General features: G+C 44.8%; 239 protein-coding genes, 11 pseudogenes and 1 riboswitch (2 of these 251 running past the window's edge). Of the genes and pseudogenes, 131 read left to right on the top strand and 119 right to left on the bottom strand.

From position 1 onward, the window contains the following. Both AC0L6V_RS19840 and AC0L6V_RS19835 read left to right on the top strand, forming a co-directional pair. Window positions 1-353, top strand: the 3' end of a protein-coding gene (locus tag AC0L6V_RS19840; RefSeq protein WP_418138538.1) for a sigma 54-interacting transcriptional regulator. 1,126 nt of this gene lie to the left of the window's left edge; the window shows 353 of its 1,479 coding nt (coding positions 1,127-1,479); its start codon lies beyond the left edge, outside the window; the stop codon is at window positions 351-353. Continuing rightward, window positions 350-646 (top strand): helix-turn-helix domain-containing protein, encoded by a 297-nt coding sequence (locus AC0L6V_RS19835; protein WP_418138537.1) that lies wholly within the window; start codon window positions 350-352, stop codon window positions 644-646. Before AC0L6V_RS19840 ends, AC0L6V_RS19835 begins: the two co-directional genes overlap by 4 nt. An 88-nt stretch (window positions 647-734) precedes the next feature. Here the strand turns inward: AC0L6V_RS19835 and AC0L6V_RS19830 are convergent, their stop codons facing one another. From AC0L6V_RS19830 to AC0L6V_RS19785, 10 genes are all read right to left on the bottom strand, one after another. Continuing rightward, window positions 735-1,502: a coniferyl-alcohol dehydrogenase gene (locus tag AC0L6V_RS19830; protein ID WP_409418966.1), complete on the bottom strand. Its 768-nt coding sequence runs from the start codon at window positions 1,500-1,502 to the stop codon at window positions 735-737. A gap of 333 nt (window positions 1,503-1,835) precedes the next feature. Further along, window positions 1,836-2,117 (bottom strand): Crp/Fnr family transcriptional regulator, encoded by a 282-nt coding sequence (locus tag AC0L6V_RS19825; protein ID WP_265220062.1) that lies wholly within the window; start codon window positions 2,115-2,117, stop codon window positions 1,836-1,838. Then, the gene (locus tag AC0L6V_RS19820; protein WP_418138536.1) at window positions 2,068-2,430 is read right to left on the bottom strand and encodes a Crp/Fnr family transcriptional regulator; all 363 of its coding nucleotides are present in this window, start codon (window positions 2,428-2,430) and stop codon (window positions 2,068-2,070) included. Before AC0L6V_RS19820 ends, AC0L6V_RS19825 begins: the two co-directional genes overlap by 50 nt. Further along, window positions 2,405-3,394 carry a DMT family transporter gene (locus tag AC0L6V_RS19815; protein ID WP_265220060.1) on the bottom strand — a complete coding sequence of 330 codons (990 nt, stop codon included), beginning with the start codon at window positions 3,392-3,394 and terminating at the stop codon, window positions 2,405-2,407. Before AC0L6V_RS19815 ends, AC0L6V_RS19820 begins: the two co-directional genes overlap by 26 nt. After that, a complete protein-coding gene (locus AC0L6V_RS19810) occupies window positions 3,391-4,236 on the bottom strand; it encodes an arylamine N-acetyltransferase family protein (RefSeq protein WP_409418964.1) in 846 nt (281 codons plus the stop codon). Before AC0L6V_RS19810 ends, AC0L6V_RS19815 begins: the two co-directional genes overlap by 4 nt. Window positions 4,237-4,335: 99 nt before the next feature. After that, a complete protein-coding gene (locus tag AC0L6V_RS19805) occupies window positions 4,336-4,842 on the bottom strand; it encodes a GNAT family N-acetyltransferase (RefSeq protein WP_265220057.1) in 507 nt (168 codons plus the stop codon). 22 nt (window positions 4,843-4,864) lie between these two features. Beyond that, the gene (locus AC0L6V_RS19800; protein ID WP_265220056.1) at window positions 4,865-5,638 is read right to left on the bottom strand and encodes a polysaccharide lyase family 20 protein; all 774 of its coding nucleotides are present in this window, start codon (window positions 5,636-5,638) and stop codon (window positions 4,865-4,867) included. 126 nt (window positions 5,639-5,764) lie between these two features. Further along, the gene (gene zigA / locus AC0L6V_RS19795) at window positions 5,765-6,982 is read right to left on the bottom strand and encodes a zinc metallochaperone GTPase ZigA (RefSeq protein WP_265220055.1); all 1,218 of its coding nucleotides are present in this window, start codon (window positions 6,980-6,982) and stop codon (window positions 5,765-5,767) included. A 214-nt stretch (window positions 6,983-7,196) separates the two neighbouring features. Then, on the bottom strand, window positions 7,197-8,069 hold the full coding sequence (locus AC0L6V_RS19790; protein ID WP_265220054.1) for a DUF4394 domain-containing protein: 873 nt from the start codon (window positions 8,067-8,069) through the stop codon (window positions 7,197-7,199). A gap of 193 nt (window positions 8,070-8,262) precedes the next feature. Then, window positions 8,263-8,991: a GntR family transcriptional regulator gene (locus AC0L6V_RS19785; protein WP_409418962.1), complete on the bottom strand. Its 729-nt coding sequence runs from the start codon at window positions 8,989-8,991 to the stop codon at window positions 8,263-8,265. Between the two features lie 179 nt (window positions 8,992-9,170). Here AC0L6V_RS19785 and AC0L6V_RS19780 point away from each other — a divergent pair, with 179 nt between their 5' ends. Genes AC0L6V_RS19780 through AC0L6V_RS19760 form a run of 5 tightly spaced genes read left to right on the top strand, consistent with a single transcriptional unit; the run spans window position 9,171 to window position 13,610 of the window. Next, window positions 9,171-10,151, top strand: coding sequence for a TAXI family TRAP transporter solute-binding subunit (locus AC0L6V_RS19780; protein ID WP_265220053.1), 981 nt, complete (start codon window positions 9,171-9,173; stop codon window positions 10,149-10,151). 13 nt (window positions 10,152-10,164) lie between these two features. After that, window positions 10,165-10,875 carry a hypothetical protein gene (locus tag AC0L6V_RS19775; RefSeq protein ID WP_418138535.1) on the top strand — a complete coding sequence of 237 codons (711 nt, stop codon included), beginning with the start codon at window positions 10,165-10,167 and terminating at the stop codon, window positions 10,873-10,875. After that, a complete protein-coding gene (locus AC0L6V_RS19770) occupies window positions 10,818-12,263 on the top strand; it encodes a TRAP transporter permease (RefSeq protein WP_265220051.1) in 1,446 nt (481 codons plus the stop codon). Before AC0L6V_RS19775 ends, AC0L6V_RS19770 begins: the two co-directional genes overlap by 58 nt. A 2-nt stretch (window positions 12,264-12,265) precedes the next feature. Continuing rightward, complete coding sequence (locus AC0L6V_RS19765) at window positions 12,266-12,763, top strand: lyase family protein (RefSeq protein ID WP_418138534.1); 498 nt, start codon at window positions 12,266-12,268, stop codon at window positions 12,761-12,763. Next, the gene (locus AC0L6V_RS19760; RefSeq protein ID WP_418138533.1) at window positions 12,708-13,610 is read left to right on the top strand and encodes a class-II fumarase/aspartase family protein; all 903 of its coding nucleotides are present in this window, start codon (window positions 12,708-12,710) and stop codon (window positions 13,608-13,610) included. Before AC0L6V_RS19765 ends, AC0L6V_RS19760 begins: the two co-directional genes overlap by 56 nt. Window positions 13,611-13,723: 113 nt before the next feature. Here the strand turns inward: AC0L6V_RS19760 and AC0L6V_RS19755 are convergent. Together AC0L6V_RS19755 and AC0L6V_RS19750 are read right to left on the bottom strand one after the other, a co-directional pair. Next, a pseudogene (locus AC0L6V_RS19755) lies at window positions 13,724-13,828 on the bottom strand (VOC family protein); the annotation flags it as partial. A gap of 106 nt (window positions 13,829-13,934) precedes the next feature. Further along, on the bottom strand, window positions 13,935-15,290 hold the full coding sequence (locus AC0L6V_RS19750) for an IS5 family transposase (RefSeq protein WP_265220049.1): 1,356 nt from the start codon (window positions 15,288-15,290) through the stop codon (window positions 13,935-13,937). A gap of 139 nt (window positions 15,291-15,429) precedes the next feature. On the opposite strand from AC0L6V_RS19750, the pseudogene AC0L6V_RS19745 reads away from it, so the two are divergent. Beyond that, window positions 15,430-16,027, top strand: a pseudogene (locus AC0L6V_RS19745) (IS5 family transposase); the annotation flags it as partial. A 407-nt stretch (window positions 16,028-16,434) separates the two neighbouring features. Here AC0L6V_RS19745 and AC0L6V_RS19740 read toward each other — a convergent pair. Together AC0L6V_RS19740 and AC0L6V_RS19735 are read right to left on the bottom strand one after the other, a co-directional pair. Then, window positions 16,435-16,899, bottom strand: coding sequence for a helix-turn-helix domain-containing protein (locus AC0L6V_RS19740; RefSeq protein ID WP_321160365.1), 465 nt, complete (start codon window positions 16,897-16,899; stop codon window positions 16,435-16,437). A 22-nt stretch (window positions 16,900-16,921) separates the two neighbouring features. After that, on the bottom strand, window positions 16,922-17,398 hold the full coding sequence (locus AC0L6V_RS19735) for a hypothetical protein (RefSeq protein WP_418138532.1): 477 nt from the start codon (window positions 17,396-17,398) through the stop codon (window positions 16,922-16,924). Window positions 17,399-17,651: 253 nt separating this feature from the next. Between AC0L6V_RS19735 and AC0L6V_RS19730 the strand changes: the two genes are divergently transcribed. From AC0L6V_RS19730 to eat, 4 genes are all read left to right on the top strand, one after another. Next, window positions 17,652-19,088 carry an ethanolamine ammonia-lyase subunit EutB gene (locus tag AC0L6V_RS19730; RefSeq protein WP_418138531.1) on the top strand — a complete coding sequence of 479 codons (1,437 nt, stop codon included), beginning with the start codon at window positions 17,652-17,654 and terminating at the stop codon, window positions 19,086-19,088. Further along, window positions 19,085-19,492, top strand: coding sequence for an ethanolamine ammonia-lyase light chain EutC (locus AC0L6V_RS19725; protein ID WP_321160363.1), 408 nt, complete (start codon window positions 19,085-19,087; stop codon window positions 19,490-19,492). Before AC0L6V_RS19730 ends, AC0L6V_RS19725 begins: the two co-directional genes overlap by 4 nt. Beyond that, window positions 19,378-19,986 (top strand): ethanolamine ammonia-lyase subunit EutC, encoded by a 609-nt coding sequence (eutC, locus tag AC0L6V_RS19720; RefSeq protein ID WP_418138530.1) that lies wholly within the window; start codon window positions 19,378-19,380, stop codon window positions 19,984-19,986. The genes AC0L6V_RS19725 and eutC overlap by 115 nt, the downstream gene beginning before the upstream one ends. A 155-nt stretch (window positions 19,987-20,141) precedes the next feature. Then, a complete protein-coding gene (eat, locus tag AC0L6V_RS19715; RefSeq protein WP_265220048.1) occupies window positions 20,142-21,548 on the top strand; it encodes an ethanolamine permease in 1,407 nt (468 codons plus the stop codon). Window positions 21,549-21,628: 80 nt separating this feature from the next. Here eat and AC0L6V_RS19710 read toward each other — a convergent pair whose 3' ends face one another. Next, window positions 21,629-23,065 (bottom strand): NCS1 family nucleobase:cation symporter-1, encoded by a 1,437-nt coding sequence (locus tag AC0L6V_RS19710; protein WP_265220047.1) that lies wholly within the window; start codon window positions 23,063-23,065, stop codon window positions 21,629-21,631. 267 nt (window positions 23,066-23,332) lie between these two features. Here AC0L6V_RS19710 and AC0L6V_RS19705 point away from each other — a divergent pair, with 267 nt between their 5' ends. The 6 genes from AC0L6V_RS19705 to AC0L6V_RS19680 all read left to right on the top strand — a co-directional run bounded on the left by AC0L6V_RS19705 (window position 23,333) and on the right by AC0L6V_RS19680 (window position 29,905). Further along, window positions 23,333-23,998 carry a GntR family transcriptional regulator gene (locus tag AC0L6V_RS19705; RefSeq protein ID WP_265220046.1) on the top strand — a complete coding sequence of 222 codons (666 nt, stop codon included), beginning with the start codon at window positions 23,333-23,335 and terminating at the stop codon, window positions 23,996-23,998. Window positions 23,999-24,005: 7 nt separating this feature from the next. Next, entirely contained in the window at window positions 24,006-24,737 is a 732-nt protein-coding gene (locus AC0L6V_RS19700) for an aspartate/glutamate racemase family protein (protein WP_265220045.1), read from the top strand. Between the two features lie 39 nt (window positions 24,738-24,776). Further along, window positions 24,777-25,700, top strand: a complete 924-nt coding sequence (puuE, locus tag AC0L6V_RS19695) for an allantoinase PuuE (RefSeq protein ID WP_265220044.1) — start codon at window positions 24,777-24,779, stop codon at window positions 25,698-25,700. Between the two features lie 172 nt (window positions 25,701-25,872). Then, window positions 25,873-26,400 (top strand): sigma-70 family RNA polymerase sigma factor, encoded by a 528-nt coding sequence (locus AC0L6V_RS19690; protein WP_265220043.1) that lies wholly within the window; start codon window positions 25,873-25,875, stop codon window positions 26,398-26,400. A gap of 3 nt (window positions 26,401-26,403) precedes the next feature. Next, window positions 26,404-27,351: a FecR domain-containing protein gene (locus AC0L6V_RS19685; RefSeq protein WP_418139101.1), complete on the top strand. Its 948-nt coding sequence runs from the start codon at window positions 26,404-26,406 to the stop codon at window positions 27,349-27,351. A gap of 127 nt (window positions 27,352-27,478) precedes the next feature. Further along, window positions 27,479-29,905, top strand: a complete 2,427-nt coding sequence (locus AC0L6V_RS19680; RefSeq protein WP_409418958.1) for a TonB-dependent receptor — start codon at window positions 27,479-27,481, stop codon at window positions 29,903-29,905. Here the strand turns inward: AC0L6V_RS19680 and AC0L6V_RS19675 are convergent. The 8 genes from AC0L6V_RS19675 to AC0L6V_RS19640 all read right to left on the bottom strand — a co-directional run bounded on the left by AC0L6V_RS19675 (window position 29,902) and on the right by AC0L6V_RS19640 (window position 35,927). Next, the gene (locus AC0L6V_RS19675; protein ID WP_418138529.1) at window positions 29,902-30,756 is read right to left on the bottom strand and encodes an IucA/IucC family C-terminal-domain containing protein; all 855 of its coding nucleotides are present in this window, start codon (window positions 30,754-30,756) and stop codon (window positions 29,902-29,904) included. The two genes, AC0L6V_RS19680 and AC0L6V_RS19675, sit on opposite strands and share 4 nt — an antisense overlap. Continuing rightward, window positions 30,749-30,982 (bottom strand): hypothetical protein, encoded by a 234-nt coding sequence (locus tag AC0L6V_RS19670; RefSeq protein ID WP_473482154.1) that lies wholly within the window; start codon window positions 30,980-30,982, stop codon window positions 30,749-30,751. Before AC0L6V_RS19670 ends, AC0L6V_RS19675 begins: the two co-directional genes overlap by 8 nt. Continuing rightward, entirely contained in the window at window positions 30,969-31,610 is a 642-nt protein-coding gene (locus AC0L6V_RS19665; protein ID WP_473482151.1) for an ABC transporter ATP-binding protein, read from the bottom strand. The genes AC0L6V_RS19670 and AC0L6V_RS19665 overlap by 14 nt, the downstream gene beginning before the upstream one ends. Window positions 31,611-31,640: 30 nt before the next feature. Further along, a complete protein-coding gene (locus AC0L6V_RS19660) occupies window positions 31,641-32,078 on the bottom strand; it encodes a FecCD family ABC transporter permease (RefSeq protein ID WP_473482148.1) in 438 nt (145 codons plus the stop codon). After that, window positions 32,056-32,673: an iron chelate uptake ABC transporter family permease subunit gene (locus tag AC0L6V_RS19655; RefSeq protein WP_473482145.1), complete on the bottom strand. Its 618-nt coding sequence runs from the start codon at window positions 32,671-32,673 to the stop codon at window positions 32,056-32,058. Before AC0L6V_RS19655 ends, AC0L6V_RS19660 begins: the two co-directional genes overlap by 23 nt. Then, complete coding sequence (locus tag AC0L6V_RS19650; RefSeq protein ID WP_265220036.1) at window positions 32,666-33,676, bottom strand: FecCD family ABC transporter permease; 1,011 nt, start codon at window positions 33,674-33,676, stop codon at window positions 32,666-32,668. Before AC0L6V_RS19650 ends, AC0L6V_RS19655 begins: the two co-directional genes overlap by 8 nt. Before the next feature lie 7 nt (window positions 33,677-33,683). Beyond that, window positions 33,684-34,655: an ABC transporter substrate-binding protein gene (locus AC0L6V_RS19645; RefSeq protein ID WP_265220035.1), complete on the bottom strand. Its 972-nt coding sequence runs from the start codon at window positions 34,653-34,655 to the stop codon at window positions 33,684-33,686. 261 nt (window positions 34,656-34,916) lie between these two features. Further along, window positions 34,917-35,927 (bottom strand): helix-turn-helix domain-containing protein, encoded by a 1,011-nt coding sequence (locus AC0L6V_RS19640; protein WP_418138528.1) that lies wholly within the window; start codon window positions 35,925-35,927, stop codon window positions 34,917-34,919. Window positions 35,928-36,010: 83 nt separating this feature from the next. On the opposite strand from AC0L6V_RS19640, the gene AC0L6V_RS19635 reads away from it, so the two are divergent. From AC0L6V_RS19635 to AC0L6V_RS19615, 5 genes are all read left to right on the top strand, one after another. Next, the gene (locus AC0L6V_RS19635; protein ID WP_265220033.1) at window positions 36,011-37,150 is read left to right on the top strand and encodes a tyramine oxidase subunit B; all 1,140 of its coding nucleotides are present in this window, start codon (window positions 36,011-36,013) and stop codon (window positions 37,148-37,150) included. Between the two features lie 46 nt (window positions 37,151-37,196). Beyond that, a complete protein-coding gene (locus tag AC0L6V_RS19630; RefSeq protein WP_409418955.1) occupies window positions 37,197-37,619 on the top strand; it encodes a Rid family hydrolase in 423 nt (140 codons plus the stop codon). A 34-nt stretch (window positions 37,620-37,653) separates the two neighbouring features. Then, window positions 37,654-38,970: an NAD(P)/FAD-dependent oxidoreductase gene (locus AC0L6V_RS19625; protein WP_418138527.1), complete on the top strand. Its 1,317-nt coding sequence runs from the start codon at window positions 37,654-37,656 to the stop codon at window positions 38,968-38,970. A 16-nt stretch (window positions 38,971-38,986) separates the two neighbouring features. Next, complete coding sequence (locus AC0L6V_RS19620) at window positions 38,987-40,387, top strand: APC family permease (protein WP_265220029.1); 1,401 nt, start codon at window positions 38,987-38,989, stop codon at window positions 40,385-40,387. 148 nt (window positions 40,388-40,535) lie between these two features. Next, window positions 40,536-41,615 carry a methyl-accepting chemotaxis protein gene (locus tag AC0L6V_RS19615; protein WP_321160362.1) on the top strand — a complete coding sequence of 360 codons (1,080 nt, stop codon included), beginning with the start codon at window positions 40,536-40,538 and terminating at the stop codon, window positions 41,613-41,615. Between the two features lie 55 nt (window positions 41,616-41,670). Here AC0L6V_RS19615 and AC0L6V_RS19610 read toward each other — a convergent pair whose 3' ends face one another. After that, window positions 41,671-42,036, bottom strand: a complete 366-nt coding sequence (locus tag AC0L6V_RS19610; protein WP_265220028.1) for a cupin domain-containing protein — start codon at window positions 42,034-42,036, stop codon at window positions 41,671-41,673. Window positions 42,037-42,250: 214 nt separating this feature from the next. Here AC0L6V_RS19610 and AC0L6V_RS19605 point away from each other — a divergent pair, with 214 nt between their 5' ends. Further along, a complete protein-coding gene (locus AC0L6V_RS19605) occupies window positions 42,251-42,418 on the top strand; it encodes a hypothetical protein (protein ID WP_265220027.1) in 168 nt (55 codons plus the stop codon). Between the two features lie 67 nt (window positions 42,419-42,485). On the opposite strand, the gene AC0L6V_RS19600 is transcribed toward AC0L6V_RS19605, so the two are convergent. From AC0L6V_RS19600 to AC0L6V_RS19575, 6 genes are all read right to left on the bottom strand, one after another. Continuing rightward, complete coding sequence (locus tag AC0L6V_RS19600; RefSeq protein WP_409418954.1) at window positions 42,486-43,742, bottom strand: allantoate amidohydrolase; 1,257 nt, start codon at window positions 43,740-43,742, stop codon at window positions 42,486-42,488. Beyond that, window positions 43,742-44,962 carry a pyridoxal-phosphate-dependent aminotransferase family protein gene (locus AC0L6V_RS19595; protein WP_409418953.1) on the bottom strand — a complete coding sequence of 407 codons (1,221 nt, stop codon included), beginning with the start codon at window positions 44,960-44,962 and terminating at the stop codon, window positions 43,742-43,744. The genes AC0L6V_RS19600 and AC0L6V_RS19595 overlap by 1 nt, the downstream gene beginning before the upstream one ends. Before the next feature lie 10 nt (window positions 44,963-44,972). After that, complete coding sequence (locus tag AC0L6V_RS19590; protein WP_265220025.1) at window positions 44,973-45,791, bottom strand: sulfite exporter TauE/SafE family protein; 819 nt, start codon at window positions 45,789-45,791, stop codon at window positions 44,973-44,975. Window positions 45,792-45,852: 61 nt separating this feature from the next. Then, the gene (locus AC0L6V_RS19585) at window positions 45,853-47,448 is read right to left on the bottom strand and encodes a gamma-glutamyltransferase family protein (protein WP_265220024.1); all 1,596 of its coding nucleotides are present in this window, start codon (window positions 47,446-47,448) and stop codon (window positions 45,853-45,855) included. 29 nt (window positions 47,449-47,477) lie between these two features. Beyond that, a complete protein-coding gene (locus AC0L6V_RS19580) occupies window positions 47,478-48,650 on the bottom strand; it encodes an amidase (RefSeq protein ID WP_418138526.1) in 1,173 nt (390 codons plus the stop codon). A gap of 176 nt (window positions 48,651-48,826) precedes the next feature. Continuing rightward, window positions 48,827-49,645 (bottom strand): MurR/RpiR family transcriptional regulator, encoded by an 819-nt coding sequence (locus tag AC0L6V_RS19575; protein ID WP_265220022.1) that lies wholly within the window; start codon window positions 49,643-49,645, stop codon window positions 48,827-48,829. Window positions 49,646-49,967: 322 nt separating this feature from the next. On the opposite strand from AC0L6V_RS19575, the gene AC0L6V_RS19570 reads away from it, so the two are divergent. Continuing rightward, a complete protein-coding gene (locus tag AC0L6V_RS19570) occupies window positions 49,968-50,759 on the top strand; it encodes a transporter substrate-binding domain-containing protein (protein ID WP_265220021.1) in 792 nt (263 codons plus the stop codon). Between the two features lie 53 nt (window positions 50,760-50,812). Here the strand turns inward: AC0L6V_RS19570 and AC0L6V_RS19565 are convergent, their stop codons facing one another. Next, window positions 50,813-51,043, bottom strand: a complete 231-nt coding sequence (locus AC0L6V_RS19565; RefSeq protein WP_418139108.1) for a hypothetical protein — start codon at window positions 51,041-51,043, stop codon at window positions 50,813-50,815. Here AC0L6V_RS19565 and AC0L6V_RS19560 point away from each other — a divergent pair. From AC0L6V_RS19560 to AC0L6V_RS19550, 3 genes are read left to right on the top strand one after another with little or no spacing between them, the layout of a single operon-like run. Continuing rightward, a complete protein-coding gene (locus AC0L6V_RS19560) occupies window positions 50,973-51,434 on the top strand; it encodes an amino acid ABC transporter permease (protein ID WP_265220019.1) in 462 nt (153 codons plus the stop codon). The two genes, AC0L6V_RS19565 and AC0L6V_RS19560, sit on opposite strands and share 71 nt — an antisense overlap. A 33-nt stretch (window positions 51,435-51,467) precedes the next feature. Then, window positions 51,468-52,118 carry an amino acid ABC transporter permease gene (locus AC0L6V_RS19555; RefSeq protein WP_265220018.1) on the top strand — a complete coding sequence of 217 codons (651 nt, stop codon included), beginning with the start codon at window positions 51,468-51,470 and terminating at the stop codon, window positions 52,116-52,118. Continuing rightward, window positions 52,105-52,833, top strand: a complete 729-nt coding sequence (locus AC0L6V_RS19550; RefSeq protein WP_111609155.1) for an amino acid ABC transporter ATP-binding protein — start codon at window positions 52,105-52,107, stop codon at window positions 52,831-52,833. Before AC0L6V_RS19555 ends, AC0L6V_RS19550 begins: the two co-directional genes overlap by 14 nt. A gap of 115 nt (window positions 52,834-52,948) precedes the next feature. Here the strand turns inward: AC0L6V_RS19550 and AC0L6V_RS19545 are convergent, their stop codons facing one another. The 5 genes from AC0L6V_RS19545 to AC0L6V_RS19525 form a co-directional block, all read right to left on the bottom strand. Next, the gene (locus tag AC0L6V_RS19545) at window positions 52,949-53,563 is read right to left on the bottom strand and encodes a hypothetical protein (RefSeq protein WP_265220017.1); all 615 of its coding nucleotides are present in this window, start codon (window positions 53,561-53,563) and stop codon (window positions 52,949-52,951) included. 282 nt (window positions 53,564-53,845) lie between these two features. Next, on the bottom strand, window positions 53,846-54,382 hold the full coding sequence (locus AC0L6V_RS19540) for a hypothetical protein (protein WP_265220016.1): 537 nt from the start codon (window positions 54,380-54,382) through the stop codon (window positions 53,846-53,848). Window positions 54,383-54,415: 33 nt separating this feature from the next. Continuing rightward, complete coding sequence (locus AC0L6V_RS19535) at window positions 54,416-54,697, bottom strand: GNAT family N-acetyltransferase (protein ID WP_346433246.1); 282 nt, start codon at window positions 54,695-54,697, stop codon at window positions 54,416-54,418. Between the two features lie 44 nt (window positions 54,698-54,741). After that, window positions 54,742-54,894: a hypothetical protein gene (locus AC0L6V_RS19530; RefSeq protein ID WP_346433245.1), complete on the bottom strand. Its 153-nt coding sequence runs from the start codon at window positions 54,892-54,894 to the stop codon at window positions 54,742-54,744. 42 nt (window positions 54,895-54,936) lie between these two features. Continuing rightward, complete coding sequence (locus tag AC0L6V_RS19525; RefSeq protein ID WP_265220015.1) at window positions 54,937-55,332, bottom strand: VOC family protein; 396 nt, start codon at window positions 55,330-55,332, stop codon at window positions 54,937-54,939. Between the two features lie 471 nt (window positions 55,333-55,803). Here AC0L6V_RS19525 and AC0L6V_RS19520 point away from each other — a divergent pair, with 471 nt between their 5' ends. The 3 genes from AC0L6V_RS19520 (at window position 55,804) to AC0L6V_RS19510 (ending at window position 58,687) form a co-directional block, all read left to right on the top strand. Beyond that, the gene (locus AC0L6V_RS19520) at window positions 55,804-55,995 is read left to right on the top strand and encodes a hypothetical protein (RefSeq protein ID WP_418138525.1); all 192 of its coding nucleotides are present in this window, start codon (window positions 55,804-55,806) and stop codon (window positions 55,993-55,995) included. Window positions 55,996-56,576: 581 nt separating this feature from the next. Beyond that, a complete protein-coding gene (locus AC0L6V_RS19515; protein ID WP_418138524.1) occupies window positions 56,577-56,774 on the top strand; it encodes a GAF domain-containing protein in 198 nt (65 codons plus the stop codon). Continuing rightward, entirely contained in the window at window positions 56,699-58,687 is a 1,989-nt protein-coding gene (locus AC0L6V_RS19510; RefSeq protein WP_418138523.1) for a bifunctional diguanylate cyclase/phosphodiesterase, read from the top strand. The genes AC0L6V_RS19515 and AC0L6V_RS19510 overlap by 76 nt, the downstream gene beginning before the upstream one ends. Before the next feature lie 39 nt (window positions 58,688-58,726). Here the strand turns inward: AC0L6V_RS19510 and AC0L6V_RS19505 are convergent, their stop codons facing one another. Then, window positions 58,727-59,287, bottom strand: coding sequence for a hypothetical protein (locus tag AC0L6V_RS19505; RefSeq protein WP_265220011.1), 561 nt, complete (start codon window positions 59,285-59,287; stop codon window positions 58,727-58,729). 13 nt (window positions 59,288-59,300) lie between these two features. Continuing rightward, entirely contained in the window at window positions 59,301-59,654 is a 354-nt protein-coding gene (locus AC0L6V_RS19500) for a DUF805 domain-containing protein (RefSeq protein WP_265220010.1), read from the bottom strand. Window positions 59,655-59,803: 149 nt separating this feature from the next. Here AC0L6V_RS19500 and AC0L6V_RS19495 point away from each other — a divergent pair, with 149 nt between their 5' ends. Further along, a complete protein-coding gene (locus AC0L6V_RS19495) occupies window positions 59,804-60,346 on the top strand; it encodes a hypothetical protein (RefSeq protein ID WP_418138522.1) in 543 nt (180 codons plus the stop codon). A 56-nt stretch (window positions 60,347-60,402) separates the two neighbouring features. Beyond that, window positions 60,403-60,852: a helix-turn-helix domain-containing protein gene (locus tag AC0L6V_RS19490; RefSeq protein WP_418138521.1), complete on the top strand. Its 450-nt coding sequence runs from the start codon at window positions 60,403-60,405 to the stop codon at window positions 60,850-60,852. Here AC0L6V_RS19490 and AC0L6V_RS19485 read toward each other — a convergent pair. Then, the gene (locus tag AC0L6V_RS19485) at window positions 60,849-61,865 is read right to left on the bottom strand and encodes an alpha/beta hydrolase family protein (protein ID WP_265220007.1); all 1,017 of its coding nucleotides are present in this window, start codon (window positions 61,863-61,865) and stop codon (window positions 60,849-60,851) included. The genes AC0L6V_RS19490 and AC0L6V_RS19485 overlap by 4 nt on opposite strands. 223 nt (window positions 61,866-62,088) lie before the next feature. Here AC0L6V_RS19485 and AC0L6V_RS19480 point away from each other — a divergent pair, with 223 nt between their 5' ends. Continuing rightward, complete coding sequence (locus AC0L6V_RS19480) at window positions 62,089-62,652, top strand: helix-turn-helix transcriptional regulator (RefSeq protein WP_265220006.1); 564 nt, start codon at window positions 62,089-62,091, stop codon at window positions 62,650-62,652. 39 nt (window positions 62,653-62,691) lie between these two features. Here AC0L6V_RS19480 and AC0L6V_RS19475 read toward each other — a convergent pair whose 3' ends face one another. The 8 genes from AC0L6V_RS19475 to AC0L6V_RS19440 all read right to left on the bottom strand — a co-directional run bounded on the left by AC0L6V_RS19475 (window position 62,692) and on the right by AC0L6V_RS19440 (window position 68,055). Then, window positions 62,692-63,000, bottom strand: coding sequence for a 4a-hydroxytetrahydrobiopterin dehydratase (locus AC0L6V_RS19475; protein WP_265220005.1), 309 nt, complete (start codon window positions 62,998-63,000; stop codon window positions 62,692-62,694). 76 nt (window positions 63,001-63,076) lie between these two features. After that, the gene (locus AC0L6V_RS19470) at window positions 63,077-63,238 is read right to left on the bottom strand and encodes an SMP-30/gluconolactonase/LRE family protein (protein ID WP_265220004.1); all 162 of its coding nucleotides are present in this window, start codon (window positions 63,236-63,238) and stop codon (window positions 63,077-63,079) included. Next, window positions 63,228-63,584, bottom strand: coding sequence for an SMP-30/gluconolactonase/LRE family protein (locus AC0L6V_RS19465; RefSeq protein WP_418138520.1), 357 nt, complete (start codon window positions 63,582-63,584; stop codon window positions 63,228-63,230). The genes AC0L6V_RS19470 and AC0L6V_RS19465 overlap by 11 nt, the downstream gene beginning before the upstream one ends. Beyond that, on the bottom strand, window positions 63,532-64,173 hold the full coding sequence (locus AC0L6V_RS19460; protein ID WP_418138519.1) for an SMP-30/gluconolactonase/LRE family protein: 642 nt from the start codon (window positions 64,171-64,173) through the stop codon (window positions 63,532-63,534). The genes AC0L6V_RS19465 and AC0L6V_RS19460 overlap by 53 nt, the downstream gene beginning before the upstream one ends. Before the next feature lie 68 nt (window positions 64,174-64,241). After that, window positions 64,242-66,128, bottom strand: coding sequence for a methyl-accepting chemotaxis protein (locus AC0L6V_RS19455; protein ID WP_265220002.1), 1,887 nt, complete (start codon window positions 66,126-66,128; stop codon window positions 64,242-64,244). 387 nt (window positions 66,129-66,515) lie between these two features. Next, window positions 66,516-66,938 (bottom strand): organic hydroperoxide resistance protein, encoded by a 423-nt coding sequence (locus AC0L6V_RS19450; protein ID WP_265220001.1) that lies wholly within the window; start codon window positions 66,936-66,938, stop codon window positions 66,516-66,518. 138 nt (window positions 66,939-67,076) lie between these two features. Beyond that, window positions 67,077-67,511: a MarR family winged helix-turn-helix transcriptional regulator gene (locus AC0L6V_RS19445; protein WP_265220000.1), complete on the bottom strand. Its 435-nt coding sequence runs from the start codon at window positions 67,509-67,511 to the stop codon at window positions 67,077-67,079. Window positions 67,512-67,593: 82 nt separating this feature from the next. Then, window positions 67,594-68,055 (bottom strand): Lrp/AsnC family transcriptional regulator, encoded by a 462-nt coding sequence (locus AC0L6V_RS19440; protein WP_265219999.1) that lies wholly within the window; start codon window positions 68,053-68,055, stop codon window positions 67,594-67,596. A 207-nt stretch (window positions 68,056-68,262) separates the two neighbouring features. On the opposite strand from AC0L6V_RS19440, the gene AC0L6V_RS19435 reads away from it, so the two are divergent. Both AC0L6V_RS19435 and AC0L6V_RS19430 read left to right on the top strand, forming a co-directional pair. Beyond that, a complete protein-coding gene (locus tag AC0L6V_RS19435) occupies window positions 68,263-69,141 on the top strand; it encodes a DMT family transporter (RefSeq protein WP_265219998.1) in 879 nt (292 codons plus the stop codon). A 9-nt stretch (window positions 69,142-69,150) separates the two neighbouring features. Next, on the top strand, window positions 69,151-69,441 hold the full coding sequence (locus AC0L6V_RS19430) for a putative quinol monooxygenase (RefSeq protein WP_265219997.1): 291 nt from the start codon (window positions 69,151-69,153) through the stop codon (window positions 69,439-69,441). An 88-nt stretch (window positions 69,442-69,529) separates the two neighbouring features. Here the strand turns inward: AC0L6V_RS19430 and AC0L6V_RS19425 are convergent, their stop codons facing one another. Together AC0L6V_RS19425 and AC0L6V_RS19420 are read right to left on the bottom strand one after the other, a co-directional pair. Continuing rightward, complete coding sequence (locus AC0L6V_RS19425; protein ID WP_473482122.1) at window positions 69,530-69,949, bottom strand: Dps family protein; 420 nt, start codon at window positions 69,947-69,949, stop codon at window positions 69,530-69,532. 336 nt (window positions 69,950-70,285) lie between these two features. Then, complete coding sequence (locus AC0L6V_RS19420; protein WP_265219996.1) at window positions 70,286-70,873, bottom strand: DJ-1/PfpI family protein; 588 nt, start codon at window positions 70,871-70,873, stop codon at window positions 70,286-70,288. Between the two features lie 217 nt (window positions 70,874-71,090). Between AC0L6V_RS19420 and AC0L6V_RS19415 the strand changes: the two genes are divergently transcribed. The 3 genes from AC0L6V_RS19415 (at window position 71,091) to AC0L6V_RS19405 (ending at window position 73,575) form a co-directional block, all read left to right on the top strand. Then, a complete protein-coding gene (locus tag AC0L6V_RS19415) occupies window positions 71,091-71,702 on the top strand; it encodes a glutathione S-transferase family protein (protein WP_265219995.1) in 612 nt (203 codons plus the stop codon). A gap of 276 nt (window positions 71,703-71,978) precedes the next feature. Continuing rightward, window positions 71,979-72,731 (top strand): methyl-accepting chemotaxis protein, encoded by a 753-nt coding sequence (locus tag AC0L6V_RS19410; RefSeq protein WP_265219994.1) that lies wholly within the window; start codon window positions 71,979-71,981, stop codon window positions 72,729-72,731. Between the two features lie 46 nt (window positions 72,732-72,777). After that, complete coding sequence (locus AC0L6V_RS19405) at window positions 72,778-73,575, top strand: methyl-accepting chemotaxis protein (protein WP_265219993.1); 798 nt, start codon at window positions 72,778-72,780, stop codon at window positions 73,573-73,575. 82 nt (window positions 73,576-73,657) lie between these two features. Here the strand turns inward: AC0L6V_RS19405 and AC0L6V_RS19400 are convergent, their stop codons facing one another. The 4 genes from AC0L6V_RS19400 to pspA form a co-directional block, all read right to left on the bottom strand. Beyond that, on the bottom strand, window positions 73,658-74,767 hold the full coding sequence (locus tag AC0L6V_RS19400; protein ID WP_409418945.1) for an MbnH family di-heme enzyme: 1,110 nt from the start codon (window positions 74,765-74,767) through the stop codon (window positions 73,658-73,660). A 237-nt stretch (window positions 74,768-75,004) separates the two neighbouring features. Continuing rightward, on the bottom strand, window positions 75,005-75,454 hold the full coding sequence (pspC, locus tag AC0L6V_RS19395; RefSeq protein WP_409418944.1) for an envelope stress response membrane protein PspC: 450 nt from the start codon (window positions 75,452-75,454) through the stop codon (window positions 75,005-75,007). Between the two features lie 48 nt (window positions 75,455-75,502). Next, window positions 75,503-75,751 (bottom strand): envelope stress response membrane protein PspB, encoded by a 249-nt coding sequence (gene pspB, locus AC0L6V_RS19390; protein ID WP_265219991.1) that lies wholly within the window; start codon window positions 75,749-75,751, stop codon window positions 75,503-75,505. Window positions 75,752-75,788: 37 nt separating this feature from the next. After that, a complete protein-coding gene (gene pspA, locus AC0L6V_RS19385) occupies window positions 75,789-76,460 on the bottom strand; it encodes a phage shock protein PspA (protein ID WP_265219990.1) in 672 nt (223 codons plus the stop codon). Window positions 76,461-76,675: 215 nt separating this feature from the next. On the opposite strand from pspA, the gene pspF reads away from it, so the two are divergent. From pspF to leuA, 5 genes are all read left to right on the top strand, one after another. Beyond that, complete coding sequence (gene pspF, locus AC0L6V_RS19380; protein ID WP_265219989.1) at window positions 76,676-77,686, top strand: phage shock protein operon transcriptional activator; 1,011 nt, start codon at window positions 76,676-76,678, stop codon at window positions 77,684-77,686. Between the two features lie 233 nt (window positions 77,687-77,919). Then, window positions 77,920-78,771 carry an ABC transporter ATP-binding protein gene (locus AC0L6V_RS19375; protein ID WP_265219988.1) on the top strand — a complete coding sequence of 284 codons (852 nt, stop codon included), beginning with the start codon at window positions 77,920-77,922 and terminating at the stop codon, window positions 78,769-78,771. Between the two features lie 12 nt (window positions 78,772-78,783). Next, complete coding sequence (locus AC0L6V_RS19370; RefSeq protein ID WP_418138518.1) at window positions 78,784-79,722, top strand: ABC transporter substrate-binding protein; 939 nt, start codon at window positions 78,784-78,786, stop codon at window positions 79,720-79,722. 40 nt (window positions 79,723-79,762) lie between these two features. Beyond that, a complete protein-coding gene (locus AC0L6V_RS19365; protein WP_409418942.1) occupies window positions 79,763-80,821 on the top strand; it encodes a FecCD family ABC transporter permease in 1,059 nt (352 codons plus the stop codon). A gap of 120 nt (window positions 80,822-80,941) precedes the next feature. Then, the gene (gene leuA, locus AC0L6V_RS19360) at window positions 80,942-82,618 is read left to right on the top strand and encodes a 2-isopropylmalate synthase (protein WP_265219984.1); all 1,677 of its coding nucleotides are present in this window, start codon (window positions 80,942-80,944) and stop codon (window positions 82,616-82,618) included. Window positions 82,619-82,641: 23 nt separating this feature from the next. Here leuA and AC0L6V_RS19355 read toward each other — a convergent pair whose 3' ends face one another. Both AC0L6V_RS19355 and AC0L6V_RS19350 read right to left on the bottom strand, forming a co-directional pair. Beyond that, window positions 82,642-82,947, bottom strand: a complete 306-nt coding sequence (locus AC0L6V_RS19355; RefSeq protein WP_418138517.1) for a helix-turn-helix transcriptional regulator — start codon at window positions 82,945-82,947, stop codon at window positions 82,642-82,644. Further along, the gene (locus tag AC0L6V_RS19350; protein ID WP_418138516.1) at window positions 82,931-83,404 is read right to left on the bottom strand and encodes an AraC family ligand binding domain-containing protein; all 474 of its coding nucleotides are present in this window, start codon (window positions 83,402-83,404) and stop codon (window positions 82,931-82,933) included. Before AC0L6V_RS19350 ends, AC0L6V_RS19355 begins: the two co-directional genes overlap by 17 nt. 166 nt (window positions 83,405-83,570) lie before the next feature. Between AC0L6V_RS19350 and AC0L6V_RS19345 the strand changes: the two genes are divergently transcribed. Further along, window positions 83,571-84,689 (top strand): PA0069 family radical SAM protein, encoded by a 1,119-nt coding sequence (locus tag AC0L6V_RS19345; RefSeq protein WP_265219981.1) that lies wholly within the window; start codon window positions 83,571-83,573, stop codon window positions 84,687-84,689. An 86-nt stretch (window positions 84,690-84,775) separates the two neighbouring features. On the opposite strand, the pseudogene AC0L6V_RS19340 reads toward AC0L6V_RS19345, so the two are convergent. The 7 genes and pseudogenes from AC0L6V_RS19340 to AC0L6V_RS19310 form a co-directional block, all read right to left on the bottom strand. After that, window positions 84,776-86,093, bottom strand: a pseudogene (locus AC0L6V_RS19340) (methyl-accepting chemotaxis protein). A gap of 162 nt (window positions 86,094-86,255) precedes the next feature. Further along, window positions 86,256-86,534: a putative antibiotic biosynthesis monooxygenase gene (locus AC0L6V_RS19335; protein WP_265219978.1), complete on the bottom strand. Its 279-nt coding sequence runs from the start codon at window positions 86,532-86,534 to the stop codon at window positions 86,256-86,258. Then, entirely contained in the window at window positions 86,531-87,292 is a 762-nt protein-coding gene (locus AC0L6V_RS19330; RefSeq protein WP_265219977.1) for an MFS transporter, read from the bottom strand. Before AC0L6V_RS19330 ends, AC0L6V_RS19335 begins: the two co-directional genes overlap by 4 nt. Then, the gene (locus AC0L6V_RS19325) at window positions 87,240-87,764 is read right to left on the bottom strand and encodes an MFS transporter (RefSeq protein WP_418139100.1); all 525 of its coding nucleotides are present in this window, start codon (window positions 87,762-87,764) and stop codon (window positions 87,240-87,242) included. The genes AC0L6V_RS19330 and AC0L6V_RS19325 overlap by 53 nt, the downstream gene beginning before the upstream one ends. Continuing rightward, window positions 87,764-88,792 (bottom strand): class I SAM-dependent methyltransferase, encoded by a 1,029-nt coding sequence (locus AC0L6V_RS19320; protein ID WP_409418939.1) that lies wholly within the window; start codon window positions 88,790-88,792, stop codon window positions 87,764-87,766. Before AC0L6V_RS19320 ends, AC0L6V_RS19325 begins: the two co-directional genes overlap by 1 nt. Window positions 88,793-88,805: 13 nt before the next feature. After that, complete coding sequence (locus AC0L6V_RS19315; RefSeq protein ID WP_265219974.1) at window positions 88,806-89,321, bottom strand: TonB-dependent receptor domain-containing protein; 516 nt, start codon at window positions 89,319-89,321, stop codon at window positions 88,806-88,808. A gap of 31 nt (window positions 89,322-89,352) precedes the next feature. Beyond that, window positions 89,353-90,819 (bottom strand): TonB-dependent receptor, encoded by a 1,467-nt coding sequence (locus AC0L6V_RS19310; RefSeq protein ID WP_265219973.1) that lies wholly within the window; start codon window positions 90,817-90,819, stop codon window positions 89,353-89,355. A gap of 146 nt (window positions 90,820-90,965) precedes the next feature. Here AC0L6V_RS19310 and AC0L6V_RS19305 point away from each other — a divergent pair, with 146 nt between their 5' ends. Both AC0L6V_RS19305 and AC0L6V_RS19300 read left to right on the top strand, forming a co-directional pair. Continuing rightward, window positions 90,966-91,916: a helix-turn-helix transcriptional regulator gene (locus AC0L6V_RS19305; RefSeq protein WP_265219972.1), complete on the top strand. Its 951-nt coding sequence runs from the start codon at window positions 90,966-90,968 to the stop codon at window positions 91,914-91,916. Window positions 91,917-91,997: 81 nt separating this feature from the next. Beyond that, window positions 91,998-93,047, top strand: a complete 1,050-nt coding sequence (locus AC0L6V_RS19300) for a zinc-binding metallopeptidase family protein (RefSeq protein WP_265219971.1) — start codon at window positions 91,998-92,000, stop codon at window positions 93,045-93,047. A gap of 83 nt (window positions 93,048-93,130) precedes the next feature. Here AC0L6V_RS19300 and AC0L6V_RS19295 read toward each other — a convergent pair. The 3 genes and pseudogenes from AC0L6V_RS19295 to AC0L6V_RS19285 form a co-directional block, all read right to left on the bottom strand. Beyond that, window positions 93,131-94,199: pseudogene (locus AC0L6V_RS19295) on the bottom strand (methionine synthase). A 57-nt stretch (window positions 94,200-94,256) separates the two neighbouring features. After that, window positions 94,257-95,231 carry a DUF1852 domain-containing protein gene (locus tag AC0L6V_RS19290; RefSeq protein WP_265219970.1) on the bottom strand — a complete coding sequence of 325 codons (975 nt, stop codon included), beginning with the start codon at window positions 95,229-95,231 and terminating at the stop codon, window positions 94,257-94,259. Between the two features lie 257 nt (window positions 95,232-95,488). Then, complete coding sequence (locus AC0L6V_RS19285; protein WP_265219969.1) at window positions 95,489-96,031, bottom strand: DUF7482 domain-containing protein; 543 nt, start codon at window positions 96,029-96,031, stop codon at window positions 95,489-95,491. A gap of 111 nt (window positions 96,032-96,142) precedes the next feature. Here AC0L6V_RS19285 and AC0L6V_RS19280 point away from each other — a divergent pair, with 111 nt between their 5' ends. Then, window positions 96,143-97,030: a LysR family transcriptional regulator gene (locus AC0L6V_RS19280; RefSeq protein ID WP_265219968.1), complete on the top strand. Its 888-nt coding sequence runs from the start codon at window positions 96,143-96,145 to the stop codon at window positions 97,028-97,030. Window positions 97,031-97,129: 99 nt separating this feature from the next. Continuing rightward, window positions 97,130-97,531 carry a RidA family protein gene (locus AC0L6V_RS19275; protein WP_265219967.1) on the top strand — a complete coding sequence of 134 codons (402 nt, stop codon included), beginning with the start codon at window positions 97,130-97,132 and terminating at the stop codon, window positions 97,529-97,531. Window positions 97,532-97,584: 53 nt separating this feature from the next. Here the strand turns inward: AC0L6V_RS19275 and AC0L6V_RS19270 are convergent, their stop codons facing one another. Next, on the bottom strand, window positions 97,585-99,633 hold the full coding sequence (locus AC0L6V_RS19270) for a sigma-54-dependent Fis family transcriptional regulator (protein ID WP_418138515.1): 2,049 nt from the start codon (window positions 99,631-99,633) through the stop codon (window positions 97,585-97,587). Between the two features lie 266 nt (window positions 99,634-99,899). On the opposite strand from AC0L6V_RS19270, the gene AC0L6V_RS19265 reads away from it, so the two are divergent. The 6 genes from AC0L6V_RS19265 (at window position 99,900) to AC0L6V_RS19240 (ending at window position 106,000) form a co-directional block, all read left to right on the top strand. Continuing rightward, a complete protein-coding gene (locus tag AC0L6V_RS19265) occupies window positions 99,900-100,988 on the top strand; it encodes an ABC transporter ATP-binding protein (protein WP_111607403.1) in 1,089 nt (362 codons plus the stop codon). A gap of 2 nt (window positions 100,989-100,990) precedes the next feature. Next, entirely contained in the window at window positions 100,991-102,145 is a 1,155-nt protein-coding gene (locus AC0L6V_RS19260; RefSeq protein WP_265219964.1) for an ABC transporter ATP-binding protein, read from the top strand. Further along, window positions 102,135-103,004, top strand: a complete 870-nt coding sequence (locus AC0L6V_RS19255) for a carbohydrate ABC transporter permease (RefSeq protein ID WP_111607405.1) — start codon at window positions 102,135-102,137, stop codon at window positions 103,002-103,004. The genes AC0L6V_RS19260 and AC0L6V_RS19255 overlap by 11 nt, the downstream gene beginning before the upstream one ends. Before the next feature lie 9 nt (window positions 103,005-103,013). Continuing rightward, window positions 103,014-103,910: a carbohydrate ABC transporter permease gene (locus AC0L6V_RS19250; RefSeq protein WP_409418936.1), complete on the top strand. Its 897-nt coding sequence runs from the start codon at window positions 103,014-103,016 to the stop codon at window positions 103,908-103,910. Between the two features lie 11 nt (window positions 103,911-103,921). Continuing rightward, window positions 103,922-104,194 (top strand): DUF2160 domain-containing protein, encoded by a 273-nt coding sequence (locus tag AC0L6V_RS19245; RefSeq protein WP_111607406.1) that lies wholly within the window; start codon window positions 103,922-103,924, stop codon window positions 104,192-104,194. A gap of 81 nt (window positions 104,195-104,275) precedes the next feature. Continuing rightward, window positions 104,276-106,000, top strand: coding sequence for an ABC transporter substrate-binding protein (locus AC0L6V_RS19240; protein WP_265219961.1), 1,725 nt, complete (start codon window positions 104,276-104,278; stop codon window positions 105,998-106,000). Window positions 106,001-106,127: 127 nt separating this feature from the next. On the opposite strand, the gene AC0L6V_RS19235 is transcribed toward AC0L6V_RS19240, so the two are convergent. Then, the gene (locus AC0L6V_RS19235; protein WP_111607408.1) at window positions 106,128-106,310 is read right to left on the bottom strand and encodes a hypothetical protein; all 183 of its coding nucleotides are present in this window, start codon (window positions 106,308-106,310) and stop codon (window positions 106,128-106,130) included. 322 nt (window positions 106,311-106,632) lie between these two features. Between AC0L6V_RS19235 and AC0L6V_RS19230 the strand changes: the two genes are divergently transcribed. Further along, window positions 106,633-107,220 carry a malonic semialdehyde reductase gene (locus tag AC0L6V_RS19230; protein WP_418138514.1) on the top strand — a complete coding sequence of 196 codons (588 nt, stop codon included), beginning with the start codon at window positions 106,633-106,635 and terminating at the stop codon, window positions 107,218-107,220. Window positions 107,221-107,346: 126 nt separating this feature from the next. On the opposite strand, the gene AC0L6V_RS19225 is transcribed toward AC0L6V_RS19230, so the two are convergent. Further along, complete coding sequence (locus tag AC0L6V_RS19225; RefSeq protein ID WP_265219958.1) at window positions 107,347-108,207, bottom strand: LysR family transcriptional regulator; 861 nt, start codon at window positions 108,205-108,207, stop codon at window positions 107,347-107,349. Window positions 108,208-108,315: 108 nt separating this feature from the next. On the opposite strand from AC0L6V_RS19225, the gene AC0L6V_RS19220 reads away from it, so the two are divergent. The 5 genes from AC0L6V_RS19220 (at window position 108,316) to AC0L6V_RS19200 (ending at window position 111,044) form a co-directional block, all read left to right on the top strand. Then, window positions 108,316-108,840, top strand: a complete 525-nt coding sequence (locus tag AC0L6V_RS19220; protein ID WP_409418934.1) for an RBBP9/YdeN family alpha/beta hydrolase — start codon at window positions 108,316-108,318, stop codon at window positions 108,838-108,840. Window positions 108,841-108,915: 75 nt separating this feature from the next. After that, on the top strand, window positions 108,916-109,569 hold the full coding sequence (locus AC0L6V_RS19215; RefSeq protein WP_265219957.1) for a glutathione S-transferase family protein: 654 nt from the start codon (window positions 108,916-108,918) through the stop codon (window positions 109,567-109,569). 138 nt (window positions 109,570-109,707) lie between these two features. Continuing rightward, entirely contained in the window at window positions 109,708-109,992 is a 285-nt protein-coding gene (locus AC0L6V_RS19210) for a hypothetical protein (protein WP_418138513.1), read from the top strand. Beyond that, the gene (locus tag AC0L6V_RS19205; protein WP_346433251.1) at window positions 109,964-110,593 is read left to right on the top strand and encodes a phytanoyl-CoA dioxygenase family protein; all 630 of its coding nucleotides are present in this window, start codon (window positions 109,964-109,966) and stop codon (window positions 110,591-110,593) included. Before AC0L6V_RS19210 ends, AC0L6V_RS19205 begins: the two co-directional genes overlap by 29 nt. A gap of 115 nt (window positions 110,594-110,708) precedes the next feature. Next, window positions 110,709-111,044: a hypothetical protein gene (locus AC0L6V_RS19200; protein ID WP_265219953.1), complete on the top strand. Its 336-nt coding sequence runs from the start codon at window positions 110,709-110,711 to the stop codon at window positions 111,042-111,044. Here the strand turns inward: AC0L6V_RS19200 and AC0L6V_RS19195 are convergent. The 4 genes from AC0L6V_RS19195 to AC0L6V_RS19180 all read right to left on the bottom strand — a co-directional run bounded on the left by AC0L6V_RS19195 (window position 111,041) and on the right by AC0L6V_RS19180 (window position 113,728). Continuing rightward, window positions 111,041-111,832, bottom strand: a complete 792-nt coding sequence (locus AC0L6V_RS19195) for a DODA-type extradiol aromatic ring-opening family dioxygenase (protein WP_265219952.1) — start codon at window positions 111,830-111,832, stop codon at window positions 111,041-111,043. The genes AC0L6V_RS19200 and AC0L6V_RS19195 overlap by 4 nt on opposite strands. A 225-nt stretch (window positions 111,833-112,057) precedes the next feature. Then, window positions 112,058-112,447 (bottom strand): VOC family protein, encoded by a 390-nt coding sequence (locus AC0L6V_RS19190; protein WP_265219951.1) that lies wholly within the window; start codon window positions 112,445-112,447, stop codon window positions 112,058-112,060. Window positions 112,448-112,581: 134 nt separating this feature from the next. Then, on the bottom strand, window positions 112,582-113,277 hold the full coding sequence (locus tag AC0L6V_RS19185) for a helix-turn-helix transcriptional regulator (protein WP_265219950.1): 696 nt from the start codon (window positions 113,275-113,277) through the stop codon (window positions 112,582-112,584). A 4-nt stretch (window positions 113,278-113,281) separates the two neighbouring features. Beyond that, window positions 113,282-113,728: an Rrf2 family transcriptional regulator gene (locus AC0L6V_RS19180; RefSeq protein WP_265219948.1), complete on the bottom strand. Its 447-nt coding sequence runs from the start codon at window positions 113,726-113,728 to the stop codon at window positions 113,282-113,284. Between the two features lie 146 nt (window positions 113,729-113,874). On the opposite strand from AC0L6V_RS19180, the gene AC0L6V_RS19175 reads away from it, so the two are divergent. The 3 genes from AC0L6V_RS19175 to AC0L6V_RS19165 all read left to right on the top strand — a co-directional run bounded on the left by AC0L6V_RS19175 (window position 113,875) and on the right by AC0L6V_RS19165 (window position 117,122). Then, window positions 113,875-114,771 (top strand): NAD(P)/FAD-dependent oxidoreductase, encoded by an 897-nt coding sequence (locus AC0L6V_RS19175; RefSeq protein ID WP_265219947.1) that lies wholly within the window; start codon window positions 113,875-113,877, stop codon window positions 114,769-114,771. 333 nt (window positions 114,772-115,104) lie between these two features. Beyond that, window positions 115,105-116,169: an OmpA family protein gene (locus AC0L6V_RS19170; protein WP_265219946.1), complete on the top strand. Its 1,065-nt coding sequence runs from the start codon at window positions 115,105-115,107 to the stop codon at window positions 116,167-116,169. A 407-nt stretch (window positions 116,170-116,576) separates the two neighbouring features. Next, window positions 116,577-117,122: a porin family protein gene (locus AC0L6V_RS19165; protein ID WP_409418932.1), complete on the top strand. Its 546-nt coding sequence runs from the start codon at window positions 116,577-116,579 to the stop codon at window positions 117,120-117,122. Window positions 117,123-117,262: 140 nt separating this feature from the next. On the opposite strand, the pseudogene AC0L6V_RS19160 reads toward AC0L6V_RS19165, so the two are convergent. After that, a pseudogene (locus AC0L6V_RS19160) lies at window positions 117,263-118,498 on the bottom strand (TIGR03862 family flavoprotein). Window positions 118,499-118,593: 95 nt separating this feature from the next. Continuing rightward, window positions 118,594-119,174, bottom strand: a pseudogene (locus AC0L6V_RS19155) (DUF502 domain-containing protein). 166 nt (window positions 119,175-119,340) lie between these two features. Here AC0L6V_RS19155 and AC0L6V_RS19150 point away from each other — a divergent pair. Beyond that, a complete protein-coding gene (locus AC0L6V_RS19150) occupies window positions 119,341-119,874 on the top strand; it encodes a LysR family transcriptional regulator (protein ID WP_265219945.1) in 534 nt (177 codons plus the stop codon). Between the two features lie 68 nt (window positions 119,875-119,942). After that, entirely contained in the window at window positions 119,943-120,248 is a 306-nt protein-coding gene (locus AC0L6V_RS19145; RefSeq protein WP_265219944.1) for a type 2 periplasmic-binding domain-containing protein, read from the top strand. Here the strand turns inward: AC0L6V_RS19145 and AC0L6V_RS19140 are convergent, their stop codons facing one another. Next, window positions 120,249-121,520 (bottom strand): amidase family protein, encoded by a 1,272-nt coding sequence (locus AC0L6V_RS19140; RefSeq protein ID WP_409418928.1) that lies wholly within the window; start codon window positions 121,518-121,520, stop codon window positions 120,249-120,251. Between the two features lie 240 nt (window positions 121,521-121,760). Here AC0L6V_RS19140 and AC0L6V_RS19135 point away from each other — a divergent pair, with 240 nt between their 5' ends. The 17 genes and pseudogenes from AC0L6V_RS19135 to AC0L6V_RS19055 all read left to right on the top strand — a co-directional run bounded on the left by AC0L6V_RS19135 (window position 121,761) and on the right by AC0L6V_RS19055 (window position 140,992). After that, a complete protein-coding gene (locus AC0L6V_RS19135; protein ID WP_265219942.1) occupies window positions 121,761-122,561 on the top strand; it encodes a putative hydro-lyase in 801 nt (266 codons plus the stop codon). Between the two features lie 90 nt (window positions 122,562-122,651). Then, window positions 122,652-123,629 (top strand): TRAP transporter substrate-binding protein, encoded by a 978-nt coding sequence (locus AC0L6V_RS19130; protein ID WP_265219941.1) that lies wholly within the window; start codon window positions 122,652-122,654, stop codon window positions 123,627-123,629. 127 nt (window positions 123,630-123,756) lie between these two features. After that, window positions 123,757-124,275: a TRAP transporter small permease gene (locus tag AC0L6V_RS19125; RefSeq protein ID WP_265219940.1), complete on the top strand. Its 519-nt coding sequence runs from the start codon at window positions 123,757-123,759 to the stop codon at window positions 124,273-124,275. Continuing rightward, the gene (locus AC0L6V_RS19120) at window positions 124,275-125,582 is read left to right on the top strand and encodes a TRAP transporter large permease (RefSeq protein WP_265219939.1); all 1,308 of its coding nucleotides are present in this window, start codon (window positions 124,275-124,277) and stop codon (window positions 125,580-125,582) included. Before AC0L6V_RS19125 ends, AC0L6V_RS19120 begins: the two co-directional genes overlap by 1 nt. 20 nt (window positions 125,583-125,602) lie before the next feature. Next, complete coding sequence (locus tag AC0L6V_RS19115; protein ID WP_265219938.1) at window positions 125,603-126,370, top strand: 5-oxoprolinase subunit PxpA; 768 nt, start codon at window positions 125,603-125,605, stop codon at window positions 126,368-126,370. A 3-nt stretch (window positions 126,371-126,373) separates the two neighbouring features. Then, window positions 126,374-127,078 carry a 5-oxoprolinase subunit PxpB gene (pxpB, locus tag AC0L6V_RS19110; RefSeq protein WP_265219937.1) on the top strand — a complete coding sequence of 235 codons (705 nt, stop codon included), beginning with the start codon at window positions 126,374-126,376 and terminating at the stop codon, window positions 127,076-127,078. Continuing rightward, entirely contained in the window at window positions 127,068-127,547 is a 480-nt protein-coding gene (locus AC0L6V_RS19105; protein ID WP_265219936.1) for a 5-oxoprolinase subunit C family protein, read from the top strand. The genes pxpB and AC0L6V_RS19105 overlap by 11 nt, the downstream gene beginning before the upstream one ends. Continuing rightward, on the top strand, window positions 127,468-127,992 hold the full coding sequence (locus AC0L6V_RS19100) for a 5-oxoprolinase subunit C family protein (protein ID WP_418138512.1): 525 nt from the start codon (window positions 127,468-127,470) through the stop codon (window positions 127,990-127,992). The genes AC0L6V_RS19105 and AC0L6V_RS19100 overlap by 80 nt, the downstream gene beginning before the upstream one ends. A gap of 223 nt (window positions 127,993-128,215) precedes the next feature. Continuing rightward, window positions 128,216-129,436, top strand: coding sequence for an ABC transporter substrate-binding protein (locus AC0L6V_RS19095; protein WP_265219934.1), 1,221 nt, complete (start codon window positions 128,216-128,218; stop codon window positions 129,434-129,436). Then, the gene (locus AC0L6V_RS19090) at window positions 129,433-132,675 is read left to right on the top strand and encodes a hybrid sensor histidine kinase/response regulator (RefSeq protein WP_418138511.1); all 3,243 of its coding nucleotides are present in this window, start codon (window positions 129,433-129,435) and stop codon (window positions 132,673-132,675) included. The genes AC0L6V_RS19095 and AC0L6V_RS19090 overlap by 4 nt, the downstream gene beginning before the upstream one ends. A gap of 39 nt (window positions 132,676-132,714) precedes the next feature. Then, a complete protein-coding gene (locus tag AC0L6V_RS19085) occupies window positions 132,715-133,302 on the top strand; it encodes an Hpt domain-containing protein (RefSeq protein WP_418138510.1) in 588 nt (195 codons plus the stop codon). 14 nt (window positions 133,303-133,316) lie between these two features. After that, a complete protein-coding gene (locus tag AC0L6V_RS19080; RefSeq protein ID WP_265219931.1) occupies window positions 133,317-134,351 on the top strand; it encodes a response regulator in 1,035 nt (344 codons plus the stop codon). A 117-nt stretch (window positions 134,352-134,468) separates the two neighbouring features. Next, window positions 134,469-135,026 carry an alkyl hydroperoxide reductase subunit C gene (ahpC, locus tag AC0L6V_RS19075; RefSeq protein ID WP_265219930.1) on the top strand — a complete coding sequence of 186 codons (558 nt, stop codon included), beginning with the start codon at window positions 134,469-134,471 and terminating at the stop codon, window positions 135,024-135,026. Window positions 135,027-135,215: 189 nt separating this feature from the next. Next, on the top strand, window positions 135,216-136,763 hold the full coding sequence (gene ahpF, locus AC0L6V_RS19070) for an alkyl hydroperoxide reductase subunit F (RefSeq protein ID WP_265219929.1): 1,548 nt from the start codon (window positions 135,216-135,218) through the stop codon (window positions 136,761-136,763). A 272-nt stretch (window positions 136,764-137,035) separates the two neighbouring features. Beyond that, window positions 137,036-138,978 (top strand): annotated as a pseudogene (locus AC0L6V_RS19065) (tripartite tricarboxylate transporter permease). A 14-nt stretch (window positions 138,979-138,992) separates the two neighbouring features. Beyond that, a complete protein-coding gene (locus tag AC0L6V_RS19060) occupies window positions 138,993-140,066 on the top strand; it encodes a type 2 periplasmic-binding domain-containing protein (RefSeq protein WP_418138509.1) in 1,074 nt (357 codons plus the stop codon). A gap of 62 nt (window positions 140,067-140,128) precedes the next feature. Next, window positions 140,129-140,992, top strand: a complete 864-nt coding sequence (locus tag AC0L6V_RS19055; RefSeq protein ID WP_409418923.1) for an alpha/beta hydrolase fold domain-containing protein — start codon at window positions 140,129-140,131, stop codon at window positions 140,990-140,992. A 3-nt stretch (window positions 140,993-140,995) separates the two neighbouring features. Here the strand turns inward: AC0L6V_RS19055 and AC0L6V_RS19050 are convergent, their stop codons facing one another. Further along, on the bottom strand, window positions 140,996-141,931 hold the full coding sequence (locus tag AC0L6V_RS19050; RefSeq protein WP_265219922.1) for a LysR substrate-binding domain-containing protein: 936 nt from the start codon (window positions 141,929-141,931) through the stop codon (window positions 140,996-140,998). A 99-nt stretch (window positions 141,932-142,030) separates the two neighbouring features. Between AC0L6V_RS19050 and AC0L6V_RS19045 the strand changes: the two genes are divergently transcribed. The 3 genes and pseudogenes from AC0L6V_RS19045 to AC0L6V_RS19035 form a co-directional block, all read left to right on the top strand. Next, window positions 142,031-142,492, top strand: coding sequence for a DUF3237 domain-containing protein (locus AC0L6V_RS19045; RefSeq protein ID WP_265219921.1), 462 nt, complete (start codon window positions 142,031-142,033; stop codon window positions 142,490-142,492). A 73-nt stretch (window positions 142,493-142,565) separates the two neighbouring features. Continuing rightward, entirely contained in the window at window positions 142,566-142,820 is a 255-nt protein-coding gene (locus AC0L6V_RS19040; protein WP_137168958.1) for a type II toxin-antitoxin system Phd/YefM family antitoxin, read from the top strand. A 13-nt stretch (window positions 142,821-142,833) separates the two neighbouring features. Beyond that, window positions 142,834-143,070: pseudogene (locus AC0L6V_RS19035) on the top strand (Txe/YoeB family addiction module toxin); the annotation flags it as partial. A gap of 57 nt (window positions 143,071-143,127) precedes the next feature. Here AC0L6V_RS19035 and AC0L6V_RS19030 read toward each other — a convergent pair. Continuing rightward, window positions 143,128-143,886, bottom strand: a complete 759-nt coding sequence (locus AC0L6V_RS19030) for a 5'-nucleotidase, lipoprotein e(P4) family (protein ID WP_265219920.1) — start codon at window positions 143,884-143,886, stop codon at window positions 143,128-143,130. 363 nt (window positions 143,887-144,249) lie between these two features. On the opposite strand from AC0L6V_RS19030, the gene AC0L6V_RS19025 reads away from it, so the two are divergent. Then, window positions 144,250-144,720, top strand: coding sequence for a GNAT family N-acetyltransferase (locus AC0L6V_RS19025; RefSeq protein ID WP_265219919.1), 471 nt, complete (start codon window positions 144,250-144,252; stop codon window positions 144,718-144,720). A 144-nt stretch (window positions 144,721-144,864) separates the two neighbouring features. Then, on the top strand, window positions 144,865-145,140 hold the full coding sequence (locus AC0L6V_RS19020) for a DUF3817 domain-containing protein (protein WP_111607449.1): 276 nt from the start codon (window positions 144,865-144,867) through the stop codon (window positions 145,138-145,140). Window positions 145,141-145,226: 86 nt separating this feature from the next. On the opposite strand, the gene AC0L6V_RS19015 is transcribed toward AC0L6V_RS19020, so the two are convergent. The 3 genes from AC0L6V_RS19015 to AC0L6V_RS19005 all read right to left on the bottom strand — a co-directional run bounded on the left by AC0L6V_RS19015 (window position 145,227) and on the right by AC0L6V_RS19005 (window position 147,467). Further along, the gene (locus AC0L6V_RS19015) at window positions 145,227-146,561 is read right to left on the bottom strand and encodes a methyl-accepting chemotaxis protein (protein ID WP_418138508.1); all 1,335 of its coding nucleotides are present in this window, start codon (window positions 146,559-146,561) and stop codon (window positions 145,227-145,229) included. Between the two features lie 37 nt (window positions 146,562-146,598). Further along, complete coding sequence (locus AC0L6V_RS19010) at window positions 146,599-146,862, bottom strand: MCP four helix bundle domain-containing protein (protein WP_418138507.1); 264 nt, start codon at window positions 146,860-146,862, stop codon at window positions 146,599-146,601. A 263-nt stretch (window positions 146,863-147,125) separates the two neighbouring features. Next, on the bottom strand, window positions 147,126-147,467 hold the full coding sequence (locus tag AC0L6V_RS19005) for a zinc ribbon domain-containing protein YjdM (RefSeq protein WP_111607451.1): 342 nt from the start codon (window positions 147,465-147,467) through the stop codon (window positions 147,126-147,128). Window positions 147,468-147,671: 204 nt separating this feature from the next. Between AC0L6V_RS19005 and AC0L6V_RS19000 the strand changes: the two genes are divergently transcribed. The 4 genes from AC0L6V_RS19000 to AC0L6V_RS18985 are packed head-to-tail and all read left to right on the top strand — an operon-like array spanning window position 147,672 to window position 152,032. Then, window positions 147,672-147,791, top strand: a complete 120-nt coding sequence (locus tag AC0L6V_RS19000) for a deoxyribodipyrimidine photo-lyase (RefSeq protein ID WP_418138506.1) — start codon at window positions 147,672-147,674, stop codon at window positions 147,789-147,791. After that, on the top strand, window positions 147,778-148,992 hold the full coding sequence (locus AC0L6V_RS18995; protein WP_265219916.1) for a DASH family cryptochrome: 1,215 nt from the start codon (window positions 147,778-147,780) through the stop codon (window positions 148,990-148,992). The genes AC0L6V_RS19000 and AC0L6V_RS18995 overlap by 14 nt, the downstream gene beginning before the upstream one ends. After that, window positions 148,992-150,482, top strand: a complete 1,491-nt coding sequence (locus AC0L6V_RS18990; protein ID WP_409418920.1) for a cryptochrome/deoxyribodipyrimidine photo-lyase family protein — start codon at window positions 148,992-148,994, stop codon at window positions 150,480-150,482. The genes AC0L6V_RS18995 and AC0L6V_RS18990 overlap by 1 nt, the downstream gene beginning before the upstream one ends. Beyond that, complete coding sequence (locus tag AC0L6V_RS18985; protein WP_265219913.1) at window positions 150,479-152,032, top strand: cryptochrome/photolyase family protein; 1,554 nt, start codon at window positions 150,479-150,481, stop codon at window positions 152,030-152,032. Before AC0L6V_RS18990 ends, AC0L6V_RS18985 begins: the two co-directional genes overlap by 4 nt. Window positions 152,033-152,047: 15 nt before the next feature. Here AC0L6V_RS18985 and AC0L6V_RS18980 read toward each other — a convergent pair whose 3' ends face one another. After that, window positions 152,048-152,992, bottom strand: a complete 945-nt coding sequence (locus AC0L6V_RS18980; RefSeq protein WP_265219912.1) for a DMT family transporter — start codon at window positions 152,990-152,992, stop codon at window positions 152,048-152,050. 98 nt (window positions 152,993-153,090) lie between these two features. On the opposite strand from AC0L6V_RS18980, the gene AC0L6V_RS18975 reads away from it, so the two are divergent. Beyond that, window positions 153,091-153,990: a LysR family transcriptional regulator gene (locus AC0L6V_RS18975; protein WP_265219911.1), complete on the top strand. Its 900-nt coding sequence runs from the start codon at window positions 153,091-153,093 to the stop codon at window positions 153,988-153,990. Here AC0L6V_RS18975 and AC0L6V_RS18970 read toward each other — a convergent pair. The 3 genes from AC0L6V_RS18970 to AC0L6V_RS18960 all read right to left on the bottom strand — a co-directional run bounded on the left by AC0L6V_RS18970 (window position 153,987) and on the right by AC0L6V_RS18960 (window position 155,835). Beyond that, a complete protein-coding gene (locus tag AC0L6V_RS18970) occupies window positions 153,987-154,112 on the bottom strand; it encodes an ACT domain-containing protein (RefSeq protein ID WP_265219910.1) in 126 nt (41 codons plus the stop codon). The genes AC0L6V_RS18975 and AC0L6V_RS18970 overlap by 4 nt on opposite strands. Window positions 154,113-154,134: 22 nt before the next feature. Further along, window positions 154,135-154,506 (bottom strand): glycine cleavage system transcriptional repressor, encoded by a 372-nt coding sequence (locus AC0L6V_RS18965; protein WP_418138505.1) that lies wholly within the window; start codon window positions 154,504-154,506, stop codon window positions 154,135-154,137. A gap of 117 nt (window positions 154,507-154,623) precedes the next feature. Continuing rightward, window positions 154,624-155,835, bottom strand: coding sequence for an MFS transporter (locus AC0L6V_RS18960; RefSeq protein ID WP_265219908.1), 1,212 nt, complete (start codon window positions 155,833-155,835; stop codon window positions 154,624-154,626). Between the two features lie 220 nt (window positions 155,836-156,055). Between AC0L6V_RS18960 and AC0L6V_RS18955 the strand changes: the two genes are divergently transcribed. Next, window positions 156,056-157,705 (top strand): methyl-accepting chemotaxis protein, encoded by a 1,650-nt coding sequence (locus tag AC0L6V_RS18955; RefSeq protein WP_265219907.1) that lies wholly within the window; start codon window positions 156,056-156,058, stop codon window positions 157,703-157,705. 80 nt (window positions 157,706-157,785) lie between these two features. Here AC0L6V_RS18955 and sstT read toward each other — a convergent pair whose 3' ends face one another. Next, complete coding sequence (gene sstT / locus AC0L6V_RS18950; protein ID WP_265219906.1) at window positions 157,786-159,006, bottom strand: serine/threonine transporter SstT; 1,221 nt, start codon at window positions 159,004-159,006, stop codon at window positions 157,786-157,788. A gap of 222 nt (window positions 159,007-159,228) precedes the next feature. On the opposite strand from sstT, the gene AC0L6V_RS18945 reads away from it, so the two are divergent. The 4 genes from AC0L6V_RS18945 (at window position 159,229) to AC0L6V_RS18930 (ending at window position 162,716) form a co-directional block, all read left to right on the top strand. Then, window positions 159,229-159,867, top strand: coding sequence for an NAD(P)H-dependent oxidoreductase (locus AC0L6V_RS18945; protein ID WP_265219905.1), 639 nt, complete (start codon window positions 159,229-159,231; stop codon window positions 159,865-159,867). A 177-nt stretch (window positions 159,868-160,044) separates the two neighbouring features. Then, complete coding sequence (locus AC0L6V_RS18940; RefSeq protein WP_265219904.1) at window positions 160,045-160,584, top strand: DUF3750 domain-containing protein; 540 nt, start codon at window positions 160,045-160,047, stop codon at window positions 160,582-160,584. Between the two features lie 211 nt (window positions 160,585-160,795). Then, a complete protein-coding gene (locus AC0L6V_RS18935; RefSeq protein ID WP_418138504.1) occupies window positions 160,796-161,146 on the top strand; it encodes a hypothetical protein in 351 nt (116 codons plus the stop codon). 28 nt (window positions 161,147-161,174) lie between these two features. Beyond that, a complete protein-coding gene (locus AC0L6V_RS18930; protein WP_418138503.1) occupies window positions 161,175-162,716 on the top strand; it encodes an alpha-amylase family protein in 1,542 nt (513 codons plus the stop codon). Window positions 162,717-162,813: 97 nt separating this feature from the next. Here the strand turns inward: AC0L6V_RS18930 and AC0L6V_RS18925 are convergent, their stop codons facing one another. From AC0L6V_RS18925 to prlC, 4 genes are all read right to left on the bottom strand, one after another. After that, window positions 162,814-163,629 (bottom strand): DUF3037 domain-containing protein, encoded by an 816-nt coding sequence (locus AC0L6V_RS18925; RefSeq protein ID WP_265219902.1) that lies wholly within the window; start codon window positions 163,627-163,629, stop codon window positions 162,814-162,816. Further along, window positions 163,626-164,336 (bottom strand): HipA family kinase, encoded by a 711-nt coding sequence (locus AC0L6V_RS18920; RefSeq protein ID WP_321160377.1) that lies wholly within the window; start codon window positions 164,334-164,336, stop codon window positions 163,626-163,628. The genes AC0L6V_RS18925 and AC0L6V_RS18920 overlap by 4 nt, the downstream gene beginning before the upstream one ends. 34 nt (window positions 164,337-164,370) lie before the next feature. Next, the gene (locus tag AC0L6V_RS18915) at window positions 164,371-164,631 is read right to left on the bottom strand and encodes a YheV family putative zinc ribbon protein (RefSeq protein WP_111637275.1); all 261 of its coding nucleotides are present in this window, start codon (window positions 164,629-164,631) and stop codon (window positions 164,371-164,373) included. Between the two features lie 105 nt (window positions 164,632-164,736). Further along, on the bottom strand, window positions 164,737-166,767 hold the full coding sequence (prlC, locus tag AC0L6V_RS18910) for an oligopeptidase A (protein ID WP_265219900.1): 2,031 nt from the start codon (window positions 166,765-166,767) through the stop codon (window positions 164,737-164,739). Between the two features lie 169 nt (window positions 166,768-166,936). Between prlC and AC0L6V_RS18905 the strand changes: the two genes are divergently transcribed. From AC0L6V_RS18905 to AC0L6V_RS18875, 7 genes are all read left to right on the top strand, one after another. Further along, complete coding sequence (locus tag AC0L6V_RS18905) at window positions 166,937-167,491, top strand: gamma carbonic anhydrase family protein (RefSeq protein ID WP_409418917.1); 555 nt, start codon at window positions 166,937-166,939, stop codon at window positions 167,489-167,491. A 70-nt stretch (window positions 167,492-167,561) separates the two neighbouring features. Beyond that, complete coding sequence (locus tag AC0L6V_RS18900) at window positions 167,562-168,191, top strand: RNA polymerase factor sigma-70 (protein WP_265219899.1); 630 nt, start codon at window positions 167,562-167,564, stop codon at window positions 168,189-168,191. Beyond that, a complete protein-coding gene (locus AC0L6V_RS18895) occupies window positions 168,192-168,383 on the top strand; it encodes a zf-HC2 domain-containing protein (protein ID WP_409418916.1) in 192 nt (63 codons plus the stop codon). Window positions 168,384-168,483: 100 nt separating this feature from the next. Next, entirely contained in the window at window positions 168,484-168,765 is a 282-nt protein-coding gene (locus tag AC0L6V_RS18890; RefSeq protein WP_265219898.1) for a BufA1 family periplasmic bufferin-type metallophore, read from the top strand. Window positions 168,766-168,780: 15 nt separating this feature from the next. After that, window positions 168,781-169,668 (top strand): MNIO family bufferin maturase, encoded by an 888-nt coding sequence (gene bufB / locus AC0L6V_RS18885; RefSeq protein WP_265219897.1) that lies wholly within the window; start codon window positions 168,781-168,783, stop codon window positions 169,666-169,668. Then, on the top strand, window positions 169,661-170,416 hold the full coding sequence (locus AC0L6V_RS18880) for an HvfC/BufC N-terminal domain-containing protein (protein ID WP_265219896.1): 756 nt from the start codon (window positions 169,661-169,663) through the stop codon (window positions 170,414-170,416). Before bufB ends, AC0L6V_RS18880 begins: the two co-directional genes overlap by 8 nt. Window positions 170,417-170,442: 26 nt before the next feature. Then, window positions 170,443-170,916, top strand: a complete 474-nt coding sequence (locus tag AC0L6V_RS18875; RefSeq protein ID WP_265219895.1) for a DoxX family protein — start codon at window positions 170,443-170,445, stop codon at window positions 170,914-170,916. Between the two features lie 12 nt (window positions 170,917-170,928). On the opposite strand, the gene AC0L6V_RS18870 is transcribed toward AC0L6V_RS18875, so the two are convergent. The 7 genes from AC0L6V_RS18870 to AC0L6V_RS18840 form a co-directional block, all read right to left on the bottom strand. Further along, the gene (locus AC0L6V_RS18870) at window positions 170,929-172,041 is read right to left on the bottom strand and encodes a methyl-accepting chemotaxis protein (RefSeq protein ID WP_265219894.1); all 1,113 of its coding nucleotides are present in this window, start codon (window positions 172,039-172,041) and stop codon (window positions 170,929-170,931) included. Between the two features lie 58 nt (window positions 172,042-172,099). Further along, window positions 172,100-172,558, bottom strand: coding sequence for an MCP four helix bundle domain-containing protein (locus tag AC0L6V_RS18865; protein WP_418138502.1), 459 nt, complete (start codon window positions 172,556-172,558; stop codon window positions 172,100-172,102). Window positions 172,559-172,762: 204 nt separating this feature from the next. Further along, a complete protein-coding gene (locus AC0L6V_RS18860) occupies window positions 172,763-172,855 on the bottom strand; it encodes a hypothetical protein (protein WP_265219892.1) in 93 nt (30 codons plus the stop codon). Window positions 172,856-172,877: 22 nt separating this feature from the next. After that, window positions 172,878-173,351 (bottom strand): biliverdin-producing heme oxygenase, encoded by a 474-nt coding sequence (locus AC0L6V_RS18855; protein WP_265219891.1) that lies wholly within the window; start codon window positions 173,349-173,351, stop codon window positions 172,878-172,880. A gap of 83 nt (window positions 173,352-173,434) precedes the next feature. After that, a complete protein-coding gene (locus AC0L6V_RS18850; protein WP_265220317.1) occupies window positions 173,435-173,821 on the bottom strand; it encodes a YbaN family protein in 387 nt (128 codons plus the stop codon). An 84-nt stretch (window positions 173,822-173,905) separates the two neighbouring features. Next, window positions 173,906-174,379: a TadE/TadG family type IV pilus assembly protein gene (locus AC0L6V_RS18845; protein WP_418138501.1), complete on the bottom strand. Its 474-nt coding sequence runs from the start codon at window positions 174,377-174,379 to the stop codon at window positions 173,906-173,908. A 25-nt stretch (window positions 174,380-174,404) separates the two neighbouring features. Next, on the bottom strand, window positions 174,405-175,013 hold the full coding sequence (locus AC0L6V_RS18840; protein ID WP_265219889.1) for an A24 family peptidase: 609 nt from the start codon (window positions 175,011-175,013) through the stop codon (window positions 174,405-174,407). Window positions 175,014-175,304: 291 nt separating this feature from the next. Between AC0L6V_RS18840 and AC0L6V_RS18835 the strand changes: the two genes are divergently transcribed. Continuing rightward, window positions 175,305-175,970 (top strand): response regulator transcription factor, encoded by a 666-nt coding sequence (locus AC0L6V_RS18835; RefSeq protein ID WP_265219888.1) that lies wholly within the window; start codon window positions 175,305-175,307, stop codon window positions 175,968-175,970. Window positions 175,971-175,974: 4 nt separating this feature from the next. Then, window positions 175,975-177,351: a sensor histidine kinase gene (locus AC0L6V_RS18830; RefSeq protein WP_265219887.1), complete on the top strand. Its 1,377-nt coding sequence runs from the start codon at window positions 175,975-175,977 to the stop codon at window positions 177,349-177,351. A gap of 54 nt (window positions 177,352-177,405) precedes the next feature. Here the strand turns inward: AC0L6V_RS18830 and znuB are convergent, their stop codons facing one another. The 7 genes from znuB to AC0L6V_RS18795 form a co-directional block, all read right to left on the bottom strand. After that, window positions 177,406-178,197 (bottom strand): zinc ABC transporter permease subunit ZnuB, encoded by a 792-nt coding sequence (gene znuB / locus AC0L6V_RS18825; protein ID WP_409418913.1) that lies wholly within the window; start codon window positions 178,195-178,197, stop codon window positions 177,406-177,408. A 39-nt stretch (window positions 178,198-178,236) separates the two neighbouring features. Then, window positions 178,237-179,013 carry a zinc ABC transporter ATP-binding protein ZnuC gene (znuC, locus tag AC0L6V_RS18820; protein ID WP_265219886.1) on the bottom strand — a complete coding sequence of 259 codons (777 nt, stop codon included), beginning with the start codon at window positions 179,011-179,013 and terminating at the stop codon, window positions 178,237-178,239. Next, on the bottom strand, window positions 179,010-179,546 hold the full coding sequence (locus AC0L6V_RS18815; protein ID WP_111607478.1) for a Fur family transcriptional regulator: 537 nt from the start codon (window positions 179,544-179,546) through the stop codon (window positions 179,010-179,012). The genes znuC and AC0L6V_RS18815 overlap by 4 nt, the downstream gene beginning before the upstream one ends. Continuing rightward, entirely contained in the window at window positions 179,546-180,592 is a 1,047-nt protein-coding gene (locus tag AC0L6V_RS18810; RefSeq protein WP_265219885.1) for a nickel/cobalt transporter, read from the bottom strand. The genes AC0L6V_RS18815 and AC0L6V_RS18810 overlap by 1 nt, the downstream gene beginning before the upstream one ends. A gap of 95 nt (window positions 180,593-180,687) precedes the next feature. Next, on the bottom strand, window positions 180,688-181,299 hold the full coding sequence (locus AC0L6V_RS18805) for a MarC family protein (protein WP_111607480.1): 612 nt from the start codon (window positions 181,297-181,299) through the stop codon (window positions 180,688-180,690). A 277-nt stretch (window positions 181,300-181,576) separates the two neighbouring features. After that, window positions 181,577-184,681 carry an efflux RND transporter permease subunit gene (locus tag AC0L6V_RS18800; protein WP_265219884.1) on the bottom strand — a complete coding sequence of 1,035 codons (3,105 nt, stop codon included), beginning with the start codon at window positions 184,679-184,681 and terminating at the stop codon, window positions 181,577-181,579. A 51-nt stretch (window positions 184,682-184,732) separates the two neighbouring features. After that, window positions 184,733-185,875, bottom strand: coding sequence for an efflux RND transporter periplasmic adaptor subunit (locus AC0L6V_RS18795; protein ID WP_409418912.1), 1,143 nt, complete (start codon window positions 185,873-185,875; stop codon window positions 184,733-184,735). Between the two features lie 575 nt (window positions 185,876-186,450). Between AC0L6V_RS18795 and AC0L6V_RS18790 the strand changes: the two genes are divergently transcribed. Continuing rightward, complete coding sequence (locus AC0L6V_RS18790) at window positions 186,451-186,669, top strand: hypothetical protein (RefSeq protein WP_265219880.1); 219 nt, start codon at window positions 186,451-186,453, stop codon at window positions 186,667-186,669. A gap of 24 nt (window positions 186,670-186,693) precedes the next feature. On the opposite strand, the gene AC0L6V_RS18785 is transcribed toward AC0L6V_RS18790, so the two are convergent. The 3 genes from AC0L6V_RS18785 to AC0L6V_RS18775 all read right to left on the bottom strand — a co-directional run bounded on the left by AC0L6V_RS18785 (window position 186,694) and on the right by AC0L6V_RS18775 (window position 188,958). Further along, window positions 186,694-187,329, bottom strand: coding sequence for a LysE family translocator (locus AC0L6V_RS18785; RefSeq protein WP_265219879.1), 636 nt, complete (start codon window positions 187,327-187,329; stop codon window positions 186,694-186,696). A 103-nt stretch (window positions 187,330-187,432) separates the two neighbouring features. Beyond that, complete coding sequence (locus tag AC0L6V_RS18780; protein ID WP_265219878.1) at window positions 187,433-187,999, bottom strand: DUF1007 family protein; 567 nt, start codon at window positions 187,997-187,999, stop codon at window positions 187,433-187,435. After that, window positions 187,996-188,958 carry a homoserine kinase gene (locus tag AC0L6V_RS18775; RefSeq protein WP_418138500.1) on the bottom strand — a complete coding sequence of 321 codons (963 nt, stop codon included), beginning with the start codon at window positions 188,956-188,958 and terminating at the stop codon, window positions 187,996-187,998. The genes AC0L6V_RS18780 and AC0L6V_RS18775 overlap by 4 nt, the downstream gene beginning before the upstream one ends. 200 nt (window positions 188,959-189,158) lie before the next feature. Here AC0L6V_RS18775 and AC0L6V_RS18770 point away from each other — a divergent pair, with 200 nt between their 5' ends. The 5 genes and pseudogenes from AC0L6V_RS18770 (at window position 189,159) to AC0L6V_RS18750 (ending at window position 195,728) form a co-directional block, all read left to right on the top strand. Further along, window positions 189,159-190,295: a GGDEF domain-containing protein gene (locus AC0L6V_RS18770; protein ID WP_418138499.1), complete on the top strand. Its 1,137-nt coding sequence runs from the start codon at window positions 189,159-189,161 to the stop codon at window positions 190,293-190,295. A gap of 110 nt (window positions 190,296-190,405) precedes the next feature. Continuing rightward, a complete protein-coding gene (gene polA / locus AC0L6V_RS18765) occupies window positions 190,406-193,159 on the top strand; it encodes a DNA polymerase I (protein ID WP_265220316.1) in 2,754 nt (917 codons plus the stop codon). Between the two features lie 159 nt (window positions 193,160-193,318). Further along, window positions 193,319-193,969, top strand: coding sequence for an Abi family protein (locus AC0L6V_RS18760; RefSeq protein ID WP_265219875.1), 651 nt, complete (start codon window positions 193,319-193,321; stop codon window positions 193,967-193,969). A gap of 663 nt (window positions 193,970-194,632) precedes the next feature. Further along, window positions 194,633-194,806: pseudogene (locus AC0L6V_RS18755) on the top strand (DNA polymerase); the annotation flags it as partial. A gap of 43 nt (window positions 194,807-194,849) precedes the next feature. Further along, window positions 194,850-195,728: an Abi family protein gene (locus AC0L6V_RS18750; RefSeq protein WP_418138498.1), complete on the top strand. Its 879-nt coding sequence runs from the start codon at window positions 194,850-194,852 to the stop codon at window positions 195,726-195,728. A gap of 357 nt (window positions 195,729-196,085) precedes the next feature. Here the strand turns inward: AC0L6V_RS18750 and AC0L6V_RS18745 are convergent. Next, window positions 196,086-196,283: pseudogene (locus tag AC0L6V_RS18745) on the bottom strand (transposase); the annotation flags it as partial. 185 nt (window positions 196,284-196,468) lie between these two features. Between AC0L6V_RS18745 and AC0L6V_RS18740 the strand changes: the two are divergent. Further along, the gene (locus AC0L6V_RS18740) at window positions 196,469-197,473 is read left to right on the top strand and encodes an acyltransferase (protein WP_265219873.1); all 1,005 of its coding nucleotides are present in this window, start codon (window positions 196,469-196,471) and stop codon (window positions 197,471-197,473) included. 48 nt (window positions 197,474-197,521) lie between these two features. On the opposite strand, the gene AC0L6V_RS18735 is transcribed toward AC0L6V_RS18740, so the two are convergent. The 3 genes from AC0L6V_RS18735 to AC0L6V_RS18725 all read right to left on the bottom strand — a co-directional run bounded on the left by AC0L6V_RS18735 (window position 197,522) and on the right by AC0L6V_RS18725 (window position 201,382). Continuing rightward, the gene (locus AC0L6V_RS18735; RefSeq protein ID WP_346433244.1) at window positions 197,522-197,851 is read right to left on the bottom strand and encodes a hypothetical protein; all 330 of its coding nucleotides are present in this window, start codon (window positions 197,849-197,851) and stop codon (window positions 197,522-197,524) included. A 910-nt stretch (window positions 197,852-198,761) separates the two neighbouring features. Then, the gene (locus AC0L6V_RS18730) at window positions 198,762-199,736 is read right to left on the bottom strand and encodes a transposase (RefSeq protein ID WP_265219871.1); all 975 of its coding nucleotides are present in this window, start codon (window positions 199,734-199,736) and stop codon (window positions 198,762-198,764) included. Window positions 199,737-199,996: 260 nt separating this feature from the next. After that, window positions 199,997-201,382, bottom strand: coding sequence for a DHA2 family efflux MFS transporter permease subunit (locus AC0L6V_RS18725; protein WP_409418907.1), 1,386 nt, complete (start codon window positions 201,380-201,382; stop codon window positions 199,997-199,999). Between the two features lie 129 nt (window positions 201,383-201,511). Between AC0L6V_RS18725 and AC0L6V_RS18720 the strand changes: the two genes are divergently transcribed. Beyond that, complete coding sequence (locus AC0L6V_RS18720; protein ID WP_265219868.1) at window positions 201,512-202,324, top strand: AraC family transcriptional regulator; 813 nt, start codon at window positions 201,512-201,514, stop codon at window positions 202,322-202,324. A gap of 64 nt (window positions 202,325-202,388) precedes the next feature. Here the strand turns inward: AC0L6V_RS18720 and AC0L6V_RS18715 are convergent, their stop codons facing one another. Beyond that, a complete protein-coding gene (locus AC0L6V_RS18715) occupies window positions 202,389-203,249 on the bottom strand; it encodes a DMT family transporter (RefSeq protein WP_265219867.1) in 861 nt (286 codons plus the stop codon). A 130-nt stretch (window positions 203,250-203,379) separates the two neighbouring features. On the opposite strand from AC0L6V_RS18715, the gene AC0L6V_RS18710 reads away from it, so the two are divergent. The 6 genes from AC0L6V_RS18710 to AC0L6V_RS18685 all read left to right on the top strand — a co-directional run bounded on the left by AC0L6V_RS18710 (window position 203,380) and on the right by AC0L6V_RS18685 (window position 208,781). After that, window positions 203,380-204,768 carry an aminotransferase-like domain-containing protein gene (locus AC0L6V_RS18710; protein ID WP_418138497.1) on the top strand — a complete coding sequence of 463 codons (1,389 nt, stop codon included), beginning with the start codon at window positions 203,380-203,382 and terminating at the stop codon, window positions 204,766-204,768. A 242-nt stretch (window positions 204,769-205,010) separates the two neighbouring features. Continuing rightward, window positions 205,011-205,652: a hypothetical protein gene (locus AC0L6V_RS18705; protein ID WP_265219865.1), complete on the top strand. Its 642-nt coding sequence runs from the start codon at window positions 205,011-205,013 to the stop codon at window positions 205,650-205,652. Window positions 205,653-205,655: 3 nt separating this feature from the next. Beyond that, window positions 205,656-206,348: a hypothetical protein gene (locus AC0L6V_RS18700; RefSeq protein WP_265219864.1), complete on the top strand. Its 693-nt coding sequence runs from the start codon at window positions 205,656-205,658 to the stop codon at window positions 206,346-206,348. 13 nt (window positions 206,349-206,361) lie between these two features. Next, window positions 206,362-207,045 carry a hypothetical protein gene (locus tag AC0L6V_RS18695; protein WP_265219863.1) on the top strand — a complete coding sequence of 228 codons (684 nt, stop codon included), beginning with the start codon at window positions 206,362-206,364 and terminating at the stop codon, window positions 207,043-207,045. A gap of 701 nt (window positions 207,046-207,746) precedes the next feature. Then, window positions 207,747-208,496 carry a DUF481 domain-containing protein gene (locus AC0L6V_RS18690; RefSeq protein WP_265219862.1) on the top strand — a complete coding sequence of 250 codons (750 nt, stop codon included), beginning with the start codon at window positions 207,747-207,749 and terminating at the stop codon, window positions 208,494-208,496. 99 nt (window positions 208,497-208,595) lie between these two features. Next, window positions 208,596-208,781 carry a DUF2256 domain-containing protein gene (locus AC0L6V_RS18685; RefSeq protein ID WP_321160360.1) on the top strand — a complete coding sequence of 62 codons (186 nt, stop codon included), beginning with the start codon at window positions 208,596-208,598 and terminating at the stop codon, window positions 208,779-208,781. Between the two features lie 37 nt (window positions 208,782-208,818). Here AC0L6V_RS18685 and AC0L6V_RS18680 read toward each other — a convergent pair whose 3' ends face one another. Further along, a complete protein-coding gene (locus AC0L6V_RS18680) occupies window positions 208,819-209,913 on the bottom strand; it encodes a methyl-accepting chemotaxis protein (RefSeq protein WP_265219860.1) in 1,095 nt (364 codons plus the stop codon). A gap of 386 nt (window positions 209,914-210,299) precedes the next feature. Between AC0L6V_RS18680 and AC0L6V_RS18675 the strand changes: the two genes are divergently transcribed. The 3 genes from AC0L6V_RS18675 (at window position 210,300) to AC0L6V_RS18665 (ending at window position 212,444) form a co-directional block, all read left to right on the top strand. Beyond that, window positions 210,300-210,575 carry a SpoIIAA family protein gene (locus tag AC0L6V_RS18675; protein WP_265220315.1) on the top strand — a complete coding sequence of 92 codons (276 nt, stop codon included), beginning with the start codon at window positions 210,300-210,302 and terminating at the stop codon, window positions 210,573-210,575. Between the two features lie 219 nt (window positions 210,576-210,794). Further along, window positions 210,795-212,120, top strand: a complete 1,326-nt coding sequence (locus tag AC0L6V_RS18670) for a type II toxin-antitoxin system HipA family toxin (protein WP_265219859.1) — start codon at window positions 210,795-210,797, stop codon at window positions 212,118-212,120. A gap of 81 nt (window positions 212,121-212,201) precedes the next feature. Beyond that, window positions 212,202-212,444 (top strand): helix-turn-helix transcriptional regulator, encoded by a 243-nt coding sequence (locus tag AC0L6V_RS18665; RefSeq protein ID WP_265219858.1) that lies wholly within the window; start codon window positions 212,202-212,204, stop codon window positions 212,442-212,444. 47 nt (window positions 212,445-212,491) lie between these two features. Here AC0L6V_RS18665 and AC0L6V_RS18660 read toward each other — a convergent pair whose 3' ends face one another. Then, window positions 212,492-212,953, bottom strand: coding sequence for a hypothetical protein (locus tag AC0L6V_RS18660; protein ID WP_265219857.1), 462 nt, complete (start codon window positions 212,951-212,953; stop codon window positions 212,492-212,494). Next, window positions 212,946-213,182, bottom strand: coding sequence for a hypothetical protein (locus AC0L6V_RS18655; RefSeq protein WP_418138496.1), 237 nt, complete (start codon window positions 213,180-213,182; stop codon window positions 212,946-212,948). The genes AC0L6V_RS18660 and AC0L6V_RS18655 overlap by 8 nt, the downstream gene beginning before the upstream one ends. Before the next feature lie 202 nt (window positions 213,183-213,384). On the opposite strand from AC0L6V_RS18655, the gene mtgA reads away from it, so the two are divergent. Next, entirely contained in the window at window positions 213,385-214,062 is a 678-nt protein-coding gene (gene mtgA / locus AC0L6V_RS18650) for a monofunctional biosynthetic peptidoglycan transglycosylase (protein ID WP_265219855.1), read from the top strand. A 1-nt stretch (window position 214,063) separates the two neighbouring features. Here mtgA and AC0L6V_RS18645 read toward each other — a convergent pair. From AC0L6V_RS18645 to AC0L6V_RS18630, 4 genes and pseudogenes are all read right to left on the bottom strand, one after another. Continuing rightward, window positions 214,064-214,742: pseudogene (locus tag AC0L6V_RS18645) on the bottom strand (ABC transporter ATP-binding protein). A gap of 92 nt (window positions 214,743-214,834) precedes the next feature. Next, window positions 214,835-215,797: a FecCD family ABC transporter permease gene (locus tag AC0L6V_RS18640; protein ID WP_265220313.1), complete on the bottom strand. Its 963-nt coding sequence runs from the start codon at window positions 215,795-215,797 to the stop codon at window positions 214,835-214,837. Window positions 215,798-215,825: 28 nt separating this feature from the next. Further along, complete coding sequence (locus AC0L6V_RS18635; protein ID WP_418138495.1) at window positions 215,826-216,728, bottom strand: cobalamin-binding protein; 903 nt, start codon at window positions 216,726-216,728, stop codon at window positions 215,826-215,828. Beyond that, window positions 216,728-218,464, bottom strand: a complete 1,737-nt coding sequence (locus AC0L6V_RS18630) for a TonB-dependent receptor domain-containing protein (protein WP_418138494.1) — start codon at window positions 218,462-218,464, stop codon at window positions 216,728-216,730. Before AC0L6V_RS18630 ends, AC0L6V_RS18635 begins: the two co-directional genes overlap by 1 nt. Window positions 218,465-218,581: 117 nt before the next feature. After that, a riboswitch (cobalamin riboswitch) is annotated at window positions 218,582-218,776 on the bottom strand. A 141-nt stretch (window positions 218,777-218,917) separates the two neighbouring features. On the opposite strand from AC0L6V_RS18630, the gene AC0L6V_RS18625 reads away from it, so the two are divergent. Next, the gene (locus AC0L6V_RS18625; protein ID WP_265219851.1) at window positions 218,918-220,846 is read left to right on the top strand and encodes a B12-binding domain-containing radical SAM protein; all 1,929 of its coding nucleotides are present in this window, start codon (window positions 218,918-218,920) and stop codon (window positions 220,844-220,846) included. A 59-nt stretch (window positions 220,847-220,905) separates the two neighbouring features. Here AC0L6V_RS18625 and AC0L6V_RS18620 read toward each other — a convergent pair whose 3' ends face one another. Next, window positions 220,906-221,655, bottom strand: a complete 750-nt coding sequence (locus AC0L6V_RS18620) for an RIO1 family regulatory kinase/ATPase domain-containing protein (RefSeq protein WP_265219850.1) — start codon at window positions 221,653-221,655, stop codon at window positions 220,906-220,908. 380 nt (window positions 221,656-222,035) lie between these two features. Between AC0L6V_RS18620 and AC0L6V_RS18615 the strand changes: the two genes are divergently transcribed. The 5 genes from AC0L6V_RS18615 to AC0L6V_RS18595 all read left to right on the top strand — a co-directional run. Beyond that, entirely contained in the window at window positions 222,036-222,578 is a 543-nt protein-coding gene (locus tag AC0L6V_RS18615) for a heme NO-binding domain-containing protein (protein ID WP_265219849.1), read from the top strand. Window positions 222,579-222,591: 13 nt separating this feature from the next. Next, entirely contained in the window at window positions 222,592-224,109 is a 1,518-nt protein-coding gene (locus tag AC0L6V_RS18610; protein ID WP_409418901.1) for a sensor histidine kinase, read from the top strand. Beyond that, window positions 224,106-225,452: a response regulator c-di-GMP phosphodiesterase, NosR family gene (gene nosR, locus AC0L6V_RS18605; RefSeq protein ID WP_409418900.1), complete on the top strand. Its 1,347-nt coding sequence runs from the start codon at window positions 224,106-224,108 to the stop codon at window positions 225,450-225,452. Before AC0L6V_RS18610 ends, nosR begins: the two co-directional genes overlap by 4 nt. Before the next feature lie 109 nt (window positions 225,453-225,561). Next, a complete protein-coding gene (locus AC0L6V_RS18600; RefSeq protein WP_409418899.1) occupies window positions 225,562-227,202 on the top strand; it encodes a diacylglycerol kinase family protein in 1,641 nt (546 codons plus the stop codon). A gap of 202 nt (window positions 227,203-227,404) precedes the next feature. Further along, window positions 227,405-227,976, top strand: partial view of a cytochrome b gene (locus AC0L6V_RS18595; RefSeq protein WP_265219843.1) — the 5' portion only. The gene runs 31 nt beyond the window's last position; the window shows 572 of its 603 coding nt (coding positions 1-572); the start codon lies at window positions 227,405-227,407; its stop codon lies beyond the right edge, outside the window.

Below are 227,976 nucleotides of genomic sequence, written 5' to 3'. Positions count from 1 at the left end.
TAGAGCGAGTCGGAGGCATCACTCCTATCAAAGTCAATGTACGAGTCATCGCTGCAACCAATGTGGACTTGCGCAAAGCCGTTGAAAAGGGCGAATTTCGTGAAGACTTGTTTTTCCGTTTAAACGTATTCCCTATTCATTTACCACCATTAAGAGAGCGAAAAGCCGATATCCCACTGCTCATTAATCACTTCTATCATCACTTTTGCCAATTGCATCAAAAAGCGCCATCTGGCATGACACAAACAGCGCGACGAGCGCTATTAAATTATGGTTTTCCAGGTAACATTCGTGAGCTACAAAACCTAATGGAACGCGGCGTGATCGCATCAGAAGAAGGTGAAGCCCATTGACCTTCCGCATTTGTTTAGAAATGAGTCCCATTCCTGACGAAATTATTTATTCGGTCAATAACCAAGGAAATTTGAGCCATTCAAAGACACAGACAGAGCCTACAAGCTCGTTGCTAGAACACATTTCTCAATTCGTAGGCGGCAAGGATTCTATCGATATTGAAATGCTAGAACATAATCTTTTGAAAGAAGCCGTAGACAATGCGCAAGGAAACTTATCTGAAGCCGCAAGACGAGTTGGCCTAAGCAGACCACAATTGGCTTATCGCCTAAAGAAGAATAAACAAAACTGAAAAGTGATCATTTAAAAAACACATAAGCCTGCGATATAGCATAATCACAGGCTTATTAGCTTTCGTCGATCTACCATATTCTGACTTTTTAAAGATAGGTAGACGCCAAACCACCATCGACCGGAATATTGACACCGCACACCCAACGGGAAGCATCAGAACAAAGAAAAGCGATGACTTCTGCCACCTCATCGGAATAAGCAGGACGCAGCATACGCTCGGCGTCTTTTTGAACTCTTTCCTCACCCAACATGGACACAAAATCGCCTAAAATGGGCGTAAAAACAGGACCCGGAGCCACGCAATTCATACGCACACCATGATCACGGAACCAGGTAAAAGCTTGCTGAGTAGACCAAACAATCAAGGCTTCTTTGAAATATTGGTAACAGGTTTCTTGAGGGACGGGATTTTTCTTTAACCAAGCCACACCTTCTTCAAAATACGAAGTGTCAGCCAGTGCTTTGTGTTTTTCTAAACGCTGAGGCCATTCAATGCCCAACACAGAAGCCACATTCACGATGCTAGCATTCGTGTTGAATCTCGGTATTAGTGCTTCGGTTAAATGGCGCAATCCTAAATAATTTACCCGCCCGACCAGTTCAACATCCGCCGTGCCAGGCACACCGGCAATGTTACACAAAGCGTCGATTTTTTCAGGTAAGGCAACCAAAGCGGCATCAATCGCCGTTGGATTACCAAGATCAATTTGAACAAAACCATCCAGCGTCATACTGGGCTCATGGCGATCAATGCCAATAACCTTAGCTCCATGAAAGCGTGCAAGACGCGCAACGTCTGCACCGATACCAGATGATACGCCGGTAATGACGATCGTTTTATTCGCTAACATCATAGTGTTTCTCCTTATTTTTTTATGAAACGGTAAGCCGTCACTAAGTAGACACCACGTCTATTTGACTAGGAGGGGAGCCTAGTCAGATAGGTAAAGTGTGCTAAATAGGTTATTTCTCACAACAAGGAGAATTGCATGGAGCATGCCCAAAATGAAAAAGCACTAAAATAAAGAGTTAAAGTATATTCAAGACATTGATCTATAGATTATTTTTATGTTTTAGAAAATATAAGGAGGAGTATAGCCATACACAAACACATGTATTCACTTTACCAAATGATGAAATGACGAAATAGATAATGGCTAAGAATTGATTATTTCAGACACCAACAATCAACGATGACCTAACTTCAGTTTTTGTCGAATCCGGCTCAACGCCACCGGTGTAATACCAATGTAAGAGGCGATCTGTTGCTGTGGAATAGAATCCTTTAACTCAGGATACGCGGTACAAAAATCTAGATAACGCCGCTCTGCGGAGTGCTTTACAAAAGCATTCTCGCGCTCTTCTTTCGTCATAAAAATACGCTCTAAAAACTTAGCGTAACACTCTAAAAAGCCAATATCATGACGCATTTGGGCATAAAAAGCCTGCCAAGGATAAGAAGACATCATGCAATCCTCCAAGGCTTGAATACCAAACAAAACACGTGTTTCGGTCACCATCGCCTTGGTCGAGCCAATGATCCTCGGGGCTCTTCGCAAAAGTTTGTGTGAACTCCTTCCCCTCATCGGAAACACTCACATAACGCACTAGTCCAGAATGCAAAAAGTACAAACGATTTGCGGTATCGCCTTGTTTAAAAAGGTAATCACCTTTGCGAATCACATGCACATCCATTGGCACCGTCAGTCTTTGCCAATCAATATCGTAGCCAAATTCGTTAAAATACGCTTCGAAACTATTTTGCAGTTGAGTTCGATCCATGGACGATTTTTACCTTACTTACATTACCATCAATAAGAAACAATGCGATGCCTAACAATACAATGCCAGAAGCAAAAGGCCAATCGACCAAGCTTAACAACCGTGATTGCGTTAACCCGGTAAATAACGCAACCCAAACCGGTATGGTATAAGATATCGCCAGCAAGCGACTTGCCCCCACCGTCATCACCAAACGTTGCTGCAATACAAAGGTAAATAAGGTGGTAAATACCGTCAGATACAAGATATTCACCCAAAAACCTTGCAACGCCCATTGCACTTGATCCAGCTCTCCCCAAATCAACGCGATAGGCAGCAGCCAAAGTGTTCCAAACAGCATAATCATAAAAGCCCCAGACAAGGCACCTAACGAACGCCCCCATTTCTGTACCGACACCACGTGCAAGGCCAATAAAAAGCACGATCCAAGAAAAATATAATCCCCCGAATGCCACTGAAATCCGTCGTTGCCCTGAATAGGAAAGTCTTGTGTAGAAAAGCCTTGAGTAGAAAAGCCTTGTGTTGAAAACAGCACCGTCATCGCCCCGACAGAGCCAAGAACAAAGCCAACCACTCGCCATAAAGGCGCGACTTCTTTAAGCCACACCCTCGTTATCATCACACCAATTAAGGGAACCAAGGTGTACAAAACAGAGGTATTCAACGGCGTTGTCGACTGCAAGGCGACAAACAATCCGATAAAAAACCCCACCAGGGCACCACTTATCACCACATAATGACAAAGCCGACGACGGGAAGCGAATAACGCCTTAAACTGCTCGGTTTTATTCAGCTTAGCTCGCTGCCAACTGAACAATAGCGCTGGCAACATAATGAGCATCGCCAATAAGAAACGAAACGCCGACGTAGCAATCGGGCTAGCGTATGCCACCATATGACCCGAGACGATAAAAGAAGACGCCATCAACCAAGCCCATAATAACAAAGTAAAAAACGAACTCATGACCTCGCCCCGACTTCATCCATTGTCAACATAGGCGCCACAAAACGGATAAAGAGATGCTCAACCACAGCAGCTTCAAGGGCAATACCAAATTCAGAGTTCAAAATATTTCCGAGTAATTCAGGGCTTTCAATCAACTGCTTATGCTCGCCTTGTCGGTCTCTCCTAGTAAACTCAGCATTCACCAAGGCAACCGTCTGATCTTTCTTTTTCAAGGTCACCATAAGATTTTTTGAAAACACCGCCTGCGGATGTTTATGAGAATAAAAATGCCCAAGCGCACAATCCGCATCCGTGTAAGCCGCATTATCAAAACGATAAAGGGTAAAATAATCTTCCCCTTTCATAACCTGCAAATCGTATTCACCCTTGCCTTTTGCCAACAAACGATAGCCATCTAAACCAGCCATTTGCTTCGTATTGCTATCTAACCGCAATGGCGCAATCGGTCCATTACCACCAAAACCAGTATCGACTAAATAACTGACGCCTTCTAAAGTTAACAAAGTCACTCGATGGGTTCGGCCCGCTTCACGCTCGAAGTTATTATTCAGTACTCTTGCCAACTTAAGCTGCACGTCATAACCCAAGGCTTTTAAAAGCTCAAACGTTAACTTGTTATGCTCAAAGCAATAGCCTCCGAGACCACGAGTCACTATTTTCTGACTGATCGCTTCAAGCTCCAACGAAATCTCTTCACCCAACACCACCGCCAAACTATTAAAGCTATAACGCGCCACATGGGCCGACTGCAACGTCTGAACAAACTCAATATTCAATGGCTCAGGTACGACCAAACCTAGGTCAGATAGATAATTTTGTAGACTGGATGATAACGACATACTGCGCTCCCTAATGCTCAATCAATACGGAATACCGTTAAGCTTACAGGAGTGCAGAAGAGAAGGAATTAACCTAGGTTAATAAGTCATTGTTATTTTCTAATCGCTCCCCACCTCTTTCTCGAACCATTCCACATCCCAGTATTGTCCAAATTTTCGGCCTACTTCTAGGTAAACACCGACGGATTCAAAGCCGAACTTTTCGTAGATAATACGGGAGGCCTCATTGGGTAAGGTGATGCCAGCATAGGCGCGGTGCACGTCTTCAGTTTCCAGTTGCTCAAACAATTCAAGGTACAAGGCGGTTCCCAAGCCTCGGCCTTTTGTCTCGGGTTTTAGATAAATACTGACTTCCACCGAGGTTTCATAAGCGCGTTTGGGTTTGAACGGTCCACTACAAGCGTAACCAAGAATGTTGCCGTCTTGTTCCGCTACCAATAAACGATGTCGGCCTGTGGTCGCAAATTGTGCGAACCAAACCGCTCGACCTTCTAATGTGTAAGGCTCTATATCAAACGTTGCTGGCGTGTTTACTATGTAGTGGTTATAAAGATCCGTTAATGCGGGTAAGTCGCCAATCACGGCTGGACGAATTTGAACGCTCATTTTATCTCCCAATGGCAATAATCTAAGGCTGAAGCGATGCCCTATTTTTACCACGCTTCACATTGCTGTAATAGACAATTTGTGGTGGTACAGCGTTTAACTGCCTAGCTTGTTTATATCGTGATAAAAAAGATCGATACACACCGTATTTAAAATACACAATGTCTGCGTCCATCGTCGGGCCTTGGTAGTCGACTTTTTGCTCGCCGTTTACCCAAACTTGGAACACACCAGAATCGTCTTTTTCCCAACGAGCATGCACTTCGATTTTATGCCACCGACCTCGAAGGTCAGCCTCATTAATCAGCTCGTAGTTTTTCTTAGTTCCAGAAATATGATCGTCTAGGTGATAACCGCCACGGCCATTTTGAAACATCCAGATAGGATGAGAATTGGCTTGATGAAATTGCCCTAAAGCTGTTTTGGTGGGATACACATTAGGAAAGTCTTCTGGAAAGTAAATCGACCAACCGTACCAAGCGTCACTGCCTGCAGGTGTTGTTTTCTTTTGCTCGGATAACTCACTGCGTTCGCGATCTTGCTCGCAATCGTTCCAGCCTTTATTCCAGTAGCAGTCTCCTGGATGCACCTCGAATTTCTCGATTAGTTTGGTTGGTGCACTGTTAATGATGGCAGTCCGAGTAACGTCCTCAATAACTTGATAACCATAGCTCGTATTATTTAACGAACGCATAAAAGGACCAAAATCCCCATGATCCATTGTGTTCTGTACAGCATCGGCTTGAACGCAAAAACTGAACAGAGCAGACAATAACAACACCCAGTATCGAGTCACCGTTCGCTCCAATTATGACGTTTCACTCAACTGATCATACATCAAAATGATGTATTCGGCGTTATTGCACTCTGCATCAATCCCCTCGAAAAACACGCCTTACAACCAGTAAAGCGTGTAACAGGATCAAATCCATTCAGGAAAAGGGTTTGTCCAAGTCTTCCAAACGCTGGCACCTAGTGCCATTTCGTCATCAGTTAATAAGCAGGCATCTAGGTTGGCTCGCAGGGCGGATTCGTCCATGTCCATACCGATTAAAACCAGCTCTTGGCGCGCATCGCCCACCTTGTCATGCCATTTTTCATGGATCCACTCGACCGACTCTTCATCTTGTGGCCACTGGGCTTTGGGAATAGACACCCACCAATATCCGGCAGGGCCGTGCCTTGCCGCCGCGCCTGCTTGCGACCAATTACCCGCTTTCGTGGGATCACATGCTAACCAAAAATAGCCTTTGGAACGCACCACACCGGGCCAATCCTGATTCACAAGCTGGTAAAAACGACTCGGATGAAAGGGTCTACGAGCGCTGTAGACAAAACTACTGATGCCATATTCCTCGGTTTCTGGCACATGGGTTCCGCGAATTTCTTGCAGCCAAGCGGGCGCTAAAGACGCTTGTTCAAAATCAAACAAACCTGTATTTAAAACACGATCTAATGGCACCTTACCAAATTGAGCCATCTCAATTTTCGCCCTTGGATTCAAGCTACGCAGCATGGCAATCAATCGATCTCGATCTTCTTCCGTCACCAAGTCCACTTTGTTAATGACCATCACATCGCAAAACTCAATTTGCTCAATCAATAGATCCACCACGGTGCGGTCGTCTTCTTCGCCTAACGACTCGCCGCGCGTTTGCAAATCGTCGTGCGAACTGTAATCACGCAAGAAATTAAACGCGTCGACCACAGTGACCATGGTATCGAGTTGCGCCACTTCATTAAGGCAGCGGCCATCTTCGCCTTCAAAGGTAAAGGTTTCCGCAACAGGCAATGGCTCTGAAATACCTGTCGATTCGATCACTAGCTGATCAAATTTTCTCTCTTTAGCTAAGCGTTCCACTTCAATCAGCAAGTCTTCTCGTAACGTGCAGCAAATACAGCCGTTGCTCATTTCGACCATTTTTTCATCCGTACGAGAAAGCTCTGCCCCGCCCTCTCGGATCAACGCCGCATCGATATTGACCTCACTCATATCATTCACAATCACCGCAACACGTCGACCTTCGCGATTATTCAAAATATGGTTTAACAAGGTGGTTTTACCTGCCCCCAGAAAACCTGATAACACAGTGACGGGAAGCTTTTTGCTCGGTGGATTATTCATTAGCTGTTCATTCATATAATGCCCTACATGATGAGGAGTCGTTGACTGGTCTGACACTAACGCTATTTCAAAGCGTTCATTACAACAGATAAAATATGTTATAACATAACAATACAATCTAAAACAAATATCTCGATAATTTGGTAAACTAGCTCACAAGAAAAAGGCAATCTATTGCTAGACTGCCTTTGGTTTTTTCTTACTGTGAGTGTAAAAACACCCTTCGCAATTATTGACCGCCTGAGACGGCAAAGCCGCTAAAGCCACCCATTGGTAAGTCGGCCATTAAGGTTGCCGCGCCTGTCGTCAGATCTATAGCATAAAGCCCAGCTTTTGATGCCCCTTCAAGCTGTAATATGGCATAAGCGGCGTCAGAACCTTCTTCGGCAGAAACAATATCGAAGCCACCCATGGATGAGAGGTCAACGGCCTTACCATTGATGTTGATCTTAGCCACGGTTTTTAGTTCGCCTGTATTATTCGCAAGGCTGACCAATGAGTCTGTTTTACTGTCTAACGCAAACTGAAAAGTGCTCGACGCTTTTGCACCGACAATGGCGTTAGTGTACGCGTTCGCAAAAATTTCAGGCGTCATGCCTTCGTTGCTGTCGCCTTGTACATAGAATGTGGAGGTAAATTTTAATACGGAATTAGCACGCTTATCTTCATTACCAAAACCGATTGGGAAATACACCAAATTTGTACCGTCAGAACCCACCATACGAACAGCATCAATGGCGTTATTAAAGTCCATCGCGGTGGCTGACGCATTCTTGGATATCATGGCGCCATTTGTGAAGGCCGCACCAAGATCGGTTAGCTTGCCCGTCTTAGTATCCACAGCATAAACCGCGCCGTTGGAATAGCCCAACAGCTCACCAGTGACGGGGCGATAAGCCACGGCGTCCAGCTTATTGCTTAACATAAAGGAGTCCATTTTAGCGGGAGACGCGATAGATTCCATTGTGATCAAGGTCGTTCCGTTGTTAGCAAGCGCGTATCCAGCAATATGGCTATCTTGGTCCGGTGTTCCGTAAAAGCCAGTTGAACAAGCAGAAACAGCGAAAGCAGTCGTGGCAGCAATAATCGTCTTTTTCATCATAATCATCCTATATGAGTTGTATTAGTAAACTAGGTGTCACCCAATTGGGCGGCTCATACAGAGATACTCATCTTGTAAAAAAAGGTTTCAGATAAACGATATTTTTTTGAAAAATAATTTTTTGGATGATGGAAAGGCAAGGATTAACGACGTCCACTCGTAACGAATCGGCTTACATTGCTTGTAATCTCTGTTAATTACGGCTCGATATTGTCGTTTCATATTCAAACAAGTACGATGGAAATACCGTAGTAGTTGCCTCGATCGTAACACCTCTTTTGTCTAAATATGTACGTTTTATATTCAAACCAGCTATACCTGAGTCTGTTTTTAATACTTTAGCAAGATCATCACCGATAATCTGTGCAGAGATCTTTTGCCGAACTTCCACTGGCTCTAGTTGATGGGTTGTTTTCAACCAAGAAATGATGGTGCTCCCCAAGTTATCCAGCTGATCTAAGCTTGAGGCGTATTTAGCATCGATCCAAACAACGATAGAGCACAGAGGAATCTCGGCATTGGCTGATTTTCCAAAACGGACACCCTTGAATTCACTTAATTTGGATCCCACATTAAAACCCGTTTTTGCTGATAACTCTGCATCTACAAACACTGTTTTTACAGAAGTAAAACTCACTCGAACTTGGTTCGCATGTTCGATCAGCTCATCGATAGTAGACCAGGTACTGTTAAATCTTACCGGTCGGTCCGCCAACACCACACTGCCTTTACCTTGTTGGCGCTCAATCTTACCCACTTCCTCAAGTTGCTTGAGGGCGTTTCTCGCCGTAAATCGGCTAATACTAAATTCTTCACACAAAGCAGCTTCCGTAGGTAATAAATTCCCTACTTGATAAAGCCCCATCTGAATCCTCTGCTCGAGAATATTGGCTACTTCGACGTACCTTGCAATCTTGCTCATTTATCACCTTTGGCAACTGTTCTCAAAACAATGCTAGCGGATCCACTGCATTCCGAAAAGAAATTTGTATGGACAATCCAATAAAAGCACTCTATATTGTCCATACAACACAAATTTGTACGGACAAATAGGTGTTGTCGCTCTCTTTCAATAACAATAAATGTAACTGGAGCCTATCCATGAAAGACCGTTTACGTATGACTAAGAAAATTGGCATTATCGCATCCCTTACCAGCATTCTTTTAGCAACATCTGCCACAGCAAGTGACTTCCCATCCAGCATGAAATTAGGCACGGCCTCCCAAGGCGGCACGTATTTCATCTACGGCAGCGGCGTTGCCAAGCTCATTCAAGAGAAGCTGAATATTTCTACCAGTGCAGAAGTTTCTGGTGGCCCCATTCAAAACCTAGCACTAGTGGAAGCTGGACAAATAGACCTAGGACTCACTAGTACAGGGCCTGCACAACAGAGTGTTGAAGGTAAAAACCCACTAATGCCTGGCAGTCAGCTTCCCAACTTAAGGGTGCTTTTCCCGATGTATCAGTCTGCATTTCAAATGGCATCACTCACCTCTTCAGGCATATCAACTTTAGAACAGCTAAACGGCCGAACCATGGGCGTTGGACCCAAAGCAGGCACCACTGCCACCTACTTACCCTCCATTTTGCAAGAGGTAGGCATTAACGTCACACCACGCTTTGGTGGCGCGGGCGATCAGGCTGGGCAACTTCAAGATGGCATGATTGATTCGTTAGGCCTGGCGGCGGGTATTCCTGTCACAGCCTTCACACAGGTTGAAGCTCAAAATGCCATCACACCGTTAGGTTTTAGCGACGCACAAGTAAAATCACTTACGGACGCCTTTCCTTCCTTATCACCCATGACCATCAAAGCCGGTACTTATAAAGGACAGGGCCAAGATATCCAAACGGTTTCAATGTGGAACTTTGTTGTGGCCAACAAGCAGATGTCAAATGACCTAGCTTATGCCATCACCAAGACTATTTTAGAAAGTAATGACGAGATGATGCAGGTTCACAGAGCCGCCGCAGAATCACTGGCTAAAAATATGCTGTTTAACGGCGTGCTGCCAATTCACCCAGGCGCAGCTAAGTACTACCGAGAAATCGGCGTCGATGTATGTTGTGAAGTTGAGTAGCGAGTAAGTCATCATGTCTCAACCACTTTCAAATCAAGCAGCAGAATCTGTCAACCTGGATTCTGCTAGCACTTCAGATGAGCGCGTTAGTGCGCCCATTTGGGTGATCGCCGCCTGCGCTGGCTATGTATTTATTCAGCTACTGGTACTCAATTTTTATCCTGTGGATGCTTGGATCCAAAGAATACTGCACCTGTTAGCTGGCCTTGGTATCGGTGCATTTTTATTTCATAGCGAAACACAGGCACCTGCCAGCCGTTTACGTAAATGGCTTGCTCTGCTCAGCCTAGCTCTGTCTGGCTGCGCACTGGCCAGCTACCTCGTTTTAGATCGAAACCTGTTTAATGCATCAGAGTTGAACCTATTTACTGGGTTTTACTTAGCCGCGCTGATCTGCACGCTGGTGTCTGGCTGGCGCAGCACTCATTCCAACACAGACCTTGCCAATGCCTTTAGCTTCGCCGTCTTAGCGGGTGTCACCGCAAGCTACTTAGTGGAGTTCTTGGATCTGTTGCAATTCCGAGCTGGTGCCTTTCCAACTACGTCGGATGCGGTCATTTCTATCGGTGCTATGGCGCTGTTACTTGAAATGACGCGCCGTACCACCGGTCTGGCGATGGTTATTATTGCAGCGGTATTTGTCTTGTATGCCTTCGTGGTCCTTGGATGCCAGGCATATTGCATCACGATGGTTACGACTTGGCTCGCCTTACCACCTACTTGATGACCGATAACGGTATCCTAGGGCCAACCTTAGGTGTGTCAGCGACCTATTTGATTCTTTTCATTGTTTTTGCCGCCTTTTTGCAAGCCTCTGGGGCCGGTGACTACTTTGTCAAACTCGCCTTTGCCGTAGCCGGCCATAAGAAAGGTGGCCCGGCGAAAGTAGCGGTGATTGCATCAGGTTTAATGGGCACCATCAATGGCTCCTCAGCGGGTAACGTTGTCTCGACTGGCGCCTTTACTATTCCGCTAATGAAAAAAGTGGGCTACCAACCCAAAGTAGCAGGAGCAATCGAAGCGGCGGCGTCTTCTGGTGGGCAAATTCTTCCTCCTATTATGGGGGCTGGTGCTTTTATCATGGCCGATGTGACAGGGATTCCTTATACCGACATTGTGCTAGCTGCGACCATCCCTGGCATTCTATATTTCTTATCGGTCTTTTTTATGGTCGATTTTGAAGCCTCAAAATTAGGCATGAAGGGCTTAAGTAAGGATGAACTCCCCAATAAAGCGCTACTGCTGCGCCAACTTTACTTATTTTCGCCCATTATCATCTTGATCGTCTGTTTAGTACTGGGTTACTCAGTCATACGTGCCGGAACCCTCTCAGGTATCTCCGTCATCGTTGTGAGTTGGCTGGGGACTAATAAAATGGGCCTTGGACGTATTTTTCATGCATTGGCATTGGCTGGCAAAATGGCGATACCACTTTTGTCCGTGTGTGCAACCGCCGGCATCATAGTTGGCATTATTAGCCTTACTGGCGTGGGCTTACGCTTCTCTACTATTTTGTTAGCGGTAGCCGATAACAGTACGATTTTGGCATTGATCTTTGCCATGTTGATTTCTGTGGTACTCGGCATGGGCATGCCCACTACGGCGGCTTATGCCGTGGCAGCAGCCGTGGTCGCACCTGGACTTGTTCAGTTGGGGCTTGAGCCGTTAGTAGCGCATTTCTTTGTGTTCTTCTTCGCGGTGATGTCGGCCATTACCCCTCCGGTTGCCTTGGCCGCGTTTGCTGGTGCCGCGATCGCAGGTTCTAACTCCATGCAGACGGGCGTGCAATCTTTCAAAATCGGTATTTCCGCTTTTATTGTGCCGTTTATTTTCTGCTTTAACCCAGCGCTTCTGATGCAAGGCAGTGTCCTTGAAATTGCCATGGCAACGGTAACCGCTGTGTTTGGCATTTATCTACTCAGTGCGGCGGTGCAAGGCTGGTTTATTAGCAAGGTGGGGCTGCCTGTTAGAGCACTACTCATGCTGGCGGCATTACTCAGTATTGCCGGTGGCTGGCAAACAGACCTAGCGGGGATTGCCCTTTTCACCCTACTCATCTTTTTTCAAAAGTATCAGTCTCGTAAAAACGAGCTTAAAGCAAAGGTACAATAAAAATGTCTTCTTCAATTATTGACTCAAAACTGTTCGCGCCACTGTTCTTGTCTGATGCCATGAACGCCGTGTTTTCTGATAAAGCGCGTGTGCAAAGCTATGTTGATGTGGAAGCCGCCCTCGCTCGGGCACAGGCTTCCGTGGGGATGATTCCCCAAGCCGCCGCAGATGCCATCAACCGTACAGCTGAGACCGTATCATTAGATATGGTGCAACTTGCCATTGATACCGGCAATGTCGGCTACCCCATCTTAGGTTTGGTAAGACAATTAAGCGGCGCAGCAGGTGACGCTGGGCGTTTTGTGCACTGGGGAGCCACCACTCAAGACATCATGGATACCGGCTCCGTTTTGCAAATCCGTAACGGTATTCAACTGATTGAGCAAGAGCCTCACACGAACCCTAAAGGCTTTAAGCAAGCTAGCCGAGACCTACAAAAACACGGTGATGGCTGGACGAACCCATATGCAACATGCGCTGCCGATCACCTTTGGCTATAAAGCAGCCATTTGGCTTGATTCTTTAATACGCTGCCAAGCTCGTTTACAGGAAATGAAAGCGAGAGTGTTGGTTGCGCAGCTTGGCGGCGCATCGGGCACACTAGCATCCATGGGCAAAGGCGCGGAAAAAGTGACCGAGCAATTAGCAAAAGAACTTGATTTGCAGTGTCCAACGGCACCTTGGCATGCCACCCGAGATAACTTTGCTGAAATCGCAACGACATTGGCAATACTGTCTGGCTCTTTGGCTAAAGTTGCCTTTGATATCATGATCATGTCGATGACTGAGTTAGGAGAAGTAAGTGAACCATTCGTGAAAGACCGCGGCGCTTCCTCGACCATGCCACAGAAACGCAACCCTATTTCCTGTGAGGTCATCCGAGGTTGTCATAAAGCTATCGTGGGAAATACGAGCTTGTTACTTGGCGCTCAAGAGTCTGATTTGGAACGTGCAACGGGACCTTGGCATGCTGAATGGATCGCCTTGCCGCAAGTATTTGTGTTAACACACTGCGCGCTCTCGCAAGCCTCGTTCCTATTAGAAGGCTTGGAAGTTCACCCTCAGCGAATGCTGGACAATCTTTACTCAACCAATGGCTTAATCATGGCAGAGTCCGCCATGATGACGTTGGCTCCATATTTAGGCCGACAAGAAGCACACGACGTTGTCTATGATGCCTGTCGTATTGCAGAACAAGGGTCACAAGACTTAGCGCAAGTATTAGCTAATGACCCAAGAGTGACGCAACATTTAACAGAAACCGCTGTGATTGAAGCCCTCAAACCGGAGAACTACTTAGGATTAGCCACCTACTATGTGGAGCAAATCTTAAGCCGTTTCAAATAAGCAACTTATCGAGCAGCAAAGCCACACTGGAAGCCAGTGTGGCTTATTGAGCGCAGTCTAAGATTGCGCTTTTTTATGGCAGAACCTTACTTAGCAAACAGTTGGCCCATATCTTAAAAGGCTTTGAACTCTAATGCGTTGCCACATGGGTCGAGCAAGAACATGGTCGCTTGTTCACCGACTTGGCCTTTAAAACGGATGTAAGGCTCGATCATACATTTCGTATCGAATGGTTGTAAGCACTCTGCTAAGGTGCATGAGATTAAGTTATCGGCAAGAGGCAATCTGACCGACTCAAGCTAGTCGTCCCTGAATAATGGCGTTTCAAGCAAGAAGCGCCATTCTATTTTTGGGTCTTTCAAGTGGAAAAGTTATTTTCAGCCATAATCGTCTTAAAAATGCTCCAAAATATGGGGCACAACAAAGCCACTTCAGTAGCTTACGTAGGTTCTGACCACAGGCACTTAAGATCACGTTGATCGCATCGCCTAGCACACCTTTTAAGAAGCATAGTCTGAGTTTTCCATCGGATTTGAGATGCCCTATGATGGGTTCTACGCTGTTTCGTCTTCCCATCCAGCGCTTCTCTTTCTTGGGGACTCCGCGTTTTTGACCTGCAATCAAGACGCTAATGTCTTCCACGCCAGACCCTTTATACCCTCTGTCAACAAAACAGCTGTCCGGTTTCGTGCCTGTCAGGGTTTCTACTTGTTGCAGTTGATCTTTTAACGTATGGCCATCATACGGATTGCCAGGATAGCTTCTTGCGCCCACGATGAAGGATTCTTTCGCGGTAACGGCTACACTGGCTTTTACGCCAAATTCGTAGCGTTTATGCGCTTTGCCTTTAGATATACAGTCCACATTGGGTTCATGTAGGCTGTACAGTTTATTCTTGCTCTGGCGAGTTTGTTTTAGTAATCGATAAGCTTGGTTGAGTATATCTTCCTGTTTTTGGGTGAGCGTTAATCCTTGTCGCTTTACTTGCCGATCTATGTCACGCAATACTCGCCCTAAGAAGCCTTTGACTTGCTTAATCGCTTTTCTCATCCGCTTATATTGTTTGGCGTGGCCATAGCGTCCAATTTTTGGCATTAACTCATGGCAGACTTTGTCGTAGGTTTGTCTTAACGTGATATTTTGTTCTTTGGCTACCTGCGTGAGCTGTTGTCGAGCCTTGTTGTAGAGCTTGGCATCTGTTGGGAAGGTGATGTTTTTTTCTTGTACCGTGGTGTCTACTACGACTCGTTTTAAGCTCGCTGGTTTGATAACTTTTAGTTTTAGCCCTGCTTGTATCGTCTGGGTAAGCAGCCATTCGCAGCCTTCTTCTCCTAACCGTTTTCGCCATTTAACAAGACTCGTTGGATGGCACGGGAAGTCGTGTTGGAAAAAGGTTTCGCCACAAAAATATTGGTAATAAGGCGATTCAAGCCATTGCTCTAATACCATTTCGTCAGACAAGTTATGCAAGTGTTGCAAATACAGTAACCCCGTCATAAGGCGCGTTGGCAACGCGGCTGCACCAACCGTTGAGAAGTGTGCCCCCAATTCGTTATCCAACAGGTTCCAATCAATGATCTTAGCCAGTCGAACTAAAGGATGATTGGGATTAATGATGTCTACGAGCTGAGGTTGGAACAAATCTTTTTGCGGCATGGTCTTTCTCTGACGAGGCTTCATAAAACTCACCCATTCTGCAACTTTTTAGGTCTAAAGGCGTATTTATCGTAAGGTTTAAGCATTAACTATCTTATAAAAACCTATTAGATTCAATAGGTTGAGAGTTTTTCAGGGGCGACAAGCTAACTTTGCTTCTTTTATGAGCCAGCTTTCCTTCGCCGATACCAAATTAACGAGCAAATGTAGTAAAGCCCGCAAAGAGCTTTTCCTTGGTCGGATGAATGAGCTGATCCCATGGCAGTAGCTTGAAGCTCAAATTGAACTGTTCTATCCAAAAACTGGCAATGGTCGGCGTCCATACCCTCTCGCTACCATGCTACGCATTCATTTTATGCAGAACTGGTACAGCACAAGTGATCCAGCGATGGAAGATACATTCTACGAGATTACCTCAATGCAATTGTTTTCTGGCCTGTCTCTAAACGGCACGATCCCAGACCATACAACCATAATGAATTTCCGCCATTTGCTTGAGAAGCACAAGCTTGGGCGCAAGCTCTTTAAAGAAGTGAACAAATGACTGTCTGACTCAGGGATTTACTTTAAGGAAGGCACCATTGTTGATGCGACGATTATCGAAGCCGCGAGCCTCAACCAAAAATAAAGCCAAGTCACGAGACCCTGAAATGCATCAGACTAAGAAAGGCAATCAACGATTCTTCGAGAACAAAGCACATATTAGCGTGGACGCGAAACGCGGTCTGGTGCACAGCTTTAAGGTATTAGGGCCAGATGAAAAGAAAGTTTAATTTTCATCTTCCCCTAATTGTTAACCTATCCCACACCTTGCTAAACACATCATTTCCTAGAATTTCTTCAACTTGGCCCAATCTGAGTTCAGAAAGACGACGTTTCGCCTCATTTGCCTATTGTTTGTCTATCTCTGACTCTGGCTGATTTAAACTGCGAAGCAGTGAGTCCAAAACAATGGCACGCTCTTCTACCGGCAGTGATACTGCCTCTTCGATTAGTTGCTTTGTATTCATTTCGCCACCTTTATATTTGCAGTGATATAAATGTAGCTGAACATTTTGATAATGCGCACGAGCATCCTCATCATATAAAAACAACCTTCGCTCAAAAAGCATTTTTCTACGAATGCCCTCCCTATACCACTTTTAAAAAACTAAATTTATTGTTTCTCTCAACCACTCAACCCCGTGAGTGTTTTTGAGGGCGTTTCACCAAACAATTGTTTGTAGTCTTTAGCAAACTGGCTTAAGTGCCAAAATCCCCATTGGGCGGCGATGTCGCTGACCGATTGCCCTTTTTCGGCTTGAACTAGTGAACGACGCACGCCGTTTAATCGACTGATGCGCAGGTATTGAATCGGGCTGATTCCGAGGATGCTTTCAAAGCTGTATTGTAAGGTTCGACGGCTGACGTTGGTCACTTCACACAGTTGTGTCACGGTGACCGGTTCATCAAGGTGGTGGTCTAAAAACTGACGAGCACAGTCGACGACTTTTTTACGGTGATAATAGCTTTGTGTTTTGGCAGGCTGCGGCGTTTCTTCTTTGAGTACTTCCAGCAGTGCCATCATCACGATGTCTTGCTGCAAGCGCGGCGGTGTTGTTTTGTTTTTCATAGAGAGCAAACGCGCGAGCACAAAGCGCACTTCCTCCAAGGTTTTATCGGGTACACCAAGGCGACCATATTCGGTGAGCCTCTTTCCAATTTAGGTCGACACCATGAATCGATGCCATTTTGATCAGCTTCAGACGATCCACGACCAAGCCGTATAAATCGTAATCCTGTGGCGTAGAAAGTTGAAAATCACAGCTGCCGGGCCGACACATGATGGTATTGCCTTTAATGGTTAAGCCATTAATGCGACTCTCTTCTTGTCCTGCGAGGGGAATACCGAGCCAGACCGAGTTCGGCCACACTACGCATTTTTGTTGCAAGGCTTGGCTAGTGTGCTCACAAAACACCTGCAAACCATCAAACGGCAATTCGACGATCCGCCCATAAAAAACACCTCGGCTAGTTTGATCGTACTCTTGTTGCCAGCCTGTCAGGTTGCTGGCATGCAAATCCGCATCATAAGCTTCTGACACACAGACAGAATTGCTCTTTTTTGGTGCATTCATCGCCAAATTCAACATATTCACACCCACTGTTGTCTTTTTTCTCACAAAATACGCAAGATATAAAACACAAACCATTGAAAAATATAGAATTTATTATTTTTGCCATTATTCGATAACGTCAGTTTATGGATTTCCGTACTGTTAACTCATGTGATTTATCAAACCATGGACTCGAAACATAGACTCAGATAAAGACTGCAAAATGTATGCCTTTTAGCCTGACTCTGTCTTTTTAACCAATACCGGACCAAAAGCGTGAGCAAACATAATGAATAATCCACATTCCGCTTTTCAATCTCGCCACTTTCAGTTTACAAACACAGTTGGCGGGCGCACCTTTGGCTTTGACGATCTTGCCGACTTAATGGCCAAAGCCACCCTGGCTCGTTCCGGTGATCGCTTAGCAGGCGTTGCCGCTGAAAGCGCTGAAGAACGCGCCATCGCGCAGATGACACTGGCCGATGTACCACTAAAAGTTTTCCTTGAACAAGCTCTCGTTCCCTACGAAGAAGACGAAATTACCCGACTAATATTAGACGATCATGACAAAAACGCCTTTTCTTTGATTTCACACCTGACCGTGGGGGGCTTTCGTGATTGGTTACTGAGCGATTTAGCCACCAGCGAGGTACTGACGACCATTCGCCCAGGTGTGACACCGGAAATGGCGGCGGCGGTTAGTAAGATTATGCGCAACCAGGATTTGATCTTGGTCGCAAAAAAATGCCATGTAAAAACCGCGTTTCGCAACACCATTGGCTTGCCGGGGCATTTGTCGACGCGCTTACAACCAAATCATCCAACGGACGATTTAACGGGTATCGCCGCCAGTATATTAGACGGTTTGCTGTACGCTTGCGGTGATGCCGTTATAGGCATCAACCCTGCTACAGACAACGTGCAGCAAGCCACACGCTTGATCAAGATGATGGACGAAGTGATCCAGCATTATGAGATTCCCACTCAGTCTTGTGTGCTCACGCACGTGACCAACACCATCGAATGCATTGAACAAGGCGCACCCGTGGATTTGGTGTTCCAGTCCATTGGTGGCACTCAAGCGACCAACGATAGCTTTGGTTTTAACCTCGCCACACTGGCCGAAGCCCAAGCGGCCGCTTTGTCACTCAATCGTGGCACAGTGGGCAACAACGTCATGTACTTTGAAACGGGCCAAGGCAGTGCGCTGTCGGCGAATGCCAACCATGGATTAGACCAGCAAACCTGCGAGGCACGCGCTTATGCGGTAGCACGTAAATTCAATCCGCTATTGGTTAACACCGTGGTCGGTTTTATCGGCCCAGAATATTTGTACGATGGCAAAGAAATTACCCGTGCAGGGTTGGAAGATCACTTCTGCGGCAAGCTACTTGGTTTACCTATGGGCTGCGACGTCTGTTACACCAATCACGCCGAAGCAGACCAGAACGACATGGATAATTTACTGACACTGTTAGGTGTCGCGGGTTGTACCTTTGTGATGGGCATCCCAGGTTCCGACGACATCATGCTGAACTACCAGACAACGTCTTTTCACGATGCGTTATATGCTCGCAGAGTGTTAGGGTTAAAACCTGCGCCGGAGTTTGATGCTTGGCTTGCGAAGATGGAAATCTTCAAAAATAACGAGCAATTCACCCTCAACCACAAGCTACCTGATGCGTTCCATAAATCACTCAATCGTATGATTGGAGGTCGCTCATGAGCCAAGACATCCCTAAATCCGACATACCTAAACCTGATAAGTCTTTCCCAACACACCCACACACGCCTCTTATAACGGAAAAGGAAGAACCCGTTACGGAAAACGCGTGGAGAAAACTCAATGCCTTTACGGACGCGCGCGTTGGCTTGGGGCGGGCCGGTGTCAGTGTACCCACCAAACATTTACTCGCATTTCAGCTCGCCCATGCTCAGGCTATTGATGCGGTGCACACGCAACTCGACACCGATGCTTTGTCGAAGGCTCTGATGGAACAAGACTGGGCAAAAAATTGGACAAAAAACTGTGCCCCCTACTCTTGCACAGTCGCGCGACGGACCGCGCAACCTATTTACAGCGTCCAGATTATGGTCGCAGATTGGATGACGAATCCGCCCACCAACTAGACGAACACCGAGATTCCACTTCACAACATTACGACCTCGCCATTGTGGTGGTCGATGGTTTGTCATCGCTGGCAGTTGAACAAAATACCTTGCCGTTTTTACAAGCGCTTTCTGACCATATCAACGGCTGGAACCTCGCCCCTATCTGTTTTGTGAAACAAGGCCGCGTTGCCATTGGCGACGATGTGTGTGAACGCCTCAACGCCAAATGCGTCTTGGTATTAATCGGCGAACGTCCGGGGTTGAGCCTCCCCGATAGCTTAGGCTTGTATCTGACTTGGGGCGGTAAAGTGGGGTATACCGATGCTTATCGCAACTGTATTTCCAACGTGCGTCCGGCCGGCTTGGTCTACCAAGAAGCGGCGCGCAAAGCCTTTTATTTATTAAACGAAGCACGAACCCTGAAACTGTCTGGCGTCAAACTCAAAGACAGATCCGACGATGATTTAATTGTAGACACCTCCAAGGAGTCAAAAAACTTCCTCATCTCCTAATACGAGGAAAAAGATAAGTGAAAAAAGATAAGTGAAAAAACAAAACGCACGAAGACGCACAAACAGAAAAGCAAGAAAACTATAAGCCCACTGGGCAAAAAATGACGGTTAAAAACTCAACCTATAGAGCACAACTGGAACAAAAGGAAACTAAAATGTCTGATCAAATTAACAAAGAATATCTGGCAAAACGCCAGCTAAAACGAGGCTCCGCGGGCTGGATTCTACTCGCGGGCTTGGGCGTATCTTATGTCATATCCGGTGACTTCGCGGGCTGGAACTTTGGTATTGCCGAAGCGGGCTGGGGCGGTTTTGCTATCGCGGCGGCGCTTATGGCGGTGATGTATTTCACCTTGGTTTTATCCTTGGCAGAAATGTCCGCGGCGATCCCTGCGGCGGGTGGCGGTTATAGTTTTGCGCGTCAAGCCATGGGACCAACGGGCGGTTATTTAACTGGCCTAGCGGTGTTAATTGAATACGCTTTGGCGCCTGCCGCCATTGTGATTTTTATCGGTTCTGCGGTAGAAGCCTTGTTGGGCTTTAATGGACCTTGGGTCTACGCCGCGTTTTATCTGGTCTTTATCGGCATTCACCTAGCCGGTGCGGGCGAAGCGCTCAAAGTCATGATGGTGATCAGTGGTTTGGCTGTGATTGCGATCCTAGCGACAGCGGTTGCACTGATTGGCGATTTTGATAGTAGCCGTTTATTTGATGTGGCCGTAACTGATGCGGCTGGCGCGTCTGAGTTTATGCCAATGGGTTGGTATGGTATTTGGGCAGCGTTGCCATTCGGCATGTGGTTATTCTTGGCGGTTGAAGGTGTACCTCTGGCAGCAGAAGAAGCCAAAGATCCAGCGAAGGACGTGCCTAAAGGCATTATCGGCGCGATGATCTTTTTACTTTTCACGGCACTTTTGGTGGTGTTTTTATTAGCCGGTGCCGCTGGTGCAGATGCGATGGGTAAGAGCGCGGTGCCTTTGGTTGATGCCTTAAACTTTGCAGGACACAGCTCTTTAGCAACGGCAGTAAACGTTCTAGGCCTTGCTGGTTTGATCGCGTCTTTCTTCTCTATCATCTACGGTTACAGCCGCTTGGTCTTTGCCTTGTCTCGTGCAGGTTACATTCCACAAAGCTTGTCTGTTACCGATAAACGTAAAGTCCCTGCACGTGCTTTGATCGTACCGGGTATTTTGGGCTTCCTAGCTTCTTTGACTGGCGAAGGCGATCTTATGCTTGCCATGGCTGTGGTTGGCGCGACGGTGTCTTATGCTTTGATGGCACTAAGCCACATTTTGCTTCGCATCAGACAGCCAAACATGGAACGTCCTTATAAAACACCTGGCGGTATCGTTACCTCATCCATCGCCTTTGTTTTGTCACTGTTAGCGCTGACTGGCGTTTACGCTTACGATCCACGTGCGTTTTTCTACACGCTAGTCTTATTCGCCATCGGCGCCGCTTACTACTTCTTGTATAGCAAAAACTGCCTTGTGGCGAAAACACCAGAAGAAGAGTTCGACATGCTGGCGGCAGCGGAAGCCGATCTTGCTGCAACGGCTTAACAAGCCTTTTCACTGAGTAAATAAAGAAGCCCCGCATTGCTATGCGGGGCTTCTTTATTTAAGTGTCTAATGATCCACTCTTAGGACTTGGCTAACACGATATTTTGCAACGCCACACGCTCTGGCTCCATCATGTAACGATAAGACAAGGCCGCTACGATACCGCCAATAAAGATGGCGTAGTTTGCCAAGGCATTGAATACGAAGGTCGCCAAAATAGACACCACGCCCGCGATGATAAGAGCATAGACGCTTTTCTTGTTCACGCCATTCTCATACCAATACGCGCCTTTCGGAGACTCTGTATACAAAGCAGCGACGTCAATGTGGCCTTTTTTGATAAAGAAGTAATCAACGATAAGAATGCCATACAAAGGCCCAATCATCGCCCCCAATACGTCCACCGTGTAGTGAATCACTTCTGGGTTATTGAATAAATTCCAAGGCGTTAGCAACACAGAACCAAACGCGGCAATAAAACCACCTGCCTTAAAGCTGATTTTCTGTGGCGACACGTTAGAGAAATCAAACGCAGGTGCGACAAAGTTCGCCACAATATTGATGCCTACGGTCGCAAAGATAAAGGTCAGAGCGCCAAGCACGGTAATAAAACCAGAATCCAGACGTTTTACCGTTTCCACAGGGTCGGTAATCATCTCACCAAATACCGGAATAGAAGCCGATACAATCACCACACTGAACAAAGAAAACAGCACAAAGTTAACAGGTAAGCCCAATAAATTGCCTAGCTTGAGTTTTTTATAGCTGCCGCAATAACGAGAAAAATCACTAAAGTTCAGGGTTGGTCCAGCAAAATAGCCTGCTACCAAGGCAATCGCGATGAACATCTGCACATACACATCCATGCCAGTCAGATTGTTGGAACTCAAACTGAAACTAATATTTTCCCAGCCAGCACGATCTACCATATAGATACACAAAGCAAACATGGCGACATAGATAGCAGGACCAGACCAATCAATGACTTTGCGAATCATGTCCATACCAAACATGAACACGACACCTTGTACCACCCACATGGCTGTAAAGCCGATCCAACCTAAGTAAGACAGCCCGATAAACGACTTATCCGCCAAAGACGCCATGTCAGGAAAGAAATACAGCAGCAAAATAATAAAGGAACTGGACGCGAGAAAGGTTTGAATACCGTACCAAACCACCGCGATCAATCCTCGAATAATAGCCGGGATATTGGCACCGAATACACCAAATGACATACGCGCTACCACAGGAAAAGGCACACCGGCTTTTTGTCCTGGTTTGCCCATCAAATTGGCAAAAACTAGCACAATGGAAATGCCCAACAACAGACTAATAAAGACCTGAATACCATTTAGACCCAGAGCAAACAAACTGGCAGCAAACACATAGCCACCCACACTGTGCACGTCCGACATCCAAAACGCGAAAATACTATACCAGCCCCATTTTTGATCTTTCTCAGGAAGAAGATCGCTGTTTGCCAGCCTAGGGCTTTGTTCAAATACTTGTTTCATGATTGCGTTCCTTTTTAATTGTATACAATGATTAATACAATTAATGTGCCAGAAACCCAACCCTAGACATTTAAGAGTAAAAGCCGAAAAACAGCCGTAAAAATGAGGTTAAGCTGCACCAAACCTACTCAATAAATACAAAAACTCACCAAAATTGTGCACAAAAAATACTTTTTTTGTTTAAGATGTATGAAACAAACGGCCGTGTTATATTGTCTTATTGACGAATTATAGAAAGACATCGTATACAATAATTAGGAACAACCTATGTCGAATGATGAGATCATTTACCGACAAATGCTAAACGCCATTGTCGAGCATCAATTACCGCCCGGAGCGCGTCTGCCAGAAGACCGCTTATCAGAGGCGTTTGGTGTGAGCCGAACGGGCATACGCAAAGTCTTGCAACGACTCGCCCTAGAGCACTTTGTGGTGATAGAAAAAAACAAAGGGGCGCAAGTAAACCATCCAAGCAAAGCGGAAGCATTAGAAGTACTGGACAGCCGTATATTAATTGAGCCGCAACTCATTCCTGATCTGCTTACTCATTGGAATGCGGAACATTCTGAGCGTTTTCGTATCATGGTCACTGAAGAAAAACACGCAGAAGACAGCAATCAATTAGCCGATTCTATCCAGCTAACCGCCCGTTTCCATTATGAATTGGCCACGCTGGCAGGCAATAAAGTACTGGCGAGTTTTGTCCAACAACTCTGCTATCGCTCCTCGCTCATTCTCGCTGCCTACGGCACACGCGGCAGTGTCGGTTGCGAATGCGGCGACCATTCAGAGTTGCTTGAGCTGTTTGATAAAGGCCACGCAGACGAGGCACAAAACTGGATGACTCATCACCTTAAACACATCAAATCTTCACTTATTCTTGAAAGCAAAGCAGATGAAAACATCGATTTTCAACGACTTTTTGGCCGCTAGGAGCACCATGCGAATTCAGCTCATTAACCCAAACACCAGCGCCGATATGACTCATGCCATGGCGCTGAGTGCACAATCTATTGCACTCTCTACCACGCAAATCATCGCCTGTACGCCAGAGCACGGTCCTAAAAGCATCGAATGCGCTTTTGATGAAGTCATTGCCAGCGCCGCCCTGCTCGATCTTATCGAACAAGGTAAACAGCAAGGTGTCGACGCCCACATCATTGCCTGTTTTGGTGACCCCGCGTTAGACGCGGCCCGTGAATTAGCTGACGCCCCTGTGATTGGCATTGCCGAGGCGGGGTTTCAAATGGCCAGTTTAATTGCCCACCGCTTTGGCGTCGTCACCACGTTATCTAGAACCTTACCAGCGAGTGAACACTTACTGCAAAAATACGGTCATCAACATAAATGCAGCGGCGTCAGAGCCACCGACATTCCCGTTTTGGCTCTGGAAAATATTGATCCTGCGGCCTATCAGTTACTTAAACAAGAATGCCTTGCTGCCATAGAACAAGACGGCGCGGAAGCCATCGTCTTGGGCTGTGCTGGCATGTCGAGTTTGGTTGAAAAGTTGTCTGCAGAACTGCCTGTGCCCATCATTGATGGCGTCGTCGCGGCGGTAAAATTGGCAGAATCATTGCATCAACTTGGCTTACAGACTTCCAAAATAGGTCAATACGGTCAACGTGTTAGTAAAAACTTCACTGGGCGCTATGCTCACTGGAGCCTATAACCGTTCCCACAATGCATAACAAAGAATGGAACACACACCATGAAACACTATTTAGAACGAGATTACGCGGGTTATGGCCGCCAAGGGCTGCCAAACGTAAAATGGCCCAACAACGCCCGAGTCGCCTTACAGTTTGTATTGAACTTCGAAGAAGGCGGTGAAAACTGCGTTTTGCATGGCGATGAACACGCAGAAACCTTTCTATCTGAAATATTCGGTGCGCAGCCTTTTAAAGATCGTCATATGAGCATGGAATCGCTCTACGAATACGGTTCTCGTACTGGTGTTTGGCGCATTCTTAACGAGTTCGAAAAACGCGGTTTACCACTGACTGTTTTTGCCATTGCCACCGCATTACAACGCAACCCAGAGGTAGCAAAAGCCTTTGTGGAAGGCAAACACGAGATTGTCTGCCACGGTTTAAAATGGATTCATTATCAGGAAATGCCGATTGAGCAAGAGCGCGAGCACATGCAACAGGCCCTCGCCCTAATCGAAGAAGTCACTGGGGTTAAACCCGTTGGCTGGTACACCGGACGCGACTCACCAAACACTCGTGCCTTGGTCGCAGAGCAAGCGCAACTTAAATACGACTCAGACAACTACGGCGACGACCTACCCTATTGGGTAAAAGTCGATACGCCAGATGGTGGCAGCAAACCGCATCTGATCGTGCCTTACACGCTTGACTGCAACGACATGAAGTTTTCTTCGCCATACGGCTTTAATCACGGGGAAGAGTTTTTCCAATACCTGAAAGACAATTTTGATTGTTTGTATGAAGAAGGCGCCACCGCACCGAAAATGATGTCCATCGGTATGCATTGTCGAACGCTAGGCAAACCCAGCCGCTTTATGGCATTAAAGAAATTCCTAGACTATGTACAATCCCACGACCAAGTCTGGATTGCCCGCCGCGAGGACATCGCCGATCATTGGATAGAAAATCATCCGCCAAAATAATACGTCATTGGTCTAACTCAAAAATCGAAGCGCCAGTCAGTCTTGTCCTGGCGCTTTTCTTTGTCTTTGCAAAGCAAAAACCCCCTACATTCCAGCACCCTCTCTTGACAAGGAAACCATAAAGATTTTTAATGATAGTAATTATCATTTATATTAAATAAGGCCCAGTTTCATGCCGCACAATGTGACTCCCAGTGTGCAACATGACGTAATGCACTCGCTCTATGTCAATCATCACAATTGGCTGTACACATGGATTCGTAAACGTTTAGACAGCCAATACGATGCCGCTGATTTAACTCAAGATACTTTTTTGCGCATTCACGCAAAGCAAAATGCGACAACCATAAAAGAACCAAAAGCCTATTTAGCAACCATCGCCAAAGGTCTTGTGTGCCATTTTTATAGACGGAAATCCTTAGAGCAAGCGTACCTAGAGCTTTTAGCGAAACAACCTGAATCCTTCGTTATATCACCTGAAAATGAATTCATTATTTTGCAGACCTTGGAGGAAATAGATGCTTTGCTGAATGCGCTTCCAAGTCAGGTAAAACAGGTATTTTTGCTGTCGCAAATTGAAGGTAAAAAATATCAACAAATAGCCGATGAAATGCATCTTTCTCTTGCCACGGTGAAGCGCTACATGAAACAAGCTTATGTAAAGTGCTTCATTTTGATGGGAGACGATTTGTTTGAATAAAATATCAAAAAAAGCCTGCACGAAGCCGCTGATTGGTTGATCAGACAACAAGAGCAACCACTAAGCGATGACGAGCAAAAGCAACTGCAACAATGGCTAGCGTTAAACAAAGACAATCAGTGTGCATGGCAACGCGCCCAACATTTTATAAATCAAGTCGACACGCTGCCAAAAGGTATCGCTTATGCTGTACTCAATCGACCTGATGATGAAACCCGCCGATTACATCTTGGCAAACTAGCATTACTTCTCGCCTCTGGACCATTCATCTGGGGAAGCTACAAAGTGGTCGACAATCAACAATGGAACGCCGATTACCGCACAGCGAAAGGGCAGCAAAAACAGGTCACTTTACCAGACGGAACCACGGTTAAGCTTAATACGGCAACGGCATTTGATATTTCTTTTGATGACAAGGCGCGCTTATTATCATTGAGAGAGGGAGAAATCCAAGTTCATACTACATCGACGCCTTCGCAAAAGCGGAATCCCTTTATCGTTAAGACACGGGACGCGATTTTATCGCCCTTGGAGGCGAACTTCACCGTACGTCAGTATAGTGACTTAACACGAGTAGGAGTCATTCAAGGCCGCGTGAAAGCGTCACCTAAATTTGCAGAAAATACACAAGACAATATCATTAAAGCCGGTTATCAAATCGAGCTATCAAGCCATGCATTTTTATCTCGTCAGGCACTCGAATCCAACACGACGTCTTGGCTAGACAAAATGATTGCCGTTCACAATATGCCATTAAATCAGTTTATCCAAGAAGTCTCCCGCTATCATAGCGGCTTATTACGAGTTGCCCCTGAGATTGCCAATATTGATATATCGGGGGCTTTTCCTATTAAAGATATCAACATTATTTTCAGCATGCTGTCGCACACTTATCCTATCCAAATAAACAGTCATTTAGGGAATTATTGGGTCACGATAGAGGCTGTTTAATGACAGTAAAAACACTTAATCAAAAAAAACGACATAATTCCTATTTCTGCTGACACTTTTTTTCTTTTCAGGTGGCTTAGTAGTTAAACAACTCATAAGTACCATAATGTTAAAGAAGGAGGTGGCTGTGTCTACCCGTAAAAAAACACATTTAAAAACACAATTTCAGAAGGTAATCAGCACCACATTAACGTGCAGTGGGCTAATCATCGCGTCTGGTCTTAGCCCATTTACCGTCGCGCAAGATACCACGGATCAAACTATTAGCGAGCCATTGCGCATCGAAGCCGGCAACCTTGGAAAAGTCCTTACTGAGTTTGCCGCTCGTCACAACATAGCACTCTCGTTTAACCCAGCATTAACACGACACCTTAATAGTGAGGGTATTTCTGGCAACAGCAGTCCGATAGAATTAATTGAGCAATTACTCTCTAATACTGATTTGGTGGTGATCGCTAATCAGGACGGTACCTACAGCCTAACAGAGCGCACCCAAAACCTGACAGCAGACAATCAAGCGATTAATCTAAATACCTTGATTATCCAAACCAGTCGATCAAATACCAAAAAAGAAAACAGCCCTCAAGTCGTTACGGTAATCACTCGACAGCAAATTGAGGATCAGCTTTCCATCAGCTCCGATAGCTCTCAGGCGCTCGCCAGCCTCTTACCCGCTTACTCGCCGAATACGCAAAAACTAAATAATAGTAGCCAAACCTTTCGTGGCCGTTCAGTGTTGTACATGGTGGATGGTGTACCGCAATCAAATCCGATTCGAGAGGGTAGCCGATCTGCCCATACAATCGACCTAGCTATGGTTGATCGTATCGAAGTCATTCATGGCGCCAGCGCCGTACACGGTCTAGGAGCTACGGGTGGTATTATAAACTTCATCACCAAGTCCAACCGCTCAAACGAGGTGAAGCAACATGTCGACGTGCAACTCACAACACCAACAGATGAGATTAGCAGCGATTCTCTAGGCTATAAAATTGGCTACCAAGTAGAGGGTTCTGCAGGCGATTTTGATTATCTTGTAGGATTAACCAACGAAGTACAGGGCATCTACCTTGATGCTGACGGCAATTATGTTGGCGCAGCAACGGTTCGTGGTGACATCATGGACTCTAACAGCCACGACGTCTTTGTTAAACTGGGTTACTGGCTGACTGACGACAAAAGACTAGAACTGGAAGCCAACAAATACCGCTTAAAAAGTCGCATGAATTTTACTGGCGTTGATGGTGACAGAGAAAATGGTGTCGCAACCAGCTCCATAAAAGGCACCCCGCCAAACGGTGTAGCACCTTACAACGATGTGCAAACCACCAGCCTTTTCTATACCGACAGTGACCTTGATGGTATGGAATTTAAAGCGCAAGTTTTCCATCAAGACTTCGAGGGACGTTATGGCGCGTCAAACTCAAACAGCTTTCAGGACGTCAGTATTGCCCCCGTTGGTACGCTCTATGATCAAAGCCAGAACCAATCTGAGAAAGTTGGTGCTAAATTCAGTCTGACCAAAGATGACCTGTTAAATAGTAATTTAAGTATCACTACTGGGTTAGATTTACTGCAAGACAAAACCAGTCAGACATTAGTATTGACCAATCGTACTTATGTTCCTGAGACGGAATACACCAACTACGCGCCATTCATTCAATTTGAATACAAACCAACGGACCGCTTAGTTCTGCAAGCAGGAGCCCGTAATGAACACGCTAAATTAGATGTAGATACTTATAGAACTGTCGCAACGAATAAAAATACATCGGTTTTAGTAGATGGAGGCTCACCAAGCTTTAGCGATACGGTTTACAACGCTGGCGCCGTGTTCAAGCTAACACCTTCTATTAGTGTGTTTGCCAACTACTCGCAAGGCTTTGGTATGCCTGATGTCGGGCGTATACTCAGAGGGGTATCAACCGCCGATCAAGACGTTGATACACTTATTGATCTGTCTCCCATTCTGACAGACAACTATGAGGCGGGCTTTCGTATCCATCGCAATGCATTCGACTTCGAACTGAGTGCCTACCAATCCAATTCTGATTTAGGTAGCCGAATTGAGAACCAGAATGGACTTTACGTCGTCAAACGTGAAAAGAAAGAAATTCACGGTGCAGAAGCGTCTTTAGGGTTCCAGCTCAACAAAGACCACAAGTTACAAGCTAGCTACTCTTACATCCAAGGCAAGTCTGATACGGATGGTGATGGTAAAGTAGATACCAAACTGACTGGCGCGGATATTCCGCCTAATCGCTTAGTAACATCATGGAATGCTCGTTGGGACGAAAAACTGTCTTCTTTATTGCAAGTAAGCCATGCTTTTAGCCGCAGCTTTGATGATGAAGATTTAAACTTTGACGGATATACACTGGTCGACGCATCTGTCGGTTATAAGCTGCCAGTTGGTAAAATGAGTGTCGCAGTGGCCAACCTATTTAACGAAGATTATTTCACTTACTATTCACAAGCGGCCTATGCTAATGACAGTTTTTACTTCAAAGGCCGCGGTCGTACTCTGACATTGGCTTACGGTTTAGACTTTTAACCCCCCAAAAACGACGAGAACAATCTCCTCCCCTTATCTTCAAGGGGAGGATTAAGGGGGGTTGTTTTCTTTTTCAACGGCAAAGGACACGAACCGCAATACACTGGCGGTTCAGTGGCTTGGTAGTAAAAACAACAGGTACGTCGAACCCGAACAGGATTTTCTGACAGTGCCGTTAACTGCTTGTCTCGATAAAACATCGTCAAAGGATTTTCGTTTAAACCGAATAATTTCGACATACTTTTATCTAATAAACATGCGTAATCCGCTTCTGCCGTTTCTCTCTTTTCTTTTGAAACACTCGTTAAAATACGCTGTTCGTAAATACTAAATACTCTTACAGCCACATTTTCCCAAAGCACTCGTCGCGACACTTTAGTTAAACGATAGAAGTGTTCGACCAATAAAGTTAGATGCCCAGCAAACACCTTCGTCAAAATGCCATCTCGCCAAGTGTCTCGACTTTCTTTATTCGAACTATTCCAAACCGACACCGATGTGTCTTTTAATGGCATCTTGGATTGCCAAATTCTGTTATCTAACGGGTATTCAAAGACGCTATTTTCGAGCGAGCCATCAAGGCCCTTATCAAAACTCGACATGGCGTATAAAACAGGGGCAAGTGTGAGAAAGGCCACACGTTTTATCACCAGTGACGCGGTCACTTTAATATTCGGCGCACCGAGCTCTGGCAGAATTTTTTGTAGGGTTTCCAAACACAACGCATCATCCAATAGTTTGGTAGAATCGATAGCAAGTGGCTCGTCTTGTTGATAGGACTTAAGCCCAAATGCCGCCAACACCTCCCACTCTTCAGCAAGAAGCTCATGCTTGTTATCTCGCTCAAACATGCTTAGCCGCCTGAAAATCGACCTTACGACCTTTTCCATAAGGAATGCACATTGGCGTACCAAACAAGGGGTCGGCGCTGATATGGCATTCCATATCAAACACCGCTTTCACCATATCATGGTCTAAAATCGCTTCTGGTGGACCTTGGCAAAATACCGAGCCGTCTTTAATGGCGATCATGTTATGGGCATAACGGGCGGCAAGATTCAGATCATGCAACACCATCAAGATGGTCGTTTTCTGCGTCGCATTGAGCCTCGAACAACAGATCAAGAATCTCTATTTGATGGGTTAAATCCAAATAGGTTGTCGGTTCATCCAATAACAAAATATTGGTATTTTGCGCCAGCGCCATGGCAATCCAAGCTCGCTGTCTCTGACCACCAGATAAAGCATCAATGGAACGATTAGCAAACTCGGTCATGTTGGTGTCTTGCAAGGCTTTATGCACTAACCGCTCGTCGTCTTCCGTCCAGCTTTGTAACCAATTTTGGTGAGGGTAACGACCTTGGCGAACCAACTGCTCAACCGTCAATCCTTCTGGTGCAACAGGTCCTTGAGGCAGGATAGCCAACTTGCGAGCCACGTCTTTACCAGATAAGGAATGAATATCTGCGCCATTAAGGAGAATCTGACCAGTCGAAGGTTTCAACAAGCGAGCAAACGACTTCAACAAGGTAGATTTACCACAACCATTGCCGCCCACCAGCACGGTAATTTGATTAGGTTTAATGGCCAAATCCAACGATTTGATAATGGTCTTTTTCTCGTAGCCTAAAGACAGCGCCACGCTCTCCAATGGGCTATGAGCGAATATATTACTGTCTGCTAAAGAATGTTCGGACATACTCATCGTTAAAAAATCCCAATATAACCAACCGACTTAGAAACGCTGTCGATAAAGTAAATAAATAAAGAATGGTGCGCCAATAGCGGATACAAAAACACCAGCCGGAATATCCAAAGGCTGGAATAACAAACGACCGCATAAATCCGCTAACATCACTAAACATGCGCCAACCAAGGCCGACGTAGGCAATAAAAGTGCGAAACTCCGCACCACAAGACGACGAGCAATATGGGGCGCGATCAACCCCACAAAACCCACCGCCCCCGCATAGGCAATCGCGGGGGCTGCCATCATCACACTCAAAAACAACAGAGCTAAACGCAAGCGCTGAACAGATATACCCAATCCAGTTGCCAGTTGATCACCTAATTCTTGGGTATTCACTCGGCGCGCTAAATAAAACGCCAAGGGCCAAGAAATCAACAGCCACGGCAACAAGGCTTTTACTTCAACCCAACTCGCGCCATACACACTGCCCGTTAGCCAGATATACGCGGTAATACTGGTCGACAGTGGGACTCGCTGCAATAACAAAGGTCGTCACCGCGCCCATCGCCGAGGATATACCAATGCCAACAAACACCAACCGCATCGGCGTCACGCCACTGTTCCAAGCAAGCGCGTAGATCAACAAAGCCGCTAACAAAGCGCCTGCAATAGCAAACACAGGCAACCAGATCATTCCCATTGCCGTCGCAAAAAATGATAGGAAGCACACCGCTGCAGCGGAAGCACCGCCCGTAATGCCAATAATATCCGGAGACGCTAACGGATTGCGTATCATGGATTGCAACACCAACCCAGACGACGCCAACGCAGCGCCCACCATGGCCGCCATCAACACCCTAGGCAAACGCAAAGTTTCCACAACAAACTGCAAAGCCTGATCCCCTTTGCCAAGCAGCACCTGAAGTACTTGCGGCAAAGCTATGAACTCTTCGCCTAAACACAGGGAAAATAGAATAATCGAAAGAAAAAAGGCAAAGAGAATGAGCATCGACCATAAAGAACGAACTGGCGTCGAAAAAGAAAATAAACGATGGCGAACGCTGAAAAACTTACTCACGCTTGCCTCCTTTTCGCGCTAAATAAATAAAGAAAGGCGCCCCTAGAATCGCTGTCGTCACACCAATTGGCACTTCTTCTGGCATAATCACAAAACGACTGATCACATCCGCGCACAACAACAAAATTGCCCCCCACAGTGCGCTCAACGGTATTAGCCACTTATGATCATAACCCACCAAGGAACGCACCATATGCGGCACCATCAAACCGATAAAACCAATGCTGCCACCCAGCGCGACCGAGCCACCCGCCAAACCAATAATCAGCAAACTCAGCACCACCTTAATCAGCACAGTGTTCTGCCCTAATCCTTTCGCAATGTCGTCGCCGGACAACAAAATATTGATCTGTGGTGCTGCCAGCATCGCCAACACGATGCCAACAACAAAAGCGGGCACTAATGGCATCACCATAGACAAATCACGGCCCGATACAGAACCCGCTACCCAAAACAACACACTGTCTAAGCCTTCTTGACCAATCACCAATATGCCTTGAGTAAAGGCCATGAATAGCGCCGAAATCGCTGCCCCAGACAAGACAATGCGTACTGGAGACAATCCGTCTTTTCCTAAACTACCCAGCCCATAAACCAGCGCACCAGCGACGCTCGCGCCCAAAAAAGCCAACCATAAAAACGTATTCAAGGAAGTAACGGAAAAGAAAGTCGAGAATAAAACGATAGAAAATAGAGCGCCCGCGTTAACACCAAAGATAGACGGTGAAGCCAGCGGGTTCCGTGTTAAGGCTTGCATCAAAACACCAGCAACCGCCAACGCCGAACCAACTAGACAAGCAACAAGTGCACGGGATAAACGCGTGGTACGGATAATAACGTGATCAATAGACTGGGGATCAAACGCCCAAAACGCTGTCCAGACGGATTTGCTTGAAATAACGTATTGCCCATAAGCAATGCTCCCCAACAAAGAGAGCATCAGGCATACAATAGACAGAGCAAGAAGGCTCCATTTAAAAGTGCGACTGCTGTATAAGTGCATAAATGCTCTAGTGATTAGCCTGAGGGAGTTGATAGATTTGGTACAACTGATCGAGGATTTTTTCAGCTCCTAGAATCCCACCAGACAACAACCAAGCGACATTATCCACTTCAAATACTTGCTGATTTTTAGGCGCCGTTAGCATTTTCCATAGCGGATGAGCACGCCACGCGTCGTAATTTTGCTTCACAGCTGCATCATCAGACTGCAAAATAATAAAAAACACATCCGCGTTAACACTCGGCAAGGCTTCCTTAGTCTTCAGTTTAACGCCCCAACCATTTTCATTCGGCAATGGAAATTTAAAGCCTATTTCTTTCAACACCACACCAGAAAAACTTTGATTCAAGTACAGACGCAAATGATCGGCACGAATATTTAATACTGCCGCCGTTAAAGGCCAGTTTGGCACACGCTTTTTGATAACATGATGAAAGTGGGTAATACGTTGTTGAAAAGCCCCCCAAACTTGTCGGCCTTCCTCTTGCTTGCCTAATGCTTCAGCGGTTAGATCCAAGGTGGTTTTAAAGTCATAGACATTTTCTGCCATCACAGTGGGCGCGATCTGTGACAGCTGACCATAGATCTTTTCATGACGAGACTTGGTGCCAATAATCAAATCTGGCTTTAACGCCACAATCGCCTCAAGGTTCGGTTGAGTTTCCAACCCCACATGAGCAACACCTTTCAAAGCATCTCGCAAATACTCATAGGTTGGCGGCTGCGCCCACGAATCCACCACACCAACTGGCGTCACACCCAGCGCCACCACAGAATCGGTTGCTCCTTGAAACAAGGTCACCACACGTAAGACTTTTTCAGGAACCTCAGCACTGCCCATCGCATGGATAATCTCTTTATAAGCATCGCTTTTATGGACAGTGTTACTGTCAGACGCCATCACCTGATTAACAGGCGCTAACATCAACAAAAATGCTATCAGTAGAAATACCCGTTTTCTTACTTGCTTTACCATCATGTTGAAGTGTTTCCTTCTATTGTTCTTACTAACGAATAACGGCGTTAAAAGATACGAACAGCCAAAATCGTTATAGTAACAATTATCATCCTCACAATCATTAACAGTATTGGGAAAACCTCACAATGAAAATTAAAAATGAACAGTGAAGGTCAGGGTTCTAAAAAAAGATGATTGAGAAGAATAGAAATACTTGCTTCATAAAGCACAATCCGTCGCACTAACCTGGTGCGACGGATTTAATAAACGAGCTGTTTTAGCTCAAAAATATCGCAGTCTTCCAACATAGGTTTCGTGTTTAACTCGGTTCAAATAATCCAAAGGTGTTGCACTGACCAGCTTTTTAAATTCCCTGAGAAAGTGTGATTGATCACTGAAACCGAGGTCACAAGCCAAATCAGAGAAAGTAACGCCCTTGTTGTGATTAAGGTCATAAACGGCAGACTGACATCGAATAATGCGGCTAAACGCCTTCGGGGACATTCCCATGTCGGCACGAAATTGACGTTGTAACGTTCGAGTACAATAGCCCGTCGACGCTTCTAAGTCCTGTATTTGTATATTGCCTTTTTTGATAAAAACTTCGTGTATTGTCTGTTTTGTTAATATTGATAGCTTCCTAGAAAGCTGATTTTTATAAAATTTTTCAAAAAAACCAACCTGGTTCGCAAACACTGAGCTACTGACAATTTGTTCAAAAACTCGATCCGCATTGGGCATGATATCTAGCAAGTTAAGCTGATGTTCAATCAATTCTTGCGCGGATGCCTTTAAAAAGTCAGGGATAACACCAGGAACAAACCGTACGCCAAAATATCTATGATTATGAATAAACTCTGCGTTTGTCGCTTCTAACGTCGTGCCACATACTTTTGCCGTTGGCCTTTGTTCATCACAATCAAACAAGATGTCCACACAACCATCTGGAATCGCTAAAACTTGCTCTGTGGCAGGGTCAGCTTCAAAGCTATAAAAGTGAGAAATGCTAGGAATATCAGAATGATAAAGTAGAAACTCCTGAGCCGCACCCAGTACAAACCAAGGCTGTTTGGAGTGAATTCCTGAAACTCGATCGTATACAGAGTCTTTTAACATGACTCGCACCTGCTTACTAAAATACCCAAAATGATCTTTCATTTTTGCAAGCCCGATGCCAACTCTATGGCGATCAATTTCTATTACGCCATGTCGCAAAAGTTCAATACTCAAAAAATCTGACCGTCTAGGATCGAAATTATCCGCTGTGAGCTGAAGCGCTTCATCGAGAAGCAATGTCGTCCTATTAGGCAACTAACACCGACACGAGCTAAACACGGAAACACATAATTTCTCCCCTCTGTATGAAGGAATACGCTATGTCAGAGAACACAAAAATCGATTTTATTTACCTGTCAGAACAAGACATGATTAAAGCTGGTGTGATGGATATGCCTCAGTGCGTAGACACTATGGACGAGATGTTTACCCTGCTCTACAAAGGCGACTACAGAATGGCTGGACCTAACAGCGATTCCCACGGCGCCATGATCACTTTCCCTGATGAGTCGCCCTTTCCAACCATGCCCAAACCAACAGCCGACCGTCGCTTAATGGCGATGCCGGCCTACCTTGGCGGAAGCTTTCAAACATCCGGCGTAAAATGGTATGGGTCGAACATAGCCAACCGAGAAAAAGGCTTACCACGCTCGATCTTGATGTTCACATTAAGCGATACGGACACTGGCGCGCCAATGGCGTATATGTCAGCCAACCTACTTTCTGCTTACCGCACAGGCGCTGTTCCGGGTGTCGGTGCACGTTACCTTGCACGTAAAGATTCCAAAGTCATTGGTTTGCTTGGACCAGGCGTCATGGGCAAAACAGCAGTCGCGGCCTTTATGGCGGTATGCCCTGAAATAGATACCATCAAAATCAAAGGCCGCGGACAAAAAAGTCTCGATGTCTTTATCGAATGGGTAAACGAATCCTTCCCGCAAATCACCCATGTTCACATCGTCGATAGTTTAGAAGACGTGGTACGCGGTTCTGACATCATCACCTATTGCAACTCAGGTGTGACTGGTGATCCATCAACGTATCCGATCGTGAAACGAGAATGGGTAAAACCAGGTGCCTTCCTCGTAATGCCAGCCTATTGCAGCCTAGACGATGGCATGGAACAAAACGACGTTCGTAAAGTACTTGATAACACAGGCTTGTACCAAGCTTGGTACGAAGAAGTACCAAAACCCGCTCACAACCATATCCCGCTGCCAGGCGTTCGATTCATGGACATGATCGCTGAAGGCAAAATCACCCTAGATGACCTAGAAGACATTGGCAAAATTACCGCGGGTGAAGCACCAGGGCGTAATAACGATGAGGAGATCATCATTATGTCCGTTGGCGGCATGCCAGTAGAAGATGTTGCTTGGGCAACCATGGTGTATCGCAACGCCATCAAACAGAACATTGGCGTGAAATTAAATCTTTGGGAAACACCGGTTTTGAGATAACCACATAGTCCTTTATTTCTGTTATTTAATTTTTTGGAAGACTCACATGACAAAGATAGTAAAAGTAAAAACCGGTTCAAAACTAGAAGAACTCAGCAGCTACTCACGCCTAGTGTGCGTAGACAATTGGATATTTGTGTCCAATACCGCAGGTCGAAATCCTGACACCAAAGAAATTCCAGACGACGTACTAGAACAAACACACCAGGTATTTAGCAATGTCGAAGCCGCACTAAAAGCCGTTGGTTCCAGCCTTGCGGACGTAGTGATGTCGCGTGTTTTTATCCAAAACCCGGCTGACACACAAGCCGTAATGACGCTAATCGGTGACAAATTCCGCGGTGTCGATCCCGCGACCACAGTGACCTGTCCGCCACTTGGCTCAACCATCTACAAAATGGAGTTGGAAGTAACGGCTTTCCGTGGCGCCGCCAGCGCAGAAGTTGAAGTCATTAATACCGCCACCTAACAGCATATTGCGTCCAATTTTCAGGATTTGAGTCATGACAAAAACACTTGATGCAGTTCATACCACAGACCAATTACCCGAGTCCACAACCGTGGTAATCATCGGCGGCGGCATTATTGGTGTGACGGCCGCATTAACGCTAGCAGAACGAAATATTCCCGTTGTATTGCTCGAAAAAGGCCACATTGCGGGTGAGCAATCATCTCGCAACTTGGGCTGGATACGTAAAACCAGTCGTCATTTTGAAGATGTTCCTTTGGCTTTGGCGGCGGATAAACTGTGGGCGGAAATGCCTGAACGTATTGGTCAATCCGTTGGCTACAAACAATCAGGCATTATGTTTTTAGCCAAAACAGAAGATCAAATGGCGATGCATGAAGCATGGTTGAAGTCCGTCGATTCTCTGTCGCTGGACTCGAAAATGCTCAGTTTAAGAGAAATTAACCAGCATGTTCCAGGCGGAAAAGGCCACTGGCAAGGCGGGATCTACACAGCGTCAGACGGTCGTGCGGAACCCTCTATTGCGGTTCCTGCTATGGCCAAAGCTGCCGTGAAAAAAGGCGCGATTATCGTTCAACAATGCGCCGTGCGAACGCTATCAACCACAGCGGGAAAAATCAGCGGAGTGGTCACAGAAAAAGGCGAGATTCGCTGTGAACAAGTCTTGCTCGCGGGAGGTGCATGGTCACGCCGTTTCCTTGGTAATCATGGTGTGTCCTTGCCGACGCTTCCCGTCATTGCATCCGTATTAAGAACAACGCCTATGGAAGGTCCTACGCAGATTGCTGTCGGCGGTCCAGATTTTTCGTTCCGCAAACACAAAGATGGTGGTTTTATCATCATGCAGCGCGGCAAAGTGGATGCACCAATTACCTTAGACCATCTAAAAATCGGCGTAAAGTTCAGAGACCAACTCAAGCATGGAAAGGACTCTCTGAATATTGCCTTTAACGGTACCTTCTTTCGTGATTTAGCCATGCCTAGATCATGGCGCGCATCTCAAAAAACTCCGTTCGAACACGTTCGCGTGTGCGAGCCGAAGGTTAATCATGGCCTCCTTAACGACGCTATGAATAACACCATCAGTGCTTGGCCCATGTTTAAAAATACAAAAATAGAAGAATCATGGGCAGGCTTAATTGATGTTACACCGGATTCAACGCCGATGATTGACCGTATCAAAACATTGCCTGGGCTGACGGTAGCAACCGGCTTTTCCGGTCATGGTTTTGGTACTGGCCCTGCAGCTGGACAACTGGCTGCAGATATTGTTTCGGATGTCCCCCCATCGTTGACCCAAGTCCCTATCGGTTTGATCGGTTCTAACGTCTACATGATGGTTCCCTATTAACAAAAGGAACAAAAAAATGAGCAATATCACAAGTTCAGGAACGATAATGACAGCTGACTTATCAGCGACAAATCCAAGTAAATCAAAAATGAGATTGCCAACTATGATGGCGATTTGTATCGGTTTGGTCATTGTACAAGGTTCAATGATCTCAGCGTTACAAGGCATAGGAATCGGCGGTATGGGGTTTATTGCCGCGATGGTCGTAGCGCTCATTCTAGCTCAATTCAACGCCATGAGTTTTTCTGAACTCTCGTTAATGTTCCCGCAAGAAGGAACCTTAGCAACTTATACTCAAAAGGCGATAGGCCACTTTCCCGCTATTGTATCTGTGTTCGCAGGCTATGTTGTGGTGGCTGTACTTGCCATCCCAGTAGAAATGTTCTTAGTCGATGCCATGCTAAGTCAGCTTCTACCAAGCGTATTACCTGAAAATACAATCCCTTTAGTTATCCTATTTGTGTTCACCCTGACTAACTTAATTGGGACAGATGTTTTTGCACGTATTCAAAACATCCTCGCTTTTATCTTGGTTAGCGCGCTTATTCTTACTGGCATTGTTGCCATAACGGGTTCCAACGAACCTCACCCTGTTCTCACTGGAACGACGGTAGACTGGGAATTTGGCGGCGTAATGGATGGCAGTTTTATCGGCTTGGTCGGCTTAGCATTATGGATGATGGTCGGGGTAGAGTTTATTTGCCCTATGATTAAAGAAGTCAAAGATCCTCATAAAAGTATTCCTCGCGCTATGCACTTATCTTTATTTATGATTTTCTTCATCTTCACTGTCTTTGTCTATGGAGCAAGCCTTTACTTAAACGTCGATCAACTCGTCGGTGCACCTCTACCTTTCTTAGATTACGCCAATGCAGTATTTGGCAAAGGTGGACTGATCATTGCGACGGTCATGGGCTTAGCAGCAACCTGCTGCACCATGAATACCGTGCTCGCAGCTGTGCCAAGAATGCTACAAGGTATGGCCGAACAGGGCCAAGCTTTCCCCCAGTTAAAAGCCAAAAACCGCTTCGATGCCCCTTGGGTTGGCATACTCATGATCACAGGTTTAACGACTATTCCCTACTTCGCCTTGGGGATTGATTCGTTAATCACCCTAGTCATTGCCGCCACCACCAGCTGGCTATTGGCTTACATCGTCGCCCACATCAATGTCATCGTATTACGTAAACGTATGCCAAATCACCCTCGCCCATACCGCACACCCTTCTATCCTTTACCACAAATATTGGGCATTGCGGCCATGTTATATGTTGCCTTAAACAACTCACCGTCGCCTGAAATGACCGAGATGGTATACAGCATTACCGGCGGTATATTACTGGTGCTGTGTATTATCGGTGCGATATGGGTGAAATTTTTCATGAAACGAGGCTTGTTTGAGCCTGATAACCAGTAACCTCTAATGGTCCTCCTGTTCATGGCTTAATTTGTCCACTTTAAAAGTGCCAGTGTCACCGCCTCCCAACAAAGACACTGGCGCTTTTTTTAACAATGTTCTGCCATTGGCAAACACCAACCGTTTTCACACATAAAGGACAGTGCCTATGTGGTTTGGCAAAAAGCGCATTCAAATACTAGAAAATGAACTGGCTATAATCCACGCTGAAAAGCGAGTTTTAGAAAAGGAAATCACCAAATTAACAACGGATATTGCCTCACACGAGGCAAAAGCGCTATCGACTCCCCTAACGAAAATCGATGAGCGATTTTTAGCGCCTCAACAAGACATCATTGAAAGTGCCTTGTCTGCGCTCAACCAAATATCTGAATTATTGTTTGAACCAATGAGCGCGTCAGAAGGCAGCAATCAAGATATTGAGCAAAACAAAGAAGTAATCAACAAATTAACCAAAGCACTCGCTGAGATTGCATCCCAAACTCACCTCAGCCTAGAAGATGTCAATGGACTAAAAGACATAGCCAATGAAATCAAAGGCTTCACCGATACGATTCAAAGTATCTCTGAACAAACTAATCTATTGGCATTAAATGCTGCCATTGAAGCCGCACGAGCAGGTGAGCATGGTCGTGGTTTTGCAGTGGTCGCAGACGAAGTGAGAACCTTGGCAACCAAAGCTAAAGATTCCAGCGAGCAGATTTCTGCCCTTGTTCATCGTATCGATAACCGAACACTAAAAGTCAGTCAACAAATAGAGTCACTACACCGCGCTACATTGGATGTCAGTCGATCTTGTAACGACCTAGATACATCTTTTCAAAAAACCGCTGAAAGCTCTCAAACATTAATGGAAGTTGGCTATAAATCCATGGCGTTTGCACACACATCATCAGCGCTTCTTGAACTAAACTGTTGGAAGTCAAACTACCTAATCTCTGCATTAAAAGGCAATATTCAGACACAACCAGTCAACATAAAAGAAACAGCTTTTGGGGATTGGTATTTCAACGGCACAGATAACGAATTCGATTTTAGAAAAACACCGGATTTTATTCGTATTGGTCACGAGTTAGAGCAAATCAATCAACTCACCCAAAAGATGACTCAGACAAGCACAGAAAAGATAGATAACTTAGCCGAATTAGAGAACTGCGTAGTCAAACACATCAAAGCCATTCACCAAGGCTTAAAAGAGTCTCAAAAATTCCTATTCTCGCACCTCTAGTCAAAGGGCTTTTAGCCCTTTGACTCTTTATTCCTAGTAAACAAGCGAGGCTCACTTAAAACACCACATCTTGCGGCACAGTAACAAAAATCGAGTGTCTGACTTCGTTAAACAGAGCTTTACTGCAATGGCCTTCGCCTTCTGTATCCTCCAACAAGACAACGTCACCTGCACCAAATTGACGGGTTTCACCAGACGATACGGTAAATTCACAACGACCTTTGATGATGAACAATAATTGACGCTGCGGTGCTGGGTGCCATTTAAAATCATAGTCACTTGGGGTTTCACGAAACATCATTTCCCCCACTGGAAAACGCGATGACAAAAAACCAATTGGGCCACCATCACGAACATCAACATTCAAATCACCGAAATGGCTCTTGCCCTGATCGTCGTTAAAAATGCGTGTAAATTGCATCGAATATTCCTCTATTTACCGTAAATCATCAGCGTCCACGCAATTTAATTCACTTGCGTTTTCATATTTTTTCTATCGAAGACAACGCCACGAGCCTGCTCGTTTACCGCCATCATAAGCGTCCATGCGATTCGATTGGCTTGCGTATTGTCTCGTTCCTCGACACGTCAACGCCAATTAAACGCATGGAAGCTTTTAGTCGCGTATACATCGAATGCAAACCTACTCACTTAACCCAGAATTACGCCAGAGCGATTCTTCGAGCCTGCTCGGGGAGCGAGGCGTGATACTGGGTAAAGTACAACAGGAGCGAGGCGTGATACTGGGTAAAGTACAACAGGAGCGAGGCGTTACACCGCACACAACCAGCTATTCAGCATAACGCCAGAGCGATTCTTCGAGCCTGCTCGGGGAGCGAGGCGTTATGCGGAGTAGCCACAAACAAACCTTTAGGTTAAATTCTGTAATGTGCGGCTCAACACGGCCAAGGTTACCGCCACATCTGGCGTATCAATGGCTTCCGCTGGGTGATGACTAATGCCTTTATCGCAACGCATAAACAACATGGCCACGGGGCAAATATCGGCCATCGCCATAGCGTCATGTCCCGCGCCAGAGAACAAGGTATGTACGGGAATATTTTGTGTTTCGATAGCATTGCGTAGCACGCTTTGCAATTTTGCGTCACAATGCACGGCGTTGGCGGCGTGGGTCGCTTTACGCTCAATGCGCACATTACGACGAGCCGCAATAGCGTCTAACTCCAGCAAGATTTCGTCTAGTGCTACGTCGCGTTTGTCATCAAATTCACTACGAATATCGAGAGAAAATCCAGTATTACCAGAAATCACATTCACGCCATTGGGTCGATTTTGAATACGTCCCACAGTGGCAACAATGCCATGATTTTGTGCAACTCTTTCTACTGCAAGAATCATTTCACTACTGGCACAAAGGGCATCTTGACGCAGATTCATCGGCACAGTGCCCGCGTGGCCTGCCATGCCCGTGATATTAAATTCAAAGCGTTTTGCCCCTGCGATAGCACTAACCACACCAACGGGCAAATCCAAATCTTCTAGTACTGGCCCTTGCTCAATGTGCAGTTCAAGGTATCCAAGCAAGTTATCCGTTGAAATAGCGGCATTGGGAATGCTCGCAAAGTCCGAACCGAAATCTTTAAGCGCTTGTGCTAAACTAATACCGTCGCTGTCTTTTAAATCCGCCCAACTGCTTGGCCATTGACCTGTCAGCGCACGACTGCCTAACAAGGTCGAACTAAAACGCGTGCCTTCTTCGTCACCAAATCCCACCACATCAAGGTGAAAAGGCAGACGAATACCTGCTTGGTTCATCGCTGCAATCAAGGTAACAGGCGTAATCACCCCTAACATGCCGTCATATTGACCGCCGTTTGGTACGGTATCCAAATGGCTGCCCATGATAAAACGCGGCGCGTCTAGGTTAGCCGCTTGCCAGCGCCCCCAGAGATTCCCCGCTTCGTCTTGCCATGTTTGCATGCCTGCGTCTTGCATCCAGCCGCCTACCAATCCATTGGCTTGTTTGTGTTCTTTGGTGAGATAACGACGATCTAGGCAATCATCGCTTTGACTGATTTTGCCAAGTTCGTCACAGCGGTCCATGACCAACTGAGCGAGATTGTTATAATCAATCTTTAGACTGTCAATTCCTAGACCACCATTCATCACTTTTCTCCACTGTAAACAGCCATCGCTGCATCCACAGCAGCACCTGCTGGTAAAGCAAATCCTGCACGGCGCAGCACGGTTTCAAGCGACTGCAAGGTGTGCAATACCGCATCTTGGCGAGCGTTATAGCCCATGGTGCCGATACGCCAAACCTTGCCTTTTAATGGACCAAAGCTGGTACCAATTTCGATGTTAAAGATGGTCAATAAGTCATGACGAATTTTTTCACCATCAACATTAGCTGGGATATGAATTCCCACCACATTGCTCATTTTATGCTTCAAATTACCAAATGGTTGTAAGCCCATCGCCTGCACGCCTTTTAACATGGCTTCACCCGCTAACCGATGACGCTGGATGACCGCGTCTTGGCCTTCACTCAGCAATTGAATGGCACATTCGCGGGAACCAAACAACATGGTCGCAGCTTCAGTATGATGGTTCAGACGCTCTTCGCCCCAATAATCCATGATCATGGGTAGATCAAAATAGTTCGAGCGAATACGCATACCAGACGAACCTTGGTGATGCGCGTCACGAATTCCCGCTTCCACATGAGCACGTTTGCGTACACAAGACACAAAACGATCACTTAGCGTAATCGGAGCGCTGCCTGATGGACCGCCAAGACATTTTTGCAATCCCACCGTCACCGCGTCGATTTTCCACGCGTCGACTTCCAATGGATTACCGCCGATAGAAGCGGTGGCATCGGTGTAAAACAACACGTCATGGGCACGACAAATATCACCCAACTCTTCTAATGGCTGAAACATGGTGGTCGACGTATCGCCTTGTACAATCGCCAACAATTTTGGTCGTACTTTTTTGATCGCGTCTTCAATTTGCTGCGGATCAAATACTTCGCCCCAGGGCACTTCGATGGTGTGAACCTCGGCATCGGCGCGTTCAGCAATTTCCGCCAACAAATGACCAAAGCGACCAAAAATAGGAATCAACACTTTATCGCCCGGTTCTAAACAAGACACCAAAGCGGCTTCGATGCCAGCACGAGACGTACCATCGATCAAAAAGGTTTGTTGGTTCTTGGTATTAAACACGCGACGATACAACTCCATGACTTCATTCATGTAACTGGTCATGGTGGGATCGTATTGCCCTACCAACTGAGTCGACATAGCAGACAACACACGTGGATAGCAGTTAATCGGGCCTGGGCCCATTAATAGTCTGGGTGGAAAAGAAAGCGGCTGCATGAATAATCTCCTAACCTAACACTTGATAAAGCATTTTTACGCCAGTGAAAATCAACACCACTGCGAAGACCTTCTTCAATTTAGCGGCGTCTAAACGTTGGGCTAATCCCGCGCCAACTGGTGCAAACAATACCGTCAGCGGAATAATGCAGGCGGCGCCAATAAGATTCACTAACCCCACGGTTCCGTAAGGAGAATCTTCTGGGCTTTGTCCGAAAATCAACATGGTCAAAGCCGCAGGCAAGGAAATGATCAAACCCACCGCAGCCGCTGTTCCAACCGCACGGTGTGCTGGATAATTACAGAAAGTCAGCAAAGGAACGGTTAACGTACCACCACCAATGCCCACCATAGAGCTAAAAAAGCCCACACAGGTGGCCATCACACCCTGGCCTGCATTACCCGGTAAGGATTTGAACAGACTGTCTTTTTTACCTAACAGCATATTTAACGCAGACAAGGTAGCAATAATACCGAATAGTAACGTCAGCCATTCGCCATCAACGCGTGTCACAACAAAGCTGCCAATCATCACGCCTAAGAAGACAAAAAAGCCCCAACGCTTCAATAAGTCGAAATCCACATTACCTTTGGCTTTATGCGAACGAATAGAGCTGATCGACGTGGGAACTATGGTGGCCAATGACGTGGCCGTCGCCACCAACATAGCCGTATCCGCACTAACACCTAACCCTTGATACAAGAAAAACAATACCGGCACGATAACAATACCACCGCCAACGCCTAACAAACCGGCTAAAATCCCGCCCACCACACCGGTGGCCATCATGGCGAGAATCATGGAATAGTTTTCCATTATGAATGACATCTTTCTGTTTGCTCCTAAGTGAGATTGTTACGTAAAAAAGTATGACTAACGAACCGTGCTATTAACGCAAAGCACCACTAATGGCAGAACCATCACTGCGTGGATCTGTCGCCGCATCGGTATGACCATCTTGATGCAGCACAACCGCACCGGCGTGACCCATTAATTCATTACACGCATCGACGATCACCAAATCGTGTCCACGTGCGACCAATTCTTCGGCGGCGATATCAGCAAAGTCTCGTTCGATCTTTAAATTATGACTGACATCACCCCAGGTTCGACCAAGCAACCAACGACCTTCGCTGATGGCTTGATCCAACGGCAGATTGTGATACACATAACGACTAAACAGGGCCGCTTGCGTCTGTGGCTGACCTTCGCCCCCCATGGTGCCGTAACTCAGGCGACGACCGTCGTTTAACTCGGCAAACGCCGGATTTAACGTATGAAAAGGTTTGAGGTTTGGACCAAGCTCTTGCAATGAGCCTTTTTCCAGTGAAAACGACGAGCCACGGTTGTTCCATACAATGCCAGTGGCAGGACTCACCACGCCACTGCCGAATTCCCAATACAAACTCTGAATGTAGCTGACCATGCGACCTTCACTGTCACAGGCGCCCATCCAAATGGTGTCGCCCTGTTTGGCTTGATGCGGCCAAGGTTGCGCACGCTCTAAGGCAATCTCGTGACACATTTTTTCCAGTTGCTCATCATCCAGCAAGGACGCCAAATCCATTGCTAAACGCGATTCGTCAGTGACAAATTGATTACGGGCAATAAAGGCTTGCTTGGTGCATTCAATCAACAAATGCGCCATGTCTGTGGCGGTTTTGCCCTGTGTATAAAGCTTGTCATACAAAGCCAAGATCAATAACGACGCGATGCCTTGCGTCGGTGCAGGCAAGTTATACAGAGTGCCAACGCTGGTTTTGACCTGCAAAGGTTCTACACGTTTTGCCTGATAAGAATGAAAGTCCGCCAAACGAATCGGCGAGCCTGCGGTCGCCAAATCTTTTGCCAAACGTGCAGCAATATCGCCATGATAAAAATCGTCTAAACCTTTTTCAGCAAGCTGTTCCAGCGTGTTTGCCAACACCGGCAAGGTCAATGTATCGCCTTCACGGTAAAGGCTGCCGCCTTTCAAAAACGACGAAGCAAAACCCTGCACACTGACCAAATCAGCAAAGGTTTTCTTACTGGCGTCAACGTAGGTTTTCGTCACCTCACTGCCGTTTTTCGCTAATTGAATGGCATCATCCAGCAAGGTCGATAAAGGCATGTTTTGTGCGTTGGAGACGGCTTGCCAAGCTTGGCTCACCGCCAAGGCTTCTTGCCAACCCGCTACAGCGCCAGCCATAGTCAAAGCGGCCTTCCCACCACGAGCGGGAATACTGTCGTGACCGCAGTAAAATTCCAGTGTCGCTAACTCCGCTGCTTTACCAGACGCATCTATGCCAAGCGGCGCTTTGCCTGGTTCACTGATCAACCAAAAACCGTCGCCACCCAAGCCATTCATATGCGGATACACCACGGCAATCGTCGCCGCAGCAGCCACCATGGCCTCTATCGCGGTACCGCCTTGCTCAAGGATTTTTTGCCCCGCTTCCGTAGCTTTAAAGTGCGGCGCCGTAAACGCTATCTCGTTCTTTTTCATGACGCTACTCCATTAAGGTTTTTGCGAATTCAATCAGCGCCAAATCTGTGCCTTTTGAGTCCCACTAAAGACAAGCCACAGGGCGCACCATCTAAAGTACAAACAGGTAAATGTAACTGTGGAAGACCCGCTAACCCAGCAATGGCAGTAATGTCCATCAACTGATTACGATAGGCCGCAAGTTCCTCATCAGCGGCTGTAAACAAAGGCGCTAAGCCGGGTGTGGTCGGGATAATAAGCACCGACCCTTCTATTTCGCTTTCAAGCCAATCTGTGAAACGCTGTCTTTGTTGTTGCGCTACCGCAATATCCGCCTCAGAAAGGTGTTTGCACCAATCAAAGCGTAATTGAATATCAGGGGCAAAAACCGCGCGATCTTTATCCAAACCGGAGACATCATTTACCCACTTGCCATGTTCGTGCCAAATCTCGGCGCCTTGCAAGGTGCGGAATGTCTCACTGGTTTTCCATGCTTTTGTGTCAATGAGGATAGACGCTTCTTTGGGAAAACAACCGTGTTCACGCCATGTTTGCAGCTGAGCTTTTAGTTCTTTTACATGCGCCACTTGATCCATTAAATTCTTTGCAATCAAGACGTTAGTAAATTCTCTTGGTGGCTTACTTTTCAACAGAATACTGGCGGTTTTGGCCAGCGTGGTTAAGTCCTTGGTAAGCCAACCCACCGTATCAAATGACGGTGCCAGCGCCACCATGTTATCCGATGGAATCACCCCATGCGTCGGACGCAATCCGAATAATCCGTTGTAGCTTGCTGGCACACGAATCGAACCACCGGTGTCTGTTCCTAAACCAATATCAGCAAGGCCTGACGCCACCGCCACCGCCGAACCCGATGACGAGCCACCTGGGAGACGATCTGGTGTCATCGGATTTGAGGGTGTTCCGTAATGAATATTCTGACCGTTGAGGCTGTACGCCAACTCGTCCGTCATGGTTTTACCGCAAAAATTGGCCCCAGCATTAAGCAAAGCAGTGACACTTGACGCGGTTTTTGTCGGAATCGGATGAGTCGCAAGCCAAGTAGGATTTCCCGCAGAAGTCGGCAGCCCCGCCATATGAAACAAGTCTTTCACCGCCAAACGTAAACCGCTTAACGATAAAGCATTATCAGTGACCGCAGACTCACTCCAGACGGCGTTGGAGAGTGTCAAAAAAGGATTGTCTACCATGAAATGTTTCATATGTCCTCCGCTTGATTAATACATATGAAACAATCGTTTCACCAATCTGTCAACTGAAACAAAAAAAATAAATCTATTTTTCCTATCGCCCTGTCGCAAAACCACTCCGAATGGTGCCCTACAAAAAACATCGCGACGTTTGTGCAGTAAGCTGAAGAGGATTTCCCCCTAAGAAATTAAGGTTCGAGCTCGTCCAAATCTTCATACAATGCTGAAATCGCCTGCGTCTGACGGCCCGCCGCATCGCCTCGAAAACCAAACACGCGATTGCACAACATTGAGATTAGACTCATTGGCGCGGCATAACTATCGAACGGGCTTTCATTACCAAGATGGCAGACGAGTACATGAGAGACTTGTTGATTATAAATCTGTCCTGTTGGATCAGTAATCAACACCGTGGTTCGGCCTTGCAAGGCTTCAACGATTTTTTTGAATTGACGAGTACGGCGCCTAAAACCTAATAAGACAATCACTTCATCATCGAGAATATCGTGTAGATCTTCCCCTAATGTTTGACCCGGTTGCGGCAGCAAACGAACGGAATGACGCACTTGTTGCAGCTGCTGACGAAAATGCAACGCCAACGGATACGCATTACGAAAACCAATCAAGGTGACGCGTTTCGCATTGGCCAAGCGCTCGCTGATCTCATTGAGGGTATCTGGTCGCAAGCCTTCAAAGGTTAAAGACAAATTTTTAAGCTCTTGCGCCGTTTGATCCAAGGACGAACCTTGAGTAAAAATCGGCACACCACTTTCGCGCAATGCCAATTGCGCCTGCTTCGCACCTTGTTGGGAATCATAACCCAGTTGACGAAAAAAACGACTTACGGTCGCTTTTGACGTATTGGTATTTTCCGCAATCTCTGCGGATGTTTGACTCACAATCGCCAAAGGATTTTGTTGTAAATAGTTTGCTATGGACCGCGCTGATGGAGACAGTGTTGGGTAAGTCTGCTCGATCAGGGATAGCACATCCTGCTTTGTCGCCACGTATTAACCTCAATTCGGAAATATTTTGCTCTACGGTAATGGATTATCATTCTTCTGCCAACTTAGATTATCGACTTTAGGCGCCTTAGAGATTGTTGCACCAAAAAATCAACTTCGCCCTATATTGGCGCACAATATAAAAACAGAACGCCCTATTTCATTGCTTAGCCTTGTCGTAATCGAGCTTGATAACGAGGCACTTTCCGTCTTATTTGCTGTTATTTGTTACATAAATCAATAGTTAAGAAACTTTTGTTTCATGTTGGCATGGGTGTTGCAAATTGTGTTTCAGGCATTCACAAACACAAATAGGAACCCCTCTATGAAAAGATTGAGCAAACTACTCAGCAAAACCCTAATCATCGCAGCGAGCTTTAGCGCACTCAGTGCCAATGCTGACGTACTGCAGGATATAAAAGACCGCAACTTGATTCGTATTGCCGTGCCGCAAGACTTCCCGCCATTTGGTTCAATTGGTACAGACCTAAAACCGCAAGGTATTGATGTGGACATGGCCAATTACATCGCGAAGGAAATGGGCGTAAAAATCGAAATCGTTCCCGTCACCAGTGCCAACCGTATTCCTTACCTACAAACCCAAAAAGTCGATTTGGTGATTTCTAGCCTTGGTAAAAACCCAGAGCGCGAAAAAGCCATCGATTTTTCGACGCCTTATGCGCCTTTCTTTTTAGGCGTGTTTGGTTCTAAAGATGTGGCCGTCACCAAAGTAGACGACCTGGCCGATAAAACAGTGGGCGTCACTCGCGGTTCAGTGGAAGATTTAGAGTTGGAAAAGAACGCGCCAAAGTCGGTGAACATCCGTCGCTTTGAAGACAACAATACCACGCTAACCGCTTATTTATCTGGTCAAGTAAACTTAATCGCTACGGGTAATTTAGTGGCAGCTGAGATTGCGAATCGTCAGCCACAACGTGCCCCTGAAAACAAATTTATGCTGAAAAACTCGCCTTGCTACATCGGCATGGCCAAAGGTGAAACGGCTTTACAGGCCAAAGTAAACGAGTTAATTCAAGCGGCGTTAGCATCTGGTGAACTTAATAACATTTCCATGAAATGGTTAAAAGCACCATTACCTGAAGGCTTCGGCGCATAAGGGTTTCGTTATGTTGTATTTCTCTGATCTATTGCAATACAGCGACGTGTTCTTCAGTGGTTTAAAAACCACTGTTGAGCCTCACTGTACTGACGACGATCTTGGGAGTGGCATTGGGTACGGTCTGCGCGACCGTACGCCAATACGGCAACCGAGCCAGTCAACGCGTTGTCAGTGTGTATGTAGAGCCTCATCCGTAACACGCCGTTCATAGTGCAATTATTCTTTATCTTTTTCGGCCTTCCCGCCATTGGCATGATGTTATCGCCATGGCAAGCCAGCATGATCGCTCTCACGATTAACCTTGGCGCGTACAGCACTGAAATCATCCGCGCAGGCCTTGCCAGCATTTCAAAAGGTCAAGTGGAAGCCGCAAAGGTATTGGGTTTGAACTTTCGCCAAACCCTGACTCGAGTGATCTTCATTCCGGCATTTGAAAAAATTTACCCAGCACTCACCAGCCAATGCATTATCGTTATGCTGGGTTCTGCGGTGATCTCTCAGATCTCGGTGCAAGACTTAACCTACGCTGCCAACTTGGTGCAATCACGTAACTTCCGCGCATTTGAAAGCTACTTGGTAACAGCCTTGTTGTACCTTGGTTTGTCTATTCTGTTGAGGTTTGCTTTCAACGCACTAGGAAAACGCCTATTTGCTTATCGAACGTCAAATTAACAAGCATTCAATAAGTAAAATGAGGGAAACTCAATGATCGAATTTTCTAACTACGACATTCTGCGCAATCTACTCTTTGCGACACAATGGACCATTTTATTATCACTCGCCGCGTTTATCGGCGGTACCACTGTCGCACTGACATTAACCGCCATGCGTTTGACGCGTAATCCAGTTATGCAACGTATTGTAAAAATCTATGTGGAACTGTTTCAAGGCACACCGCTACTGATGCAGATGTTCTTGTGCTTCTTTGGTTTATCCATGCTGGGTTATGAAATTTCCGCTTGGAGTGCGGCGATTTTGTCGCTGACGTTTTTTACCAGTGCTTTTCTAGTGGAAATCTGGCGTGGCTGTATCGACACATTACCAAAAGGCCAATGGGAAGCCAGTCGTTGTTTGGGTTTGAGCTTCTTACAAACCTTGCGCTTTATTATCTTGCCACAAGCGATTCGTGTGGCGACAGCACCAACGGTCGGCTTTTCAGTGCAAGTCATTAAAGGCACAGCATTGGCATCGGTGATTGGTTTTGTCGAACTGACTAAAGTCGGCACCATGCTAAACAACGCAACTTTTGAGCCATTCAAAATATTCACACTGGTCGCGCTGATTTATTTCATGCTCTGTTATCCACTGTCTTTGTACAGCAAGCATCTGGAGAAAAAATTCAATGTCTCTCGTTAACTTACATCAAGTCCATAAATACTATGGCGATCACCATGTGCTCAAAGGCATCGATCTAGTCATCAAAGCTGGCGAAGTGGTGTCTATTATCGGCAAAAGTGGCTCTGGCAAAAGCACTCTATTGCGCTGTATTAATGGCTTAGAACAATACCAAGAAGGCGGTATTACCGTTGATGGCAAAGAAGTCACCACAGAAGACATTCAGGTGCGTCGTCTTGCCCTAAGCGTGGGTATGATTTTCCAAAACTTCAACCTATTCCCACATATGACGGTGGGCGAAAACGTCATGCTTGCACCGACGATTGTGTTGAAGAAAAGCAAAGCCGAAGCCGAAGCCACCGCTCGCGCCATGTTAGAGAAAGTAGGACTGGCAGAGAAATTCGACAGCTACCCAGAAAAGCTTTCTGGCGGTCAGCAACAACGTGTCGCCATCGCCCGCGCCTTAGCGATGTCTCCCAAGGTATTGCTGTGCGACGAAATCACCTCGGCCCTCGATCCTGAATTGGTTGGTGAAGTATTAAAAGTACTCGAGCAACTAGCAAAAGAAGGCATCACCTTAGTACTGGTTACTCATGAAATGAACTTCGCCCGCGACGTCGGCAGCCGAGTTGTCTTCATGCACCAAGGCAAAGTCTGGGAACAAGGCGACCCAAAAACCGTCTTATCCAACCCACAGACCGACGAACTGAAACAGTTTATGGGGGCTGTGCTTTAGTTTTCGACCTCTTAACATAATTCCAAAAAAGCCAGTTTTTTTCTCTTAATGTAAGAGAAAAACTGGCTTTTTCACTTGGGTAGTTCAAATTAGTAATAGAAGATCAGATTAGTATTCAAACAGAAATCTGTTTTGCTGCCTTAGTAAATTGCATGCCTTTAACAACAATACGTTTAGTAACACCTCTCCATAAAAAGCTTCCATCAATGATATCAACACATTGGAAGTCTGTTTTTGAATTATAACAATGAGACAATTTAGTTTTAATCTCTTGAGTATCTCTATTAAAAAAATCGGTTGGATTGGGGTATTTTTTTGAATATTTTCTATCAGATGTCCAAACAAAAAACACCCAGCCATGATAACCAACATATTCATTGAAATTTAGCTGTGATCCATGAAGTTTATTCACTAATAAGTCAAGCCAATTTACTTTATGGCTTAACAAATATTTAGGATAAACTACTTTCACTTCTATATGCTCAAGCAATTTCTCAGTGCCATTCTTATCCCATTGATAAATAGACAAGTCTCTTTTCTTATCTTCGTTATAAATAAACTCATTCTTTTCACTAAATACACCAGTGCCAGCTTCGAAATTCAAAATTTTACATAATTCATTGCATAGCCAAAGCTCGCATGCTGAGAAATTAAACTGGTAAAGATACTGTTCTGAATTTTTCATTATATGTTTAATTGCATCATCGAACGCAACACTTGCATCGGCCATCTTCTATTCCTTTAATATATTCATATCTTTATGAGCATTCTCTTTTTTTAACCTAAAACTAATAAATATCTCATCCTACACATTGAAAAAAGTGTGTATCGATAGCAATAGGCTCAAATCTAATATCCATCTAGATACCCTCCATCAGGCATGATCCAAACCCTATTGAGTGACTGTTGATATGTCTAATACGAATCTATTAACTACGCAGCATGTCCTTTAATTTTGGAGAACAGGGTATCCAGCTCTGACTCAGAATTAATGACTTGGCTTTCACTTGCTTTAGTTATGCTCGTCAACATCAAAAGATTCTCTATCAAACAAGGTAATATAATCACTTTCTGCAAACAGCCTTACAAAGATAGATAGCGTAATCTCGTCTTGATCATTAGGTAGTTTTTCAAGTTCGGCATCAATATTCAAACGGTAGCTTTTAGGCTTTTCCAACTGCATTTTCTCTTGCAAAGCTTGAAAGTTATGAACAGCCTCATCTGATAGAACAAACTCATATTCCGTAAGTTCCGTCGCCGATGTAAACCAGTTGTTGTCATCTTTATGAATATTTTTAATAGAGAGAACCTTCAATGGATAATCAAAAACTAGCCATCCAGTCGATGTTTCTAAATTCAATGATAACGCTGTTTTGGATATGTCTATTTCAACCGGTTTATCGATCTGAATTCGACTTCTCAATTCATGTGGGTTTAAGCTTAAAAAACTATTTTCATCAAAGGCACTCAGTCTAAGCATGCTTCCTAATGGAACATGAGAGCAGCCAAAAAGCAGGAGGCAAATCATCACAGCTATTGTCTTTTTCAAATCAATTCCTTTTTAAAATAAATATGTTATCGCTTAAAAAGCGGCCAGCACAGTGAGATGTTCATCCGTTAGCTGATACCCCAGCCATTCACTCTTAGGCTTTGCGCCTAGTGATTCATAGAAGTCGATAGCGGGTTTATTGCAATCCAAAACGTTCCATTCAAACCTTTCGCAGCCATTCACAATAGCAATTCCTGCCAAATGTTTTAGCAAGGCTTTGCCTGCGCCACTATCTCGCTCCGACGGTGCAACATACAAATTTTCAAGATATAGGCCATGTTTTCCTATCCATGTGGAATAATTGAAAAAATACACCGCAAAGCCAATTGGATGCCCTTATTCCTCACAGATTATGGCTTTTATTGTGAAATATTCGGAAAAATAAAAGATGCAATTGTCTGCTCGGTGGCCAGGACTTCATGTTCCGCTTTTTCATAAGCGGCCAACTCTTTAACAAATCTAAGAATGATGCTTGAATCACCTCGATTGGCGTCACGTATTAACACTGTCATAAAACTCCTTTTCAAACATCGGATTCAAGAATAAATAAATTGTTACTCAGCCCCATGACAAACAACACAAACCTTATTGCCATCTAAGTCTCTAAAATAAGCACCAAAATAACTTTCATGGTATTCGCTGCGCAGTCCGGGACGGCCTTCACATGTGGCACCGTTTTCAATAGCTAAATCGTAGGCTGCCGTGACGGTGGCTCTATCTTTCGCACTGAAGGCAATCATTTGTCCATTGCCAGCATCGTGTGCTTCACCATTAAAGGGTTTGCTGATAACGAATAAAGGTCGACCGTTTGAGCTATCGCTATTCCAACCAGCCCAAGGTTTGTCTCGATCACAAAAACGCTCTTGTATGGCCAAACAAGCCATTAGCTTACTGTAAAAACCATAAGCTCGTTCGAAATCACTTACACCGTAATAAATATGCGAAAACATGTTATTCCTTTTTACATTAGATAGACTGTCTAGGAATTGAATCATAACAGCCATCGAATCCTAAATTTGCTCTTTAAAATGAGCAATCTTTATATCCTAAGATCCTACTTCGGAAATTTGGATAAAAGACTTTTATGTCGATCTTTCGCGTTTTCTCTTACTGCCTTGTAGATGTGCTCACAAAAGTGATCTTAATTTGAATCGACAGCGTATAAATTAAATTTATTGGAGTGGATGAAAGACACAAGTATCGTTTGCTTTTATTCATACTGGACTCGTATTTTGACACGAAACGACAAATACAGAATCCTTTCTCATAATTTTATCAGTGAATTTTATAGGCTTTTCAGATAAGGTCATAGTGTGTCTAAACAAGTCAAAATGTGCTTATTTCGTAACGGCACTCTTAATTCAACTAGGATACGCTATCATTTTTAGCATCGGCCATTTTAACGGGACGAGACATGGAATATGACAAAAGAGATCATTGAAACACGCAAAATTACGAGTGACGAGGCAGCACAATGCGCGTCGGAAGCGATTCAAATCATAGGTTCCATCCAACCACACGGGTTTCAGTTAGTCCTTGATGCGGACACTTTACAGATTGTCCAACATTCCAGTAACACCTTGGATATTTTAACAGCGGGCTTCGTCAGCTAGCCGCTATCCTGAGCTGATCGGTAGTCACATTACTCAATGGGTTGAATTCTCCGATATCAAATCTATCGCACATTTGTCGTCTAAAAAATCGGTGGTGCTTGAAATCAAAGAATCAGGCCTTGTTAAATCATCCGATTGGGGCTGTTTTGCCCACCGAGCTGACGGTTGGATCAGTTTAGAGTTTTCACCCAATACGGGGTCTGAGTACGATAGCCGTGTCTTATTATCACAAATTGATAATATGGTGGCCTTGCTCAAATCGTCCCATGATGAAACAGCTCTGTTCCAAACATTAGTCGGTCAATTACAAAAATATACACAATACGACCGAGTGATGATGTACCGCTTTTTACCCGATTGGTCTGGAGAAGTGGTCGCCGAAGCGGTCTCTGAACGTGAAGAGATAAAATACAAAGGGCTGCGTTTCCCTGCGGAGGACATACCCAAACAAGCACGGGAGCCTCTATACACTCAGCCCTATTCGCCTTTTTGCCGATATAGATGCCAAGCCATGCCCACTAGAGCCAGCGCTCTTACCAAATGGGCAACCTCTCAATCAAAGCTTGTCTATTTTGAGAAGTATGTCACCGGTACATCGCCACTATCTCAAAAATATGCAGGTAAGTGCTTCATTATCGCTTTCGATAAAAAAAGGCGACACACTGTGGGGCATGGTCGTTTGTCACCATAATGAGTTCTCAAAGTGCCAACCAATGACGTCGTGTCACAACTTCGTATTTCAGGGGAATTGTTCAGTGAAATCATCACCTCGTATCTAATCCCTGCTGAAAAAATCAAACGCCTGACCTACCTAATGAACGCGCAATCTTATATTGAAGCATCATTCAATCAGGCAAAAATGGCCAATATCTCGGCCGCTCTATTTGAGTCTGTTTTACTTAAAATACAAACCATCACTCATTATCATTTTATTGGTATTATCTACAGAGAACAGTCTTATATCCTAGAAGGAAGTTCTTTTTTACGTCTTGGCGATCAAACTATCGAGGCATTAAAAAATCTGTTCTCAACACAAGATGCCATTTACTTTCAGTCCGAAAAACTCCATCAAGAAAAAGGCGAAATCCCAGGTCTGCATAGCATGGTCGGGATTGCCATGATAAGGGCAAAAGTGCCCAATGATTTTTATGTCTTTATTGGCAAAGAGGAAGTCGCTAAGAGCATTCAATGGGGAGGCGCACCACAAACCGTCAACATTGTGATCGAAAACAATGAAAGACACTTAGAGCCTAGAAGTTCATTTGCGTTATGGCGCCAAAATATCGCTGGTGAAAGCTCCCCTTGGCAAGAACAAGACCGACACTTATTAGAAATCATTTTTAACGCAGGGAAGGATTTTTTTAGTACCAAACACAGTCAAATGCGCATCAACCAACTCGAGCAAAGTGTCTATTTTGACTCCCTAACGGGATTGGCAAATCGAGAACATCTACGGTCTTTTATCGAAGGATTGAAGGAACAAAAACACATTACTCATGTTTCTGTTCTTTTTATCGATCTGGATAATTTTAAAGACGTTAATGATTTCATGGGCCATGAAACAGGAGACAGGCTACTCATCACCATCGCGCAAAGACTAAACGAATGTGCAACCGCCAACGATTTAGTGGCACGTTTAGGTGGCGATGAATTCGTAGTGGTTCTAACACATCAAGTACTGCCAGACCCAACCTTAGCCGAACTGATTGCCGATAAAATTATTCAGCGTATTGGTGAGCCAATTTTGGATAATGCACACACCTTAGTGATTACACCGAGCATGGGCATCATATCGGAAGACGTCAAAATGCTTGATTTTAACGAAACGCTCAAACAAGCCGATATTGCGATGTACTCCGCAAAAAACAAAGGCAAGAATCGTTTCCATATTTTCGATCACAAAGACCAAGACCTATTCAATAAAAAAACCATCTTAACAATGGACTTACGTGATTGCATTGCCGAGAACAGTTTAGACATTCATTTTCAACCGCAAATGAATGCTCAACAACACGTCGTTGGTGTAGAAGTATTGGCACGCTGGAAGCATGAAAAATTTGGTTTTGTCAGTCCAGACGTCTTTATTGAAATCGCGGAAAAAAATAACCTTATTTATCCACTTGGTTTGCAAATAATAGACAAAGCTTGTTTTCAACTTGCCAAATGGTTTAAAAGAAAACCATCCGTTGATTTCAAGACACTGTCTTTAAATATCAGTCCTATTCAATTAATTGAGCCAAAATTTGAAAAAGACCTACTGAATCTCCTAGAAAAACATAATATTCCGGCAGAAATGATTTGTTTAGAAATCACCGAGTCTGTTTTCATGAAAAACTATCAAACAGCTATTACTGCTTTAAACAATTTAAGGGAACATGGTATTACTATTTCTCTTGATGATTTTGGTACAGGGTTTTCCTCTCTCAATTCACTATGGAAGCTCCCCATTGATGAAGTCAAAATAGATAAATCCTTTGTTTCTAGTATGAGTAAAGACGATAGCTTATTCACCATGGTAGAGAGCGTTATCTCCCTCTGTAAAAAACTTAACTTAGAAGTGGTCGCGGAAGGTGTTGAACACAGTATCGAGTTCAATATTTTAAAAGGCTTAGACTGCAATATTTATCAAGGTTACCTATTCAGTAAACCGCTACCTGCAGACCTGTTTGAGAAAACATTCCTGGATAAATAAAGACGTGCCTCTGGAAACAACATGTTTCCAGAGGCTTTTTTAAAGTGAACTCAATCGTTCACACCCAATATCTTCATGATCCAACCCAAATACAGACGACCAAGACCACTCCCCAGGATTAAGCACAAAGCCATAATTGAGTGTTAAGCCGGATTCAATTTTGATGTCCCCCAATTTAGCATCGCTTTGATCAGTGATGACATAGTCTTCACTGACCACTTCATCGCCGCCAATCAGTTTTTCTACCACCTTGTCTGAGTAAATAAACAGTCGAATGGGTTCAATAGATTGAATGCCAATACTGTCGCCCCCGAAGTCTCCCGCAGCGAATCGAATCGGAGCAGAAACACAGCGGTAATTATCTGTTTGGGCTGTATTTCTTTTCACAATAAGCTCACCTTTCCCTGCGATACCTCGAAGTGACATTAATGTACCAACTTTCGGCGACTCAATGTAAACCACGGCTTTTTTGCCATCTGAAAATGTCAAATTACTCTGATCCACGTTTTTTGCTTCACGGCTGCAGGCAGAAACCGATAAAAGTAGCAAGATTGAGCATAACATGGTGGATAAGTGGGGTAAGTTATTAACATCTTTCATGTTTGGCTCCTGTTTATAGCATCAGATTGTTTTGTCGATAATGTCCAAAATCGCTGTCTAGCTCACTTGGTAAAGCCAATAACACCAGCAAAACAAGCATGCCTATCGCGGGAATCAAAACCACCAGCAACCACCAAGCGGAGCGGTTAGTGTCATGTAATCTACGTACAGTCAGAGACAGCATGGGTAAAAAAACTAACACGCTATAAAGCGCTTCTATTTGCCACGTGGCTTGAAAAAAGATTTCCAACAAGACAAACACTAGCGAGATCACACCATTCACCAAAAAGAACATCCAAAATGCTTCCAGTGATGCTCTTCCTGAAAATTGTGCATAACGTTTCCACGCATCCAGATACCCGTTCATACTTTTCTCCTTTTATTAACCCAAAGTGATACTGAAGGCTTAAAGTACGTTGCGAATAAAAAATTCGCGTCCTAAATCAGGTTTGAGGACGTTCTTGATAAGGATCTAGGACATAATACAGATCTGAGCGGTAAAAAAATGGAGCCAAAATGATCGCTATTCCCTTACCTTTTGTGATTGCCCTATTGTTGTCTATCTTGGCGATTTTGTTGTTCATTCGCCGAGAAGAAACGACGCAATCGGCGTTTGTTTTTATCGCCTTATGTGCGCTTACAACGACCGTGGTAGGATTACGTTGGACGTTTGATTATTCACTCTTTCGTCTTATTCAACCCATCTTGGCATCGTGTATTCCCGTTACGGCTTGGTACTGTTTTTCAAATGCCCACCAACGCCATAAACTGAAAGTTTGGCATTTATTGCCGCCTGTTTTTGTCACCTTGGCGTCTTTTACCTATCCGTTTTGGCGGCCGCCTTTGGACCCAGTGTTAACGCTGCTTTATGTGGGTTATGGCGTTGCGCTGATTCGAGCGTCTTTCAAAGCGTCAAACCTTCCTGAACAAGTACGCTTATCGGATATCGACAATGCTCTAAAAGCCGAGCGGATTGCAGGCATCATGTTGTTAATGTCCGCTATGATTGATGGTGCTTTGGCGGTCGATTTTTCTTTTTTGCTGGCGAACATGCGCTGATCATCCTCTCTATTGGTCATGCGGTATTGCTGCCAGTGCTGGCGACCGCTGTCATTATGATGAGCCTCAGTATCGCACCCAGTGTTAACGAAACGTCTGATCAGCATGAAAAACAAACGCCCGTAGAAGAATCAAAAGACAAAAATCCGCATCCATTAACCGACGATGAAGTAAAAGACATAGTACACAAAATAGAAGTACTGCTTAGCACCAAAGAAGTGTTTCTCGATCCTGATTTAACCCTCGATAGACTCGCTAGAAAAGCCTGTATTCCAGCCCGTCAGATATCTGCTGCCATCAACCAAGTTTACGGACGCAATATCTCACAAGTGGTGAACGAACATCGTATTGAACGGGCCAAAACACTGCTACTGACGACCGACAAAGCCATCACCCAAATTTATATGGATTCTGGCTTTCAGACGAAATCTAACTTTCATCGAGAGTTTTCTCGGGTGACACAACAGACGCCGAGCGCCTTTCGGCGCGCAAATATGAAAAGCTAGAATGCTTGGATAAATCGAATGATGTCTTGATACATCACTTGATGAAGGTCATCCCGAGATTGTCCATTACCGTCTTGGCAAACAATACCATCGCCCGGTTCTTCCTCTTCTATCATCTCAATGGCGCCGGGCTTGCAGAGTTGCATAAAACTAAAGTGCGCCGCGTCTGGATAGACAATGTATTGACGATTATTCGAAGGGATATACTGTGCGAGAAAACCAGACTCTTCCGCTTGTGGTAAATCGCCAATATCAACGCCTGCGGCTAGGATCAATGTGGGTGTAGTTAGAACCCGTAAACTCTGACGGGAAAAGCTTCTCGCCAAGCCCAAATCCAAGGAAATAACTCGCTTGATTCGCGCATCTTTTAAACTGCCAGTCTGCTCGCCAATTTGTGGTTGATCCAAGCCCAGTTCAGGCATCAAACCACACATTCGAGGATTATTTTTAAGCACGCATTCGTGCTTTAGTTGGTCACGATCAAATTGCGCGCCGGCTAACAACATGACAGTCCAACCACCCAATGAATGGCCAATCGCGGTGACATTGTTAGCATCGATATTTGGCAATAGGTAAGACTCGTTCAATAACCAATCCAACAAACGCGACAAATCCCCAGCACGCAGCCACCACTGAGCTGCCGCTTGTGCAGAATGATCAAAAGACGTGGTCCCAGGATGATCAAGCGACGCCACGATATAACCATCTTGCGCTAATTTCGTTGCTAGCCAATTTTGGTTACGCCAGTTGCCACGATAACCATGAGAAATCACAACTAATGGAAACTGACCCGCCAGCGGCGTTCCCACTCGAACCACGTCGGTTCCCAAAAATGCTGCGTTTTCTGCGATTCTTTCCAAAAGAAGTGGTGTCTGTGATGGATACCACACACTGGCTGTTAACGGCCTATCACTGTCCATGTATAACTGAATCTGATCAAACCCTACCGAATACGCAAAAGTGTTCGCTGTCCCGCAGGCCGCCCATAAAATAAAAATAGTTAATCGCTTCATGATGTCTTCCTTAGAGCACGTTAAAAACGTCACTATGTAAGAAAGACATACACGAAGCGTCCTCGAACAGGATTGAGGACGTTGTAACACCTGTTAAATACTCACTCTTATAAAACAAAGTGGTTTTTAGCATTATTGTTACTTATCTGTCATATTAACTCTGTAAGCTCATTTTATCCGAGGTATTCAAACTCGCTTACCTAAGGCAGATGGAGACAATAAAATGAAGATGAAAGAACAATTAGACAGTGCTCAACCCCTAAAAAAGCATAAGACCAAAACGAAAAAAAGTGAGCACAAAAAGAAGCAAGCAAAGTTGGATACTAAAAAAGAAAGTAAAGAACAAAAACACCACAAAGAAAACACGTCTAAAAAAACATCATCCGCCAATTTGCCGAAAAAACAGTACAAGATCGACTCTGTTGTTACAAAAACAGAGGAAGCAAAATCGTCAAACACATTAACAAGACAGCGTGTGTCAAAAAATCTACAGCCGATGAGTAAAGAAGATCAACTGATCGCCATTAACCAGATCATCAAACGTTTGTTATTAGATGAAATGACGCAAGGCGAAGCTCTGCGCGAGTTACGAGTGGATGTGCTGGGACTGAGACAAGACGCCTATACTAAACTGTCAGGCGTTTCTCGTAAGACATTGTCTGAGATCGAAAACGATAAAGGCAATTACACTGCAGAGATTATCAACAAGGTGTTCAAACCTTTCGATATCAAGCTTGGTCTCGTACCCACGTCAAGCCAGCTATTGGCCGCCATCCTGACGCATTAAATCATAACGGCAAGCCTACGTATCGTCGTGAGTTATCGGTTACACCGACAATGCAAAGGCTGCCATTTTCTTAGCAAGGTCGAAATCTTTTTGGGAAATGCCTGACACATCGTGGGACGTGAGTTGAATACTGACTTTATTGTAAACATTAAACCATTCAGGATGATGATCTTGCTTTTCAGCGTAGATCGCACACATGGTCATAAAACCAAAAGCATGCTGAAAGTCTTTGAATTTGAAGGTTTTACTGAGTTTTTCGTTTTCTACCACCCAGTCCTGTGACGTTTCTGCATTTAATTGGCTAAGCGCCTGCTCTATCTCATGCGGTTCAAGCTTTCGATGTGCCATGCTTCTACACCTCTATATCAAGTAAAAATAGTATGATTCGAAACATCAGTGTAGCGGCTTGATGGCTAAATTGATATTAAACGAAGGTAGCTCCTCGTGTATTAACGTACAAAGCATAAATAGAGTGGGAAGATGCCATAAACAAACGATTGCCTTTTGTGCCTCCAAAGCAAATATTGGCACAATATTCAGGCAGCTTAATATGACCAATCGGCTTACCGTCTTTATTAAAGACCATGACACCATTGAGGCTCGTCGGGATGTTGACCTTTAGATCCGTCACTCCCCCAACCACACCACAGATTACCGTCTTGATCACATTTAATGCCATCAAACGCAGCATGAGGAATATCCGCAATAATGGCTTTACGGCGGCCTAATGTACCATCGGGCATCACATCATAAGCCCATACTTTTCTAGGTTGTGACAAGCATTCAACCACGTATAAAACAGATTCATCTGGCGAAAAGCACAACCCATTTGGCCCAGCCAAATTATTAATGACTTGAGTTAACTCTCCCGTTTTACCATCAATACGGTATACCGCATCGGGGAGCCTCCGTCTGGACAATATGACCTTCATACATACTACCAGCCTGAAATGGTGGATCCGTAAACCAAATAGAAGCATCCCGCTTCACCACCACATCGTTGGGCGAGTTAAAACGCTTCCCTTGAAAATTATCGGCCAATACCTTTATCGTTCCGTTGTGTTCCGTTCGAGTCACACGACGGCCTTCAGTCTCCGTTGTGGACCCCTCACAAACAATCAATCGCCCTTCAAGATCTCGACACAAGCCATTCGAATAATTGGATTGGTGGCGATAAACATTAAATTGATTGGTGATTTCGTCCCAACGCATGATGCAGTTATTGGCAATATCGCTGACCAGTAAATAACGACCATCACCACTCCAAACTGGGCCTTCCGCCCAACGCATTCCCGTCGCTAACCGCTCAACACTGGCGTTAAAAAGGCGGTATTTTGAAAAGCTCTCGTCGAGTATCTCTACATGCTCATCAGGATACTGAAGACTTAGCGGCTCAGCGAACAACTTACTCGAAAAACCACTTAACGCAATGCCTGACAACATTGCACTTTTTTTAAAAAAATCACGACGACAATGAGATGTTTCATCTTTCCCAAATACGGTTTCATCTTTACTTTCCATTCACCCTAACTCCCTATTCAATCCATTGTGACATCACACAAAAATAGACATATAGTCAGACCATCTTTTTAATGCTTAAAGAATGACAGCGTCTCTTTTTGACTCAGGGCCAACTGAGCAAGCTCCTTGGCGGCCTGTTGTGTTTGATTAATCGCAGACACATTCTGATTCACCAAACCAACCGTATTTGCGGTATTTTTATTGATATCAGCGGTGACATTAAACTGTTCCTGAGAAGCGGCGGCTACCAGGGTATTAATATCTGAAATAGCGCGGACATAAGTAGAAAGCTCATCAAAAGAACGCTTAACATTTTCTGATAACTCAACCGATGATTGAATTGCCTTAACGTTTTCAACCATGTTGTCATTGGCTTTCTTGGATTGCTCTTGCAAGGTCGCGATAATTGCCTGAATGGTGGCTGTAGACGCTTGTGTTTTCGCCGCAAGACTACGAACTTCGTCTGCCACAACCGCAAAGCCTCGCCCCTGCTCTCCGGCTCGTGCGGCTTCAATTGCCGCATTAAGAGCCAGCAAATTAGTCTGTTCAGAAATGGCACTAATGACATTCGTCACTTCGCCAATGTTCAGTGTTTCATCCCTTAATTTGGCGATCATAGCGGCCGTATCATTAAAGGTCTTATTAATGTTATGAGTTAAATCAATGGATTTTTGCAGACCCTGATGGCCTTTTGTCACGCTTTCAATCGCCTTATTCGCTTTGTCTTCCGCCTGAACAGCATTCGCACTGACTTCTTCAGAAGCATTGGACAATTCATTTACCGCATTGGCAATCGACTCGACTTCTTTTAATTCTTCTGCAGAATTATCGGCTGTGCTCTTCATCACCAAGGTCAACTCTTCAGAAGCCGAAGCCACATTGTCTGAAATAGACAAACTTCCGCGAATGATCTCAGAGAGTTTCTGATTCAGAATAATGATCGATGCATAAATACCGGTTTCATGACCGTTATTTTGTAATTTTTGCGACAAATCCCCTTTCGCAATACGAGAAATAATGTCGGATATTTCTTCAGGCTCACCCCCAATAGGTTTGTAGACGAGATTAACCACACCGTAGTAAACAATGCAAAGAGAGGCGATCACCAAGGCAATAAAAATAGAAATAGAGCCAAGCAGCATGCTTTTACTGGGTGCTGAAATCTCGTCATCCCAATTAAAGGAAACCACTTTCCAATCTCGGTTCTGCAAGCGGCCTTCAAACGCCGTCACATCACGATCATTGACGCTGTAATGCAGTACAGGGTTATTGTTATTAAACTTAGAATAATCAGGACGTATTTGAAAAATATTTTTACCTAGCAAATCCTTGTCAGGAGCAGATACAACATAACCACTGTCATCAAACACGAAGAGCTGATTCTTCTCCGTCAAATTTTCAATGAAAGTGGTTAACTCAGACACCTTGAGAGTGACACAAACAACGGCAATAACATTACCGTCTCGATAGATAGGCGACGCTAACGCAAAAACGTCAGCTTGCTCGCCCTCACCAAAGTACGCTTTCGTTATGATGTTTTTTTCACCAGAAAAAGCCCTCACATACCATTCTTTTTTTAGTTCTTTGGCATTAAACCCAGGAAAGAAACGATCACCTTCAAAAGACAGGCCACTTTTTAGCGCCACAAAAGCGGCCTGAATAGCAGGGTTGGTGCTTTTTAATAACGCCAGAGCTTCCGTTACTTGTTTTTCATTGGCAAAAGTCAAGTCGTCGTTAAAATCGACATGGAAGCTTTGCAAAGCCCCAAAGTAGGAATTGATATTTTGCTCTAAAGCAGCGGCAACCAGAATGGTTTCCACTTTTTGATTTTCTAGAGCATATTGACTATTGAATGAACTGAACCGGCTGTATCCATTCCAAGTTAAAATCCCTGAAATGATAAGAATAAGACACAAAGTAAAAAATAGAATTCTATTTTTTAAGGTAAATTTCATAGACCATATCCTTATATGTTAATTGTCTTTAGACACTCATCATTATTTTCTGACAGTAAGAAAATAACAGGCACTCAATCATTCAAATCTTATGTATTAAGCGTGACAATAAAGTGAATTTGCCACGCGTCATAAAAAAGAAAAGAGTTAAGGTAGAGTAACGAAACACACAAAAGGAATATAATTCGCGCCATCAGGGCAGAGAGAATGAAATTTACTCTCAGAAAAACGAGCCATGAATATGTACTCAAAAGTCCGTTTTGAAGATGCTTCCTTAGCCTAACCTTTATGGAGATTACATTACTTTACATAGTCTTCATAGTAGGTTTTACAGGCATTTTGAGTACATTTTAACAAATACTGATCTATCTCTATCTTTGACGTATTTTACTTGATCGTGAAGTTCACATCGATGTTGCCACGTGTTGCATTGGAGTATGGGCATACTTTGTGAGCGGCTTCAATCAACTGTTCAACCACGTCTTTTTCAAGTCCTGGTGCGTCTACTTCCAAATCCGCACTGATGGTAAACCCTTCGCCTTTGGTGTTTTCACCAATGCCGATGGTCGCTGTCACACTCACGTCGTTTGGAATTTTAACTTTTTGCTTAGACGCCACCAATTTGAAAGCGCCAATAAAGCAAGCAGAGTAACCTGCGGCAAACAACTGCTCTGGGTTAGTACCTTCACCGCCCGCACCACCCAATTCTTTTGGCGTGCTTAGAGCAAGATCCAATTTATTATCAGATGAGATAGAACGACCATCACGGCCACCAGTTGATGTTGCTGTTGCGCTATAAATAGGTTTCATAATATTGCTCCTTAATGACATCATTGATAAACATTATTTATTTAATAGTTATCGCGATAACAATAATATTAAAAATAAAGGCTCTGTAAAATGAGCCTATGGATTTATGTTATTGCAATAACTATTATTACGCAACCCCTATTTTGTCAATTTCTTACGCAGCGCCACCAGCTGCTCACGTAAAGCCACTACTTCATCCATACCAATTCCGCAGGCTTCTGCCACACAACGGTTCACTTGCAAACCTTGTTCACGTAGCTGCTCGCCCTTCTCTGTGAGACAAATACTCAAGCTACGATCATCGTCCACTCCACGCAATCGCTGAACCAGACCATCCGCTTCCATACGCTTAATCACTGGTGTTAATGCGCCAGACTTTTGTCCCAACGCATCACTAATGTGCTTCAAACTCACACCATCCTGTTCCCACAGAATCAGCATCACCGTGTATTGCGGGTAGGTTAAACCAATGGCAGACAACGGCTCTTTGTAGAACTGAGTCATCGCTAAAGAAGTGGAGTACAGCGCAAAGCACAATTGGTTATCGAGTAATAAGGGATTGTCAGAATTCATAAGCTCTCATTGATAGTTACGCGAACAGTTATAGCGATAATAATTCGGAATTCTACCTTTTTTTGTACACTAACAACACACCTCACACCAACAAACGTCGAGTCACTGGCGTAGATTTCACAATCGCGGTATTGGTGTCCGCCAACTCAGATACTCGGTCTAGAATTGGGTCAAGCTCACTGATATTCTTTAAATACAAGCGTGCCACGTAGCAGTCTTCCCCTGTGACTTTGTCACATTCGACAAACTCAGGAATCGAGCGAATCAAGGCCTCTAAGGCTTTTAATTTACCAGGGAGCTGACGCATACGCACAATCGCCATTAAACTATATCCAAGCACTTTAGGGTTCACTTCCACTCGATAGCCAGAAATCACGCCACTTTCTTCTAATCGCTTGAGTCGTTCATTAACGCTGGGGGCGGTCATTCCAACAGTACGAGCCAACTCGCTTACTGGTGTTCGTGCATTCGCGTAAAGCAGTTCAATTAACTTTGTATCAATGCCATCTAAAACACATTCTTCTTTTTTAAGGTTATTTCGCATTTTCACCTCCGATACATACAGTACTTTGCTGTATTTATCTCTTTTTGTATCTGCCAAAGTCAGGCTTTCAGCTTTATTCTATCCACCATAGAACACTTCCTCTTTAAAAGGTACTCACCGGAGCGCTTTAAATCAGAGGACACTACGAGGAGTCGGCAATGAATCGTTCCAGCAATACTATCGGCAGTATCGAGCCTCATTCTAGCCATGATACTGTCTGGCACCATCGGCTATTTTGTTATCAGTTCAGGTCAAGCTTTTTGGAATGTGGTGTTTTTCCGCTGCGTCATCGGGGCGATTGTTCTAGGTGGCTATGCTTATTATGCGGGATTCATTCGTCGAGAATACTTCCAGCCTAGCGTCTTGTTGATGATTATTTTGGGCGGCATTACTTTAGTAGGTAACTGGATATTTCTGTTTGCCTCGTTCAATTACATTCCCTTCTCTATCGCCACTGTGGCTTACCATATGCAGCCGTTATTTTTAGTACTAACAGGTGCGTTAATCACCAAAGAGAAGCTGTCTGGCAGCTTATTGTTTTGGCTCGCCTTGGCGTTTATCGGACTGTTTTTAATCGTAGAACTGGATCTGAACGAGATAAGCGCACTCTTCTCAGGTGAAGCAAGCAGCGACGGCTCTTCTGCATTATTTGGCTTATTACTCGCTTTGGGAGCCGCACTACTTTATACCGTGACCACGCTTGTGACGAAAAAAGTCAGCCAAGTGCCCTCCACTTTTGTGGCGTTGATACAGGTTATCGTGGGTGTTTTTATGCTCCTACCCTTTGCCGATTTTGACAATTTACCGACGCAAACCAGTCAGTGGATCGATCTCTTGATTCTCGGTGCCGTTCTCACAGGGTTTATGTACATTATTATGTACGACAGCTTTCAAAAATTACCCACCAGCTTGATTGCCTTGCTGTCGTTTATTTATCCGATCACGGCTTTGTTCGTCGACCACTTTGCCTTTTCTACACACGTTAGCCTAACGCAAATACTTGGTGTCATACTGATATTACTGGCAGCGAGTGCGGTGAAATTTAATTGGGCCTTTTCACGACATAAGAGCGAAAAAGTAAAATAGGAAAAAATCATGTCAAAAGTAACCCTCAGCGGCCATATTGAAGTGCCAACAGAAGATCTCGATTCAGTGTTAGCAGAACTGCCAAACCACATTGCGCTGACCCAAGCCGAGGCGGGCTGTATGACGTTTAAGGTCACTCAGGACAGCGGCAATCCACAGCGCTTTGAGGTGTATGAAGAATTCACTGACAGAGCCGCATTTGAGAGGCATCAAACCAGAGTGAAAGCATCTTATTGGGGTGAAGTGACAAAAAATATTGAACGATTTTATAGCATCACAGATCATTCCGTTGAGCAATAAAAAACCAGCGCCGAGTAACAACGCTGGTTTTAAAGATGAGTTGTAAATCTATCGCTTTAAGCCTCAAGGCTTAATCACTTAATGAATGCTAAGCTTGGGTCGCTCTTAGCATCCATGCCGTTTTTTCATGCACTCGCATACGATCAGAGACCAAAGACGCGGTAGATTCGTCATCAGCCTCTTGCGCTACTTTCAATACTTTTCGTGCGGTTTTGACAACTTGCTCATGCCCTTTGGTTAAATATTTTACCATCTCAGCCGAAGTTGGCACCCCATCGACTTCCTTAATGGAGCTCAATTCAGCAAAGGCTTTGTAGGTACCTGGCGCCGCAACGTCCAAAGTGCGAATACGTTCTGCAATATCATCAACAGCAAGCGCTAGCTCTTGATAGTGCTCTTCAAACATTAAATGCAATTCGCGAAATTGAGGACCCGTAATGTTCCAATGAAAATTATGTGTTTGCAGATACAAAGTATAAGTATCCGCTAAAAGACGCTTGAGTCCCATCAGAAATCTCCGCTCTATTTCTTTTGCTTATTCCTATATCGATGTCGGTCATGTTATTACCTCATATTTAAAATTGTGATAACTCCTTCATGACCACTGCAGAATACAACGAACTGCAGTGCATCATTTATTTCAAGCTTTGCCAGTATTGCACACGATGCTGGGATGATCACCTGTGCTGGCGTATTTATATTATTACAGTAAAACAATCCGCTTCGAAACCCACGAATTTCTAGGAAACAAGGAGATAATAAGGGAAGAAAATGATTATTCTCTTAGAATAAAATGTTCATATATGAAGCCAAAGGCGGTATTTTTCTTACCATACACAAGCGCCTAAACAGCATTTTTTGTCCAATCAAAATCCATCTGTCGCGCGGTTTTTTCAGCGAGTGAAAGGCTATGAAGCCGACTCACAAGATGCAAACTCATATCGATGCCTGCCGAAATACCCGCAGACATGACCACATCACCAGCATCCACCCAACGCACACCGTCCACCACATCCAACGTTGGAAATTGCGCCCTTAAATCCGCAATGTCCTCCCAATGGGTAGTCACTTGTTGCCCTTGAAATAACTCCGCTTTTGCAAGTAAAAATGCCCCCGTGCAAACAGACGCAACCAAACTGGCTTGTTGAGCTTGTTGATGAATCCAGCTGATCACCTTAGGTTTGTGAATTTCTTCAGTGTGATCACCACCCACGACGATAAAGACATCAATCTGAGGATGATTGTGAAAACCATAATCCGGCATCACTTTATACCCCGCCCTAGCGACAATGGTGTCACCCGACTCACCGATTAGAAACACATTAAACGGTGTATCGTTTTGGCAAACACGTGAAGCGGTTGTAAACACCTCAAATGGGCCGGAGAAATCCAATACTTCCGCTTTATCATAAAGATAAATACCGACATTCATACGTTAGACTCCTTTGAAAAGACACACTCAATGTATAGGCAAATTTTTCTCATTAAAACACACTATACGCCATTATCACCCAATCACCGCTTCCATCTGGGGCTCTCTAACCTTCTTCCATTTATCAAAATTCGTTATGCCTGCCATCAATTTAATTGGCTTTTTTCTGCTGCTTGCTTGGCGCAATATCAGACTATCAACTAAAAAGGAAAGATTTATGATTCTGCACGATTTTTTACCCTCTGGAAACGGCTATAAAATCCGTTTGTTATGCGCTTGTTTAGGCCAGAAAATAACATTGAAACAATATGACATTACCAAAGGAGAAACGCACACAGAATCCTTCTTGGCGATGAATCCAAACGGTAAAATTCCGGTATTGGAATTAGATGATGGACAATGCTTGAGCGAGAGCAACGCAGTACTTCTGTATCTTGCAGAACAACACAAATCTGCCTTGTTACCGATCGACCCAATCCTGAGAGCTAAAGTCTATAAATGGTTATTCTGGGAACAATACAGCCATGAACCTAACATTGCTTCGCCGCGTTTTTGGTTAACTCACAACGCTATGACAGAGCTAAAACAACTAATGTTGCCAGATCGCATTCAACAAGGTTGCGCGGCGTTAAAACAAATGGAAGAGACGTTAGCCACGCAAACGTACTTAGTCGGAGACACCATCACGCTAGCGGATATTTGCTTGTTTCCTTACACCCATGTGGCGGAAGAAGGCGGCGCTTATCAATTGTCTGAGTATCCTAATATTCAACGCTGGATTAAACAGATTGAAGCGGTGGATTGGTTTATTCCGATTACACACAGCTGATGCCACGTTACATCCATACGCTTATGCACAACACGTATGACGTCTAAACGTGTGGATGCCACCTAGTTAAACCTTGTTTTTTCCCATTATATTTTGCTTAAAAAAAACACTTCAAATTGTTTTCCTAACTACTTGCACATTTCAACCCTGAGTGCCATTTTTATAAACGACGCTATTGTCTTATCCATGTAGTTCCTAGATATAAAGACCGCTGTATAGCACGGAAGAAGTTATCAATATTTGATTATCAAACATTGTTTTATCAAGGATTATTTCATGAAGATATTTCGTACCATTCGAGGCCGCTATACTCTCGCGTTTGGCGGTTTAGCACTGATCTTTTTAGTGGTTGTGATCTCAACCGAGGCATTGGTTCATTATTTACAAAATAGCATGGGCAAGTACGCTTCTGGCGCGTCGTTAATTCAGAACGCTGATAGGGATTTGTACCAGTCACGCTTAGCGCTATCGACGTTTCTTTTTGCTCATGAAGCGCAGTCAAAAGAGGACGTATTACTCAATGCACAGCAAGCCTTTGATCGAATGCAGCAATTTAGACTGCTCACAGGGGATATCACTGAAATCACCAACTTATTGGCAAAGTTTGAAGCCACTTACCAGCATTGGTTCTCCAACACGACAGAGATAATGGACCAAAATAATGATGTCGCCATGATGCGGTTTATCGATGAGAACCAAACCGCTTTCATCAACTTACGCAGCTTGTATGATGAATCTGAAGGTCTTATTGGCAAATATGCCACCCTTGAAAGACAGACAATCAACGAATACACCAATCGCTTCAAGCTCATAGTTGGTGTATTGGCTATAGGCGTTCTACTGCTCAGCATCTCGCTGGCTTGGTTTGCGCCACGCAATATTTCCAGAGCCATTAAACAAGTCACCTTTGGAGTTCGACAAATAAGCTCTGGCGACGGCGATTTAACCCGCCGTATTAACAGCACCAAACTAGATGAAACAGGTGAATTAAGCCGCGAGACTCGACAGTTTTGTCGCCCGTCTTGGTAGTTTAATTGGGCAAGTACGTTATGGCTGTGAGCACATACGTCAAGAAATGTCTCACTTAGGTGAGTCGGCTTCATCATCTGCAAACCTTAGCGAACGGCAAAACCAAGCACTTGAATTCATCGTCACGGCAGTTGAGGAAATGGGCGGCGCCACTCGAGAAGTCGCGCAAAATGCCGCTAATACAGTAGCTGAAGTGGAAGAATTAAACCGCTCAGCCGACAAGGGCGTCATGCAACTGGATAATGGCATTGCACAGTTAGACCGCCTTTCAACACAAATCCAGCAAGCTGCCATAGTCATCAATCAACTATCTGACCGCTCAGATCGTATCGCTTCAGTCTTAGATGTCATTCTAAGCATTTCGGAACAAACCAATTTATTGGCCCTAAACGCGGCAATAGAAGCCGCAAGAGCGGGCGAACAGGGTCGTGGATTTGCTGTTGTCGCCGATGAGGTGCGCAACCTCGCCAGTAAAACCCAAGCGTCAACCGAAGACATTCAATTCATGATAAACGATCTACAATCTGGGGTTCGCAACGCGGTTTCCTCCATTAAAGAAAGTGTCGAGATGACACAAGTCAGTGTGGAGCTATCCCACAAAACCATGAATTCTATCGCGATTGTAAAAACATCAGCAGGGCGCATTTATGATTTTACAGCCCAAACCGCCAGCGCCACGGAAGAGCAAAGTAAGGTGACGGATGAAATCAATGAAAACCTATCCAATCTATCTGCAATGTCTAAAGAGGTAATGAATATATCCAAACGTATCAGCCATTCTGTTCATGAGACCCTAACCAATTCAAATGAGCTAGCCGGACAAGTAAAGCGTTTCACTGTATAATACTTATGAAAATTGAAATATTAAAACCATCGAAATATGACGATCAACTTCATCATTTCGATGGTTCTTTATATTTTTCACGCTATCTAAAAGGCGTCGTATAGTGCGGATTTTCAATAAACATCGTATCTGTCAGGCTATTCAAAAAAGCAATTAACTGGCGTTTTTCAATCTCTGTTAACACAAAGGGGTGTAATTTTTCAGAGATCAAAGGAGACGCTTTACCTTGCTGTGCAGCACGCCCACCAGCAGCGTAATGATCCAGCACATCTTCTAATGTTGCGATAGAACCATCATGCATGTAAGGGGCGGTTTTCGCGATATTGCGCAAGGTTGGCGTTCTAAACCGTCCTCGATCTAATGCATTTCCTGTGTGTTCATACAAACCTTGATTACCTTCTGGATACGCACCTTGTCCGTCTAGATTATAAAGCCCGGTATTATGAAAAACAGGAGCTTGCGTCGCGTCGGAAAAATGTACCCCCGAATGACAAGCAGAACACCCAACTCTGTCACTCATAAACAACGCTTCCCCTTGTTTCGCCTCCTCACTCATGGCGCTGTCATTGTGATTGTACTTGTAGTCATCGTAAGGGGATTGATAGCTTATTAAAGTGCGTTCAAAGGAAGCTAACGCTTTAGTAATGGTATCGAAGCTAATTGGGGGATTTTGATTAGGAAATGCTTTTTGAAATAAATCTGGATAAATAGGATCTCGCTGTAAAAACAAAATTACTTTACCTTCTTGGCCCTTGGTATCCATTTCAATAGGATGAGTACCAAAGATAGGAACCTTTGCTTGATCTTCTAAACGAACTTCATGAGGGTTTGCCCAAGTCAGCGTTTTCATATAGGCCACATTCACAATCGCCATGGCATTCCGGCTATGAAACTGTCCTGTAACACCAACAGAAACAGGTCTTTGCTCTGAAAATGAATGTTCAGGCATATGACAAGTAGAGCAAGACATATAGCCCGGCCCAGACAAATTGGCATCATAAAAGAGACGCTGGCCGAGTGTGACTTTCTCAGCCGTCATAGGGTTCTCAGCAGGTACTGGTGGAGGGACCATCCATTCAGGCAGTCTCCAGGTGTACTCACCAGCATGACTCCAAGAAATACAAGTCAACAATATCAATCCCAAAGCAAGATGCTCAACGTGGAATGAGAAATAGCCACATTTAACCTTCACCACATCTCCTAAGAATTTTTGTTTCAAATATAAAGCCGCTTTGATAATAAGCGCCCTAGGCTATATAAACTAACAGCAACAGGAATATTCAATAACAAAACTAGCAGGCAATCCATCGCCACAGCCAATACAAAAGCGAAGACCGCATCCAAATATAGGCATACATTTCCCAACAACAAGAGAAAAAAAGAAACGTTTATCTGCATGGCAAATCCTCCCTATGTCATAAATTAAAGATTAGTCCCTAAGTTTTGAGAATTCACGATCTAGATCGAATTTTTTAGATGTAACATGTCGTTCTATTTCGGACACTCGCCTTGTTGCATCATCCAATTTTTCTTTAGCACGACGCAATCTTAAGTTAGCACTATCAGCGTACTTGAACATTTTCTTTGGTCGGTAACTTTGTTGACGCTCATCGTATTCATATTCGTACCCGTTCTCGCCACTTGGTCGAACATCCAAAAACCACCACAGCGCGATATAAGCAATCACTACAAAGCTGCCGAGAAATAAAAAACCGCCAAAGGTAAAAAGGCGAACGACCCATGTATCCACATCAAAATGGTCTGCTAGGCCGGCACACACGCCCCCAAAATAACCTTTTTCTTTATTACGATATAAATTCAAATCCCAACCATGAGACTTTTTGGCTCTGATACTTTCCTTTATTTTATCTTTCATCATTGCATTCCTCTTACCGAGCTAATCTTTTGTGAACAAACCACCCGAAGATCATCGGTATTCATCATTATCTCTATTACGCCAATCAGGACTTTCCACATCTAAAATTTTTTCTAATGCTTGTACGCGATCGGTCAATTTATCCGCCTGCATTAATAAAGACTCTAATTCGCGCTTATCACCTTCACCCAACCCTTTTACAGCACGGTTCTTACTTCGGTAATGCAATAGCAACCAGATAGGCGCCACTATCGACATAAAAATGATGGTGGGAACAAACAAAAATACAGCCATACTCATAGCACAATTCCTTTTTACACACTGACACAAATTCAGCTTAGTTGGTCTTAATCATTTTCTCTTTCAAACGAGCCAACTCATCATTGATATCGTCATTTTCTGCCAAAGCGTCAATTTGTGACTTCAAATCTGCTTTTGGTTGCATGCCGATATCCATAGATTCAAGTTGACCTTCTAAGCTATCAACACGACGTTCAAAGCGTTCAAATTTCTCAAAAGCATCATCTAGCGCTTCTTTATGATTCTGGCGTTTTACGCGTATACGGCTTTCTACACTGGATTGGCGTAACAGCATGGCTTTTTGTTTGGCTTTGGCATCATTCAATTTGATTTGTAGCTGCCCGACTTCTTCATTCAAATGCTCAAGGTGTTCATCCAAAGCAGACAATTCTTCCTCAATCGCATCCGCATCTTTTTCTATCTGTTGTTTTTCTGACAACGCTGCTCTAGCTAGGTCTTCACGCCCTTTATTGATTGCCAACATGGCTTTGCTTTCCCACTCTGTGGCTTCGCTGCGCATACGCTCCAAACGTCGCCCTGTGGTTTTACGATCGGCAATCACACGAGCAGAACTAGAACGTACTTCCACTAATGTTTCTTCCATCTCTTGAATCATCATTCGGATCATTTTTTTGGGGTCTTCGGCTTTATCCAACAACGAGGTTAAGTTGCTATTAATAATGTCCGTCATTCTTGAAAAAATACCCATAATTTATCTCCTGTTTCCTATGCAATTAATGACTTTCCTCTCTTGCTACTACAGCATTCGTGCCAAAATCAGTAAGCCAATGATTATTAAGATATTATTTATTTTATAGCGCTATCACCCCAACCTTTAGTGGCGAAAAAAACTATTTATTGGTATTTTAAACCACACAATTTTGGCAAATTAAACCAACCACATTAAGAACAATCGATACGCTTATGAAAAATAACCAAAGAGTCATTGGTAGCTCTCAAGCACTGGCTGATGCACTTGATCATGCCTCAGTTCTAGCGGAAATTAATCGACCTATCTTAATTTGTGGTGAACGAGGCAGCGGCAAAGAACTCATTGCAGAACGATTACATTATTTATCACCGCGTTGGGACCAACCTTTTATTAGCGTCAACTGCGCCGCTATTAGTAACAGCTTGATGGAAAGTGAATTGTTTGGTCATGAAGCAGGGGCTTTTACTGGCGCTACCAAAGGATATCAAGGTCGCTTCGAACGTGCAGACGGCGGCACCTTATTCCTCGACGAACTTGGCACCATGTCATTACGAGTACAAGAGAAACTGTTACGGCTAATTGAATATGGTGAGTTTGAACGCCTTGGCAGTGCAAAAACTCAACGAGTTGACGTTCGCATTGTCGCGGCAACAAACGCCGATTTGCAGGATCTGAGTGAACAAGGTGTATTTCGCGCAGACCTACTCGACCGCCTTACCTTTGATGTCATTCAAGTCCCGCCATTACGGGATAGAAAAGAAGACATAGAAGAGTTAGCCAATTTTTTTGCCATGAAACTTAGCACAGAGCTGGGCTGGGAATATTTCCAAGGGTTTAGTCCTGAAGCCCTAACGTCATTAAAAAATTATGATTGGCCAGGCAACATCCGAGAACTAAAAAACGTCATTGAACGCTCGGTTTATCGCTGCGGCTTCCAAGCCGACCCTGTCGATAAAATCGTAATCAATCCTTTTACTCGTGCAAATGAAGAAGCAAGCGACAGCCTCATCAATAAACACGCCGTACAGACAGAAACCATAGAATCAAAGTCGACTGGCTTTTCCCTTAATTCTTCTTTGGGCTTGAAAGAGCAGACCTTTCAACTGCAACAATACTTAATTCTGCAAGCTCTTAATGAAAATCAACACAACCAACGACTCGCCGCGCAATCATTGGGACTCACTTATGATCAATTTAGAGGTTTGTTCAAAAAGCTCAAATAACCTCTTAGTTATTTGAAAAAAATCTTGTTTCACTGTATTCAATTCACACATGTGAAGATGAAAATTCACCAGTCAACAAGCCTTGTTGCGCTCGACGTGCTTCCGTATAGTTCGTGCTTTATCCCATCAAAATTCTACTCTGTGGTTTTTTCGCCATTGCAGAGAAAGAGTAAGTGATGAAAATGCGATATAATGTTACATTATAACAAACCAATGACGGACATTGATTCACCTTGATTAACCCAACCGCCTTAACGGCCAAGAACCACGATCATAAAGACGATTCATCTTACTCGTTTTTTGCCGACTGCCAGCCTGCCAGCATACAGCTGAAGGACGTTGCGTGGTCTCCTTACCGTAACAAGCCATTGCTAAAACCCATCACGATCGAAGTTCATGCAGGTGAGTTTCTGGCCATTGTCGGACCTAACGGATCAGGAAAAACCAGTCTATTGCGCTGTCTTTACCGCACTAATAAACCAAGTAGCGGAACGGTTTTACTCGATGACAAAGACATTTGGTCTTTGTCGCCACGCCAATGCGCTCAACGTATCGCGACGGTTTTACAAGACACTGGCGGCGAATTTGGCCTAAGCGTTTTTGAAATGGTGGAAATCGGCCTAACGCCAAAGTCCCTTGTGTGGGGCCGCTCCGACCAAGATTTCCAGATCGTCGAAAGCGCACTAACTTTGGTTGATGCCGCGCATTTAGCTGAACGCTCTTTTGGTTCTTTGTCCGGCGGCGAGCGTCAACGAGTGATGATCGCCAGAGCCCTAGCACAACGCCCTGATGTATTGGTTCTCGACGAGCCAACCAATCATCTAGACATTCGCCACCAACTTGATGTCCTCACTTTACTGTCAAAACTGCCTTGTACCATTATTGTTTCTTTACACGATTTAGCCCTCGCCTCCGCTTATGCTGATCGAGTACTAGTGATGCAAAATGGTGAAATGCAGGCCTGTGCACCGGCTAATGACGTTTTTACCCAGCAACGCATAAAACAAGTATTTGATGTGGACACCATCATTGATGAGCATCCCATTACACAACGCCCAAGATTCTCTTTTTATATCAATGATTAACAGGACAAATTCATGACAACGAGTGTTACTACAAACATCAAACACACATCATTACTCGTTAGTGGCGCATTGTTAGGTTTTTTACACACAGGCTTAGCGAGTGCCTCTGAGTACCCTGTCACCGTACAAAGCTGTGACCGCCAAGTTACCTTTAATCAAGCACCAAAAGCGGCCGTATCAAACGACGTCAACTTAACCGAGATGATGCTGGCCCTTGGCCTGCAAGATCATATGGTCGGCTTTACTGGCGTATCTGGCTGGAAAACCTTAGATCCAACATTGCGTAATGGCATCGGCGAATTACCTGAACTGTCACCTAAATACCCCAGTAAAGAAGTGCTTTTGGGTGCTGATGCGGACTTTTATTTTGCGGGCTGGAACTACGGTATGCGAGTGGGTGGTGGCGTTACGCCTGATACCTTGGCGCCCCTTGGCATCAAGGTATACGAATTGACTGAAAGCTGCATTCATATCATGGACAAACCGAAAGTCTCCATGAATGACCTTTATGTAGATTTGCTCAACCTAGGTCGTATTTTTGGTAAAGAAGAGCAAGCCCAATCCTTGGTAAAAGGTTATCAACAAGACCTTGAGAATTTCCAAGCTGATCTAGCGCCATTAAAAACAGCACCGAAAGTCTTTGTTTACGATTCCGGTGAAGAACAACCCTTTACCTCCGGTCGCTTCGGTATGCCGACCGCCTTGATCGAAGCCGCAGGCGGCAAAAACATCGTCGACGACGTGCAAAAAAGCTGGACTCAAATTGGCTGGGAAGCCGTTATTGACCGAGCACCAGAGTTTATTATTATCGTTAATTATGGCGACGTTACCGCAGAGCAAAAGATCAACTTCTTGCGCAGCAACCCAGCTTTTAAAAACATTCCAGCAGTGAAAAACAATCACTTCGTGGTATTAGAATACGTCGAGGCCACACCGGTCCTCGCAACATAAATGCGATCAAACGCTTAGCCGAGGCTTTTAGAACGGCGTTATGAAATCTACCAATAAACAACTCACCATCATGGGGCGCGTTCCCCTGCCCGCACTGTTAATTTTGCTGAGCATTTTGCTGTTGTTATTAATGGGCGTGGCGATTGGTGTTGGGTCTGTGCCTATTAACCAGTCCACCGTGTGGAGTGTGATTGGTCACAAATTATCGATCACCAATACACCGCCAAACTGGTCGATGGGACGCGAGAATATTATCTGGGCCGTGCGTTTACCGCGCACCTTGCTAGCCGCCATGGTGGGCTCCGCCTTAGCCATTGTCGGAGCCGCGTTGCAATCCGTCACTCGTAATCCTCTGGCGGATCCGCATTTGTTAGGCGTGTCATCTGGCGCGGCACTGGGCGCGATTATCGCACTGTTGCATACAGGCATGATTCTTGGCGTTGTCACCGTACCTGTCTTTGCTTTTCTGGGTGCTTTGTTTGCCATGTTTCTGGTCTTGGCGGTAGCGAACTTTTCGTCGGCGCACAGTGCAGGTCGATTGATTCTAGCAGGCGTGGCCGTGGCCTTTGTACTCACGGCCTTGGGGAATTTATTCATCTTTATGGGCGATCATCGCTCGTCTCATACGGTGATTTTCTGGATGCTCGGCGGCTTAGGACTGGCGCAATGGGGACAGCTTTGGTTTCCGCTAGTAACGCTCTTACTCGGTTCCGGCTATCTGATCTACAACGCTCGTTATCTTAATGCCATGACTCTTGGCGATGAAAGCGCCAGCACATTAGGGGTTCCGGTCGAGCGATTCCGTCTAATTGTGATTGTTGTCTGCGCGCTACTGACTGGCGCGGCGGTTGCGTTTTCTGGTGTCATCGGCTTTGTCGGCCTGATGGTGCCGCACATTGTGCGTTTACTGGTTGGTGGCGATTACCGCAAAGTCTTACCTTTGTCGGCTTTGATAGGCGCTCTTTTTCTAGTTACTGCTGACATTGCTTCCAGAGTTCTTATTCCCCCTGAAGACATGCCCATAGGCATCATCACAGGACTCGTTGGCGGTATCGCCTTTGTCTTCCTGATGCGACAAAAACGTAACGTCTCGATATAATCTGCATTTTCTAGATGGCTCTGTCCATTTTGCGACGATAGTTGTCAATTACAGCTCAGACAGACAAAAAACTTCTCTTTAGCATAAGGATTCAATGTCTAATGCTAAAGAGAAAATATCATGCTAACCCAGCCTTCTATAAAATATCGCCCTGCTCAAATTATCGATTTTCCAGCCCGCACTTGGCCTTCAAAGCAGTTGAAGGCTCCGCCTCGTTGGTGCTCAACAGACTTACGCGACGGCAATCAAGCGCTTGCTAATCCGATGGATCACGTGAAGAAAATGGCTTTCTTTAAGCATTTAATTGAATGTGGTTTTAAAGAAATCGAAGTCGCCTTTCCTGCCGCGTCGCAAACGGATTTTGACTTTGTTCGATTATTAATTGAAGGCAATCACATTCCTGACAACGTGACGATTCAAGTCATGACACAGTCTCGTATGGATTTGATTGAGCGCACCATAGAGGCTCTTGTGGGAGCTAAAAGAGCCATCGTGCATATTTACAATGCTACCGCGCCGATCTTCCGAGAAGTCGTCTTTTGCCAAGACAAAACAGCAACCCTTGAATTAGCCGTGCAAGGCGTTAAACACATTCGCCAATTATGCGAGCAAAATCCAGATACTCAGTGGACTCTTCAATATTCGCCAGAAACCTTTTGTTTTACCGAACCTGACTTTGCCTTAGAAGTGTGCGAAGCAGTGAAAAAAACATGGCAGCCAAGCCAAGAACGCCCGATGATTTTGAACCTACCAACTACGGTAGAAGTAAACACGCCCAATGTGTTTGCAGATCAAATTGAATATTTCATGACGTCTTTTTCTTCTCTAGAACACATTACCATCAGCGTGCACCCTCACAACGACAGAGGCACAGGCGTTGCCACAGCAGAAATGGCGATACTCGCTGGTGCAGAGAGAGTTGAAGGCTGTTTATTTGGTAATGGAGAACGAACTGGCAATGTGGATCTCGTCACCTTAGCGATGAATCTTTATAGCCAAGGAGTTCATCCTAATTTGGATTTTTCAGACATGCGCCGCACAGTGGAGTTGGTCGAAGAGTGCAATGAACTTCCCGTTCATCCTCGGCATCCTTATGCTGGCTCATTGGCTTTTACGGCGTTTTCAGGTTCACACCAAGATGCGATCAAAAAAGGCTTTGCCGCACAAAAATTAACCTCGTCGACTGTTTGGCAAATCCCTTATTTACCATTAGACCCGAAAGATATTGGCTGCTCTTATGAAGAAGTCATTCGAGTAAATAGCCAATCTGGCAAAAGCGGTGCTGCTTGGTTATTACAGGAAAATCATGGACTGTTTTTACCACGCAAACTACAAATAGACTTTAGCAAAAAAGTCAAAAATCATACGGATCAAACTGGTCACGAAATGCCTCTAGCCGATGTTTGGCGTTTATTCAGAGAATCCTACAGGCTGAACTCAGATGACAAAGGCCAAATGACATTAATGACTTATCGCAGCCATAGCTCAAACGGATTACAGGAAATTCGCGCTACCTTACGCTACCAGGAAAAAACATGGCAACTGGTTGGCGAAGGCAAAGGATTGTTGTCCGCCATGCTTGATGCGTTAAGAAAGCGTTTTAACTGGCAGATAAACATCAGTGACTTTCATGAACACACTTTAGGGCAACAGACGAAAAGCAAAGCGGTGAGCTATGTTCAAATTGAGTCAGATCAGGTTACACCAAGTTTTGGCGTTGCTATTAATGAAGATTTGACTAAGGCCTCGCTACAGGCACTAATCAACGCTTGCCATCCTTTATACAAAGAAGCTTAGCGAGACGGTAACTTTCATTACGTCTATTGAGATTGCAGTAAATAGTCAGTCGGTGAAACGCCGACTCGACTTTTAAACATCGCACTAAAAGCACTGGGACTATCGTAACCAATCAGAATCGCGGTATCTAAGACGCTTTTTCCGCTGGCAAGATACTCCAGAGCCAATAATAAACGCTTCCTACGCAGCCATTCTGCAAATGTTAGCGACATTTCTTGCTGGAACTTTCGAGTGACAGAACGCTCGCTTATGCCCAAAATATGAGCACCATCGGCATTTGTCCAATCATGAGCAATGCGTTGACTGACATGATCACACAAAGAAACCAAAGCAGCAGAGCCTCGGCAATGGCACATAGAAAGACACGCTCGATAATCGACGTAATTCGTCCAAAATCAATTCAATAATTCGCTCATCACGACCTCCTGAAACAATTTCTTTAGGAAGCTCTAACGCTTCAATAATAAGTGCCTTTAACAACATGGATACGTCAATGACAGAGCAATCATGGGGCAAATCGGCCCGAGCAAGAGGGTCAATAAATAGCGTTCTCACTTTTACCAAACCGGTCATATAAAGACTGTGTTCAATTCCTGCAGGAATCCACATTCCCCGATTTGGAGGAATCACCCAACTACCCAAACGAGTCTCTACACGTATCACACCACTTAGTGTGTGAATCAGCTGTGCGCAGTTATGAGCATGATAAGGCTCAAATTTACCGTGTTCATAATCTTGTGCGTAAGCCACAACACTATTTGGTAAATAATTGTTTTGAAACAACACGCAGTTCTCCTAGAAACCCATCGATCATTCAATTGAGTGTACCTATCAATAAGCAGATCTCAACACACTACGCGAACAAACTTAACACTCCACAATAACAAGCTTGCTTTATTGAAATCTAACGACCAAAATACTGTTTATACATACAGTATTTTCAGGTGTTTTTATGTCTACTTCTTTTATCAATAACAGCGATCAAAAAGGCGAAAAATCTCCTTTCAATCATCCTATCAAGGGGCGCGGCACAGCCAATAATATGGCGGGGCGCTTTGCTATTACGCTGGTAGAAGTAGATGAAAACGACGAAGCGATTGCTTTGCTGGAAACATCATCGCCCAAGACGGAAGTTCGTCATGAACGCGCCAAAAGCATTATTAGTCGCAATTCGTCTCCTGATATTCCTTTTCGCCTGTCGGTGAATCCTTATAAAGGCTGCGAGCATGGCTGTGTATATTGCTTTGCTCGCCCTACTCATGCGTATTTAGATTTGTCGCCAGGGTTGGATTTTGAGACCAAGCTGGTTGCCAAAACCAATGCGGCATTTTTGTTTGAAGAAGAACTGGCGCACCCAAACTATCGATGTGAACCCATTGCATTAGGTATTAATACCGATGCTTATCAGCCGATTGAAAAACAGCTCAAGATCACTCGTCAATTATTGGAAATCGCCTTGGCGCATCATCAGCCAATCTCGCTAATAACCAAAAGCACCTTGATACTCAGAGATATAGATTTACTCACTCAAATGGCAGCAAAAAAGCTTATTCATGTAGCGATCAGTGTGACGACGCTCAATAACGATTTAAAGCGTATTTTGGAACCCAGAACAGCGTCTGGAAAAACACGTTTACAAGTCATTAAAACCTTACGTGATGCTGGGATTCCTGTATCGGTTTTGGTTGCACCCGTGATTCCTTTTATCAACGATAACGAGCTAGAAGAAATCGTCGCTGCTTGCTCTGAGGTCGGCGCACAATCCATCAATTACATTATGTTGCGTTTGCCTCACGAGGTTGCGCCTTTGTTTTCGGATTGGCTCCACCAGCATTACCCAGATCGAGCCGAACACGTTTTACAACGTATTATGGACATGCGTGGTGGCAAACTCTACAACAGTCAATTTGGCAAGCGCATGACAGGTGAAGGCATCTTTGCAGATTTGATTAACCAACGCTTTCACGTAGCGCGACGCAAATATGGATTGGATGACAACAGACTGAGCTATCTCGATTGCCGCCATTTTGCCGTTCCACCAAAGGAAGGCGATCAGATGGCGTTGTTTTAGTAACTTAAGCAGTCTGCTTAACGCAAAATTCCCTAAGAGCAAAACTCTTAGGGAATTTGAATGTCGAGTCTTTGTTTCAAGAACAACTATAGTTTGTTGTTAAATTGGCCCACCGCATCAACGACTTGTCTTGCACCGATCTGAATATCATTCATCACATTACCCGCTTCGGTAGAAAGGTCTAATGCCTTATGAGCTTTATCCATGCTTTCTTCAATAAGAGATACAGCTTTTTCTGTGAGGTTTTTATTTTCCCCAACCACCTTGATAATTTCTTCGGTGGCAGAGCTTGTTCTAGAAGCAAGTTGTCTAACTTCATCAGCCACCACAGCGAAGCCTCGGCCTTGCTCGCCTGCTCGCGCCGCTTCTATTGCAGCGTTCAGAGCAAGCAAGTTGGTCTGATCTGCAATACCGCGGATACTTTCTACCAAAGCAGCCACTTTTAATGACTGAGTATTGAGGCTCGATTATTCCTTTGCTAGCACTACTCATTTGCACTGAAAGTTCATCCATGGTCTGAATCGTCGACTCGATGACTTTTTTACCTGTAATAGCGTCCGCATCACTTTTCTTGGAGATGTCATAGGCGATCTCAGAGGTTTCCGAAATAGCGAACTCTCGATTCATTTGCTCGGTAATAACCGTCGCGAATTTAACAACTTTATATAACTCGCCACTTTCATCGTGTATTGGGTTATATGAAGCTTCCAACCACACCGCATTTCCATGGCTATCAAAACGTTTGAAACGTTCAGAAACAAATTTACCCGACCTAAGTTGACGCCAAAAATCCTGATATTTTGAAGACTCAACTTCTTTCGAATCACAAAACATTTTGTGATGTTTACCAATAATTTGGCTTTTTGAATACCCCATACTTTTAAGGAAGTTGTCGTTAGCATTTAAGATGATGCCATCTAGACTAAATTCGATCACTGCAGACGAGCGGTTCAATGCAGCTAACATGTCTTCAACTTCTTTAGATTGAGAAATCGTTCGCGTAAGCTCAGCAGAGTAGACTTCTAATATCACGCGCCCATCTTCTGCTTGTTTTCTTGGCTGGATAATCGAACGATACCATGCTTCTTGACCTTTTTTGGTCTCTAGCTGTAAAGCGCCATGCCAGTGCTTTTTCTCGCTAATCGCAGACAACATTTTTTGGCAATGCTCTTTTTCTAAAGACTTTTTAAGTATCAAGTCTTTAATATTTTTGCCTTTTAATTCTGCTTTCTCAAATCCACAGGACTTTATGAAAAGCGAGTTTGCATCTACTATTTTTCCTTCTAGGGTCATAGAGAAATACAACATTTCTTGTCTAAGATCAGCCTGAGTTTCTTGAAAAGAGGCAAGCTCTTTTTCTAACTCAGTAATTCTGGTCAATAATTTGTTGTTGCCAAATAGCATTTGCTTCTTCCTTTAAGTATCTCAATTCGACTTTATTAAAAAGAGTAGCGGATGCTTTGCCCAAACGCGATAAAATTTTTTGTAGCATAAAGAAAACATCGCTTTATATGTACAAAAATATTATGTACTTTCATTAAGCTTGTACATAACTCCCCCTTTATTCTATCTACGCAACCAGAAAAAGAACCGTTTTTGCAAGCTTGCCAAAATAACACTCATAATCGGTACTATAATGATCGTCATAATCAATAGTCTAATAGGTAAAGAAAAATCACTTATATAAGGGGTTAATAACGGGAAAAAAATATTCAATAGTGGATAGATAGATACCCAAACGAGTAACATCATCTTCCATTTTTTAGGGGCAACTTTCATTAACTCTTGCCCTGTCGGTTCATTAAGCACCAATGAGTCTAATTGACTATTGTTATCGTTTATCATGATTTTTCCTTTTTAAACATCCAATAAAATGACAAGCCGCAAACCACCAATGCCCCAGCAACAAGCCAGGAAAACATACCAACATACCCCACTAGGTCGAGAATTATGCCAGCAGAAATAGGTACCAAAATACGAGATAAAGAAAACAAGCTGGTCTGTAAGCCATAATCGCTGGCAGAAAAATGTGGACGGCTGTGAATCATAATCAAGCCAAACAACACACCAGATGAGAGGCCAAGCGCGATTGCCACAATAAAAACAGCACATATAAGACGCCAATCGGACCACTCCAGAGAGACGGCAAAGCACATGCCTAACAATGCAATCACATTCACCACAGAGAAGATAAATAAGGCTCGATAAGGCGATAGACCAGCAATACAAAGGCTATAGAAAAAGCCTGAGAGCGCGGCGAACACACCACTGCAACTAGCAATCCATGCAATGTTATCTATGCTTAGCCCTAGGTCTAACATAACCGGTTTAAGATACAGCCAAGCAGCACCAATAAAAGGAAAGTAAAGCACAAGGATAATGTTCCACATCACCATATCGGATCGTTGAAAATAGCCTTTCCAGATGGCAAAAAGCGACTGTAATGATGTAACTATTGAGGCATTTTCTGAATGAAAACGTTCACTGTCTATCATCGGATAACGTACATGGGCTATATACAACAAAACACCGCAAAGTAAAGCCATGAGGCTAAAGATATAAAAAGGCCACGCCCAACCCAAACGAGCGTACACCAATAACATGAGCCTCACCACCAACAACCGACGCTAATGCCGTCACAGCAGAACGTATAGCGCCCGTTTTAGGGCGTTCAACTTCGGGGAAACGCTGAATAGCAAATGCGTTAATGGGGACATCCAACCAAGAAGTTATCAAGGTGGTACACACGGCAACAATAAATAGTGTCTTAAATGTTGTTATTTCAATATTTAAAATAGACAACACCATCAAACAACATAGAAAGCCCCCACCAAGTAACACACTCCACTTAAAGTAGTTAGATTGCCGAAAGCGGAAAAGATCGATCGGCGATGCCATTAAGAATTTCAGAACAACCGGTAGACCAGAAATTTGAAACAAGCCAATTTCTGTACCACTCCAGCCATACTCTCTCATCATCAATGGCACTCCAAGATAGAGATAAATTGATGTCATTGTCAGAGTAAAATTACACCACCCAATGACCCAATGAAGATAAAAGTAAGGGGATGTCATCACAATGTTTTTCTCCCGCAGTAAAGCCTCACAGGGGCCATTGGGAAGTCTATTACGTCTTCTGTTTGTATGACCTCTAACCCGTTTTGATCTAACAACGCAGCAATTTCACCTTGCTTTGGTAGATAGTTGCCTTTCATAACCATAGGTAAATAAAAGGGTAAAACACCTTCACACTGTTTCTTTTCAGCGGTTTGCTCGGCATGAAGAATCAGTAAAAAGCCATTGGGCTTAAGTAACGCTGAAATGCGTTTTATCGCCCCATTAGCATCCTCTATGAAATGCAATACAGAAGAACACCAAATCAAATCAAATCGCCCAGTTGGTGATTGCGTATTCAAATCACCTGACTGAACGTCAATACGGTGCTCCAACCCCTCTGCCATAACATTTTGATAAGCTATGTTCGCCGTTTCAGGGAAATCAAATAACACGCCTGTGGAGTTAGGAAAACGTCGTGCAAGTGACAGAGCAACCAACCCAGGTCCACCACCTAAATCTAAAAAATGCAGTGGTGTTTCTTCAGCAATAGTCACGTTTAGCACACGACCAAGGATACGATCGAGTGCTGGCACAGTTACTGCTCGCTGCTCTTGAAAAATCTGTGCCTTAGCCGCTTTTGCCCACAATGGCGCCATCGCTGAAGATAAAGCGGTATTGTTCTTTGACACATACAGCAGTGCTTCAAATTGTTCAGTAAAGCGCCTTAACGTTTGAAAGCGAAATTGCAAAGCTTGTGAACAATCCATTGATGATGTACTGGTCATATAACGTTTTGCTAACGCACTCGCTACGTATTGATTATCTGTGACCTTATCAATACAGCCCATACTCCATAAGAGATCTAGCCATCCTTTGATATTAGTGGATGGCATCGCCAATTTATGGGCTATTTCTTCTATCGAGCAAGGCTCTAGCAATACATCAAACAAAGATCGAGATAATGCCACTTCAAGCGCTTTCATCTTCACTTGAGAACCAGCAAGATCCCAAAACGTTTGTAATTCATGATAATCCAATTGAGTCATATCCCTATCTCCGTTAAAGTTCCAAAGTAAATTTCACACCGTATTCTCTTGGCGGGCTGTAAACCGTCACATAGCCATTTTGATAACCAACAGCATCAAATTGACGATCTTGCAGATTATTAACATACGCTGATAAAGACGCCTTATCCGTCAGTGGATAACTCGCGGAGACATTGACAACTTCATACCCCTTTTGTTGATACTTGTTCGCTGCATCAAGATAGACCGCGCTGCTTCCAACTAAACTAGCTGCCACAGACCAGCCACCTACATCCTCATAACGCAGCGATAAATGGCCATTCATTTCAGGAGCAAAAGGATTTCGATTACCTGAATAGTCATTGTTACCATCAATAAAATGATCGAATCGTGTTTTATTCCAAGCCACACCAATCTCTGTACTCCAGTTTTCATTGAAGTAATATTCAAGTGATGCTTCCAAACCATCTGAAGTGGCATCAGCCGCATTAGTCAAATAGATCAAACCGACGGTTGGCATCTGACTAACTTGCATATTTTTTATATCCATATGATAAGCAGACAGGGTGTAACGTAGCGGTTTATCTGATAGATCGCCCTTTAACCCGAGCCTCAAAACTTTGGTTTTTTTCTGGATCATAAGATGAATAATTAACGGCTGGAGAAACAGTATTAAAACCACCAGAGCGAATCCCCTCTGCATAGCTGGCGTACAACATATGATCAGTATTTATGTTGTACTTTAGGGTTAACTGAGGCGTTAGATCTGTCCAGCTTTCAGACTTTTCTTGTGCCATAGAAGGATTAAGCTTTACCTCATCTCGCGCAGCTCGAATACCCGCGACGACAGAAAGATCCGAGCTGATCGGCATTGTCCAATTAGTAAAAAGCGCATAGGAATTGCCCGTTTGCTGGGCTTGTAAATCACTTAAACCTAAAAAAGTTTTGGAAAGTGTACGCAAATCATGATCTTGGCGTTCTAAATAAGCACCGAATAACCAGTCTGCCTCGCCTAAGTTTCCCTCTAGACGAAACTCTTGGGATAAGGTCCGAAGATGATGATCTCGACCAATATAAGTGTTTTCTGCTGGTTGAAAATCCGTATCTTGCTGTACTTTATCTCTATAATCGTTATAGGCCGTAACCGAATTAAAACGCATACCTGATGACAATTCATGATTGGCATTAATCGAGAAGGTTTGACCCACAGAATGATTCCAGCTATCCGTTGCTGATGCTACCGTGGCCCGTTTTCCACTAGGTGAACCCCATAACATCGCACCATCGTCATAGGCTTGTCGGCGATAACGAACAATTACATCTGTTTTGTCAGAGATTAACCAACGTAACCCTGCGTTTAAGTTCTGCCGTTCTTTATCATCCGCCTTGCTTCCCGTCGTGACGTTATCAATAAAACCATCTTGTTGAAGAAACTCCCCTGACAAGCTGATATAGATCTCATCTTCAACCAAGGTCTGGCTAGTTGAAAGCTGCACCCTTTGTTTATCTCGGCTGCCAACTTCAACGCCCAATATTGTCTTGTCTTCACCGATTAGATCGTTACTAAAGATAGAAATCACACCAACTTCAGCATTGCGACCATACGCTGTTGATTGTGGGCCACGCAGCACCTCAACCCGATTGATATCAACAAGATTATTTTCGAACCCCTGAGCGGTTAACGTAGGGACACCATCAACCATGAGCAAAGTAGAACTAGATAGCGCATTAAAATTTGCCGTCAAGCCCCTAATTACCGGAGAATTAATACCAGACTGCCCAAAGGGTTGAAAGCTCAAGCCTGCGACTCGTCCTTCCAATTTAGCTAAACTATCTATGCCATCTTGCAGCAATACTTCGGTATCGTAGACAGTGGCATGCGATGCTGTTTTTGATAAAACTTGCTGCTTCTTATCCGCTGTTATCTTCAACTCAGGTAACAAAACCATACGTTCTTGTTCTGTACCTTCTTGAGCAAGAATAGATACAGGAAGTATTGCCAAAACCCCTATCAGTAACTCAATACTGGATAATTTTTTTTGTTTCATCTCACTCTCTCTTTCTCGTAATTAATCCTTTACGCTATAAAGAAAGATGATAATATTAGTTGAGATTGATTATCATTTAATTACTTATTCATTTCGTTCAAATTCATATTCATTACGTCCAAATCACATAAAGAACGGGAAACACCATGGCCTTTCTAGTGAATAAAAATGCATTAACAGAAGTCACTGACCTTCAATCTGGCTGGCAGAGACAAGCCATTTCCTCTCAGCTAGGAGAATGTTATATAGACAGATTTGTTATAGAGCCTGGACTATCGATCGCGTATTCACGCTATACACCAACGCAAGATTTAATTGAAGAAAGCACCATAGAAAAAGACTCATCAACGCTTAGCCTTACTTATGGTTTAGAAGGGCATTCTCGTTATCAGACAAAGCAGAACAATACAGAAGATTTCATTTTTGAGCCTAATTACACCACCATCACCACCTTTGGTAACAGCTCTGGAAAACGTCTGTACGCCGCGCATAAAACCACTAGCCAATTAAGAATATTAGTGGACGGCAGTGCCTTTAAGCGCTATCAAATCCCTTTCGAATTTCAAGCGGATAAAATCCCTTTGCCTCGCCAACATCAGCATATAAAAACGTCTAAAAATACCCAACACTATATTAATAGACTGATGCAAATAGCATTATCCAAGCATACCGAACGACCTTTAGAAAAAAATATTCTGGTACTCAACTTACTTAGCGAACAGCTTGAACGACTTCAAACAAACACAGGAAAAGAGCGTCAAAATCTAGACATTAACCTTGGGGATGAACATAAAATCGCGCAGGCTCGGTTGTTCATGATTCATCACATGAGCCAACCTTTGAGTATTGCTTTTGTCTGTCAAAAAATTGGGATTAGTGAAAGCAAACTAAAACTGGGGTTTCGTGCCATTTATAATACCAGCCCGTATAAATTGTTATTAGAAGCCAGAATGCACAAAGCATGGGAATTGCTCACATCAGGCCATCAGGTAGCTCAAACAGCCTATGCTGTAGGTTACGAACACCCCTCCAATTTCAGCGCGGCTTTTAATCGTTTTTACGGCTGCCCACCAAAGTCTATAACTTCATCAAAATAAATAAAAAAACGTTATGTAAATCACACATTAACGTTTATAAACAAGATTCCGATTTCCCCCTTTTTATTGGAACCTATTTGCATGCCTAGTGATGATTTTATTGATGTACTGAAACTGCTAATTCGCGCCCCCAGTGTAGTGGGTGCAGAGCATTCATTTTTTCGTGTATTACAACGTGAGCTAGAAGAGCGAGGCGCAAAAGTTACTTGGTATGAAGGTTTACTGGTCGCCCAAGGCAGTGACCCATTTAGCACCATGTTTTCAGCGCACATTGATCGTCATGGGTTGGTGTGTACGGGTCCGAATGAATTCCAATACGCGGCATTTGTGTCGGCAAACCGTACGGATTTGCTGAATAACTCGGTGTCTGAAGAGTTGATGACCAAGGTCACAGAGCGCTTCAACCACGAAGAAATCTATGCGTACGAACCTTGGTCTGGCGTCTACCGTGGTAAAGGCACCATTAAAAGCTCTTATGTTTGTGAATTTCGTAATAACTTAATTTTTGAAACTGAGGGTTTAGAGGGGGTAGTTGCCGGTACGCCAATCGCCTTTAAAGACCAACTGCATATTGTCGATCATCGTTTAGAAGGTCAGCTCGATAACGTGATTTCAGCCGCGGCTTTGGTGCATCTTTTTGATCATGGCTTTAAAGGTACGGCCTTTTTTACGGCACAAGAAGAAGCCGGAAAAAGCTGGCGGTATTTGCTTGAGTGGTTCCGCCGTTTTGGTGGCTCAACCAACCGTTTATTTGTGGTAGATACTAGCCCGTTTCCCAACGTAGAAGCCGCCAATGAACAGCTTCTCGTGTTGAGGGAAAAAGACGCCAACGCGACCTTTAACCAAGACAGCACCAAATTACTCGAAGAACTGTGTGTCAAAAACAACATCAGTTATTTGTACAAAAACCGTTACGTGGAAAACGAAAACGCCAAACGGGCTGAGCAAGGATTGCCGCCAAGCTCTCTAGGCAGTACGGAACTTGGGCGTATTATCGCCGCATCTAATGGTTTGGTGGATGGCACAACCATTCAGATCCCCACCATTGGCTATCACACTATGCATGAATCAGCGGCAGTAGAATCTGTGGATGCGTTTCTGGATATGCTAAAAGTTGTGTCGAATATTTAGATTCACCAGATTCTATTTATTACTACCTGAAGCAGCACATAAAAAAGTCCCGTTTCGATATATGAACTCGAAGCGGGATTTTTTTATAGATTAAGACAAATCAATACTACAAAGAGAGGCTCTTTTCGGACGATTTCTGCACCCGCTGTTAAGGCATTTAGCTTGCCTCTTGCCACCTCACGCGGCAATGGAGCCATGCCACAGTTAGTACAAGGATAAAGCTTGTCAGCATCGACAAACTGTAATGCTTTGCGCAGAGTATTGGCGACTTCTTCTGGTGTCTCAATGGCATGGTTTGCCACGTCGATGGCGCCGACCATGACTTTTTTACCGCGAATCAGTTCGAGCAATTCCATTGGCACGTGAGAGTTATGACATTCAAGGGAGATGATATCGATATTAGATTGTTGCAGCTTAGGAAAGGCTTCTTCATATTGTCGCCATTCAGACCCCAACGTCTTTTTCCAATCCGTATTGGCTTTGATGCCGTAGCCATAACAAATATGTACTGCGGTTTCGCATTTAAGGCCTTCGATGGCGCGTTCTAAACACGCGATGCCCCAATCATTCACCTCATCAAAAAACACATTAAACGCGGGCTTCATCAAACTGGATGATATCCACACCAGCGGCTTCTAACTCTTTGGCTTCTTGATTGAGAATCTTGGCAAATTCCCACGCGAGCTTTTCGCGGCTTTTATAATGATCATCATAAAGCGTATCAATCATAGTCATCGGCCCTGGCAGCGCCCATTTAATCGGTTGCTTGGTTTGCTGACGTAGAAACTTAGCATCTTCAACAAACACTGGCTTGATGCGACTGACAGGGCCAACAACCGTCGGGACGCTCGCATCATAACGATCACGAATTCTCACCGTCTGACGATTCTCAAAATCCACACCGCTGAGGTGCTCAATAAAGGTGGTCACAAAGTGTTGGCGCGTTTGTTCACCGTCACTGACAATATCAATACCCGCCTGCTGTTGCTCTTGCAGCGAGATGCGCAACGCATCCTGTTTGCCGTCCAGCAATTGGTCACCTTCTAATTTCCAAGGCGACCAAAGGGTTTCTGGCTCTGCAAGCCATGTGGGTTTAGGCAAGCTACCTGCCGTTGATGTTGGTAGAAGTGTGTTATTCGTCGCTGTTGTCATAATAAAAATACCGTCTATTAAATGTAATATTGACCAAGTCGTCATGGATTCTAGCGTTTATGCGTAATTCGCAGCCCACTGCTCAAGTAGCCTTTGGTGAGGTTTTATAAAGTGCTGTTCAGCAAATTTGCCTTGCTCACTCGCCAATTGACTACGTTCTTCACGGTCATAAACAATTTGCGTTAGAGAGTGATCGAGGTTGTTTAAGTTGGGTTGATAGCACTTTCCAGCGACCGCGTTAGCATTGTAGATTTCTGGCCGGTAGATTTTCTGGAAGGTTTCCATCGTACTGATGGTGCCAATCAACTCAAGATTGCTGTAATCGTTCAGCAAGTCACCCACAAAATAAAACGCCAACGGCGCTGCACTGTTGGCAGGCATAAAATAGCGAACCTGTAAGCTCATCTTCTGAAAATAATGTTCGGTCAAAGAGGGGCCACTTGGCTCATATTCAACGCCCAATACAGGATGCTGATTTCCTGTTCGCTGATAAGTTTTGTTGTCTGAAACACTCAGACAGATAACTGGCGGCTTGGTAAAGTTTTCTTTGAAGCTGTCTGACTTCACAAAACTTTTAAAGAGCTTTCCATGTAGATCACCAAAGTTGTCAGGAATACTAAATTGCGTTTGGTTTTTGTTATGGTTTGGTAGTAATACGCTGAAGTCATAATCACGCACATAAGAAGAGAAATTGTTTCCTACAATTCCATCGATACGCTGCTCAGTGTGGTGATCAACAATATTCGTCTTTAACATTTCAATGGTTGGAAAGGTCTGGCCCTTCCCTTCAATATCGACATCAACTGAGATGATTTCAAGCTCAACAGAATAGCGGTCTCCCTTTGCGTTATCCCAATGCGCCAAGGCATTAAAACGATTGTTAATCATCCTTAATGCGTCACGTAAATTCTGTTGTCGTCTCGCTCCTCTAGCCAGATTCGCAAAGTTGGTTGTGATGCGAGTATTGTCTGAAGGGCGGTAGCTTTCATCGAAGCAAATGCTCTTAATGGTAAAGGTAAAATCGTTGTTCATGGTGATCTGGTATCCTATTTTCTGAAGTGAAATGGAGATCCATTCCTTATTCTCACTTGCCCGTTTTTTGCTTGTTGGCGATCGGCCTAACTATTCTTTGAGTACTGTTATACGCAACTATAAACATGAACAAAAATGAATTTAATTTCATAGAATTGAATTTTGCTCATGATTAAGAATAAATACGACTCTTGATTGAATATTTTCACTCAAAAATAGGATGGGTAATGAGAAGTAAGAACGCCCTCAACAGGGCGTTATTTTGTCGGGCGCGAATCAGCAAGAGAAAATGGAATGACCGGACAATTGAGCACGATATTGGTCCGTTCTATAGTAACCAAGCCCTGGTCTTCAGCCGTAAGAATAGCTTCTTCAGACCTTAGCTCTGTTGCCTTGCTTGGGTCTTTCCACGCTACGACGTACATCAACCACAGCGGCGAGTAATGGGTATTTTGACTTTCATAGCCTAATGGTTCGGGGACAGAAGCAAACACGCTCCGCGCTTGCTCTTGATTCGGAAACGCATACACACGTTCTAGCACAGTTTTCACTTGGGGTGGTTTTGGGTAATTCGGCACAGCATCACGCAACCGAGGCACATAATTGGCATTTTTGGCTTTTGCCACAGCCTGATCAGATACATCTGTCGTAATGTAGCGAACTTCTTTGCCCTCATGCCAACCGTGTAACAAAGGCATACTGATCGTAGCCTGCTGAGAACTTGTATCTTGAATAGAATGAAGGCTGCACGAAGCCAATAAAAAAACACTAACAAGTCCTAAGAAACATTGACGCAACATATCATTCACTCCAAAGTGTTTTAAATAGAAAGAACATTGAAAACCACCAATTAACGACTATTAATACTAACTTTCTACCTATTTAGGTCGTTAATAGCCAACGAGATAAGCATGATAAATAAGCTTGAAATTAATCATCTAAGAACATTAAGCGCTCTCTATCAGCTCGGCAACATTTCGGCGGCAGCAGAACATTTAAGCGTTTCTCAACAGGCAATCAGTCTTCAACTTAAAAAGATAAGAACCATTCTTGGTGATCAACTCTTTGTTAGAACAGGCCACGGAATGATTCCAACACCCTACGCCAAAGACATTGAACAACACATCGAGAAAATATTAACCCACATAAATAACATCCCTCTGGCAAATGCATTTTTACCACAGGAAGTAGAAAGAACACTGGTCATCTGTGCAACAGACTACACCCAAGAAGTCATCGTCACCGAGCTAATTAAAGAGCTTAGGCAGTACGCCCCTAAAATAAAAGTGATCGTTACCAATATCGAACACGCGAACCTAACCAAAAAAATCCATCAAGGCTCAATAGACATTGTTTTTACCACCAGTGCCTATGTTCCCGAAGGGTTGATTTCCACGCCATTATTTATAGAAAAGTACTTATGCGTGACAGCGAATAAAACCATTGAACGTACTCATGACCTATCACTACAACAATTAACCAAACATGATTTTGTCATCACTTCGCCTGGTGTGGGCAGCTTTATAGGCTCTGCAGACACTTGGTTTGAACAACAAGGATTTCCACGTCAGGTTGCCGTATCCGCCCCATCCTTTCATATGGCGAAAGAAACCTTAAAACATTCAAACATGGTGGGATTTATTCCTTCGAGACTATTACCGTACGACGGACTATTTGAGCTTCCACTAGAAAAATACCCACCGGGTTATCAAGTCGTTGCGGCCTATCACCCAAGCGCAAAACATGACCTATTAATTAACTGGTTACTGGATAGCGTCCAGAAGAAATTTACTCATTAAAGAAGCATCAGCTTGTATGAGTAACAAGCTTAGCTTTATCGTCAACCACGTCATTCACCTCTACTCTATCGTCACTTTAAACACTATGTAGAGGTCATTATGTCCATTAAACGCATTAACCCATCATCTTTGTATGACGGCACGGCGACTGGCATGTCACAAGCAACAATTGATACCGACACTGGGTTGATTTTTATTTCAGGGCAAGTCGATTGGGACACCGGTTTTCACACTCATAATCACGACATGAAAACGCAAACCGCCAATGCGGCAAAACATTTAATCACGGTACTAAAAGAGGCAAATTCTTCGGTAGAGAATATCTTACAGTTACGTGTCTATGTTCGCGGTGAGGTTGCTGACCATTTGGAAGACATCGTCCCTATTATCGCCAGTACATTAGGCACATCACGGCCAGCATTAACAGGGATTGGTGTCGCCTCTTTGGCAACACCAGAGACCTTAATTGAAATTGAAGCGGTCGCAAAAGTGGCTCGATAGAACACTAGTACCCATTTTAACCAAGAGGGTAAAATCGGGATTACCTTGCATGTCTATACATCATTTCCTTTCCCTTTTGCGTATTTATACACCGTATTACGGCTGACACCAGCCGTTTTTGCGGTTTGTGAAACATTGCCTTTAAACTCGCTTAACAGGCGAGGAATCAGTCTTTCTAAGGGCTCATCTTGTTCTGTCGATGCAGGCGCTGTTAGATCAAATGATGCGGAAGCATCCAGATCATCAAAGAAATCATCAGGCAAGTGCCATTCTTCCAGCATTTCTTCATCCGCCATGGCCATGCCAACTTTCAGTACATGAGCAAGTTGACGCATGTTCCCCCGCCAAGGATGTCTGACCAATAACTCAAGCATATCTGACGATAAAGCAGGGCCAGGCTCTTCTTTGCGTAGACGTTCATGTAAATAACGAATCAATTCAGCCTTGTCGGTACGTTCACGTAATGCCGGTAATTCGATATTCAAACCTGAGATTCGATAGTATAAATCTTGGCGGAAACGGCCTTCTTTTACTTCATCTTTTAAGGTGCGATTAGTGGCTGAAATGAGTTTAATATCAACAGGAAAGGCTTCCGTTGAGCCTAATGGCGTCACCACTCTTTCTTGTAAAACACGCAATAAACGCGACTGCACCGCCATCGGCATTTCACCGATTTCGTCCAAAAATAACGTGCCTCGATGTGCACGACGAATCAAACCGATTGAGCCTCGATTTTGTGCGCCAGTAAAAGCGCCTTTTTCATAACCAAAAAGTTCAGACTCTACCAACTCAGCCGGAATGGCCGCACAATTTACCGCCACCAGCATCTCTTTGGCACGAGAGCTGTGATAATGCAAACTGCGTACGAATATCTCCTTCCCCGCCCCGGTTTCCCCATGGATTAAAATTGGAATGTCTTTTTCCATAATTTTATGAGCTTGACGCACCAAACGCTCTACTCGCTCATCTCCATGTTGCAATTCAGCCATTGGAATAACGTTATCTGGGATAGCGATTGATGACGGTTTCTCCGTATCCTTCACCTTCTCCGGTGACGAATTTTCTTTATTCATAACAATGGCTTCTGATTGAGGCGGGGCAACGTAATCAGCACGCTGACGAAAGTCTGGTACACGCATAATTTGCTGTACTGGCGGAATCACTTTGACATAAAACTGATAACGCCCCATGGCAATCAGTTTCATCGGCAAACTATAGGGATGATGTTTGATTTCACGCATTTCAATATCAAACACTTGATTGATGTTCAACAAGGCTAAGTCTCGTGCCAACACCACCTCCGCGCGACGATTTGCCGACACAATGGTGCCGTTTTCGTCAAGCACCAAAATACCGGACCAATGACTGTCCAAACTGACCACATTGGTATTAAAGCTGAGAATAAAATGTTCTTGCTGAAAGGCCGAAAATATCAGACGATTTTCCACACTCAAAGACATGAGTTTGACCATGCCAAAAGTATGATCTTGGGGTAAATAGGCGTCGGAAGAAATATCCAACACTCCGACTAAATCGTTTTTGGTGTTGTAAATAGGCGACGCTGAACCAACCATAAAACGATTGGCACGCAAAAAGTGTTCATCACGACCCACTTGAATCGCTTCACCCGTGATCAAGGCAGTACCGATGGCATTGGTCCCGGCGCCCATTTCACTCCATTGATTGCCACCCACCAAACCATGTTGCGCAGCACTACCAAAACGCGGCTGCCCCCATGTGTTCAGCACATGACCTTGACGGTCTGCCAAGACAATCATGCAAGCCGAATTACTCAGAATATTTTCATAGTACGGCAGCACTTCGTTTTCTGTCGTTTCTAGCAAACTACGATGCTGGTCTATTAGGTCACTTAGGGTGCCTTTTGGCAGAGTCGCAAAATCTGGTCGACTACCATGATCCAAACCGAACTGTTCACAACGATACCAAGACGCTTGAATTCTCTCTTTGTGAGTCTGTGTCAGCCCCGCCTCCGCAGTGAACGCAATGTCTGTGGATATGGTCGCAGTTTGTGGTTGTTTTTGTTCTTTTTCATCTTGCATTTCCAACTCCAACACAGCGGTGTAAACATCAAAACTGTGCATGAAATGTTCATTGTAATGAGCAGACTGTAAACACTTTGAACACTCGTGAACAGTCCTTTTTCAAAAGCGAAAACTACCAAAAGCAATACGGAAATATAATAAAAATCATATTTATCAATAATTTAAACAAAATTAATGCAGGAAAATTATTTTTGGCACAGCTTTTGTAATGTACTTATCCATCAAGGTGCGTTCGCTTTTGAGCTTTTAATGATCAACAAGACGATCGCACTTAAAAAAACAATAACAACAAAAAGGTACTCACAATGTCTCTGACGCTGCAGAATGTATCGCGCGTTGTTGAAGGTGAGACGTGGATCGATCAGGTAAACCTGTCTCTCGAACCCGGCTCTTTCAACGTTCTACTTGGACGCACGCTGTCCGGTAAAACCACGCTGATGCGCCTTATGGCCGGTCTTGACCGTCCAACCAAAGGGAAAATCCTCATGAATGGGGTGGACGTCACTGGTGTGCCAGTGCGCGAACGTAACATCTCCATGGTGTACCAACAGTTCATCAACTACCCCAACCTCACCGTGTACGAAAACATCGCTTCACCTTTGCGTTTGGCAAAAATGGATGAAAAAGAAGTCGACCGCCGTGTACGTGAAACCGCGGCGATGTTGCGCATCGATCCTTTTCTTGATCGCCTTCCATTACAACTCTCTGGCGGTCAACAACAACGCACCGCCATGGCGAGAGCCTTAGTCAAAGATTCACAAATTATCCTCTTCGATGAGCCATTAGTTAACCTTGATTACAAGCTCCGGGAAGAGCTTCGTCAAGAATTACGCGCCTTGTTCAAAGCACGTAATTGCATCGCGGTATATGCCACCACAGAGCCGAATGAAGCATTGGCGTTAGGTGGCAACACCGCCGTCTTAAACGAAGGTCGTTTGCTGCAAATGGGACCAACCGCTGAGGTTTATCATCAGCCAAAAGACATCATTACCGCAGAAATGTTCTCTGAACCACCCATCAATGTGGTTCCTGGTCGCGTCAGCGAAGAAGAAGTCACCTTCGACGATACGGTACATTTCCGTTTAAACAGCGATTTGCGTCGTCTTACACCGGGTGAATATCAGTTTGGTGTACGTGCCTCACACATTGGTCTCGTCCCTCATTCAGACGATGATTTGGAATTGCCCGTTCGCGTTGATCTGGCAGAAATTAGTGGCTCGGAAACCTTCTTGCACGTCCATAATCCGCATTTTGATTTGGTACTGCATCTATCTGGGGTTCATGCCTACCAAGTGGATCAAGAAATTAAAGTCTACTTCCCAACGCACAAGCTTTACGCCTTCGATGCCCAAGGCAAGATGGTGCATTCCCCCGCTCGCATGAGGGATCAATAATCATGGCTTCTATTACCCTAAATGCCTTAGCGCATACCTACACAGAGAATCCAACCAAACCAGAAGACTACGCGATTCGTGAAATGACTCACGTTTGGGAACAAGGCGGTGCCTTTGCTCTATTGGGTCCGTCCGGTTGCGGAAAATCCACCCTGCTGAATATTATTTCTGGCCTGCTAAAACCGTCTAATGGTGAGGTCTTGTTCGATGGCAAGCGCGTCAATGAGCTAAAACCGGAAGAACGTAACATTGCACAAGTGTTTCAGTTCCCTGTGGTATACGACACCATGACGGTGTTTGATAACTTAGCTTTTCCGCTGCGGAATATTGGCGTGCCGGAATACAAGGTGAAATCAAAAGTCTATGAAGTGGCTGAAATTCTCGAACTGTCGGACCAGCTAAAACGCAAAGCCAAAGGCTTGTCGGCGGATCAGAAACAAAAAGTCTCTATGGGTCGCGGCTTAGTACGTGACGATGTATCGGCGATTTTGTTTGATGAACCCCTCACCGTTATCGACCCTCAGTTGAAATGGAAATTACGTCGTAAGCTCAAACAAATCCATGAGCAATTTAACATCACCATGGTGTATGTGACCCACGATCAATTAGAAGCCTCGACCTTCGCCGACAAAATTGCCGTCATGTACAACGGGCAAATCGTCCAGTTCGGCACACCTAGAGAGTTATTCGAAAATCCAGCGCACACTTTCGTTGGCTACTTTATTGGTAGCCCTGGCATGAACTTTTTTGACGCTGAACTGAAAAATCAAGGCGGGAAAGAAGCACTCATGTTTGGCGACCATGAAATCTCCGTCAGCGATGCCATGCTGACACGCTTAAAAGCCATGGGAGCCAATAAAGTCACTTTGGGCATTCGCCCAGAATTTGTCCACGTCTGGGACGGTAAAAACAGCGATGCGTTTCATGTTGATGTGGACTACGTAGAAGACCTAGGTACTTACAAGATTTTGTCTTTCTTGTTTCATGGGCAAGTGATGAAAGCCCGCCTCAGTGAAGATCAGAAAGTTCCTTCTGGGCAAATTTATGTGAGTTTTCCTGAACAGTGGACCAAGGTCTATGTCGACGATTACTTGGTTGACTTAACCGATTCTGCTGTCGATCACGACAAGACAAAGGAGATCCAGCATGCAAATTAAAGTCGAAAACAACAAGGCATGGTTCCTTGTTCTGCCCGTTTTCCTGATTGTTGCCTTCTCGGCCATCATCCCCTTAATGACAGTGGTGAATTATTCGGTACAGGATATTTTTGACCCCTATACACGTTACTTTGTTGGCACAGAATGGTTCAAACAAGTGATGCTGGACAGCCGCTTGCACGAAGCCTTACTACGCCAATTCCTTTACTCTTTCACCATTTTGGCCATTGAAGTGCCGTTGGGTATTTGCGTGGCATTAATGATGCCAACCAAGGGTCGCGGTGCGTCATTGGCTTTGATCTTGGTTGCGATTCCCCTGCTGATTCCATGGAACGTAGTCGGTACGATTTGGCAAATATTTGGTCGTGCCGACATCGGGTTATTTGGGGCATTTATGAGTAGTATCGGTGTCGATTACAACTACGCCTCTGACCCAACCGACGCTTGGTTAACCGTGGTATTAATGGATGTCTGGCACTGGACTCCCTTGATCGCGCTGTTATGTTACTCCGGTTTGCGAGCCATTCCTGAGGTGTATTACCAAGCGGCACGTATCGACCAAGCCTCTCGCTGGGCTGTATTCCGCTATATCCAACTACCTAAACTCACTAACGTGCTGATTATTGGTGTGTTGTTGCGCTTTATGGACTCTTTCATGATTTATACCGAACCCTTTGTGCTTACAGGGGGCGGCCCAGGCAGCTCCACGACTTTCTTGAGTCAGTCGTTAGTACAACAAGCCATCGGCCAGTTTGACCTTGGTCCTGCGGCCGCGTTCTCTCTGGTGTACTTCTTAATCATCTTGCTCGTGTGCTGGGTGTTCTACACCACCATCATGAACATGCAAAAAGACAAGTAGGAGCGGATCATGACTCAATCGTCAACAAAACCCATAGAACACGCTTATAAAGTCACCAAAGAACAAGCCCCCGTGTATAGCCACGCGGAACGCAAAATCCGCAACGCGAATCTACGTGGTCGCTTTGGCCTAGCGCTGTACATTGTGTTGCTGTTACTGCCAATCTATTGGCTTGTAAACATGTCGTTCAAAACCAATACCGAGATTCTCAGCGGGTTGTCCTTTTTCCCTGAGAATTTCACCCTAGATAACTACGCCAAGATCTTTGGTGATCCAACATGGTACATGGGTTACGTCAACTCCATATTCTACGTATCCATGAACATGGTGATTAGCTTATTAGTGGCTCTACCTGCCGCTTATGCGTTTAGTCGCTATAAGTTCATTGGTGACAAGCACATGTTCTTCTGGTTGTTGTCCAACCGAATGGCACCACCAGCGGTATTCCTATTACCCTTTTTTCAACTGTATTCCTCAGTCGGTCTGTTCGATACCCATATTGCTGTGGCCTTAGCGCACTGTTTGTTCAACGTGCCATTAGCGGTATGGATTCTAGAAGGCTTTATGAGTGGTGTGCCTCGTGAAATAGACGAAACGGCGTACATCGATGGCTACTCCTTTCCAAAATTTTTCGTGCGCATCTTCATTCCTTTGATTCGCTCAGGCATCGGTGTAACGGCCTTCTTCTGCTTCATGTTCTCTTGGGTAGAGCTACTGCTAGCACGAACGTTGACGTCGGTCGATGCCAAGCCTATCGCGGCCATCATGACACGAACCGTCTCGGCGTCGGGCATGGATTGGGGGTTGCTCGCCGCCGCAGGTGTACTGACTATTCTGCCGGGGATGCTGGTCATTTACTTCGTTCGTAACCATGTGGCGAAGGGCTTTGCCCTTGGTCGAGTGTAAGGAGAATTATTATGGCTTGGATGTCTTGGACATTACCGACCGCCCTGTTTTTTATCGGCATTGCTGTGATCTTGGTCGGCATGACCACATGGCAAATTATCTCACCTTGTGTAGAACGCCGTGGCTTTTTGCCTCTGGCCACGACACGTGGTGACCGTTTGTTCATTGGCCTGCTAAGCAGTGCCTTTATCCACCTTGCATTCGTTGCACTAACGGATGTGAACATCGCGGTGGCAACCGTCCTGTGCGCATTCTGGATGGTGATTCTAATGCGCTGGGGCTAGTCAGCGTCCCTAATCAATAGGAACGATGGATTATCTGGCATGGAAGCCACATAGAAAAACTAAACTTTGTTGAGGTAAATTATGCACTACAATAAGAAAAAAATTGCACTCGCCGCCTTACCCTTTGCTGTCATGATGCACTCGGCTAGCTTATGGGCCGACGCGTATTCTGACGCTGCCAAGAAATGGGTAGACACGGAATTCACAGTTTCGACGCTGAGTAAGCAACAACAGTTAGACGAATTACAATGGTTTACCGATGCTGCGAAAAAGTTTCGTGGTATGGAAATCAACGTGGCGTCTGAAACCTTAACGACTCACAAATACGAGTCACAAGTGTTAGCCAAAGCCTTCCAAGAAATCACGGGGATTAAAGTCAACCATGACTTGATCCAAGAAGGTGACGTCGTTGAGAAACTGCAAACGCAAATGCAGTCTGGCCGTAACATTTACGATGCCTATGTGAACGATTCTGACCTGATCGGTACACACTTCCGCTACGGTAAAGTGGTGCCTATTTCCGACATGATGACCGGCGATGGCAAAGAGTTTACATCACCCACCTTAGATCTTGCCGATTTTATCGGTTTGGATTTCACTACAGGGCCAGATGGCAAGCTTTACCAATTACCAACCCAACAGTTTGCTAACCTTTATTGGTTCCGTGCTGACTGGTTTGCGCGTCCAGATTTGAAAGAAAAATTCAAATCCATTTACGGCTATGAGCTAGGTGTGCCTGTTAACTGGTCCGCTTATGAAGATATTGCCGAGTTCTTCACCGATAAAGTACAAAATATCGATGGTACACGTGTTTATGGCCACATGGATTACGGTAAAAAAGATCCTTCTCTAGGCTGGCGCTTTACCGATGCTTGGTTCTCTATGGCAGGTGCTGGCGACAAAGGCACACCAAACGGTTTACCTGTAGATGAGTGGGGCATTCGTATCAAAGACGCCTGCTCTCCAGTTGGATCCAGTGTTTCTCGTGGTGGCGCAACCAACGGCCCAGCTGCCGTATATGCGACGACCAAATACGTTGAATGGTTACGTAAGTACGCGCCACCTGAAGCACAAGGTATGACCTTCTCTGAATCTGGCCCAGTGCCAGCGCAAGGTGGTGTCGCTCAGCAAATCTTCTGGTATACCGCGTTTACCGCTGACATGACATCGCCAGGCCTTCCTGTTGTGAATGAAGATGGCACGCCAAAATGGCGCATGGCTCCTTCTCCAGTGGGACCATACTGGGAAGAAGGCATGAAGAAAGGTTATCAAGATGTGGGCGCTTGGACCTTCATGAACTCAACACCAGAAGACCGTCGTCTAGCCGCGTGGTTGTACGCTCAGTTCACCACCGCAAAAACCGTTTCTTTGAAGAAAACCTTGGTCGGTCTAACGCCGATTCGTGAGTCGGATATCAACTCTCCAGAAATGGCCGCTGCCGCGCCTAAATTGGGTGGCTTGGTTGAGTTCTACAAAGGACCAGCCCGTAAACAATGGTCACCAACTGGGATTAACGTGCCAGATTATCCTAAGCTAGCGCAACTTTGGTGGCAGTACATTTCCCAAGCCGCAAGCGGGGAAGCGACACCACAAGAAGCACTTAACGGCCTAGCGGAAGCACAAGACAAGGTAATGGAACGTTTGGAACGCGCTAACGTACAACCAATATGCGGACCAAAAATGAACCAACCACGTGACGAAGCTTACTGGTTAGCGCAACCTGGTTCTCCAAAACCAAAATTGGCTAACGAAAAACCACAAGGCGTCACTGTCTCTTACGACGACCTACTTCGTTCTTGGGAATAAGATCTTTTCGTTATTGTCCACAGCACTCTGAACCTTTGACCGGCCTAGGCCGGTCTTTTTTTGCTTGGTAAAAAAACAAGAAGCTAATAGGATTTAGAATAATCAATAAGGTAGGCTAAACAAGGTATCAATGCGTCATGGGTTGATCATCTGCCATCAAGGCTTTCAGCTCATCCTGCAAGCTTTCGATTTTTTCCACCAGTATATGCTGCTGTGAAGGTGGTATTTGGGCAATATCTTGAAGCGATACTTTTTCTAAGTTTTCAAGCAGACTAACCAAATGCTGTATGCGGTCATCTTTTCTGTTCATGCGGGTTCTCTCCGTAGATGCATGGTGACTACATAACCATAGACAACTTTTTCCATTTACTCTGTCATAAATGAGAAAAGTTATGTAAAAAATTGAAGTATTTATTGGACTAGAACACAAAACGTTGATTTTCATCTGCTTATTAAATTCTTGTCGAATCATCAAAACGCTTTCATTAGATCGATTATTGAAATAATCATGTTCTAATTAGACTATAAATGAATCATCTTAGCGGCGGTATAATCTTTAAATGAAAGTAGGATAATGACGTAACTTAGTTCGTCAAGCATTGCTATCAATCACATACGGCAGAGGTTTTACCATGACATCACTGGACAAAAATGCATTAGATCAATTGTTTTTAGAAGCACGAAGCTACAACGAATTCTTAGATACACCGGTAAGCGAAGACACAATTAAAGCACTGTACGATGTCTTCAAATGGGTACCAACTTCAATGAACACACAGCCAGCACGCTTTGTTTTCTTGAGCAGCGCAGCAAGCAAAGAAAAACTCTTACCAGCTTTGGCTCCAGGTAACGTCGAAAAAACGCGTAACGCGCCATTAACTCTGATCGTCGCGTTTGACACTAAGTTCTACAATCACTTGCCAACGCAATTCAAAGCGTACGATGCGAAACCTATGTTTGAAAGCAACCAAGCTTTAACCGACGCTACCGCATTCCGTAACAGCAGCTTGCAAGGCGCTTACGTTATGATGGCAGCTCGTGCATTAGGTCTAAGTGTTGGTGCAATGAGCGGTTTTAATCCAATTGCTGTTGATGAAGCATTCTTTGCTGATGGCGAATACAAAACCAACTTCATCATTAACCTAGGTTACGGCAAGCCAGAAGGTTTCCACCCACGAGGCCCTCGCCTTGCGTTTGATGACGTTGCTGAAATTCTATAATTTTCGCTTACCGTCTTATTAAAAAAGCGAAAGCCCCAATGCCATTTATCATGGAGTTTTCGCTTTTTTGTTTTATCGCAATGCATAATAACTTATCAAAATGTGGCACTGAGCTAAACATAACACCTAATGATTTTGCTGGAAGAAGCGCTGACTAATGTCGGCTGCCAAATGAGAAGCAAACATAGGATGAGGAATAGGCGCAACAGCGAGCACGATATCGACAGTGGGTAACGCGGGAAGAGTAGAATCTTCAATAATACTGAGACCATAGGAAACACTGGATCGCGCCATCGCACTGATACCTTGACCTTTGCGTAGCAAACCTTTAATCGCCGTTGCACTGGAACTACTGCACATCAATCGATATTCTCGCCCCTGTTTCTCTAGCCCATCAATGGCCGTGCTGTGAAACTTACAGTCGGGTTCGTACAACACCAAACACAAGGGATTTTGCTTTTCTATTAGCTCATCCGTTTGAAGATTTTCTCCTTTCACCCACACACCAGAATCGTGCTTTAGAAGATAGCCTTCTTCAGCATCAGGCGAACGGGTCAAAATGGCGACATCTATTTTGCCTTGATCTAGCATCAAGCGCAGTTGGGTACTGCAATCACAAACGATTCGAATACTCTGATGAGGTAAGGTTTCACGCACCAATGCTACGATGGAAGGCAATATCGATTCGGCATAATCGTCAGGACAACCAATGGTCAAAGGTGGATGTCGAAGATGAGTAGAAAAATGCCCTAACGCTTCATCATGCAAAGAAACAAGTCTTCTGGCATAACTCACCAACTGCTGCCCTTGTTCCGTCAATCCTAGATTACGACCTTCCTTCACAAACAACACATGCCCCGTTTCTTCTTCCAGCTTTTTCATCTGCATACTGATCGCACTTTGCGTACGAAACGTCTGCTTTGCTGCACGGGTAAAACTGCCCGTATCAACAAAAGCGATAAAGCTACGGAGTGCATCAATGTCCATAAATAAATCTTCTATCAAAGTTTGGAATAGGAAACATCAAAATTATTCGTTAGTCGTTACAAAAACAAGCTGTAACAATACTTTTCATTGAAAAGGAGGTTTACTAATATGAAAGTACTTATTCTTCCGGGCATTGGAAATTCAGATGTAGATCACTGGCAAAGCCACTGGGAAAAACTAAATAAAAATTACACTAGAGTTAACCAGCTTAACTGGGATCATCCAGACTGTTCAGAGTGGTGCGCTTCACTAGAAGAAAGCGTTCGATCTTCAGGACCAGATACCATATTGGTGGCGCATAGTTTAGGGGGGTTACTCGTTGCCCATTGGGCCGCAAAAACGCACCTAAGGATCAACGCAGCTATGCTAGTCGCAGTACCAGATCCGAACGCTCCTATTTTCCCATCTCAAGCTATTGGATTTAAAGAGCCACCAATGAAGCCTCTACCGTTCAAATCCATTGTGGTTGCTAGCATCAATGACCCCTACAGCAACATAAAATACTCCGAAGAGTGTGCGTCTATTTGGGGTAGCGATATTGTGAATATAGGTGAAGCAGGTCATATCAATAGCGCGAGCGGCTTAGGCTCTTGGTCAGAGGGACATACTATTTTACAAAAGCTAATGGACTAACATTCAAATTTAAATTGGCATGAACTCAGGCAATATCAAACACCATTCGTTAGTCACTGGAAAGAAAGGAATAAAATGCAGCTCATCATTGGCAATAAAAATTACTCATCTTGGTCTTTACGAGGTTGGTTGGCGTTAAAAGCCTTCAACATTCCGTTTGAAGAAATAAAACTCAGCCTGTTTAGTGATGAATTTCATCTTGAACTTGCCAAATACTCTCCCGTTGGAAAAGTGCCCGTTTTAGTGGATGGCGATTTGAGCGTGTGGGATTCACTCGCCATTTGCGAATACATCAATGAAAACTATTTGGATGGAAAAGGCTGGCCTGCGGACAAAAACAACCGCGCCGTGGCTCGTTCTATTGTGGCCGACATGCACTCTGGACTGTTTGCTATTCGTAACGAAATGCCAATGAATTGTCGAGCAAAACGTCGAGTAGAACTCAGTGACAAGGCAAAACAAGAAGTCTCAACCCTAGAGACTATCTGGTCCAATTTACGCACCAAACACGCTAAAGATGGCGACTACTTATTCGGTACTTTTAGTTTGGCTGACGTTTTCTTTGCTCCTGTTGTCTTTCGTTTTTCGACCTACGGCACCCAGCTGTCAGACGCAGCCAGTGCCTACTACACAACCATGCTCGCGCACCCAGACATGCAAGCATGGTTAGCTGACTCAATAGCAGAAACAGAAGTCGTCGCTGCTGGTGAAACAGGTGAATCTGTTTAACTTTCCACCACTAAGAGACCTATGGCGTTTGTCCCAAATAAAAGAGCGAAAGCCCTTCTTACTCGAGAGCCCCAATGGTATTATTGGCCATAGATAAAAAATCACTAAGACTCTAACGCTGAACGGGAAACCAACTCGATGACATTTTCTAACCGTGAAGACTTCCGAAACAAGGGTGTCCTTAAGCTTTCCAGTGTCATCGATATTGAAAAAATTCTTGATGCACAAAGCTACCTTTGGCAAGAAGTGAAACACAAATTTAGCATTAATATCGACGAACCTAGTACATGGTTTTCCAATGCTCACAACCCTGTCGGAGACGCTGGTGCAAAACGGCTAAACGGCATGGGGTCGATAATGCGAGAGGCTCAAAGCCTCGGGGAAATTAGACGAGATAGAAAGAGCGATACAATCGTCTATTGATCAGGTATTCGGCACTCACACTTGGCGCCCGTTGGATCTTTGGTATTCTTTATTGAGTTTTCCAAGCTCAGAGTCGGCTTGGAATGTGCCTCATAAATCTTGGCACTGCGATGAACCTGCTGTAGTGGGAGATGCCGAGCCGTGGAGCCTATTTGTTTTTGTATTTCTTGACAATGTCACTGTCGATATGGGGCCAACAACGGTCGTATCTGGCTCTCATCGACGAGCGGAGCGTCTTGCCAAAACACTCGGTACACAGAATCACGAAGCCTTAATAAACGCCTTTGAATCGGTGAACAGCGGATTGTTTGAGAGTCCGAAAGAGGTCACCCTATTGCCCATGGATCAGGTTTTAGACCTCCTCATTCAAGAAGACCCTTGGTTCCAAGAGCTGGTTGAAGAGGGTTCCCCTGACCAGAGAATTCAACGATTCATAGAAGAAGACAATTCGCTGTATGGCATCAAACAAAAGGTTGTCACATTGACTGGCACCGCTGGCGATATTATTGTGTTTGATCCACGCTGCCTCCACACTTTTTCAGCCAATGTGTCAGACCGTCCTCGACAAGTGTTGCGACTCGATTTTAGGCGTCAATTATAACCTACCAAAAAAACAACCCTGTTTGCCTTTTATTCATACCATTAATAAAAATGCAGACATTATTATTTACCAGTAAAATGCGGTGCGGACTCAACTCACTATTTATAAGGTTTTCATGGCAACATTTACGCAACCCACCCAATCTGATCAATCCGATGAGGCGTTAGAAGAAGCAAGAAACGCGTTTAAAATGCGTCTTTCTGACGTCACTGCTGACCCCACTGAAGTCATCACGAGTATGCAGAAGCTGGTTGAAATATTGCTGCTCAAAAAGCAGTTCGCCGAGGCGCTAAAAGAAATCGAACAATTAAAGACGCTGGCGGCTTCGAACAAAAAGATAAAAATCGCCATGTTGGAAATGAAAGGTCGTATCAAACAGGTTGGCGCTAGATCAGGCTTTCGATCCAGAGCCACCAAGAAATATACGACCAAAAAACCTAATAAGGCTTAATCAAACCGAAAGCTAGACGCGGTCCAACCACCGAAAAGTCCTTCATCGTGGTAAACACAGGTTGCCTTGGCATTTTCAGCCGCTCCAAGGGCCACCATTAGCGGAATCAAATGATCTTCTCTTGGGTGAGCAATACGAGCATAAGGCGCTTTGTCCCACTCGACCAATCGACGGCTTCGCTCTGCTGGTGCTGATTCCAGTAATGTTTCTTGTAACCAAGCATCAAAGCCATTCGAAGGCTTGATGGCTTGTGGGCCTCTTAAGCCAAGATTATGAAAGCTCAAACCGCTGCCAACAATTAATATGCCTTCTTCACGCAATGGCGCCAAGGCACGGCCTAACGCCATGTGTTCTTCTGGGTTTAGATTTGATTTAAGTGACAACTGAACCAGTGGCATGTCCGCTTCAGGATACATCACAGCCATGGGTGCAAATGCGCCATGGTCGAAACCTTTTTTGTCATCCAGATCCACAGCAAAGCCTGCACTTTTCATCAGTTCAGCCACACGAGCGGCGACGTCTGGCGAGCCTGGAGCTTGGTATTTCACCTCATAAGTATGAGCGGGAAAGCCGTAATAATCGTATTCCATTCCTGGAGCTGGGCTAGACTGAACACCAAAGGTTTTGCGTTCCCAATGACCAGAAATCATCAAAATCGCTTTGGGTCTTTCGGGTAAATCTTGCGTCATCTTAACCAAAGACGCTTCAAGATTCGAAAACATGGCGCGCATGTCTGACATATAAGGCCAAGGGCCGCCGCCGTGGGAAATAAAATAAGTGGGTAACATCATCATTCACCTCTAAAACTGGAATAATTAGCCAACTCACTAAAAGCTGAATTGGCTTTATTTGATATCAGCAGTCTAGGCTTGTGACCTTGCTTGATCAATATGCGTCCAGTTAACCCATCATTTCATTTTGATTAATAATCCAAGAAAAAATACCACTTGAGTTTCCTCTCGATTAAAGAAGATACCTTCATAGATCAAATAATGAAGGTATCTTCTTTGTCATTAGGCTTTCTCATGCCGGTCTTTTTCATAGGTATAGACACGCAAACGATGGCCATCAGGATCGAGCGCGGTGAACGTCGTACCAAAATCTAATTCAATTGGCTCTTGAATGATGTCAATGCCCAACTCTTGCCATTTGCTGTAATGGATTTGCAGAGTAATCAGATTATCAAGGGTAAATGCCACCTCCATACTGCCCGCTGGAACATCATTGGCTTTTGGCAATACACTTTTTCGCGCCCATAAGCCAAACTTCGCCCCTGTTTCCGAGACAAACAAAGCAAAGTCTGCGGTTGATTCCACAGGTTCACGGTCAAATAAAGGACGATAAAAATCCACGCTACGCTGCACATTATCCACATATAAGATGGTGAAGTTTGAAATTTCCATACTGACATTCCTATTCGCTGTTTATATTTCACGTTAAAAGTTTAGTCGTTCACATCAGGCTTTGGCCCAATAAAATGAGAATAAACAAACCGAGTGTCAGATCATGTCAGCAGTGATAGAAAGCAACGAAGGTTTTATTGAGAAGGCTTTGACGCATGTAAGGTAGCTCGCCACCGTTTGAGCAATACATGACGCGGCGTTGCATAGCAAGTATTGATTAGCTCACTCGATAGAATTCGGTCAGTACGAAAATTACGAATATCTTGGCGCAATTCACACCAAGCGACCAACACACGAACTTCATCAAAATAACCCAAAGCGAATGGCCAGATGCGTCTCTGAGAATGCTTGCCCTGCAAATCTTGATAATCAATAAAAAGAATCTTTTCATCTCGAATAGCTTGGCGAACTTCGGCCATATCAACGGTATCAGTGGTCGACTCTTTGCTCGGGCCAATCAGCAAAGTCGTATCATCAAGGATGTCTTTCAATTCTACTGGTAGTACCGCAGCAATTTTATTCAAGGCGTTTTGTGCACCATCGCTTAATTGACTATCAGTACGTTGCGCCACCCAACGGGCGCCCAGTACCAAGGCTTCGATTTCTTCCTCGGTGAACATTAATGGTGGCAGAAGAAAACCTGGTTTAAGCACATACCCCACACCCGCTTCGCCTTCAATATTCGCGCCCTGCTCTTGCAGTGTCGCAATGTCTCGATACAAGGTGCGTAAGCTCACATTAAGTTTTTCTGCCAATATTTTCCCAGACACAGGATATCGATGGCTACGCAATAAACCAATTAATGCAAGTAAACGCTGGGAACGAACCACGTTTTTACTCTCCGCTAGAAGCTTGTTGATTAAGTGAATAATCTGCAAAACCAACGGCTAATACATCTAATGTGACATCTCGAAAGCGTTCTAACAATAACGCTTCGGCTTCAATTAATACGTCACTAATAGCTTGATTAACGGCAATTTCAATTGGACACGACGTGTGTTCATCAGACAGGCCAATAGTAAACACGGAACTTTCACCAAGCGCGTTATGAATATCCAGCAGGGTAATGCTTGATAGTGGCGCTACCAACGACCAACCGCCGCCATGGCCTTTGACCGAGGTAACGTAACCTTTGTCTCGCAAACCCGCCATGGTGCGACGCACTACAACAGGGTTGGTGTTGAGCATGCTGGCAATTTTTTCGGACGTCGCCGGTGCATCTAACTGGTCCATGTGAATCAGTACGTGCAACATGCGGGATAAACGGCTGTCTTTTCTCATCAGTAATCTCATAGCGAATAACGATGCGTGCATTCTAACTCAGTTTTTCATGAAACATTAAAAGTATCGTGAGTTGACTTCAGTATTTCATGTAACTTATGATGTTTCATAATGTCATTATGTTTAACTAAACTAAGGAACAGCTCATGCAACTTGACGTTATTGTAATTGGTGGAAGTTTTGCGGGGCTATCTGCCGCCATGCAGCTCGCAAGAGGACAAAGAAAAGTCACCGTAATCGACGCTGGCGAACCCAGAAATAGATTCGCAGATGAATCCCATGGTTTTTTCGGGTTGGACGGCGTATCTCCGTTCACGATTCAACAAGAAGCCTACCGTCAACTGCTTAAATACCCGACCGTAGACCTTGTCAAAGGTAAGGCGGTTGCTGTTGAAAAGCTCGCACCAGGATTCCACGTCACGCTTGAAGACAACACTAAACTTCATTGTAAGAAGCTCATATTAGCAACGGGCTTAAGGGACGAGTTGCCCAATATCCCTGGCTTAAAAGAACGCTGGGGGGCGACGGTGATTCACTGCCCTTATTGCCATGGTTATGAAGTGCGTAATCAAGCACTCGGCGTTCTAGCAACCAGTCCTTTGTTTGCTCATCAGGCAGGTATGATTCCAGATTGGGGACCCACCACTTACTTTACTCAGGGCCTATACGAACCAAATGATGAGGAACGTGCGTTTTTATTAAAACGCGGTGTCACTATTGAAAGCACCCCCATATTAGAAGTACTAGGGCGAGCGCCGGAAATTTCCTCAGTTTATCTTGCTGATGGCCGAACTATTCGGTTAGCAGCAATATTCGTTGGACCCAAGACGCATATGGCAAGCCCATTTGCCGAGCAATTAGGATGTGAATTTGAAGAGGGACCGCTTGGTTTGGTTATTAAAACCGATGCCTTTAAACAAACATCGATAGAAGGCGTGTTTGCCGCCGGTGATGTGTCTAACCCAATGCAAAATGCCACATTGGCATCGGCTTCTGGAGTCATGGCGGGCGTGGGTGCTCACCGAGCATTGATGCGAGAGTAAACGCTACTTTTCTGTGCTTGAGGTGATGGATTTCTATCTGACACCTCTTATTTTTGATTTTTTATGTGAAAATCTCGTGTAATGAATATCTCCTTTTATACGCTTTTAAGAAGTGACTTAACCTCTAAACAGCGCTGAAAATGCCTTCTGAGTCAACACTCTGTCAGGATTGCGCAATACCATATGAAGTAAGTCGTCATTATTGTTAATGAACCATGATAAATGGGCCTTCCTCCATTTTTCACGCTGTAGAAAAACGAGAGACAAACGCGTTATGCTGATTAAAAGAACAAGCAACATAGAAACAAATCATTCTTTATCAGGAGATAAAATATGTCTTTTAACATCGCAAAACGCACGCTTCTCAGCAGTATTATTGCAGCGTCTTCACTGTCAACATTGGCGCTTGCACAGCAACAGGAAGGTTTTACCGTTACACCAAGCATTGGTCATTACAATATGGATAATGATCGTAATACTGAAGACGATACCACTTACTCATTAGGTCTAGGTTACCAATTTAATAACCCATGGGCGGTCGAGTTTGTTTACCTAAATGCAGACTCTAAACAATCTGGCGGTGGTGACGTAGATGTAGACCAATATCGATTAGATGGTTTGTATCATTTACCGAATGTAAGTTCACTTAACCTGACTCCCTACTTAGCCGCCGGTGTGGGTACAGCCGATTTCAGCAATGGCGAGGATAACAACACGCAGGTCAACGCCGGTGGTGGTTTGAAATACGCGATTAATGACGCAGTGTCATTGCGTGCGGATTTCCGTCTAGTCAACGACGTTGAAGACCATCATTTGGATAATGTCACCTCACTTGGTGTGCAAATGACATTCGGTGGCTCTTCCTCCAATTCATCTTCCGACAACCAAGGATACACTCCTGTTGAACAGACTTACACACAAGTAGAACCCGAACCGATTGTTGAGACACAAACAGCTGCTCAGGAACCCGTGGAACAAGTTAAAGAGGAACCTGTTGCGGCAGCCCCTGTGGTAGAAGAAGCACCTAAACAGGCCGATGTTGTGGCTGAACCACCAGGTAAAATAAACATTCAATTTGGTATTAACAAAACGAATGTAGAACAGAAGTATTATCCGGAAATCGCAAAAATCGCTGATTTCCTGAAAGAAAATCCAGGCAGCACCGTTATGATAGAAGGCCACACTGATGACACTGGGACAGCAAGCTACAACCAGATGATCTCAGAAAAACGCGCCAAAGCGATTGCCGATGTGCTCACACAAACCTTTCAGATTTCAGCGTCACGAGTGGATTCCGTTGGGTATGGTGAGGAAAGACCTTTCGTAGAGAACGATAGCGAAGAAAACCGTCAGATCAACCGTCGTGTTGTCGCTATTATTTCAACCAGCGAAGCCTAACCGTTTGATTCAGTCTCCCAAATAGCCTATGACTAAGGCAACGCCCGATATTTTATATCGGGCGTTTTTTTGCCTGTCGCTCTGGCTTTGAAGCTTTCTTGTAGAATAGCAAGTTTGAACCGTTAGCCTTTGTGAAAACCGCGTACTTACTTTGATCACAATAATTTTTGTGCATTTTTAAAGTGAAAACTTACTGTAATAAACGGCGCATTTCCTACACCCTTTAGGGTAGTTTTTGATCAGCTAATTGCTTGAATACACACACTTTAGTAAAGCTTACGTCATGATTGGGCAGTAGCGGTTCATGTCCCATTTTTTACGCATTTTCCGAGGGGTTTTCAATCGAAAAAATCAGCGTAATCTGGATAGCGAACAACAAAACGTTATGTTCATTAGGAGAAATTAACATGTCTACATCTTTTAAAAAACGTACTCTTTTTAGCGGTGTTCTGATTGCTTCATCCCTTACAACAATGGCATACGCAGCACAACCTGAACAAGGCATCACAGTCACACCAAGCATCGGCTACTACAACGCTGACAGTGATCGTCAAGCAGGCAATGATACGTCTTACTCTATCGGCGTTGGCTATCAAACCAACAGCGCACTAGCATTAGAAGCCGTGTATCTTCACTCCGATGCCAGCAAACGTGGACGCGAGAACGATCTAGACCAATACCGAGTGGATGGCCTATACAGCCTACCAGCCTTCACCACGGTCAACCTAACGCCTTATGTTGCAGCTGGTGTGGGTATAACGGATGTCGATGGCGATTCAACTAATCTACTGGTGAACGCAGGCGGTGGTGTTAAATATGCGATCAACAGTGATGTGGACCTTCGTGCCGATTTCCGTCTAGTAAAAGACATCGAAGATAACCATTTAGATAACGTGACTTCTGTCGGTGTACAGTACAACTTTGGTATGCCAAATCAACAAGCCTCTAATTAGGCTTAGGCGATTAACAATCCAGTCATCATCGAAAATGAGTCGATGTTCTTAGGCTAGAAGATTCAAATTAAAAAAATGCCCAATGGCAACATTGGGCATTTTTATATGTGTACAAAACTTAAAACACTAATGTGCGCACACTACGTTAAGAATTTATTCACACCCTGAGCGGCCCAATGCCCCGTAGCAAAGCACGCGGTTAACAAATAACCGCCCGTTGGCGCTTCCCAATCCAGCATTTCACCCGCACAAAACACACCGGGCATGGCTTTTAACATGAGCATGTCATTCACACTGCTTTCACACACCCCACCGGCACTGGAAATAACCTCGTCAATGGGTTTCGTTTTATAAAAGTGAACCGGCATGGCTTTTAAGCATCGCGCGAGCGTCTCTGGCGTCTGAAAGGCGTCTTTAGGAAAAGATTCATGTAACAACGCCGTTTTTACACCCGTTATGTTCAGCGTACGTTTTAAGTACTTGCTAAAAGATTCTTTTGGTTTGATATGACGCAATTTCTTGATGACTTGCTCTTCGCTTTGCAAAGGCAAAAGATCCATCAATAAAGACGATTGACCTGAATGGTTAATGCCATCACGCAAATATTTAGAAAATGCATAAATAAGACTGCCTTCCATACCATCCTGAGTGACAATGCATTCTCCCTTTTTCGTCACCACTTGTCCGTCTTCAAATGTAAAAGAAAACGCCACATCTTTTAATGGACTGCCTGCAAATTTCGTTTGTAAATGCTCACTCCACTCACAATAAAAACCACAATTTGCACTTTGTAATGGCGCAACGGTGACGCCTTTTTCAGTCAATACCGGAAGCCAAGCACCATCTGAGCCTCAACTTTGGCCAACTGGCTCCCCCATTGCGAGGACAATGGCATCGGCCTGAACAACAACACTGTCGCCTGCATGATCAAACACCACTTCATTAGCCGACAAGCCAACCATCTTATGACGCATATGAAACTGCACACCTGAATCACGCAAGCGCTTGAGCCAATTGCGCAGTAAAGGAGCGGCTTTCATATCTTTAGGAAAAACTCGGCCAGATGTGCCAACAAACGTCTCGATACCTAAGTCATGAATCCATTCACATAAGGCATCGGCATTAAATTGGCTGATTGGTGTGCTAAGCCATTCCGCTTTGTCGTAATAACGCTGAATAAATTCTGAGTAAGCTTCGGAATGCGTAATATTCATACCACCAACCCCCGCCAGTAAGAACTTACGGCAGGCACTGGGTTTTGCATCGTACACATGCACCTGATGACCCGCGGCACAAATACCCTCTGCCGACATCAAGCCCGCAGGACCAGCGCCAACAACAATGACTGTTTTCTGCGTTTGCAACGCATCTTGCATACTAACCAACATCACTCTAAGGAGTTACTAAAAAAAGAAGCGCATGATAAAGAGTTTTAGGCCAATTCCCAATGATCTCTATAAAGAAACTGGCATTATTTAGCCTTGGAGGATTGCACTCCAGCGGTCAAAGCAAGGCGCATGGCTTCTTCAACGCCTATGTCTAATTCCGTCAAACGATCCCGTGAAATATAAAGAGTCATACCGCCAATTTGGTAACTTAACGGTACGTAAACACCAACCAGATCTTGCTCTTTGAAGAGCCGCTTTCCGGTTTGTTCTCCGGTGATAAAACCAATCACTTGCGCACCATTCCATTCGATGGATACGACACTCTTCATTTCTTTTTTTCTGCGAGATTGAACACCATCATCATGTCTTTGATGGCGCCATAAATGGACTTTACTAACGGAATGCGTTCAAGAATGTTATGGCTTAACTTCACCAAATAACGAAAGCCATATAGATTCACTAAAAGTCCAGTGAGAACCAGCAACGCTAAACTGGCCAATAAACCTAATCCTGGAAAATACAATGCATCCGGAATCAGCAACAACAATACAGGTTGAGCAATGGCCTCGCCCGTCGCCAACAACCAATAGATCAAATAGACAGTCAAACCAATCGGTAAAACCGCTACCAACCCTTTGAGCAATAATGCAACCAATTTGTTCATGATTAAAATGATCCTATAAAGATGCGTATAGCATACCGCAAGCTTTATGCCACTCCTATGACTCTAATACAACTTAAGGAAAAGATTGCTGAAATCGGATTAGCCTTATACCCTTTTAAATCATCTTACAATTTTATTTTTTCATGACTCTGGAGGTAACCACAACGTGAATTACAAACGCCTTGAAACCTTTGTTTGGGTTGCCTCATTAGGAAATTTTCGCAAAGCGGCTGAACGCTTACATACTACACAGCCCGCTATTTCCGCTCGAATTTCTGGATTAGAAACCGAATTAGGCGTTAAACTTTTCGACAGAGAGGGCGGCTCCAGCCCAATTACGTTGACTTCAAAAGGCAAAGAATTACTGCCTTATGTGGAAAAAATTCTTTACCAAACCGAGCAATTACGAAAACGCGCCGGTCTTTCTACCGCCTACTCGGGCATATTACGTTTAGGGGTTTCAGAAACCATAGTGAATACTTGGCTACCCGATTTTCTATCTCGACTTAACAAAGACATGCCCAATCTCGACGTCGAAATGACGGTCGACATCACCGCCAATTTAAGCAATGGCATCAAGGACAGGTCACTGGATTTGGGATTATTAATGGGGCCAATTTCCGAGCCAAACATCGTTAACCGAGAGCTTTGTACGTTTTCCCTGTCTTGGGTAGCGAGCCCCAAATTTAGACCTACCTGATCGACTTTTATACTTAGAAGAATTAGCCAAATGGCCCATCATTACTTATGCTCGTGCCACCAAACCCTATGTCGAAATCAGTCAAAAATTCCGCGAGGCTCGATGGGCCACCTGCGCACTTTTTTGCGTCAACGTCATTGGCCGCCTGCCGTAGCTTAGCGATTGACGCGGTGGGTATTTCCACATTGCCTAACATCATGATTGCAAAAGAATTGGAAGCGGGAAGCCTGCGAAAAATCAGGGCGGTTTGGACACCCAACGATCTCACCTTCACTGCGTCTTATTCAGACGAACCCTTTAACCCTATTGCCGAAGTGGCCACCAACATTGCCGTCATCGCCGCCGAAGAGTACAACAAGAAACAAGCGCCATGATTAGCCTTTTATAATAGACGCTAATTGTTTCGCTAAATCCAATAGCACCTGATCCTTACCGTTGCCAGCCGTTAACATCAATCCCATGGGCTCTTGCTCAAAGCAAAACGGCAAGGAAATACTGCAACCGTTTAACACATTGGCCAACGACGTATTGCGTAAGCACAGCAAGTTTAAGCGATCGTATTCTGAGTCTTGGACTAAATCAGACAATTTTGGCGCAACAACAGCCACCGTCGGTAGCAAGAAAACGCTATGTGGCTCCTCTTTGACCATTCGCTCAATAAAAGCCTGCCTAGCCGCTTTTGTCTGCTGAAAATCCTCTGCATGAATGGTTTTCGCGCGAGCGATACGAGAGGCCACGCGCGGATCAATATCGGCTGTTTCCAAATCATAGTTCTGACAATAAAACGCCTGACTTTCAAAAGCCGAAAACTGCCAAACAGGTAAGGTTTTGTAGGTTTCTAGCGCGTCAACAAACCGTCTTTCAACCACCACACCAGCTGCTTCAAGGTGAGCCAATTGATCGGCAAAACCTTCCTCAACCAACGCATCTAGATCATTCATACCAAAGTTGCTTGGCACGACAATGCGCAGTCCATCCGCGTTCATACTGTTCTTTATGTCAGCTGACAGCGCAGTGCCAGACAATACCTGCCAGAGCAATTCACACTCTTCTACTGTTTTCGCTATTGGGCCAACCGAATCGAGTGAATCAGACAAGGGCAAACACCCCTTTCTGGAAACAGTGTGTTGCGAGGGCTTAAAGCCAGTCAAACCACAAAACGCTGCCGGTATTCGCAATGAACCGCCCGTATCGGTGCCAAGTGCTGCATCGGCGATGCCTAGAGCAACCGACGCCGCACCGCCACTGGTGGATCCGCCAGTGATACGACCCGCATGAATTGGATTTTCCGGCGTGCCATAATGAGGGTTTAGGCCTAATCCCGAATACGCCAGCTCTGTCATATTGGTGTGACCCAACAAACTCGCACCGGCTTTTCTTAGCAACGCCACGGCGGCAGCATCTTGCTCAGCAGGGCTGGCATCAAGAAACACAGATCCAGCTTGCGTCTTATAGCCTCGAACTTGAAACAAGTCTTTGATCGAGACAATCGCCCCGTTTAATGGGCCTTGCTGGGGCTCAACATAATCAAACAGCTCAGTAAAAACCGCTTGGCCTTTTGTATCAATAATATCTAAAGCCCTATTCCACTTGCTAACAAGCTCTCTATCCTGCCAAGCAAAATTCGGTAGTGTTGGTTGCGTCATATGTTCGCTCGCTACTAGACGTTTAGGGATGTGTGTTGACCGATAGTCGCATGCAATAACATCCTGATTTAGTCTAGGAAATTACCTCGCTTGATCCGTTCCGTCAAAGAGAGAATAATCATCACCGCAGGCTTGATAAAAAAATTGATCAAAATACCCAAAAAAACACGATTAGACTTTTCGTAGGTGCTGGATCTACTCTTAATAAAACACATTGTGGCAAAAATAAGGAAAACGAAAATGAAACAAGCCCTGTCACCCTTACTGCAACAAACATCTGAATTGCGCCGAGCCATTCGTAGTAAGGCGCATACTGGCGTTACCAGTGGTTTAGCACAGGGCGCAATGCAAGGTAATGTGGTAATTTTGCCAGCCGATTGGGCGAATGACTTTTTGCTCTATTGTCAAAAAAATCCAGTATCTTGCCCTTTGATTGGCGTGTCTGAAGTGGGTGATTTTAGCATGCCAGAACTCGGTAACGACATTGATATGCGCCATGATATCCCTGAATACTATGTGTACCGCAATGGCGTGAAAGTCGAAAGCCGCTCTGATATTGAAGATTTATGGCAAGATGACATGGTAGCTTTCGTACTGGGTTGTTCTTTTTCTTTTGAACATGCGTTATCACAAGCAGGGTTAACACCAAGAAACATTGAAGAAGACGTCAACGTGTCCATGTTTGAAACCAATATTGCCACCGTGCCAGCCGGACGTTTTTTTGGTAATACCGTGGTAACCATGCGCCCTTATGTACCAAAAGACGCCATTCGTGCCATTCAAATCACCACTCGCTTTCCCAAGGCCCATGGTTCTCCACTACACTTTGGTTCACCACAAGACATTGGCATCAAAGATTTAGGCAAACCAGATTATGGTGATGCCGTCAGTGTAAAAGACGGTGAAGTTCCGGTCTTTTGGGCATGCGGTGTAACTCCTCAAGTGGCGATTCGTAATGCCAAACCACCGATTTGCATTACTCATGCTCCCGGAAAAATGCTGATAACGGATATTTTAGACACAGATCTCGCAGTGTTTTAGCTCTCCTTGGACGGAGTAAAGCAATAAGCACAAATAACACGGCTTCATTGACAATAAAAAACGCATAATACTTAGAAGAGGAACAAAACCATGTCAAAACTTAGCAATGCACTATTAATAGGGGGCGTCGCGATTAGCGGCCTTACGTCGACGGCGAGCTTTGCCGAAAAATGGCACATGCCAACCCCGTACGGTGATGGCAATTTGCCTACTCAAATCGCCTACGACTTTGCCAAAGAAATCAAAGACAAGACCAATGGTGAGCTGGAGATCACGGTTCACTCTGGTGGCTCTTTGGTCAAACACACTGAAATCCCCCGCTCTATAAAATCTGGACAAGTACAAATGGGAGAGGTGTTTTTAGGTATTTTGGGCAATGAAAACCCTATCTATAAGCACGATAATATCCCATTTTTAGCGACCTCCTTTGAAGACGCTAAGAAACTGTGGGAAGCGGCAAAACCAGCTATTACACAACAATTAGATAAAGACGGCATGATGCTGCTTTACACCGTTGCTTGGCCCGCACAAAGCCTTTACAGCAAAGATCCCGTAACAAGCCTGGCGGATCTGAAAGGCCAAAAAATGCGCGCCTACAGCCCATCGACCTCTCGTCTTGCAGACTTAATGGGCACCACGCCCACTACCATTCAAGTGCCTGACATTCCCCAAGCATTTAGTACGGGGATTATCCAAGCGATGATCACGTCGCCATCAACTGGTGTGGACAGTCAAGCATGGGATTATGTAAACAACTACACTGACATCAAAGCATGGATTCCTAAAAACATCATAGTCGTAAACAAACGTGCTTTCCGCCGTTTGGATAAAGCCACTCAACAAGTAGTACTCGATGCAGCGAAAAACGCGGAAGCCGCAGGCTGGACAAAAGTGGCTGCGCGTGCAGAAAAAGACAAGGCAACCTTGGTAGAAAATGGTATGACTGTGTCAGACCCATCGCCGCAACTCATTGAAGAATTAAAAGCCATTGGTAAAACGATGACGGAAGAATGGAAAGCCGAAGCACCAAAAGAGATTGGTGACATCCTGACCCGTTACCAAAACTAAGTCTCTATAACGAACCCCACCCTAACCCCCTTCAAAGACATAAGGGGAGTGATAGTAAATACGCCTTCCCCGTTAAGGGGGAGGCTAGGTGGAGGTTCTCTCATTGCTCCTCAAAAAAGTGAACACTATGAGCCAATTCAAAGACAAACTTTATCAATGCTCTGGCCTGTTATCCGGTTTGTGTATCGTTATTATTACCTTACTTTTATTAGCACAAATCGTCGGTCGTTTATTCGGTTTTATTGTGCCCTCTGCGGAAGACTTTGCTGGTTATGCCTTAGCCGCGTCCACATTTTTGGGCTTGGCTTACACCTTTCGTGAAGGTGGTCACATTCGTGTTACCTTACTCATACAACGATTTTCTTCCACACCTCGCAAGATACAAGAAGGCATTATTTTAGCCTTATCTTTTGCGCTGCTGTGCTATTTGTCTTACGCATGCGGTTACATGGTGTATGAGTCTTATATTTATAATGAAGTCTCTTATGGCTATATTCCGATCCCCCTTTGGATTCCTCAAGTCCCCGTTGCCGTTGGCGTCATTGCGTTAACACTGGCCATTTTGGATGCCTTAGTCATGCTTATCCGCGGTAAAAAGCCCACTTACAGCGAACAAGAAGACGCTCTGTCATTGGAGGAAATCTAATGGACATGATGTGGATCTCTATTTTATTGGCGTTCGCTATGCTCGCCCTTCTGTCACTGGGTGTTTGGGTGTCGTTTACCCTTATCGCTATTGGGGGGTTAGGCTTAATTTTGTCTGAAAATTATCAAGTGGATTTGCTTTTTGCCACCTCTAGCTGGGGCGCTAGCACCGCATGGTCACTGACCGCTTTGCCACTCTTCATTTGGATGGGGGAAGTCTTATTTCGCACGCGTTTGTCTGAGGATTTATTTAAAGGTTTATCACCTTGGCTAGGCGGCGTGCCGGGCAAATTACTGCATGTGAATATTCTCAGTTGTGGCATTTTTGCCGCGGTGTCTGGGTCTTCGGCAGCAACCGCAGCGACCATTGGTCGCATGACCTTGCCAGAGCTGCGCAAACAGGGCTACAGCGACCGTATGGCCATCGGAACCCTAGCTGGCTCCGGAACCCTAGGGCTGCTCATTCCACCATCGATTATTTTGATTGTGTATGGTGTAGCGGCAGAAGTGTCTATTGCGCGTTTGTTTATCGCCGGAGCCTTGCCAGGCTTGTTATTAGTGTCTCTATTTATGGGCTTTACCATGATTTGGGGCTATTTACACAAAGATGAATTGCCCAAAACAACAGGTCATGAAACCAGCTGGTCAGCACGCATCAAAGGCTTGCGTAAACTTTTGCCAGTGGTGGGCTTAATCGGTTTTGTTCTGGGTTCTATCTATGGTGGTATTACTACACCAACGGAGGCAGCGGCCATTGGTGTCACAGGGGCATTGGTGCTGGCAGCCTGTACTGGATCCCTTAGCCGTCATAGTTTTATGGACAGCCTATTAGGTGCAGTAAAAAGCTCCTGTATGATTGGTTTCATCCTAGTTGGCGCACACTTTTTGACGCTTGCGATGGGCTTCTTAGGCATACCTAAAGCCTTGGCATTATGGATTTCTGGCATGTCTTTATCGCCAATGGAATTGATCTTATACCTCACCGTATTGTTTGTGATTTTAGGTTGTTTCTTAGACGGTATTTCTGTTGTGGTACTCACTGTGGCAGTGATATTGCCTATGGTACAAGCCGCCAATATTGATCTGTTATGGTTTGGTATTTTCATTGTGTTAGTGGTGGAAATGTCGCAAATCACCCCGCCGGTGGGCTTTAATCTCTTTGTAATTCAGGCACTGACTGGGAAAAACATCTTGTATGTGGCAAAAGCGGCACTGCCTTTCTTTTTGCTCATCGGTCTGGCTATTCTGTTAATCAGTATCTTTCCTGAAATAGTCACTTACTTACCAACGACCATGTCTCAAAACTAGACACTAGAAAGGAGTCAATTATGAAACTAAATTGCGATATGGGCGAAGCGTTTGGCGCGTGGAAAATGGGTTTAGACGACAAAATCATGCCATTTGTTGATCAGGCCAACATCGCCTGCGGCTTTCACGCTTCTGATCCGCTAACCATGGCGAAAACCGTTGCCTTGGCAAAACAACACAATGTCACTATTGGCGCACATCCCGCTTACCCAGATTTGGTTGGCTTTGGTCGTCGCAATATGGACATCGCGCCAGCGGAGCTAAAAGCCATTATTCAGTATCAAATTGGTGCATTAAAAGGCCTCTGCGAAAGCCAAAATACTCAAGTAGATTACGTCAAACCCCATGGCGCCTTGTACAACACCATGATGGCGGACTTCACCGTATTAGACACAGTGATGCAAGCAGTAAGCGAACTAGACGCTACCATGCCACTGATGGTGATGGCCGTGCCAGAAGCGCCTGAAATACAGAAGATGGCAAAAAAATATGGCCTTCGAGTTTGGTTTGAAGCCTTCTCAGATCGTTTATACACAGACGAAGGGCGACTCATGCCACGCAAAGAGCCAAATGCGGTTCACGCCAGTTTCGATTTGATCGAAAAACAAGTCGAACAATTATGCGAAACAGGCTCCCTGACGACGGCATCTGGCAAACAGCTTGCAATCCATGCTGATACCATTTGCGTGCACGGCGATGGTGCTCATGCACTGGAAGCTGTTACGCGCATTCGCTCTTTAGTGGATCGTTTAAAGCTTTCTCAACCCACCAAAGCAAACGTGAAATAAATCATGAGCCGTGACGATTTTCCGAATATAGAAATGGTCAGTAATCAGGCCTGCTTGTTGACCTTTAGTAAGGTGATTAGCGAAGCAACATCTAACTACATTGCTCAGGTTACGCAACGTTTAAAAAGCCTTGCTGGTGTCATCGATTTGGTCCCGTCTTACACCACACTGTTGGTGGTGTTTGACGACGATCATTTTGATCGTTTCGCCATTTTTAAAACCATCCGCAAAACTATTGAAACCATCGATCCCAACAATTTTTCAATCAAAGATCAGCGTGAGGTGGTCATTCCTGTGTATTACGGTAAGGAAGTCGGGCCTGATATCGAAGACGTTGCCAGCCATTGCAAGCTGAGTATCGATGAGATAATTAAACGCCATCACGAAACAACCTATCGAGCCTACGCCATTGGTTTTACACCAGGGTTCGCCTTCTTGGGTAATACGCCAGATGAGTTGCATGTGCCAAGAAAAACCACGCCACGCTTAAAAGTACCCGTTGGCAGTGTGGCGCTCGCAGAAAATCAAACAGCGGTTTATCCCAGTGTGACGCCCGGTGGCTGGCAAATTATTGGCCGCACGCCCGTGAATCTTATCGACTGGGGCAGCAAAAACCTTGCTCTTATCGCCATGGGGGATTCGGTGCGATTCGAGCCTATTTCTCGAGATGAATTCTTAGTGTTAGGAGGGCAGCTCGATGGCTTTTAAAGTAATCAAACCCGGCTTATTAGCACTGATTCAAGACTTAGGACGACATGGTCATCAATCTATCGGCCTTACCACGGGCGGCCCGATGGACGAAGTCGCCTTTCGTTGGGCCAACGCCCTACTTGATAACGACAGCAATAGTGCGCAGATCGAAGTCACCTTTGGCATGTTCGTGTTAGAAGCGCAAGCCGATACCAGTATTGCTATCACTGGGGCGGATCTTGCGGCGACGCTGAACGATAAAAGCATCACTCCTTGGCAAACCTACGCCATTAAAAAAGGCGATGTATTAGCCTTCCACCAGCCAATTTGGGGCTTGCGAGCTTATCTTGCAGTAAAAGGCGGTTTTCACTGCGAGCCGACGCTAGGCAGTGTCGCAACGGTGATGCGTGAAAAAATTGGCGGGCTTCACAGGCAAAGGCGACAAGCTGCAAAAAGGCGATTTATTAGGGTATCAAGTCTGCCATGAACATGAGCAACGCTCTGTGCCACGCTTGGCGATCCCAAATTATGGCAACAAAGAAATACCGGTCATTTTAGGCTATCAATATCGGTCTTTTTCCTCTTTAGAACGGGCAAACTTTTTCTCGAGCGATTATAAAGTATCGTCGAACTCAGACCGCATGGGCTATCGCTTGGAAGGCCAAGACATTCACAGCGACTTAACAGGGATCATTTCGGAAGGTATTGCTTATGGTGCGATTCAAGTCCCGAAAGACGGCCAGCCGATTGTCTTGCTGCAAGACCGACAAACCATCGGAGGTTATCCGAAAATAGGTTGTGTTACCCGCGTTGGCGGCAGTATCTTGGCGCAACAAAAGCCGGGCGATATTATCCAATTCACGCCCATTACCGTAGACCAGGCCGAGCAGGAACGTCATTTACAAATGGCCCGACTCGCTCAATGGCGCTAAGCTCTCAATAATACGATCTAAAAATCTCCTCTTTAATCACAAAAGAGGAGATTTCACTCGCAAGATCCCCCCTCTCCGCACTCTACGAGATAACAAATCAAGACAATTTCAACACACAACCCACCATGCTATTTTCGAAAAATCTCCTACACTGAAGGCAGTAACGATAAAATATAATAAGCACTCTGAGAATTAGTGCCATTTTAGGGAGTAAAGCAACATTATGATTCGCTTTCACCAAATCATTGTCCCTTTTTTAGTTGGCATAATGACTCTATGTGGCTCAATCTACAGTCATTCGGCTCAAACGATAACCCTAGGAATGAGCAGCGCCTTTTCAGGGGATAATGCATCAATGGGAGAAGATTTTCTTGCAGGAGCGCAAGCAGGATTCGCACGCTTTCATAACAGAACTGGGCACACTATTGAGCTAACAACCCTAGATGATGCTTATGACCCAAGGCAAACAGCGCCTAACACTAGGCGTCTTATTAAAGAAGAAAAAGTTACCGCTTTGTTTGGAAATCTTGGCACACCTACCGTAGCGGTCAGTGCCCCTATCGCGACAGAAACAAAAACGCTGCTTTTTGCCCCTGTCACAGGATCATCCATCATTCGTCCCAAAACCCCAGACCGCTACATCATCAACTATCGTGCCAGTTATGAAGAAGAAATAACCGCCGCTTTCGATGCTTTAATGAAAAAATATTTATTAAAAGAAAGCGACATTGCTCTTTTCAATCAAAAAGATATGTTTGGCAACACAAGTAAAAACCACTTAACTAAACTGATGCAGAAGTATGGTATTCAACACCAAGAAGGTCTATTTCAAATGGAGTATTCTCGCAATACTCTCGCGGTAGAACATGCGGTTGCAGACTTATTAATACGCCACCCAACACCCAAAGTGATTTTTATTGTGGGGAGCGCAGCACCCAGTGCAAAATTCATTCGCTTAACTCGCCAGTATGGCCTGGACCCTTTGTTTATCGGAATTTCGTTTATGAGTAGTCGTTTATTCATAGAAGAACTGCAAGATGTGCCTGCCAAAATCATCATTTCGCAGGTTGTGCCGCATTTTGAAGAAAAAAGCTTACCCATCATTGTCGATTTTCATCAAGATATGACTCGATTTTCACCTCAGAACCCGTTAACCCCTTTAAGTCTCGAAGGCTATATTGCTGCCCGAATATTCACAACAGCACTGCTTAATACTGAACACATAAACCACGAAACCATTATCGACGCGCTTGAATCACTGAATCAATTTGATATTGGCCTTGGTGTACCGCTGACGTTATCACCAGCAGAGCATCAAGCCAGCCACTCGATATGGCTAACGCAATTAAAAGACGGTAAATTAATCCCTATTCCTTTTACCAAAGTACCCACACTTTATTTAAGTGACATAATGCCTCTAGACGCAACAGGAAAAGCACAATGAAGACATGGATCACATGGCCACATACAAGCATCAGATCCTTAGTATGGCTGCTGACTTTTGTTGCTCTGACGATGACCATAGTATTTACCATCATGCTATCAACGGCGTTAACCGAATTAAAAAATACCTATAACAAAGCACGTACCTCTCAAGATGAGCTATTATTTGCCTCAGCGGAGTTACGAGAATTATTACCCGCCCATCAATATCGCCTGCGACAAGCACTAAAAGAAAACTCAGAAGCCATTTACCCACCTGCGACACAGGTCAAACGTATTGATCATGCCATCATGTTACTCAACCAATCCGAGAGCAGAGACTCTGAGCTAAAAAGCTTGTCCATGGCGCTCAACAAAAACTTCACCCAAATATTGCAATTAACCATAGACACGCAAATATGGAATCAACAACGTAATACGTTCAAACAAAACTATATCGATTCTGTTTCTTATAAAAAAAATACCTTAACGGCACTAGAGAATATTCGAGAGCACCTCAATAGCATAGAAGGACGCATGCGTCTTGACGAGGCGGTTATTTTGCACCGTTTTAATAACGGTCCAGAAAACAGCAAAAACGCGCTGGCACTAAAATACATTGAATTGGGTAATCAACGAATTTATCACCAAATGCAGCAAATTCTCTTAAGTCTTTCGGACTTAAGAGTGCTCATTAATTTTATGCTCACTGAAGCCAACCAAGATAATCTCATCGACATTAAAGACAATGGCATAAAACCACTATTAGAACGCCTTAACGCCCTTCCAGAACAACTAAACCAAGACTTCAGTGACACCGCCAAAGACATCGCCAAGCTAACCAATTTACTGGCTTACAGCCTGTTTGGCGCAGACTATTATATCAACCAGCAGCGTGGCATTATTGTGCCCTCTGGACTCAGTCTCTACCAAATGCGCATCAACGAGTTACAACTCGAGTCTGATCGTATTCTTTTAGAACAACGTTTCTACAGCGCATTTCAAGATTTACCTAAGATGTTGGATTCGATTGGTGAGAAGGTACAAAAGCAATCGGAAGAAGTGAATAAAGCCGTTGAGAACCGCCTCAACGATTTTGCTAAAAAAATGACCACTACGGCATTTATTGGCATTATGTTGCTGTTAATTTTGTCTTGGTTAGTGTCTAGACGTGTCAAAAAACAACTGTCTGATCTCGTCGACAGCGAAAACCGTTTCCGCTCAATGTTTGAATTGTCTCCCGATCCTGTGTGGATATTATCAGGACACCGTATTGTCGAATGCAATAAAGCCGCATTTGAACAGCTTGGATTCGACCATGAACAAGCCATAAAAAACAAAACCATGGACGAACTCAGCCCATTGCTCCAAGCCAATGGATATCGCTCTTCTCACAAGCTAGAAGCCATCATCGAGCAGGTTGAAAAACAAGGCTATCATCGTTTCGAATGGCTGTTTACCGATGCGAATCAACAACCCCTCATTGCTGAAATCACCATGGCCAGTATCGCCATTTCCAACCATCCAGCCACCTTATGCACTTGGCACAACATCCGTCAACGTAAGCTGGCTGAAAATGCTTTAATTGCCCACCAAGAGCAACTTGAAGTAGAGGTGAAAAATCGAACCCATGAGCTAGAAATCGCTAAAGACGAAGCAGAGCAAGCAAACCGAGCGAAAAGTGATTTTCTTGCCAACATGAGCCATGAAATCAGAACACCGATGAACGCCATCATAGGAATGTCTCACTTAGCATTATTAACAGACCTAAATGATAAACAACGGGGCTATATCGAAAAAGTCAGTCACTCGGCCAATTCGTTGCTCGGTATTATCAATGATATTCTCGACTTTTCCAAAATTGAAGCGGGCAAGCTAAACATAGAACAAATCGATTTCAGAATAGATGATGTATTCTCTGATGTAGCGAATATACTGTCGTTGAAAGCCGAAGAGAAATCCCTTGAGTTGCTGTTTGATCTCTCTCCAAGCTTGCCATCTTATCTAACTGGCGATCCCATGCGATTAAGGCAAATTTTGCTTAATTTAGGAAATAACGCCATTAAGTTTACCAATCAAGGTGAAATCATCATCTCGGCGCACCTACTCAAACAAAAACAAGAGCAACTGGTGTTACATTTCTGCGTCAAAGATACGGGCATAGGCATAACAGAAGAACAACAGTCGCGTCTCTTTCAATCTTTCTCTCAAGCGGATTCATCAACAACACGTAAATTTGGCGGTACCGGCCTTGGCCTAGCGATCTCGAAGAAAATTACCGACCTAATGGGTGGCAATATTTGGGTTGAAAGTCACATTAATCAGGGCAGTACATTTCATTTCACGCTACCCTTTGAGCGCAGCCAAACGGTCTCTCAAGATACCCCAGATTTACCCTTGAAACACCGAGTTCTCATCATCGATGATAATGACTCAGCAAGAGAAATATTACATAACATCGTCGACAATTTTGGACTCAGAGCGACTTCTGTTAACAGTGGTGAAGAGGCACTACGCATCATAGAAATCAACAAAACAATCGACCCATTTTCTTTGGTATTAGTTGATTGGCAAATGCCCAATATGGATGGTATAGAAACCTGTCGCGCCCTACACGCACAACACCAAGAGATTGAAGACTTTCCAACTGTACTCATGGTGACGGCTTACAGCTTGGAAGAAGCAAGGCGCGCCAGCCAAGGGGTTGACATTGCTGGCTTCTTAACCAAACCAGTGACACCATCATCCTTATTTGATGCCATGATCCAAGCCTTACACTTAGATCATGGCATACCTATCAAACATGCTTTGATCTCTCAGATTGACACTCGAACACTGGTTGGAGCGCACATTTTATTGGTAGAAGACAACCTCCTTAACCAAGAGCTGGCCCAAGAGCTGATGATCAATCACGGTCTCGTCGTCGACACCGCGAATAATGGCCAAGAAGCGCTAGACAAACTTGAAAAAAATACCTACGACGGCATTCTTATGGATTGTCAAATGCCCATCATGGATGGCTACACAGCGACACGAATTATCCGAAAAGACCCCAAGTACCGTGACTTACCGATTATTTCTATGACCGCCAACGCCCTATCTGGTGATAAAGAAAAAGTCTTAGAATGTGGCATGAACGACCATATTTCTAAGCCTATACAAGTCAACGACATGTTTGAGACATTAAAAAAATGGATCAAACCGAGTCAGCTGGCACAAGCTATGGTGCAACTACCGCCCACGTCGCACAAAAAGCATTAAGCTTGGAAGATCAACAAAATTTAAATATGCTGGTTGGCGTTGACATCAAAACAGGGCTTCGCGGTTACACAATACGATGTCGCGTTTTTATGGCGACTTCTATTCCGTTTTTATGACACTCAGCAAGACTTTATTGCTCAATTTAAAGGCTTGATGCATCGAGCAGAGACGCGAGAGGATGCCCTTCGTTTGCTACACACACTAAAAGGTAATGCGGGTAATATCGGTATGCTGGACGTAATGACAAAAGCCGCAGAGTTAGAGACTATCTGCCAGAACCCTGAGGCCAATTATGCAAATGCACTTACCGACTTAGAAGCTGAGCTATTGCGTGTCCTGCCACCGATAAAGGCACAAAAAGAGACACAAAAAGAGACATTAACACTCGCAAAAATAACACAACAACCCGTGTCCACTGAGTATTATCAAGCACTAACAGCCAAGCTGTACGAGCTTTTATCAAATGATAAACTGGATGCCGATATTGTTGCTGTGGAGCTAGAAGCGATCTTGGAAGGAACAGACAAAAGTCACCTTATCCACGCTATCCGTCAAGCCATTACACGTTATGACTTTGACACGGCAATCGACAAACTTAACATCTTGATGGCCGACCAAAACTCATGACTGATAGAGACCTTATGTCTGAACATAGCCCACAAAGACCGACCATTTTAATTGTCGACGATACCCCCGATAATATTGATGTATTGGCGGCGACACTACGCAACGACTATGATCTTAAAGTGGCGACCAATGGTAAAAAAGCACTTCATATCGCCCAAAGCTTTCCCAAGCCAGAAATGATCTTATTGGACGTGATGATGCCAGAAATGGATGGTTACGAAGTCTGCCGCCAATTAAAAGCCAACCCCATTACGTCTGATATTCCCGTCTTATTCGTGACCGCTAAGGCCAACCCCTGTGATGAAGAGCAAGGTTTTGCATTGGGTGCTGTTGATTACATTACCAAACCCATTAGTCCCCCTCGCGTCAAAGCTCGAGTTCGTACTCACATTGCCCTATATAACCAAAATAGACAGCTGCAAGACAAAGTCAAAGAACGCACGCAGTCATTAGAACGTAATCGCTTACGCATCATTCACCATCTAGGCCGTGCCGTAGAATACAAAGACAATGAAACGGGCGCCCATGTGATTCGCATGAGTCACTACTCCCGACTGCTTGCTGAAGTTTATGGCGGTAACAACGAATGGGTGGAAATGCTTTTTAATGCCGCTCCCATGCACGATGTAGGTAAAATAGGCATTGCCGATTCCATTCTATTGAAACCTGGAAAGCTCGATCCAGATGAGTGGGAGATCATGAAACAGCACACTCTTTTTGGTGCCAAAATTTTAGGTGATTGTGATGACGACCCAATGCTAAAAATGGCTGAAGTCATTGCCTTAACTCATCACGAAAAATGGGATGGAACTGGCTATCCATATGGTCTCAAAGGAGACAGTATTCCGTTAGAAGGACGTATTGTCGCTATCGCCGACGTATTGGATGCCTTGTTATCAAAACGTCCTTATAAGGAAGCATGGTCACTCAAAGACACAATGCAGTACATGAATGAAAATGCTGGGAAGCACTTTGATCCCAAACTCATCGAGCTGCTGCCGCACATTTTGCCTGAAATAGAAAAAATCCGTACCGCCTACCCTGACTAAATGGATTGATAGTTTTTAGCAATTAAAACTTTAGATAATAACAATTTTATTAATATTCTCGTTTTCCCTAATATGAGTCCTGTTGGTAACGCACTCAAACACATTAGGAGAAACACAATGATCAACACACAAATCAAACCATTCAACGCAACAGCTTTTAAAAACGGCGAATTCGTAGAAATTTCTGAAAAAGACGTGCTAGGCAAATGGGCTGTATTCTTCTTCTACCCAGCTGACTTCACTTTCGTTTGCCCAACTGAACTAGGTGATCTAGCGGACCACTACGCAGATCTTCAAGCTCGCGGCGTAGAAGTTTTCTCTGTTTCTACAGACACACACTTCACTCACAAAGCATGGCACGACAGCTCTGAAACCATCGGCAAAATCAACTACTACATGGTAGGCGACCAAACTGGCAACATCACCAACAACTTCGGTGTGATGCGTGAAGGCCAAGGTCTTGCAGACCGTGCGACTTTCTTGATCGACCCAGAAGGCACCATCCAAGCGATGGAAATCACAGCAGAAGGTATCGGTCGTGACGCTGAAGACCTAATGCGCAAAGTAAAAGCAGCACAATACGTAGCGGCTCACCCAGGTGAAGTTTGCCCAGCGAAATGGAAAGAAGGTGAAGCGACTCTTGCGCCATCTCTAGACCTAGTTGGCAAAATCTAAACGCCTTCAAATGTGTTAGGCGCCCCACGCCTAACACTGGGCTTTGCCTTCCAGTGCAAGGTAAACACAGCCCAAACACCTTTTCAAGCTATGGAACCTCAGGCCACAACGAAGATGGTCCGACATCTTACGCTCGAAATTTAGCGGCACTGTAATACTGTTCACTTAACGACAAACGGGTTAAACATCATGTTAGACGCAAACATCAAACAACAGTTGGGCACATACCTACAAAACATCGTTAATCCGATTGAGATTACTGTGTCCACAAACGGTTCAGCGAAATCTGAAGAATTACTTAGCCTAGCTCGTGAAATTATCGAGTTACGCAGCGATAAAATTTCCTTGTCTGTAGACGAAAACCCAGCGGGTCGTGCGCCACAAATGGCCATTGCACCACAAGGTCAAGCACCACGCGTTCGTTTTGCAGGCATCCCAATGGGCCACGAATTTACCTCTTTGGTATTGGCGCTATTGCAAGCAGGTGGTCACCCATCCAAAGCGGCACAAACCGTTCTTGAGCAAATCAAAGGACTGGACCGCGAATTAAATTTTGAGGTGTACATTTCCCTCTCTTGTCATAACTGTCCAGACGTTGTGCAAGCGGTAAACCTAATGTCCGTGCTAAACCCTAAAATCACGGCAACCATGATTGACGGTGGCGTATTCCAAAACGAAATCACCGAGCGCAATATCATGGGCGTACCCGCCGTCTTCCTAAACGGTGAGCATTTCGGCCAAGGTCGCATGACATTGGATGAGATTCTAAACAAAGTCGATACCGGCGCCGCAGACAAACAAGCTGCCGAGCTATCTGAAAAAGCCCCATACGATGTATTAGTCGTTGGTGGTGGCCCAGCAGGCGCAGCCGCCGCGATTTACGCAGCGCGTAAAGGCATTCGCACTGGTGTGGTTGCTGAACGCTTCGGGGGCCAAGTGTCTGACACCATGGCGATTGAAAACTTTATCTCGGTAAAAGCCACCGACGGCCCAAAACTGGTCGCAGGTCTTGAGCAACACGTTCTCGATTACGATGTTGATCTGATGAAAACGCAAAAAGCCGTTCGCCTAGAGAAGAAAGACTTGGTTGAAGTGGAGCTTGAAAACGGCGCCATTCTGAAAAGTAAATCCGTTATCTTGGCAACAGGTGCACGCTGGAGAGAAATGAACGTACCGGGCGAGCAAGAATACCGCAACAAAGGCGTGGCGTACTGTCCACACTGTGACGGCCCATTATTCAAAGGCAAGAAAACGGCCGTGATCGGTGGTGGTAACTCTGGTATCGAAGCCGCCATCGACTTGGCTGGTATCGTTGAACACGTGACCGTACTGGAATTTAGTGACACCTTACGTGCCGACGATGTATTGGTGAAAAAAGCGCAATCTTTGCCCAACGTCACCATCATCAAAAACGCCATGACCACGGAAGTATTAGGTGATGGACAACGTGTTATCGGTTTGAAATACACAGACCGCCTAACCGATGAATCTCACCTTGTGGATGTTGCAGGTATCTTCGTGCAAATTGGCTTAGTACCAAACAGTGAGTTCCTGCGCGATACGCTAGAGCTAACCAATCGTGGTGAGGTAGTTGTCGATGCGCATGGTCGTACCTCCATGGAGGGCGTGTTCGCCGCGGGTGACGTAACAACCGCACCGTACAAGCAAATCATCATTTCCATGGGATCTGGTGCCAATGCCGCCCTAGGCGCATTCGACTACCTGATTCGCAACTAAGCAAAAAAGCGCGTTCCAACACGCCAACGCCCTACACAGGTCCTCTGTGTGGGGTGTTTTTGTATCTTCTCTTTGGACATTAATTGGCTCACTTAACCGCCATACTTTTCGCTTTTTCAACCTAAAACACGGCTCAAAATGACTTTGCCCCATCTTCTATAGCAATAGAAAAACTATTGCTTGTGTTAGAAAAGATGACTGTAACTAATGCTTAGTTTTTACTTATCATGGTTTTATCCTAAGTTCAGGCAATACTTGGAGTAATAAAAATAATGTATGATGCTCTATTAAACGTTTTTTCCCTGTCCACGCTCGTCTATTTGTTTGGCGGTGCGCTACTGGGGCTTTTTGTAGGGATTCTGCCCGCGCTAGGCGGTGCTGCTGGTTTGTCGCTGCTCATTCCCTTTATTTACGGAATGGATCCTAATGCCGCAATCGCTATGATTATGGGCATGTTGGCCACGGTGAATACAGGCGACACCATCACTTCTGTGTTACTCGGCGTGCCGGGTTCCGCTTCTTCTCAAGCCACCGTATTAGATGGCTTTCCCATGGCTAAAAAAGGGCAAGCCGCTCGCGCTTTATCCGCAGGCTTTCTAAGCTCCGTATTCGGCGGTCTATTTGGGGGCCTCGTTCTCACAATTACGCTGCAATTTGCGCGTCAATTTATTCTCTACTTTGGCCTTCCTGAAATCCTGATGATGATTATTTTCGGGGTTGCCAGTGTCATTGCTTTGTCTGGTCGGAGCATCACCAAAGGGGTCGTTATTTGTGCTTTCGGCATGATTGTCGCTTCTATTGGCTACGCCCCTGCAACGGGTGAACAACGTCTTGATTTCGGTATTTTCTACCTTGGTGATGGCTTGTCGCTGATTGCCTGTGTAATCGGTATATTCGTCGTACCAGAAATTGTCGATTTGATTCAGCGCAACCGCAGTATTTCTGAACGTCCAACCATCGGCCACGGCACCAAACAAGGTATTTTGGACGTTTTAAACAACAAGTGGATTGTTTTACGCTCAGCCGCGGTGGGTTGTCTTATCGGGGCGATGCCAGGGGTTGCTGGGGCTGTTGTTGACTGGATCGTTTATGGTCAAACCGTGCGTTCAGCAAAAGACAAAAGCCAATTCGGTAAAGGCGATGTACGTGGCGTCATCGGTGTAGAAAGCTCCAACAACGCCGTGCTAGGTGGAGCCTTAGTGCCGACTATGCTATTTGGCGTGCCCGGTTCCGGCACAACGGCCTTGCTATTGTCAGCACTGATCATGATCGGCATTCAACCGGCCCAGCCATGCTTGGTGCGGACATCAACATCACTTACCTAATGATCTGGGCATTAGCTCTAGCCAATATTATTGGTGCGGGGATGTGCTTCTTGTTTGCTCGCCATCTTGCCAAACTAACTCAGATTCCTTTCTCTTGGTTAGCCCCCTTCCTAATTGTGGCTATTTCGTTTGCCACGCTACAAGTAAACCGCGACCCTCGCGATATTCTCATGGTGTTGGCGTTCGGCATGCTTGGTGTGGCGATGAAGCGCTTTGGTTTCTCTCGCCCTGCATTCCTAATTGGGTTTGTGCTGCAAGAAAACCTTGAAAAAACCTTGTATCAGGTGACGCAACTTTACAGCATTGGGGACTTCTTCACGCGTCCTATCGTGCTGGTGTTGTCGCTGATTGTAGCTTTGGTGATCGTAAGATCCGTTATGAGCGCCTATATCACCTCACGCAATCAAAAAGTGAACCCTGAACTGAAACGAACCCGTCCTACTCAAATCGTCTTGCCAGCGCTGTTTACCGTGACCTTTTCGGGGGCTTTATGGATGGTGTCTGACATGCTGCCTTTAGGCCGTATGTTTCCCCAAGTCGTTGCAGGCATTGGCTTGCTGGCAGCGCTTTGGTGTTTGATACAAGTCGCCCGTGGTGCACCTTCGGCCATGGATGACAGTTTGGTCACCGATGAACCTTATTCGGTTTCCTTTGTTAGAACCGCCAGCTGGGTAACTGGGGCCATTGTGTCAATGGTGTGCTTCGGCTTCTTTGCTGGCGCTAGCCTATTTATGGCTGCTTTCCTTTACGTAGAAGCCAAAGCGCGAATCTGGGCCATTGCGCTCGGTATCGTTGGAATTATGGGGATTTACCTGTTCCTCACTTTCCAAGCTGGCACTTATCTACCGGATGGTTGGGTTCTTTCCCTTAACCCTTGGGATTACTTCTGATTTGGAGAATAAAAATGATAGTAAAATCAATTGTGATGGCAACTGCACTGACCGTTGGCTTTTCGCTGCCAGCGCTAGCAAGTGATGTACATTTCGACCGTATTAATGCCACTGTGCCGTTCAGTGAAGGGGGTGGGAGTGACACTCTAATTCGTGCGCTTACGCCTTATCTTAGCGATGCGCTACCGGGCAAGCCGACGATTCTGATTCGTAACGAGCTCGGTGGTGGCGGTATCCCTTCTACGAACCGTTTTGCACGTAGCGCCAAATCAGATGGTACAGACATTATATCTATGTCGTCTTCTCTGTTTATCGCCAGCACGCTGAAAGATCGCCAAATCCGCTTTGACATAGATGACCTAACACCTGTTTTTATTGCGCCTATGGCACCTATTCTGTACGTTTCCCCAGAAACTGGTGCGAAAGGCCCAGGGGACATCGAGGCAGTCTTAGATGATGAGTTAACTTTTGGCGGTGGCCGCCAAAACTCAGCCGACGTTCTCACCGTGCTCATGTTTGATCTATTAGGTGTGAAAATTAAGTCTGTTTGGGGACTTGAGCGTGGTGCCAGTCGTATTGGCTTTGAACGTGGTGAATTCACTGTAGACCATCAAACAACCGCAGCCTATGCCAACTCAGTACAGCCGTTGGTCGATCAGGGTAAAGCCATTCCATTGATGGCGTCTGGCATCATTGATCCTCATGGCAAAATTGTTCGTGATCCAAATTTCCCCAACATTCCGACTTTCTTAGAACTGTACGAAGAAGTACACGGTAAGCCTCTGACTGGCCCAGCTTACGATGCCTACTATGGCTTAACGGCGGCCGCCATCACTACAGGCAAAGTGGTTACATTGCCTTCCTCTGTTAGCCCAGAAGTGCTGGCTACCTATGACAAAGCCTTTGCAAAAGTAGTGAAAAATAAAGACTTCCGTCATACAACAGAGAAATTCTTAGGAGGCTACGAGCTTTATGTGGGTGAGGATGCCCGTGCACTTTGGGGTTCTGTTAAGCCTTTGAACAAAGAAGCCTATGACTGGCTAGCGAAATGGTTCAAAGACAAAGTTAATTTCAATATTTCTCGTTAATAGATCTGCTCCGTGGCTCTAAGCGCTACGGAGACTCATTTTCACGCTAGGAGCAGCTTCTCATGACACAGTCCGATCAACAACATTCCGCACCTCGCCAGCACAACGGCACCCCCATTCCACTTCCAGAAGTACCAAAGGGGGTTCGAGTCATTCGCGATGTAAGCTTTGGACCTCATGAGCGCCAAGCTTATGATGTGTATATTCCCGAAGGAGCAACAGGCCCACTGCCTGTGGTGGTCTTCTTTCACCCTGGCGCTTGGTCACGTCGAGACAAACAAGCCGTGCGTTTAATGTTTGCACTAGAACAAGGCTTTGCGCTCGTCAGTATCGGTTACCGTTTGGCTCAGCACGCACAATTCCCAGCACAGGTACAAGACGCAAACGACGGTATCCGCCACCTTATTGAACATGCCAAAGAGTACCAAATCGATGTGGACCGTATGGTATTAACAGGTACGTCGGCGGGTGCACACTTAGCATCATTGGCGTGTTTGGCAACCAGCGAAGCAGACTTCCACCCAGTGCCAGAATTAAAACCTCGTGGTGTCGTGGGCATTTATGGCGCTTACAATCTAGCTGACATGATCGCAGACCAAGACGCAATGGAAATTGATCACACCAGCATCGATTCACCACTTGGTAAAATGTTTGGCGAGCCACCAGCACAACGCCCAGATTTGCTGAAAAAAATCAGCCCATCAAGCTATGTTCGTTCAGGTTTGCCGCCCATGTTATTGATGCATGGCCATGAAGATATTGTCTTGCCATGGCGACAAACCACGAACTTTGCCGAGCTGCTCATTGACGCTGGCACCGAAGTCACAGTGAAAGTTGTCCCCGGTGTGGGTCACGGTGCAGAAGCCTTTAGGACCGCTCCTGTATCAGATGAAATTATCGCTTTTATTAAGCGAGTAACGGCGTAGCTATTACTTTAAATCAGAGTGGGATTGACGCAAATACGCTTCTGTTCTGTCTCGTAAAACAGTGGCTTCCTTGGTCAGCCAATCGGTGAATTGTGCAATGGCAGGACTCACACGAAAACCAGTACGACGCACCAGATTAATCGGATGAATGTGATTTGTCACAATGGACGAAGGGCGCACCAAGCGTCCTGACTCCAAATCTGCCAAGACCAGCTCCAATTGCGCAATAGCCACGCCAGCCCCGGATAAAGCAGCTTCATACACCAAAGTGGAGTTAGGAAAAACCATGATCGGCTTGCGCTCGTCGGAAGACAAATTGGCGGCTTTCAACCATGTTCCCCAGTCATCCAAACGGTTGCTGGAGGCGATTCTTGGCAAGCTTAAAATATCTTCGGCTGTTTGAATCCGATCCGCCATCGCCGGAGTACACACAGGGCACAAATGAGGAGTAAACAACGGCGACTTTTCCGTGTCGGACGGTATTTCCAAAGACATACTTAACGCCAAGTCATAATCGCTTTGCGGTAAAACAACGCCCGTCTCGAACTCCACGGAAATATCAGGATGGCTTTGTGCAAAGGTCTCAATACGCGGGATCAACCAGCGATTCGCCCACGTTTGATAAAGGTGGATCTGCACCGAACTGCGCTCTTTATGACCGATGTTCGTCTCAATGGCTTCTTCGATCATTAAGAACGCTGCTTGTAACGCCTTAGCCAGTTCCACAGCAATGTGGTTGGCTTTGGAGCGATTGCCAAGGCGTTGAAACAGAGCTACTTCAAGGCGATCCTCAAGCCGACGAATTTGCTGACTCACCGCCCCCGGTGTCACACTTAGTTCACGAGCCGCCGCTTCAAAGCTACCCAGCCGAACGACAGCTTCAAGGTGACGCAGGGATTGCAAGGGCAAGCGAGACAACGTGCTTTTATCGGTTTTCATAAAAAGAGGCCCTGTGGAATGATCGTGTATCGATACGAGCTATAAGTAACAATAATACTAACTAAATACCGTTCAACAACAAAAACAAAGAGGTGATTTATGCAACACGCTCCCGAACTTAAATTCTTTGCCACACTGCAAGTAGAAGTGGCCGTCCCCCAAGAGATTGGACACACCCTGCACGGTGAACGCCGTATTATCCCTATTCTGGGTGGAAAAGTAACCGGGGAAGGTTGGCAAGGCAAGGTACTGGGCGGTGGCGCCGACTATCAAGTTATTGTTTCCCCACGTATGACCCACCTTGATGCCCGCTACGCAATTGAAACCGACCAAGGGGAACGCATCTACATCCACAATGACGCCATCCGCGTCGCCTCGGAGGACGTCACCCAGAAAATAAAAAACGGCGAAGTGGTTGACCCAAAAGACGTCTACTTCCGCTGTGTGCCAAAATTCGAAACCAGCGCAGAACGCTTCCAATGGATCACCGAACGCGTCTTTATCGGCGTTGGCGTGCGCAAACCCGACTTGGTAGAAGTCACTTTATTTGAAGTGTGTTGAAACACGCCCTTAGTCTTGCGTAGAAAAAATAAGTACAAGTACAATTTTAAGTTCTTACTTTAAGGAAGATATTATGGATACGTTAAGTTACTCAGCTTTTAAAGCAAATCTTGCTAGCACGTTTGATAAAGTGAATGACGATCATAAGCCTGTTCTCATTACTCGTCAGGGCGGGAAACCAGCTGTGCTGATTAGCTTGGAAGATTTCCAAGCCTATGAAGAAACCGCGTATCTAATGGCGAGTCCGAAAAATGCAGCGCGATTAAATGAAGCCATTGCCGAAATGGAAGCTGGCAACACAGTAGAAAGGAATCTAATCGAGGAATGATTTTTCTTAAGCCGATCATGCGTGGGATGATCATCTATACTGGCAACAAAAAGATAAGAAGACGCTGAAACGCATCAATACACTTATCAAAGATATCTTACGTCAGCCTTTTGAAGGGCTTGGCGATCCAGAGCCACTAAAACACAATTGGTCTGGCTACTGGTCACGCCGTATAGACCGAGAACATAGACTTGTCTATAAAGTCGATGATAACCAGTTGTACATTGTTCAGTGTCGTTACCATTACTAAAAGACGAACACGATAAACAGCCAATACAAACCTAAATTCGTATTGGCTGTTTATGCTCTATTCAGCGGCTTTTTCATCCCATGCTTTTAGCTCTGACTTCGACCAAGAGCCATAGGAGGCATTAGGCATAACGATCCAATCGTTACCAAAATGCTTGGCTTCTTTGGCAACTAAGCCGCGTTGGTACTCTGTCGATTCCTTATTTTTAAACTCGGCAGCAAAATCATGCAAGCTATCGCCAATCAACATAAGAATATCGTGCTCTTTGCGAACAATATCACGACGTGCTTCTTTCGACTCGGTATACAACAACACATTATCACTGCTTACTTGAGCAACCTTCAGTTTTTTCAGAGTCTTAATCGTGTCGGCTTTGTTCTCTTGAAAACGATCTGAGATATAGTAAATTTTCACGCCTTGCTGGGTAACAAAATCGATAAAATCTTTTGCGCCTGGAATCAAGGTCGGTTCGCCTTTTTTCTCCCAATCACTCCAAGTATCCCAAGATGTATAATCGTGACAATTATTTACATCACGAACTAATAATGGCGTGTTATCTATCACAGTTTCATCCAAATCCAACACCACAGCAGGCTTTTTATCGGAATCATGGTTCGCTAAAATCTGTATAAAACGCTGTGTTGCAAACTGATAAGCCTGTAGTTGGAGTGCCATCACTTCGGCAGACTGTTGCTGATAACGCAGCGCCATATTGTACTCTTTTGACTTACAGACAGTATCTTGATCCGCTGCAAACACAGCACTACTGTTCAATAAAGGCAAGGCAACGAGTAACGATGTGGTGATTTTTTTCATAAAACAAACGTCTCCTTTTTGTTCATAACAAATAAGGCGACATAAAATGACATGTTTTTTTATTAAATGCCAATTTAATTACAGCTCAAACCTATTTTTCTTACCCCTCACTATTTCAATATCGTTATGGAATGATGATCGGAACAACTCATAAATTAGCAAATCGCTCTCTTTCCAATACCTCAATAACGAACTAATTTTACGCAATACCTCTATAAAGAAACCCCGAAAGACACCTAAATCTGAATTGGATAGACGGCTTGATCCAAGTAATACTTCTTTCATGTTTCATAACTTGGATAATGCAGTGACAGCGTTAGGTAAAAAACTAAAATTAGAGCTTATTTGAAAACGTTAAGGACAATGATGACAGTCTCATTCCTCGCCGACAAAAAACAATTCATTCCCACGATTGCTCAGTGGTATTTCAATGAATGGCGGCATTTAACGCCCAACACTTCAATAGAGGATATTGTCCAAAAAGTGACCCTCATGGCAGAAAGTAGAGCGGCACTGCCGATCTCTTTTGTATTGCATGATAATGACGACTTGCTGGCTGTAGCGGAGCTGAAGTTCCATGAACATCCTGATTTTCCCGACTACAAGGCTTGGCTCGGTGGTGTTTTCGTTCCAGCAGATAAACGTGGACACGGTTATTCCAACATTATCCTGCCTCACACTTTTCATCACGCTAAGAGCGTTGGGATTTCGTCGCTGTATCTGCAATGCGAACAACACAATATTGATTTGTATTTAAAGCATGACTTTGAAGTGGTACATAAAATAAATGACAACGGTGTCGGAAAAGCAGTAATGGCACTAAGGCTTGGATAGAAAAAACGCGTTCACACTGAATGACTCTGCTTACATGATTCCACTCTTTAAATAACCAACCTTGGAATGAAATTAAAATGCTATTCTGGGGTCTGATTAGTGCTTGGTACGTTTTTCAACACACTTCAACACAAGAGACATAGTATGAAAATGTTACGTTTTATCTCCATTTTAGAAGGCACATCGCTACTATTGTTGCTCTTCATTGCCGTGCCATTGAAGCGCCTGATGGACATGCCTGAGTATGTGAGCATCATTGGCCCGATTCATGGTGGCTTGTTTATCTTGTTTAATATTCTTCTGGCGTTAAGTGTGTCTCGCTATGGGGTTTCATCAAAACACGCCTTGATGGGTTTTGTTGCGTCATTAGTGCCATTTGGTAGTTATGTCTTTAAAGCGAAGGTCTTAAACAAATACTAAGTTTAAGAAATACATGATAGATAACGTTAGTAAATAAAAGGGCCTTTGTCATTCAAAGGCCCTTTTATTGTGTTTCGCTGGCGTGGTTACGCCTTGAAAAAGCTCACTTTTGTGGTCAGTTTCTTCGATAATTGCGCAAGGCGTTCACTCGATTGAGCCACTTGCTCAGAGCCAGAAGCACTTTCCATGGTGGCTTCGTGTACTCGGGTAATATTTAAGTTCATGTCTTCCGCCACGCGCTCTTGCTCCGCTGACGTTTGCGCGATTTGCGTGTTCATGTCATTAATCGCCATAACCTCAGTACGAATACTCGCCAAAGCGGCACGGGCTTCTTGAGTTTGTTCAACGGTTTTTTGCGCCCGCTCTCGACTGGTGTTCATGATCTCAGCGGCTTTGCTTGATCCTTCTTGTAGACGAACGATCATGTTACTAATCTCGCTGGTCGACTGCTGTGTACGTGTCGCCAATGAACGTACTTCATCGGCCACAACCGCAAAGCCTCGGCCATGTTCACCTGCTCGCGCCGCTTCAATGGCGGCGTTCAACGCCAATAAATTCGTCTGTTCTGCAATGGCGCTGATAACGTCGGTGATTTTTTCAATATTGCCGCTATCAACCGACACTTTCTCGACTGTTGTTGCGGCCAACTCTAATGTCTCAGACAGATGCATAATGGCTTCTGCGGTTGAATTGACTTTTGTGTTACCACTTTCTACTTCGCGATCCACTTTCTGCGTTGCTTCTGCTGCGTGGCCTGCGTGGCCTGCGACTTCAGAAACCGAGGCCGACATTTCGTTGATGGCAGCCGCCATTTGTGTGGTATCGGAAGACTGCTGACGAAGACGACGGTTATTTTCATTTGCCGTGGTGTTCAGTTCAGACGACGCAATGTCGAGTTCATCGGCGGCACTACGCACATCTAGGATAATTTGTTGTAAACGCGACACCATGGTGCGAACACTCCCAATCATGCTGTTGGGATAATTCGTTTCTATTTTGACATTCAGATTCCCATCGGCGATTCGCTGCACTAGCTCGGCAACATCTTCAGGTTCGCCGCCAATTCGCGCTTGTATGCTTCGAATCAAGGTAATCGCTACTAGAACACTGAAGACCGCGGCGATAAGAGTAACGATCAGCATTAACTTAACAAACGTACTGGCAACCCTCATCACAACGCCAATGTCTTCATTAATGACCTCTTCCTGGTGATTAATAAAAGCATTTATGCGTTTTAGCCATTCCGTATAAGCTGGGGATACGTCTTGCATTAACAGTTCAGTGGCAAGCGTAGTATTGCCTTGTTGAGCCAAATCCAACAAGGCTTTCGTCGACTTCTGTGTCGTGACTTCAATATCTTGAATAGCTTTTAACAGGCCTCTTTCAACTGAGGAAGCTTCGGCCAACATGAGTTGACTCATAGATTTCGCCGATTGCTGATAAAACGAGTCTAACTCTTTAATCAAGGTGAGGCTCTTGATTCAGACGCGCAGGATCCGAGGCTAAGACAACATCACGAACGGCAATAGCTCTGTCATGGACGCTGCCACGAAAATTAATCGCATAACGTTGCTTCAACGTAGCGCCATCACGCACACTCGTTAATGTGTTATCAATCACATTAACGCGCTGCATTCCCACTAAGGCAATCAGCAACAATAGCGCAAAGATAAAAGCAAATCCTAACCCCAAACGCTGAGAAATTTTAAGTTGGCTAAACATAGTACCTATACGCCTTATAAAGAATCATGATTGACTAAATATCAACCCAACCAAGGCAGCTTACGCCCCCAAGCAAATAAAAACCAGCCATGCATTGTGAAGACAAAAAGAATCCCTAGAAAGCGAAAAAAACTAAAAAAATCAATCCAAAAGACACATTAATACGTAGACATAAGCGATAAAAAAATGCCTCCTGACTCAATCAGAAGGCATTTCGTTTTAACCAAATACTATTGAATGGCGTCTAACGTATTGTCTGTTGTTTAGACTGTAGACTTTTTCACAAATTGAGATTTCAGCATCATTTCACCGCCACCATCCAATTTGCAGTCAATATCGTGGTCGCCATCTACAAAACGTTTAATCGTCGCTTTGGTGCCAATTTTTAGCACTTGAGACGATCCTTTTACTTTAAGGTCTTTTGCCAAGGTCACCTTGTCGCCTTCTTGCAACACGTTGCCGCCCATGTCCTTGATAATAAGCGCATCTTCGTCCACCACAACTTCATTTGGATTCCATTCGTGCGCGCACTCAGGGCAAATCAGCATGGCTTGATCTTCGTACACATAAGAGGAGTTACATTGTGGGCAATTAGGAAGACTCATTGTTTATCACTACCTTTGACGTTAACAGGAAAATTTCACCCATTATAACCTTATTTTTGATATGGTTTTTATCATCCCCGTAAAATAAACGTGTATTTTTCTATTTTGCTCACTGAAAAAACAAAAAAACGATTTAAAACAATCTAATTGTCTCTTAAATACGTACTAGGCTTATATAGAGAGCAATGTTATAGGAAGTTTATAATGAAAGTGGGCGTCATGTGGTTTGGAAATGATTTGCGTTGTGCTGATCAAGATATGTTGTGGCAAGCAGCACAGGAGGTCGATCATCTGGTTTGCCTGTATTGCGATGAGTCCCCATAACAATCGTCCCAGTCGATATGCCACACAGGGCATGTCTGCGAATCGAAGACGCTTTTTAAATCAAGGACTTAAAGACCTAGCGCAACAGCTACAAGCATTAGGGCAAACCTTATTCATTAGTTCTATGGATGCGGCCACCAGCTTAAACTTGCTGCTAAACGAAGTACCTATCTCTCACCTTTATCGAAACCACCACGGTGGCTGGGATGAACAGCAAGCGCTTAAGCGTATCATCCATCAGTTCCCCGACGTTCGCGTTCATTTAGGACATGATTTGAGTTTGTTTAGACCCTCTCAGCTGCCTTTTGAGATAACCGAACTGCCCAGCTCTTTTTCAAAATTTCGCCGCTTTGTCGAAAACATTCACCCTGCGTCTCCATTGCCGTCCGTGGAAACCTTGCCGCCTGCGGCCATTTTCAATATCCAAAAAATTCGTCCTTGGCAAGATGTCTCAAGCTTGGAAAACGGCGCCTTTACAGGTGGCGAGCAAGCCGCAATGGATCAATTAAGTGACTACTTTTCGACAAATTTGCCCAGTCTTTATAAAGAAACTCGCAACGAATTAGACGGCTGGGAAAACTCCACCAAATTTTCACCTTGGTTGGCACAAGGCAGTGTATCGGTACGGCAAATCAAAGCCAGTTTGGACGCTTACGAGCGTGACCATGGCGCCAGTGAATCGACCTATTGGATTTACTTTGAGTTGCTTTGGCGCGAGTACTTTCACTGGTACGCCACCCGTTACGGCAAACAGCTTTTTTTACCCGGCGGATTATCGGGTAAGCAAACACAAGCCAGTTATTACGCGGAGCGTTTTCGCAAATGGAGTCAAGGCAATACACCTTATCCCTTAGTGAACGCCTGTATGAAACAGCTCAATCAGACGGGTTTTATGAGCAACCGCGGACGTCAAATAGTGGCCAGTTGTTTGATCTACGAACTAGGCATCGATTGGCGTTACGGTGCGGCTTATTTTGAGCAGCAATTGATCGATTATGATGTCGACTCAAACTGGGGGAATTGGCAATACATAGCGGGCGTTGGCGCCGATCCAAGAGGCGGCCGTCACTTCAATTTGCAAAAGCAAACCGAACAATACGACCCAAACCAACATTTTATTCATAAATGGCAAGGCCAAGTCTTTGACACCCAATTGGACTCGGTCGACGCCGCCGACTGGCCGATTTACCCTCATTCATAATGTTGTTATCTACTAACCCAGTCGTCGTTTGGTTAAAGCGCGATCTGCGCCTTACAGACCATGAGCCACTTGCCAATGCGATCGAACAAAATAGGCCGCTCATTGTACTGTATGCTTTTGAGCCGAGCTTGGTGGCAGACCCACATTACGATGTACGCCATTGGCGTTTTGTGTGGCAATCTTTAGAGGACATTAACCAACAACTGGTTGAGGTCGGTGGACGTTTGTACATTGTCTATAAAGAAGCCTTAGAGGCACTAATAGAACTCCACCAGCAAACTCAATTCGATCAACTGTTCAGCAGTGAAGAAATTGGTATAGATCTAACGTTTCAGCGCGATAAAAAAGTAAAGCACTGGTGTCGACTCAACCATATTCACTGGCAAGAGTCGCCAACGGGTGCGGTCATTCGTGCGCTCAAAAATAGAGTGTCATGGGACGATGCTTGGCAAAAAGTGATGCGCTCGCCCATTGTCGACATCAAACTCAACCATCTTTCTTGGTATCCGTTAGAGCATGTGGACATCAGCTTACCGGAGTCATGGAAAACACCTCAAAAGGGCATGCAGACTGGCGGCCCAACGCTGGCTTGGCGTACCCTAGAAAGCTTTTATAACGGCCGAGGTAAGGATTATTATCGCTCTATTTCAAGCCCTCTGAACAGCCGTTCCGCTTGTACTCGATTATCCCCTTATTTGGCGTGGGGGAATATCAGCCTAAGAGAGGTCTACCAAGACCTACTGTCTCGCTGGCAAACTCCTGGCTGGCGTCGAACACTCATCGCCTTAAGTTCCCGATTACATTGGCATTGCCATTTTATGCAGAAATTCGAAAGCGAATGTGCGATGGAGTTTCGACCCGTCAATCGCGCCTACGACGCTTTCCCTTATCGCCAAGATGCACAAGTCGATGCCGATTTACAGGCTTGGCAACAAGGTCAGACTGGCTATCCAATCATTGATGCGTGCATGCGCGCTGTCAACGCAACGGGCTATATGAATTTTCGTATGAGAGCCATGATGGTGAGTTTTTTATGCCATCATATGAACATTGATTGGCGACAAGGTGTGCATCATCTAGCTCGCCTATTTTTAGACTTTGAGCCTGGTATTCATTACCCGCAATTTCAAATGCAAGCCGGCGTGACGGGCGCCAATACAATACGCATCTACAACCCACTTAAACAAGCCCAAGACCAAGATCCCGATGGCGAATTTATTCACCGTTGGGTGCCAGAATTAAAAGAAGTCCCCGCTCCTCTTGTTCATGCTCCTTGGGAAATGACGCCCATGGAAGAAGCCTTATATCAATGTCATGTTGGTGTCGATTACCCAGCCCCTATTGTTCCGCTAGTAGAGGCCGGAAAAGCGGCGAGAGACAGACTGTGGGGGTATCGTCAGCAATTTGAGGTGAAACAGGAAAAGCAACGCATCTTAGCCACGCATGTTAGACCCTCTAAACGGTCTAAAAAAACCAAAGGATCCCCATGACACAGTACCACACCTTACGTTTCATTCTTGGCGATCAGCTTAACGCCGCGCACTCTTGGTTCAAACAACAAGATCAAGGTGTGTTATATGTCATCGCCGAGCTGCATCCAGAAGCTACCTATGTCACACATCATATTCAAAAGCTTTGCACGTTTTTCCTCGCCATGGAACGCTTTGCTAGCGCCTTAAAAGAAAACGGCCATGACGTGTGTTATCTCACTTTGGATGACACGCAAAACCAGAGCCTTGAAGAAGTCATTTTAAGCCTCGCTAAACAACATAATATTGATCGTATAGAGCTGCAGCGCCCCGATGAATATCGTGTGTTGCAGCAATATCACGCCCTGATCACGGACACAGCTAAACTGACTGTCAGCATGGTCGATAGCGAACACTTTTTATTGCCTTTTCATGAGATACCGGATTTTTTTCAAGCCAAACACACGGTTCGTATGGAGCACTTTTACCGTAAGATGCGCCAGCGCTTTAATATATTGATGACAGGCGATAGAGAACCAGAAGGCGGCCAATGGAACTATGACAACGCCAATCGCAATAAGCTAAAAACAAAAGACCTCGCCGACATTCCAGCTCCGCTGTGTTTTCAGCATGATGTGGCACATTTGCTTGAACGCATTCAGCGTCACGAGATTCCGTTTCTTGGAAAAATAGACTCTCGTCTACTTTGGCCTGTGACCAGCCAAGACGCATTGAATTTGCTCGATTTTTTCTGTAAGCACTTGCTACCGAACTTTGGCCGCTTTCAAGACGCGATGACAAACCAAACACCCCATAGTTGGAGCTTGTACCATTCACGTTTGTCTTTTGCGCTTAACGCGAAATTGATCAGCCCAAAGCATGTCATCAAAGCCGCGATTACGGCCTATCAAGAAAACGACACCATCGACATTGCGCAAATCGAAGGTTTCGTGCGGCAAATTCTCGGCTGGCGCGAATATGTCCGCGGCATGTATTGGATCAATATGCCAGATTATCAAGAACAGAATGCGTTACAAGCCCAGCGAAATTTACCCAACTACTTCTGGCATGGACAGACGAAAATGAAGTGCCTTGCCAGCGCCATTGGGCAATCACTCGATTATGCATACGCCCACCATATTCAGCGACTGATGGTGACAGGGAACTTTTGCATGTTAACAGAGATTGAACCACAACAAGTCGACGAATGGTATTTAGGGATTTATGTAGACGCCTTAGAATGGGTAGAGCTACCTAACACACGTGGCATGAGTCAATTTGCTGACGGTGGCTGGATCGCGTCCAAACCCTATGCCGCCAGTGGCAGTTATATGCAAAAAATGAGCGACTACTGCAGCGATTGTCATTACAAGGTGAAAGAAAAAACCAGTGAGGAATCTTGCCCACTCAACAGTTTGTATTGGCGCTTTATGGTCAAGCATAGAGAACGTCTCGCAACCAATCCACGCATCGGCATGATTTATGGCAATTGGGATAAGCAAAACGACGCGCAAAAGCACGCCGTGTTACATAGAGCAGAATGGTGCTTGAAAAACATCGAAGCACTTTGAATTTCATTGTAATGCTTAACCAATCGATGTGGCCTCTTGTCGATTAACGCGTCTTTGTTGCTGCCATTTAGCAAGTCTTGGCAGCAACAAGCCAGCAATCACAATCGCCACACCAAGCAGCTGCAGTTCAGTCACATTCTGTCCGTAAGCAAAAGCGGTAAGCGCGGCAAAAACAGGAACGAAATTGAAGAACAAAGATGCGTTGGCTGCACCGAGTTGCGTCACCCCAGAAATCCACAACAAGTAACCACCCACAGTGCCAAACACACCGATGAACAATAAGTCACCCAAAACATTGCCACTGATCGCCAAACTTTCTTGCAGAGGATGAACCTCAGCACTAAACACCGTGACCAAAGAAATCACCCCTAATCCCGATAACATGCCAACTAAAGTATATGGAATCATCGGCATCCAACGGCTCACACCCTGAGTTAAATAGGTATAAAGGCTCCAGCACAACATGCCTAGAAAAATCATTTGATCACCGTGATTGAACTCAAAACCCAACAAGCGTTTTAGTTCACCATTGGTTAACACCAGCAAGACACCAGACAAACAAACCACCAAACTAAACACGGCGCCGCGAGCAGGCAATTTGCGTTGCAACAAAGAACCAATCAAAGATGTAGCCAATGGGCTAAGCGCCATAATAAGGGCACCATTACTTGCATCGGTATGAGCTAAACCAGTAAACAAACCAAGGTTTAAGCCGCCCACCCCAACAATAGAAATGCCAATCGCCCACGTCCATTGTTTGGTCGTAAGACTAGGCATTGGAATGTTTTTCCACTTAGCATAAATAAACAGACAAATAGCAGCGATAGCAAAACGCCAAATAACCAAGGTAAGCGCGTGTACTTCTCCCAACGCATGTTTACCCACAGGGAAACACGCTCCCCAAAAAAATGTACACAGTAATAATAACAAGACGGCATTCATATTCGCCGAACGATTCATACCTTTCTCCACTAAAAGGACACTTGAAAATATGATCCTTAGTGTATAGATTTTAAATTCGGCATAAATAGACAAAAATGAGATAGTAAATTCCAGATATGAAATTTAATTATTCCCTTGATGACATGCGTTGTTTTTGCGCGGTTGCACAACATGGCAGCTTTAAACAAGCTTCCATTGCGTTAGAAATACCGCTGTCCACATTGAGTCGACGTATTGCCAAACTCGAAGCAGACTTGGCCATTAGATTATTAAATCGAGATGCACACAGAGTACAGCTTACTCACTCAGGACAACGCTATTACGAAAGAAGCTTACCTCTGTTTGAAGAGTTGAACGACGTCGCCGTATGTCTTTTACAGGACAACACCCAAGCCAAAGGCACCATTAGAATATCGGCACCAGTGAATTTCGGTGTTCACGTTTTAGCTCAGCACTTTAATGCCTTTTTAAATCAATACCCTGATATCCATTTAGATTTACGTCTATCGAATCAAACTATCGATATTGAGGAAGAAGCCATCGACATTGCATTTCGCGTCGGCGATCATAATGCCGACCATTGGATTGGCAGGCATTTAACTAATATCCGCTTTGTCATCTGTGGCTCAGTGAATTTAGACCTGTTTAGCATAAAAACGCCCTACGACTTAGACGGCTTTCCCACGGTCTTGTGTTCGCCTATGTCTACATGGAAGCTGCAAAACACTGTCTCTGGAGAGATGCAAGACCACAAGCCAAACAGCAACATTCGCCTAAAAGTAGACGACATGAGTTTGCTCACTCGCGCGATTCAAGACGGCTTAGGCATCGGATTCATACCTGATTATCACGCGCAACCCTTGATTGACTCGGGAGAACTTCGACAAGTTTTACCTGAATGGAGCAATCAACCTCGAGGCTGCCAGATGCTCTACCGTGACCGAGATAATATGCCTTTTCGGCTACGCCTCTTGATTGACTTTATGCTCAAGCGTTTTGATACCCACCGACGTTAAACTAAACGATCAACGGATAATTCAACGATTAAGTCGCTGCTTATTTTCTCGAGAGCAGCTTCCAATTCAGATAATGGCAACCCCTTTGGCACAACCAATACCATGTCGGTTTTAAACAGCATCTCGGAACTCATCGGCGCAGGCTCACAAGTGGTGGTGAGGCTCTTTGACGTTGACCATCAAGGAATGCAGCACTTGCGATACTTCTTTAACAATCCCTGGACGATCGTTGCCGACCACAGACAGCGACAAAGTCGACCCTTCGGTGACGTTCTGTTTCGCCATTTCGACCGTGACACGCAAGCCCAGTTGCTCAAAGTTACGCAATGCGTTAACTAGTGATTCTTGGTGCTCCAAGGGAACAGTCACCGTTAAAATACCAGCAAACTTATCTGCCAGATGCGCCATGCGGCTTTCTAACCAGTTACCATGATGCCGAGCAATCGTGTCAGACAAACGCTCAACAATACCGGGACGATCTTCACCAATAAAACTTAATACCAAATGCTGTGACATAGATTTCTCCTTCGTTTTTTTTAGACTTATGCAAAAGAATATACCGTTTTTAGCAATGGCATCTTGAGTTACTTAGACTACTGCAATTTATCGTGGGACTCCATCTTCAATGGTGCTTTAGCTTGTTGACGCAAAAACCAAAAACCTAACATTGCCGCTACCATACCCGATAAACTGCCCATCCCGATTGCCCACCGAGTCCCCAAATACATCGGCCACCCAACCAACCAAAGGCGCGCCCAACGCGGTACTTCCTAATGCCGTCGCCAACACCACCGCCATCACTCGACCACGGTAACGCTTCTGCGTTGCCACCTGCATATATGATGCGGTGGACGTGGTAAACAATTGCAAACTAAGGCCAAGGAAAATCAGCAATACAGCAAAAGACCAAAACGACGGACTAATAGCGACCAAAAGACAGCTGACAGAAAACATAGCAGCCACATAAATCATAAAGCGAAAAGTCGGTGAAGAGCGGCGACTGGCGGTCACCATGGCGCCCGAAATAGAGCCAATTGCCATCATTGAAATCAAAAAACCATATTGGTCTGCGTGCCCTTGGAAAACATGCACCGTCATAGCGGACAAGTACACCGAGAAGTTCATTCCCAAACTGCAAATCAAAAACGACATCACTAAAATCACGGCCATTTCTCGATGTTGCCAAATATAGCGAAAACCGTCTAAGAACTTCGCCACATCCGGCGTTTTCTTACTGTTATCTGCTTCGACTTTCGGCAATCGGTGTTTAAACAGGTGCAACGCGATTAACAACGGTACAAAAGACAGCACATTGATCATAAATACCCAACCACTGCCAACCGACGCAATTAACAGACCCGCAATAGCAGGGCCAACGAGGCGAGCCGAATTAAACGACACAGAATTAAGCCCAACGGCATTGGACAACTCTTTCTCACTGACAATATCTGAAACGAATGCGTGTCTTGCAGGAGCATCAAAGGCCGCCACACATCCTAAGGCAAACGCACAAACGCACACCTGCCAAAGCACCACATGCCCACTCAAGACCAACAAACCTAATATCAAGGCCAACCCGGCCATCAAACATTGCGTCGTAAACAAGAGTTTACGGCGATCCAGCCGATCCGCCGCCCACCCCGTAATAGGCAACAGCAATATTTGTGGTGCGAATTGCAAAAACACCACCAACCCAACGGCTGAGGCATTCTTATCAGATAACTCGGCAATAACAATCCAATCCTGAGCAGTACGCTGTAACCAAGTACCAATATTAGAAATGACAGCGCCACCAAACCAAATACGATAATTCGGATTGGCAAGAGACCGAAACGTCTTACTCAATATAAGCTCCTTTGATGATTCATGAAAAATGTCTCCCTACTCACTAAAAAGTGTCATTTATTAGTCTTAACATCACAGATTCACAACACTATACAAAAAACACATTTATTATAGGAAGTTCCTTGTATAATTGGAGAGGTACATTCTATTCTCTAAAAAAATAAGCATTGAAGCTTTCACATTAATTGCATGATCAAAAAACAATAGCAGGTAATACATCGTGATTTTTAATAAAATGTCTCTAAAAGTGCAATTTGCTCTTGTGATTGCCCTACCTTGTCTTGCTCTATTTCTCGTCAGTTGGGCTGGATTACAAGGCCTTTCTAACGTGCAAGAGCAAACCAAACAACTCGCTCAAAACACCAGCGCCCCAATGCGCTCACTTGCCGAAGTGGCCTCTCGTATTCCTCGCATGCGTGTCGGTATCGACATTATTTTGTTGCAAGAAATCCCCGCCATGCAGGATAAAAAAGGTGTCCTAACTCGCATAAAAGAAACGCGTACTGAAGACATTCCTGAAATGGACATGGCTTTAAAACAAGCACTAGAGGCGCAAGTAAACCCTCTCATGCGTGCTGAAGTACAAAAGATTATCGATATTTTTGCTAAGGTCAAAAGCGATGAACTCGCTCCCATGTTAACCGCCATGGAAAATAACGACCTAACCACAGCGCAAGAAATATACAAAACCAAATACGCTGATAGCTACGGTGTCATGCGCAAAGCCGTCAATAAAATTTTGGATGAATTATTAGAGCAAGGCAAACAGGGTTACACGCAGAGCCAAATTAACTACGAAGCAAGTCGCAATAACATGATTATATTAATCATTATTGCCTTATCGGCGTCGATTGTCTTAGCTTGGTTAATGTTACGACGTCTTAATCAACGTGTCTCCTACTTACAACAACATATTTCCAGTGCTAGTGACAAGCTGGATCTTGGCACAGTCATCACACTGGATGGCAAAGATGAACTGAGCGACATCGCTCAACACTTCAATCAATTTATCGCCAAAGTGCGTGCCGCAATTGAAAATGTGGCTGAAAACTCTCGCCAGCTCGCTCGTACGGCAAACGATGTCGCAGCCAAAGCCAAGGCGACACATACTAACTGTTTAAATGAACGTGACCGAACCACTCAGATTGCTACAGCGATTCATGAAATGGGCGCCACAGTTGAGAATATTGCAGAAAATGCCTCTCAAGCCGCAAAAGCCGCTCAAGAAGCGGACAAACAAGCGCACCAAGGGGCTGAATTAGTCGCTCGTGCTCGCCAAGGTGTCGCTGCTCTATCCACAGAAATTCAGCACATCAGCTCTGACATTGGCTCATTGGCAACACAAACAGACTCTATTGGTAGCATCCTCGATACCATCCGCAGTATTTCAGAGCAAACCAATTTATTGGCTTTAAATGCCGCCATAGAGGCCGCCCGTGCCGGTGAACAAGGACGCGGTTTTGCTGTGGTTGCCGATGAAGTACGCAACCTAGCCAGTCGTTCTGCTGCTTCTACGGATGAAATACAAAAAATGATCGATCAGCTACAGGAACAATCGGCCAAAACCGTTTCCACGATCAAAACCGGCCAAGACCAAAGCAATACCGTGGTAGGACAAGCCAATGAGGCAAACACCTCACTTGAGCAAATCACCAAGCATATTGGTCAAATCAGTGACATGAATATACAGGTGGCAACAGCCACTGAAGAGCAAGCGCTTGTGGTAAATGACATGAGTAAAAACGTCGAAGAGATTAATCAGCTCACCACGGAAACCTCAGAAATTGCCGATGAGCTAACAGCGTCCAGCAACAATTTACAAAAACTCTCTGTCCAACTGGATAAATTGGTGACCCAGTTTAAGCTTTAAACTAGAAAACCATAGAAACAAGAAGGGGAAGCCAAGTGCTTCCCCTTCTTGTTTTTGCTCTACCGCTGATATTAAGCTAACTAGTTCTTATCATTAGCAAGACAAGCGGCCGCCGTAAACAACACATCTGTCGAGCTATTTAACGCCGTTTCAGCAGAGTCCTGCAATACACCAATAATGAAACCAACCGCCACCACTTGCATGGCAATCTCATTGGGAATATTGAATAAACTACACGCCAATGGAATCAATAATAACGAACCACCCGCCACGCCTGACGCGCCACACGCCGACACGGCCGCTATAACACTTAACAACACAGCCGTTCCAAAATCCAACGAAATACCTAGCGTGTTTACCGCCGCTAACGTTAACACCGTGATGGTAATCGCGGCGCCCGCCATGTTAATCGTCGCCCCCAGCGGAATCGACACAGAATAAGTGTCTTCATCCAAATCCAAACGCTTACATAAATCTAAATTGACGGGAATATTGGCCGCTGAACTGCGAGTGAAAAAGGCCGTAACGCCGCTCTCTTTGAGGCACTTAAACACCAAAGGGTAAGGGTTGCGGCGAATCTTCCAAAATACCAATAAGGGGTTAGTAATAAAGGCAATAAATAACATCGCGCCTATAAGCACAGCTAACAAATGCGAATAGCCAAACAAAGCATCAAAACCCGTTGCAGCAATAGTGCTGGCAACCAGACCAAAAATACCAAACGGGGCTAAGCGAATAATCACCGACACAATATTTGTCACACTGCTCGCTAGATGTTGCAGCAAGGCTTTTGTCGCGTCAGAAGCGTGGCGTAAACCCAAGCCAAAACCAATGGCCCAGGTTAAAATACCCACATAATTGCCTTGAACCAGCGCATTGACAGGGTTATCAACCATTTTGAAGACCAGCGTATGCAATACCTCATCAATACCTTGAGGCGCACTCTGGCTCAAATCTGGAGACACCAAGTTCAAATGGGTCGGAAAAATAAAGCTAAACATAACGGCGGTTAATGCGGCAACAAATGTTCCCGCAATATAAAGCACTAGCACAGGTCGAATATGACTTTGCTGAGCCTGTTTGTGATTCGCAATCGAGGCCATTACCAATAAAAAAACTAAAATGGGGGCAATGGCTTTTAAGGCTTTTACAAAGAAATCGCCCAACAAACTGGTGGACAAGGCGGTACTGGGTGAAACGTAGGCCAATACCACGCCACAAAGAATACCGATGGCAATGTGTAGTACCAAACTGCCGCGTAAATAACGCTGTAACAACGATGGTTTTTGAGCAAATGTCATTAGAAGGGGGTCCATTGAAATTTTCGAGATCGCACCTTACTGCATACCAGCACAAAAATGAACCATTTTAGGGCGTTTTTAAAGAAAATATCGCCCTATATCAACCAAGTTAGCCTTTAACCAATCATTCAACTTTCTCATTAATTGCTGAAATCAAGACTTGTTCTGCACTGACATTGGCCTCATATTACTGGTATAAACATGCTTTACTAAGGATTAAAAATGTCGAATTTGTTAGCAAAATTAAACTGGCGTTATGCCACCAAAAAAATGGACTCAAGCAAAGCCGTTGAGCAAGAAAAAGTAGATCGAATTTTAGAGGCCATTCGCCTAACCGCAACCTCAAGCGGTCTACAACCATATGAAGTCATCGTGGTGAAAAACAAAGCGTTGCGTGAAGCCATCGTGCCTCATGCTTGGAACCAAGCTCAAATCACCGACTGCTCTCATCTGTTGGTGTTTGCCGCGTGGGACAACTACACGGAAGAACGCATCAACAAGATGTTCGACTTAGTAAACGACGAACGAGGCTTTAAAAACGAAGGTTGGGAAAACTATCGCCAAATGATCTTAGGCGCTTACCCTCCACGTGACGCAGAGGTGAATTACCAGCACGCAGCTCGTCAAGCTTACATTGGTCTTGGCACCGCATTGATTGCTGCTGCAGAAGAAGGCGTAGACAGCACACCAATGGAAGGCTTCGACCCTGCTAAAGTTGACGAAATTCTCGGTCTAACTGAACGCGGTCTGCGCTCTGTGATTCTGCTTCCTTTGGGTTACCGTGCCGAGGAAGGCGACTGGCTAAAAAATCTGAAAAAAGTGCGCCGAGCTAAAGAAGACTTCATCATTGAAATGAACTAATGTGTTATTCAGCTCAAATAACCTCTAAAACGCCAGTTTACTGGCGTTTTTTATTGCTTGGTTGAACTGCGCAAAAATCGTGGCATCCACTCGCTAAGCAAAAAATAATGACCCAAGGACACTCAAAATTGCGTATCTTAATTCACACAAAACATTTTAACCGTACAAGGACAAAGCATGACAAGGTTTCTAGGACTCCTTTTTATCACGCTATTTTTAAGCGCCTGCTCTTCAAACGATAATTGGCGTACCGCCAGCCGCGAACCCGCCGGTATCGCGCCATCGCCAGAAACAGAAAAAGAGGCCGTCATCGAATTTTACGCGGCCGATGCGTTTAGCTGGCGCGGCTGGTTTGCCGTTCATACATGGGTCGCAACCAAAGAAAAGAACGCGTCTGAATACACTGTTCATGAAGTCGTCGGATGGCGTGTAGAACGGGGCTTACCAGCACTGTACGAATACCAAACGGCCACACCGGATCGTTACTGGTTTGGTGCAAAACCAGAGAAAGTACTTTCTATTATTGGCCCAAAAGCGGAAACATTGATTCCTAAAATAGAAGAAGCGGTAAAGCGCTACCCTTGGGCCAATGAATACACGGTTTTTCCGGGACCAAACAGCAATACCTTTCCCGCTTGGATTGGATTACAAGTCCCTGAATTAGACCTTGATATGCCTTTCAGTGCCATTGGCAGTGGCTACGCCGATAACGAGTAATCCTGCATTTTCACCTTTGATTTCCGAGGCGCTGACTGTCTCGGAAATTAAGTCCGTTTTTAGAAAGTCCGCATATTGACCCGCCCCAGTCCTTACGCTACGTTTTCCAGTGGCAAACGAGGAACACAAGTCTGTTCAACGATCCAACCAAAATAACAACTTAACTCGAACTTAACGGTGCGAGCCTCTCTCAAAAGGCAACTATATGGTCATGGATTTCTCTTTCGAAGCGCAAAAAACACAGCAACGCCTGTTATCCGAATTGGATTTTAGTCCGCTCACTTCGCAACAAAAAACCACTTTCATCTCTCGCTTAGAAACGAATTTTCAACCATTGTTTGAGCAACTTTTTCCGCTCTACCAGCACTGTTTCGACCTGCACTTTCATCTCAAAGTATTACTGCAGTCTTTCATCGATTTTCAAAAGAAAAAACGCCCAGCACAAATCAAAGACAAATCAGAATTTTGGTTCGAGTCGAATCAGAATGTTGGTATTGCCGTGTATGTAGATCTATTAGCGGATGATCTGAGGCTCCTTAATCGACAAGATTCCGTATTTTGAATCGTTAGGCATCAATTATGTCCATTTAATGCCACTGTATCTATCACCAGAAGGTAACAGTGACGGCGGTTATGCGATTTCAGATTATCGTACTGTGTCTCCTAATTTAGGCACCAACAAAGACTTAAAAGATCTCGCTGCCGCGCTGCACAAGAAAGGCATTCGCATGGTGTTGGACTTTGTGTTCAACCACACTTCCGATGAGCATCGTTGGGCCGAAGCCGCCAAATCTGGCGATAAAGAGTATCAAGAATATTATTACTTCATGGGCGAACAAGACGCCATGGAATACAACCAAACCGTGCGCGAAATTTTCCCACAAATTCGCCGCGGTAGTTTTACCTATTTGCCCGAATTAGACCGCCATGTTTGGACGACTTTTAACTCGTTCCAATGGGATTTAAACTATTCCAACCCAGCGGTGTTTGTCGCCGTCGTAGAAGAAATGCTGCATCTTATTTTAAACGGCTGTGATGTCTTGCGACTCGATGCCTTAGCCTTTGTTTGGAAAGAAAAAGGCACAGTATGCGAGAACTTACCGAAGGCCCACAATTTAATCAAAGCATTCAAAGCCTGCTTAGACATTGCCGCACCACAAGTGGTGTTTAAATCCGAAGCCATTGTCCACCCGGACGAAGTGAACAAATACATTGGTGCCGACGAATGCACCCTGTCTTACAATCCCTTGATGATGGCATTATTGTGGGAAAGCCTAGCGACACGTCAAACCAACTTGTTATACCAATCTCTTGAGCGCAGCTTTGCAATTCCAGAGCATACTACTTGGATTAACTATATTCGCTGTCATGACGATATTGGCTGGTTATGGGATGACGCCATTTCTGATCGTCTTGGCATTGATGGCATCGGCCATCGTCGCTTCTTAAACCAATTCTATACGGGACAGTTTGAAGGCTCTTTTGCGGCCGGCGTCCCCTTTCAAGAAAACCCAGTCAATGGCGACTGCCGAGTGTGTGGTACACTGGCGTCACTGGCTGGTGTAGAAACCGCTATCGCCGCAGACGATCCGTTGCTACTGGATCATGCCATCAAGCGTATTCGAGTACTAAACGGTATTAACTTCGCCATGCCCGGCATTCCATTGTTGTACCAAGGCGACGACCTTGGCGTGCTTAACAACAATGATTATTTGAATGATCCAACGAAAGTCGATGACAGCCGCTGGGTACATCGTAAGAAGCTCACCAACGACGATCTCGCGTTGGCTGCAGACACTAGTACCCCTCAGGGCAAAATTGCTCAGTTAATCCGAGAAATGATTCAAATCCGCAAAGCCAATCCACTTTTTGCTGCGCAAGAGTTTGAGCTGGTTTCTCTTGGCAGCGAACATTTATTCGCTTTTAAGCGACAACAAGGGGACAAAACACTCGTCGTCATCGCCAACATGAGCGAACACCTAATACCGCTGGAGCGCCTTCCTCTTGGTCAATCACTCAGCGAATTAATGGGGCAAGACACCGCCATTAATTTACTCGACAAGGCGTTGATTGATTTACCATCCCTGAACCTTATCGAGCCACTAGATGTACTTTGGTTAACCAAGGCTTAACGTTATATTTACTGTAAGCTTGATTTAACATGTAAAAAGCAAAAAAAACGGACCGACGGTGAAGTGGGTCCGCTTTTTTGTGTTCAACATCACGCAATCAGTGCTTCGCAAATTTCTCAATAGCTGCTTTATTCTGAATATCGACTAATTCACCAATATTGCTCAACTCACTTTTAACAATAGACCAAGCCTCATCAGCTTCTTTCGTCCTATTTTCGCTCAAAGAAAACGGGAGAAGGACTTTCTTGGGAAGCAATTCTAAGCTAGCCATACGATTTAAACGTACTTCATTACCATCAACCACTTCAAAAATTTCTTTTGGAGTAAGTCGATCACTTAGCTCAATAGGTTGAATTAGCTTTAATGGTTCGCCTTTTTCTCCTAATTGCGTAAAGTTATAAGTTGCTTCGAACCCACTTTTTGCAAACCTATGCTGCCTAAACGGTCTTTCTAGGTGCAATAAGTCTAATTGAGACCTTAAAAGGCCGCTGAGTTTTTGCCTACTTTTAGCCTGAGAACTTGAGCTGTGGCTAACCATACGAGCAAATATACTATCAAGTGTTCCGTCAATTGAGTCCGTTATAACGGTTCGAACTTCGCTAAAACGCAGCAAGGTTGCACGAGGCTTCACCAAGAAATCAAAAGCCTCTTGTGCGGTCATGTAATGGTGAGCTACTTGTTCTTGAATAAAAGCTAATTCTTTCTGATAAGAAGCCATTGCAAACTTGAACACTTGCTTATCATCAATATGAAAAAACCTTGATACCCTAGCACCAATATCAGATGTATCTACCTTGAATACAAAGAAATTATGGCTTTTTGAATAAAGAAGTACGCCCACATTGGCAAACTCACCAGTTTCACTGTAGGGAGCAAAGCGCAGAACAACGTATTTGCAAGCATATTTTTTCATACAAAAAACCAAAAATCATCGTCAGTATAACGGCTTAAAGTGTTCTCTATTGCAACAAGATCAATATCTGCTTTAAGGGTGTTGATAGGTGAATCACTATACTGCCACTCTTCTGGCAGAGAACCAATAATGTTATTTAAATTAAGAAAAATATCTTCAATCTGTCCAATAAACTCAGCTCTAAACACCAAATCATTGAGCCATTTTTTGTTAATCTGATCATAAAAAAGATGATTTAAAACATCACTTCTCGTGTATTTTTTATCAAAAGCATTATTGTGATCGATTACTCTAATACGCTTATCACTAACCAAAAGGTTCGTGTTATCACTATTTCTATCAGCATTTTTCACCCAATAATCAAAAAGGAAAATCTTTAACTTTTCCTCTTCAGTGACGATATGCTGCATCGTTTTAGGCTCAAACCACTGCGCTAACTGGATCTTCTTCGAACCAAAAATAGGGCCGCAACCTAGGTCAAACTGAGTATTAAAATCTAATTCAAAATATAGCTCTTCAGGTATTTCAACCAGCTCGTATTCTGCAATAGGAAGACCAAAATCCGTTGCTAAATTAGCACATATCCACTCATTAATTTGACTGGATCGAGGCAAGCCTTTAACAATAAAAGAATTCCCATCCTCATCTAAACACTCATATGGATTGCTATAACCTTGTTCAACCTTTCCAATCACTTCCACTATCATTTTCACAATAAAGATCCCTCTAGCTTGTAATAATCTAGTGCTTAGTCGAACCCGGATTCGGTATAAAGTTAATCACCATTTCTTCCGCTTGCGGCGCACTGCTGTGCGGTTTATTTACGCGAGTCGGAATCTCGGTTGGCTGTGCTTGCACCACAGTCGACTGCTCATCCGTGTAACCACACACTATGCATTCGCGATACTGTTTTTCAACCTCATCATCACGCCATGCACGAATCTTATCCATCTCACTACAACGAGGGCACACTGCCCCTGCGATAAAGCGTTTTACAGTCATAACCCAACTACCTTTAAAAAGTGACGCCCTAAACAACGTCATAAAAAAGCAGCGTCTCACCTGATAGCCATCAAGTGAGACGCTGCTTCCTTGCAAAAACAAAACCTACGCCGCGATGCCGCTGTGTCTCAATAAGGCATCAGTACTTGGCTCACGACCACGGAATTCCGCGAATAATTCTGCGGCTGGACGAGAGCCGCCATTGGCCAATATGGTATCACGGAAGCGTGCACCGGTATCCCTATTGAAGATACCGTCCTCTTCGAATTTCGAGAAGGCATCGGCCGACAAGACTTCCGCCCATTTATAGCTGTAGTAGCCCGCCGCGTAACCACCAGCAAAAATATGCGAGAAGCTATTTTGGAAACGGTTAAACTCAGGCGGTGTGGTTACTGCCACTTTGCGACGCACATCGTTAATAACGGATTGCACAGAAATGCCTTTTTGGTATTCCATGTGCAAACGGAAATCGAACAAAGAAAACTCAAGCTGACGCATCATCTGCATGCCGGATTGGAAATTCTTCGCCGCCAGCATCTTGTCTAACAAGTCTTGTGGCAACGGTTCGCCCGTTTCGTAATGACCTGCGATATGGGCAAGCGCCTCTGGCTCATAGCACCAGTTTTCCATAAATTGACTTGGCAATTCCACCGCATCCCACGCGACACCGTTAATACCTGATACGGATGAAACATCGACTTGGGTCAACATATGATGCAAGCCATGGCCAAACTCATGGAATAAAGTAGTGACTTCATCATGGGTTAACAAAGCCGGTTTGTTACCGATAGGTGGCGTAAAGTTACATACCAAATACGCAATGGGTAACTGTAAACGGTTGTCGCTCAAGCGACGACGAGTACGACAAGAATCCATCCATGCGCCACCGCGTTTTGCTTCGCGCGCGTAAGGATCTAGATAAAAGCGAGCGATGTCCTCACCGTCTTTGCTGATAGTGAAAAGCTGTAAATCCTTGTTATAGCTATCAAATTCTTTTTCTTCACGAATATCCACACCAAATAAGGTTTGTGCCACGTGAAACAATCCAGACAAAACCTTGTTCATTGGGAAATAAGGGCGCAGCTCTTCTTGGGAAATGCTGTACTTATGCTGACGCAATTTTTCTGCGTAGTAAGTCATGTCCCAAGCATTTAATGTTTCCACGCCATTTTCGTCTTTCGCAAACGCTGTTAGCTGTGCAAGATCTTGTTCTGCCGAGCTTTTTGATTTTTTAGCAAGATCTTCCAAGAAGTCGATAACTTGCTGTCCGTTGTCTGCCATTTTTGTCGCGACGGACAATTCAGCGTAGTTTTCAAAACCGAGAATATGAGCCATCTCATGACGCAATGCCAAAATCTCGTCGATCAAAGGCGCGTTATTGAATTTGATGTCGCCACCTTGGTCTGAGGCGCGAGTGGCGAAAGCGCGATACATTTCTTCCCTCAAAGCGGCGTTGTCAGCGTAACTCATCACTGGCATATAGGATGGGAAGTCTAGAGTGAATAACCAACCATCCTTTTCTTTGGCTTCGGCCATTTGCTTCGCTTGTGCTAGGGCCGATTCAGGTAGACCAGACAGCTCGCTTTCGTCGGTGATTAACTTACTCCACGCTTGTGTCGCATCCAACACGTTTTCACCAAACTGACTACCCAGCTCAGACAAACGTTGGCTGATCTCGCCATAACGTTTTTTACTCTCGCCTTCTAAACCTACGCCCGATAATTCAAAATCCCGAATGGTTTGTGTTAAGGCTTCGCTTTGTGCTGTTGTCAGACTCTTGGCCGCATCGCTTTGGGCAAGGGTTTTATAGGCTTGGTACAAGGCTTTGTTTTGCCCAAGGTCAGTGTAGTACTGAGTCAGTTTTGGCAAGCAGGCATTATAAGCAGCTCGCAATTCAGGCGTATTTTTGACTGAATTCAAATGACCAATCGGCGACCAAAAATTGTTTAAGTCATCGTGCAATTGATCCAATGGCAAAACCAGGCTTGCCCATGTTGGATGGGTATTTTCCCTAACACAAGCGTCGATGGCTTCTTGATTGCGCTTTAGCAGTTTCTCTAGATCCGCTTCAATGTTAGCAACATCGACATCGGTAAAATTCGGTAAGCTGGTCGCGTCCCATACAGACTGTGACATATCATGATATCCTTTTATATTAATTGAACGCTGTATTGCATTGGTCAATACTATGCTTACTAAGATAGGTTGTCTTAATACTTTTTCAATGCATAAAACCCTATTGTGCTAATAGTTCCATCATTTATTAACACATTTTACTAGCAATCCCCCTTATAAGAGAGAATTTATGGTGATGAAATCTTTCCGTGGTAAAACACCACAATTAGGCGACCGAGTTTGGGTCGATGACAGCGCGGTGGTTATTGGCGATGTCACCATAGGCGAAGACAGCTCTGTCTGGCCGTTGGTCGCTATACGCGGAGATATGCACCGCATTCGCATTGGTGCGCGCACCAGCATCCAAGATAATTCTTGTCTGCACATTACCCACGCTAGCGCTTACAAGCCAGAAGGTCATCCTCTAGACATTGGCGACGACGTCACAGTGGGTCACATGGCCATGTTACATGGCTGTACGATTGGCAGCCGAGTCTTGGTTGGCATGGGAACCACCATTCTGGATGGCGCTGTGATTGAAGACGAAGTCATCATCGGTGCGGGCTCTTTGGTGCCACCTGGCAAGCGTTTAGAAACAGGCTTTATGTACATGGGATCTCCAGTGAAACAAATCCGGCCACTCAACGAGAAAGAAATAGAATACTTTCAGTACGCTGGACTGAATTACGTCAAATTAAAAGATGAATACTTAGCAGAAGCAAAAGCAGACTCAAAAAATACATAAAAAACACATTTGAAACGTAATAAAAACCACACTCACAGCGTCCAAACATGACAAATACCGCGAGACTGAAATGACTAACGCACATCTTTCTATTGATAGGGACCATTCAGAGGCAGAAAGCCTCTTTCAAGATATAGCGTTTATAGAAGCATTACGTGTTCAGATGCTGAAGTTTGCTAAGCTACAAGTGCGAGATAGTCAATTAGCGGAAGACGCTGTGCAAGAAGCCATGTTGTCCGCTTATCAGCACATTGACCGTTTCGCGCGCCAAGCCGCTTTTAAGACTTGGGTATTGTCTATTTTAAAGAACAAATTGATTGATCTACTACGCAAAGAAAAGCGTCATACCGCCGCCAGTCAACTAGAAGAAGGCCCAAACCTAAGTGGTGATGCCTTGATCGAATACCTATTTGAAGAAAATGGTCACTGGCAGAAAGATGAACGCCCAAAAAAATGGGATCAACCAGACCATGAGGTTGAGAATGAAGACTTCTGGCGTATTTTTGATGCGTGTTTGGAAGTCTTACCCGCAAAATATGGTCGGCTGTTTATGATGCGTGAATTTCTCGAAATGGAAACGCCAGAAATTTGTCACATCGAAGCGGTATCGATCAGTAGTCTTAATGTCACTTTATACCGCGCCCGTCTGCGCTTACGCGAGTGCCTAGAAGATCACTGGTTTCAAAAGGAGACGTCGTAAATGATGAAGTGCAAACAAGCAACCCAAATGCTCTCTGAAAAGCTAGATCGCCCACTCAGCACCAAAGAAAAAATAAATTTGGCCATGCATACCGCCATCTGCTCACCTTGTCGCCAATTTGGCCAACAAATGGAGACATTACGAGCGCTGTCGCAAGCTTATACAAAAACAAAAGAGCCCGAAGAAAAATAATTTTCATTTTTTGTGTAATAAAGCCAAGATCTCTCACGTCAAAGACAATGTAATAACAAGCTATGCGCGTTTCCCTTTATACAACACCGAGGATCGACCCATGAAAAGTACTAAATTATCTTTGTCTCTAGCTCTTGGTTCAGCGATTGCCCTTTCGGCTGTGGCGGTAACCTCTCCTGCCGAAGCCGCCAGTAAAGAAAAATGTTACGGTGTGGCGCTTGCAGGTCAAAACGACTGTGCTGCAGGTCCAGGCACTTCTTGCGCTGGCACGTCGAAAACAGACTACCAATCTAATGCATGGAAATTAGTCCCTGCCGGCACTTGCGTGGAGATGGAATCTAAAACTTCTTCAACTGGCCATGGCCAATTGAACGCCTTCTAAGGCGACTGGTACACCATGGTATTTACGCCAAAACAAAGCCAAGGCGCGTCAGCGCCTTCGAGCTTTATTGAAACCACTGGCATCAGCCTAAAACCTTCCTATTACCATGACATTTTAGACCGTCGTCCAGAACTTGGCTTTTTCGAGATCCATGCGGAAAATTATCTAAGCTTAGGTGGACCAGCACGCTACTATTTGCAAAAAATCAGAGAGCATTATGCGTTCACCATACACGGTGTCGGCTTGTCTATTGGCGCAGACATGCCGTTAGATCCGTCCCATTTACAGCGCATCGCTCGGCTTGTTGATGAGGTGCAGCCCGAGGTGTTTTCTGAGCATCTCGCGTGGTCGACCCACGATAATGTTTTTTTAAACGATCTATTACCCGTGGCTTATAACCAAGCCACATTGAACCGTGTATGTGAACACATAGATCAACTGCAATCGACACTAAAACGCCAAGTCTTAATTGAAAACCCGTCTACCTATTTTGAGTTCCACCGCAGTGATCGCAGTGAAATTGATTTCATTGCTGAAATGGCTCATCGAACAGGCTGTGGGCTGCTGCTAGACATTAACAACGTCGAAGTGTCTTGTTTTAATCATAGAAGTAACCCATTCGATTACATTAATCGCTTTCCAAGTAGCGCGGTGGGGCAAATTCACCTTGCAGGTCATAGCTTGGATGAAAACACCACAATACCACTAAAAATCGACAGCCATGACACCCCAGTTTCCCATGAAGTTTGGGACTTATATCAACATACCTTAACTATAATGGGTGACCGTCCGACGTTAATCGAACGCGATGGCCATTTGCCCACGCTGTCGGTTTTACTGGCCGAAGCACGACAAGCGGACCACATACGAACAAACTTAAGACAGGAAAGCCGTCATGAATAAGGCTTTTAGAGACGCATTATTTCATCAAGATATGGCTTTTTATGAAGAAATCAAAGGCCATTCTGATGAGGAAAAAGCCATTCGTTTCAACGTCTATCGCAACAATGTTTATGTGTCTTTAATCGACGCGTTAGCCGATATTTTTCCGGTCTCGCAAACGCTTGTTGGAAACGCATTTTTCCGCGCGATGGCACGGGAATACCTTCAAGACAACCTCCCTAAAACCCCAATTATCGGAGAATACGGGGCCACGTTTGCTGATTTCATTCGTGCATTTGAACCGTCGAAAAGCGTGCCATTTTTAGGCGATCTTGCTGACCTAGAACACAAACTCTTAACACTGACTCATGCACAAGAATACCCAACGCTTGAACATGAGCAAATATCAGCGGCATTTAATAACACCTCAGACCCAACGAGATTGTTGCTGGGTTTATCACCAAACACGAGTGTGATGTCTTCTTGCTATGCAATTGGTTCGTTGTATTTAGCCCATAAGCAACCTCACGAACAAAATTTAGCCCAAATCCAGCCGTATAATAGCGAGTACTTACTTCTATCAAAGCCTTCTATTTATGGTGAGGTGTATATTATCAGTGAAAACGAAGCGGTTTTTATTCAACGCCTTATGCAAAATAAAACACTTGAACAAGCCATTCCGGATGACGCGACGTTTGATACTGGAAGCAGTTTGGCAAAACTCATTCAATGGAAATTAATCACTAACGTGTCGGAAGCCGATGCCTAAAAGCAAACAGGCTCAAGGAGAAAATTATGGTGTCGTCTATGTTACAAATCAGTGAGCGCTTATTTAACAAAATCCCCGAGTCGATGGTCTTGTTTATCGCACGGTTCGCCATTGCGGCCGTCTTTTGGCAGTCAGGACAAACCAAAATAGAGGGTTTTTCCTTAGATATTATCGCTATGCAAGCCCAATTAGGCTGGCCTCATCTCAAAGAAACAACCTTGTTTCTGTTTGAATACGAATATAACTTGCCGCTGATTCCTCCTATGGTCGCCGCTTTATTGGCCACGTTGGCCGAACATGTTTTACCCATCCTCATCTTAACGGGCCTGTTGACCCGCTTCGCTGCATTTGGTTTAGCGGGCATGACATTGGTGATTCAACTGTTTGTCTATCCTGATGCCTACCCAACCCACGCCACATGGCTAGCCATCACGCTTTTGCTTATGTACCGTGGCGCAGGTGTTTTTTCTTTGGACCATGTCTTATCCAAACACAAATAAAAAGTTCACCCGTTACGCGGGCAAGGTAAACGTAGACGTTGCGTCATGGGTTTGCTCGGCTGCACCCGATAACGCGTCGGTAAGCTTGCTCAAGCGTTTTGATGTTTGCTCATTGCTCGTCGTAACGTCAACAATACGAGTAATGTGCGCCGCCATATCTTGCGCTTCTCTTGCCTGTTGCTGAGCCAATTGTGAAAGACCATCAAGGCTTTTCAGCGAATTGGCTGAATCGGCTTCTAATTGGCTAAGAGGCGCCACCACCGCTTCAATTTGCGCCACACCGTGACGCATCTTCTCCTGCCCTTCAACCATTTCATTAGCAATCTGCATAGACAAACTGCTAATAGTGGTAATTACCTTATCAATAGACGCCGTGACTTGTGCGGTATTAGTCGCCAAGTTACGCACCTCGTCCGCCACCACAGCAAAACCTCGACCACTTTCCCCAGCACGAGCCGCTTCGATAGACGCATTCAGCGCCAACAAATTGGTTTGCTCAGCCACACTACGAATGCTGTTTACAAACTCTGTGACGGTCGCTGCACTTTTATTCAATTCCGCCACAGCATGAGACGTCTCTTCAATATAAGCGGCAACCGCTGTAATGTCTTTCGCCGCAGAAGTAATCACCTTTTTGCCATGTTTGGCTAAATCATGAGCCGCTTCCGCTTGATTGCGCGACACACTGACATGATCAGCCATTACATTCGCGGCATTCGATAGCTCGCTAACAGACAATTGAATCTCACCGGCCATAGAGGTCTGAGTATTGGATCCCTGATTCACATCCGCCACATTCATACGAATGGCACCAACGGCATCAACAACCGTTCTGGCACTCTTATCAATTTGCCTAATGACATTCGCTAAACTGACCCGCATACGTTTAACACTGTCCAGTAGCTGACCAATCTCTCCCTTCTGCGCTGATGTAATCTCTTGAGAAAAGTCACCATGGGCAAATTTATCTAACAGTGCAATCACATAATTAAGCGGATTTACGATACTACGGGTAATCAAAACCGACATGATCAAACCAATGAAAACCGCCAAAAGCCCTACCCCGACTGTGAGCCAAATAGCCAACTCGGATTCAGACAAGACCTCTTTCTGCCGAGCTTGCATCAAGCTACGCTCATACTCGGATAACGCAGACGTTTGCTTTAAAAAGGTTTGTAGCTCATCACGAGTCGAGACCCGCCATCCGTTTTTTTGCCTCCTCTAGCTCACCAAACTCCAAGGCCTCGACGGTAGCCTGAAGTGCATCCTGATATACCTTTCGTTGGATTTTTAAACCCTCAACAACCGCTTTATCCTGAGGAGTTTGTACCAACAGAGCCATTTTTTCCAAACTGCTATCAAGATTGCTATTTCGCTCATCAATTTCTTTGTAAATAGCGACTCGAGCGTCTCGTTCCTCTAGAACAAACAGCAACAACAGGCGACTGGCCAAGCTTTCAGCGTTAACGTTTAGCTCACCGGCCAACTCAACTAAAGCCGCGTTTTCATCCACAATACTGCGGATATTGCCTGATAGGAGCTGAAAACGACTCACTGACAACGCCACCACTAGCACCAGCAATACCAACAACACTAAATAACTCGCCCGTAGACGGCTACGGATACTAGTAAAACTCATCATGAAACGTCCTTCTTGGGAGTAGCAAATGGCAGAAAACCACACAACTTGATCTGAGCTTATTAGACGAAATAACACCCAGTTTTATTACAGATTACAGGTATAAAATAGGAAAATAATAAAGCCACCTAGGTGTGCCTAAGTGGCTTTGATAAAAACGGTTATCGATGAGGTAAAATCTATAAAGCGAGCAATAGGATGAAAAAATCAGACGATAGATGCTAAGGTTTTCTTGTAAAACGTAAATGCATCAATCGCCCCTTGAACAGCCAGCTGTTCCTGCTCTTCTGTTAGTGACAAAGCGTCTAGCTGAGCTACGAACTTACGCCAATGTGGAGGCTCGCCCTTCTGGGTGAGCCGCTAAATGACGAGCGCCATGATTTTCATCAAACGTCAATTTCTGAGTTTCTTTGTATAAAAATGCCGCACCAATATTCGACCCTTCACTACAATACAGCCATCCTATCGCCTGATACGGATCCGTGATGCTTGCCAGTAAAGACGAATCAACCGCCATATTTACCCCTAAATCTCGAAGATCAGACTCAACGGCGGACAGTCTAGGTAAGGCGGCTAATCCAGGAAACAATACTTGTAAATCATCGCGCTGGTACAAAGGCGCAACCGATAAATGGAAAATATGCTGTAATCGCAAAAATTTTATGTAGTTTTCTTTATTGGCAAATGGCTCTGACTTCATCACCTGTGAATCGACACTGTCATGATTCGTACGTGTAGAATATTTTAAACGCTTTGCAAATGTCATGATGTCTTGATCTTTTTCTATTGTTTGCATATTGGGCCTCATTAAAATTCTTTCCATATAATAAAAACACGGCGTATCAATAGCCATCTTATTTATATTAAGAAAAAATAATACTAGTTAACATTATCATTTACCTTATTCGGCCTAGACCACATCCATAAAAAACCGACAAACATGCCGGATAAAGCAAAAAACAAAACGTATGAATTAACCTTGCTATAAAATAGTAAACATGCACAGAAAAACATGCTGAATGACGATAGTATTTTATTACTTTTCGAAATTACCTTGCCATTATTCCAATTATATAAAGCTGGCCCTGTAAAGCGATTATTATGCAGGAATCGATGAATTCTAGGGGAACATTTTGATGACGACCACGCGCACAGCAGTATGAACTCGGTTGCAGGAATACCGGGTACCATAATCCCTACAAAGGCCATTATTAAACTAAGAACAGCAATGATTTTGTAAATAAGGGTTCGACTGCTCACTATCATTGCTCTTAGCTTCAACAAGATTTCCCTCACACTCTATTTTCTCCAAGATACCATGATGTTTAGCATGAAAAACCACATACTCTTTTATAATACCGAAGTATTTATCAGGTCGCCAACAACCTGTCTATATTCATGTTGGAAAGAATTTCCTAGTCCAAAAAAATAAGGCAAAGGCGTTATAAAATTTTCATTAAGTAACAGGCTAATATTTAACATAGAAGTAGAATGGGAATCATCCAGTTTTATATTTTTAGAATAACTAGAAATCGAAAACGTTTGAAATGTTACATCAATGTTTTCTATGGAAACCATGCCATAAGACTGCTTTACAATGTCATGGCTTAACCATTGACTTTTATCCTCTTCTTTCAACGATAAAAATGCCTTCTCTGAAGGAAGTGCCTGAACAACATTGTCTAAAGTACGACCAACAAACACAATCACCACTGCAATTCTAATCAATTCAATTAACATCATTGAGCTAAAAATAATCACGGGGAAAAGCAAAGCAAACTCAACAGATACTAACGCCTGATTATCTTTACTAAAAAGCCGCACTGAGCGCATTAAAACCCTACGTAGATTAAAAAACATGGAAAAGACGAGGCCCAAAAAAACACCCAGCCCCAACGGAAATCGCCACACCATAAGGCACTCCCCTGATACCATCATTGGCACGCGCTACGGGTGCAGGCACACTTAGCCTAGGATACTGGGTTAACACACGCACCATAAGCTCACTTCCCTTTGACTCAATATAAGAAAAAATAGGCGCAGACAGAGCCAGCGTTCCTCCTATTAAGGCGGTTATCATCAAAAAACCCAATTGATCATCGTAACCTACCCACAAACACAACACAGACATCAGCTTAATATCGCCCGCACCAACCTGTCCCACTAAAAATAATCCTCCCCCTACCAGCAAGACACAAAGCGCCCCAGCCACAGAGAAAAGCAAGTAGCGAAATAATTCCGTTTGGCTCATCTGAACATAGGTCCCAAAAGAACAGACAGACAGAAGCACTGCCACTACCCAACCGAACAGCAGACCACCGATCAACACATTGTCAATACGACGATAAAACACATCCGAAACAACGGCCCACATCAGGGCGAAAATCAACGCTGAAAAAATACAAAAATCCGTCATGAGCCTATTCACACAAAGTTCAACGCTACTATTAAGATTCATTCTTATTTTCGACTCAACACACAAAGCATTAAGAATGCTTAATGAATAGAGGCTGGCTCTTTGTAACTCAATTGCTAGGATAGAGGCTAATATCATCAAAAAATGTAATAAAAACCATAAATCAATGATTTGTATAGAAAAAATATATTAATCAACCTTATTCGGTAAGTGGAGACACAACCGATGCATAGATATATTCAAAACACACTTTATTGAATTGATAATCATTATCATTTTATACTATGATTCATGCGTCCTCCCTGCCACTTTTTGTTCTGAGAGATCATAACTATGCGTATTCTCGTTGTTGAAGATGATGCTTCTGTTAGCCATTGGATTAGCAACAAACTTCATGTATCAGGACATACATGTAAGCTGATAGACAATGGCGAAGACGCGCTCATGCTGATTAAAGAAGAAGTTTTTGATGTCATCCTACTAGACCGAATTATTCCTAAAATCGACGGCATTCAACTACTTGGCTTACTAGGTGAAATACCTCACCCTCCTGTACTCATTCTGTCTGCCAACGACCAAACGTCAGATCGCATAGAAGGGTTAAGAGCGGGCGCCGATGACTATCTAGGCAAGCCTTTCGACTTTACCGAACTGCTGTTGCGATTAGAGCGCCTTTATTGTCGTACCCAAAAAATCGCATCAACTAATTTTATTAAAATCAAAGACATGATGATCAACCTTGAACGTCACGAGGTCACACGTTCCGGACAACGTATCGATCTAACCAATAAAGAATTCAAACTGCTGTATGTCCTAGCAGAACACCCAGGACAAACCGTCACCCGTAGCATGTTGCTAGAAAAAGCGTGGGGATATCATTTTGATCCGCAAACAAACATATTAGACGTTCACCTCTCCAAACTAAGACAAAAGTTAGACGGTGGATCAAAAAGCCCCATTATTCGAACCATTCGCTCAGTTGGCTATGCATTAGGATAACCCTGTGTTTATTAAGCCCTTGCTGCACAGCAGCAGCTTTCGACAAGCCGCCACTATCGCTTTTATTTGCTTATTGATTTCCTGTGCCGCCATTTTTATCAGCAACGCAATTTTGGAAAACATCATGAAAAGTCATGTGCGAAGCATGATTTTTGAAAACCTTGAAAAGCAAAAATTAAACATAGCCTATAACAACAGCGTCCAACTGGCAGAGCTGTTAGCAAAAACCAACATCACTGAAAGCCGAAAAGACCACTTCACTTTCATCTTTGATGCCAATAGCCGAATATTATCTGGTGATAAGCGCTATTTATCAGACAGTCACATAGAGGCGTTACAGCAAAACAACACCAATCCACCACGAATCTTGTCGTTAAAAAGCCCCAGTATTGAGCTGCTAGGACTATTGGTTCCTCTGGTCGATGGTGGTATGTATTTTAACGCTTATAACGTACAACCCATGATCCAACAAACGCGTCTTATTCCACTGATGACGGGAGCTGGATTATTGGCCATACAGCTCACTATTTTATTCATCAGCCTACCGTTTAGCCTACATAACCTCTATCGAGTGAATCACATTATTGATGTTTTGGAAGACTACGCCCGCGGCAAGCACGATGTCAGGGTCAGTTATAAAAATAACGGTGATGAGTTTGGCCGACTCAGCCAAGAGATTAACCTCGTCTTAGGACGCACACAAAAACTCATGGAAGAAGTGCGCGACATCACCAGTCACGTCGCACACGAACTGAGAACCCCGCTCACGCGCCTACAGCATAAATTGATTAACCTATCAGAACGGGTCCAAGGCGAAGAGCAACACGAGCTTGAATTCGCGATAAAAGAAACCGAACAAATTCAAGTACTTTTTCGCGCTATCATGCGGTTGTCAGAAGTAGAAACCGGACAAATTTGTCACCAGAAAGACAAGATCAATGCCTATGACATGCTGTATGAGGTCTACGAATATTATCAACCGCTCGCCGAAAATCACGGTATTGAGCTGCATCTCGATGCCCATAAAAAACATGTATTTTATGCAGATCAAATTTTGATTTTCCAAGCCATTGCCAACCTATTAGACAATGCCATTAAATACGCTCCACAAAGCAAAATCATCCAACTCAGCATCGCAACGTCGTCGGGTGATACACTCATCAAGGTCACAGACCAAGGTCCTGGTATACCGGAAGAAAGTCAGCACTTTGTGACACAGCGTTTTAAACGTCTCACCAGCAAAAAAGAAGTCTTTGGGCATGGTCTAGGACTAACACTCGTTCAAGCCATTGTTTCTTTACACCATGGTGATTTAATCCTCACCAACACGCACCCAGGACTCTGCGTCTGCATCAAACTGCGTTCAAATGAAATGCATTAAAAAAGCCACGTTGATTTCTCAACGTGGCTTTTTTAAAGTCGCTTTCGCACAACCTTAACGCAAACGTTTAAACGGTAAGGTATAAGCGATCAAGAACAACAAGGCGGCGCATACGACAACACTTGGACCCGTTGGCGTGTCCCAGCGATAAGACGCCCACAACCCACCACACACAGCCAGACAACCAATGAAGCTAGCGAACGACGCCATCTGAATCGGTGTACTAGAAAGCTTACGCGCGGTGGCAGCAGGAATAATCATTAGGGAAGTAATTAACAGCACACCGACGATTTTCATCGCCACAGCAATCACCAAAGCCACCAGCAACATCAGCAATAAACGAATCGCTTCAACCGGATAGCCTTCCACTTTCGCCAGTTCTTCGTTCACCGTGACGGCTAATAGCGGCTTCCAGAACGTCACCAACAAAGTGATAACCGCCAAACCACCGCCATAAATCCAATACACGTCGGCTTGGTTAATCGCCAATAAATCACCAAACAAATACGCCATCAAATCAATACGAATATTGTCCAAAAAGCTCACCGCCACCAAACCCAGTGACAATGCTGAATGGGCTAAAATCCCCAATAAGGTATCCGTCGCGATAATGTGTTTCTTCTGCAAAGTGACCAATACTAAGGCCAAACCGACACACAGAACGACAATGGCTAAGTTCAGATTGATGTCTAATAAAAAGCCTAACGCCACCCCCAGCAAAGCAGAGTGTGCCAAGGTGTCACCAAAATACGCCATCCGTCGCCAAACAACAAACGCCCCTAGCGGCCCCGCGACGGCAGCCACACCCAATCCGCCTAACAAGGCTCTGAGCAAAAGATCTAACATGCTATTACAAACTCCAAAAACGGCTAACTAGGGTAATATTTAATGATGCTGACAATGGGCGTGAGCGTCGCCATCGTCTGACAAAATACTGCCGTGTTCATCATGCACATGATCGTGCTGATGGGCGTAAATCGCGATAGACTCGTCCGCACCAGGCACACCAAACAAAGCTTGATAAGCGGGATGACCCGTTACATGCTGCGGGCTACCGGAGCAACAAACATGCTGGTTGATGCACACAACGGTATCTGTTTTCGCCATCACCAAATGCAAATCATGGGACACCATCAACACACCGCAATGCAGCTCATTGCGAATGCTTTCAATCAAGTTATAGAGTTCCACCTGACCATTCACATCCACACCCTGAACCGGTTCATCAAGCACCAGCAGATTCGGTCGATTCAACAAAGCACGCGCCAGCAAAACACGCTGCGTTTCACCACCCGACAACACATGCACTTGTGAGTGGAGCAAATGCGCAATGCCAAGTTTTTCTAGCGTTGGCAGAATGTCTTGCTTATTGACGCCTCGAACCAACGCCAAGAAATGCTTAACCGTTAACGGCAAAGTCGGATCGATGTGCAGCTTTTGTGGCATATAGCCGATACGCAAGGTTTTATGCCTGACTATCTCACCAGAAGTCGCGTCTTGTAGACCCAACAAGGTACGAATCAAGGTACTTTTGCCGCTGCCATTGGGGCCAATCAAGGTAACAATTTCACCCTCACTGATGGTCATATCAATGTTTTCGAGCAATACTCGACCATCAAACGCGATGCCAATTTTATCAAACACCACTAAGCGTTTACTCATGCGCTTGTCCCTACCGCCGCAGCGTCCGTTGCCTTTGCTTTGCAATCGGCACACAAGCCTGTCAGTTCGATGGTTTCCGCACGCAACTCAAACCCCTGCTTAGCGGCTTTAGCGATCAAGGCCGCATGGATGTCTTGATAATCAAACTCCATCACATTGTGGCACTCATCACAAATCAAAAAATACCCCTTGTGGGCTCTGTCGGCATGGGCGCACCCCAAATAAGCATTCATCGACTCCACTTTGTGAATGAGACCTGCTGCCAATAAAAAGTCTAAGGCACGATAAACCGTCGGCGGCGCAGAATTAAAGCCTTCTTCTGCCAATTTCGCCAATAACTGATAAGCCCCTAATGGCCGATGACTTTCCCAAATCAACTCCAATGCACGACGACGCACTTTGGTCAAACGCTGGCCCTGTTCAATACACAAGGTCTCCGCCGTAGCAAGCGCAGTATCAATGCAATGATTGTGATTATGATCATGGGCATGACCCGCGTCATGATCATGCTGATGTGAATGTAATTTGGTCATTAAAACGCCCTTCCTGCATTGCTCAAGTAGCTCCAAATCATGGAACAACTGATGATAATCAAAGCGAAAGCAGCAATAAAACCGAAGACACGCGACACTCTTTGTCGCCAAATACGATGCTCACTACTTAACGCTAACCCAGTGTCACGCACCAACACGCTGACCGCAGCCAACACCGCAACCGTAATGGCCGTGCCAAGCGCCATGGCAAAGGTTGCGACGACGCCCCATAAAAAAATGCCCGTGCTTAACGAAAACAGTAAAACCAACACCGCCCCCGTACAAGGTCGAATTCCAACCGCCGCCACCATCGCCCAAATACTGCGACGCGCTGTTTTGGCTTCCTGTTCGTGGTGAGCGCAACAGCCATGACCGTGAGAGCCATGATCATGATGATCGTGGTGAGCGCAACAGCCATGACCGTGAGAGCCATGATCATGATGATCGTGGTCATGGTCATGGTCATGATGATCGTGGTCATGGTCATGGTCATGGTCGTGATGATCGCTAGAATGAGCGTGTAGATGATCTTGAGAGTGGTCATGACCACAACCAGACTGGCCTCGTAACAAACGCACCAAAATCCAAACACCGATTAAGCCCACCGCAGCAAAACTGGCAATCTCGAAAAAACGACTGATTTGCATGACTTTTCCGGCTAAAGAAAAGATCTGACTCAAGACTAAAATGACCGCTATCGCCATCAAAGCTTGCACGCCCGCACACAAAAACGCCAAACTCACACCACGCCGAATCGGTGCTTTGCTTGCCAACATATAGGCTGAAATCACCGCTTTGCCATGGCCCGGACCCGCAGCATGAAATACGCCATAGAAGAAACTGGTGGTCATCAACCCCCACAACAAAACAGGACTACCCTCTTTGCTAATGGAACGCACCAAAGAGACTAATTCACGATGAAATGTCGCCTGCTGTGACAGAATCCACTGAATAAAGTCTTGGTAGAGGGAAAACTCCACCGCGGCATAAAGAGGCGAACTAAGACATAAAAAAGACAGAAGTAAAAAAGCGACGTTCTTCGCCATAATTGGCACTCACCCATGGTTAAAGATAATTTTGTTATGGTATAACAACTCAAACCTAAGGAGAAGCCAAAGCCTAGAAACGTCGCATTTATTCGTTAACCGACAGCGGGTTGTAAAAAGCCCATCACACCGCTCATGAAAATTTGCGCGGCCATAGCGGCCAAAATCAAGCCGGTGATTTTCGATAACACATTTAAGCCAGTACGACCCAGCATCTTCTCGATTAAAGAGCCAGAATACAAAATAATGGTCAAGGTACCCAGTGCTAACAACAAACCACATAGACCGATGAATAAATCCCAACCTTGTAGCTCAGCGCCATAAACCAGAATCGTACCAATGGTCGCCGGTCCGATAATGGTTGGCACGGCAAGCGGCACCACAGACACATCATCGCGCTCTTCACTGGGCATTCCCACCGCATGATTACGTGTGCCGTCACGCACCAAGCTCAGAGCCGACATAAACAGCAAAATACCGGAACCAATACGGAAAGAATCCAGCGTAATGCCTAACACAGCAAACAAGCCGCCACCAAAAAACAGCAACACAATAGAGATCGCCACGGAGGCGATAATGGCCTTATTTGCCACGTGACGACGGGAAGTCGACGATTCGCCACGCGTTAGCGCGAGAAACATAGACAACACAAAAAACGGTGCAAACAGGAAGAAAAACTTAATCCACGTTGAAATCAATAAACTCATTTAAAAGAATCACCAAAAAAGCAGACAGCAAAGCCGAATACTTATTATCTAAAGCCCTATCTTATAGGATAAGGACCCACCCAATTTACCGCGCTTGTGACACAGCAAATAGCCATCTGAAAGCAGTCCCTATTGAAAGACAGTCTCGAAGAGAACACAGATGGGGGAATTCTAGCAAAGAATCAAAAAAATGAGGGAGAAATAACATGTCATGAAAAAGAAAAACCGATACAAAGTGTGACTTTATATCGGCTTCTCCGTTTGCATGGCTGACTACTTAATGCGTTGTATTCTTAGTTTTAAAAAGCCCAAGAACCCAAGTAAAAAACACAGGAACAAACAACACACCAAGAAGGGTCGCCGAGATCATGCCACCAATCACACTCACCCCTAAAGAGTGCTGACTGGCCGCCCCCGCTCCCGTGGCGATCGTCAAGGGTACAACCCCCAAAATAAAGGCCATCGAGGTCATAATAATCGGTCTAAAGCGCAGTTTAGCCGCTTGGATCGCCGACTCTTTGAGCGAATGTCCTTGCTGATAAAGATCTTTGGCAAACTCCACAATCAAGATCGCATTCTTTGCCGACAAACCAATAATCGTAATCAGACCCACTTTAAAGTACACATCATTCGACATGCCCGTTAGGAAAACGGCCAACACCGCCCCCAACGCGCCAATCGGAATAATCAAAATAACCGACAATGGAATCGACCAGCTTTCATACAAGGCCACCAGCAACAAGAACACCACCAAAATCGAAATGGTCAGCAGCATGGGCGCTTGAGAACCCGCGGCTTGTTCTTGGTAAGACAACCCCGTCCATTCATAGCCTATGCCTTTTGGCAAAGTGCTAATAATTCGCTCAATTTCCGCCATGGCTTCACCAGAACTGTGTCCTGGCATTGGGCTGCCTGAAATTTTGTACGCCGGATAACCATTATAACGAGAAACCTGAACGGGTCCCATCTCCCATGAACTGCTCGCAAAAGAGCGCATCGGCACAAGATTGCCTTCGTCATTCAACACTTGTAACTCAAGTACCCGTTCTGGCGTCATACGGTCTGCTACATCAGCTTGCACCACAACACGCTGCAAACGACCCGCATTGGTAAAATCATTTACCGTGGCAGAACCATAGGCCGTAGAAACCGCGTTATTAATGGATTCAAAACCCACCCCCAGCGCCGTCGCTTTTTTACGGTCTATATCAATTCTCAGCTGCGGAGCATCCTCTAAACCCTCCATCATAGCGTAAGCAATGATGGGGGACGCATTCGCTTGACCTAACACCACATTACGCGCATTGGTTAGCGCCTCTCGACCGAGATTACTACGGTCCTGCAAACGCAACGAAAAGCCGCCCGAGTTTCCCATGCCTTCGATTGGCGGTGGTGGCACCGCCATAGAGCGACCATCCGTGATACTGCCAGCGAATTGGTTATAAGCCATGGTTTCATCAAACAATGACTGTTCACGTTCAGACCAATCAGTGAAAGTTGGGAACAGCAAACCCGCATTCGCTCCCATACCAGAGAAACTAAAGCCCATGACGGTGACCACATTCTCAACCGCATCTCGTTGGCCTAAGAACTGCTCAACCTCTTTCATGGTGTCATTCGTTCGAGAGAACGTCGCACCAGCGGGCAGTTGAACATCGACAATCATGTAACCTTGGTCTTCCGTTGGCACAAAAGATTCAGGTAAACGCAGATAGGCATAACCAAGACCAAGAATCAGCACAAGATACACCAACATGAAACGCCCAGAGCGATTCACTAGCTTGCCATTTAGGGCAGAATAGCGACTCGTTAGCCCAGTGAACTGACGATTAAACCAACCAAAGAATCCGCCTTTTTCATGATGCACTTCTTTGTTGATGGGTTTCAGCAACGTCGCACACAAAGCTGGCGTAAAAGTAAGAGCCAAAATCCCAGACAGCATAATAGACACCGCCAGAGACATGGAGAACTGCTGATAAATAATACCCACCGAACCGCTCATAAAGGCCAGCGGCACAAACACCGCAGACAACACCAAGGTGATACCAACAATAGCCCCAGACACTTGCCCCATGGCTTTAATCGTCGCGGCTTTTGGCGAAAGCCCCTCTTCCACCATAATACGTTCGACGTTTTCGACCACCACAATGGCGTCATCCACTAAAATACCAATGGCGAGCACCATACCAAACATGGTCATCATGTTCACCGAGAAGCCCATCAGAGACATCACCGCAAAGGTACCTAAGATACAAACCGGCACCACAATCGTCGGAATCAAGGTGTAGCGTAAATTCTGCAAGAACAACAGCATCACCAAAAACACCAACACAATGGCCTCTACTAAGGTATAAATAACCTTTTCAATTGCGGCGCTGACGAACTTAGACGTGTCATAGGGAAAACTGATCTGAATATCATCTGGAAAGTTGGCTTCCAATTCTGCAGCACGAGCTTTTACGGCCTTAACCGTTTCAATAGCGTTGGCACCAGGCGATAACTGCACTGCGCCCATGATGGCTTTACGACCATTTAAGCGTGTTTCAAAATTATAGTCTTGCTGACCCAGCTCAACACGAGCCACATCTTTTAGATAAACGGCGGAACCATCGGTGTTGCTGCGCAATACAATATTGCCAAACTCTTCTGGATCGTCCAAAAAGCCTTTTACCACCAAACTAGCTGTCAGCTCTTGCACATTATCGGCAGGTCGGGCACCAAAACTCCCCGCTGGGACTTGTACGTTTTGGTTACTTATAGCGGTATTCACATCACCAATTGATAAGCCATAACTCAACAGTTTTTCAGGTGACACCCAAACTCGCATAGCCGCTTCAGTACCAAAATATTGCAGCTTACCCACACCCTCAACACGACGAATATTATTGTTAATATTGCGTGCGGCGTAATCCGCCAAGGTTACAATACTTTTCGCTGAATCATCGCCTTTGAACGTCAGCGCATAGATCATCAAGAATCCAGAACTGGCTTGGTCAACTTGCACACCTTGGGCAATAACACTGCTTGGTAAACGCGCCTCGGCTTTTTTTAGACGGTTCTGAATATCGACCTGAGCCAAATCAGGGTCCGTGCCCGGCTCAAAAGACGCGGTAATCTGCGCGATGCCATTAGCGTTACTGGACGAATCAAAATAGAGCAAACCTTTTGCGCCATTTAATTCCTCCTCGATCACACTGGTTACCGAGTCCACTAACACCTGAGCCGACGCACCAGGGTACGTCGCGGTGATTTCAATTTGCGGTGGAGCCACTACCGGAAATTGCGACACAGGTAAGGTTGGCAACGCCAATAGCCCTGCCAACAAAATAAAGATTGCCATTACCCAAGCAAAATTGGGTCGTGCAATAAAGAAATTAGACATGCATTAAGCCTCTAAAAACGTCTGAACAGTGAAGATAAAGTCAGTAATAAACTAAAAATTAGAGGCCACTTTTGCGGAAGCCATTACCTTCTCTCCCACTTGATACATACCTGCATTATCGATAATCACTCTATCACCTGCGTTTAGCCCTTGCGTAATGCGCCACAAGTTTTGCGACATTGAGCCCGTAACAATAGAACGAACTTCCACGGTATTTTGATCATTAACGATATATACAAATGCCCCATTGTTACTGCGCATCACCGCACGCTGAGGAATCAAGATGGCTTGAGCAGAGTGAGACTGAACCGCTTCAACACGCACATACATGCCTGGTAATAACACTTTATTGGCATTTGGGAACAGGCCGCGTAACACAACATTGCCGGTTTTTTCATCGACCTGACTGTCTGAAAATAACAGTTTTCCTTCAAAGCCTTTGTCGTAACCGTCTAACTTAGCCATCAATTGAGTACTATTAGCTGCAGTGTTCTCTTCTAAAGACTGTCGGTATTTCAAGGTATCTGTCACAGACTGCGTGAAATCCACGTAAACATGGTCAAGCTGCTGAATGGTCGCTAGCAGCGTGGTGTCGCTCTGCCCCACTAACATGCCTTCGCTGACATTCGCACGACCAATGCGGCCAGAAATTGGCGCACGAACGGTCGCGTAGTCGAGATTCAGCTCAGCATTGTCTACATCCGCTTTGGCAGAAATAACCGATGCACTGGCACTCAAATAAGCCGCTTGTGCCGCATCAAAGGTTTGCTTACTGACCGCTTGAGACTTCAACAAGGGAGTGTAACGATCCACCAACACTTTGGCATCAAACAAGGTCGCTTCGGCTCGAGCAAGTTCACCTTTCGCACGAGCAAGAGCAATTTTTAGTGACGCAGGATCAATCTCAAACAACACATCGCCCGCTTTTACATCAGAGCCTTCAACAAATTTTCTGTGTAACACAATACCAGGAACACGAGCACGCACTTCCGCCTCACGAATCGGCTCCACGCGACCAGGTAAGATCGCATTTTCTTCGTACTCAACAGGTTGCACCGTCATCACGGTAGCGGCTCTTACACTTGCCGGCGCGCTGGCTTGCGACTCTGGCTCACTTGGGGTACAGCCAGACACAACAAATAACACCGCCACAACCGGTAGCCACGTTCGCCCATTCTTTAGAATTCGTATCATTGGTAAATACCTTACATTTATGCCAGAGATAAAATAGATTCTAATAATATTAAAACAACTCAAATGAATCTATAGTGATTCATTTGATTCCTATTAAATTCTTTTTATTTCTGCTTTTTACTGGCATATAAGATTTCACATAAAAAAATTCTGCGTAAAATCACTAAGGCTCAAAAAACGAGTAACATAGGCAACCATCAAACATGGTTATTCAAACGTAAATTGGACATTGATATGGCAGAACAGGAAACAAACGAGGCATTACAGAACGCGTTGGCGCTAGCATTGGTGAAACACCCTCGTGCGTCGCTACAAGAGCCTCGCCTGTGCTGTCGGGGTGAGTAAAGCCACCCTGTATCGTTTTTGCCCCACCAGGGAAAGTCTGCTTGAAAGGCTGCAAGCGAGCAGTCTTAACGCCTATAAATTGGCAATCAAGAATGCCAATTTAGACACCGCTGAGCCAAGAGAAGGCCTTCGAAAGCTTCTAGAAAATTGTTATAAAAACAAAGAGCCTCACCCTCTTTACCATCCAACACTGGCAACCAGAGCTATTGGAAAACTGTGAATGCATTCAGATGCAAGAAAAGCTCGACGCTTTTTTCTTGAAGGGGCAACAAAGTGGTCACTTTCGGGTAGACATTAGTGCGGCTGCGATTACAGAATGCTTCCACGGTTTGTTCTTCACCATGATCGAAGCTGAACGTCTGGGACGAGTGCCCAGAACAAGAGTGTTAACCATAATAGAATTGGTATTAATGGAAGGCGTTTGCGCTAAGTCAACCTCGCCTTCCTAATAGGATCATATCAGTCGCAACGTGTTAGCGCTGGCTTAATGCCAGTTTTACACCAAAACCCAATAACAAGACACCCGTTAAGCCGTCTAATACCAACGCCACTTTTGGTCGCGCTAACCAGACGCGCGCCTTATGCACCATAAGCGCCAAAAAGGTTTGCCATACCATGGCGATGATAAAGTGCAAAGAAGCCATGAAAAGCGATTGCGCTAATGCCGAATAACTCGGATCAATAAACTGCGGCAAGAACGCCATATAAAAGATAATCGGTTTTGGATTCAATACGTTAGACAAAATGCCTTGGCGAAAACTGCCCCATGCCGTCAGTGATTTCGGATTTTTGGCGTCTTTAAACGTCATGCCCACCGGCTTCATAGCACTGCGAATCGCTTGCCCCCCTAGGTATACGAGATAAGCGGCGCCAACCAATTTGAACGCAGTAAACAACCCCGCCGAGCCGAGCAAAATTACCGACAAGCCTAAGGCTGACACAGTGGCATGGGCAAACAACCCCATGCAAATACCCAAGCTAGTCAAAAAACCCAAACGCCAACCACCAGACGCCGCGTTACGCATCACCAAAATAGTGTCCACGCCCGGACTCATGGTAAGAACCGTAATAGCAGCTAAAAAAGGCAACCATTGGAAATGCTCTAACATGAACTTCTACCTTTATAAGTTATCAACAAGCAATTGAGTCTTTTTTTTAGTGAGTATTGGTAAGCGTCGTTGTCGTGTAACCATCGTCGTGTCATGGTCTCGACTAAGATTTACAGGTCAAATCCACCCACATCGCCACGGACGTTTCTTCTGCTTCCCGTTCAACTGGCGTGCAGGTTTCAGACAACGAACCCGACAAGCGCACCAAACCCTCTTCCAACGGTTCCATCGCAAAATACAATTCATCGTCACCAAACGCAAAGCTCAAGGTTGACGCCTCAAGATTGACGGGCGCTGGCAGTGCGATACCAAGACGAATCCACAACATCTGATCTCGAACGCGAACATCTAAGACCTGTACGTCGCTGGGCACAATATCAGCACCGTCTTGCTTCATCTTGATAAAAAAGCCGTATTGCTGAAAACTTTTTAAAACCTCGATCATATCGAGCTTTTCTTGACCGGTTAGATCCCCATCGCCATCCACATCGTATTCAGCAATCAAACTCGTTGAGGTAAACAGGTCTAAGCTCCATGTTGCTTCAAGGGTTTCAATGCTGCTTTGATCCACCTGAACGCGATACTGGGAGTCCACCCAAACATGAGGATGGGCCAGAGCCGAAGCGGTAAATAACACACTAACGCACAAACACAACCAAACTCGTATCATATTGTTTCCACCAAGGCCAGGGCGTATCTCACCCGAGCCTCTAAAATACGCTGAAACTCGCGAGGATCATGCTGTTGCGCCAAACGTTCAGGATCATGTTTCGCGCCATGCCATGCTTCTAAACGAGACAACCAAAAACGCAACGCTGCGATTTTCAACATATAGGGCCAAGCCAGCACTTCCTCAGCACTGACTTCTCGCTCATGCAAATAGGCTTTTATCAACGCCTTATATTTGGCTTTATCTAATTCGCCAGTTGTCATGTCGGAACACCAATCGTTCACCACAATGGCTAAGTCGTACATCACCCAAGAATGGCAGGCGTTGTAAAAATCAATGATCGCCGAGAGCTGATTGCCTTCAAACAAGGTATTGTTGTAGAACAAATCCCCATGAATGGTGGTTTTCGGCAAATCGGGTTGCTCGGCGATAAACGCATCAAACTCCGCGATTTGTGACAACAACAGCTGCGCTTGTTCAGGCTCCAATTGTGATGCAATCGCGTCACTCGTTTTATGCCACCACGCCATGCCTCGATGACTTTCTCGGTGCGTGGCAAAGTCTTCCCCTGCCGTATGCAGCTTCGCTAACACAGCGCCCATTTGGCGACAGGTTTCTACATTCGTGCTGTCTAATCCACTACCAGGGAAGCAATCCACGATAATGGTTGGACGGTCTTTCACAATACGCAGGCGCTCACCATGAATATCGATCAAGGCCGCTGGTACATTAAACCCCTTGTGTTTTAAATGCGCGACCACGTCTAAAAAGTACGGTACTTCCTCCGGCTGAAACTCTTCAAACAAGGTCACCACATATTTACCCGTTGTGGTGGTCAAAAAGTAATTGGTATTTTCGACACCACCAGAAATACCTTGGAAGGCAACCAGTTCGCCCAAATAATAATCGGCCACTAAGGCCCGCATGTCAGAGTCAGAGAGGGATGTGTAAACAGCCAAGTGGTACTACCTAATTTATTAGAAAATATTTGCTCAAAAAGGAAACGAAGCACTGAAGCGCCTATGCTCCACAATAAGTACCAAAAGGTCAATTCTAAGTACAGTAAATAGATGCTTTATTGCACGCCCCTAGCCTTTCAAACACTTGCTGCTACAGGAACATTTTTTCACCAAGAGACAACAGAACTTGGCAGTAAAGTATGTATACTTTGCACAAGCAACTAACATCGGACGTAACCATGCCCAATAATTTAAACGACCATACCAATATTTTAATTCCAGCCACGTATCGACTGCTGATCGTCACGATTTTTAGCAGCGCCATTTACGCGGTTTTATTCAACGTTTATTCAACGCCGTTTATTATTCATGCTTTCCAACCCGCGTTTTTCACGCTCTTGCATTTGATACTTTTTATTTATCTTTACAAGAAGCCTCAAAAAAGAATCCATCAAGTCATCAACATCTATGGCGCGATCATCTTATTGACGTCCGTACCAAACACCTTGTACTTCACCATCGGTGCTTGGCAAAATAAATGGCAATTCGTGGAAATATTTCCGCCTATTTCCGGCATGATTATTTTGAGTACTACCTTAATCATGCTCATGCTACCGGAAAAGCTCAACAGATTGGTGGTCGTCACTTGGTCACTCAACGCGCTTCCCGTGCTGCTTTTTTTGTTGACTCATCCAAACGAATTACAAACCCCAAGAGGCTATGATTTACTGTTTTTATTTGGCCCCGCCAGTTTATTAATACTGCTGATTATTCCTTATCAACGCAGTATCAATCACCATATGAACAGTATTAGTTTTGATTTAAAACATTCTCAACAACTGGCTGATCGGGATTTTTTAACCGACGTCCTGAATCGTCGAGGGCTTGAAAACTGGCTCAACAAACTGGATTCTGACAGCAAAATTTGTGTGTTATTGATCGACATTGATCACTTCAAAAATATCAACGACAAGTTTGGTCATACCATAGGCGACCATGTTTTGGTCGAATTTGCGTCACGCCTGCGCACTATTTACTTCAACGACCATGGTTTAGCCCGCTGGGGTGGCGAGGAATTCATCATGGTGATCGTTAACCCAAGCCACGATTTACTCACTACCATTGGTCCCATTTTCAAACACACACTAAATCAACTGCCTTACCGACAAATTGGCAAGGTCACGGCCAGTATCGGCATATCGACCATACAACCCAAAGCACATTTTCTCGACCTAGTAGAAGAAGCTGACAAAGCGGTTTATTACGCAAAAAGCAACGGTCGTAACCAAGTCGTTATTTACTCTAGCGCCTTAATAGAAACAAAAACGCCAGATTAATTCCTTTTTTAACTGTAAAAACACACTCAAACACATAGAATAGAGCCTATAACCGCCGATTAAAAAGAGGTTCTATTTTGGCTACGGATTCTAAAACACACACTCCACCTATGGTTCTAGTAGACGGCTCGTCTTACCTTTACCGAGCATTCCACGCGATTCCACCCATGCACACCAGCGACGGTCACCCGACCAACGCCACGCGCGGGGTGATCAGCATGATCCGCAGCCTAATCAAAACGTACCCGAACTCTCCAATGGTGATCATTTTTGACGCCAAGGGCAAAACCTTCCGCGACGACATTTACAGCGAATACAAAGCCCACCGTCCGCCCATGCCTGACGATCTTCGCCCACAAATCGAACCGATCCACCGCATGGTGGAAGCCATGGGCTTGCCGCTGGTCATCATCGAAGGCGTCGAAGCCGACGACGTGATCGGCACCATCGCCAAACAAGTGGGCGAGCAAGGCCGCGAGGTCATTGTCTCTACTGGCGACAAAGACATGGCGCAACTGGTCACCGAAAACGTCACCCTTGTGAACACCATGAACAACACCGTCATGGACATCCAAGGCGTGAAGGACAAATTCGGCATTCCGCCAGAACTGATCATCGATTACCTTGCACTCATGGGCGATAAAGTCGACAACATCCCCGGCGTACCGGGCGTGGGTGAGAAAACCGCCCTAGCCTTATTGCAAGGTCTTGGCAGCATCAAAGACATTTACAGTCGCCTAGACGAAATCGCTGACTTGGGCTTCCGTGGTTCTAAGACCATGAAACAAAAAATGGCCGACAACAAAGAGATGGCCGAGCTGTCTTACACCTTAGCGACCATTAAATGCGACGTGGAACTGCCCTTCGATCCACAAGATCTGAAAAACGGCGAAGCAGACAAAGAAAAACTGCGTGAGTGGTTTACCAAGCTAGAATTCAAAACTTGGCTAACTGACCTAGACAAAGCGCCAAGCGTCGAAAGCGCCAGCGACACAGTTGGCAACATCGCCGCTGAACAAAAAGACGGCCAAGTCGATACGCCAATCGCATCTGACCTAGAAGCCAACTACACCACGGTATTAGACAAAGCCAGCTTCAACAAATGGCTAGAAAAAATCCAAGCCGCCGAGCTGGTTGCCTTCGATACAGAAACCACCTCGCTGAACTATATGGCCGCCGAGCTGGTTGGTCTATCTTTCTCCATTAAAGCAGGCGAAGCCGCTTACGTTCCAGTGGCGCACGATTACGAAGGCGCACCAGAACAACTGGATCGGGATTGGGTGCTAGAGCAACTTAAACCTTGGCTCGAAGACGACAGCCAAGCGAAAGTCGGCCAACATCTTAAATACGATGCCAACGTACTAAACAACTACGGCATTACCTTGCGCGGCATCGCCTACGACACCATGTTGGAATCTTACGTGTACAACTCCGTAAGCTCCCGCCACGACATGGACACCCTTGCCAGCAAGTTCCTCGGCCACACCAACGTGAGCTTTGAAGAGATCGCCGGCAAAGGTGCCAAGCAAAAAACCTTCAACCAAATCGATTTAGAAGTGGCCGCATTTTACGCCGCCGAAGACGCCGACATTACCTTGCGTTTGCACCAAACGATTTGGCCTAAAATCGAAACCACACCAGAATTAGTCAGTATCTTTAAAGACATCGAATGCCCACTGATTCCGGTCTTGGCGAAAATGGAACAAACCGGCGCCTTGATCGACCCAGAGCTTCTGCATATTCAAAGCAGCGAAATCGCTGGCAAACTGCAAGAACTGGAAATCAAAGCCCACGAAGAAGCGGGCGAAAGCTTCAACCTCAGCTCGCCAAAACAACTGCAAGTTATTTTGTTCGAAAAACAAGGCTTGCCCGTTATCAAAAAAACGCCCAAAGGCCAGCCATCGACCGCCGAACCCATCTTGCAAGAACTGGCACAAGACTACGAACTGCCACGCTTGATCATGGAACACCGCAGCCTGTCTAAGTTGAAATCCACTTACACAGACAAACTGCCAGAGATGATCCAAAAAACCGGCCGCATTCATACCTCTTACCACCAAGCCATTACCGCGACAGGTCGTTTGTCGTCGACTGATCCGAACTTGCAGAACATCCCGATTCGTTCTGCTGAAGGTCGTCGTATTCGCCAAGCTTTTATCGCGCCTAAAGGCTACAAACTGGTTGCAGCCGACTACTCGCAAGTCGAATTGCGCATCATGGCGCACCTGTCCCAAGATCCGGGCTTACTAGACGCCTTCACCAAAGACGCCGACGTGCACAAAGCCACCGCAGCGGAAGTCTTCGAAGTCAGTTTAGAAGAAGTGACCATAGAACAACGCCGCCGCGCCAAAGCCATCAACTTCGGCTTAATCTACGGCATGTCAGCCTTTGGTCTCGCGAAACAGCTTGGCATTGGTCGCCCAGAAGCCGGCAAATACATCAAACGCTACTTCGAACGTTACCCAGGCGTACAGCAATACATGGAAAACACCCGCGAAGGCGCGAAAGAAAAAGGCTATGTAGAAACCATCTACGGTCGTCGTTTGTACTTGCCAGACATCAAAGCGAAAAACGCCATGATGCGCCAAGCCGCCGAACGCACCGCGATCAACGCACCGATGCAAGGCTCCGCCGCCGACATCATCAAACGCGCCATGATCAAAATGCACGACTGGCTAACAGACACCGACCTAGACGTGAAAATGATCATGCAAGTACACGATGAACTCATCTTCGAAGTGGCCGAGAAAGACCTCGACGCCGCCAAAGAAAAAATCGTCGACATCATGCAGAATAGTAGCCAGATTGACGTGCCTTTGTTGGTTGAGGCGGGTGTTGGGGATAACTGGGACGAGGCGCATTGAGCCTCCGTATCATAGTGCTAAAACTAAAAAAGCCATGCTGAGCATGGCTTTCTATTTCGTCTGTCTTCGGTGGGCTGCCTAAGCAGGGATATCCGAAGCTCTCAACAACAATGCTAGTTAAAAAACGTGAATTCGTCAAGATAACATTAGGAGGCAGGGATGCCTTATACTGCGATAGAACACGCCCTTTCAATTAATCGATTCTCAACGTATCGACAAGCGGTTATTCGTTCAATAGGGAAAAGCTGCAATACAACAACGCTGAAGCTTTATGAATGGAACGCCGAGCTTTCCAGCCGCTTTTTCTTTCCTATACATATTTACGAAGTCGCCATACGCAATGCTATCTCTGATGCCATTAGCATTCGTTACGGCAGCGACTGGCCAACCAACGCCGTCTTTCAAAACTCTCTCAATCATTTAGACAAGCACACGCTTCAATCTGCGCTAAGTAACGGTTACCACGGCGTCAGCAAGCTACTCCCTGAAATCAAATTCGTATGGTTTGAGAATATGCTCACAAGCCGACACGATGGCCGCATATGGAAGCCATACATCACCAAAACCTTTCCAAATGCACCGACATACATGACACCACAAGAAATCAGAAAGGCATTAAAAGACGCATGCTACACCATCAGAAAATTTAGAAATAGATGTGGTCATCATGAGCCAATATTTAACAGTGCGAGTTTGCATGATGTATATCCACATATTCGTGAGTCATTAAACTGGCGGTGCCCAACAACAAGCAACTGGATGGATAGCAAACAGTCCGTTAGTGAACTGTTGTGTAAACCTGTGATATAAAGCGGTATGAAGAATTGGAAAGGTAAAAACCCCTAAGCAGATTGGTCGCAAGCAACTTCACTGAAAGGGGCCGTGTTGAACTAATCATGTCTCAACCCCCCCATATAGGCAAATGAAACAAGAGAAAAATACGCCAGAAACTACATAGCTAACCTTTTAGTATAGTAGACATAAAAAAGAGCATAACAAATGCTCTTTTTTAAAATGAAAAATGATAGTTCGTGGCAGCCCTTTAGCTCTTTGGGGTCAGGGTGACTAAACAATGTTTAGTCTAACCATCAACAATGATGTCACTGGCGAATCATTGGTAGCGTGAGAACATATGGACAATCCAGTAATGAGTCATATGTTAAGCCCTTCTACACGATCAATTTTAGTACTGACGCCAGTGCATTGCAACAGACAACAAACAGTCAATGATAAAGAACCTTCAGGCAGGATGTAAAATAACCAAGATAGTCTGATCGAAAGCTTTTTTAAGCATAAAAAAACTCCTAAGCAAATCAGCTACATCAAGTAGCCTCATTGAAAGGAGCCGTGTTAAGAGTAATTATGTATCAGTCGTTCATTCTTCGCAACGCCGAAATAATTAGGCTAGAAATAAGTGCCAAATTATTATCAAATAGATCATGACAATGATGCTCGGCTGCTAGCGAAAACGACCTAGACGTGAAAATGATCATGCAAGTACACGATGAATTGATCTTCGAAGTCGCTGAAAAAGACCTCGACGCCGCCAAAGAGAAAATCGTCGACATCATGCAGAACAGTAGTCAGATTGACGTGCCTTTATTGGTAGAAGCGGGTGTTGGGGATAACTGGGACGAGGCGCATTGAGTGCCTCTTAGCGTCAAAACATAGAAACATCAGAGGGAACTGAATGTATAACAAACCATGGCTCAGTTACGAGCAACAACTTGATAAGCTCATTGAAAATGGGCTTATCATTGATGATCGAAACAAAGCGCTCTCGTTTTTGGAAAGAATTGGGTACTACCGACTCAGCGGCTATTGGTATCCATTCAAGCAAAGGTCTGAACTTTGTTGCGTTTACAACCCAACGATTAAGAAACCTAATAAAAAGCAAAAGCGCGAAACAAGGTTAGTATTTGATAATTTTGTTGCAGGCTTTAGCTTTCAAGATGCTGTGGATTTGTATGTTTTCGACAAGAAGCTAAGAATCCACACGCTAGACGCTCTTGAGCGCATTGAAGTTGCTCTTCGAGTTGACATCTCTCATACACTTGGAAAGCATAGTCCTTTCGCCTATTTAGAACCCGATCACTTCAAAGATTTATTTAGCAAGCAAGTCGACGCCAAAACAGGTGTTATTCCACAGCATGCTTGGCTACAAAATCACGCTAATCTGTTATCTCGCTCTAAAGAAGAATTCATTCTGCATACAAAAGAAAAATACGGTTTACCGGTTCCTATTTGGATCGCTTGTGAAGTATGGGATTTCGGCACATTATCTCGACTCTTCAAAGGAATGTTACCTGAACAACAAACATTAATTGCAAACAAATACGGCGTGACGAAAGGAGAAACACTTGAATCATGGCTACGTTGCTTAAACTACCTTCGTAACGTCTGCGCACATCACAGTCGTCTGTGGAATCGCAATATGATTGAGCAACCAAAGCAAGAAGGCCTAAAGGATATTAAGCATTTCACTGATAACTTGAAGCCCTCATACTCTTGCAAGACCCTTTCTACAACTTTGCATAGCTCAGCACCTGCTAACAAAGGTCAACCCTAATTCCACATGGTGGGATCGTTTAAAAAGTTTACTTAATGAGTTTCCCAACCTTAATGGGCAATGTATAACACTAGAGGCAATGGGAATTATTGAAGGGTACGCAGAATGGGATTGGCAATAAAAAACCCCTAAGCAGATTCGTCGCAAGCAACTTCACTGAAAGGGGCCGTGTTGAATTAATTATGTCTCAAAACGCCCATATAGGCAAATGAAACAAGAGAAAAATTCGCCAGAAACTCCATAGCTAACCTTTTAGCAGACATAAAAAAAGATAGTTCGTGGCAGCCCTTTAGCTCTTTGGGGTCAGGGTGACTAAACAATGTTTAGCCTAACCATCAACAATGATGTCACTGACGACTGCATGAAGTGAATGCGCAACATGGTAGACAAAGAATATGGGCGACGCCCGTTACCTGCTTTTGGATAGAAGGGTTCAATTTGGGCTTCAAGCTGCTGCCAAGGAATCAATTCATCCATTCGACCAAGGAAGAGTTCTTTGCGAGTCTTGCGGCGTTTTCTGGTAAATTCGGTGTCGGCCAAGGAAAGCTGGTTCATGATCGGTAGGCGTCGTAGTTGTCTTAAGTCGGCGAGATTATCTCATGTTACCGACTTAATCGCATGTTCCTTAATCTATCGGGACTTCTTAATCGCAGCTTCCTTATATTTGATGGATTTATGCTGAAACATTCAAATAACTAAGATATAATATTTACCTTTTAAATCGTGGAGATTGTGTATTAATGAGTTCAGAGAAAAATTATTCTGCGATAGATTTGTTAAAGCTGTTGTTATCTTTTGGTGTCGTGTATATGCACACGTCTCCTTTAGGTTATCTCTTACCAGAAATTAACCATGTCTTAAATAATTTGATTTTTAGACTTGCTGTACCATTTTTTATAATTGCATCTGCATACTTCTTTTTTACAAAAAATACAACAGACAGATACAAGCAAATTAAGAGAGTTGCAATTTTATGGAGTGGGTGGGTTTGTATATACTTTTTATATGATTGTCTGGTTCAGAAAAAAATCAGTATCGGTTATATTTTCGATTATATTTTTAATATAAATATCTTCAACATCGGTGGTGCATGGCAGTTTTGGTATTTCCCTTCACTAATAATATTACTTTTATTTTTGTCACATTTTGGGATTAGAAGTTTAAAGAGTCTGGCAGTTATTGGGGTTGTTATTTATATGATAGGGGTTTTTGGCGATTCGTACTATATATTTTCCAATGAGCAAATAAATAAAATAATTAATTTCAATAATCATTATTTCTTCTCGCCTAGAAATAGCCTTATGAACACGCTAATACTCGGAGTTATAGGGGCTTATACTTCAGTATATGATGTTAAGGTTAATTATAAGTTCATGTTTGCGTTTTTGTTCGTTGTTTGTGCTTATATAATAGAGTTTGCATTTATCAATAATGCCGGAGGATGGAAAGATCTTAATATGTACTTATCGCTTCCATTAATTTCTTTATTTATATTTTTATTAGCTTTGAATTCTAGATTTAGTTTATCAAATAACGTTTCTAAATATATTCGCTATACTTCAACTATTGTATTCTCAAGCCACTTTCTATTTATGAAGATATATGACGATTATAAACTTTCTGCACTGCTGCAAAATAATTATCTTAAGTTTCTGTTTGTTATGTTTTTTTCTTTAGCTTTATCACTATTTATTATTGAATTATCAAAAAAAACATCTTTTAAGCTTTTGAAATCTTTGTACTGACAAATTTAACAATTGGGGTCAGATGCTGAGGTATCCCCACGAATTTACTCATAAATAGCTTCCTTGTTCGAGCTGCTGAACGAGTTGCCTTATGCCGTCCTGCCATTCCTTTTTTGGTATCTGGAAACGGGTCATAATGGCTCGTTTCCCAAGGTAAAAGTGTGACAGAACTCTTCGCTTACGTAGAGTGTTCACCTGAAAGCGTTTTGCATAGCCTGCCAGTTCTATGACTTTACCGATTAAAACAAGCAGAAGCGCAGTGACAGTTGTAAGCAGGATTAAGTTGCTCAGCCGCTCTATCTTTGATGTAAAATTCAACTCAAATCCTAGTCCGAATCGGCTGCTTTTTATATCGCGAAACCCTTCTTCAATTTGCATTCTCGTTTCATATGCTCTGACGCAACGCTTCGCAAAAAGACGGTTCACAGGAAGAGAAGACACTAATAACCAAGGCTCTTTTGCTCCTCTGGCTGCGGTAAGCGAAGATAAAGAAGCACGTCTTTTACCTTTTTGATTGATGGAGTGACGCCCTTTAGGTGGGGCTCTTGTAAAGGACAAACTGATTAGTGATTGGGCTAGATTGACGATGTTTAAGCTCTAGATGCTTAGGTTTTTGATTAGCACTAGAGAACAAAGTGGATATGCAACGCCAGGCTTGAAGCGAGTCATCCATTAACAGGCCACCCACCTTAAAAAGTGATTCAGTACTCAGTTCTAACAAGCTAGCCAGTTTTAAACAGAACTGGCTTTTTCTAGCTTGGCTAGCATCCATATCGTAGAAATTATCGAAATTTAGTGATTTTTAGGTGTGCATTAACAGGCCACCCACCTTAAAAAGTGATTCAGTACTCAGTTCTAACAAGCTAGCCAGTTTTAAACAGAACTGGCTTTTTCTAGCTTGGCTAGCATCCATATCGTAGAAATTATCGAAATTTAGTGATTTTTAGGCGTGTGCATTAACAGGCCACCCACCTTAAAAAGTGATTCAGTACTCAGTTCTAACAAGCTAGCCAGTTTTAAACAGAACTGGCTTTTTCTAGCTTGGCTAGCATCCATATCGTAGAAATTATCGAAATTTAGTGATTTTTAGGTGTGCATTAACAGGCCACCCACCTTAAAAAGTGATTCAGTACTCAGTTCTAACAAGCTAGCCAGTTTTAAACAGAACTGGCTTTTTCTAGCTTGGCTAGCATCCATATCGTAGAAATTATCGAAATTTAGTGATTTTTAGGCGTACTGTACTCTTACCAAATCAGGCAATACTGGGTGAAAAGAGAGTGAGGGGTTACTAGGCGAGTAACTGTTTCGTTTTACCTATTTTCGGTCGGCGCTTATAGCCTGTATTCTGGTAGTAGTTAGAGAGAATCCGTTCTGTACCAACCGCTGCATGGGTATGTTTCTCAAATTCAATCGCGATGGTAATCCAGTTTTCGGAAGGAATATTGAGTCGTTGTAGGATGGGCGCTAAGGATAAATCGATACTACCACGCTTATCTTGGCGCACGATTCGACCTGTTAGGTCGACCAGTTCAAGATAGTCTTCGAGTTTGAAGGGAAGTCCTTTTGGTTGGTTGTCTCTTGGATTGCCGACAAAGGGGTAAAGTGTTTTAGGTTGCTGATTGTGTTTCGCGGCATTGATGCGTTTTTTGATACTGGTATAGGCTGAGGTTTCAGGTGTGTGATCTATCTTGGCTCTCACCGGATTAAGGTCAACATAAGCCATGCAGGCGATCAGTGCCGCTTCGTCGAGTAACGCTTGGGATTTGAAACGCCCTTCCCAGAACCTTCCGGTGCATTTATCTTCCAGATTTGCCTGGCGAGCAATGTTTTCATTTAGCTCTTTCATGAACCAGCTAATGTCCATTAAGCGTTGTCGATACGTCTCAACCGTCGCTTCCAATAAAGGCTGTAGATACTCAGGGACATTGCCGTTCATCATGTATTGCTGGGTGACCATGGTACCTTTGTGGAGTTGATGCCAACGGCTTAATATTTCATCGGTCGACCAGCCAGCTGCGGTGTCTGTATCTACATGTAGCACAACATGAGTATGGTTACTCATAACAGCATAAGCACACACCTTGATGGCAAATATCCGACTTAAGTAAAGCAGCCGCATCTCAACCCAGCTACGGCGATGCTCGTAGCTTTGACCTGTTGAGGCATCCTCACCACATAAAAATGCACGGCGGACACAACGCGAAACACAGTGATAGTAGGGAGTATAAGATAAACTAATTTGTTGGCTTCTTGCCTTAGGCATACATGCTCCTCAATCCTTAAGTAACAGCACAAAAACTATAGACAAACACTGGCAATCTGTACAGTCTATAATCAGGTGAGTTGCTAGCCGTGTAAAGATTTTCTGATGGAAACCGTCGTTTGTAATAAAAATCTTAGCCTTGCAAACATTTTCTGAAACAATTGGAGCCAGATAAAAATTAATCTGCCTGACTCGGTTTCCTTCCACGCTTTCTTGGTGTCACTCGCCTATCCATTACCTTCTCCCCTTATTTCAATTTTCTAAGCCTTTGACCTTTTTAGTGAAAATGCAGGTACGAGGCAAAGCAATGTAACAACCGCAAGCGCACCAACCGTTTGATGAGACGCTGTGGTCATTTCCCACTGGTAGAAAAAACCAATTGATGACGTTCCGATGGCTCCTCCCAAAATGGTCAGTATTCGAGACCAAGCGCTGGTATCTGGTGTTTTTCCCTCCGGAACATAATGATATAGATGAGTCATGGTCAACAGGGTCATTAGTCCAAGGCCAGCACCACGCAGTAGCATACTCAATACCATCAACGGCATTAGATCAAAGGCAGAATCACACAATAATGGCAGGGTTCCAATCAGGCTGATTAGCACACTTATCATTGCAACCTTTGATGTAGAAAAACGAGAGGTGAGCTTTTGCAAATAGGAACGAGATAGCAGAGCCCCCAAGCCACTAGCGCCCAACATCGCACTTGCACCCAACGTGGAGTACCCGTAACGCTCGATAAAAATGGACGGTAAAATAAATAAACTAGAATAAAAAACTAAGCTACTAAGAAAAAGTAACAGGGCCGTGTTTCTAAACGGCGGAATACGAAAAAGCCGTACATCTAAAATGGGGAATGACTTAGTCAGCGCATAGTGAACATAATAACCAATCAGACTCAAACTCAGAACAACTAAGCCCAGAGCCGAAACGCTAAGAATGTCCAAACTCTCAGAACTCACTTCAGAAAGCCCATAGATCACTGTGGCTAAGCCACAAGCAAATAGTAGATAGCCTTGTATATCTAATTTTGTCCGTTTATCGCTGGTACTATTTGGTAGGTAACACCATGCTAAGAGTATGGCAAAAAGGGAGATAGGAATATTTAACAAGAAAATCCATTTCCAACTGACAGAATTTACAATAAACCCCGCTACTAATGGGCCTAAAATAGGAACAATAACAGCGGGAATAGCCACTGAAGCCATTGCAGCCTTAAACTGTTCCCGACCCACAGCATTCAATAATACAGGCTGCATGGTGGCCATCAGAATTCCTGCCCCCACCCCCTGAAATATACGATAAGTCACCAATAGATTTAGTGACCCTGCTGTAGCACAAGCCACAGAGGCCAATAAAAATAGAATCAGCCCCAATAACCACACAGATTTATTGTTATATCGCTTCATTCCCCAAGCACAAAGAGGCACTGTCACCGCGGCAGCGATACCGTATAAGGTAACCACTTTTTGTAGCGCTTGCACGGAAGAAGCAAAGGCATCGCTTAGCGCAGGAATCGCGATACCTAACGCTGTAGAGTCCAATAATGGAAGAATACTGCCGAGGATAAGCGTTAATATGATTTGGTGATTAGAATCATCTCCTATAAATCCCTTTTGCTCTGTCCTATGTTCACTGGCTGGCATTCTCTTCTCCTTGTAGAGATACATGAAAATTTCATACTAGGTCACAGCCTCAAGAGCTGGCCTCTGTTATATTTGTATCAAGAAGTGCGATGAAAGAATGTCGAAGGAATGTCAAAAGGTATTGAGACTATGTCAAAGTCACGTGTACGAGATGTTAGACAAGAGGCGGAACGCTTTAAGCCCTCTGCTGATAAGCCAATACGGGTAAAGGCTCGTTCAATGAGCTTCTCAGTGGACGTCACGCCACATCATCATACTTGGGGGCAACTCGTCTTCTCTGATGCTGGTATCACAAAAGTTTCTACGTCGGATAGCACACACCTCGTTCCCCCCAATCATGGATTATGGATTCCCCCTAATATGGAACATGCTGCCACCTTGTTAGAGCATGCAAAATTATTTTCTGTTTATCTTATCTCCCGTGAAGAAGCCGATTCTGAATTAATGAGTCCCGAGGTATGGAATACCTGCCAAGCATTTGAAGTAAGCCCTTTATTGCATGAACTCATTGTGAAGTTGAGTGAAAATACTGAAGAGGATTTTATTAATAAAGAGTACTTGGCTATTTGCACATTGATTTGGGGAGAGTTGAGACGGGCGCGTCCCTTGTCGCTTGGCGTTGTACTTCCCAAAGAAAAAAGACTAAAGACACTTTGCCATACCTTTCTAGACTCACCCTCTCCAAGCATTAGCTTGAAATCATTATGCCAACATAGCGGGGTAAGTTTGAGTACGGCATCAAGACTGTTTCAAAATCAATTAGGCATTAGTTTTAGCCAATGGCGACAACAGGTCATTTTGGCAAATGCTCTCGCACTGGCCGCACAAAAAATGCCTATAAATCAAATGGCTTACGAGTTAGGTTACTCGTCACCTAGCATTTTTAGTGCGATGGTAACTCGCATGATGGGAGTACCGCCTAAAGTTTTTTTTAAGTATTAATCATTTCAGAGCAATTGAGGTCTGATAAAAATTAAGCTCAATGTCGCCAATTTTAATTTGCCCATTAACAAAATTTCTTCGCTCCCACCACACACAAAACGGCTGCCAGTGTCACCCACAGCATGGTTAAACTGATGCTTTCTTGTAGTAGCCAAGCCGCCAGTAAAAATCCTATAAATGGTTGAATTAATTGCAACTGGCTCACCGCCGCAATGCCGCCGAGCGCCAGCCCTCTATACCAGAAGATAAAGCCAAACAGCATGCTAAAAAGAGAGACATAGCCCAGCCCCAGCCATGCTGATGTCGTTACCGAAGCGAATGAGCTGGGCCATAAAACATACAGTAAGGGCAGCATGACGGGCAAAGACACGACTAAAGACCAGCAGATCACCTGCCATCCGCCCAATACCCGAGATAAGCGTGCGCCTTCCGCATACCCCATGCCGCAGGCAACAATCGCCGCCAGCATCAAACCATCCCCTATTAATGAAACTTCACCCACACCCAGGGCTGCATAGCCCATCACTAAGGCCGCTCCCACCAATGAAAAGAGCCAAAACGGCCAGCTAGGGCGCTCTCCTCCTCTTAGCACGGCAAACAATGCCGTACAGATGGGAAGCACGCCCACAAACACCACACAATGCGCAGAGGTAACGTATTGCAGTGCAAACGCCGTCAGCAAAGGAAAGCCAACCACGACTCCCATTGCACTCAGTAAGAGCGTTGCAATTTGCGAGGCGTTAGGGCGTGGTTGTTTGAGTAGCAGTAAAAACAATAAACCTAATATTCCAGCAATCGAAGCGCGAGCCACCGTCAAGAAAGTAGGATCAAAGCCTTGCAGCGCGATGCGTGTTGCCGGTAGCGAACCAGCAAAAGTCACTACACCCACGAAGCCACTAAGCCAACCTTGTGTTGCCTGTTTCATATCATTACTCCCTAAAAACAATGGCCCTATAAAACCGAAAAAATGGCGATAAGAGGAGATACAGACCGACACAATTTAAAAAAACTGTTATGGTTATATTGGCAATACAATTTGAAAATTGAGGAAGAGTATGGCTCGCGCAGGCACATTAATTGAATCGGTCATGAAGGATATTGAGTCAAAAATCGCGTCGCGGGCCTACTTGCCCAATACGCGTTTACCTTCAGTCCGTGCACAGGCGAAAGCCATGCAGGTTTCGATCTCTACTGTGGTCGAAGCTTACGATCGCCTCGTAGCAGAAGGTTGTATTGTGTCTCGTCCCGGAGCAGGCTTTTATACCTCTGGCCCTATTGCGCCCTTAAACCTCACTCATATTGGCCCTAAAGTAGCGCGGGAGATCGACCCGTTATGGGTCTCACGAGAATCGTTGGAATCAACAGCAGGTTCACTTATGCCAGGCTGTGGCTGGCTTCCCTCTGAATGGTTCTATCAATCAGGTATAAAGCGCGCGCTGCGAAATCTTGCCAGAACTCATTCCTTAGATTTAACCGAATATGCGCCTCCGAAAGGCTCTCAAGCGTTTCGTCATTTCTTACAACGTCGGATGTTGAGCCATAATATTGAGGTCTCTGCTGAACAGATTATGCTCACTGAGTCTGGGACTCATGCCATTGATTTAATTGGTCGCTTTCTGCTGTCACCAGGCGATACCGTGCTGGTCGACGATCCCTGCTACTTTAACTTTCACGCTTTATTAAAAGCCCATAGAGTCAAGATTATTGGGATTCCCTATACGCCCAGTGGGCCTGACTTAGAGCGTTTCGCGCAAGCAATAAAAGACCACAACCCTAGGCTCTATCTCACCAATTCAGGTGTCCATAACCCCACAGGGGCTCATTTAGCGCCACATGTTGCCCATAAATTACTCACACTCGCTCAAGCATCAGAACTGGTTATTGTTGAAGATGATATTTTTGCCGACTTAGAAACCATTCGTTCACCACGTTTAGCGGCCTTAGATGGTCTAGATCAAGTCATTGAAATTGGTAGTTTTTCCAAAACGGTATCCGCTTCAATACGCTGTGGCTACATTGCCGCAAAGCAAGATTGGATAGAGCAATTGGTGGACTTAAAAATCGCCACATCATTCAGTGGCAATCGCTTCGATAGTGAAATCGTTTTACAAACACTGACAGATAGTGGCTATCGTAAACACATGGAAAAACTTCATCACTGGCTTGCTAAACAACGACAAAGCACAACGAAGAAGCTGATCAACTTAGGTATTCAGCCTTGGATTCAACCGAAAGACGGTATGTTTTTATGGTGCCAATTACCCACAGGTAAAAACGCCACTCAACTAGCCCGTGACTGTCTGAGTAAAGGGGTCGTGCTCGCCCCTAGCAATGTTTTTAGCCAATCTCTGAATGCCCATGACTATCTTCGATTCAATGTGGCGCAATGTACAGATGAGAAAATTTTTGAGGTATTAGCTTGGGCTTTAGACCAGCAGATATAAAAAATCTCTCGCGCCTGCCCTTTGATGTTTCAACCTCTTCTTTAAATTTGTCATTCACCAATGCCATGTCTGGCTGGGTGGCTGTGCGCGTTCAACCTAGTTCTTCATCTGGTGGATGTACTTTGCAGAAGGCTTAGTTCAGGCTAAGTTTTTATACCAAGAAAAAGCGCTTGCAATCTGTATTAATATGCATGACGCTTGTCCTGTGTCCCGAGACACAGGACAAGAGGTTTTATAATACGATGAAAAGTCAAGATATAGGTTTACTATTAAAGCTCATCTCTCTCCAACACCAAGAAAACTCGTCCTCACAAGACAGAGGTATATTCACATGGCCTCACGACTGGCGAGACTGGGAAAGCCATAGCGATGACATTGGTCAGCCGTTACTCTTCCCAACAGTAAGCAGTGAATTTCGTAATTTTGCCTACACCACTCGTAACCTTGAAGCAGAAACAGGCATAAGCAAAACTCAGATCAGCGAATCACTAAGACGCTGCATAGACATTGGCTTAGCTAAAAAAGATCGACAATTTGGCGTGCCAAGGGCTAATAAAAAAGCCCTATTTGAGTTTATTGTTTCAGGCATTAAGTATGTTTTTCCTGCCAAACTCGGTGAAGTCACTAGAGGTATAGGAACATCCTTCGCCGCGCCTATTTTACAAAACGATATTATCAGTTCGGGAGAGCTTATTCCTGTGTGGCCAGATGCAAGAGGTACAAATAAAGGGCAAGCTGTTGAGCCTTTATTTAAGTCCGTCACTCGAGCTATAAGAAAAGATCCAGACATGTATGCCATGCTCGCCTTAATCGACTCCATACGATTGGGCAATGCGCGGGAAGCCAACATAGCAAAGGACAAGCTAAAGTCTTTTTTGGAGTAAGCAATGAGCGCAAGAGACGTCCAAAAAGAAATGCTGAAGCAAGTCGCCTTAGCATTAGAGGAGCTTAGGGAAATGGTCACCTTTGTCGGCGGCTGCACAACAGCATTGCTGATCACGGATGAATTTACCGTTGAGCAAGTTAGACATACCGAAGATGTAGATCTGATTGTTAGCGTCATCGGCTATGTCGAATACAACCAATTAAAAGCTCAACTACAATCAAATGGTTTCAAAGAAACACCTCTCACTGAGGAAAATTGGCCTATTTGCGCAATGAAGCTAGGTGATCTACGAGTAGATATTATGCCCGACGACGAGGCAATTCTTGGCTTTAGTAATCGTTGGTACAAATACGCAATGGAATCTGCCATCGATTATGCCTTAGACGAAAAGCTCTCGATCAAAGTGGTTAACCCTATCGCTTTTGTTGCAACCAAGCTTGAAGCCTACAAAGGCCGAGGTAATCAAGACCCATTAGCAAGCCAAGATATCGAAGACCTTCTCAATCTAATTGATGGTAGAGAAAGCCTAGCTGCTGAAATCCGAAACGCACCAGAAGAAGTTAAGGCCTACATAGCCCAAGAGATTCAGACATTAATGACAGTTAGCGACTTTGATTACGCAGTACAAAGCACAGCAGAAGGCAGTCCAGACCGAGAAGACATCATCTACCATCGTTTAAAGGCCATTTCATAATAAGGCACGTAATATGGATATTGATTGGTTTAGCCGACAAGGGAATACACGCCAGAGCAATAACGATGCTATCGCGGTAGGTATAAGAAGTAACAAACTTGTCGTCGTTATAGTGGATGCTGCCGAGAAAGGCACCAACCCAAGTGCTTTTTCAGAGCATTGGGTAACGATACTGGCCCATACTTTCCTAGATAATCCTGACCTCCATTCAGAACCCGAAACAACTCGACTTTTAAAAGAAAAACATAGAACGCTAAAAAGACAAAACTTTCTATGCGAAGTCGCCAGCTTTTGTCTTGTCGAAATAAACCTAAATACGCTAGAAGGAAATATTGTCTGGCTCGGTGACTGTTGTATTGGCACCTCAACAAACCACGAAGTCCAATGGATTAACAAACCACATAATCTAATAAGTCAGCACCAAGTAACGGCTATACCAAACGAGTTACACAATCCGCATTTACTCACTCGATCATTAAAAGCTCGGCGCTTTCAGCAACCTGATTTTTTAAGCTTCGCATTAGAGCAAACAGACGAGCTACACTTAAGTACCGATGGCTATTGGCGAGAATACCTCGAAGAAAACACTCCTCTAAACAATTGTGAGGACGATGCAAGCCGGCTGACTGTAAGAAACATTGATCACAAATCTATAAAGCAAACTAATGAGGCGTTTAACTTCTTTTTAATTACTTAGCTGCTAGCAGCAAAAGTCGAAGAACCTTTACTTGTGACGGCAGGAACTGGAATGAACGAGAATGAGGCGTACAAAGTACCTTCGAAGTCGAAAACTAATAGACAATAGAATATGTGTTTGACGTTTTCATCCAAGCTATTTATCTTAGTAAATGCGAGCCGTGGGACTGGTTTAGCGAAAGTTTTCACCTGCGGACATAGGATAAAGAAGCCTGTATCGAAAGACACGGACTTTTTTATACCTGTCGCAGACGTCCTCTCCATCACATCTAAAAAACACTAAAAAGTAGTGAAGCGTTACCATTTTCTTAGCAAAATGGTGAAATCTAGCGAAAATCTTAGCTTCAACAGCAAAACATCCAAAATACTCTCATGACCAAAAAATCAGCCTCCTCCCTTGAATGCCGGCTATTTACACTCTTTTCATCAAATCCTAATTTACAATTTTGTGGGGATACCTCAACATCTGCCCCCTATTTACGCACTCTGAAGAATGAATAAAAATTGCAGAAACAACTAGGTAGCCGAGTTGCTTTCGTAAGAATGTTAGTTTTTAACGTGTTTGCTGCTCACCAGAAGTAGCCACACGAACCATACACACTTGGATGTATTGTTGCTCATCGGTGTGTATGACATCAATGAAATAACAAATGCCGTTAACCATACCTCATTTTAATGGCCGATAAATATAGAGAAACTCCAATGAAAAACAGATACCAATTACCCTTGTTGGCCATATTTGCGACCCAAGTGGCCTACGCGGCAGAAACGAACCCTCAGAATAAGACCGACAAATCTTGGCAAGGCTCTGCCGAATTAGGTGTGTTATTAACATCCGGTAACAGCGACACCACCAACCTCAATAGTAAGTTCAACATTATCCAACAGCTAAAAACTTGGCGTCACACTTATACCTTTGCTTCCATTTATGCCGAATCCGACGACACTAAAACAGAGGAGCAATATCGTGGTTCGGTCCAAGCCGATTACATCTTTAACGATCGTCAATTTTGGTACTTACGGGGCGCTTATAATAAGGATTTGTTCTCAGGCTATGAATACCAGAGTTCAGCATCAACCGGTTACGGTAATCGATTCTGGCAAGAAAAAGATGGTTCTTATTTAGAAGCGTCGGTGGGTGTCGGTTATCGAAATAATAAGATCGACGAAGACTACACAACAGACTCTTCAGAACGGACGCCGATAGCACGATTCAGTGCAACCTACGAAGAACACCTTTCTAAAACGTCGTTGTTTAAACAGGAGCTAAACACAGAAATCAGTACCGAAAATGGCAACTCAATCTCAGAGTCCACTTCATCGCTGCAAGCAAACATAGTCGACAACCTTGCGATGAAACTGTCTTACCGAGTCAAACATTCGACGGATGTGCCTGTTGATACGAAAAAAATCAGCACAGAAACCTCTGTCTCTGTACTCTATTCGTTTTAGGTTAATTAGGGGCAGATGAATATTAAACGCTCAGGCTCGGCCTCGTGAACAGCATTATTTTCATCAGCCCCCGATTTAGCAATTTGCCAATCATTAAAAATGATCCAATCTGCTGTTAAATACGTAAACAAGGCAATGACACACAAAAAACCTCATTTACCCGAAAAGATTTGCCTGGTCTGCCAGCGTCCATTTGCGTGGCGTAAGAAATGGGAGCGTGATTGGTCGCAAGTGAAATACTGTTCTGAACGATGCAAGCGCCAAGCAAAAAAAGAGGCCAATTAGCCCACCTCTTTTTTATTCTTTCGACGCCTACTTAGTGTTATCCAATGGTCTCTTGAAGCTGAGTTGATAGCGCTTTTGCTTCGAGGGTTCGTTCATTGAGGTGTTTTAATCGTTCGTTCACTTCCACAGCCAATTTGCCAATGTTAATTTGTTTGGCAGAATTTTCCTTAACCAGTTGGTTAATACCATGTACTTTGGTACAAATTTCAACCAGAGATTCACCGGCTTTTTTAGTGAGTTCGACGGTATTTTGTACCGATTGAACGCTGCCGTCGATGTTGTTTACCGCTTGTGTCACGCCCTTTTGCAGGCTTTCGATCATGGCTTGAATGTCTTGGGTGGATTGTTGAGTTTTGCTAGCAAGGTTACGTACTTCATCGGCGACAACAGCGAAACCTCGGCCTTGCTCGCCTGCCCGCGCGGCTTCAATAGCGGCATTCAGCGCCAACAAATTCGTTTGGTCTGCAATACTACGAATCACATCGAGTACAGATGAGATTTGCGTCGAATTGTTCGACAGCTGGTTGATCACATCCGCTGTCGAGGACACTTGCTGAGTAAGCTCTTGCAGGACATTTTCAGCTAATTGCAAATTGCGCTGACCTTGATTGGCATCGTTTACCAGAGTACCGACTTGTTGAGCGATAATTTCAGTGTTGGCAGCAACGCCTTGAATCAGCGGAGCACTGTGTTGGCGGCGCTCAAGAATATCAGACAGATCTTGTTCTTGTTGATTGGTAATCTGACTCAGCGCATCAATGTGACTCTGCAATACGGTATTTCGTTCCGTGACAGACCCTTCTTCTTGTTTTGGCTGTGTTAACTCGTGAAGGACACGATCGACCCAACGTGGAAAGTCATCTGCATTTGTCTGCAAGCTAAACTGAGAATGAATGGCAGAATGCTTAGCCAGTGTGTCCCTGATAGATTGCAACATTTGATCTTGCTGACGACCTTTTTTCTGGCCGATGGCAATCGCCAATATGGCGACGGCGGTAAGCAGCCAAACCAATATCAAACTGATAACCGTTGGCAAACTAATGGTTAGCATGAGCTGAATTGTCAACGCAATGGCCGCCAGGATTGCCGTGGTCAGCAACCCAGTAAACCATACACTCTGTCTCGCATTCATGATGAATTCCTATTCTTATTGTTGTGATTAATGCTTTCAAAAATTCAATAAGAACACAAAACAGATGTAATGAATAATTGTTTATCTGTTAACCAATTTCAATTTTGAGATAGGCACCTTAAGTCCCCCCTTTTTCTATTGCCTTTACTGACAGTCATGACAAAAAACACAAATTCTACACCGCTTGTTGACCATCTATGCTGAGTTAATCAACTTTCATACAGACCGCTTTGCTTTACAGTATTCGTATCAATTAAAAGTGATTCAGGAGCGAGTTATGTCTAACTACAAAAGCGGTGTTTCGCTAAAGGCAGCGCGTTATAACGACAAGCTGTTACTTAACATGAAAACATCAGGCCACCCAAGCGAGCCTCGATTTTGAACGCATTATGCCTCAGTTAGAGGCGGCGATTTATTCTATCCATTCCCCTTACGCGGTGTTGCTAGTCGATATTAGTGAATTCGAAGGCTGGAGTATAAAAAGCGCGTGGGAGGAGTTTTTATTAAGCCAACGACTCGGTGGTGAGTTTAATCGTATTGCCATCTATGGAAAGAGTCGTTGGCAAAATAGACTCATTCGCGTCATAAGTTGGTTTATCTCGGCGGATATCAAGGTATTCAAGCGTAAGAAAGAAGCGACTGACTGGGTGATGGCTTCTTAAGTCGGTCTTGGACGGTTGGACTTAACAAACCCTTTATAAGTACAGCAGTAGATTATTAATATCAGAGATGTAAGTGGCTCCACAAATCCATTTGCCACCACATAAAATGAGCAAAACTATGCTCACAAATAACCTTAAAAGATATTTTTGAGCAATTAATTTCTCATAAAATACTTTTTATAGCTATAATGAGCAAAACTATGCACATACAGGCATTCGATGAAAACACTTACTATCCAAGCTCTGACTCAACAACAATGGCGCGATATCGCTATATTAAAACTACTCAATCCTGAAAGAGGAACAGCTAGCCCGAGTCGTCTTGGTTATGAGTTTGAATATTCCGTCGAGTGGTTAGATCTTAACGATGAGCGTGCTTGCAGCTTAGTGTTACCCGTACAAATTATGATTGAGCATGAAGCCGATCATTGGTTTGGCTTTTTAGAAGATATTGCTCCGGCTGGTGCAGCCCGTCGATATTTAATCGACTTATGGGGACTTCAAACCCTTTCTTCTGGTGAACAAGACACTGCCTTATTGGAGAAAGGTACTATTGCGCCAGTTGGCAATTTGAGAATAAAAGAGTCTCTCCCCACCTTACCAGCTGATTCCACTCTTCATCTTAGAAAATTCACTTTAAATGATGTGGTCGAACGCGACTCTAGCTTTTTAGAATATGCTCAAGAGATGGGAGCCATTAGTGGTGGTGCAACGGGCGCAGGAGGCGAAGCCCCCAAACTGTTAGTGCGTTGCTCAGCACAAGGAGAAATTTGGATTGATACGTTTCAAGAGCAACATGATATTGCTGATGCTCATTATCTGGTGAAGTTCCCACGTGGTCGCAAGACACGAGATGACTGCGATATTCTACGAGCGGAGTATCATTTCTACCATGAATTAACTGATATGGGATTTAATACGATCAGCACAGAGAAAATGAAGCTACTAGAGGGAAGCCGATACCCTTCTCTTTGGCTTCCAAGGTTTGATACTCATTGGAATGAATTCAACTGGGAACGCTATGGTTTGGAATCTATTTTTTCTGTGTTAAACAAACCTGCTGGGAGCTACCTTAATCATTTTGAGGTCATCCGTTCTGTTTGTAACGTACTACAAAAGCAGTCAACAGAGTTTAATACAGAAGCATTTGTTTGCGAATGGCTAAGCCGCGACTTGCTCAATATCGCTTTCGGCAACCCTGATAATCATGGTCGTAATACTGCCCTACTTAAAAAGCCTAGCGATATTTGGTTATCACCCATTTATGACTTTGCACCAATGAAAGTAGATCCTGAAGGTATCACTAGAACCACAAAATGGGGATCACCATTTGAAGAAGGCGGAGAGTATCGCTGGCAAGCCATTACAGAAGAGCTTGATGATTTATGCCCGTATGACACTTCATTCTCAGCATTAAAACAAACCGCAAGCAAGCTTCTTGGTTTACAACAACGCCTGGAGGCGAGAGGCGTACCTGAACGTATTTTAGAGGTTATTCAAGTTAAATGGTTAGAAACGAAACTAGCACGTTGGGGTCTTTTATGAACATGACAGCTTCCGAACGCCAAGCTTTATTAGTAGAGCTTCTACAACAGCACATGTTAGGTGGGCTTCACCCAAGGACAAATGTTAAAACGCCTTCGTAAGGAGGTATTGGGCTTTTCTCAAACTCGCTATGCAGAGTTAGTTGGAGTGAGCCGTCGTACCTTGACGGATATCGAACAAGACAAAGGCAGCCAAGTACAAAGCATTATCGACAAGGTATTCAAGCCACTAGGAATGAAATCTGGACTAACGCCAATTCATCCTCATGTCGCGAAACATATAATGGCTGGCACTCAACTTGATGGCGACTTAAAGGTGAAATAGCAATATTGTAAGCTCTAGCTCCATAAGTAATCGAACTAATCCACCCCCTACTTTATCCACTCAGCTAAACGTTCTGACTCCGGCCACCAAGTAAAAACATCCAGCCAAGCATTGGCATCTGGGCTGAACCAGTAACCCGCAGCACAGCCGAGCACTAACACCAATGAAGCCAGTGGTTCACCCCAATCCGTTAGTTTCAGTGCGCTACCAAATGAGCGTTTAATACGCATGCCAGACAGTTCAATACTGTAGAGTTCATCCAGAATCAGATGGATGGTCGCGCCAAAGAAGATAAATCCGCCAATGCCCCAAGCGGTTTTCGCCTCCAGTGCAAACAAGTGGTAAGCGGTAGGTACGGCAAAAGCCGCAAACATAACATTCGCAAGCAAACTGTGCAGCGCCCCTCTGTGTATGGTGAATTGTTCAAACACCCACTGGATGGGGAAGCGCACGACGAGATAGCTCACGATCGCTAAGGCAAGCACTTGCCAATGGAGCAGTTTATCCAACGAAAATGCGATGGCGAGTCCCCGCGACCAATGCTCCAAACAATCGAAAGACTAATCGAATCGCGGCGGAGTCATCGGCGTCAATATCAGGCAATAAGCCTCCCAGCGTTCCAGCCAAAGCGTAAAAAATCGCCTCGTTCATATTGGCGTAGTCCAAAATAAAGGCGCTCGCGGCCAATGGTGCACTGAGTATGGCGGCCACGGTAACGTGGGTTTTGAAATCAGCCATATAGGGGTATCCTTGTTGTTTTATAAGGTGAAATCCGCTTTTGCGGAGGATAAAATTTCGATGGGCGCATGCTACAGGAATCGAGATCTAGAATCTGCGCACGCTAAATTAAAGATTCATTAAAGATTCGCTTCTTTATTGTTTATACTTGTGTAAGCAATAGGCTAAGAAAAGCCTCGTTAAACCGATTAAGAGACAATGAATGGCAAAGCGTAAACGCGGTATTTTCAAAACAATTTGGGCCATTCTGTGGCGCACTTTGCTGTTACTGGTGCTTGTTTTACTGGTGTTTCGCTTTGCGCCAATACCCACAACAGCGTTTATGCTGCAAAGCGATTATCCAGTGAAACAGACATGGATCAGCATTGATGAGTTGCCGCCTCATATGCCGTTGGCGGTGGTGGCGTCAGAAGATCAGCGTTTCCCTGAGCACTTTGGTGTCGACTTTGCAGCGATTAGCAAAGCGCTAAGCCAATACGACGATGGCGACGGCCTGCGTGGTGCCAGTACCATTACCCAACAAACCGCAAAAAATCTCTTTCTGTGGTCGGGCAGAAGCTTTGTTCGCAAAGGTTTAGAAGCCGGTTTAGCAATAGGGCTGGAAACACTTTGGGGTAAAAAGCGTATCTTAGAAGTGTATTTAAACATAGCAGAATTTGGCAAAGGCATTTACGGTGTCGAAGCCGCAAGCCAGCATTATTTTGGTCGATCCGCTAGCAGACTCACCATGAATCAAGCAGCACGACTTGCCGTGCTACTCCCCAGTCCACGAACTCGCAGCCCTAATAATTTAACCTATTATCTTCGCCAAAGAGTCGACTGGATTGAAGTGCAAATGCAGCAACTTGGTCCTGACTATTTAAAACCGATTCTTCAGTAAATCAGGCGACTGGCACAAACAATGGTTTGCCGTTGAGCGTCGTCATGGCAAGTTTTTGACGATACAGCGGCTCTAGATTGTCTTGCGTTAATAAGTTGGCGGCTTCTCCCCAAATGGGCGGACGATCTGGGTATAAAAGCAACACATGAGAACACCATTGAGCGGCCACATTCACATCATGTAGAGACATAACAACCACTTTGCCCACATTAGCTTGTTCTGCGAGTAAGCCCATAGCCGCGACTTGATAATGCAAGTCCAGATGATTCGTCGGTTCGTCCACCAGCCATACCTGTGGTGCTTGCGCCATTAAGGCAGCTAATGCTGCACGCTGGCGTTCTCCGCCCGATAAACTGCTTAATGGTCGCTGCGCAAAATCCACTAGATCCAAACGTGCTAACGCAGCATAAGCCAACGCCACGTCCCGTTCACTTTCCATTTCCCAAGGGGATAAATGCGGAAAGCGTCCCAACAAAACACTTTCTAATACGGTAGCAGGGAAGCCATCTTGATATTCTTGAAACATGATGCCGATGTGCTGCGCCAAGGTTAAGCGAGGCAGCTGGGACATCGGCTGATGATTGAGCCTCAATTTGACCAGAGGCGGGAGGGAGCAACGCCGCCAACGTATGCAATAAGGTGGTTTTACCGACACCATTGGTACCTAAAATGCCCCACATTTGCCCGGCTTGAAAGCGGATAGATAAGGCATTGTCAGAGCATGTCGGCTTATTGGGTATCGCGGCCAACAGCTGAATTAAAGCAAGTTCGCTCATAAACGCCCCCGCTGCAACAAATACAAAAATGTCGGCACACCCAGTAACGCAGTAATCACGCCCACGGGGAGTTGCTCCGGAGCAATCACGGTGCGCGCCAAGGTGTCGGCAAGTGTCACTAAACAACCACCCGCTAGCGCGCTAGCGGGTAAAATGAGCCTCTGATCATTGCCCAGCACCATGCGCAGCATATGCGGAATCACCAAGCCGACAAAGCCCACACTGCCCGCTGTTGTTACGGCGATGGCCGTGAGTAAGCTGGCTAGCAGAAACACCAAACGCTCTAAACTTTTCACATTGACACCCAGTGCTGCCGCTTGCAAAGGCCCACGCGCCAACACATTAAGACTTCTTCCCAGCGGCATCAGTACCATGCAGGTCGGAATCAGCACCAACCAAGCAATCCAAGGTGTACTGGCGTAAGACAAATCGCCCATGAGCCAATACAACATGCCAGGGATTTTATGGGGTGGGGCCAAGGCTAACATCAGGGTGATTAACGCTCCCCAACCAGCGGCAATCACCACCCCAGTTAATAATAAACGCATAGGTGCCGTACTACCCAAACGGGTAGACAAGCCAAACACTAACAATGTCGAAAGCACCGCACCAATAAACGCCATACCAGACATGAATACGCCACCAATGCCTAGCAAAATCGCAGCCAAGGCCGCTACCGAGGCGCCACCAGAAATCCCTAGCACATAAGGGTCAGCGAGCGGGTTGCGCAAAAGAATCTGCATCAACGCCCCCGCTACCGCTAGTAAGCCACCCGTCGCAAACCCCGCCATCACACGGGGTAAACGCAGTTCCAGTACCAAGGTTTGATTCAGTCCTGACCCTTGCCCTAACAAAGCGTGCCAAACAGCGACAGGCGATAAACTCACACTGCCCTGCGTGACAGCAAACACAATGCTCAATAGCGACATGATCGCCAATATGGCCAGCGGTAACAGCATGCTGAAGCGGTTTATTAATGGTAAGGGTTTAACGTCGAGCACGGGCAATATCCAGTTTCTCACAGAGGATTTGGGCGCCCTCTAATAGACGCGGTGTTGGCCGCTGAATCAGCGAAGGCGGCACAAAAAACAAATTGTCTTTTTGAGTCGCAAGCAAATTGGGGAAAGCGCGCCATGGATCCAACCAGGCCGCGTTCTGCTCTCCCATCCCCCTGGTCACAATGGCTTCTGGGTTTTCCAGCAATACGGCTTCTTGACTCAGTCGAGGAATCAAACGCGGAGAATCGGCGAACACATTGATGCCACCACAGAGACTCACGACCTTGCTAATATAATGACTCGCATTCATCGACATCAGAGGCTCCGCCCAAACTTGATAAAAAGTCCGCACCGGCGAGGCCTCTTTATAGCGCTCACGTAAGGCCTGTATTCCACTGCTAAAACGTTCTGCTTCCGCATCGGCCACGGTTGAAGTGCCGGCCAATTTGCCCAAGTTTTCAATGTTGCGCGCAATGTCTTTGAACTCATAAGGTTCTACGTAATATACCGGCAAGCCTAATCGTACTAGGGTATCAATCTGTTCTGACGGATTACCGGTTCCCCAAGCCAACACCAGATCCGGCTGTAAGCTGAGCAAACGCTCCAAATCAAGGCGCGTATGACTACCAACAGAAGCGACGCTTTTTACCGCTTCTGGGTAATCACTGTAAGACACGACCGCCACGACACTGGCGCCCGCTCCTGCCGCGTAGATAAGCTCGGTTGCTCCCGGCGATAAGGCGGCAATCCGCGTTGCCGCTTGCTCAAGACACACGGTCTGACCACGGTCATCAAGCACACAAATCGCGTCGGCAAAGGCCGCGGGCACAAATGCCCAACCGCCTAGCCACCCTAACAATACTAATAAAATAATACGCATCGGATTCGTCATTAAAATGCCGAATAGTTAAGCGTTAGGAAAACACCACGCCCCGGATTTATATAATCTTTGGCAGTTTGGTATTCTTTATCAAGAGCATTCTTCACACTCAACTCAGCGTTCCAATCGATGGCAAAATCGTAACTGGCACGCAAATCCAAAGTAACGTACCCTGGCAACATTTCATCGCTGCCTAAAGTCGTCGCACGGCCGTTGGCACCAATCAAGGTCATGCCTATTTGGCCCTGTTCAAACGTACGATCTAGACTAAGACGCGCACTACGCTGAGCACGCTTAGGCAGTTGAAAACCCGTCTCATCGTCCTTGGCGTCCAACCAAGTAAACGCGGCACCAAGTCGCCATTGTTCCAGCGTCAAACCAGACGATAACTCGATTCCCTGCGCGGTAGAGTCCACATTATAGGCTTTCCAAGACCCTGTGTAGTTAGACCAAATAACGAGATCACCATAGGAAGCGTCAAACACCGCCACATCCCAATATCGGTCGCCATAGTCGGCACGAATTCCCACTTCTACTGTTTTAGAGCGTGTGGCATCCAGTGTGGGATCGCCACTACCGGGATAATACAAGTCATTAAACGTAGGAGCGGCAAAAGCTTCGCCATAGCTGGCGCGCAGTCGATGAATCGCATCGAGCTTATAACCCGCCGCCACGCCACCCGTTGTTGAATCTCCATAGGCACTATTATGATCTTGGCGAAGATTGAGCTGTAAGCTGGTCACTCCAAAATCAAACAAGGCCTGCGCAAAGGCCGCGTCATTACGACGGTCTGGTGCTTGATAGCGCGTCACATCCACACTGTCTTCAGAGGTTTCCGCACCCAATACAAATTCATGATCGTCTGCCCAAACCGTATTACTCCAACGAGCAGTTTGTGTCGTCGTCGCGTAGGTTTCCGCAGAGGACACCGTGGTTCTATCGTTGCGGGCCTGAGAAACTTTGAACTCTGTCTCCCAATTGTCCGTCACCGGAAAGCTGGCCCCCAGACCGATCACTTGCACCTGGTAATCACTTTCGTCACCCACATAATGATTGCGTCCTGCGCTGTTCATTACCAAGCTGCTGATACGTGCACCGCTATCAAATTGGTGCCCAACATTGAGTAATATATTTTCATTGCGATAGCCTTGAGCCTCTTCCCCTTTTTTGACTATGTCACCGTCGGTCTCAAAGATTCCAGCCGACAAGAGGTACTGAGTATTATCACGGGAGGCCGCTAAGGTTAGCTCTGTTGTTTTGGTATTAAACGACCCCGCACCGATGGCGAGATTCGCTTCAGGCTCGTCTCCCGCTTCGGGTAAAAACATCTGAATCACGCCACCCACCGCGTCCGCACCGTAGAGCGTGGCTTTCGGCCCACGAACCATTTCTAGGCGATCAATCAAAGAAGCTGGAATGTTTTCAAAAGGCGCCCCACCCGACGTTGCGGAATACAGCGGAATACCGTCTAACAAAAACTTAGTCGATTCAGCCCCCGCGCCACGCATGTAGACACTGGTGGTTTTTCCGTAACCACCATTTGAACTGACGTCGACGCCGGGCTGAGCGGCCAGTAACTCGGTTATTTGTTGCGCTTGCTGGGCGTTCACTTCTTCTGCGTCGATGACGGTGACAGAAAAAAGCGAATCGGCAGTGCTCACTGGTGTTGATGTTGCCGTGACGACCAAAGGCGATAAGGTTGACGATGAATCCGATGTTGTCTCTGCCTGAGCCGAAACGACGGACATGACACTACACGCCACGAGGGTTCTCGTGAACGCAGGAGTAAATTGAGTTTTCATAAATAAGATCTACTGTTGCACTGAGCACGCCCGCACAGTGATGACATTTGGTTCACGCTTGCGCAGAACCCCCAGCTACAGGCAGGTCTCCGGACTCAAAAGTTGCGAATGCAGGCTTTGCCGCCTTCCCATGGCAAACCACAGTGGCGTATTGGCAGAGTTTGACTTTTTTACCGTTGCGGGGGCAGCGTCAGAATTGCACTGACTTCCCTATTATTGCGGACACAGAGGTCCACAACCTGTAACGGCGCGTACTCTAACACAGAGCGAAGATAACGCTAAATGAATGCACTTCACGCACAGATTAAAGACATTATATTTTAAGGGACCTGGCCCCTTTAAAAGCGTTAAATGCTAGAATCTGCCTATTCCGATTAGGTTTTACTTTAAAGGCAGGCTATGACCGTTCTTCTGATGACCCCACCCATGACGCAACTGAATACACCGTATCCCGCAACGGCGTATCTGACTGGCTTTTTGCGCTCTCGGGGCTATGAGGCGGTACAGCGCGATCCGGCCATTGAGCTGTTCCTTGAAATGATGACAGCACCGGCGCTGGATATTATTCGTCAGCATGTGGAAGACAACTTCGAATCCTTTGAAGACGATGAACTGCCCGACGCGGTGTTTTGTTTCTTAGCCGAATTTGACCGTTATCGTCTGTGTGTCGAACCGGTTATTCGCTTTTTACAAGGCAAGGATTCCAGTCTTGCGCTGCGTATTGTTTCGCGGCGTTTTTTGCCAGAAGGCCCAGCGTTTGACGCCATTGCGCAGATGGAAGAAGTGTCAGGCGATATTCTCAAAACCGCTTTTGGTCAGCTTGGTGTGCAAGACAAAGCCAAGTATTTAGCCACTTTGTTTATCAATGATTTGTCGGCGGTGATCACACAAGGCGTTGACCCGTATTTTGAAGTCAGCCGTTATGGCGAGCGTTTGGCAGCGGCTAACCCAAGTTTTGATGATCTCTACAATACCCTGATGGGCGAGCCAAGCTTTAGCTCTGAAATTTTAGAGCAATTAGTCGAGCAGTATTTGGAAGAAACTCAGCCTAGTGTGGTGGCGTTAACCGTGCCATTTCCCGGCAATATGTTAGGCGCTCTACGTATCGCGCAAACCTGTAAAGCCATTAATCCTGACCTACCTATAGTATTGGGTGGTGGTTTTATTAATACTGAGCTACGCGCACTGAAAGATCCTCGTGTGTTCGAGTTTGTCGATTTCATCTGCCTAGATGATGGCGAACGCCCATTTATGACACTATTGGAATTCTTTGACGGCAAGCGTGAGATAGACGAGTTAGTGCGTACTTACTTCCTCGCTGAAGACGAAGATGGCGAACCATTCGTTCACTACAATGAAAACGCCGAGTTGCACGACATTCCGCAAACCGATGTTGGCACGCCAATTTACGATGGTTTGCCGTTAACCGAATACTTGTCCTTGTGTGAAATGCTCAACCCTATGCATCGCATCTGGAGCGATGGCCGCTGGAATAAGCTAACCATCGCCCACGGCTGTTACTGGCGCAAATGCAGTTTCTGTGATGTGACACTGGATTACATCGACCGTTACGACGCAGCGGGTGCCGATATTCTGGTGGATCGCATTGAAGAATTAATCGAAGAAACCGGACAGACGGGGTTTCACTTTGTCGATGAAGCCGCACCACCAAAAGCGCTGTTTGCCTTAGCAAGACGCCTAATCGAACGGGGCGTGGTGATCAGTTGGTGGGGCAATATTCGCTTTGAAAAAACCTTTACACCAGAGCGCTGCCAGTTGTTAGCGGATTCTGGCTGTATTGCCGTAAGCGGTGGTCTTGAAGTGGCCTCTGATAGATTACTAAAACTGATGAAAAAAGGCGTCAGTGTGGAGCAAGTGGCTCGCGTAACCAAAGCTTTCAGTGATGCGGGTATTCTGGTGCATTCTTATTTGATGTATGGCTTCCCTACTCAAACCGAGCAAGAAACCGTTGATGCGCTCGAAATGGTGCGTCAAATGATGGCACAAGAATGCTTCCAATCGGCCTTCTGGCATCGATTCGCGGCCACAGCACACAGCCCGATAGGCATTAATCCGGAAGAATATGGCATCACGCTCGCGGAACGTCCTGACATCATGTTCGCGGAAAACGATGTGGATTTCACCGATCCAACCGGTACGGATCACGATATGTTAGGCGACGGATTACGTAAGGCGCTTTACAACTACATGCACGGCATCGGTTTTGATCAGCCGATGGATTTCTGGTTTGATAAACCAGTGAAACGCACCTTAGTGAAAAAAGATCTGATTGCCAAAGCCTTGAACAATCTAATTGTCAGTAGTTAATCGCGCTTTAGAAAAATCCTGTTATTGGTATGGGATTCATAACGTATCAGGGCCTGCTCTTACAGCTTTTCCATCATATTGCGAAACAAATCAGCACCAGGCAGCTGACTGGCGAGACCAGACAACCAGAGATAAGCACGGTGTATTGGATAACCACGAAAAATCCAGCGCTTTCTTAATTGGTTATAATGGATGAAAAACGCTTTCTTATACTCAGCCATGGGGTGTTCACACAGCGCTGACCAAGCTTTATATACACCCGAGAGATCCGCCCCCCGCATAATACGCTGTAACCCAATGGGAAAACGGGAATAGGTTATAGCAGATTGAAAATCAATAAAATAAGGCTGGCCGTCTTCTCCGACAAGAATATTACCTAGATTTCGTAAATCTAAATGCACCAAACCGCGACGGTGCATTTCAGACACTCTATGTTCTAATTGGCTAAAGAAAAGCTTAGGCAGTTTCTTATTTTGTTTATTGAGTGTTCGTAGAGGTGTTCCCTCAATAAAAGAATAGGCAATACTAATGTCAGAAAGGCGATGAAATTCATTGCTCACGCCATTCATGCCGCTGAGGCGCTCTAAGGCTTTGTATTCTTGATTAATAAACAAACGCGCAACCGTTTTCCTCACGATCCAAGGGCTATGTTGAAAATCTTTAATAACAAAATCAAAGTGATCATCTTTGTATCGATAGACGATCGCATTGGCGAAGCGCCCTTTGTGAAGCACACTAATATGATGGTTATGGAATGAATGCTCAGGAAAGCACTCACCTAACTGCGCAGTCAAAACTTGCTCTTTCATCACTGACACCTGCATCGGCTATCATCTTGTTAATGAGATTAACAAACGTCAGTTTTATGCAATAGAGGTGAACATGAGTCTCACATTTCATTACCTTTTTATTCCAAACTATGCAGAAAATCTGTCAAAGATGAATGAAACAGCGTTTTTTTCCGTTTAATGTATTTCAAACATTATTTATGGTGATATCCCGTCTGACTAAAGCTAAACGCTAACACATGAATCCACATTTACATGACACGAGTTCAACTTTGGCTTTCTCTTTACCATATACGCCTTAACGCCCAACAAAAAATTACGCACCTAAACCAATTACGTCTAAGATTTTCTACGCTTTTTGTCTACTCTATTAAATTATACAACTGCGCAGGGTAGATATCATGAAAGGTGCCGTTTTTACTCACTTTCAAGAAATGATCGAAGACCAATTTGGTATGGAATGCTGGGAAACATTACTAAGTAGATGTGACTTACCCAGCGGTGGAATTTATACCAGTGCAGACAATTACGATGATCAGGAAATAGTGTCCCTTGTCGTCGCACTGTCCGAGCATAGCGCTATTCCAGTGCCAGATCTGATCGAGGCCTTTGGACGCTATTTATACAAAGGCTTAGCCCATAGCTTGCCACCTTCGATGATGAATTTCCCAGACCTTTGGTCACTACTAGAAGCGGTAGATTCTGTTATTCATGTGGAAGTTAACAAGCTCTATCCAGATGCTTTAACACCAAAAATTCTCGTCACCGAAAAGCGTAAAAATGGCGTCACACTTTATTATCAATCACCTCGAAAAATGTGTTTATTAGCCATTGGCCTAGTACACCAAGCGGCTGAGAGTTTTGGAACGTCCGTTACCATTAAACACACTTGCTGTATGAATGAAGGAGCCGATCATTGCTCCATGATAATAGAACGCAGCTAACTAGGAGACGGACATGGAATACGAAGCGGCTTTCCAGCGAGAGCGTAAAGCACGTAAAAATGCAGAGGCCATTCTTGAGCAAAAAAGCCGCGAGCTTCACTTTGTTAATCTTGCTTTAAAAGAAAATGTTGACTCTCTACACTTTGCAGTACGAGAAAATAAATTTCTTATTCATATTGGTCGATACGGTCTAGAAAAACCGCGTTTTCGTGATTTTCTGCCCACTATCGTCAATGACATGATGCATCTAAGCGACATGTCCTTTGCCGCTTTTGCCCATTTCCCATTCGATCGCAATCAGGCTGACACTTACTCTGCGCTACTACAAAATCTCGGTCAACATGAAGAGCAAGCACTAGAAATCAACAGCAATGAAGCCAAAGAAATCATTAACGAAGTCGAACACCATGTTAAAGAAAGGAAAACGACACATTTACAGATTATCGATTTGGTCATCAATGGGAAGAAAATCGATACGGTCATTGCCTTACCAGTCATCAGCCTAGATTATATTAGCGGCATCATCTTTTTGTTTAGTCAAGGATTAACAGACAAACAAAATCAGGTACTGAATGTCTTCAAAACAGGAATCAAACAACTCGCCATAATAATGGAGCACAGGTTTCAGGAAGACAGGCTGCTGGAAAGTTATAAAGAAATCACCAGTGCTAATGAAGCGCTAAAAGAAGCACAAAAGAAGCTTATCCAATCAGAAAAAATGGCAACCGTTGGGCAACTTTCGGCTGGGATTGCCCATGAAATTAATAACCCAATGGGGTTTATCAAAAGTAATATGAAGTCTTTAGGCGAATACCTTAATGACTTTATAGACTATGCTGCCGCATCTAAAGCGTTAACAAAAGCCTCTCTTCGATCTCCTGATTCTAATGTCAATAAGCCAGCCCAAATCGTCGAGAAGATTTGGTGTGATATTGATATGAACTTTTTAATGCAGGATACACAAAACCTTCTTGATGAGTCACAACAAGGTGTTAAGCGAATTATCGACATCGTCGGCGGCTTAAAACGCTTTTCACGTCAATCAGACAATCAAAAAGAAGCCTGTAAGATCCATGAAATTATCGATGAAGCATTAAGACTCGCCAATAATGAACTAAAGTTTAAGGGCGTGGTAAACAAGCATATAGACGACGTACCAGCAATAATGGCAAATAGCGGTGAACTTTTGCAGGTGTTTTTAAATCTATTTGTGAATGCGTCTCATGCAATGAATGAACATGGCGAGTTAACGATAACACTAGCAGAAGGCTCAAATGGCATCACCGTAAAGGTTGCCGATAACGGTTGTGGTATTGATGAAAAAGACTTGAAGTCTATTTTCAATCCATTTTTTACCACCAAAGACGTGGGTGTGGGTACCGGATTAGGCTTATCGATATCCTATGGCATTATTGAAGATCACCAAGGCACCATTGAAGTGAAAAGTGAACTAGGCAAAGGGACAGAATTTAGCATTTGGTTACCTTACCAAGACACTCGCGCAGCCAGTTTAAAGGAGAATGCTACATGAACATCAATGTATTAGACATGGAGGATCAGGAAATACTGCCAAGCTTACTACTGGTCGATGATGAAAAAAATGTACTGTCATCTTTAAAGCGTTTATTTCGCAAAACAGAGTGCAATGTATTTATAGCGGGTAGCGGCCACGAAGGACTAGAAATATTAAAAGAACACAATATTGATATTATCATTTCTGACGCCCGTATGCCTAAAATGACTGGACCTGAATTTTTAACTGCTGCGGCAGAGCAATATCCACATACAAAGAGGATTCTTTTAACTGGCTATGCAGATATGGAAGCGATCGTTGAGGCAGTAAACTTAGGTAAAATTTCTCATTACGTAGAAAAACCATGGGACGACGAAAAACTGCAACAATTGGTTGAAGACACTTTAGTCACTATAAATCTAAAGAAAAAGAATGAACACCTGCAGTCTCTGCTTGCCTCTCAGAATGAAAAACTCATCGCAATGAATGAATCATTAGAAGCAACGGTCAAAGAACGCACAAAAAAAATCATCGAAATTAACTCTGCACTACAGGAAAACTACAAGAGTACAATTGATCTATTTGCCAACCTGTTAGATATGCGGAATCCCAAACCTAACGTTGATGTGCCCGATATAATTAGCTTAGTAACAGACATGGCAGAACTGTTACATTTACCGCAAAGAGAGCTTATTCATCTTACTAGGGCCGCTAAAATGCGTTACATGAGCCAAATGAGCTTCGCTGATGAACTGCTATTCACTCCTTACGTTTTATTATCAGAAGAACAAAAACACGAGTATAAACAGTATCCGTTAAAAGGGGCGATGTTACTTAAAAACATCCGCCCTTTAGTGACCGTTGCCGACATTATCCTTCACCATAAGGAATATCTAAACGGTGAAGGTTATCCTAGAGGAGAGAAAGGCGAATCCATTCCTAAGTCCGCCCAAATATTAACCGTAGCCAATGATTATGTTGAGTTAATTACAGGCCGCCTGTTAGAAAAAACGCTAACCCATCAAGACGCAATCAACTATTTAGAGACCAAATCCGGTACTCATTATTCTGTCAGTGCCGTTGAAGCGCTAAAATCCTCTTTATCTTTGAAGAAAGTTGAAACGCCTATCAACGACCTTCATGTTACCTCTCAGCAACTGACAGCAGGAATGGTATTGTCTCGAGACTTAAGAAATCATAACGGCGATTTTTTACTCAGCAAAGGGGTAAAATTAGCAGACAGTACCGTTATGCTTCTAACAGAACTGGAAAAAAGCGCTAAAAAAGAGTTTCAACTATTTGTCGACATACCACTTGGATTAGAAGTACCCCGCAAACTCCTAAAAAAACTTTGCAACTGATTTTGCACTGTTTACCTAGCTTTACAGCATCCTCACTTCTCCCTGCCTTTATTTTAATAGGGGGTGTGGTACTCTGTTTACACTATAGCTGGACTCTAGGAGAGTGGTATTGTTTAAACCAAACTATTATTTATTGATCACGGCTGTCTTTGTATTGTTGGTTATTATGACTCGCAATGTGTATTTTCAGTTGGCTTGGGCATGGTTTGCCTTGTCATTTTTCACCGTCAGTCTTGCCTATCTTCTTAATAAACCGACTATTTTTCGCAAACGCTCCGATGGCACGGTGCCCGTCTATATTCGTTGGGTATTTATGCCATTTTTGTGGAGTACACAACTCTATAACAGCTGGGCGAGAAGCACAGATTCGGTTCCTGCATTGCAAAAAATAGATGACGGTTTATACCTTGCGAGACGCTTATTCCCATCGGATATTCACGATATCAAAAACGCTAATATCAGTGCGGTATTAGACGTGACCGCCGAGTTCAGCTCACTAAACTGGATGTCTTATCAAGCCGATATTGATTATTTGAATATTCCGATTCTTGATCATTCTGTACCGTCTGATACACAAATCCACCGCGCGTTGAATTGGATACACACACATCGTAAAACGGGACGTTCCGTTGTTATTCACTGCGCTTTAGGTCGTGGCCGTTCTGTATTTATGATGGCGGCGTACTTACTCAGCCAAAAACCCAAATCATCGCCTGATGCTATCATGGATAAGATCCGCGATATTCGCCAAACCGCTCGCTTGAACAAACGTCAGTTTAAGCATTTAAAACGTGCTTTAGATAATAAGCTTTTAGTGGTACATAACTCCGCGTGGCTAATCGCCAACCCGGTATCGGGCTCTCGTCAATGGGAGGAACAACAAGACGTTATTTTGCGCTATTTATCCGCTTACTTTAATGTCACGGTCAAAACCACCACACCAGAAATAAATGGTACCGATCTAGCCAAACAAGCCGTTAAAGCCTCACCCGATATGATTATCGCTTGCGGTGGTGATGGAACGGTCACAGAGGTCGCTGCGGCTATGGTTGGCACTCACATTAAATTGGGGATCATTCCCTTTGGGACGGCCAATGCTTTAAGCCATGTACTATGCGGTACGCTCTCAAAAGTAGCCTCACTTGAAACCATCTGTTTAAATCTGATCGATGGCTGCGAACAGCGAATTGACACCGCAACCTGTAATGGCGAATTAATGTTATTGCTCGCTGGCGTTGGCTTTGAGCAACAAATGATTGAAAAAGCCGATCGAGAAAAGAAAAACACCAGCGGTCAATTGGCTTATTTAAAGGGCTTATGGGAGGCCGTCGGACAAAACGAAGTGCATGAGTTTTCCGTGCAACTCAATGATGAAGCCCCCTTTACCATAAAGACGCCAAGCTTAACCATTGCCAATGCCGCACCTGTTACGACGTTATTGGCACAAGGAAAAGGTGTGCCCAATATTATGGATGGTGAGCTGGATTTAACTTGGTTAGATCCTGACCGCATGCAAATATTGAACTTAGCAGAATTGGCCATGCTTGGCATGGGCGATAAAAACGAAGACAGTGAATCCGTTGAGGGCAACAATGGTATTTTCCATCGTTCAGCACAACGTGTCACTGTGGATATCAGTCAAGTCGGTCACTATGTCATAGACGGCGAAACGCGTGAAGCAAAGACGCTAGAAGTCGTCGTCAGACCTCAATCCTTAAGCGTGATCGTGCCCGAGTCGATAATTAACTAGCTTCACCATCCTTGCTGCAATACCTGAACTAGAGCCTCAATTTTTATTAGGCTCTAGTTGTAGGTGTCACAACTTCACAACAAAACAACTTCAAATGATAACAATTATCGTTATAATAAAATCTCTTATACCATCACTTTTAACCACTAAAATACATTCACGATTTCAGGACACGGTTAAAAACTAGGGAGATTTAGGTTTAATGACGTTACATGTGAACAACGCCGACGCCTCAAATCAAGGCAAGACACATCCCCGAAACAATCAGTGGCGAGACGGCTATAACCACTATGGGAAAATCAGCCGAACACTGCATTGGCTAACAGCAGTACTCGTCATACTGCAATTCTCTATTGTGCTGGCTTGGCGGGGAACAGGAAAAAATACGATTACATTATTCTTAGACAGCATAGGCCCACATGGGTCACTAGGTCTTCTGATTCTAGCTGTTACCCTTGTTCGTTTATATTGGACATGGCTAAACCGAAAACAACGCCCACCAAAAGCACCAGGCCTAGGTGGAAAAGTTGCACACCTCGTTCATATTAGCTTTTATGCGTTACTGCTTTTTTTGCCAGCTTTTGCACTTCTACGTCAGTACGGTGAAGGTTATGAAATACGCTTATATGGCATGACAATACTACCTGAAGCAGAACGTCACATTGCCTGGATGGTTGCTCCTGCCGATCTGTTACACAGCCCTCTCTCATGGCTACTGGCAGGATTAATGATAGGCCATATAGCAATGGCTCTAATACACCGCTTTTGGTTCAA

Source organism: Marinomonas sp. G8-14 (genome assembly GCF_055808935.1).
Note: the sequence above shows the minus strand (reverse complement) of the source record. Positions and strands in the feature narration are given on the sequence as shown.

Bases quoted from the DNA above. Each gene is read 5' to 3' on its own strand.
- AC0L6V_RS19515 (WP_418138524.1), top strand. From the start codon at position 56,577: ATGTCACCGGTACATCGCCACTATCTCAAAAATATGCAGGTAAGTGCT.
- AC0L6V_RS19270 (WP_418138515.1), bottom strand. From the start codon at position 99,633: ATGCACAGTTTTGATGTTTACACCGCTGTGTTGGAGTTGGAAATGCAA.
- AC0L6V_RS18635 (WP_418138495.1), bottom strand. From the start codon at position 216,728: ATGACGAATCCGATGCGTATTATTTTATTAGTATTGTTAGGGTGGCTA.
- AC0L6V_RS19165 (WP_409418932.1), top strand. From the start codon at position 116,577: ATGTCTACATCTTTTAAAAAACGTACTCTTTTTAGCGGTGTTCTGATT.
- AC0L6V_RS19480 (WP_265220006.1), top strand. From the start codon at position 62,089: ATGAAGATGAAAGAACAATTAGACAGTGCTCAACCCCTAAAAAAGCAT.
- AC0L6V_RS19190 (WP_265219951.1), bottom strand. From the start codon at position 112,447: ATGGAAATTTCAAACTTCACCATCTTATATGTGGATAATGTGCAGCGT.
- AC0L6V_RS19370 (WP_418138518.1), top strand. From the start codon at position 78,784: ATGACAACGAGTGTTACTACAAACATCAAACACACATCATTACTCGTT.
- AC0L6V_RS18720 (WP_265219868.1), top strand. From the start codon at position 201,512: ATGTCAAAGTCACGTGTACGAGATGTTAGACAAGAGGCGGAACGCTTT.
- AC0L6V_RS19220 (WP_409418934.1), top strand. From the start codon at position 108,316: ATGAAAGTACTTATTCTTCCGGGCATTGGAAATTCAGATGTAGATCAC.
- AC0L6V_RS19450 (WP_265220001.1), bottom strand. From the start codon at position 66,938: ATGAAACCTATTTATAGCGCAACAGCAACATCAACTGGTGGCCGTGAT.
- AC0L6V_RS18905 (WP_409418917.1), top strand. From the start codon at position 166,937: ATGGTGATGAAATCTTTCCGTGGTAAAACACCACAATTAGGCGACCGA.
- AC0L6V_RS19115 (WP_265219938.1), top strand. From the start codon at position 125,603: ATGAAACTAAATTGCGATATGGGCGAAGCGTTTGGCGCGTGGAAAATG.
- AC0L6V_RS18800 (WP_265219884.1), bottom strand. From the start codon at position 184,681: ATGTCTAATTTCTTTATTGCACGACCCAATTTTGCTTGGGTAATGGCA.
- AC0L6V_RS19445 (WP_265220000.1), bottom strand. From the start codon at position 67,511: ATGAATTCTGACAATCCCTTATTACTCGATAACCAATTGTGCTTTGCG.
- AC0L6V_RS18750 (WP_418138498.1), top strand. From the start codon at position 194,850: ATGTATAACAAACCATGGCTCAGTTACGAGCAACAACTTGATAAGCTC.
- AC0L6V_RS19025 (WP_265219919.1), top strand. From the start codon at position 144,250: ATGATGACAGTCTCATTCCTCGCCGACAAAAAACAATTCATTCCCACG.
- zigA (WP_265220055.1), bottom strand. From the start codon at position 6,982: ATGAATGAACAGCTAATGAATAATCCACCGAGCAAAAAGCTTCCCGTC.
- AC0L6V_RS19820 (WP_418138536.1), bottom strand. From the start codon at position 2,430: ATGGATCGAACTCAACTGCAAAATAGTTTCGAAGCGTATTTTAACGAA.
- AC0L6V_RS19810 (WP_409418964.1), bottom strand. From the start codon at position 4,236: ATGTCGTTATCATCCAGTCTACAAAATTATCTATCTGACCTAGGTTTG.
- AC0L6V_RS19300 (WP_265219971.1), top strand. From the start codon at position 91,998: ATGCCTAGTGATGATTTTATTGATGTACTGAAACTGCTAATTCGCGCC.
- AC0L6V_RS18640 (WP_265220313.1), bottom strand. From the start codon at position 215,797: ATGCTGTTACCGCTGGCCATATTGGCGATCATGTCGCTATTGAGCATT.
- AC0L6V_RS19465 (WP_418138520.1), bottom strand. From the start codon at position 63,584: ATGAAGGTCATATTGTCCAGACGGAGGCTCCCCGATGCGGTATACCGT.
- AC0L6V_RS19120 (WP_265219939.1), top strand. From the start codon at position 124,275: ATGGACATGATGTGGATCTCTATTTTATTGGCGTTCGCTATGCTCGCC.
- AC0L6V_RS19505 (WP_265220011.1), bottom strand. From the start codon at position 59,287: ATGAAAGATGTTAATAACTTACCCCACTTATCCACCATGTTATGCTCA.
- AC0L6V_RS18945 (WP_265219905.1), top strand. From the start codon at position 159,229: ATGTCGAATTTGTTAGCAAAATTAAACTGGCGTTATGCCACCAAAAAA.
- AC0L6V_RS19010 (WP_418138507.1), bottom strand. From the start codon at position 146,862: ATGTTTAGCCAACTTAAAATTTCTCAGCGTTTGGGGTTAGGATTTGCT.
- AC0L6V_RS19225 (WP_265219958.1), bottom strand. From the start codon at position 108,207: ATGGACATTGATGCACTCCGTAGCTTTATCGCTTTTGTTGATACGGGC.
- AC0L6V_RS19780 (WP_265220053.1), top strand. From the start codon at position 9,171: ATGAAAGACCGTTTACGTATGACTAAGAAAATTGGCATTATCGCATCC.
- AC0L6V_RS19735 (WP_418138532.1), bottom strand. From the start codon at position 17,398: ATGTTGAATTTGGCGATGAATGCACCAAAAAAGAGCAATTCTGTCTGT.
- AC0L6V_RS18710 (WP_418138497.1), top strand. From the start codon at position 203,380: ATGGCTCGCGCAGGCACATTAATTGAATCGGTCATGAAGGATATTGAG.
- AC0L6V_RS18625 (WP_265219851.1), top strand. From the start codon at position 218,918: ATGACCGTTCTTCTGATGACCCCACCCATGACGCAACTGAATACACCG.
- AC0L6V_RS19710 (WP_265220047.1), bottom strand. From the start codon at position 23,065: ATGAAACAAGTATTTGAACAAAGCCCTAGGCTGGCAAACAGCGATCTT.
- AC0L6V_RS19420 (WP_265219996.1), bottom strand. From the start codon at position 70,873: ATGAATGTCGGTATTTATCTTTATGATAAAGCGGAAGTATTGGATTTC.
- AC0L6V_RS19275 (WP_265219967.1), top strand. From the start codon at position 97,130: ATGTCCATTAAACGCATTAACCCATCATCTTTGTATGACGGCACGGCG.
- AC0L6V_RS19105 (WP_265219936.1), top strand. From the start codon at position 127,068: ATGGCTTTTAAAGTAATCAAACCCGGCTTATTAGCACTGATTCAAGAC.
- AC0L6V_RS19620 (WP_265220029.1), top strand. From the start codon at position 38,987: ATGAGCAATATCACAAGTTCAGGAACGATAATGACAGCTGACTTATCA.
- AC0L6V_RS18735 (WP_346433244.1), bottom strand. From the start codon at position 197,851: ATGCAAATTGAAGAAGGGTTTCGCGATATAAAAAGCAGCCGATTCGGA.
- AC0L6V_RS19495 (WP_418138522.1), top strand. From the start codon at position 59,804: ATGATCGCTATTCCCTTACCTTTTGTGATTGCCCTATTGTTGTCTATC.
- AC0L6V_RS19140 (WP_409418928.1), bottom strand. From the start codon at position 121,520: ATGACGCAACCAACACTACCGAATTTTGCTTGGCAGGATAGAGAGCTT.
- AC0L6V_RS18610 (WP_409418901.1), top strand. From the start codon at position 222,592: ATGGAATACGAAGCGGCTTTCCAGCGAGAGCGTAAAGCACGTAAAAAT.
- AC0L6V_RS19475 (WP_265220005.1), bottom strand. From the start codon at position 63,000: ATGGCACATCGAAAGCTTGAACCGCATGAGATAGAGCAGGCGCTTAGC.
- AC0L6V_RS18715 (WP_265219867.1), bottom strand. From the start codon at position 203,249: ATGAAACAGGCAACACAAGGTTGGCTTAGTGGCTTCGTGGGTGTAGTG.
- pspB (WP_265219991.1), bottom strand. From the start codon at position 75,751: ATGAGTATGGCTGTATTTTTGTTTGTTCCCACCATCATTTTTATGTCG.
- AC0L6V_RS18850 (WP_265220317.1), bottom strand. From the start codon at position 173,821: ATGATAGTGAGCAGTCGAACCCTTATTTACAAAATCATTGCTGTTCTT.
- AC0L6V_RS18615 (WP_265219849.1), top strand. From the start codon at position 222,036: ATGAAAGGTGCCGTTTTTACTCACTTTCAAGAAATGATCGAAGACCAA.
- AC0L6V_RS19230 (WP_418138514.1), top strand. From the start codon at position 106,633: ATGACATCACTGGACAAAAATGCATTAGATCAATTGTTTTTAGAAGCA.
- AC0L6V_RS19600 (WP_409418954.1), bottom strand. From the start codon at position 43,742: ATGAATGGTGGTCTAGGAATTGACAGTCTAAAGATTGATTATAACAAT.
- AC0L6V_RS18620 (WP_265219850.1), bottom strand. From the start codon at position 221,655: ATGAAAGAGCAAGTTTTGACTGCGCAGTTAGGTGAGTGCTTTCCTGAG.
- AC0L6V_RS19580 (WP_418138526.1), bottom strand. From the start codon at position 48,650: ATGAAACATTTCATGGTAGACAATCCTTTTTTGACACTCTCCAACGCC.
- AC0L6V_RS18870 (WP_265219894.1), bottom strand. From the start codon at position 172,041: ATGCAAGCTCGGCAGAAAGAGGTCTTGTCTGAATCCGAGTTGGCTATT.
- pspF (WP_265219989.1), top strand. From the start codon at position 76,676: ATGAAAAATAACCAAAGAGTCATTGGTAGCTCTCAAGCACTGGCTGAT.
- AC0L6V_RS19050 (WP_265219922.1), bottom strand. From the start codon at position 141,931: ATGAAAACCGATAAAAGCACGTTGTCTCGCTTGCCCTTGCAATCCCTG.
- AC0L6V_RS18665 (WP_265219858.1), top strand. From the start codon at position 212,202: ATGTTAAAACGCCTTCGTAAGGAGGTATTGGGCTTTTCTCAAACTCGC.
- AC0L6V_RS19725 (WP_321160363.1), top strand. From the start codon at position 19,085: ATGAGCCAAGACATCCCTAAATCCGACATACCTAAACCTGATAAGTCT.
- AC0L6V_RS18920 (WP_321160377.1), bottom strand. From the start codon at position 164,336: ATGATAGTGGAAGTGATTGGAAAGGTTGAACAAGGTTATAGCAATCCA.
- AC0L6V_RS18935 (WP_418138504.1), top strand. From the start codon at position 160,796: ATGGATTTCTCTTTCGAAGCGCAAAAAACACAGCAACGCCTGTTATCC.
- AC0L6V_RS19700 (WP_265220045.1), top strand. From the start codon at position 24,006: ATGCGAATTCAGCTCATTAACCCAAACACCAGCGCCGATATGACTCAT.
- AC0L6V_RS18925 (WP_265219902.1), bottom strand. From the start codon at position 163,629: ATGAAAAAATATGCTTGCAAATACGTTGTTCTGCGCTTTGCTCCCTAC.
- AC0L6V_RS19785 (WP_409418962.1), bottom strand. From the start codon at position 8,991: ATGAGCAAGATTGCAAGGTACGTCGAAGTAGCCAATATTCTCGAGCAG.
- AC0L6V_RS19235 (WP_111607408.1), bottom strand. From the start codon at position 106,310: ATGAACAGAAAAGATGACCGCATACAGCATTTGGTTAGTCTGCTTGAA.
- AC0L6V_RS18790 (WP_265219880.1), top strand. From the start codon at position 186,451: ATGCAAGAAAAGCTCGACGCTTTTTTCTTGAAGGGGCAACAAAGTGGT.
- AC0L6V_RS19750 (WP_265220049.1), bottom strand. From the start codon at position 15,290: ATGAAGCCTCGTCAGAGAAAGACCATGCCGCAAAAAGATTTGTTCCAA.
- AC0L6V_RS19170 (WP_265219946.1), top strand. From the start codon at position 115,105: ATGTCTTTTAACATCGCAAAACGCACGCTTCTCAGCAGTATTATTGCA.
- AC0L6V_RS19555 (WP_265220018.1), top strand. From the start codon at position 51,468: ATGATCGAATTTTCTAACTACGACATTCTGCGCAATCTACTCTTTGCG.
- AC0L6V_RS19425 (WP_473482122.1), bottom strand. From the start codon at position 69,949: ATGGGACTCAAGCGTCTTTTAGCGGATACTTATACTTTGTATCTGCAA.
- AC0L6V_RS19175 (WP_265219947.1), top strand. From the start codon at position 113,875: ATGCAACTTGACGTTATTGTAATTGGTGGAAGTTTTGCGGGGCTATCT.
- AC0L6V_RS19255 (WP_111607405.1), top strand. From the start codon at position 102,135: ATGCAAATTAAAGTCGAAAACAACAAGGCATGGTTCCTTGTTCTGCCC.
- AC0L6V_RS19430 (WP_265219997.1), top strand. From the start codon at position 69,151: ATGTCAAAAGTAACCCTCAGCGGCCATATTGAAGTGCCAACAGAAGAT.
- AC0L6V_RS19530 (WP_346433245.1), bottom strand. From the start codon at position 54,894: ATGACAGTGTTAATACGTGACGCCAATCGAGGTGATTCAAGCATCATT.
- AC0L6V_RS19790 (WP_265220054.1), bottom strand. From the start codon at position 8,069: ATGATGAAAAAGACGATTATTGCTGCCACGACTGCTTTCGCTGTTTCT.
- AC0L6V_RS19455 (WP_265220002.1), bottom strand. From the start codon at position 66,128: ATGAAATTTACCTTAAAAAATAGAATTCTATTTTTTACTTTGTGTCTT.
- AC0L6V_RS19690 (WP_265220043.1), top strand. From the start codon at position 25,873: ATGCCGCACAATGTGACTCCCAGTGTGCAACATGACGTAATGCACTCG.
- AC0L6V_RS19180 (WP_265219948.1), bottom strand. From the start codon at position 113,728: ATGAGAAAAGACAGCCGTTTATCCCGCATGTTGCACGTACTGATTCAC.
- AC0L6V_RS18995 (WP_265219916.1), top strand. From the start codon at position 147,778: ATGAGTCCCCATAACAATCGTCCCAGTCGATATGCCACACAGGGCATG.
- AC0L6V_RS19040 (WP_137168958.1), top strand. From the start codon at position 142,566: ATGGATACGTTAAGTTACTCAGCTTTTAAAGCAAATCTTGCTAGCACG.
- AC0L6V_RS19005 (WP_111607451.1), bottom strand. From the start codon at position 147,467: ATGAGTCTTCCTAATTGCCCACAATGTAACTCCTCTTATGTGTACGAA.
- AC0L6V_RS19765 (WP_418138534.1), top strand. From the start codon at position 12,266: ATGTCTTCTTCAATTATTGACTCAAAACTGTTCGCGCCACTGTTCTTG.
- AC0L6V_RS19245 (WP_111607406.1), top strand. From the start codon at position 103,922: ATGGCTTGGATGTCTTGGACATTACCGACCGCCCTGTTTTTTATCGGC.
- AC0L6V_RS19730 (WP_418138531.1), top strand. From the start codon at position 17,652: ATGAATAATCCACATTCCGCTTTTCAATCTCGCCACTTTCAGTTTACA.
- AC0L6V_RS19615 (WP_321160362.1), top strand. From the start codon at position 40,536: ATGTGGTTTGGCAAAAAGCGCATTCAAATACTAGAAAATGAACTGGCT.
- AC0L6V_RS19280 (WP_265219968.1), top strand. From the start codon at position 96,143: ATGATAAATAAGCTTGAAATTAATCATCTAAGAACATTAAGCGCTCTC.
- AC0L6V_RS19650 (WP_265220036.1), bottom strand. From the start codon at position 33,676: ATGCACTTATACAGCAGTCGCACTTTTAAATGGAGCCTTCTTGCTCTG.
- AC0L6V_RS19705 (WP_265220046.1), top strand. From the start codon at position 23,333: ATGTCGAATGATGAGATCATTTACCGACAAATGCTAAACGCCATTGTC.
- AC0L6V_RS19000 (WP_418138506.1), top strand. From the start codon at position 147,672: ATGAAAGTGGGCGTCATGTGGTTTGGAAATGATTTGCGTTGTGCTGAT.
- AC0L6V_RS18690 (WP_265219862.1), top strand. From the start codon at position 207,747: ATGAAAAACAGATACCAATTACCCTTGTTGGCCATATTTGCGACCCAA.
- AC0L6V_RS19345 (WP_265219981.1), top strand. From the start codon at position 83,571: ATGTCTACTTCTTTTATCAATAACAGCGATCAAAAAGGCGAAAAATCT.
- AC0L6V_RS18980 (WP_265219912.1), bottom strand. From the start codon at position 152,992: ATGAATCGTTCGGCGAATATGAATGCCGTCTTGTTATTATTACTGTGT.
- AC0L6V_RS18990 (WP_409418920.1), top strand. From the start codon at position 148,992: ATGTTGTTATCTACTAACCCAGTCGTCGTTTGGTTAAAGCGCGATCTG.
- AC0L6V_RS19320 (WP_409418939.1), bottom strand. From the start codon at position 88,792: ATGACTCAATTGGATTATCATGAATTACAAACGTTTTGGGATCTTGCT.
- AC0L6V_RS19045 (WP_265219921.1), top strand. From the start codon at position 142,031: ATGCAACACGCTCCCGAACTTAAATTCTTTGCCACACTGCAAGTAGAA.
- AC0L6V_RS19260 (WP_265219964.1), top strand. From the start codon at position 100,991: ATGGCTTCTATTACCCTAAATGCCTTAGCGCATACCTACACAGAGAAT.
- polA (WP_265220316.1), top strand. From the start codon at position 190,406: ATGGTTCTAGTAGACGGCTCGTCTTACCTTTACCGAGCATTCCACGCG.
- AC0L6V_RS19210 (WP_418138513.1), top strand. From the start codon at position 109,708: ATGACATTTTCTAACCGTGAAGACTTCCGAAACAAGGGTGTCCTTAAG.
- AC0L6V_RS18680 (WP_265219860.1), bottom strand. From the start codon at position 209,913: ATGAATGCGAGACAGAGTGTATGGTTTACTGGGTTGCTGACCACGGCA.
- AC0L6V_RS19285 (WP_265219969.1), bottom strand. From the start codon at position 96,031: ATGTTGCGTCAATGTTTCTTAGGACTTGTTAGTGTTTTTTTATTGGCT.
- AC0L6V_RS19145 (WP_265219944.1), top strand. From the start codon at position 119,943: ATGTCGAAATCAGTCAAAAATTCCGCGAGGCTCGATGGGCCACCTGCG.
- AC0L6V_RS19325 (WP_418139100.1), bottom strand. From the start codon at position 87,764: ATGACATCCCCTTACTTTTATCTTCATTGGGTCATTGGGTGGTGTAAT.
- AC0L6V_RS19315 (WP_265219974.1), bottom strand. From the start codon at position 89,321: ATGGATATAAAAAATATGCAAGTTAGTCAGATGCCAACCGTCGGTTTG.
- AC0L6V_RS19365 (WP_409418942.1), top strand. From the start codon at position 79,763: ATGAAATCTACCAATAAACAACTCACCATCATGGGGCGCGTTCCCCTG.
- leuA (WP_265219984.1), top strand. From the start codon at position 80,942: ATGCTAACCCAGCCTTCTATAAAATATCGCCCTGCTCAAATTATCGAT.
- AC0L6V_RS19565 (WP_418139108.1), bottom strand. From the start codon at position 51,043: ATGCTGGCTTGCCATGGCGATAACATCATGCCAATGGCGGGAAGGCCG.
- AC0L6V_RS19435 (WP_265219998.1), top strand. From the start codon at position 68,263: ATGATACTGTCTGGCACCATCGGCTATTTTGTTATCAGTTCAGGTCAA.
- AC0L6V_RS19605 (WP_265220027.1), top strand. From the start codon at position 42,251: ATGCAAACCTACTCACTTAACCCAGAATTACGCCAGAGCGATTCTTCG.
- AC0L6V_RS18835 (WP_265219888.1), top strand. From the start codon at position 175,305: ATGCGTATTCTCGTTGTTGAAGATGATGCTTCTGTTAGCCATTGGATT.
- AC0L6V_RS19665 (WP_473482151.1), bottom strand. From the start codon at position 31,610: ATGAGTATGTCCGAACATTCTTTAGCAGACAGTAATATATTCGCTCAT.
- AC0L6V_RS18630 (WP_418138494.1), bottom strand. From the start codon at position 218,464: ATGTCCGTCGTTTCGGCTCAGGCAGAGACAACATCGGATTCATCGTCA.
- AC0L6V_RS19015 (WP_418138508.1), bottom strand. From the start codon at position 146,561: ATGAGTCAACTCATGTTGGCCGAAGCTTCCTCAGTTGAAAGAGGCCTG.
- AC0L6V_RS19625 (WP_418138527.1), top strand. From the start codon at position 37,654: ATGACAAAAACACTTGATGCAGTTCATACCACAGACCAATTACCCGAG.
- AC0L6V_RS19200 (WP_265219953.1), top strand. From the start codon at position 110,709: ATGGCAACATTTACGCAACCCACCCAATCTGATCAATCCGATGAGGCG.
- AC0L6V_RS18785 (WP_265219879.1), bottom strand. From the start codon at position 187,329: ATGTTAGAGCATTTCCAATGGTTGCCTTTTTTAGCTGCTATTACGGTT.
- AC0L6V_RS19310 (WP_265219973.1), bottom strand. From the start codon at position 90,819: ATGAAACAAAAAAAATTATCCAGTATTGAGTTACTGATAGGGGTTTTG.
- AC0L6V_RS19525 (WP_265220015.1), bottom strand. From the start codon at position 55,332: ATGTTTTCGCATATTTATTACGGTGTAAGTGATTTCGAACGAGCTTAT.
- AC0L6V_RS19775 (WP_418138535.1), top strand. From the start codon at position 10,165: ATGTCTCAACCACTTTCAAATCAAGCAGCAGAATCTGTCAACCTGGAT.
- AC0L6V_RS19250 (WP_409418936.1), top strand. From the start codon at position 103,014: ATGACTCAATCGTCAACAAAACCCATAGAACACGCTTATAAAGTCACC.
- AC0L6V_RS19520 (WP_418138525.1), top strand. From the start codon at position 55,804: ATGACAAAAGAGATCATTGAAACACGCAAAATTACGAGTGACGAGGCA.
- AC0L6V_RS18740 (WP_265219873.1), top strand. From the start codon at position 196,469: ATGAGTTCAGAGAAAAATTATTCTGCGATAGATTTGTTAAAGCTGTTG.
- AC0L6V_RS19060 (WP_418138509.1), top strand. From the start codon at position 138,993: ATGATAGTAAAATCAATTGTGATGGCAACTGCACTGACCGTTGGCTTT.
- znuC (WP_265219886.1), bottom strand. From the start codon at position 179,013: ATGAGTAAACGCTTAGTGGTGTTTGATAAAATTGGCATCGCGTTTGAT.
- AC0L6V_RS19195 (WP_265219952.1), bottom strand. From the start codon at position 111,832: ATGTTACCCACTTATTTTATTTCCCACGGCGGCGGCCCTTGGCCTTAT.
- AC0L6V_RS18810 (WP_265219885.1), bottom strand. From the start codon at position 180,592: ATGGCGAAGAACGTCGCTTTTTTACTTCTGTCTTTTTTATGTCTTAGT.
- AC0L6V_RS18670 (WP_265219859.1), top strand. From the start codon at position 210,795: ATGAAAACACTTACTATCCAAGCTCTGACTCAACAACAATGGCGCGAT.
- AC0L6V_RS18895 (WP_409418916.1), top strand. From the start codon at position 168,192: ATGATGAAGTGCAAACAAGCAACCCAAATGCTCTCTGAAAAGCTAGAT.
- AC0L6V_RS18900 (WP_265219899.1), top strand. From the start codon at position 167,562: ATGACTAACGCACATCTTTCTATTGATAGGGACCATTCAGAGGCAGAA.
- AC0L6V_RS19080 (WP_265219931.1), top strand. From the start codon at position 133,317: ATGTCTGAACATAGCCCACAAAGACCGACCATTTTAATTGTCGACGAT.
- AC0L6V_RS19610 (WP_265220028.1), bottom strand. From the start codon at position 42,036: ATGCAATTTACACGCATTTTTAACGACGATCAGGGCAAGAGCCATTTC.
- AC0L6V_RS18770 (WP_418138499.1), top strand. From the start codon at position 189,159: ATGTATACTTTGCACAAGCAACTAACATCGGACGTAACCATGCCCAAT.
- AC0L6V_RS18705 (WP_265219865.1), top strand. From the start codon at position 205,011: ATGAAAAGTCAAGATATAGGTTTACTATTAAAGCTCATCTCTCTCCAA.
- AC0L6V_RS18880 (WP_265219896.1), top strand. From the start codon at position 169,661: ATGAATAAGGCTTTTAGAGACGCATTATTTCATCAAGATATGGCTTTT.
- ahpF (WP_265219929.1), top strand. From the start codon at position 135,216: ATGTTAGACGCAAACATCAAACAACAGTTGGGCACATACCTACAAAAC.
- AC0L6V_RS19090 (WP_418138511.1), top strand. From the start codon at position 129,433: ATGAAGACATGGATCACATGGCCACATACAAGCATCAGATCCTTAGTA.
- AC0L6V_RS18760 (WP_265219875.1), top strand. From the start codon at position 193,319: ATGCCTTATACTGCGATAGAACACGCCCTTTCAATTAATCGATTCTCA.
- AC0L6V_RS19095 (WP_265219934.1), top strand. From the start codon at position 128,216: ATGATTCGCTTTCACCAAATCATTGTCCCTTTTTTAGTTGGCATAATG.
- AC0L6V_RS18840 (WP_265219889.1), bottom strand. From the start codon at position 175,013: ATGAATCTTAATAGTAGCGTTGAACTTTGTGTGAATAGGCTCATGACG.
- AC0L6V_RS19135 (WP_265219942.1), top strand. From the start codon at position 121,761: ATGAAACAAGCCCTGTCACCCTTACTGCAACAAACATCTGAATTGCGC.
- AC0L6V_RS19585 (WP_265220024.1), bottom strand. From the start codon at position 47,448: ATGAAAAAGAACGAGATAGCGTTTACGGCGCCGCACTTTAAAGCTACG.
- AC0L6V_RS18695 (WP_265219863.1), top strand. From the start codon at position 206,362: ATGGATATTGATTGGTTTAGCCGACAAGGGAATACACGCCAGAGCAAT.
- pspC (WP_409418944.1), bottom strand. From the start codon at position 75,454: ATGATGAAAGATAAAATAAAGGAAAGTATCAGAGCCAAAAAGTCTCAT.
- pxpB (WP_265219937.1), top strand. From the start codon at position 126,374: ATGAGCCGTGACGATTTTCCGAATATAGAAATGGTCAGTAATCAGGCC.
- pspA (WP_265219990.1), bottom strand. From the start codon at position 76,460: ATGGGTATTTTTTCAAGAATGACGGACATTATTAATAGCAACTTAACC.
- AC0L6V_RS18855 (WP_265219891.1), bottom strand. From the start codon at position 173,351: ATGCAAACAATAGAAAAAGATCAAGACATCATGACATTTGCAAAGCGT.
- AC0L6V_RS19645 (WP_265220035.1), bottom strand. From the start codon at position 34,655: ATGATGGTAAAGCAAGTAAGAAAACGGGTATTTCTACTGATAGCATTT.
- AC0L6V_RS19335 (WP_265219978.1), bottom strand. From the start codon at position 86,534: ATGATAAACGATAACAATAGTCAATTAGACTCATTGGTGCTTAATGAA.
- AC0L6V_RS18965 (WP_418138505.1), bottom strand. From the start codon at position 154,506: ATGTCACAGCATTTGGTATTAAGTTTTATTGGTGAAGATCGTCCCGGT.
- AC0L6V_RS18655 (WP_418138496.1), bottom strand. From the start codon at position 213,182: ATGGCTGATTTCAAAACCCACGTTACCGTGGCCGCCATACTCAGTGCA.
- AC0L6V_RS19805 (WP_265220057.1), bottom strand. From the start codon at position 4,842: ATGAGCGTTCAAATTCGTCCAGCCGTGATTGGCGACTTACCCGCATTA.
- AC0L6V_RS18805 (WP_111607480.1), bottom strand. From the start codon at position 181,299: ATGAGTTTATTGATTTCAACGTGGATTAAGTTTTTCTTCCTGTTTGCA.
- AC0L6V_RS19265 (WP_111607403.1), top strand. From the start codon at position 99,900: ATGTCTCTGACGCTGCAGAATGTATCGCGCGTTGTTGAAGGTGAGACG.
- sstT (WP_265219906.1), bottom strand. From the start codon at position 159,006: ATGACATTTGCTCAAAAACCATCGTTGTTACAGCGTTATTTACGCGGC.
- AC0L6V_RS19305 (WP_265219972.1), top strand. From the start codon at position 90,966: ATGGCCTTTCTAGTGAATAAAAATGCATTAACAGAAGTCACTGACCTT.
- prlC (WP_265219900.1), bottom strand. From the start codon at position 166,767: ATGTCACAGTCTGTATGGGACGCGACCAGCTTACCGAATTTTACCGAT.
- AC0L6V_RS18975 (WP_265219911.1), top strand. From the start codon at position 153,091: ATGAAATTTAATTATTCCCTTGATGACATGCGTTGTTTTTGCGCGGTT.
- AC0L6V_RS19490 (WP_418138521.1), top strand. From the start codon at position 60,403: ATGATGAGCCTCAGTATCGCACCCAGTGTTAACGAAACGTCTGATCAG.
- AC0L6V_RS19440 (WP_265219999.1), bottom strand. From the start codon at position 68,055: ATGCGAAATAACCTTAAAAAAGAAGAATGTGTTTTAGATGGCATTGAT.
- AC0L6V_RS19240 (WP_265219961.1), top strand. From the start codon at position 104,276: ATGCACTACAATAAGAAAAAAATTGCACTCGCCGCCTTACCCTTTGCT.
- AC0L6V_RS19830 (WP_409418966.1), bottom strand. From the start codon at position 1,502: ATGATGTTAGCGAATAAAACGATCGTCATTACCGGCGTATCATCTGGT.
- AC0L6V_RS19125 (WP_265219940.1), top strand. From the start codon at position 123,757: ATGAGCCAATTCAAAGACAAACTTTATCAATGCTCTGGCCTGTTATCC.
- AC0L6V_RS19030 (WP_265219920.1), bottom strand. From the start codon at position 143,886: ATGAAAAAAATCACCACATCGTTACTCGTTGCCTTGCCTTTATTGAAC.
- AC0L6V_RS19500 (WP_265220010.1), bottom strand. From the start codon at position 59,654: ATGAACGGGTATCTGGATGCGTGGAAACGTTATGCACAATTTTCAGGA.
- AC0L6V_RS19545 (WP_265220017.1), bottom strand. From the start codon at position 53,563: ATGGCCGATGCAAGTGTTGCGTTCGATGATGCAATTAAACATATAATG.
- AC0L6V_RS19055 (WP_409418923.1), top strand. From the start codon at position 140,129: ATGACACAGTCCGATCAACAACATTCCGCACCTCGCCAGCACAACGGC.
- AC0L6V_RS19770 (WP_265220051.1), top strand. From the start codon at position 10,818: ATGCCAGGCATATTGCATCACGATGGTTACGACTTGGCTCGCCTTACC.
- AC0L6V_RS19670 (WP_473482154.1), bottom strand. From the start codon at position 30,982: ATGGTGTTGCATGATCTGAATCTTGCCGCCCGTTATGCCCATAACATG.
- AC0L6V_RS19405 (WP_265219993.1), top strand. From the start codon at position 72,778: ATGTCTCACTTAGGTGAGTCGGCTTCATCATCTGCAAACCTTAGCGAA.
- AC0L6V_RS19570 (WP_265220021.1), top strand. From the start codon at position 49,968: ATGAAAAGATTGAGCAAACTACTCAGCAAAACCCTAATCATCGCAGCG.
- AC0L6V_RS19410 (WP_265219994.1), top strand. From the start codon at position 71,979: ATGAAGATATTTCGTACCATTCGAGGCCGCTATACTCTCGCGTTTGGC.
- AC0L6V_RS19635 (WP_265220033.1), top strand. From the start codon at position 36,011: ATGTCAGAGAACACAAAAATCGATTTTATTTACCTGTCAGAACAAGAC.
- AC0L6V_RS18815 (WP_111607478.1), bottom strand. From the start codon at position 179,546: ATGACCAAATTACATTCACATCAGCATGATCATGACGCGGGTCATGCC.
- AC0L6V_RS19130 (WP_265219941.1), top strand. From the start codon at position 122,652: ATGTCAAAACTTAGCAATGCACTATTAATAGGGGGCGTCGCGATTAGC.
- AC0L6V_RS19290 (WP_265219970.1), bottom strand. From the start codon at position 95,231: ATGAACAACGATTTTACCTTTACCATTAAGAGCATTTGCTTCGATGAA.
- bufB (WP_265219897.1), top strand. From the start codon at position 168,781: ATGGTATTTACGCCAAAACAAAGCCAAGGCGCGTCAGCGCCTTCGAGC.
- AC0L6V_RS19825 (WP_265220062.1), bottom strand. From the start codon at position 2,117: ATGATGTCTTCTTATCCTTGGCAGGCTTTTTATGCCCAAATGCGTCAT.
- znuB (WP_409418913.1), bottom strand. From the start codon at position 178,197: ATGTTAGATCTTTTGCTCAGAGCCTTGTTAGGCGGATTGGGTGTGGCT.
- AC0L6V_RS18865 (WP_418138502.1), bottom strand. From the start codon at position 172,558: ATGATGAGTTTTACTAGTATCCGTAGCCGTCTACGGGCGAGTTATTTA.
- AC0L6V_RS18915 (WP_111637275.1), bottom strand. From the start codon at position 164,631: ATGACTGTAAAACGCTTTATCGCAGGGGCAGTGTGCCCTCGTTGTAGT.
- AC0L6V_RS19415 (WP_265219995.1), top strand. From the start codon at position 71,091: ATGATTCTGCACGATTTTTTACCCTCTGGAAACGGCTATAAAATCCGT.
- AC0L6V_RS18730 (WP_265219871.1), bottom strand. From the start codon at position 199,736: ATGCCTAAGGCAAGAAGCCAACAAATTAGTTTATCTTATACTCCCTAC.
- AC0L6V_RS18725 (WP_409418907.1), bottom strand. From the start codon at position 201,382: ATGCCAGCCAGTGAACATAGGACAGAGCAAAAGGGATTTATAGGAGAT.
- AC0L6V_RS18940 (WP_265219904.1), top strand. From the start codon at position 160,045: ATGACAAGGTTTCTAGGACTCCTTTTTATCACGCTATTTTTAAGCGCC.
- AC0L6V_RS19485 (WP_265220007.1), bottom strand. From the start codon at position 61,865: ATGAAGCGATTAACTATTTTTATTTTATGGGCGGCCTGCGGGACAGCG.
- AC0L6V_RS18930 (WP_418138503.1), top strand. From the start codon at position 161,175: ATGCCACTGTATCTATCACCAGAAGGTAACAGTGACGGCGGTTATGCG.
- puuE (WP_265220044.1), top strand. From the start codon at position 24,777: ATGAAACACTATTTAGAACGAGATTACGCGGGTTATGGCCGCCAAGGG.
- AC0L6V_RS19595 (WP_409418953.1), bottom strand. From the start codon at position 44,962: ATGCAGCCGCTTTCTTTTCCACCCAGACTATTAATGGGCCCAGGCCCG.
- AC0L6V_RS19470 (WP_265220004.1), bottom strand. From the start codon at position 63,238: ATGGTCTTTAATAAAGACGGTAAGCCGATTGGTCATATTAAGCTGCCT.
- AC0L6V_RS19630 (WP_409418955.1), top strand. From the start codon at position 37,197: ATGACAAAGATAGTAAAAGTAAAAACCGGTTCAAAACTAGAAGAACTC.
- AC0L6V_RS18970 (WP_265219910.1), bottom strand. From the start codon at position 154,112: ATGCTGTTTAAAACCGACATGGTATTGGTTGTGCCAAAGGGGTTGCCA.
- nosR (WP_409418900.1), top strand. From the start codon at position 224,106: ATGAACATCAATGTATTAGACATGGAGGATCAGGAAATACTGCCAAGC.
- AC0L6V_RS19215 (WP_265219957.1), top strand. From the start codon at position 108,916: ATGCAGCTCATCATTGGCAATAAAAATTACTCATCTTGGTCTTTACGA.
- AC0L6V_RS19550 (WP_111609155.1), top strand. From the start codon at position 52,105: ATGTCTCTCGTTAACTTACATCAAGTCCATAAATACTATGGCGATCAC.
- mtgA (WP_265219855.1), top strand. From the start codon at position 213,385: ATGGCAAAGCGTAAACGCGGTATTTTCAAAACAATTTGGGCCATTCTG.
- AC0L6V_RS19020 (WP_111607449.1), top strand. From the start codon at position 144,865: ATGAAAATGTTACGTTTTATCTCCATTTTAGAAGGCACATCGCTACTA.
- AC0L6V_RS18795 (WP_409418912.1), bottom strand. From the start codon at position 185,875: ATGATACGAATTCTAAAGAATGGGCGAACGTGGCTACCGGTTGTGGCG.
- AC0L6V_RS18685 (WP_321160360.1), top strand. From the start codon at position 208,596: ATGATCCAATCTGCTGTTAAATACGTAAACAAGGCAATGACACACAAA.
- AC0L6V_RS19815 (WP_265220060.1), bottom strand. From the start codon at position 3,394: ATGAGTTCGTTTTTTACTTTGTTATTATGGGCTTGGTTGATGGCGTCT.
- AC0L6V_RS19330 (WP_265219977.1), bottom strand. From the start codon at position 87,292: ATGTTATTGGTGTACGCTCGTTTGGGTTGGGCGTGGCCTTTTTATATC.
- AC0L6V_RS18890 (WP_265219898.1), top strand. From the start codon at position 168,484: ATGAAAAGTACTAAATTATCTTTGTCTCTAGCTCTTGGTTCAGCGATT.
- ahpC (WP_265219930.1), top strand. From the start codon at position 134,469: ATGATCAACACACAAATCAAACCATTCAACGCAACAGCTTTTAAAAAC.
- AC0L6V_RS19590 (WP_265220025.1), bottom strand. From the start codon at position 45,791: ATGTCATTCATAATGGAAAACTATTCCATGATTCTCGCCATGATGGCC.
- AC0L6V_RS18780 (WP_265219878.1), bottom strand. From the start codon at position 187,999: ATGATACGAGTTTGGTTGTGTTTGTGCGTTAGTGTGTTATTTACCGCT.
- AC0L6V_RS19675 (WP_418138529.1), bottom strand. From the start codon at position 30,756: ATGTTTGAGCGAGATAACAAGCATGAGCTTCTTGCTGAAGAGTGGGAG.
- AC0L6V_RS18985 (WP_265219913.1), top strand. From the start codon at position 150,479: ATGACACAGTACCACACCTTACGTTTCATTCTTGGCGATCAGCTTAAC.
- AC0L6V_RS19460 (WP_418138519.1), bottom strand. From the start codon at position 64,173: ATGGAAAGTAAAGATGAAACCGTATTTGGGAAAGATGAAACATCTCAT.
- eat (WP_265220048.1), top strand. From the start codon at position 20,142: ATGTCTGATCAAATTAACAAAGAATATCTGGCAAAACGCCAGCTAAAA.
- AC0L6V_RS18700 (WP_265219864.1), top strand. From the start codon at position 205,656: ATGAGCGCAAGAGACGTCCAAAAAGAAATGCTGAAGCAAGTCGCCTTA.
- AC0L6V_RS18875 (WP_265219895.1), top strand. From the start codon at position 170,443: ATGGTGTCGTCTATGTTACAAATCAGTGAGCGCTTATTTAACAAAATC.